Raw genomic sequence first — 230686 nt, 5'->3', positions numbered from 1 at the left:
GGGTCAGGTGGCCACCATGTGGAAGTGACATCGCAAGGACGGTATCTCCTGGCTTGGTAAATGCTTGATAGACAGCGATATTTGCACTCGCACCTGAATGGGGTTGCACATTTGCATGCTCTGCACCAAAGAGAGACTGTGCGCGCTCGATCGCAATATTCTCGGCCTTATCAACTTCTTCACACCCACCGTAGTAACGCTTGCCCGGATAACCTTCCGCATATTTATTCGATAGCGTTGAACCGAGAGCTGCAAGTACCGCCCGTGATGTGAAGTTCTCGGAAGCAATCAGTTGCAGATTGGTCTGTTGACGCTTGAGTTCCGAGAGCAACACCGCAGCAATATCAGGGTCTTGCTTGGAAAGAAGTGTGAAATCTGGGCCATAGAAGGTTTCGGACATGGGCGTCAGCCTAATAGTTCTTGGTAGGTAGTGACTATTCAGAAACGCTCGGGGCGATTTTTCTCACTTGGGCAGCCGAAATTGCGCCTTCGCGCAGGATGTGAAGTCCGCCATTTCTCTGTGCAATCACAGTTGTGGGCTGGCCTGATTTCAGCACCCCGTTATCAAATACGGTTGCAACATCCCAGCTCTTGATTGCACTGCGATCAATTGCGAGCATCGGCGCATCTCCTGCCGGTGAAGCACTGGCTGCGGCAAGTGGACCCGACTCTTTAAGCAGAGCGCGCAGGAAGCGTGATTTTGGAACTCTGATGCTAATTAAATCAAGTGAGTTGTCATCACCAAGATCCCAGTTAAGTCCTCGGTTAGGTGCCAGATTAAGTGAGAGTAAGCCCGGCCAGAATTCATCCATTAATTTCTGTGCATCGCCCCGCACATCCCGCGTAATTCCTTGCACGGTCTGGGCTGAATGACAGAGAACTTGGGCAGATATTCCTAGCTCATCACCACGCAAGACATGCATCGCACGCACAGCAAAATGCGAGAACGCATCAGCTAGATAAATGTAGCCATGCTCTGCTGGTACAACAATGACGTAACCATCGCGAATAGATTTAAGAGCTTTGGCAATATGGTTCTTTGAGTCACCTTTTTTTAGGTCAATACGAGGAGCCATCGTTATCTCCTCACCGCGGTGGTAAAGCGCGGACGTCCAGTCAAATCCTGATGCAGAAGAATATCTTGGAAATCTATATTAAGTACGGCAGCAATTTCATCACCCTGTGATTCATGATGTTCAATTGCAAGGAATCCTCCAGGCTTAAGCAGCCGCGCACTGGCTGCAATAAAAAGCCTTGGAGCTTTCATTCCATCTGCCCCACCAAAGAGGGCGATTGCAGGTTCGTGCTCGCGCACATCAGCTGGCAACTCTTGTCCATCAGCAATATATGGCGGATTTGCAATGACCACATCGCATTTCACGCCATCGAGTGCAGTCGATACATCTGATTCAACTATGCGCACTTTTTCATCAATAAAAGAGATGTTCTCTTTCAGCCAGTAAATTGCTTCAGCGCTCTTTTCTACTGCAATCACATGAGTGTTGGGCGCTTCAGTGGCAATTGCTAGCGCAAGGGCGCCAGAACCCGCACCGAGATCAACAACACTGATGGCGCCACTTAACTTTTCAATATGAGTAAGAACTGACTCGACAAGCAATTCACTCTCGGGCCGTGGCACTAGAACGCCAGGGCCGACTTTGATCTCTAGATGTCTGAAATAGGCAACACCAGTGAGATATTGCAGCGGCTCGTTGGCACATCTGCGATCAAGTAGCTTCCAGAAAGTCTCTTCCACAATTGAAATATCTCCAATTGCAGTCAGTGCATTTTCAACTGTGAGCGGGTTATGTAGATCCATGCGAGTTAAGCCAAGTGTGTGTGCAAGTAGATGTTCGGCTTCGACCTCAGCAAAGCCTGCAGCTGATAACTGCTCCTTACCGCCTCGTAAGAATTCTTTGAAGGTAAGTTCCATTGTTTTCGCCAGGCTTTGTCTTTAGTTAGTAGCGGAGAGCTTTGCTGCTCTGTCGGCATCGAGGAGTGCTTGCACAACCTCATCTAGCTCACCGTTAAGGACCGCATCTAAGTTATTGGCTTTGTAATTCACGCGGTGATCACTGAGGCGATTCTCTGGGTAGTTATATGTGCGAATTCGCTCAGAACGATCAACTGTGCGCACCTGGCTTTTGCGCTCGGCCATTGCAGCAGCTTCAGCTTTCTCCTGCGCATCGGCTAGTAAGCGAGCACGCAGAATACGAAGGGCAGATTCTTTATTCTGTAGTTGAGATTTCTCGTTCTGACAGGAAACCACAATGCCAGTTGGAACGTGAGTAAGTCGCACCGCAGAGTCAGTGGTGTTTACCGACTGTCCTCCGGGACCAGATGAGCGATAGACATCTACGCGCACATCATTCATATTGAGCTCAACATCAACTTCTTCTGCTTCCGGCAAGACAAGTACACCGGCAGCCGAAGTGTGGATACGTCCTTGGCTCTCAGTCTCTGGCACGCGTTGCACGCGATGTACTCCGCCCTCAAATTTAAGTCGTGCATACGGTGTTGTTCCAGGCTCTGGCGTTCCTTTTGATTTCACCGCCATCGAAATATCTTTATAACCACCGAGTTCTGATTCGTTCATATCAAGAATTTCAATTTTCCAACCACGCTTTTCGGCATAGCGCTGATACATACGTACTAAATCGCCAGCAAAGAGCGCCGATTCATCTCCGCCTGCACCAGCTTTGACTTCAATGATGACATCTCGGTCATCGTTGGGATCACGCGGCAATAACAACTCTTCTAACTTCTGCGCCGCTGCCTCAACAACTGCCTGCATTGCCGGAATTTCAGCGGCGAAAGATGCATCATCTTCTGCCATCTCTTTAGCTGCCTCTAAATCATCTGCGGCAGATTTCCATGCATTAAATCCGGCAACGACTGGGCCAAGCTGGGCATAGCGACGACCCAATTTACGGGCGTTGCCTTGATCTTCATGGATGGATGGGTCAGCCATCTTTGTTTCAAGTTCTTGATATTCACGCACCATCTCATGTGCTGATGCAAAACGATCGTTAGCCATATGACCTCATCCTTTCTCGCTCGTAATTTTGAATAACTCTTTTTGTTTCTTTGGAGAAATAAAAAGACCGCGCCGCAACCTTTCGGCTGCGATGCGGTCTCTTTAGAAAGCTAGTTAGCTGCTTTTTTACCGAAACGCTCTTCGAACTTAGCGACGCGTCCACCGGTGTCAAGGATGCGCTGCTTACCTGTGTAGAACGGGTGGCAGACTGAGCAAACTTCAACGTAGATAGATCCACTTGCAACTGTTGAGCGGGTGACAAACTTTTCACCGCAACCACAGGTTACTTGGGTCTCTTTATATTCTGGGTGAATATCTTTCTTCATCTTCTTTTCCTTTTCTATGGCTGGGTCCGTGATTAACGGTGAACCAGTTCATCGCCATGGGGTGGCAATAGGGGTCAATCTTCTCTTAAAAGCAGTAATCCACAAAATCCACGCGGGAAAGTGAGCTTACTTACTGTCGTCCGGTCCTGATGTTGTCTTCTGAATCTGCATCAAGAATTCAACGTTGGACTTTGTGCCCTTCATCTTCTCGAGCAAGAGTTCAAGTGCTGCCTGTGGTTCAAGTGCGTGCAGAACACGACGTAGTTTCCAGACAATGTTGAGCTCTTCCGTTCCCATAAGGATTTCTTCCTTACGTGTACCTGATGCAACAACGTTAACTGCCGGGAAGATGCGCTTATCGGCCATTCTGCGATCAAGGATGAGTTCCATGTTTCCGGTTCCCTTGAACTCTTCGAAGATCACTTCATCCATACGAGATCCGGTATCAACCAGAGCTGTTGCAAGAATGGTAAGCGAACCGCCATCTTCAATATTACGAGCTGCACCGAAGAACTTCTTTGGTGGATAGAGAGCTGCTGAATCAACGCCACCGGAGAGAATTCGGCCAGATGCTGGAGCTGCGATGTTATAGGCGCGACCAAGACGTGTGATTGAGTCAAGAAGTACTACGACATCGTGACCCATTTCAACCAGACGCTTCGCGCGCTCGATTGCAAGCTCGGCAATTGTTGTGTGGTCATCAGCAGGACGGTCGAAAGTTGAAGCAATTACTTCACCCTTCACGCTGCGCTGCATATCGGTAACTTCTTCTGGACGTTCATCAACGAGCACAACCATGAGGTGACACTCAGGGTTGTTTGTTGTAATTGCGTTGGCAATTGCCTGCAAGACCATGGTCTTACCCGCCTTAGGAGGCGAAACAATAAGTCCGCGCTGACCTTTTCCAATCGGAGCGATCAAGTCAATCACGCGAGTGGTAAGAATATTTGGCTCTGTCTCAAGGCGAAGACGCTCTTGTGGGTAGAGCGGAACAAGCTTGCCGAATTCAACTCGGTTGCGAGCTTCTTCATATGGTGCGCCATTGATTGTTTCAAGAGTGATCAGTGGGTTGTACTTCTGACGAGTTTCACCTTCACGTGCTTGGCGAACCTGTCCGGTGACAACATCACCTTTACGAAGACCGTACTTACGTACTTGTCCCTGTGAAACATAAACATCATTTGGCCCTGGCAGGTATCCACCGGTACGAATAAATGAGTAGTTATCCATAATGTCGACGAGTCCGCCTACTGGAACCAAAACATCATCTTCACCAACTACCGGTTCGCGCTCTTCTCGGTTTCCACGGTCGCGATTGCGGTCGCGTCCACGGTTACGGTCGCGTCCACGGTTACGGCCACCACGGTCTTCGCGCTCACCTGAATTACGGTCCTGAGGTGCGCTGTTATCTGATGAATCTTCATCGTCATCATCATCTGAGTTATTTGAATTATCGGAATTCTTATTCTCGCGGTTGCCCTTCTTTGCATTGCGAGCTTCCCGGCGTGCTTCGCGCTCAGCCTTAGCTGCCTCGCGGTTTGACGCCTGGAGATCTGCGATTGCTGTTACGAGTGCATCCTTTTTTAGCTTGGCAGCGTTATCAATACCGAGTTGAGACGCAACTTCCTTTAATTTAGGAAGGGTCATCGCTGAGAGCTCTGGGCTGCTGGAACGAATTGGTTCTGTTGTTGTCATGTATTTCTTTTCAGTTTGGGGCTTACCTACATAAGTGAAACCCAGGGTTAATTTCTTTAGCTTCTTGGATTTATCAATTCTTACTCTGCCCTTACTTACCGGGTCGAACTGATGGTAAAACTATAGCAGGCTGGCTCCACGAGGAGCAATTTCCAGAGATTTACCTTCAAATGTAGCGCCTCCAGCACGGGCGAGCTGTTCACTCTCTTCCTGGTCGCCTGTGTGTAAAGCCATCACTGTCGGACCCGCGCCAGAGATAAAGGCTGCAACTCCGGCAGCACGTAACTTTGTCATCAGTGCAAATGAGGCTGGCATGGCATCACTTCGATATGACTGATGCAAGAAATCCGCTGTAGCTGAAAACAATAGATCTGGACGAATGGTCAGGGCGTGCATGAGTAGCGCTGTATTGGTGCTGTTGCGTTGAGCATCAGCAAATGGAATTGATGCAGGCAAGAGTGTGCGGGCTTTCTTAGTTGCAAGAGTTGTACTCGGGATGAATGCCATGGCACGAATACGAAGATCTACCGGGATCTGAATTGCGTGCGCTACTTCTTTTCCATTCACAATGTCTTTCCAGGCAACAGTTGCGCCACCATAGAGAGCAGCTGCCACATTATCCGGATGGCCTTCCATCTCGCTTGCAAGGTTAAGAAGTGCCTCATCGCTCATTTTATCTGTGCCAGTGAGCACGAGCGCTCTTGCTAAAACAAGCCCGCCGATAATTGCAGATGCCGAGGAACCAAGTCCGCGACCATGAGGAATGACATTGAGTGCACGAACTGCAACGCCTTTTGGTCTTCCACCTAAGAAATCAAAACCTTTATAGATTGCTTTCACAAGTAAGTTCTTATCTGTGCGCGGAACGTCGTCAGCGCCTTCGCCAGTGACATCAATATCAAGGCCTGGTTCATCAAGAACCTGCGCGACATAACGATCGTGCATAGCAAAGGCTAAGGCGATGGAATCAAATCCCGGACCCACGTTGGCAGAAGTTGCCGGAACCTGTACCTGAATCGGATTCGCTTTAAAAGTTGGTTTAGCCATGAGTTACTTCTTTACCAAGCCGAGCGCTTTTGCGGCAGCATCAGCGTTTACCGGAACTACTACAGGATCTGATGCGCCCTCAAGGGCCCACGGAATATCTTTAAGACCGTTACCTGTGCAGGTAATAACAATTGTTTTATCTTTCGGCAGCTTTCCTGCGTTCTTATACTTGATAAGTCCAGCAAGGCCAGCTGCCGAAGATGGCTCGCAGAAGATTCCTTCGCGCGCTGCTAGCAAGTGATAGGCAGCGAGAATTTCTTCATCTGTGACCGAATCAATAAGCCCACCTGATTCATCGCGGGCAGCGATTGCTTGATCCCATGACGCAGGGTTACCAATTCTGATTGCAGTGGCAATTGTCTCTGGCTTTGCTACCGGAGTTCCGGTCACAAGAGGCGCCGCCCCTGCTGCTTGAAATCCCCACATCTGTGGCAATCTCGATGAAATCTTGTCGTTGCGATATTCGTTATAGCCCTTCCAATATGCAGTGATATTTCCGGCATTACCGACTGGCATTGTGTGAATATCTGGCGCATCACCCAACATATCGACTACTTCAAAAGCGGCTGTCTTTTGTCCTTCGATGCGATAGGGATTAACGGAGTTCACTAGCGATACTGGATAGTGCTCGGAAAGATCGCGCGCTAAAACCAAGCAATCATCAAAGTTTCCATCGACTTGTAACAACTTTGCACCATGCACAACAGCTTGTGCCAGTTTTCCGAGTGCAATCTTGCCTTCGGGAATTAGAACTGCCGGAACCATGCCAGCTTTGACGGCGTAGGCAGCGGCTGCGGCAGATGTATTTCCAGTTGATGCACAAATAACAGCTTTAGCTCCCTCTTCGGCAGCCTTCGATATCGCCATTGTCATTCCGCGATCTTTAAATGAACCGGTTGGATTAATGCCTTCAAACTTTACCCAGACGTTATTGCCGAGCATTTCCGAGAGCACGCAGGCATAGATAAGTGGTGTTCCACCCTCGCGCAAAGTAAAAATTGGAGTCTTAGCAGTGACTGGCAGGCGATGGCGATATTCCTCAATCACTCCGCGCCACTGGTGGGCGCCAGATTTCTTAGCGAAGATTCCCATTAGGAGATCGCTCCCTCTACCCGAATCACACTTGAAATCTTTGTCACCATTGGCATCTTCTTTAAGGCTTCAACAGTTGCTTTGAGTTCACCTTCTGTTGCTCTATGAGTAACGACAATGAGTTCAGCATCATCGTTGCGGCCATTTTGATCGACAGTTTGAATCGATACCCCTTGGTCGGCAAAGACCTTTGCGATTGCAGCTAGAACACCTGGTTTATCGGCAACTTCTAGGCGAATGAGGAACTTTGTCTTAGTTGTTTCAATCGGAGCTATATTGCGATCTGCATAATCAGTTTCGCGTTGCCCAATTGAATTCAGGGCAATATGGCGCGACACAGCAACGATATCTCCCAAGATTGCTGATGCTGTTGGTTGTCCACCTGCACCGCGGCCATAGAACATGAGAGGTCCAGCAGATTCTGCCTCGATAAAGACTGCGTTAAAGGCATCGCGCACTGATGCAAGCGGGTGACTCTTATCAATCATGACAGGGTGAACACGCACGGAGATTTCATCTGCCGGTGTGAGCTCTGCAATGGCAAGTAACTTAATAACGTGATTCATTGATTTTGCAATCGAGACATCTTCCAGAGTGATATGTGAGATGCCCTCGCGATAAACATCATCGACAGTGACGCGAGTGTGGAAGGCAAGTCCAGATAAAATTGCCGCCTTTGCAGCCGCATCGAATCCCTCAATATCTGCTGTGGGATCTGCTTCGGCATAACCAAGTGCCTGTGCCTCTTTTAGGGCATCAGCAAATTCGCGATTATCTTCATGCATCTTTGTAAGAATGTAATTTGTTGTGCCGTTAACAATTCCCATCAGGCGGGTAACAAAGTCACCGGCTAAAGAATCGCGGAGTGGTCGAATAATTGGAATCGCACCAGCCACCGATGCCTCGTAGTAGATGTCTTCACCTTTCGCATAAGCGGCAGTAAAGAGGTCTGCGCCATGGCTGGCAAGAAGTGCTTTATTGGCTGTCACAATTGATTTGCGATTATTGATTGCCAACATGGCAAGTTCACGGGCAGGCTCAATGCCACCCATGACTTCAACTATGAGATCAATTTCAGGATCGTTAACAATAGAAAATGGATCGGTTGTAAAGAGCGCTGGATCTAAACCTGGATAAGGCTTAAGTGTGCGCACCGCGATACGAGTAAGTTCAATCTTTACCCCAGCACGAGTTGAGAGTTCGGCAGTATCTTCCAGGAGAAGACGCGCTACTTGGCTGCCCACAACACCGCAGCCGAGCATGCCGACGCGAACGGGTTTATCTGCTGGGCTCATCTGCCTATTCTTTCACATCGAGAGCAAGCAGATCTGCCTCATTTTCTCGACGAACAATTACGCGTGCTTTTCCATCTTTTACAGCAACAACTGGTGGTCTAGGCACATGATTGTAATTACTCGCCATGCTGCGCCCATATGCACCTGTTGCCGGGGTAGCAATGAGATCTCCTGGGGCAATATCTGAAGGAAGTTGGATATTGGCAATAATGATGTCGCCAGTTTCGCAATGCTTTCCAACAAGCCTTGATAAGACATGTGGCGCAGCTGATGCACGTTGGGCAATAACAGCGGTGTATTCGGCATCGTAAAGTGCGGTACGTGCATTTTCACTCATGCCACCATCGACTGAAACATATTTACGCACTGTGCCACCCTCTAGTTCAACATCTTTGACAGTGCCAACTTCATAGAGTGTAAACATTGTTGGGCCCACAATATTTCGACCCGGTTCCAGCGAGATCACGGGAATATCAAGTGAATACTTGGCACATGCCGCTCGCACCGCAGCACCAATCGCGGGCAATACATCTGATGGTTCAACCGTTACTTCACCATCTATATAAGCGATTCCGAATCCGCCGCCTAAATCAAGTTCGGGAAGTTGTGCGCCATATGAGTCGCGATACTTACCCATGAAGGCAAGAAGTCGGTCGGTTGCTATCTCGTGCGCCTCTACTCCAAATATCTGTGAACCGATATGGCAATGCACACCACGCAGCTCTAGCTCTGGATGTTCTGCGACAGCTTGCACTGCCTGCCATGCCGCCCCTGATGCAATCGAGAAACCAAACTTCACATCTTCATGAGCGGTAGAAATCTTTTCGTGAGTGTGGGCTTCGATGCCAGGTGTGAGCCGAAGCATGACCCCTTGGCGCACGCCGTGCTTGCGAGCAGCCGCTGCCACGCGCTCAATTTCAAAGAGTGAATCCATCACAATTGTCTTAACTCCAATAGAAACTGCGCGGTCGATTTCCGCAACAGATTTATTGTTGCCATGTACTTCAATCTTTGCTGGATTGATTCCGCCAGCGAGGGCAACTGCGAGTTCCCCGCCAGTGCAGACATCGATACCAATTCCGATTTCACTGATCCATTGCGCAACAGCAGTACAGATAAATGACTTTGCTGCGTAGTAGATAGTTCCGGCCTGTGGCCCAAATTCACTTTGCAGGCCGTTATGCCAGGCAAGTGCGCGGGCACGATACGCACCTTCATCGAGGAAGAATGTTGGTGTGCCGAATTCTTTTGCTAATTGCGCCGCTGAAATTCCAGCAAGAGACAGTGTTCCACCAGATAAGGATGCGTTCTGCGACCACATGTGTGTACTCATTACTTACATCCTTTCCGGTGCTGATACACCTAGGAGATCAAGACCATTTGCAAGTACCTGCATTGTCGCAGCACAGAGCGCTGCTCGCGCAGAATGAATAGGTGCGATTGCTTCATCGCCCAGCGGAAGCACGCGGCAATCGGCATAGAAGCCGTGATAAACGCCGGCTAACTCTTCGAGATAACGCGCAACCCGATGTGGCTCACGGAATTCTGCAGCGCTAGCAACGATGCGTGGGAAATCTGAGAGGGCGCCAAGAAGCTCATTTTCGCGATCGTGTGTGAGTTGCGATGGATCAAAGGAAGCAAGGTCAGATTTAATGCCAAGTTCGGCAGTATTACGCAATACCGCAGCAATTCTTGCATGTGCGTACTGCACGTAATAAACAGGATTCTCATTAGTGTTTCGGCGCAGCACATCGATATCCATCACCATCGGCGTATCTACCGGATAACGAATGAGTGTGTATCTCGCCGCATCAACGCCCACTTTCTCCACAAGTTCTTCGAGCGTGATGATGGTGCCGGCGCGCTTAGAAAGCTTTACCTCTTGCCCACCTTCCATAATTTTTACCAGCTGACCAATAAGAACATCAATGTTGTATTCGGGGTTATCCCCTGCGCATGCAGCGGTGGCTTTCAAGCGTTGGATATATCCGTGATGGTCTGCGCCCAGCATATAAATACAGATATCAAATCCGCGTTCTCGCTTGTTGATGTAATAAGCAGTATCAGATGCAAAGTATGTGAGCTCACCATCTGCCTTAATAATGACGCGGTCTTTATCATCGCCGAAATCTGTCGTGCGAAGCCACACTGCGCCATCTACTTCAAAGACATGTCCTTGCGAGCGCAATTTATCAACTCCATGTTCAACCGCGCCAGATTCGTGTAACGAACGCTCTGAGAACCACACATCAAAGGAAGTGTGAAAAGTTTCTAAGACTTGCTGTTGTTGGGCTAACTGCACCTGATAAGCAGCTTCCCGAAACTCTTCTGATGAAGTTATGCCAGGATTGGCAGCAACGACTTCCTTCGCCAGATCTCCAATGTATTGCCCCTGATATCCATCTTCTGGAATCGGATTTCCTTGGGCTGCGGCTTGCACAGATTGGCCAAATAAATCCATCTGGCGTCCGCGGTCATTGATATAAAACTCGCGCGTGACATCTGCCCCGGCCGCACTTAATACTCGACCTAGTGCATCACCGACTGCTGCCCATCTGGTGTGACCAAGGTGCAGTGGCCCGGTTGGGTTAGCGCTAATAAACTCAAGGTTAATTCTCACACCCTGCAGGACAGAGCCGCGGCCGTACTTGCTGCCAGCGCTAAGAATTGTGCGAACAAGTTCAGCCTGGCTTGCGCGGTCAAGAGTGATATTGATGAAGCCAGGTCCTGCGATATCAACTTTGACTACACCTGCAATCGATGTGATCGCTGCCTGCAAAATTGTGGCAATCTCACGCGGGTTCTTGCCGGCTGCCTTTGCTAACTGCAGCGCGATTGATGTGGCGTAATCGCCGTGATCACGATTCTTTGGGCGCTCCAGTGTGATGACAGCCGGAACCTGGCCGGAGATTTCTCCTCGGGCAAATGATGCGGCTATGACCGCCTGGATATCGAGGGCAAGTTGGTCGGCAAGTGAGGCTGCTGAAGAATTTTCATTGCGCGACATTGTGCAAGGTTACCGGTTGCACGCTTAGGCTCGTCGTTATTTGGTGACAAGGGCCAGTTGCCCGTAACCTTCTCCCATATCGCGATGAGAAATCTTTGCGATACGCGGGAGTGGTGAAATGGCAGACACGCAAGTCTTAGGAACTTGTGCTTCGGCGTGCGGGTTCAAGTCCCGCCTCCCGCACCAGATCTATCAGGAGTATCAGGATTAGCCATGGCTAAACAATCACCGGCAAAAATCAAAAAGTTACGCGGTGAAGCCATGCGCGCGGCCGCTGCAAGAAAAGCGGCTCGAGCTGCAAGCCAGAACGAGAATGTGCGCGGTGAAGCAGATCTCGATGCCTATGCCGAAGTCGATGGGCCATGGCGAGAAATCGGGTTAGCAGCTCCAGCACGACGAGCACTCATTGATGAAGGTCTCTATAAATTAAGTGACTTGCGAAAAGTCTCGCTCGATCTGGTCAAGGATTTAGATGGCCTGGGGCCCAATGCAATACGAATACTCATCGCAGAGATGAAGAAGAAAGACCTCTCCTTTAGAAAATAAGTCTCCTGCAAAGGAGTTGCGAGGGGTTTGCAAAGAGCAGATACTCGCAACTTTGCATTTGATTTCTTCCGAGATAATATTCTGCTAGTTCACGAGTTCTACGTATTAGCCCCGGCTTAGTAGACGGCAACCCTCCACCGCGGTGGGGTGCTCCGGGTGACGAACTGGTCAGAATAATCATCTGACATCTACTGCGATGGAGATAACTATGTCTAACAATTGGTCATTTGAAACTCTGCAGATTCATGCAGGGCAAACGGCAGATCCAGCAACAGGTGCACGTGCACTTCCGCTTTATCAAACTACGGCCTATCAGTTCCGCGATACAACACATGCGGCAAACCTCTTTGGACTCGCTGAACTAGGAAATATTTACACCCGCATCATGAATCCAACTCAAGATGCAGTGGAGCAAAGACTTGCCGCACTTGAAGGTGGTGTAGCAGCACTGCTACTCGCATCAGGTTCTGCTGCAACTACATTTGCAGTTCTTAACGTTGCCGAAGCCGGAGACCACATCGTCTCTAGCCCAAGCTTGTATGGCGGAACATATAACCTCTTCCACTACACACTTCCAAAGTTTGGTATCGAAGTAACTTTCGTTGATGATCCAAATAATCCAGAGTCATGGAAGAAGGCGGTAAAGCCAAATACCAAGGCGTTCTTCGGCGAGACAATTGCCAACCCTAAGAATGAAATTCTCGATATTAAGACGATTGCCGATATCGCTCACTCAGTTGGGGTTCCACTGATTGTTGATAATACGGTTGCAACTCCATACCTCATTAAGCCAATTGAATTTGGTGCAGATGTAGTGGTGCACTCAGCGACTAAGTTCCTATCTGGTCACGGAAATGCAGTTGTTGGCGCAATCATTGATGCTGGAAAGTTTGACTACGCGCAACATCAAGATCGCTTCCCTGGCTTTAATAAGCCAGATCCAAGTTATCACGGCTTGGTCTTCTCTCAAGCACTCGGTGTAGGTTCAGCATTTGGTGCAAACCTTTCATATATCTTCAAGATACGTCTTCAGTTGCTACGCGATGTAGGAGCTGCAGTATCACCATTTAATGCATGGTTGCTCGCGCAAGGACTTGAAACTCTTTCACTGCGCATGGAGCGCCATCTAGAAAATGCTCAGGCTGTTGCAACATGGCTTGAAGCACACCCAGATGTTGAGAAAGTTCACTATGCAAGCCTGGCATCCTCACCATGGCATGCACTTGCGAAGAAGTACACACCAAAAGGATCAGGTGCGGTGCTTTCATTCGAACTCAAAGCCGGAATTGAAGCTGGCAAGAAGTTCGTTGAGTCACTTGAACTCTTTAGCCATGTTGCCAATATTGGTGATGTGCGCTCACTTGTTATCCATCCTGCAACAACTACACACTCTCAGCTCTCACCGCAAGAGCAGTTGGAAGCAGGAGTAACTCCAGGACTTGTACGTCTAAGCCTTGGACTTGAAAACATTATTGATATCAAGGCTGACCTTGAAGCTGGATTTAAAGCGACAAAGGGTTAGGAACTAGATTAAAAAACTGTAAGCAAGAAGCAGGCCGCCGCATACGATTCCGATCGCTGCGGCGGTCTTGCTTTGTAGCCACATTTTGCCGGGCTGTGTAAATGAAATGAGAAGTAGTGCAAGTCCTGGTCCAAATAAAACGAAGCTCTTAAGAAGATTTCCATCAGCCCCAGTTTGATATCGCAGATTGATGAGGCCAATAGCGAGGGCGGCATAAGCGCCCATTCGGAAATTATTTACTCGTGCAATGTTCATGCCTTGATAGTAATGCAGGTTGTGCTGGGAAAGCAGAAGGGCGCCGGTTTCCCGACGCCCTTCCCTAATTAGTATGAGTAATTAGTGATCTGCTGGCATGCCTTCAGCATGTGACTTCATGCGAGCGATCTTCAAGATTGTTAGACCGAATACGCACTTCGCAAGAACGTCTGCGATTGTGTATCCAACCTGAACAGTTACGAATGATGATGCTGAAGCATCACCAACGATGTTGAAGATGTACGCGATTGGGTAAACACCCCATGTTGCGATGAGAAGCAGACGTAGACGTCCAACTGTCTCAGCAACGCCAGCTGGCTGGCGATCGAGTGACTTACCAAGCTCTACGAATAGTACGTAGAGGATGTAGATGAATGGGATTGTTGAAAGAACACCGTAAAGAACCTGTGTGTTCTGGTCTGATGAAATTTCACCTGGGTAACCAAGTGCGATCATCGCAGCTGAAGCTGGTACAAGGCGAGTGATAAGTGACTTTGAAAGTTCCTTAGCAAGTGCCAATACAGCAATAACTTCAACTAGAAGTAGTGGAACAGTTAGAAGCCAGTCAACGTAGCGGTATGCCTCGTTGAATGCGCCCTGCTCACCTGAAACGTTAACCATCATGCCTTCTGATGACTCACCAAATGAGTTGAAGATACGCCAGTAGTGGTAGCCAGCAATGAATGTAACCATTGATGACATTACAAGAGCGTTACGGTACTTAGGAAGTACGCGTGACTGTGATACGAGGGTATAGATTGTGCATGCGATCATTGAGATCAAACCGAATGAAAATACGTTATAAACGAGGTTCCATTGGTTGCTGTCGAGTGTTACTGACATGTATTAAGCCTCCGTGAGTGCTTATCTATGCAGACCGGGCGGTCCGCACGTTCGGGATATGGCAATTGGAATCCTCGAGGAACCCCAGCGACCACCGACAGACAATATTGTGCGCCAAACCGGGCGAATACGCACCCCTTACGTGCAAGTGTTTCGCATTTTTTTAAGGCTTCTGAGCGTGATTTAGTAAAATAAATCCATAATTTACCGCTCACCCTCCCAGCTAGCCCTGCATTACTGGTGGGTAAGTAGATTGCCGATAAAAGCCCTAGGCTTCCTACTATGAGTGCCGATCCCGAAGTCCGGCCTCCCAAACTGCGCGGTTGGTTTCACCTCGGTGCCACCCCGGTAGTCATCATCGCTTCACTCGTTCTCTTTATTCTCAGCCGTGAATCCTTGCGGTTTGCTGTCGCGCTCTACTCCATTACGGCAATTATGCTCTTTAGCGTTTCGGCTGTGTATCACCGCGTGCCCTGGGTGCCTAGGAAGAAGAAGATATGGCGCCGCTGGGATCATGCCAATATCAATTTACTGATTGCTGGTTCTTACACGCCCTTTGCCGTTGCTCTTCTTGGCGCCCGCGATAGAAATATTTTGCTGGCAGTGATTTGGATTGGCGCAATATTTGGCGTGGCCATCCGCGTTTTTTGGGTGGGCGCACCGCGTTGGCTCTATGTTGCCAACTACTTAGTACTCGGCTGGGTTGCCGTGATCTATACCCCCCAGCTTTATCGCGAGGGTGGTTTATGGGTGTTAATTCCTATTCTTATCGGGGGGCTGCTCTACTCCATCGGGGCGATTTTTTACGCCTTGAAATTGCCGGGCCGCAACGCCAAATACTTTGGTTTCCACGAGCTTTTTCACATCTTTGTGCTCGCCGCATGGATTTCGCAGTACCTAGCGGTCTCTTTCGCCATTTACCGAAAGTAGCGCAATGCCCTAATCTAGGTTTCTCACCGGGTGGGAAGCCTAGTGATAAATATCCGAGTCGATACCGCGAATGAGAGTTCTCACAATGGCAGAAAAGAATTTCCGCAACTGGGTGGGTTTCCGCGAAGAAACTGATCGTGAACCAATTGCTAACCCTGTTGATCGCATTCGTGATCTTGAGTCTCAATTAGCTGATCTACGCTCACGCCGCGACATCACTGGTCTTTCGCGCGAAGAGTTTGAAATCCTAGCCACCGAAACTGCAATGGCGATGATTCGCTCTGCCCAAGGTCGCGAAGCAAAGGCACATGCCACTGCCGACCGTGTCATTTCTGAATCATCACGTACCGCTAAAGATGTTCTTGAAGGTGCTGAAAATAAGGCTCGAAGCGTCCTAGCTGGAGCTGAAACCCGTGGGCGTAAATATATTTCTGCAGCTGAAGTTGAAGCTGCCGAACTGATTCGTGAGGCAAGTCGTGAGGCAGATCTAGTTATGGAGAGTAAACGCCGCGAAGCTGCTGCACTTGCCACAGCTGCGCGTCGTGAAGCCGAGAGAGTAATCGGTGAAGCATCTGAGAACGTCAATGAGTATCGAGCATGGCTTGCCGAGATCATCACAGATACTGAACGTCTCTATCGCTCGCAAACTCAAGCGTTATCTGCTGCCGAGAGTGCAATCGCACAATCTCGTGACCGATTAGATTCTGCCTTTGCTCGCTTAAGTAAGATGAGCGATGTAGTTGCTAGTGCAATAAATGAAGATGGAACTATTAAAAGATCTGCTCCTATTGCCGTGGAGAGTAAGCGCACACGCGCAGCTATTAGCGCACCTAAACGTACTAAAAAATCTGCTGCAAAGCGCCCTGTTAAGAAATCTGCTACTAAGCGCAAGTAATTGATATGGCTGCCAATCGCGGTATCCAATACATCCCTGCAATCGATGGGCTTCGTGCACTGGCAGTAATTGCGGTGATGCTTTATCACCTGGGCTTTACTTGGATTCCGGGTGGATTTCTCGGTGTTGATCTCTTCTTTGTCATCTCTGGATATGTAATAACGCGCTTGCTCCTTGATTCTATTGAGCAGAGCGGTGGTCTTGATCTACGCGGCTTTTACCTTGCGCGAGCTCGGCGATTGCTGCCAGCCCTTATCTTTACCGTCACCACGACAACGATTGCAATTGGTATTTGGGCGCCCGATACCATCAAGCGACTTCTCACAGATATGCCATTTTCACTCACAGGCACTATGAATTGGTGGCTGGTAGCGCGTCACCAAGATTATTTCGAAAGTATCGGCAGGCCGCCTCTTCTTCAGCACACATGGTCACTTGCAGTTGAGGCACAGTTTTATCTTCTTTGGCCGCTCATCCTCTACTTTATCCTTAAGCGATTAGGTAAAAGTCGGATACCAATTGCCGCACTTGTTATTGCCGCAGCCTCCGGTATCACGCTGCTTCTTGTTTCATTCTCACTCGATGCCTCAAATGCCTCGAAAGTCAGCCATGTGTACTTCGGAACGGACACGCACAGCATTGGATTGTTCTTAGGTGCAGCACTTGCCGTGAGTTGGATTCCACAGAATTTCACGATCAATGTCAGTAAGAAGGCTCAGGACTTCATCGACGGAATTGGTGTCTTTGGTTTCATTGGAATCATCGCAACTTTTTTACTCATTGATGAATCCAAACCGACCTTATATAAAATTGCCTTCCCGCTTGCTGGACTCTTCGGAGCCTCAATAATTATGTCTGTCGTTCATCCGGCATCTCGCTTCGCACCGATTCTGCAAAATCCTATTCTGGTGTGGATTGGTCAACGTTCATATGCGATGTATTTATGGCATTGGATAATTTTCCAAGTTACTCGCCCAAGCGTTGATCTAGCTGGTCAGATGTGGGCGCTTTATGCACTTCGTATTCTTATTGTTTTTGCTCTAGCTGATATTTCTTTGCGATATGTGGAACAGCCAATTCGTCGAGGAGCTCTCAAGCTTTGGATTAAAGGACTTAAGTACAGAACAAAGCGAGAGCGCACGCAACAAACACGGGCCTTTGCGGCGGTTTTCTTTGTCGTACTAGCACTTGCTGCAGTTGTGAGCGTTCGTGCAATCTCGATAGGAAATGAACAACGCACTGCGATTGAGAAAGCTCTCACCGCTCCAGAAATTTCAATCAGTGCACCGGAAGTAGATGGGCTCTGGGTGACAGGTGATTCGATCATCTTAGGAATTCGCGCCTCACTTGATGCGCAAAAGCCAATATCAGTGATGAATGCACGAATTGGACGACAGGCACCTGAACTGTTAGAAGTCATGCAAAGCGATAAGACTGAGGTCGGTAATTCACCCATTATCTTTAATCTAGGCAACAACGGAGTATTAACTCGTGATGATGTCCAGGCAATATTCGAACTTGTAAAAGATCAGCCGCAAGTGATTGTGGTCAACACTGCAGTATCAAGACCTTGGCGAGATGGAAATAATGCACTAGTCGCCGAAGTTGCCCAGCAATATTCCACAGTCACGCTAATTGATTGGAATGCAATTTCTATGGGCCATCCCGAATACTTTGCACCCGATGGAATTCATCTAGCGCCGACAGGGGTTGCCATCTATGTTGGTGAAATTCTCAAGAATCTGAAATGAAAAACCCCGACCAATTATGGTCGGGGTTTTTCCGATAACTTTTATTCGAACTGGCCGGCAAAACCGAATGGAACTGCAACTCCGAGTGAACCATCTGCATAAACAGCTGATACGCGGAATGAAGTTGAACCTTCAGTTGCAGTCTTAGCAAACTCTGCAGCATATGTTGTTGCAGAAACTTCTGATACGACTTTCCACTCACCGAGGTTTGCACGAGTCTCTATTGAGTAACCCTTTACTTCTCCAGCTGGTGCTTTCCAAGTAATAACCATGACAGACTTTGAACTGTCCTTCCAGTTTCCAATGAAACGTGATGGTGCCTCACCTGTTGTGTTAGCAGGATCTGTTACAACTGGAGTTTCCTCAGGTGCTGCAGATTCTGTTACAGCCGGAGTTTCCTCGGGTGCTGCAGATTCTGTTGCTGCAGGTGTTTCAGTTGCCATCTCATCGCTATCTTTACTTGAATTAGTAATAACGAATGCACCAACTAGGAGAATTCCAAGTAGAACTGCAAAGAGGGCCTTTGATGACGACTTGCTGTTCGGACTCGTCGCTGGCTTTGAAGCAGCCGCTGGTTTAGCACTTGCTGCTGAAGTACGCGGCGCAGCAGGTGATGGGGTTGTTGAAACATTTACACGAGATCCACCAACTGATGGAACTGGCGGGATGACAACCTGTGATGCAATCTTCTTACGCGCTGCAGACTTCTTTGCTGTCTTTTTAGCCGTTGACTTCTTTGCGGTTGACTTCTTGGCAACCTTCTTCGCAGTCTTCTTCTTTACAACGGCCTTCTTGACTGCTCTCTTAGGCGCACTCTTCTTCGCTGCGCTCTTTTTCGCAGGAGACTTTTTAGCTGTGCTCTTCTTAGCGGTTGACTTCTTTGGCGCAGCTTTCTTCGCTGCTGACTTCTTCTTTACTGCCACTGTAATCTCCTAGATAGTTGACGTTCAAAGATGATAGATACAGGCAAAGTTTAACCCAGGTTTTCAAGCAATGTAATCACATGCGGTGCAATGGCTCGAAGCGATTTTCCCCGATGACTGATTGCATCCTTGGTTTCTGCGCTCATTTGCGCACTCGACTGCGCGAAACCATGGGGTAGAAATATGGGGTCATACCCGAATCCAAATTCACCCACTGGTGCGCGCAATATTGAGCCGTGGAACTCTGCCTCTTCCCAGTGGCTCCTGCCATCAGGCAGATAGAGGGCCGCGACACAGGTGAAATGTGCTCCCCTTTTCTCATCTGGAATATTGCGCAACTGTTGTAGAACTTTTTCAGTATTTGCTGCATCATCACCATGGGAACCTGCCCATCGCGCAGAGAAAATTCCTGGGTCGCCATTTAAGTGATCAACACAGAGTCCACTGTCATCGGCAATTGCAGGTAGCCCCGTTGCCATCGACATTTCTCGCGCCTTCTTGAGCGCATTTTCTTCGAAAGTTGCGCCATCTTCTATGACATCAGCAAGATCTGGAAATTGATCAAGACCTACCAGGTTTATTGCCCCAGGTGCAATGGCTTCAAGAATTCGGCGGAACTCTTCAATCTTTCCTTTGTTGCGAGTGGCAAGTAATAACGTGTGTGACATTTAGCGAGCGAGTGCTTGTTTCTGCAAGTTGGTAAGTTCGGCGCATCCAGCGACAGCAAGATTGAGTAAAGAATCAAGCAGTGCGCGATCAAAAGGTGCCCCTTCTGCAGTGCCCTGGACTTCGATAAATCTTCCATCACCGGCGCACACAACATTCATATCTGTCTCTGCCCGCACATCTTCTTCATAACAGATATCAAGCATCGGAACGCCATCGACAATTCCGACGCTGACCGCAGCTACTGAGTCCGCAAGTGGTTTTGCACTTGCCTTTACATGACCTTCTTTTTGAGCCCAGGCAATTGCATCTGCCAGTGCAACATATGCACCAGTGATTGCAGCTGTGCGAGTTCCGCCATCGGCTTGCAGCACATCGCAATCGATAACGATTGTGTTTTCGCCAAGCTCTTTCATATCAACAATTCCACGCAATGAGCGGCCGACCAGGCGCGAAATCTCTTGCGTGCGACCCCCTAGCTTTCCTTTCACGCTCTCACGATCAGAGCGCGTATGGGTAGCTCTAGGCAGCATTGAATATTCAGAGGTGACCCATCCGTTACCTGAATCTTTTAGCCAGCGAGGAACACCTGGGGTGAAAGATGCAACGCAGAGCACGCGAGTCTTTCCGAATTCAACAAGTACTGAACCTTCGGCGTAATCCAACCAGCCACGAGTTATCTTGATATCGCGGAGTTGATCTACTGTGCGTCCATCGTTGCGTGCCATTACATTCCTCGTTCTCTATTAGTTCTGCGGATAAAGCTAGAATTAAAGTTTATTGCTCACAAATCTTGGTGCTGCACCGAACCAACTTCTGGCCCTAGGAAGCGTCGTGCAAGTAATTCAAATGCTTGAGCATCTCCTGTGGCTAGGAACTTATGAGTGGATGGGCTCTCAGAACCGCCCCGAAGCAAATTATTCTCAACCAATACTCGGTATAGATCCTTTGCAGTTTCTTCGGCACTTGAAACGAGGGAAACATCGTTACCCATAACATAGGAAATGACGCCGGTAAGAAGTGGGTAGTGGGTGCAACCTAAGACTAATGTGTCGATATCGGCATCAATCATTGGCTTGAGATATTCGCGAGCAATTTTTGTGATTGCTTCTCCAGAGGTTTCACCGCGCTCTACAAACTCCACAAAGAGCGGGCAAGCAATGGATTCAATTCTTAATTGCGTAGCAGCGGCAAAGGCATCGAGATATGCCTTTGATTCAATTGTTGCTCGAGTTCCAATAACTCCAACTCGACCTGATCGTGTTGCAGCAACGGCTCGACGAACAGCCGGTTGAATTACCTCAATAACTGGTATCGAATATCGCTCTCTTGCATCGCGCAACATGGCAGCACTTGCGGTATTGCATGCGATAACGAGGGCTTTGACTCCTTGCTCGACGAGGAAATCTAGAGTTTCTAGAGCGAAGTCGCGAACTTCTGCCAGAGGCCTAGGACCATATGGTCCGCGCGCTGTGTCACCTATATATAAAGTGGATTCATTGGGTAATTGATCAAGAATTGCTCTAGCAACCGTTAAACCGCCAACACCAGAATCGAAGATACCGATTGGCGCAGAACTCATGGGATGAGTCTAACGGCGAGAACGGATTAAGCCCAAAGAGTGCCGTCGAGTCCCTCGGTTGCGGCTTCGACCTGTGAGCCGTAAATGCCGGTCGATAAGTATTTCCAGCCAGCATCGCAGACGATAAATGCAATATCGGCATCACGCTTTGCAGCGATTGCTTCTTGGCCCATAGCAATAGCTGCATGCAATATCGCACCCGTTGAAATACCAGCAAAAATTCCTTCGACTTCCAAGAGTTCGCGAACGCGCCTCACGGAATCTTCGGCGCCTACTGAGAATCGTCGAGTGAGAATTGATGCATCATAAAGCTCAGGGACAAAGCCTTCATCAATATTGCGAAGCCCATAAACCAATTCACCATATCGAGGTTCGGCCGCAATAATTTGCACGTCAGGGTTCTTCTCGCGCAAGTAACGCCCTGCTCCCATAAGTGTTCCCGTTGTTCCAAGGCCGGCAACAAAGTGTGTAATAGTTGGTAAATCTCTAAACAGTTCAGGTCCGGTGCCGTTGTAGTGCGCCGCGGTATTTGCAGGGTTGCCATATTGATAGAGGAAAACGTAATCAGGATTCTTTGCCGCAATTTCTTTCGCAACGCGCACAGCTTCATTAGAACCACCAGCTGCTGGGGAAGAAATAATTTCAGAGCCCCACATCTCAAGTAACTGCCTGCGTTCTGGACTTGTGTTCTCTGGCATCACACAAATTAATTTATATCCGCGAACTTTGGCAGCCATGGCAAGTGAGATTCCCGTGTTACCACTTGTTGGTTCAAGAATTGTTGCGCCAGGTTTTAAGAGACCATCACGTTCTGCAGCTTCAATCATTGAAATAGCTGTGCGATCTTTAATTGAACCAGTCGGGTTTCGGTCTTCCATCTTTGCCCACAAACGAACATTTGGTGCTGGAGAAAGACGAGGTAAACCGATAAGAGGTGTGTTTCCTACCGATGATTCGAGTGAGTCATATCGTGCCAAATTTAGCCACCAGCGACAGCAGGCAAAATTGTGATGGAGTCTCCATCCTTAACCGGAGCCTCGAGTCCACCTAAGAAACGTACATCTTCATCATTGATATAAATATTGATGAAGCGACGTAGTGCGCCATCTTCTAGTAGTCGCTCACCCATTCCTGCAAAGTTTGCATCAAGGTCGCTAATAATGAGAGCAAGGGTTACGCCTTGAGCCTCTACTGTTTTCTGATCTTTTGTATAGGGGCGCAATATCGTTGGGATGCGAACTTCAATAGCCATGGCGTAATTATGTCGAAAAATCGGCGCTATCTCTAATCGAGAATTCCTACTCGAGAATGGTGACCGGCTCTTCGGTCACTACCCCATCAATGATGCGATATGAACGGAATTCTGGAGTTGTTGCAATCTCTTTGCGGGTAGAAACCAAGACGTAGTGTGCACCCGGTTCGCCGGCGTAGGCGATATCGGTTCGAGAGGGATAAGCCTCTGTCTCTGTATGGGAATGATAAATAACAATAATCTCTTCATCATTATCATCGACCTCGCGGTAAAGTGCTAAAAGATCTTTTGGATCAAACTCATAAAAAGTAGGCGAATGTGCTGCATTGATCATTGGCTTATGCCGAATAGCTTTATCTGAACCCACTGGCCCCAAGATCACACCACAGCATTCATCTGGATATTCAACGCGTGATTGTTCAAGAATCGCATCGACTAATGTGCGAGAGATTTCTAGAGTCATGTGTGTATCTTACAAGAAGTCATCTTAAGAATTCTCAGGTTGCGATTTCGAATCTGCATCATCAATCAGGGCTGAGAGAAGGCTTTCTTGTAACCAACCTAGCCAGGTGTAGACAGCATAGACACCTCGAAGCGGATCATCGGGTGCGAGAATTTCAAGATGTTCATTGGAATTACTCTCCACCTTAAGGCGCACACCCAGTGCCAATCGAATATCGTTTATCGCGCCAAGCCAGGCATTGGCATTGTCGTGATCTAAATCAATAGTGCCATCCTCTGATGATTTTAAATGTATGCGCATCACAACTGCATGTGCTTGCTTTTTTGCACGCAGAGTTGATTCGGTATATCTGCGAAATTCAGATGAATCGACAGAATCGGCATATGCATTAGGCAAGAGACGGTGCAGCACGTCATCTTCGGGTGGAGAATCATGGGATGTAATTCCAACCATTGCCGCCAGTGGATCATCATTTCCATGGTCTGTACGCTCTGCTAAAAGTTCAATTATTTGTTCACACAAATTCAGGAGCACTTCTTTCTCACTGTCAGCAAATTGTGCAACGTATGAATGATCCCCGTGGCGCTTAAAACCTTCCGTAGCGGTCACAGCTGATCACCGCGTTGCAATGTGGCCCACAATCCATATTCATGTAGGCGCGCGACATCATGTTCCATCTCTTCTCGACTTCCTGTGGAAACAATAGCTTTGCCCTCATTATGAACTTGCAGCATCAGCTCAGTGGCGCGAGCTTTGGAATAGTTGAAAAGTTCCATAAACACATAGGTGACATAGGTCTGCAAGTTAACTGGGTCATCCCAAACAATGGTGACCCATGGCGTATCACTAGAAAAGATTGCGCGAATCTCTTCCTCGACCTTATCTGCCGTTTTCACCATCACCGGATAATGATATTGAATGTTTGACTTGTTAAGGCAGCCCAATTTGCATCTTCGCTCACAGTGGTTCGCAAGGTATACACGCCACGATTTTGTGGTGCGACCGTGATGACAAAGTTACCTTGAGCATCAGTGAGTACACTTTCAGTAATAGATTGCCACTCTTTCCCGGTTAGTTTCTCGAGGGTCACCATGGCATCAGCGCTGCGAGGAAGCACATTGCCACTAATCTGGAATTCTGTTCCAGACTTAGCAGTCGTTGGGGCACTGAGATTTAACTGTCTACTGATGGTGATTGGGATCTCAACTGAAAGACCTTCACTCCTATCCCACGTTGCATCTGAATAAACACGGATCGACGTTGATTTGCCGAGAATCAATGACTTTTCAAAGTTGCCTTCCGCGTTTGTGATTGCATTTGCCAAGGTGCGCCAGGTGCTTTCACCCACAGACTTTCCTTCGACTCGGACAGCAAGATTGGCAATAGGTGACTTATCTTTAATGCTCAATTGTCCAGTAATTGTGAATGGCGTTCCATAGCTCATCTCACTCTTATCAACTGATGTCACAACGTTGACTTGATCTGGAGCGATTGATTTTGCAACTGTTCGAATAGCTTCCATTGCGAGTGGCTCTTCCATGCCAAATGTCCACGCTGTTATTCCACCTATGCGGTATTTGGTAACAAGTGCGGCTCGAAGCGCCCAACTGCGATTGTCTTGATACCACGCTGTGCGCGATGCCGTGCAAGTTGTCGCGAGCCCGCCGGCCGTGGTTCCGTTATAAACCTTTTGATAAGTAAAAGTGACCTCACCAAACTGCTCGTTATAGGTTGGTATTGCCCCATAAGTAGCTGCAAGTGATTGCGCATCACGCATCACGAATGTTGCAGCTTTGGCTCCCACCTTTACTGAATTAGCAACGTTTGCTGGGCATACTCCCGAAACAGCCGTTACCCAGTCTCGCCCATAGCCAGGGATACCCACAAACACCTTCGATGCAGGCATGATTGAGATGGCATATTGCAATGTCCGTTCAACCCACGTAATTGGTCCCTGTGGACCAACTCTTGCTGGCGAATAGTCGTACGTCATGATGCGCAATTTGTCGATTGAATCCGCGATTGCAGCCCAGGCGTATACGTAATAACCCTTCTGCTTATCTGCAGGATTTAACACATAAGGCGTAGTTACCGAGAGAAGCTTCTCTTCCGCATGCAGTGCAACGCTTAACTCTTTGACAAATGCGGTCCATAGCGGAGCAGTGGCCTTCCAGGTTGTGTTTTTATCAACAAATGCGAATCCTTCAAAATCAAGATCAATTCCATCGTAGTTATTGACACGCACTAGATTCATAATTGCATTGACTACTTGCGTGCGAGATGTCGGGCTCTTAAGTAATCCTGCGAGAACACCTTCACTGGTTCCATCGGTAATCGTAGGAATAATCTGGAGATTGGCATTGCGAAGTGCGGTCAGGGGCACCGAAATCGGCACGCTTGGATTTGCCGGTGCGTAAAGGTCGGTAATTTCGGGGGCCTTAGTCTTCCCGTTGTATTTAAGTGTGTACCAGAATGGCATTACCTCTTTTATGAGATCTACATTGTTGAGCACATCTGGAAGCGCTGTTTTCATTGAGTAATAAGGGATCCATCCGGTAAGAATCTTGCGTGGCACATTCTCTTCGGCGTGTGTAGAAGGCAGAAAAGGGGTGCTGGCAAGAAGTGAAAATAAAAGAGTAAATGTGAGACTAACGCGTGAAAACTTCTTCATGCCGATTTTCCAAATATAGATTTAAAGCGAGTCATCAATCGCCCACCGTATTCACGGTCGACCGACCAGATGTTCAAAAGCAGAGCTGCCAGTGAAATTATCTTCAGCAACATAGGAATTGGGCTGATGATAAAGAAGAAGGAAAAAACAGAACCCACAGCGCTGACAAAGGCCATCAAGGCTCGACGCAGAATCTTTGCCACCAGATTGCCAGTCAGCGATTGCGCTATTCGGCTTGAGAGGAGAATCGAAATAGGTGCACTGAATAGAACTACGGAAACTAAGACAGAGACAAGTAGGACAAGTGATTCCATATCTACCTCCCCCATGTTGAATCGGTTGCCGCAAAGAGTGCCATATCTATCTGCCCGCGATCCTCGCGGGTGACTTTCTTGCGCATGATTCCTTCTTTTTCATAGCCTGCGCTAATTAACAACTTCTGAGATGCGTGGTTATCAACATCAACCAGTGCTTCAATCCGCTTGAATCCAATTTCACGTAATCCAAGTTCGGTAATCATTTGTGTGGCGGTAGTGCCAATTCCCTTACTACGCTGAGTGGAATCAATCCAGTAACCAATCTCAGCTGTGTGGTTTCGAATATTGACCGAATGAAGTGAGATCTCTCCAGCAAATTTCTTATCAGCACCATTTCCGTAATCAATAATAAATAACATTTCGCGGCGCTCTGCAAAAGCGAATGGGACATTGCGCACAAATTCGATTGCGTGATCAATCGTGTAGTTCGAAGGCACTGTCGTAAATGCTGGAATGAGCGGGTCCTGGCAGGCCTTAAAAATCGCATCAACATCTTCCTCAGTGCTTGGACGAAGGGTAATCAGTCCATGCGAAAGAGTTGGTATCTGCGCCGGCCACCAAATCATTACTCAATCTTATGGCAGAGGTAAGTTAATCAGGGGACGAACGCTTGAAGTGTTAGCCAATCAATTCAGAATCGCGGTGACGACTCTGGTCGTGGGTGCAACTTAAATTAGATGGCAGTGCTGCACAGCTATCGCAGAGCAAAATCAACTGATGACAAGATGCTGTGTTGCAGTTTCGAAAATCCTTGGTTGGAGCTTTGCACTTATCGCATTCTCCGATGACTTTTGCCTTATCTGAAAAATCCATAGAGATGCGATCATCAAAAATATAGAGCGAACCTTCCCAAGAAGCCTCATCGCCGAAGCGATCGCCATACTTCACAATGCCACCATCTATTTGATAGACCTCGTTAAATCCTCGGTTTTTCATGACCACAGAGAGAATTTCACATCGAATCCCTCCTGTGCAATATGTAACAACCGGCTTATCCTTCAAGTGATCGTATTTTCCGCTTTCAATTTCCTTCACAAAGTCGCGGGAAGACTCAACATCTGGAACAACTGCATTTTTGAACTTGCCAATTTTTGCTTCATACGCATTTCTTCCATCAAAAAAGACAACTTCATCGCCGCGCTCTTTGACAAGTTCTTCTACCTGTTCTGGGCGAAGATGAACTCCGCCGCCAATGACACCATTTTCGTCAACTTTTATCTCATCAGGGTTTCCAAAGGCTACGAGTTCATCTTTGACGACCACCCGAAGCCGTGGAAACTCAGTTCCAGTTCCATCTGACCATTTAAAAGTGATGTTTTTGAAACCTTGATAGCGACGGGTTTCGCGCACATACTTCTTCACTTCGGCCATCTCACCGCCAACAGTTCCGTTAATTCCATGTGGAGAAATCAAGATGCGACCTTTGAGATTTAAGGATTCGCAGAGTTGTTTCTGCCATAGACGCATCGCCTCGGGATCTGCAACAGGGGTGAAGCCGTAATACAGAACCACTTTGTTGAGCTTCGGTGCGTGCTTATTCACGACCATATTCTAGACCGCTTGCGGGGCTCATCGATTTTCGCTCTGACTTAAGCATCCACGCCACAAAAAATGGCCAAGTTGCAGGTAGTTGAAAGTTCAACTACATTTGGCTCATCACAAAGGAGCACCAATGCCAGCAGTAACCGTTAGCGATATAACAATTCTTCCTCGCATCACCGATGCTTCACATCTGCGTGCGCGAGGCATCAAGAGCATTACAACTGCGCCGCAAGGATTTGAGGGCGAAGGTTTTCCTGTTCGACGTGCATTTGCCGGTGTTGATCTTGCGGAGTTAGATCCTTTTATTCACTTAGACCAAATGGGAGAAGTTGAATACGCGCCAGGTGAACCAAAAGGTACTCCGTGGCATCCACACCGTGGTTTTGAAACTGTCACATACATTATTGACGGCATCTTCGATCATAAAGATTCCAATGGTGGTGGTGGCTCGATTACAGATGGCGACACGCAATGGATGACAGCTGGTGGTGGAATTCTTCACATCGAAACTCCCCCAGAACATTTAGTGGTCTCTGGCGGTTTATTTCATGGCTTCCAACTCTGGGTAAATCTTCCTGCTGTGAAGAAGTGGTCGCCTCCTGCATATCAAGATGTGCGAGCAAAAGATGTCGCACTTCTAACATCAACTGATGGTGGATCACTTATTCGAATTATTGCTGGTGAACTCGATGGTCACGTTGGGCCAGGATCAACCCAGACTCCGATTACTCTCATTCACGCAACCGTTGCACCTGGTGCCGAACTTAGACTTCCTTGGCGCAAGGATTACAACGCACTTGTTTACTCAATGTCAGGTCAGGGTTTTGTCGGAGATGAACAGCGTCCGATTTCAATGGGTCAACTCACCGTCTTCGGTGAAGGTGATTGCATTGTTGTTCGCGCCGCAAATCAACAAGAGTCGCGTTCTCCAAACTTGGAGCTCTTCATTCTTGGCGGGCAACCGATTAAGGAACCTGTTGCCTGGATGGGTCCCTTTGTGATGAATACAAAGAGTGAAGTTCTGCAAGCGTTTGAAGATTTCCAGAAGGGCCTACTTGGCTCAATTCCAGCGATATACAAGGACGATGCCAAGCGTCCGGTGAACCGCACCAAGATTTTGGATGTGCACAACGCTCCAACTGACCTACAAGAAAGCTAGTTCTTATAGCGCTTTCAGTGCTGAGACAACTTTAGTCAGCGATGCTTTGGCATCACCGAAGAGAAGCATTGTCTTTGGGTCATAGAGAAGTTCATTTTCGATGCCAGCAAATCCTGGGCGCATAGAGCGCTTCAGGAAGATGATGTTGGCAGCGTGATTTACTTCCAAGATAGGCATTCCGTAGATTGGGCAACCTGGAGTTGTTTGTGCTGCAGGATTCACAACGTCATTTGCTCCAATAACAATGGCGACATCTGTCTGACCAAATGTTGGATTGACTTCATCCATTTCAGCTAATTGATCATAAGGAACATTTGCTTCAGCAAGAAGTACGTTCATATGTCCTGGCATACGACCAGCTACCGGGTGAATTCCATATGCAACATCAATACCTTTTGAAAGCATAAGGTCGGCAAGTTCGCGCACTGTGTGTTGCGCCTGCGCAACGGCAAGTCCGAAGCCAGGAACGATAACTACACGTCGGGCATAATTAAGAAGAATCGCAACGTCATCAGGAGATCCTGAGCGAACTGGACGTTCTTCTGCTGTGCCAGTTGCTGCCTGTGGTTTTGCAGTAAATGCACCGAAGAGAGTTCCAAAGAGTGAGCGTCCCATCGCCTCTGCCATCAAGCGAGTCAGAATTGTTCCTGAAGCACCGACAAGAGTTCCTGCAATAATCAAAAGTGTTGATGAGAGCACATAACCACTTGCTGCAACAGTCAGACCTGTGAATGCGTTGAGCAGTGAGATCACGATAGGTACATCTGCACCACCCACTGGGAGTACAAAGAGCACACCAAAGAGCAACGAGATCACTGCAAGAACTAGTAGTGGAGTTGTTCCAAGGGCAATTACAACCCAGACGCTGACCCCAAGTACTGCAGCGAGGGTGGCAGCGATAACAAATCTACCGCCAGGAAATACCACTGGGCGCGTAGTCATAAGTTCTTGTAGCTTCATAAATGTAATGATGGAACCGCTGAAAGATACGCAGCCCACAACAACGGTAAAGACAGTGAAGATTACTTCTGCTGTCGTTGCGCTATCGCCAAGATTTAAGTACTCCACGATTGCAACAAGTGCTGCAGCGCCACCGCCCACACCATTAAAGAGTGCGACAAGCTGTGGCATCTGAGTCATCTCAACTTTGCGAGCCGCAGGTACTCCAATAATCAGACCCACTGCGATTGCACCCAAGATCCAACCCAAGTTATGAATTGGCAGTGAATGTGTCTCTGCACCGTCTCCGCTCGGAGTGACATAGAGAAAGACTGAAAGAGTTGCGACTGTTGCACCAAAGGCACCAATTAAGTTACCGCGGCGTGCAGTCTTTGGATGCGAGAGTCCTTTAAGTGCCAAGATAAATGCCACACCGGCAGCGAGACCTACCAAGCTATAGAGAGTGCTACTCACTTCTGGTCTCCCTTCTTAGGCTTGAACATCTCAAGCATGCGATCGGTAACTACAAAGCCACCAACCATATTGATTGTTGCTAAAACAATTGCGGCCAGTGAGAGTCCAAGCTCTAGGTTACTCTCACTGTGATCTGCAACGATGATTGCACCAACAAGGATGACACCGTGAATTGCGTTAGCGCCAGACATCAGGGGCGTGTGTAGCGTTGATGAAACCTTTGATACAACTTCAAACCCCACGAATACTGCAAGGGTGAAGATTGAGATAACGGCAATTGCATCCATTAGTTGCTGCCTCCTTTTTCACTAGCTCCAGGTGTGTGCTTGGCACCTGCATGTGTAAGTGCGGCCTTATCAATAATTTCATCTGTGAAGTCAATATTTAGTGCTACTTTTTCGCCATCCTTTGCTGCAGTTGTCATCAAGGTAAGTAAGTTGACCACGTTACGTGAATACAGACTTGAAGCATGGAACGGCAACTGGCTCGGCACATCTTTACCGCCCCAAATCTGAACACCCTTGGCGGTAGTGACAATCTCTCCCGGCTTTGAACCTTCAGCATTTCCACCAGTTTCGGCAGCGAGATCAACGATGATTGTTCCTGCCTCCATCGCATCAATCATGGCTGCAGTCATCAAACGCGGTGCTGCTCGTCCTGGAACTGCAGCAGTTGTAATAACAAGATGCGATTTGGCAATATATGGAGTCAAGAGTTCGCGTTGCTTTGCTGCACGCTCTTCCGTCATTTCACGTGCATAACCACCAGCACCTTCAAGTGCCTCAAGTTCCAAATCAATAAATGTTGCGCCCATTGATTTCACTTCATCAGCAGAAGATGGGCGAACATCGTAGGCAGATACAACGGCGCCAAGTCGGCGAGCGGTTGCAATTGCCTGTAGTCCTGCCACACCAGCACCCAGAACAAGTACTTGCGCGGGAGTAACGGTTCCTGCGGCGGTCATGAGCATTGGGAAAAAGCGCGGAGAAAGTTCTGCGCCAACGAGTGCTGCTCGATAACCAGCACAGAGTGCTTGAGATGTCAGCGCATCCATTGACTGTGCACGTGAAATACGTGGGACTAGTTCAAGTGAGAAAGCTGTGACACCCGCTGTGACCGCTGCATCGATTGAATCTATGGCCGTTACTGGAGATAAGAAAGAGATTGTGACTGCGCCCTTTTTTAAGGACGATATCTGTGCTGGAGTAAGTGAAGTAACGCAGAGAACAACGTCGGCATCACCAATGACATTGCCGCTTTTGATTGTTGCCCCTGCTGCTATGAACAGCTCATCTGTAGCTTGAGCATGAACACCCGCTCCAGATTCAATGACAACTTCATAACCTAATTTGGTTAATTTGTTGATGATGTCTGGGACTAGCGCTACGCGCTTCTCGCCATCTCTAATTTCTCTCGGGACTGCAACTCTCATGGGGGAAAAGATACATGTATCTCAGAGCAACAGCCACTCAAAAGAATACAAAATCTTGGTTAATTGCCCTTAATTTCACCGCGAGTTAAGTGATAGAGCAATGCCTGAATGGTTGTACGACGGTGAAATGCTTCACGCCAGATTACCGACTTTGGCCCATCAATAACAAAGCCCGAAACTTCTTCTCCTCGATGAGCTGGAAGACAATGCATAAAAATTGAATCTTTTTCTGTTAGCGACATTAATTCTTTTGTAATTGCAAATGGTTCGAGAGCCTTTGTTTTTTTAGCGCGTTCAGCTTCGGGATCACCCATCGACATCCACACATCTGTATAGAGAACAGATGCACCTCTCGCTGCAGATTCAGGATCGTTTGTTACCTCAATCGTCGCTCCGCTAGTTCTAGCAATCGCTCTTGCTTTGCTAACCACCGCCGCATCAGGTGCCCATTCGCCATCTGGCGTCGCTGTCACAACGTGTGCGCCCATGATTGCGCCCATAATCAACCATGCGTGACTCATATTATTTCCATCACCGAGATAAACAAATTTGCGGCCTGTTATGTCAGCGCCAAAATTTTCACGAATTGTTAACCAATCAGCGAGCAACTGTGTTGGGTGGTCGTCATCGCTCAAGCCGTTAATCACGGGAATGCTGGCGTGTGCGCCGAGTTCATCGATATCTGATTGCGCAAAGGTTCGAACTATCAGTGCATCGCAATATCCACTAATAATCTTGGCGGTATCCGCAATTGTTTCCCCGCGGCCAAGTTGTAGTTCATCACCGCGAATAAAGATTGGTGTTCCGCCCAAATGTGCCACGGCCGTTTCAGATGCCAGGCGAGTACGGGTGGATGGCTTAGTCATATAGATGGCAACGCTCTTGTTGTGGAGCGCGGTGTGGGAGCGAAGTGGGCTCTGCGCGAAATCTGCAGCGGTGTCGAGGAGTAATTCGACATCAGCACGCGATAAATGCTCGGTGCGCAGTAAGTCTTTCATCGGCAAAATTCTACCGGAAGGCGAGATGGCTATGTGGCTAGTTTTTGTTAGATACTACGCGCATGCCACTTTTTGGTCGCGGTACTCCTTCCCTTGAGAGCGATACAGACACCCTCACGCGCCCAGTTGAACAAGAAGATGATGGCGGCCATGATCGATTTGCACATTACATAAAGAAAGAAAAAATTGTTGAATCAGCAATGACCGGCAAATCTGTGAGAGCGCTATGCGGGAAGAAATGGGTTCCTTCTCGCGATCCGCAGAAATATCCTGTCTGTCCAATCTGCAAAGAAATTTTTGAAGGTCTAAAACCTGGCTCCGAAGATGGAGACAAGTAACTTGGTCTTAATGTGAAGACTTGGGATACTAAGAACATGAGAAAAGTTCCAAAGGGGTATATATGCCTCCTAATTGGGATATCGATTGTGATTGTTTCAGTAAGCACTGCCCAAGCTCAAAATAAGTCAGATCTAAAAGTTATGAAGGATTGTGAAGCCATCAATGAAACTTACGATAGTGCTTCTTTTTTTCTCTATTTGAAGGCGCCATTAAGTAAAAACAGAGATTTAGCCAGGGTAGAGATTGACAAAGAACAGTTGACGCCAGGGCAAGTATTAATTGACTGCGACAAAATTGATATGAAAACTTGGAAAGCCATGAAAAAAGATTATATCTCTGCAATTAAAAGCGCTAATACTGAATTAAAAAGTATTGTAACTAAGTACAAATTTCTACCCACAGTAACTTTGACTTGTGAAATGAAAGGAAAAATCACAAAAGTAGAATCCACAAGTCCGAAATGCCCAAAGGGATACAAGGAACTTTACAAACAATAATCAATTACTAATTGAAGTATTCTTCCTGGATACATTCGTGCCAAACTTGCCGAGCTGGTGGAGGTGCCGGGAATCGAACCCGGGTCCTTCAGAATTAAAACAGGGCTTCTACGGGCGTAGTGCGTTTATCGTTTTCTCAGTTCTGAATCTCTTACACACAAGTATTCAACGAACTCATTTGCGAAACTGTTCTCTCGAGATATTCGCAACGCTATCTCGATGAAGAGCTCTCTAGCGACGCCAGATTCCGGGACGAGAGCGCGCCCGGGCTGACGGATTCGGAACTAGCTTATGCAGCTAGGGCGAAATCACTGCGACTGTTGTCTGCAGTTATTTTTGCACAGGTTTCATGGTTTACGAGATCATCCCGGCTTCCTCGGCCCGCTTCCCCTGCCTCAACAACTAAAGTCGAGACCGTTCACCCCCAAGTTGAAATGGGGAATTACGTGGAAAACGTAATTCACACTATGTAGTTGTATTTCCTATTTTTTCGACAATTCACCCGTTGATTTCCGTGAGGAAAGATTTTGTGTGAATTAGTTATTTGGCGAGGTATGGAGCGGCATTCTTGTCTGCCAAACTCGATCGAGCCAAACGGTATGAGATAAGTATAGAGAAGGTTACGACTTCCTCAAAATGCCCGCTTGGGGGCATTGATTAACTGTCTTTCCCAGATTGGCGGCGGGAAAGTTCGCGATTTACCTCGCGCTTAGCTTGCTGTTCCATCAGAGTTGATCGCTTGTCATGAGCCTTCTTGCCCTTTGCAATAGCAACTTCAACCTTGGCTTTTCCATCCTTAAAGTAGAGCTGCAATGGCACCAGTGTGATTCCTGAGTCTTTGGTGCGGGCGGCAATCTTGCGAATTTCAATCTTATTAACGAGCAGCTTTCGCTTGCGACGCGGGGTGTGATTAGTCCACGTACCTTCTGTGTATTCAGGAATGTGAACACCATGTAGCCAGAGTTCGCCATTTTCAATCATGGCAAAACCATCAATGAGTGAGGCACGCCCAGCACGAAGTGATTTCACTTCAGTACCTGTAAGCACAATCCCGCACTCATAGACATCTTCTATTGCAAAGTCGTGACGAGCCTTTTTGTTCTGTGCAATCAGCTTTCGTCCGAGCTCTTTGACCATAAAATTACACCTTGAGGTATCGGCGCAGTGTTACTACAGATGCAATAGTTGAGACCACGAGGCCTGTGAGAAGTAGCCAACCAGAAGCTAGCGCCACTTCTCCCCAGCCAAAGAACTTAGTAAAGGTAAGTAACGGGGCGACTTTAGTTTCGACGACATACTTAAGTGCGGCGAGCAATCCACTGGCAAGCATCCATCCAATAAATGCCGCGAAAACACCTTCCAGTAAGAATGGAAGTTGAATTGACCACGAGGAAGCACCTACAAGTCGCATCACACCAGTTTCACGACGACGATTAAATGCCGCAATTCGAAGAGTGTTGCTAATCAGCAACGCTGCAGTGAGCACTGAAAGAAGGCCGACAATCAATGCACCATTGCGCAGTACGGCAAGGAGCTGGAAGAACTTCTCGAGAATGCTGCGCTGATCTTGCACTACATCAACACCAGGTCGACCGCTAAATGCACTGACGACGACATCGAATTGCGTTGGGTCTTTTAACTTAACGCGGAAGGATTCTGGTAATTGATCGGCAGTAACGTTCTGTGCAATTGCCGAACTCTTAAAACGCTCTTTAAAGCGAGCAAAGGCTTCAGTTTGTGATTCATAGAAGACGCTCTGCACAACTGGCAGAGCCTCTAAATCTGATTTGATTGATGTGCGCTGTTCGGGAGTAACAACCCCACCGCTACATGACGGTGACTCGGAGAGTGATCCGCAGAGAAATACAGATACTTCAATCTTGTCATACCAATAATCTTTCATCGCATTTACTTGTGAATTTGAGAGTAAGCCAATGCCGAGAAGAGAAAGTGAAATTGCAACGGTGACGATGACGGCAAATGTCATTGTGAGGTTACGTCGAAGTCCTATTCGAACTTCACTGAAGAGAAATCCTGCGCGCATTGTTTTCCTCTTATCCTGTGTATCCGTAGACGCCGCGAATTTGATCGCGAATAACATGGCCACCATCAAGTTCAATGACTCGCTTGCGCATCTGATCAACAATTCCAGAATCGTGGGTAGCCATCAATACGGTCGTACCCTCACGGTTGATGCGGTCGAGTAACTTCATAATTCCCACAGAGAGTGCCGGGTCTAGGTTTCCAGTTGGCTCATCCGCGATGATGATTGCAGGGCGTGTGACATAAGCACGAGCAATCGCAACGCGCTGTTGCTCTCCACCTGAGATTTCAGAAGGTAAGCGATCACCCTTATCTTCCAGGCCAACAAGTTCAAGCATCTCCGGAACTTCGCGATTAATCTCCTTCTGCGAATAGCCGAGCACGTGTAATGAGAATGCAATGTTCTCTGAAATCGTTTTATTGGGAAGCAGTCTAAAATCCTGAAAAACAGTGCCTAGTTGGCGACGAAGCTCAGGCACTTTATGGTTTGCAAGAGTTCCTAAATCTTTGCCCGCAACGTGTATGACGCCAGATGTTGGGCGCTCTTCGCGCAGAATCAAACGCAAGAATGTTGATTTACCAGAACCTGACATACCTACCAAGAAAACAAATTCACCTTTGGTAATTTCGAGCGTGACATTCTCGAGGGCAGGACGATCCTGACCCGAGTAAACCTTGGTGACATTCTCAAACTTAATCACTATCTGCTCCTTATATAGGCGCATGGTGATGCGCTCGTGAGACCTAGGCCTAGTTTAGGTAGGCAAGCTGGGAATTTAGGGTTGATTCGGGGTTTTTATGGGAATTCACAGAGGAAATAAGAATCACATTACGCGTGAATCAGCTGGTTATTGCCGAGAATTATTGTGACGCGCTACGGCGCCAGCGAATTCCCGCTTCGATGAAATCATCAATTTCTCCATTTAACACCGCTGAAGTATTTCCCGTTTCATGGTTATTACGGAGATCTTTCACCATTTGATACGGCGCTAATACATAGGAACGCATCTGGTTTCCCCATGAGCCCGAATTATCGCCCTTGAGCGCATTTATCTTCGCCTGCTCTTCCTGGCGACGACGTTCCAATAACTTTGATTGTAAAACAGCCATCGCCGTTGCTTTATTTTGGATCTGTGAGCGTTCGTTCTGACATGACACAACAATCCCGGTCGGAACGTGGGTCAAGCGCACAGCAGAGTCTGTTGTATTGACTCCCTGTCCGCCCGGACCAGATGAGCGATAGACATCTACGCGCACTTCTTTCTCATCAATTTCAATGTGATCACTCTGTTCGACAACAGGAACAATTTCCACGCCAGCAAATGATGTATGTCTACGTGATTGAGAGTCGAACGGAGAAATTCTCACTAGGCGATGAGTTCCCTGCTCTACTGAAAGCGTGCCATATGCATACGGGGCGCTGACTCTAAATGTTGTCGATTTAATCCCCGCTTCTTCAGCAAAGGAAGTTTCTAACACGTCAACTTTAAATTCGTGACGTTCGCAATAACGTAAATACATACGCATCAACATCTCAGCCCAGTCGGCAGCTTCTACGCCACCTGCTTCAGAACGAATAGTTATCAGCGCATCACGTGCGTCGTACTCGCCGTTAAGTAACGTCGTTACTTCTAATTCACTAATTGCTTTCTTTGCTGAATCCAATTCACCTTCGGCATCCGTAAGGGCTGATCCATCCGGTTCACCCGCTGCTAATTCAAAGAGAAGCGGAAGCTCATCAACCCGACGGCGCAACCCAGTAAGTCTTGAAATTGTTGATTGCACGCGAGATAGCTTGCTCGTAACTGCTTGAGCTTTATCAGGGTCATCCCATAAATTCGGAACGCCTGCAGCTGCTTCAAGTTCGACCACTTCGGCTTCAAGCTTCGGCAGGTCCAAGACTTTTTCAATAGAAGTCAGGGTCGCACTCGTCTCATTTATTTCGAGGATATAGTCGCGAGCCATGGGTTAAGGATAGTTGAATGAATATATATGAACTAATCACTTGCTTAGACGGACAATGCGGGGAATTAAGCCTCAAACTCTTCAGTTAACCGCATTAGCTCTTTGATGGACTTAACCTCAAAAGTGGACTTGCTCCAAGCCTCTGAGTAACCGTCAAACTTTCCAGCAATTTTGGCGTTAGATAAATCAGCGCCTCTTGCTTTAAGCATTCGAAGTATTGCTGACTCCCATTGTTGCGTAAGATGTCCGTCCATTGGGCCTCGGAGTTCTAAAACGTTCCAGCCCAACCTTTTGTGCTTTTTGAATCGGCTTTCTGGGGTGTTTGTGATTCCAATTTGATACATCACCCAGTTAGGGTGTTCAAGAAAATATAAAAAGGCATCTTTATTTGGGTCAAAACCTGACTCAGCACAAGATGGGCAGCCTCTGCCCATTGTTCGACCATTTGGTGAGTTCTTGAATCGATGCCCTTCGGAGCAGAGCCACCATTTTTTGGTTTCATTTCCATAAGAAACAATAGAGGGGTCCCAACCATCAGCCTGTTTTGCAATTTCTGGATGGGTTGTTGCTAAGTCATTAATACCAGATACAACTATTCTGTTTGCGCACACAGGGCATCCATTCCCTGCATACGCTCGGCTAGAAAGCACAGAGGAGTAGGAGTGCCCTTTGCTGCACTTCCACTTAAACTTTTGTTCACTACTCGCAATAACGGTTGTGGGATCCCAACCATCTGCTTCTAGTGCCAACTTAGGGTGAGTGGTAGCTAAGTCATTAAAATTTTTAAGAGCTTTTCGATTTCCACAAAATGGGCATCCGATTTGGGCGCGATTCCTATTGAAGATAGACATTCTATATGAGTGCCCTTTTGAACACTTCCAATCTTTAACAACCTTACTTCCACCGATCAACTCAGTAGGATCCCAACCATCCGCCTCTTTTGCAGCTTCCGGATTAGTTGTTACAAAATCATTAAAGCCTGCAAAAACTTTTTGGTGCGCACAATAAGGGCAGTTGCTTCTATTTTCGCCTGTACGAGCCATCGGAGGCGATTCAAAAATATGCCCTTCTGAGCAAGTCCATTGCCTTTTTTTGCTACTACCCCGCGTGACAGTACGAGGGTCCCAATTAAATGCACTTACGGCGACCTCTGGATCTGTTGTCGCTAGATCATTAAAGCCTGGAAGAACATTTTTGTTTGCACAAACAGGACATTGGTAACCGCGCAAAGCTCGTAAACTGACCCCAGTTGAATATGTATGGTTTTGTGGGCAACGCCAATTTCTTTTTTGAGAGGTACCTGCAATTACTGTTGATGGATCCCAACCATCAGCCTCTTTCGCAATCTGTGGATGTGTTGTTTTCAGATCATTAAATCCAATTAATACCTTTTGATTTGCACAAAAGGGACAATCTGTTCCTTTATGTTGTTTTTTTTCATTACCCATTCGATCTGAAATGGTCGCACTATAGCGATGTCCTAGCTTGCATTTCCAAGTAAATTTCTTATTGCTACCTGTGATGACAGTTGCTGGGTCCCAACCGTCTGCTTCTATGGCCAAATCAGGACGCGTAGTTCCAATATCGTTGAATCCAACAAATAGTTTTTGATTTACACAAACTGGGCAGCCAGATTTGTGTTTACCAGACCGACTTCCGACAGTCGTTTCGAAAATGTGCAGGTATTTACATCTCCACTTCAGCTTCTTATGACTTCCTGCAATTACTGTTGATGGATCCCAGTCAACTGCTTCTTTCGCCAAGTCTGGATGGGTTGTGGCTAAGTCATTGAATCCTTTTAATACTTTTCTGTTTGCACATATTGGGCAGCCAGTTCCGCGATGTGTTCTGAGAGACATAGAGGTTGTGTATCTATGGGAAAGTGGACAAACCCAAGCAAACTTGCCTCGTGCGCCGTGACTGGTTTTTCTCGGATCCCAACCATCAGCTTCTTTGGCCAACTCAGGATGAGTTACAGATAGCGGAAGCTTTTCCTTTTTACCGGGCACGGCAATAAGGATATTGGGCACGACTGACGTCGTGAAGAAGCTCAATTGAAATGCTACAGTCGGCGATATGACTGGGAAATCAAGAAAAGATGAAAATCCCAACCTCTCCCCTAAGCGTTCAACAGTGGCAGCACTCCTCTATATCGAGGCAAGTCTCGTACTCGCCCTAGGTGTGTGGCTAGTTGTGCTTGGTTTTACTCACGAGAAGAAAGAGCTACCGCCACTGATTGGAGTGGTTGTCTTTGCAGTTCTTGGGGCTATTGGACTCTTCGCATCAGCTCGCGGATATGTAAACGGAAAGAGTTTCGGAAGATCTCCCACTATCTTGGCCAACTTAATTGCAGTGGGAGTGGCCTACTATCAAATACAAGGACAGTTCTATATCGGTGCGGTAGTTATTCTGGCACTTGCACTTCCAACGCTTTACTTCGCTTTTATGATTGCCAAAGAAGAAGGTTAAGAGCTAATTACCAAGGAACTATCTGGTTGTCTTCCCAAAGCACTCCGGTAATTTTTTGAGCATCTGTTGAACCGGCTGAATCAAATGCTCTTGTCGCTAACCAAACTGCAGTAGCAGCACCTTCTTCTGCAGAACGTGGCGCATCCGCACCACCCATATCCGTTCGTGAATGATTAGGACAGATTGCATCAACAAGAAATCCGCGAGCGCCAAGTCCGGTCTCATGTGCAAGGTTTCGCACCAATGCGTTCACACCAGCTTTACTGATTCGATACGGCGCAAGCCCTCCGGCATTTCCAGGACCAGACATGCGACCTAAACAAGCAGAGAAGATAATGACGCGGCCGTTTCGGGCATCTGCCATGGCCGGAGCTATTCCATTGACAAGTTGAAAGACAGAGTCAAGATTAATTGCCATCACTCTGCGCCACTCAGCATCATTTGTCTTAAGAGTCTTCGACATTTTCTCACTCATCACTCCGTGAGCAAGAATAAGAAGTTGCGGAGTAGGCAGAGATTGATTGATTGAATCAATGACTTTGCGTACAAGATGAGGTTGTTCGAGATCGCAGGTAAATGTGGAGATGTTGATCTGGCTGCCATCTGAAGCTGCGCGGATTGATTGCGCCGCCGATGTTAATCGCTCTGAATCTTTGGCAATTAGCGCCAGATCAAAACCTCGAAGCGCCAGAGCTTTGGCGCTCTCAAAACCCAAGCCACGGCTGCCACCAGTGATGATGGCTAGGGGGCGCGTATCTGCTGCGTGCATGGGGCAACTGTCTCAAAAAATGGATACTGCCGCCTCTCGGGAGCGTGAGGAAACTGTGCTCAATCTCGCGCTGGTTGTGTGGGAAATGCCATTTATTTGCGGTGCGTGGAGCCGATAGTCTTAGCCACGTTCAGTTACAGGATTTATATCTAGTTTGTAAGTAATAGATATGTACGCAAGGACGCAAGGGAGCGCTCAGTGTCGCAATCAGGACAAGACTTTGGAGCAAATGATTGGCTCGTTGAAGAAATGTTTGAGCGATACCAAGCCGATCCATCGTCTGTACCAAGTGAGTGGATTGCACACTTCCAAAATAATCCGCAGATAGCTGACAAACCAAAGGCCGGAACACCACCAACACCAAAGCCAGTTACTCCCCCAAATATTTCTGTTCAAGGTTCAGCACAACCAACTCCGGCTGCACCAGTAGCGCCGGTTGCAGCTCCAGTTGTCGCACAGCCAACTCCCGTGGCTTCGGCTCCTGCAACGCAACCAATCGTTCGCACTCTTTCGACGACTCCCGCAACACCAGCAGATCCGATTGCTAAACCAATTCCAACTTTAGTAACACCAAGTGCTTCGACGCTCGAACCAATTCGCGGAGTATCTGCTCGCGTTGTCCAGAGCATGGAAGCATCGCTAACCGTTCCAACAGCAACTTCTGTTCGTGCAATTCCGGCAAAGCTCATGATTGATAATCGAATTGTCATTAACAATCACTTAAAGCGTGGCCGTGGTGGAAAAGTTTCATTTACTCACATCATTGCCTACGCGATGATTAAAGCGCTGCGCGCGATGCCAGAGATGAATGCTTTCTACGGTGAACTCGAAGGAAAGCCAGCACTTGGTAAACCAGAACATATCAATTTGGGAATCGCGATTGATTTAGCAAAGCCCGATGGAACACGTCAATTGCTAGTTCCATCAATTAAAGGTTGCGAGGAACTTGAATTCGGGCAGTTCTGGTCGGCCTATGAAGCGATTGTGAAGAAGGCTCGCGCCGGAACTCTCACCGTTGAAGATTACGCCGGAACAACTGTTTCGCTGACTAACCCAGGAACCATTGGAACTGTTCACTCTGTTCCACGTTTAGTGCAGGGACAAGGACTGATTCTCGGTGTGGGAGCGATGGATTACCCAGCAGAGTTCCAAGGAGCAAGTGCGGAAACTCTTGCTCGTCTTGCAATAAGCAAGGTGATAACACTGACAAGTACTTACGATCACCGCGTTATTCAAGGTGCACAATCTGGTGATTTCTTGCGCCGTATCAACGAATATCTTCTTGGCGCAGATGATTTCTATGACGAAATCTTTACCGCACTTCGTATTCCCTATGAGCCAATTCGATGGGCATCAGATTTTGCCGTAACCAAAGATGAAGAGATTGATAAGACAGCGCGCGTTCAGCAGCTGATTCACGCTTATCGCACCTGGGGACATCTCATGGCCGATATTGATCCGCTTGTTTATATCCAGCGAAATCATCCGGACCTCGATGTGCGCACACATGGACTCACACTCTGGGATCTTGATCGTGAATTTGCAACAGGTGGATTTGGCGGAAAGAAGTTCCTGCCGCTACGTAAGATTCTTGGAATTCTCCGCGATGCATACTGTCGCTCAATCGGACTTGAGTACATGCACATTTCAAACCCGGCAGAGCGTCAGTGGTTCCAGCAACATGTCGAAGGTGTTTCTGAAGTTCCAGATCGCGTAGAGCAACTTCGAATATTACGTAAACTCAATAGCGCTGAAGCATTTGAATCTTTCTTACAGACAAAGTTCGTCGGGCAAAAGCGCTTCTCACTTGAAGGTGGAGAATCTGTAATTCCACTGACAGATGCGATTGTTTCTGCAGCGGCAGAACGCGGGCTAGATGAAGTATGTATCGGCATGCCACACCGTGGACGCCTGAATATGCTGGCAAATATTGCGGGTAAGTCTGTCGGTCAAATTTTCCAGGAATTCCAAGGGCACTATGCCGAGAACCAAGTACATGGTTCAGGAGATGTGAAGTACCACTTAGGTACGGAAGGAATCTTCACAACAGAATCTGGTGCAAAGACCAAGATTTATTTAGCTGCAAACCCATCACACCTGGAAGCGGTTAACCCAGTACTCGAGGGAATTGTTCGCGCTAAGCAAGATCGCTTAAATACAAAGGGTGCTTACACAGTCTTGCCAATACTGCTCCATGGTGATGCATCATTTGCTGGTCAAGGTATCAACGCTGAAACACTTCAGCTATCGCAACTTCCGGGCTATCGCACGGGTGGAACTATTCATATCGTTGTTAACAACCAAGTTGGATTTACTACCTCGCCTCATGCTTCACGTACATCTCGTTATTCAACAGATGTTGCTAAGTTAATCGAAGCACCGGTTCTTCACGTTAATGGTGATGATCCCGAGGCTTGTGTGCGTGTTGCACGTATGGCATTTGAATATCGCCAAGCATTTAATAAAGATATTGTCATTGACATGGTCTGTTACCGCAGACGTGGTCACAACGAAGGTGATGAGCCAAGCTTTACACAGCCGTTGATGTACAAGCTCATAGATGCCAAGCGCACCACACGTACTTTATATACCGAAGCTCTCGTTGGTCGTGGAGATATCACTCCAGAAGAGGCAGATGAAATTGCTCGCGATTACCAGGTCCAACTCGAAGAGGTCTTTGCATCCGTTGCTAACTATGAAGAACATAGCGATCCAAACTTCGTAGTCCCTATTGTTCCCAATGCAGAAGATGTACCAACCTTTATCTCTGAGCAGCTAGTTCGCGAAATTGCAGCAACCCAAACTGCGGTACCAGAAGGATTCCATATCCATCCAAAACTGCTGCCACAGCTTCAAAAGCGGGCAGAGTCCATCAACGATGGAACTATCGACTGGTCTACGGGTGAAATGCTCGCCTTCGGTTCACTTCTTAAAGAAGGTCACCCAGTTCGGTTAGCGGGACAAGATTCACGTCGCGGAACATTCTCAAATCGTCACGCTGTCATTATTGATAAAGAAAATGGCAGTGAGTGGACCCCACTACGTTCACTAATTTCAGATGCTAATCAGTTCTTTGTTGTTGATTCATTGCTCAGTGAATATGCAGCAATGGGATTTGAATACGGATACTCCGTTGTTCGCGAAGATGCTCTTGTCCTGTGGGAAGGCCAGTTCGGAGACTTCGCAAATGGTGCGCAGACAATCATCGATGAGTTCATCTCATCAGCACTTCAAAAGTGGGGTGAGCGTTCATCTGTAGTGCTCTTACTTCCACACGGATATGAAGGCCAAGGCCCGGATCACTCATCTGCTCGTATCGAGCGATTCCTGGCACTTTGTGCCGAGAAGAATATGACTGTGGCCCAACCATCAACTCCTGCCTCTTACTTCCACCTTCTGCGTTTTCACGCAGCGAATCCAAAGCGTCGGCCAATGGTTGTCTTCACACCAAAGTCGATGTTACGTCTGAAGGCAGCTGCCTCATCTATCAGTGACTTCACATCGGGAACTTTCTTGCCAGTCATCGGCGATCCAACCGTTAATAATGCTTCTCGTATAATTTTCTGTTCCGGAAAGATTTATCACGACCTCGTTGCAGAGCGCAATCGCTTAAATGACAGCAGCACTGCAATAGTTCGAGTTGAGCGTTTATATCCATTCCCCGTTGCCCAGATGGAAGTTGAAGCGAAGAAGCATCCAAATGCTAACTTGCTCTGGGTGCAAGATGAGCCTGCAAATCAAGGTGCCTGGCCACATGTTGCCTTAAGCACGACTGAATCAATTGGCGGAACTGGTGTTGATTCACGAGTATTGCGTCGCATCTCTCGTCGCGCAGCGGCATCTCCTGCAACCGGAAGTCATCACCTGCACGAAGATGAAGCAAAGGCTTTACTAGATGAGGCATTTACACGATGACTTACTCAGTTGATTTAACCGGTCAAGAGTTTGTGATGTTTAGTACTGATTGGTGTGGATATTGCAAGAGACTGAAGAGCCAACTTGGTGAAGTAGGAATTACTTTTCGAGAAATTAATGTCGAGCAAGAGCCAGACTCAGCCGATTTTGTGGAGCAAGTTAACAGTGGCAATCGAGTTGTTCCTACCTTGCTCTTCTCTGATGGAAGTTCGTTAACAAATCCATCAGTGATTGCGGTTAAGGAGAAGTTGGCTTCACTTTCTTAACCCTGAATTCAACTCGTGCCTTTACGTAATGTATTGGTAGCCAGCCCCACGTGCGTGAATCTGTTCCTTCTGGGTTATCACTAAGAACATAGATCATCGGAAGTTCGCACTCCGGCTCTCGCACATCTGCAATACGTTTCACATAATAAATTCCGGGTTGTTCTTCTCTTTCAATGACTACGACATCTGCCACAGCGATTGTGCTCAGCAGGCGAAGGCGATGCAGTAGCTTTCTAAGATGATTGTGGGCCAGTGAATAATCTGCCCATCGCGCCATCAGCCAGTCACCGTCGTTATAAGTCGGGACCATCGAGTTTCCCTCAACCCGAACGCTCGCATACTTAGCCATAGTGGTCATCTTAGGATGCACCGACTTAAGCAATGGAGTACCCTGCCGCTTATGAGAAACTTTCTTACACCTAAAGTCACTGTTCACGCACACTGCGATCTTCCATGTGGCGTTTACGATCCAGCACAAGCAAAGATTGAGGCTCTCTCAGTAAAAGCTTGCATGGAGAAGTACGCAGCAAATACAGATGCAGATTTCCGTTCACGTTCTGTTGCAATTAAAGAAGAGCGTTCACACCAAGTTAAAGAGCACCTCTGGGTTCTCTGGACTGATTACTTCAAGGCTCCACATTTCGAGGCCTACCCACAGTTGCACTCACTCTTTAATGATGCAACAAAGCTTGCAGGTGCTGCAGGAACTAAGGGAACTCAGGATGTAAAGGTTGCAGATCAACTCATTGCAAAAATTGATGAGATTGCTGAAATCTTCTGGGCAACTAAGAAGGCCTAAACGCTGACTTAAATTTCACTCATTAATGAGTGATTGAGCGGCAGTTCGAGCGAGGAAAGATAATCGCTCAACTGTCGCTCTTTTTATTTGCGCTTGCGCTAAATGTCGCTCGCCATCATAAACATCGCAGGTAAAGGTGAGTTGGCGGCCATCAATTTCAATGAGACGTGAATTAGCACGGATCTCAGCACCAGCAGTTGCAGAGCCAACAATTTCAAGAGCTGAATGTGTCAGAAATGTTGTTTCACCGGAGTCAAGATATTCCGAGAGTGATGCCACACACGCATTCTCCATCAGAGTTAAGTAATGAGATGGCGCAACAACTGGAAGATCAGAGACACCCATAGTTACGCAGGTATCTCCGGGGCGAACTGTCATCACAGAGAAGCCAACCGCTCCCAGGACTTCATCCGCCGATTTCATGCTTCGAAGGCTAGTCCTCGTCGTCGATGAAGTGTTGGATGTGCGTCTGTTCGATTTGAATCTCGCGGTGTTCGATATTTCCGAACTCATCGACCTCAATAGAAATTTCAGTCATGCTGAACTGGGTGACCACTTCGGTCGCACCTGCGTAGTTACCCATCTGCTCGCGAATTTGGCGATGAATATTCTGGCGAAGTTCCTCCGGGGCTTGCTCATTACACGAACGCTTTAAAACATCGGCAAGCATCTGGTGCATGAGACGCTCATGTTCAATTTCAGCCGTGCAGGGAGCGCAGTGAGTTAAGTGGGAGTTAATTTGCGCCGCTTGCGGCACGGTCTCTAATTCATCTTCGATGATGAAAATCACGGAAGAGAGAACTTCACTACATTGAATCTCGATGAAACTCATTTGCTGCCCCCCTTCTTACTAGAAGGCTTATCTGAAGACTCTGTTGAATAGCCAAGTTCCTTTGCATAGTCGGTGAGTTTCTCACGTAGCTGTTTGCGACCTCTGTGCAAACGTGACATGACTGTGCCTGCAGGTGCTCCCACAATCTCTGCTATCTCTTTATAGGAAAAACCTTCAACGTCGGCTAAATAGACAACCATGCGAAACTCTTCCGGAATCTCTTGTAGTGCACGTTTGATATCGCTATCAGGTAAGGATTCAAGAGCAACAGTTTCAGCAGATTTCCCTTGATCACTTGTATGACTTTGGGCTTTAGCCACTTGCCAGTCTTCAAGTTCATTATCAGCAATCAGTGGTTGGCGTTGTCCTTTGCGATAGGAGTTGATAAATGTAGTTGTCAGTACTCGGTAGAGCCAGGCACGTAGATTGGTACCTTCTTCAAATTGATGAAAAGAGGTGAAAGCCTTGAGGTATGTGTCTTGCACTAAATCGCGCGCATCTTCTGGATTTTTTGTATAACGAAGTGCTGCTGCATAGAGCTGATTTGTGAACACCAAAGCATCGCGCTCAAACCGAGTAGTGCGATCGGCGGCGCTTTCTAGAACTAAATCCTTCGATGTCATTGATGCAAGGTTATATTAGAAAAGGGTTTCGGGCTCGCCAAGCTCGATGGGAACAATCAATTCCGCTCCGTTGTTAGCAACCAGGTTTACGCGAGGCGAAATAGGTTGTGCAATCAGCCCCGCATCCGGCTCGTCTACCTCCATCAACTTAAGCAGCCGGTTGATATCTCGTGCCTCTGTATCAAGCCAACCTTGCCAGCGCTTACGCGGCATAAATACCGGCATCCGGCTATGAATCGTTGCCAACTCTCCCACTGCTTCCCGGGTAATAATCGCTGCGCTCTGAATCACCACACCTTTCTCGCTCTGCCAAGAACTCCAAATTCCTGCGATAGAAAGTTGTTCACCGCTTGTGTGTGAAATATAGAAAGGCTGTTTCGGCGAATATTTGCCAAGTGAAGTTGCCCATTCGTAGTAGCCACTTGCAGGAATAAGACACCGTGAAGTTCTAAATGCATGTCTAAATGTTGGCTTCTCGTGGATCGATTCACTCCGTGCATTAATTGCATGTGATTGAGAAGCACGTGCATCAGCTAAATTCTTCTGCCACGGGGCGATGATTCCCCAAGATGCAGAATCGAGGATTCGTGAATCGGATTCACTTCGCACAATATAAATCTCATTGGTCGGCGCAATATTCCAATTCAACGGCAATGATTGATCGAGTGTGGAGCCTGCTAAATCAAAGCTCTCGACTAACTCTTCTGCGCCCAGTGATTGCGCATATCTTCCACACATACTGATAATTCTAACTTTGTTACAGGTTTTCTCCGTCTCCTCGCGCCCTACGCACGCGTTAGACTCTGCATATGCACGAACTCTGGCCCGCACCTTTTCGCGGACGAAAGCCGATTTCATCTCAGGTAACCATCCCTGGATCAAAATCGGTGACTAATCGCGCGCTGATTCTTGCTGCCCAGGCAACCTCGCCCTCAATTATTCGCAAGCCACTGATCTCACGTGATTCAGAGTTAATGTCTGCCGGTCTTGTTTCACTCGGTGTCGGTATTCATGATCAAGGTGACAATCAGAGCTGGCGAATTACACCAGCACCTCTTAAGGGCCCGGCACTAATTGATGTGGGAAACGCCGGAACAGTGATGCGGTTCTTACCTCCGCTTGCCGCACTTGCACAAGGTGAAATCAGTTTTGATGGAGATTCACGTTCGTATGAAAGACCTATTGGACCAGTCATTAAGGCTTTAGAAGAACTTGGAATTGAGATAGACCATCAAGGTCGATACTCCCTACCGATGGTGATTAAGGGAACTGGTGTCATCCCTGGCGGAAAATTAACAATCGATGCAAGTAAGTCGAGCCAATTTTTGTCAGCGCTCTTACTTGTAGGACCAAGTATGAAAAAAGGAATTACTGTTACTCACAATGGAAGTTCACTTCCCTCAATGCCACATATTGATATGACGGTTCAGATGCTCCGCGATTTTGGTGCCGAAGTTGAAGTTGATAAAGCAAGCCAAAGCTGGAGTGTGAAGGCTGGATATCTCACAGGGCAAGATTTAGTCATTGAGCCAGATCTTTCTAACGCAGCACCATTCTTATCTATTGCGATGGTCTGCGGTGGCAGTATCACGATTGCAGATTGGCCAAAGGAAACTACACAACCTGGAGATCATTTGCGCGAGATATTTACAAAGATGGGTGCACGGGTTGAATTAGACGCTAGTGGGTTAACTCTGACTGGCGGTGATTCAATTCATGGAATCGATATAGATCTCCATGATGTTGGTGAACTCACTCCATCTATCGCAGCCCTGGCCGCCCTTGCAGATTCACCTTCTCATCTGCGCGGTATCGGTCACCTTCGTCTGCACGAAACTGATCGTTTGGCAGCACTGACGCGAGAAATCAACGCACTCGGTGGAAGCGTTGTAGAAGAAGAGACTGCACTACACATCACCCCAGCCCCACTTCATGGTGGAACATTTCACACATATGACGATCATCGATTAGCAACGGCTGGCGCTGTCATTGGCCTTGTTACACCCGATGTCATGATTGAAAATGTCGCCACAACACGTAAGACGCTGCCCGATTTCCCAGGGCTCTGGAAGAGTTTGGTTCTATGAGTCCTCGCGAATACGACGAATCCGACGCTCGCATTCGGCCATCTCGCACTACTCGCAGGCGTACAAAAGATCGACCTTCTCATTCAGATTCAATCACAGCATTTGTCACCACAGTTGATCGTGGTCGCACCACCTGCGTAACTGATGAAGGTGTAATCATCACAGCCATGAAAGCTCGCGAGCTTGGACCTAAATCAGTTGTAGTGGGCGATCTCGTTGAAATCGTTGGAGATGTCACTGGTAGTGAAGGCTCACTTGCACGAATAGTTGTTGTTAATGAACGTACAAATTCTCTTAGCAGAACGGTAGATGATGTCGCACGTGTTGAGCGCACGATTGTTGCAAATATCGATCAGCTACTGATTGTGGTTGCATCAGCAAATCCTGAACCACGTCGCGGGCTCATTGATAGATTCCTTGTCAGCGCTTTCCACGAATCTATTAAGCCCATTATTATTGTGACGAAAGTTGATGTCTCGCCAGTTCCTGAATTCATTCAAGAGTACAAGGCGCTGGGCGTTGACATTATTACAACATCTTCAAAGACCGAGTCTCGCACACAAGATATTGCAGCTATTTTGGATATTCTCGATGACAAGATTTCGGTTCTTGTTGGACATTCTGGCGTTGGAAAATCCACACTTATCAATGACTTGGTTCCCAATTCAGATCGAATGACTGGCGATGTTAATGATGTCACTGGGCGCGGCCGCCACACCTCATCAAGTGCGATTGCACTACCTCTTGAAAATGGTGGCTGGATTATTGATACTCCTGGTATTCGCGCCTTTGGACTATCTCATCTAAATAAAGATCGCATTATTGAATCCTTCCCAGATATTTATCAAGTGACGCAAACCTGCATGCCTAACTGCTCACACCATGAAATTTCCTGTTCGCTTAATCCTTGGATTGAATCCGACCCTTCGTTACAGGTCGAGCGTTTAAGGAGAGTCAGCAGTCTTCGCTCGTTGCTTGAAGTCAAGCTCGCCGAGGACGAGGGTTAGACTGGGCATATGAGCACTCATTACGGTGAAGATTTAGCACTTGCACACCGTTTAGCAGATGCTGCAGATGCCATCACACTGGCTCGATATCAAGCACTTGATTTAACAATTACAACTAAACCGGATAACACTCCGGTCACCGATGCCGATAAATCTGCAGAATCTGCAATTCGCGCGATGCTTGATAGAGATCGGCCGGATGATGGAATTGTCGGTGAAGAGTTTGGAACCCAAGGGTTAGAAAGAGATCGTTACTGGGTTATTGATCCCATCGATGGCACAAAGAATTTCATGCGTGGTGTGCCCACATGGGCAACACTCATCGCATTGATGGAAAAACAGGAAGATGGAAGTGAAGTCGTCGTAGCAGGAGTAGTCAGTGCACCTGCACTCTTTCGCCGTTGGTATGCAACTGTCGGCGGTGGAGCCTTCGTCATTGTTAATGGCCAAACGCCAAAAAAAATCTCGGTTTCAAAAGTTGCAAAGATTGAAGATGCCTCAATTTCCTACTCAGACTTAATCGGGTGGGGAAATCGGTTAGAGAATTTCCAACACTTACTACAAAGTGCTTGGCGCACCAGAGCCCATGGTGATTTCTGGTCGCATATGTTGGTGGCAGAAGGTGCAGTAGATATTGCTGCTGAGCCATCACTAGCGCTATGGGATATGGCAGCACTCGACATTATTGTTCGTGAAGCTGGTGGGCAATTTAGCAATCTCGATGGAAAAAATGGTTCTCACGGTGGTAATGGGCTTTCCACAAATTCAGCCCTACACGACTATGCAGTTCAATCTCTTCGCCTGAAGAACGCATAAGGTAGTAGCAAGATGAGCCAGAAAATGTCAGATTCAGATAGCTCGCTCCAGAAGAACGCTCTGGTAGCGCAAACTTTCGCTATCAGTGGGATGACGTGTTCTTCATGTGTCAACACCATTGAGAGCAAACTCAATGAGCTGCCTGGAGTATCTGCCTCCGTTAATTTCGCTTCAGAGACAGTGCACGTTCTTGGACCATCTGATTTATCACCGGATGAAATCATCAGACAAGTGAAATCTGCTGGTTATTCGGCAACTCTGCTCACAGATAACTCTGACCCTGCTCTACATCGCAAAGGCGCCGCCCGAGCTCTCTTCTTCGCAACACTATTGGCTATTCCTGCGGTAGCAATTTCGATGGTGATGAGCTGGCACCAACCGATCAATGATTGGCTTATTTCACTTTTTGAAGATTACGGGATTGCGCAACCTCCACACGCCGATCATCTCTTCGTATCTTGGCTAGTTCTTGCTATTACTACCCCGCTCATTGTCTTTGTTGCCTGGCCTATTCATAGAGCAGCTATTCGCAACATCATTCATCCCACGATGGATACTTTGATTTCACTTGGATCAATGAGTGCATATGCGTGGTCAATCTATGCAACGTATACGAATGAGGGCGATGTCTATACCGAAGTTGCTGCCGGCGTTCTCTTCTTTGTCATTCTCGGGCGTTATCTTGAATCACGCGCTAAGCGCAACGCCAGCAGCGCCCTCTCTTCCCTCTTGGCACTCAGTGCGAAAGAAGTTTCTGTTGTACGCGCTGGAGTTGAAGTTCTCATTCCGATATCTCATCTGGTCATAGGCGATGAATTTGTGGTCAAGCCAGGTGGGCGTATCGCAACAGATGGAATAATCATTTCAGGACAAAGTTCGGTTGATAATTCACTCATTACTGGCGAATCTGCCCCAGTTGAAGTTTCACCAGGATCTCGCGTCATTGGTTCTGCGATGAATAACAACGGACGAATTATCGTTCGCGCTACCCGCATTGGTAGCGATACCGAATTAGCACGCATCACTGCAATGGTTGTCACTGCGCAAGGAAGTAAAGCGCCAATTCAAAAACTCGCAGATAAGATTGCATCAATCTTCGTTCCGGTCGTTACCGCCCTTTCACTAGCAACATTTGGATATTGGTATTTCATCGCAGACAAATCCCTCTCGTTCTCAATATCCACGGCAATCACGGTCCTGGTGATTGCTTGCCCATGCGCACTCGGATTAGCCACTCCTGTTGCCCTCTTAGTGGCATCGGGCCGCGGAGCGCTGCGAGGCATCGTTATTCGCAACCCACAAGCACTTGAGATATCTCAAAGCATTGATGTGGCAGTGCTAGATAAGACTGGAACTCTCACCGATGGTTCCATGCATATTCGCGAGGTAGTTATTCCAGTATCAGCACAGAAAGTTCTGGGAAGTGAGTTTGCCGGCTTATTAACTGAAGGCAAAATTCTCTCAACTGCCTTAACCCTGGAAAGCCAGAGCGATCATCCCACTGCGCAAGCAATCACCGCTTACGCACTTGCACATCATGCAACACAGTTACCCGTTACCGAATTTACCCAAACACCTGGAGCCGGTGTTGCTGCTCGCGTTAATGTTGGTCCGAAGTCACCAGTTGTACTGATTGGTTCGCCAGCTTCAATTGCACATAGCTGTGTTGAATTTGATAGCCAGATTTCTGAGGCAATATCGCGTGCTGAGAGTAATTCGCAGGCAGTCTCAGTACTTGCATGGGATGGCGTTGCACTTGCTGTCTTTGCATCAGGAGATCAGATTAAGCGCGATTCGGCCACAACTATTGCAGCACTTGAATCGCGTGGAATTACAACGTGGTTACTCACAGGAGATAACGCTGAAAGTGCAGCATCGGTTGCCCAGCAAGTGGGAATTAGTACTGATCGAGTGCTCGCCCAGGTGCTGCCGGAAGATAAGTTGGCAAAGGTTTCATCACTACAAAGCGCTGGTCACCGAGTGTTGATGATTGGTGATGGCGTTAACGATGCCGCAGCTTTGGCTGCTGCTGATCTCAGTATTGCCATGGGTACCGGAACCGACGTTGCAATTTCCACCGCTGACATTACGGTGATGCGACCAGCACTGATGGGTGTCATTGATGCCCTTGATTTATCAAAGCGCACACTTTCAACCATCAAAGGAAACCTCACCTGGGCATTTGCCTATAACGTGATTGGGATTCCAATTGCCGCAGTTGGTTTTGCTTCACCTATGTATGCAGCAGCTGCCATGGCTATCAGCAGCCTATTTGTCGTTACGCACTCACTGAGAATTAGATAACAAGCACAAAACTCAGTCACTTCATTGGTAGCGGGGGCAGGATTTGAACCTACGACCTCTGGGTTATGAGCCCAGCGAGCTACCGAGCTGCTCCACCCCGCGTCGGAAGCGCAATCATAAGCGCAACTACAACACATCACCAAATCGGTGATGTGCGTAGGTGTAATTGACTACTTGCGCGATTGTGCAGCGAGAGCAGCAGCGATAGCTGACTTGAGTCGATCTTGTGCGCGACCATAAGCTGAGAAGTCGCCCTTAGCAAGTGCGGCTTGTCCATCTGCAATTGCTTGCTTAGCACTTTGTAGCGCACTTGCAAGATCAGCAGAACTATTGCTCGTTGTTGGATTTGCTGTTGATGAAGTCGTACCAGAGTTGCCACCGAATACTTGATCCAGTGCACCCTTGAGCGAACTATCAAAACCAATCACATCTCCAAATGAGACCAACACTTTCTGAAGTAGTGGGTAGGCAGCCGAGTTAGCAGTCGCTAACACATAGACCGGTTGCACGTAGAGCAGGCCATTTCCAACTGGAAGTGTGAGCAAATTACCAAGCACAACATCAGATCCACCTTGTCGCAGAAGCGAGAGTGCATTTGCAACTTCTGGCTTGGCTTCGAAGTTCGATGCAACTTGAGATGGTCCTGCGATCGCTGTACTGCGCGGTAATTGCAGGACAGTAATTTTTCCATAATCCGGACCCGCTGTTGAATTCACGGCAGCAAATGCAGAAAGGTTTTCACGTCCACCTCGTGGCACAAATGGAGTTGTTAGCGAGTACGCCGGTGTCTTTGAACCTGGCATCTGCACAGTCATGTAGTACGGCGGCTGCGCACCAGCATTTGCTCCAAAAGTAGAGGGATCGCGCGGCACACGCCAGAAATCTTGTCCACCGTAGAAGGCAGCTGCGTTATTCACATGATACGAACTTAGGATGTCGCGTTGAACACGGAACATATCTTCTGGGTAGCGAACATGCTCCAGTAGCCCCTTAGACATGGTGCTCTTTGCCTTTACTGTATTTGGAAATGCCTTCATCCAGGTCTTAAGGACAGGGTCTTTCTCATCCCACTCATAGAGCGTGACGCTTCCGTTGTAGGCATCGACAGTTGCTTTGACAGAGTTTCGAATGTAGTTCACCTTCGTATTTGTCTGAGCTGTAATTGAAGTTGAATTCGCTGTCAGCGCATCAGCAGTTGCTGTGGAAAGTGATGTGGTTTGAGCATATGGATAGCCAGCACTTGTTGTGTAACCATCGATAATCCACATAACTTTGCCATCGACAATGGATGGATATGGATCTCCATCGAGAGTAAGCCATGGAGCAACCTTCGCTACGCGCTCACGAGGTGAACGGTTGTAGAGAATCTTGGAATCAGCATTAATGAGGTTAGAAAGCAAGATGCGTTGCTCTTGATACTTAATTGCAAAGAGCAACTTATTAATGGTGCTACCAACGGCAACACCACCGGTTCCTGTGTATGTGTAATTCTTCTGACCATTTGCAGAACTATCATCTGGATAGTCGAATTCAACTGGAGATTCAGTCTTCTTTCCACCAATAATTGAGTAGTCAGGAACATTCTCACCAAAGTAGATACGGGGCTGGAACTCGCCTAAGCCTTTAGTTGGCGGAAGATCGCCGACTGCAAAACTTGGCTTTCCATCTGCATCTACAGTATTTGCATAGGCTGCGACATAACCGAAGCCGTGTGTATATACCAAGTGATCATTAATCCAATTTCGACTTGGGTTACCTTCGATATTAAGTTCGCGAACAGCTACAACAGCATCACGAGAAACTCCATCGATTGTGTAACGATCAATATCTAGTGACTGTGGGAATGTGTAATAAGGCTTAATCTGCTGAAGCTGGCGGAAGGTTGCAGAAATTACATTGGGATCCATCAATCGGATGTTGGCAATTGTCGCCGCATCCTTGGCAAGTTGCCCGGCGCTGGTAGATAGCGTTGCGTTGTAATCCTGAATCTCAACTCCGTCTAGATCATAAGCGGCGCGGGTAGCTTCAATATTGCGCTCAATATAGGGAGCTTCCTTAGATGATTCAGATGGCTTTACTTGGAATTGCTGAATCGCCGCTGGATACAGACCAGCGATGAGAACTGAAGAGATAACAAGTAAGGCTGTGCCTGCTGCTGGCAATAGCCATGAGCGACGAACGATATTTGCAAAGAAGAGGAGTGAGCAAACCACAGCGATAGCGGACAGGATTGCTTTCGCGGGTAGCAAAGCATTGACATCTGCGAACTTAAGTCCGGTGATGAGTGTGCTCTCTTTAAGTGCGAGGGCAAAGCGATCAAACCAGTAAGCAACAGCTTTGAGTAGAACAATGAGTCCGAGCAAGATCGAAATCTGAACTCTGGCTGCAACCGTTGTTCGATCAGTTTGCACAGCTGTACGAATTCCGCCATACATGTAATGAACGAATGCACTCGCAAGTGCTGCCAAGATAAGGGTTGAAATTCCCCAACCAATCAGGGCCTGGAAAATTGGGAGTTTAAAAGCAAAGAAGGAGATATCAAGATTGAACTGAGGATCCTTAACGCCAAATTCAGTTGAGTTTCTAAAGAGTAACCACTGGCGCCAGAACGCCATTCCGGAAGATCCAGCAAAATAAATAAGGACCAGACAGATTCCGGCAAAGACTAAGAGCCGAATCGGTTCAATCTGTGCGCGTAAACGCTCAAGGCCGTTGACTTCAATACTTGCTGGGACATAGAGCGGACGAGTTCTATATGCAATAAAGATATTGAGTGAGATTACGAAGGAGGTAATTAACCCGATCAGAAAAAAGAGCTGAATCTTTGTGACAAGAACTGTTGTCCAGACGGATGTGAAATCTACAGATTTAAACCAGAGCCAGTCGATATAGAAGCTGCTGAAGTAAAGAGTTGCAGCTGCTAGTGCAACCAATATTCCAGCAGTAATGACGAGCGGGCTACGATTTCTATTCATGCCGATAGATTAGTGCACCCCTGGACCCCTCGAAAATCGGAATTTCCCCCACCTTTAAGCGCCAGATAGGCCTCTTCTAGCGTTGAGACGGCAATCACTTTCAATCCATCTACCTCACCCGAGATCTCATCGCAGTTTTTCCGGGAGATGAAAAGTAGCTCTACGCCAGCTGCGCGCGCCGCCACAATCTTCTCTTGAACGCCACCAATTGCCCCCACCGCACCTGACTTTGAGATTGTTCCGGTGGCTGCAATCTTTCTTCCTTGCAAAAGATTCTCAGGTGCTAGTAGTTCTACTAGACCAAGTGAAAAAATCAGCCCTCCACTTGGACCACCAGTATTTTTCAAGGATACTTTCAGGGATGCATCGGTAAGCTCAGCAAGGTTGAGCTCTGGATACTTTTTTGCAAAGAGTTTCTTCGTTGCCACAATCGCTGAATTTTGCGATTGCTTCATCTCTTTCGCACCTTCGGCTAATTCAGCCTTGTCATCAGTTACTTTGGGGTAGATAACCGAACGTGGGGTGACTACACATGTCGGCTTAATCCAACAGTGAAGAACTTGAAATCCCAGCACCAGCGTTTGGGGGTTAGTGACCCAGATAGATAGGAGAAACATCTGACCATCGACGGGATAAGTTTTTACTGAATTAACTTTGAGCATCTTTGGAAAGAGTGGATTTCCTTCGCCAGGATTAATCAACACGAAATTAACAGGAAGAACGAGGGGCGCGATAAGAAAAAGAGAGATAAGAATTCTGGTGATCCTAGAAGTCCGTCTATAACCTGTTCTAGCAAGCGCGCGCGGCACTCGAAGAAGTGGAATTCGAGGAATGTGCATAAATTACGTGCTAGTTATCTCGATGTTCTGGGACTTGTTCCTCTGGCACCTGGACTTGAGGCACCTGGGTTACCGGTGCTTGAGTTTCGGTGCGAAAAGAGTCTTGAAAACGCTGAAAGTTTCCTACTGATCGCGTTGTTTCGGATTCGAATTTTCCTTTAAATTTTGAGATCCACAGGACGTAGCCAATTCCGCCGATGAGAGCGCTTATCGGTACTACCCACCAAATCAAGGCGGCAAAAGTGCTACTGCCCGCGACTATTGCAGAGCTATTGCCGAGGAGATCCATAGAAAAGAGCCTACCCTTTCTGGGAAGAAAGTGCTGACTCTCATGGTTGCAGTAAATCTAGATGTATTAGATATTCAGACTGCTCATTTCGATACATCTGAATAGACTCGAACCAGAAGACAGCGCGGCGCGGAAAGAGAAAAGAGGGTTACACATGTCACCTTTTGGATTTACTCCAGATGATGGAGATGAAGAAGGTAAGAAGCCGGAAGATTTTTCCGCGATGATGCGCCAAATGCAGGAACAAATTCAGAAACAATTTGAACAGATGGGAATAAACCCAGCAGGTTTTATCAATCCTTTTGCCGCCTTTGCTGGTGGTAGCACAGATGCACTTCCCAAGAACGTCGTGCGAGACACGGCAAAGAAATTTGTGCAAGTGCAAGGGTCAGAACCAATCGGCACTAAAGATGTCAGTGTGGTTGCTAGCGCTTTTGAAATTTCTGATCTCTGGCTCAATGAAGCAACACACTTTCCAGCAACGCAATCCTCTTCTTCCCCACGCGCCGTGAGCCGACTCGATTGGGTGGATCTCACACTCGATGGCTGGCACCAGACAATGGAGCCACTTGCTACTGGACTCTCCACTGCAATCTCAGGGCTACTAGATGAAGCATCAGGAAGCTCAGAAGAGATGGCCAACTCCATGGGCGCCATCACTGGTCTCTTGCGCACGTTTATCGGTTCCATGATTGCCACTCAGTTGGGCCAAGCCATTGGCTCTATTTCAGCCTCGGCCACAGGTGTGCACGATGTAGGGCTGCCATTGCTTACCCCAGCCCACCCAGTATTGATCCCAGAAAACATTGAAAAGTGGAGCACCGATCTTGAGATCCCAAAGAGTGAGGTCTATATCTTTCACGCACTTCGGGAAGCTTCGGTAGCAAGATTATTTGAACATAATCCTTGGATCGTTGCCTACATTCGCAGCGCCATTGTTGATTATGGTCGCGGAATTCATATCGATATGGATGCAATTCAACGTCAAGCCGAAGATGCAATGCAGAACTTTGATCCTTCCCAGATGAATCCGGAATCTGGCGAGAATTCATTCTCGATTGCGCTTAATAAAGGGATCTTTACACCGGAGGAAACACCAGCACAACGTGCCGCTCTTTCTAAACTAGAAACCGTACTTGCACTTGTCGATGGTTGGGCAGATGAAGTCACCACACAAGCAGCCGGGGATCGTTTGCCGGCACTTGCCCAACTTCGCGAGATCTACCGGCGCCAACGCGCAACGAGTGCACCATCACAACAACTCTTCTCGTCACTTCTTGGATTGCAGGTAACTCCTCGACTAGCGCGAGAAGCGAGCGCTTTCTGGCAGAAGATTCGTGAAGTAAAAGATATTGCAGCTCGCGATCAGATCTGGAGTGGCATTTTGCCAAGTGCCCAGGAGTTACTTGATCCTGAAAAATTCATGAAATCTGCCCAGATTCCAGATGACCTCAGCGGCCTGCTCTAAATAGCCCTAAAAGAAAAGCGAAGTCCCCGGGCGCACATTTTAATATCTGCCTTCCCCTTGCAGATATCAAACGGTTATCCGAGGACTTCGTATGCGCAAAGTACGAGACTTTTTTACCGGAATCAAATGTAAATCACTAAGACACAAGAAAATTTTCTTGTCAAGAAATCTAGATTCCTCTTCAATTGAAGACTTTTTCTATTACATTTCCTCAATGACAACTTCAGGGTTTCCGGGTGAATTTGAAGAAGAGACTCTGCCGGGGCTCGGCGAAGGCGAAATCATCGTCATTCGCTCTGCTCGGCGAAAGAAAAGTATCTCTGCCTATCGACAGGGTGGAAGAATTGTCATCTCTATTCCAGCGCGCTTAAGCAAAGCTGACGAACGAGTGATCGTGCCCGAGATGATTGCCAAGATTCGCAGCCAAGAACAGTCCCAAACCCCTGGTGAGGCAGATTTGGCGCGGCGCATCGATGAATTACTCACTGAGTTGGCTCCAGAAATTACTATCCGCCCCATTTCAGTTACATGGAGGCCGATGCGCGAGCGTTGGGGCTCATGCACAAGCGTTGATCGCACCATCAGAATCTCAGACCGTTTGAAGCTCGCTCCAGAATACGCCCGGGATTATGTGCTCTTCCATGAAGCCATCCACCTTCAATTCTTCGACCACGGCGAAGGATTCACCAAGGTTTTATCCCGTTTTGAGGACTCTGAGCTAGCAACTGCCTATCTGGATGGCTATGAGGCGGCCGAACGCGCCCTTCTTGCCCCTACAGAACTCTCGAAACTGCCCTAATTCCTTTGATAATCTTGGAAATAAAGATGTAAGGGAATCTACGCGTGATTTCCCCGATTTTGAGCGTGGCGCAGAGTACTATTTTGACCAGTACGCATGGCGCCTAGCTCATGGGTCGAACGGAGGCAAAAATGTCAGAGGTAGAGACATACAAGGGTGACGCTTACTGCGTTAAGTGCAAAGCAAAGCGTGATTTCGAAGGAACAGTAAAGATCTCCGAGTCTGGTCGTCGCATGGCACAGGGTATTTGCCCAGTGTGTGGCACCAAGGTAAATCGCATTCTCGGCAAGAAGCCAGAATAAGTCACCACATATACGTAGAAATAACCCTCGCTCACTGAGCGGGGGTTATTTTTTTACGCGCAGTACTCCCCTGCACTCATAGGGTGAGAAAACACTCGCCTTGCACACAGCGGCGCCGGCGCCGGCAAGTTCAGGCCGAGGTAAGTGCGCATCCTTTGCCACATGAGAGAACTCAAACGCGGAGTTGCACTAAGTCAGAGCACTACACCCGGCCAATACTTCCTCGGAACCCTGAAGCGAGTCATTCGGATCTCCACCCCGGAAGAGAAAGTGATTGCCCTCGCGCTGGCACTCGGAAAGTCTGAGAAAGAAATCCTACAAACACCTAACGTACTAGATGCAACGGTGAGCACGCTCTTAGCTCAACTCGAAGAAGAAGAATTAATCAACCACGAGCAAGGTGTGCTCAGAGTTTCCCAACGTTTTGTCTCCAAATTAGATAACCGAGTGAAGAAAAATAGTAGACCCACATTTGATGCTGGAGTCCAACAGTTACAACGCAGGTGCGCACCTGAGTTAAACCAAACAAATTGGATTACCGGTGTCATCGATGGTGGTGTTGAAATGTTAAGTTCCCGGCAAAATTATCTCTGCGAAATTTCGGGAAACAATCGAGTTGCCACACTTCTCTACTCGCTTCTACTTGCAAGTGGACTTTCGCAAGTGCGCTTCACACCAGCATCGCGTGGGGCATATCCACTCATCAGTGATATCGATATGGCACTTTCGACATTCCGGCAATCAGATACTGGAACCGCCTTTAAGAGCCATTGCGAGATGATGAGAAGAGAACTTGCGCTATTTCCCCTTGATCGCCATGAGAATTATCTTGATGAGGTATCAACTCCTGATTTACGTATTCATTGCGGTGATATTAATCCGGAAACTCTTTCACTCTGGATGAGCTCTGGCGAAAAATTTCTCATCATTCCTTCTCCACGCGCAGATAGTGCGCTGATTGGTCCCTTGGTAATTCCGGGTGTGAGTCCCTGCCTGCGTTGCTATGAGCTTTCATCCAGGGAACAACGTGGCGTAGTAGACCACCTTGATTTCACACCAGATGTTGCAAAGGAATATCCACAAATTGCCGCTCACTTTATTGCGGCGATGGCGGCTTCATTGATTGTGCAATTTTGTGATGCCACCACTGTCGCTAATCAGACAGATACGGCGGCCGACTTTTCAGCGCTGCTCGGAATAGCTATTTCAATTGACTATCAATTACTTGCCTACCCACAGGTGGTGGCGATCCCTCGCCACCCACTCTGTGGGTGTGCCTTTTAAGTTAAGCCAATTACCTGACTTAAGCTAGCGCTTGCTCGTTCTGAACAATGCGAGCAGCTGCAATCACCTGACGTGGCGGTCTCCCGGCACGACGCTTACGTTCAATGATCACGCCATCTTCGATGAGCTGTCCGCCCCACACACCACATGGTTCTTGGCGTGAGAGCGCACCATCGAGACACTTGTTGCGCACCGGACATGTGCCACAGAGCGCCTTCGCCTCTGCAATTCCCTGATCTGTCTCTGAGTAGAAGAGTTCAGGGTCAGCTTGATGGCATGGCAGGGTGAAAGCCTTGGCGTTGTCGTATGTGAATGTCACATCGTTTAGGCCAATCTTTTCGCCGGTCTCTGCCCAGCCTGGTACCTGTAGTTCGCTGAAGAGAACGCTCATCGTCCTCACCCCCTGTTATCTCTCTAGTTGGTCTTGCTCTTGTTATCTCTTTTTGATTTCTTCTTTGATTTGGGTAATAAAAAAGGACCTCCAAATCCATCGAGTGGATTTGAGGCCCTTGTGGGACTGTTCGGTTTTATCCGATTAGTACTCCAGTAGCCTCATCCACTGCATAAAAGTTGGCGTAAAACGCTGACTTTGTAGCTGTGGGCCAAACTGTTCGCTTATGTGAACGCTTGGTTGCAGAAGCTGTTGAATGTGTGAAGGCAGCAGAAGGTGCAGCAGCGCATGCGCCTGCTGTGATGATTGAAGTCATGACATTTGCCATTTTCAATCCCCTTCCGTGTTTTCGAACTCTAAGGGTACAAGATGGTCATTGCTTCGTGCAAGGCAATTAAATAAGGCCAGATTCACGCAGGAATTGGCTTGGATTGCCCCGATAAGAGATATGCAGATCAGCCTTGGCGCGGGTGATTCCCACATAAAAGAGCCTTCGCTCCTCTTCGATAACGGCCTCACCTGAACTATTAGTCAGCGGCAATTGGCCATCTGATGCACCGATCAGAAATACCCGCTCCCATTCCAGACCTTTAGCTGCATGCAGCGTTGCCAGTGTGACAACCGGCATGGTCGGTGGATTGTTCTGTTGCACCCGGTCTTCTACTTCACGCAGATATGTGCGCAGAGTTTTTGGAGTGAAATTATCATCGTCATCTAGTTCACGCGCTAAATGCAGTAGCGCTGCAATTCCATCGATTGCTTCACCTGTTAAATAAGGCTGGGCGAGGGAGCGTAGTTCATCGATCCATCCTTGGCCTTCAGCCGGAATAACCGATGCTTGCCGCACTTGCTTGAGGAAATCACGCACTTCGCGGCGTTCAAAGAATCTTTCTGTATTTCGCACTTGATATGGAATCTTCTGCGCCAGCATTGCTTTCTCTGCACCTTTAAGTTGTGCATTAGTTCTAGCCAAGATCGCAACCTCTTGTGGCTGGGTGCCGTTTACTAAGAGAGCATTGATTTGCGCCATGACTCCGCGAATCTCTGCCGGTTCATCGCCATAGCCGGTGACAATTGGTTTCGAGCCATGGCTATTAAAGGCAACAAGTTCCTGACCCATAGTTCCGTGACGCAAGAGCGCATTGGCGGCAAAAGTGATTTCAGGAGTGGAGCGGTATCCAGTTGTTAAACGGATAACTTCGGCCTCCGGAAAACGTTGCGTAAATGAATTAAGGAATACCGGGGTAGCGCCAGCAAATGAATAAATAGTTTGGGCGGGATCACCAACGACACAGATATCGGTGCGCGTTCCAAGCCAAGCATTAATCAGTCGCTGTTGAATGGGAGAAATATCCTGGTACTCATCGATAGTGAAATACCGATATTGGTCTTGCACTCGCTCGCGCACATCGCGCTCTTCTTCTAACATCGCAGAACATAAGAGAAGTACATCTTCGAAATCAATGGCAAGCTCTTGCTTCTTAATTGATTCATAGGCGGTATAGACCTGAACCATCTGCTCTGGCGTAACGCGCGGCTTCTGCATTCGCTTACTTACTTCATCGATGTAATCAGTGGGTCCGACTTGAGAAACCTTCGCCCATTCAATCTCAGCGGCAATATCTCGCATCAATTCGCGGTTGGTAGCACGCAGCGAGCCACTTAGCCCCGCGCGATTAATTGCTTCGGTAAGAAAGCCAGTCTTGGTTGTCATCAGATCTGGTGTGCGACCACCGAATACTGAGGGCCAAAAGTAGAGCAGCTGCTTAAGGGCAGCAGAGTGAATCGTGCGAGCGGCAACGGTCGGCACGCCAAGTGTGCGAAGTCGGGCTCGCATTTCACCAGCAGCTTTTGCAGTAAAGGTCAGCGCCAATACTTTCTGCGGATCCATCGTGCCAATCGCTGCTGCATAGGCAATGCGATGTGTGATTGCGCGAGTTTTTCCGGTGCCAGCACCTGCAATGACACAGACCGGACCACGTGTAGCAAGTGCTACCGCCCTTTGATCAGGATCAAGGGCTGCAAGTATTGAGTCTTCTATCGCCATGTCTGGCCGCCGGGTGCGCTCTCACCCAACCAGCGTTCAATCATCTTGCGGGCAACTGAAATTGATGGTGGGAGCAAGAGCGAACCATCTTTAGCCGCAGCCAATAATTGCGCGCGGGTAAACCATTTCACTTCTGTGATTTCTTGCCCATCACCTTGTGCGCGCTCTGGATTATCTGTCACTGCTTCAAATGCAATCATGATGCTGGCCGGAAATGGCCACGGTTGTGATCCCAAGTAGTTCAACTCTGTTACAACAACTGCTGATTCTTCTAAAACTTCGCGCGCAACGCATTGTTCAAATGTTTCACCCGGTTCAAGAAAACCAGCAAAGGTGGAGAAACGACCTTCTGGCCAGATTGGTTGATGTCCAAGCAAAATGCGATCACTGCGATCTTTGACAAGCACAATCACCGCAGAATCGGTGCGCGGGTGGTGTTGGCTGCCATCTGCATCGCACGTGCGCGCTGCTCCACCAAGATCCACTCGAGTTGCGCCACCACATCTTGGGCAACGTGGATGTGCACGATGCCAATTACTTAACCCCATGGCATGTAATGAAATTTCTAACTCTTGCTCACTCAGTAGTGAGCCAATCTCACGAACAGTGGAGAATCCGACTTCTTTGACTTCATCTGCGATCGTGCCAACCCACTCGGTATCCCATGCAAAGAAAGGCGCCTTGGTGTGCAGATCTAAACCTAAGAAGTAGCGACTTCCTTCAGTAAAAGTGTGTGCGGCAATATTCGCCGCCACTTGTTCGGCGTTGATGAGGCTCAATTTTGAATCAACTGCTGCAATGCGGCCTTCTGCAATCTGCAAGATTTGTGCGCGTTGCCACAATTGATCAAGTGTTTCTTGGTTCACCCGAAGTTCACCTGCACGATCAATGCGGGAGGTGTGTTGGTTTATCGCGCTCACTGGTGCAGGTTACTAGTGTGTGGGGGTGCGCATCACCTCATGGAATCTCCTGCATGGAATCTCAATCCCACCTAGGAATTCACCCGATTCGGCCGCCGAACTTGCCGCTGCCGTGCGGTCATTGAACTCGGATGTGATGGGCTTTCAGGAAGTCGATCACTTCTTGCCACGGTCGCAGTCTCGTCCGCAGATTCGCGAAATCGCAGAGAGCGTTGGTGCGCGCGATTGGGCGATGGGTCCCAGTGTGATTGGAACACCCGGTGAGTCATGGCGAAAATTACACGAGCACGAACCTGCGTTGATTACAGATAAGAGTTCGCATTCAGAACTCATGCATGGGTGTTATGGAATTGGAATTGTTTCAAAGATACCGGTGAAGTCATGGCATAGATTAGATCTAGGTCGTTCCTTACTTGGGTTACCTCTCATTGTTCCTGGTGATGAAACCGGAAAAGGAAGACCACGTTTTATCTACGTCAAAGATGAACCACGTCTTGCAATTGCTGCGGTGCTGGAAAATGGTTGGACAGTTGTGAATACCCATCTCTCTTTTGTGCCAGGATTGAATTTGCGACAACTGCGTAGAGTCAAAATGTGGGCGCTACGGCTTGCAGAAGAAAGTGGCACCCGCGCGATAGTTATGGGTGATCTGAACTTGCCTATGAATCTGCCTACCGTCTTCTCCCCCTGGAATTCATTGGCCCCAGGCAACACCTACCCCAGCTGGGGAGCCTCGATTAAGTTCGACTATCTGCTCGCCAAAGATTTACATCCGGGTGAATTCTCCGTGATGGACATCTCACACACCGGGTTAAGTGACCATCTGCCTATCGGTATCCAGCTTTCGAATTAACAATTTTTCTCACTTCGGCTAGCCTGTGCTCGTATCTAGTCAGTCTATTTGTAGCTTTTCTTAACTGGAGGAACAACCATGACCACAACTGCATCTCCTACCTCAACTGTTACCGCGCAGTGCCCATACTCCGGTAGCCAACTCAATACCGCTGGCACATATAACACTGACTGGTGGCCAAATAGATTAGATCTCTCGGTCTTGCGCGCAAACTCTCCGGTCTCTGATCCTATGGGTGAAGATTTTGATTACGCCAAAGAATTCTCAAAGCTCAATATCAAAGCGGTAAAGAAAGATATTGAAGCGCTGATGACAACATCACAAGAGTGGTGGCCAGCAGATTATGGACATTACGGTCCATTCTTTATTCGTTTAGCTTGGCATAGCGCAGGCACATATCGCACACACGATGGTCGCGGTGGCGCTGGTGCTGGCATGCAACGCTTTGCTCCTATTAATAGCTGGCCCGATAACGGAAATCTTGATAAAGCTCGTCGTTTGCTCTGGCCAATTAAGCAAAAGTACGGCAAGAAGTTGTCCTGGGCAGATCTCATGATTCTTGTTGGTAACTGCGCAATTGAATCAATGGGACTCAAGACTTTTGGTTTTGGTGGCGGACGCGAAGATGTCTGGGAGCCAGATGAGACTTACTGGGGTAAAGAAAAAGTCTGGCTAACCAACGAGCGTTACTCAGGTAATCGTGTTCTAGAGAAGCCACTTGCTGCAGTGCAGATGGGCCTTATCTATGTAAACCCACAAGGTCCAGATGGAAATCCAGATCCACTTTTATCAGCTATCGATATTCGTGAAACATTTGCGCGCATGGCGATGAATGATGAAGAAACAGTTGCCCTCATTGCTGGCGGTCACACATTTGGTAAGGCACACGGTGCTGCTGATCCCGATAAGTATGTTGGGGCAGAGCCAGAAGGTGCGCCTATCGATGAGATGGGCCTCGGCTGGAAGAACTCATTTGGAACTGGAAAAGGTTCAGACACAATCACTAGCGGCCTAGAAGGTGCTTGGACATCAACTCCAACTAAGTGGGATAACAACTACTTTAAAACTCTCTTTAAGTATGAGTGGAAGCAGACCAAGTCACCTGGTGGCGCAGTTCAATGGATTCCAACCGATGAATCTGCAGCAAAGGCTGTGCCTGATGCACATATTTCTGGCAAGACACATGCACCTGTCATGCAAACGACAGATCTAGCACTTCGCATGGATCCTGCCTATGAAAAGATTTCACGTCGCTTTGCCGAAGATCTCGATGCGCTGGCAGATGCATTTACTCGCGCCTGGTACAAACTCACACACCGCGATATGGGACCTGCAGTTCGCTACCTCGGTTCCCTTGTTCCATCCGAAGAACTCATCTGGCAAGATCCACTTCCAGCTCGCCCAAAGCGAGTAATTGGTAAGACTGAGATTGAAATCCTTAAGAAGAGAATTCTTAGCAGTGGTCTCACATCTGCGCAGTTGGTAACAACAGCGTGGGCATCAGCATCATCTTTCCGTGGAACAGATAAGCGTGGCGGTGCCAATGGTGCTCGTATTCGCTTAGAGCCACAGATCAGCTGGGAAGCCAATAACCCGAAGGAACTCAAGAAAGTTCTTGCTGTTCTGGAGAAGATTCAAACTAACTTCAATAAGAAATCAGCGAAGAAGGTTTCGCTTGCAGATCTGATTGTCTTAGGTGGCACCGTTGCCGTGGAAATCGCGGCAAAGAAGGCTGGCGTGAAGACCAAGGTGCGTTTCACACCAGGTCGCACAGATGCCACTCAGGCGCAGACAGATGTCTTCTCATTCGGATACCTTGAGCCAACAGCTGATGGTTTCCGTAACTACAAGAGTGCATCTGATTCACACCCTACTGAAATCGCACTCGTTGATAAGGCTGCATTCCTTGAATTAACCCCACCAGAAATGACTGTGCTTGTTGGTGGTCTTCGCGCACTCGGTGCTAATTACGACGGCTCAAAGACTGGTGTACTCACATCAAAGAAGGAGACGCTCACAAACGACTTCTTCGTCAACATCCTTGATACCAAGTATGAGTGGGCGCCAACTTCAGTTAAGAACGAGCTTTTTGAAGCAAAAGATCGCAAGACCGGAAAAGTTAAGTGGACCGCTTCTCGCGCAGACTTAGTCTTCGGTTCTCACTCAGAACTTCGCGCACTTTCAGAGGTCTACGCGAGTGCTGATTCAGCAACGAAGTTTGTCGAAGACTTCGTAGCTGCCTGGAGCAAGGTTATGGAGCTTGACCGCTTCGATATCTAAATTACTTAAGTAATAACAGGTCGGTGAGCTCATCTTCACTCAGAAGATTTGCTCGCCGATCTGTTTTATTTATCGGCACATAATAAAAAGCGGCCGAGACCTGCTCAACTGCAATTGACTGCAACTTAGCCCAGGCAAGTCGATAGACAGCTAGCTGCACCGCAGATGATTCACCTAAAGTCTTCGAGCCAGTCTTCCAGTCGACTACTTCAAAACCGTTACTGGTCTGATAAACAGCGTCGATGCGACCGCGCACAAGCACGCCAGCAATAACGGTTTCAAAAGGAACTTCTACCGCATACGGTTGCAACTTCGCCCACTCAGATGCCAGCCACTTCGTTTTCAGGTCTTCCAGTTTCTGGTCTTGCTCAAAAGGTGTGATCAAATCAAAGTCTTCATCATCAAAGAGCGTTTTGGCATTGAAATGGTTCTCAATCCATAAGTGAAATGCCGTTCCGCGATGTGAGTATTCATCCATAGCTCGCGGCATTGGGCGGCGAATGTTGCGAGCAAGTTCTACTGGATCTTCATGCAGTGCAATGAGTGTGGAGGTAGAAAGACGCGGTGGCAATGCAACATCGCGCGCACCTAACTTAAACTCTTCAAATTCAGCAATTATTGCCCGGGCATCCTCAACTAGCTCTGCCAGTTCTGCCGGTGCAGGTGCGTCTAGGTTTAACGGCGCAGCTGATTCAACAAGTGCCACGGTGCGATCAAAAGCTGCCCGCTTGTCTCCGAGTGGATCTTGTGGCCACTGCGCTGTGATCTCAATATCTTTGGCTGGGTTTCGATCCGTGCTCTCTGGTGCAGTGGGGGCGCTGAGCACTGTGCCGCACTGACTTGCGATCTGTTGCACCTTCTCATAAAGCACAGATGGTTGAACAGGTTTTGCGCCATCGCGCCAGAACGAAGTCGAACAGAATAAGTGTGTGCGAGCACGTGTAATGGCAACATAGCCAAGGCGAATCTCTTCCCGCATCTTAAAGTCAACGCACTCTTGCGCAAATGCATCGATTGCTTTTTTAGCTTGCGCATTAGTTGTTGATGCATTCCAAGAAAACGTTGGCAAGATGTCAGCATCTCCGCGCAGTGAAAATGGAATATGGCGTTCATTGGTAATCCAGTTATCAGGATCACTTGCATTGGCTCCAGGAAATGTCCCCTGCGCTAACCCTGGAACTGCAACAACATCCCATTCGGCGCCTTTTGCCATATGCACGGTGAGAATCTGAACCACACTGGCATCGGCCTCTGGCGCCCCAGCTTTGAGTCCACCTTCTTCTTCACTTGCAACATCGAGCCATTGCAAGAAGGCAGAAAGTGAGCCACCGCTTCGCGCAAACTTAGCTGCTTCATCCATAAAGCGATCAAGGTGGCGCCGGCCATGTGTGCCACCATCTCGTAACATCACTTCACTTTCTAAGTTCAGATAGCGCTCGATTTCAACGATGAGATCAGTAATGGGTGCAGATGCACGAGAACGCAGGCGACGTAGGTCGGATGCAAAAGATGCAAGTCGTTGGTAGCCAGCGCTGCTGAACTTAGATTTGTCGCACCTCTCGATTTCATCCAGGGCGTCAATCACACTTCCAATAAATTGATCATCGGCTTCAGCCGATGCTGGGTTTCCGGCAACAATGTTCTTCACAATGCTGCGACTATCAGATGAGAGCGCCTCTGATCGCGAGCGTGCAAAGCGACCAAGGGCGGCAATATCGCGCGGACCTAAGTTTATGCGCGCTCCGGTTAAGTGACGCATCAGTGATGCACCAGCGCTGGGGTTGTTAATAATTTTCAGCATTGCCACTAAATCTGCAATTTCCGGAACATGCACAAGTCCGCCTAAACCAAGGACTTCCGAAGGAATTCCCGCCTTTGCTAGCGCCTCTTGAATGAGAGCTATCTGCGCCCGCTTTCGCACCAGTACGGCGAAGGTGCGGGGAACTTTTAGGTGCGGTTGTAAGCGACTTGGGTTATTCCAAAGCGGTGTGAAGTATTCAGCAATTGCAGCTGCCTCTGCATCAACGTTTTCAAAGATCCCGCAGGTGAGATCACCAGCACCTGCATGTTCGTGTGGCTTTAGCGCAGCAACGTTAATGCCTTCAAGTTCGCGCACACCTGCTGAAATTTCATTTGCAAGTGCGAGAATTGATTTATCGTTTCGGTAGGTGGTCAGTAATTCATATACCTTCTTACCGGTAGCACCCTCGGCCTTTGGAAAGTTTGCATTAAATGCGCTAATCGTTCCAGAGGATGCACCGCGCCAGGTATAGATAGATTGGCAAGGGTCACCGACGGCGGTAACCGGATGGCCGCCACCGAAGAGGGCCGAAAGCAAACGCACCTGAGATTGGGAAGTATCTTGATATTCATCAAGAAGTACGACGGGATACTTAGCGCGCTCCAATACCCCGACATCTGCAAAGTTAACTGCAATATCTGCAGCCAGTGCTATCTGATCATCAAATGAGAGTTCACCTGACTTTCTGCGTTCCTCCAAAAATGCTTGCATCATTGGCAGCATTGCAATGCGTTGGTTGAGTACTTTTGCCACCTTACGTGTCTCTTCGTTAGTTGCACCCGTCATCTGTGCGAGTTCCTCAAGGACTTTTTCATCCGCACTTCTTATCTGATCAACGCTCACGCGATGTTCTAAGACCATTGAGGTGAGGCCCAGTAAATCTTTCACAACGGTACTTGCTGCATCATTTGTGTTAAAAATGCCGTCATCCCACTCGCGGACCAACTTGTTGGCAGACATCCAGAGCGCTGCTTCACCCAGTGGCTGCACATCGGCATCGATGCCATAACGAATTGCATGTTCACTGAGCAACCGCCCGGCATAGGAGTGATAAGTAGTAACTGCAGTCTCAAGGCTGCTAAAAGTGCGCTCTATTCCTTGCTTATCTGCCGCCTGCTGAAACTGGCGTAGGCGCTTTCGAATTCGGGTATTGAGTTCGCCAGCGGCCTTGCGGGTGAAGGTAAGTCCAAGAATTTGATCAGGGCGAGCGAAACCATTGGCCACTAAATACACAACGCGCGCAGCCATGGTCTCAGTCTTGCCAGAGCCGGCGCCAGCGATAACAACAGCTGGCTCAAGTGGATTATCAAAGATAGAGATGATGGGACGTTGCTCATCAGATGGAAGATGAAATGTGGGATCAATCGAGATAATCATCTTCGCTACTTCATCAGGTGTGTATTTTTCAATCATTGATGCACCGCCTTGCCTTCAAGATAGAGCGGACATGAAGGTTTGACCTTGCAACCCTTACACATATCGTTCTTGCGTGCAGTAAATGTGGCACCGCCCATACCAACGGCAATCTCTTCCAGAATAGTTTGGGTGGCCTCAACATCCACGAGCGCATCTTGTTCGCGGGTGCTGTAGCTCTTATTCTTACTTGCCAGATAGACAAGCTGGGCGCCAGAGACAGCAGTTGATGTTAACTTCTCAGCAAAGCCATCTAGAACAACACCGAGCTGGTAACAAGCAAGTTGCAAGTTTGTTTTGGCATCATCGCCAGAAATCTCTTTCTTACCAGTCTTAAAATCAATAATGTAATGCTTGCCATCGCTATCGACTTCAATCCGATCCACATTTCCTCGAATCACCGCTCGACCTACCGTGATTTCAAAACTCCGCTCAACTCCAGCAACGCTTCGGTTGTTATCAGCCAATGACTTACTGTGAAACACCGAGAATCGCTCCAACATCTTTTGTGCGCGCGCAAGGGCGGCATGGCTTATCCAGCCCTGACTATCATCAATCAGCGGCCATGACTCAAGGAGTTTGTGCTGCAATTGCTCATCAGTAATTGCCGGTTCATCGACTTTAAGGCGAGCAAATTCGTGAATGACAGAACCTAATAGCTGCGCTGTGGAATCGCCATCGGTGCCACCGCTCTTTTCCAGAAACCATTTCAGTCCGCACTCAGTGAAGTTCTCTGCCCCCGATGGTGAAACTGGCACAGGTGCACCAGCATCGATGACTGGCGCATCGGTAGTGATGGGCACTGCTCCCAGCCATTGCGAAGGCGCAGCTAGATGTATTCCATTAGCGCTCAAAGTCTTAAGTAGCGCAGCTGCATCGGTGTTCCCGGAAAGAGTTACCTCCCGGCGCAAGGTGGCAACAAGTGCCGGCGCCGTCAGTGGTCTTGGAATTTCAATTGTTGCATCAGATGCCCCACATGAGTGCGCAAAATCTTCAAAGAAGATAGATGGCGTGAGATCTTCGCGCGCAACTGCTGTAACAAGCAGTGACTCTGAGGCACGTGTTGTTGCGACATGAAATAAACGTGCTTCATCTTGGGCTAGTGAATCTGCAGCAATCATATCCAGCGTAGTTTGAGCAAGTTCATCACCATGTCGCACCCGCTCGACCAATCGTTCGGCGCCTAATAAAGAACTTCGTTGCTTTAGATTCGGCCAGGTGCCTTCTTGCACACCTGCAACTGCAACATGGCTCCACTGTCGTCCCTTTGCCGAATGCACAGTAAGTATTTCAACAACATCAGGGCGCACTCCACGCGAAGTAATGAGGTCTGAAACAATGGTTTCATTCTCAATCTCTTGTAAAAAGAGCTCTGGTTTAGCACCTGGAAAACGTTCAATATGGCGGGCTGCAGAATCAAAGAGTTGAATCATGGCATCGAGATCTCGATCAGCTGCAGCTCCTCGGGAGCCACCTTTAAGTGCTGCTGTGCGCCATGATTCGGAAATCTTCACATTCTCGCTGGTAACAGCGTTATTCCAGATTGCCCACAATAGGTCGTGAATCGTGGCGCTCTTCTTGGCAATTGATTTCTTTGCTGCCGCTAAGAGTTCGTGAATACGTAATAGTTCGGCTGAGTCTTCAATGGCAACATCACCAGTAGTGATGGCATCGAGAATAAGTTGTGTGCCAGAACGCTTATCTAGCACTTCATCGCGCGCAGCGAGTAGCGCCGCACGTGTGCGCCGCAGTGAAACCGAAGTTGCTCCGCCAAATTCGCTGGTGAGTAACTTCTCTGCCGTATCAAGGTTTAGTGGTTGCGTTCCAGTTGCCACTCGTGCCGCCAGTAGAAATGGCGCAATGGCAGCGTTATTCGCGATCGCTTCCACATCACCGGCGGTGGGAATACCAACTTGGGCAAAGGCTCTGCGAATAGCTGCGGCGCTCTGTCCATGTGAGCGCACAATCACTGCCATCTGCGAATAGGCGACCCCGCCCATGAGATGAGCCCGCTTAAATTGATAAGCAATGTATTGCCCTTCCTCAGATTCAGAAAAGAGTCGGACAGCTTGTGTGCCAGGTGTGCCACGAAAATTTGTGGTGAGTTCAATCTTCTTCGCACCCTTTGCCACATAAGAATCAATTACAGCGCCAACACCTTCCGGGTCTGCGCCTCGAAATCTTCCCACCGCACTAGCTGCATTAGCGATGATCACGAGGTCTTGTCCGGCAAGTAGGTGCAATAAGTTTCGCTGGGCGGGATCACTTTCTTGGAATTCATCAACAATGATGGTGCTAAATCGTGCGCGCAGCTCAGTCAAAAGTTCTGAGTTACTGCGGAGATAATTAATTGCAGTGTTAATGATTTCAGATGGATCAATGCGCACCTTGGCATCACCGGCCAGCACTTCTTGCAGCGTCATGGCACCTAAATAGCGCTTCCAGAATTGGGCCGCCCCCGGCCAATACTTCTCACCAAGTTGTTTGCCGCGAGTCTCTAACTCATCTGGAGTAACTCCACGTTCATTGGCGCGCATAATGAGATCGCGTAGCTCGCGCACAAATCCTTGCGTCTGCAGTGGCTCACCGAGTGATTGCTCGGTGCGCTGTAAGTCGGCATGCCATTGTTGATAGCCATCTTCGATATCACCTGCTAGTAACTGTGCGATAAAAGTTTCTTGTTCGGAGCCCGATAACAGAATAATCTCGCGCACATTCTCTGCCGTGCGCATCTTAAGAATCGAATAAGCAAGTGAGTGAAATGTTCGTGCTAGTGGTTCATGTGCAGTCTTTGCTGATCGAGTAACAATGGCATCGCGAATTTCAGAGGCACGTTCGCGCCCGTAGGCAATAATCAAAATTGAGTCGGGGCTTTGTCCTGCGGCAATTCGGGAAAGCGCTGCTTCAATAACAACTGTGGTCTTACCGGTGCCAGTTGCGCCAGTGATTATCAGCGGGCTGCCGCGGTGAGCAACTGCAGCTTGCTGTTCTGCGCTGAGTTGATGAGCCTGTGCGAAAGGCAAAAACCCCTCATCGTGACTTCGCACTAGGCGAAGCGGTGATGAAGGGTTCTGCTTACTCATAGTTGCTATTTAACCCTACGGCGGTGACAAGTCACGTGAGCCAAAGGTGAATTAACGCTGATGAATTAGTTCTGGTTATTCTTCTTTGCTCGAGATGTGGCTCGAGCGCGCTCTGCCCCGTCGAGCACCACTTTACGAATACGAACAACTGCTGGAGTTACCTCCACGCATTCATCTTCGCGGCAGTACTCAAGGGCGCCTTCCATATTGAGCTTCTTCGGTGGAATCAACTTCTCTGAATCATCAGTACCGGAAGCACGCATATTGGTAAGTTTCTTTTCACGCACACAGTTGACATCCATATCATCAGAACGTGAGTTCTCACCGATAACCATGCCTTCATAGACTTCATCACCGGGTTCAACGAAGATTGATCCGCGTTCCTGAATTCCAGCTAGTGCATATGAAGTCACAGCGCCGATGCGATCTGAGACAAGCGAACCTGTGCCACGGGTACGAAGTTCACCAAACCATGGCTCGTATGAATCAAATACATGGTGCAGCAGTCCTGTTCCGCGAGTTTCAGTAAGGAACTCAGTACGGAAACCAATCAGACCACGTGATGGAACTTTGTAATCAAGTCGAATCCAACCGGTTCCGTGATTGACCATCTGTTCCATGCGACCCTTACGAAGTGCCATCAACTGGGTGAGCACACCCAAGTAATCTTCTGGGGCATCGATAGATAAGCGCTCCATTGGTTCGTGAAGTTTTCCATCAATCATCTTGGTAACTACCTGTGGCTTACCCACGGTGAGTTCAAAACTTTCGCGCTTCATGATTTCAACTAGCACAGCCAGCTGTAGTTCACCGCGGCCTTGAACTTCCCACGTATCAGGACGTTCGGTATTAAGAACACGCAGTGAAACGTTACCGACCAGCTCTTTATCAAGACGATCTTTCACTTGGCGCGCAGTAAGCATCTTGCCGCTCTTGCCCGCTAGTGGTGATGTGTTGATACCGATAGTCATAGAAATTGATGGCTCATCGACGGTAATAAGAGGTAATTGATGTGGGTTTTCTAGATCTGCCAGTGTTTCACCCAAGGTAATTGTCTCAATACCAGCAACGGCAATGATGTCTCCGGGGTGGGCTTCCAGTGCTGGAACGCGCTCGAGTGCTTCAGTCATCAGCAACTCAGAAATCTTTACCCGTTCAATGCTGCCATCGGTTTTAATCCAAGAAACAGTTTGACCTTTCTTAATCACACCTTCGTGCACGCGGCATAGCGCCAAACGTCCAAGGAACGGTGATGAGTCAAGGTTTGTCACGTGTGCCTGAAGGGGTGCGCCTTCGTGATAAACAGGTGCTGGAATTGTGGCGAAGATGGTGTCAAATAGAACATCAAGGTTTTCTTCTACCGGCATTCCACCATCTGCGGGACGTGTCAGGGAAGCACGTCCTGCCTTAGCTGATGCATAGACAACGGGGAACTCAATTTGTTCTTCATTAGCATCAAGATCTAGAAAGAGCGCGTATGCCTCATCGACAACTTCAGCAATTCGTGAATCCGGGCGGTCCACCTTATTAATAAGGAGAATGACTGGAAGATTCTTTTGTAGTGCTTTGCGCAATACAAAACGTGTTTGTGGCAGTGGGCCTTCAGAGGCATCGACGAGCAAGATAACGCCATCGACCATCTCTAGACCACGTTCAACTTCGCCACCGAAATCTGCGTGGCCTGGTGTGTCAATGATGTTGATGATGGTGTCACCACGTCTTACCGAAGTGTTCTTGGCAAGAATCGTGATGCCCTTTTCGCGTTCTAGATCCATTGAATCCATCATGCGGTCTTGGCCTTCTTCTTGCTTCTTATAAGCAGCGAAAGCTCCGGATTGCCACAACATCGCATCAACGAGTGTGGTCTTTCCATGGTCAACGTGAGCAATGATCGCAACGTTGCGAAGGTTGTCACGGGTCTTCTTTGGAAGATCCTTGAGGTGAGCCTGATTAAGGCGTGCTCTGGCGGTATTAAGTGCTGGGCTATTAGACATTGAATCTGAACTCCACTACGTCTCCGTCTTGCATGATGTATTCCTTACCTTCCATCCGCACTTTGCCTTTAGCTTTCGCTTCCGTCATTGTGCCCGCTTCTACCAAGTCGGTAAAAGAGACGATTTCAGCTTTAATGAAACCTTTTTGGAAATCTGTGTGAATGACACCGGCCGCCATCGGTGCGGTGTCACCTTTATGAATGGTCCAAGCGCGCGTCTCTTTTGGACCGGCAGTTAAATAAGTTTGTAGTCCTAAGGTAGCAAAACCAACTCGGGCAAGAGTAGCTAGCCCTGGTTCAGAAAGTCCGATTGCTTGCAAGAGTTCGAGTGCGTCCTCATCAGAGAGTTCAGCAAGTTCGGCCTCAGTCTTAGCATCGAGAAAGATTGCTTCAGCTGGTGCAACTAGGGCTGATAACTTCGTGCGCAGTTCAAGGTCAGCAAGTTCGGCGGCATCAACGTTAAAGACATAAAGAAATGGTTTTGCAGTGAGCAGGTGAAGTTCATGCAAAAGTTCGCGATCAATCTTTGACTGGGAAAGTGGCTTTCCTGATTGCAACCACTCATTGGCTTCCTTGACCGCCGCTAAAACGGGGGCCTTCTCTTTCGCAACGCGCGCTTCCTTCTCAAGTCGCGGAATTGCCTTTTCAATTGTCTGTAGATCTGCGAGCGCAAGTTCCATGTTGATTGTTTCCATGTCACTAGCAGGATCGATGCGACCATCGACGTGAACCACATCGCCATCGGTAAAGACGCGGATAACTTGGCAGATGGCATCGGTCTCGCGAATATTGGCAAGAAACTTATTTCCGAGGCCAGCACCTTCGGAGGCGCCCTTCACAATGCCGGCGATATCAACGAAGGACAAGGCAGCTGGAAGTAGCTTTTCAGAACCAAAGATTGTGGCCAGCTTTGCTAAACGCTCATCCGGAACGCCCACAACACCGACATTGGGCTCGATCGTGGCAAAGGGATAGTTGGCGGCTAAGACATTGTTCTTGGTCAGAGCATTAAAGAGGGTCGACTTTCCGACATTCGGCAGGCCGACGATTCCAATTGAGAGGCTCATAAGTAGGACAGCCTACGGGGGATTGTCAGTCCCTCCTGCCACGATTGCCCCATGTCCAGCACAGTGGTGACCTTAATAACTCTCATTCTCGGCCTCTTTCTTGGTCTCGCACTTGGTCTGTGGATTTCTAGAATTAAATCTGGCGCAAACGGTGGCAATACATCAACGATGAGCCAAGAACTCAACGATGTGAAGGTGCTGCTTAAGGCATCTGATGATCGCCTGAAGGCAGCAGAAGCCAAAAGTGAGAACGAAACAAAGATTGCAACGCAGATGGAAGAGATGAAAGCAACTGTCGAACGGATGCGTTTGCAAGCACAAGAAGCATCGGAGAAGAGAATTGCATCTGAAGTGCAATTGGTCGGAACTATCGATGAGATGCGCAAAGCATCGACTACCTTCTTTGATGAGACAAAGAAAATTGCCGGCGCACTTGCTAGTTCGCAGACTCGTGGAAAATTTGGGGAAGCACAATTAGAACTTCTCCTAGAACAAGCAGGGCTTCGTGAAGGCCATGAGTATGTGGCACAGCGTTCCACCACCGATTCAGATTCATCTGGTATTCCTGATATCACCGTGGCAATGCCTGGGGGTTCCAAGCTCTTTATCGACTCCAAGTTTCCCTTTGATCGCTTCCTAGAAGCCTTTGGCACAGAAGACCAAGCGCAGCGCGATGAACTGCTCTTGCTACATACCAAGGATTTACTCAAGCATGTCGATGCGCTCGCTAAGCGTGGCTATCACAAATCGCAGAACTCCCCTGACTTTGTTGTGCTCTTTCTTCCCTTTGAGACGCTGCTGGCAGAATCACTTCGCCTTGATCCGCTCTTGCTTGAGAAAGCATTTAAAGTCGGGGTCACACTGGCAACTCCCACATCAATGATGGCGCTGCTGCGCACCGTGGGCCATATCTTCACCCGCAACAAGTTGGCTGAAAACGCTGATGACATCACAAAGGTGGCAGCAACTTTTCTAAAAAATGTCACACTCTTACATACCAAGATTGTTGCGGTGGGTAAGGCAATTAATCAGACATCTAAAGCATATGAAGATCTCATTCCCACAGCGGAAAAGACGGTCCTTGCACCCGCTCGTCGAATCAATAAACTAGGTGTAGCTGGCGATAAAGATAAGCTGGCAATTGAATATCCGGAATCTCCGGCAGATGTAAGGGCGCTAAATAACCCAGACTTAGATAGCCTAGATTTAGATGCACCCGATGATTTCATCGATGTTGAAGTAGTAGAGGAGTAAGTGATGAAAGGCCCCGGACTAAAAAAACAAGGTGTGGTATTTCTGCAAGCACTGTTTATCTTTATCTTCACATCACTTGAAATCTGGATTCGCTCTGGTCCTGGAATCATCTCTGGTCTGATCATCGCCCTAGTTACCTATGGCGGTGTTGCTTATGGTCGCACCGGAACTCGTTATGTTGCAGCTGTCACGCCACCACTTGCCTATGGGGCAACAGTTCTTATTCTGACTATTCTCAGTGACGGCCTTTCGATATCCAGAGTCGGCATCGATTTCATCGGTTCCCTCGCCAGCGTTGCACCGTATCTACTTCTCAGCGCGCTCTATGCCTGGTTTATGTTCTTAAATGAGAAGGCAAAGAACCGCCCTTCTAAGCGCGCAGCTGCTGCCTAGGGTTAATTACTGAACAAATAAAGGTCAAATACGGGCAAATGCCCTCTTGTAATAACTTAATTCCCGCATAGGCTTTTCATATGGCTAAGAAGCTCATTGCATTCTTATCAATACTTTCTCTCTTCCTATCAATTCCCCTTCTGCCAGCAAACGCTGCTGCCAAAGCAGGCGCTAAGTGCACTCAAGCAGGTAACACAGAAGTGGTTCTCGGCAAGAAATATACCTGCATCAAAACTGGAAAGAAGCTGGTTTGGAATAAGGGAGCTTCGCAATCTCCTGGGAAAAACATGGATGCAAGAGAACAGGCATATAACAGTGTACGGCTTATCTATAATGCAAATAAGGATTATTCACCTAAAAATGATATTCAAATAATCTCACATTCTTCAGTTAAGCAGTCAGAAGTTAGTGAAATAGGAAATCGTACAACTAATGTTCTCAAATTTTTTGGAGACGAAGCAGCAAGCATTAATTTCCATATCGTAATTGGAGATAATGAGAATACTGCATGGATGGTACAAGAATTTACTAAAGCAGATCCAGCAAATGCAGGAGGCCATGCTGAATGGGGAGCTTGGTTCAAAGGTAATCTAAATAGCGGTAATCGTTGCAAGTTGTCGAACGCCGGTAGTATGGGTACGTCAGATGGTTCTGCATTACTTCAATTCACTCTTTATCCAAATGATTGCACCAATCCACGAGATATTGTTTGGAAAACTATTGTTGAGCATGAGGTAGTTGGCCACATGCAACGAGTTTGGTCAGAAAAGCGGGACGAGCTACTGCCTTGTTGGCTGAACGAGGGTCAACAGGTTTATTACGGCAGTGTGCTTGGAACAGCCAAAAATTTCTCGGAGTTCAAAGAAGTTTTTTCTTGGCACAAAAGGTTTAAAAAAGAGGATCTCATGACTGCCGCCAAGCGACTTGGAACTGGATTTAGCGGTGTTGCCTGCGGCTCCCAAGAGGGTGGATATGAGGCAGGTCGGCTACTTGTAGAACAACTTATTTATCAATTCGGCCATGAAGCACTTTTATCTTTTACGAAAGCTATTGTTAATACACCTGGTCAAGACAGTGAGAAGTGGAAAGTTGCCTTTGAAAAGCAATTTAAAATCAGTTACGACGAGTGGCTTGAGAAAGTCGTACCTGAGATCGAAAAACGAGAATTATAGATAATCCTTGTGGGCGGTGAAATTTTCTACTTAGCAGCCTTTAAATCAGCGCGTAGCTCTTTCGGTAGTGCAAAGAGCAGCGTCTCCTCCGATGATCGAACTTCTTCCACATCGCTATAGCCATGCTCATCTAAATGCTTAAGTAAGTCATTGACAAGGATTTCCGGAACAGATGCACCACTTGTCACACCAATGACCTCAACGCCTTCAAACCACTCATCTTTTACCTCAGTTGCATAATCAACAAGATAGGCAGCCTTTGCGCCATATTCCAAAGCCACCTCAACTAGGCGCACGGAGTTCGATGAGTTTGTCGAACCCACAACGATAACCAGATCTGCCTGTGGGGCAATTGCCTTAATTGCTTCTTGACGATTTTGGGTGGCATAACAAATGTCATCTGATGGTGGGTTAGCAATTTCTGGGAAACGTTCTTTAAGAATTGCAACAGATTGCATAGTTTCATCAACTGAGAGCGTGGTCTGGGTGAGCCAGACTAGTTTTTTACCTGGTGTGGGAATGATGGTGCGAGCTTCATCCAGACCGTCGACAACGCGCACCTTGCCTGGTGCTTCACCAGCAGTTCCTTCAACTTCTTCGTGTCCAATATGACCAATCAGAAGAATTTCAGTTTCATCATCGGCGAAACGCTTTACTTCATTATGCACCTTAGTTACCAAGGGGCAGGTGGCATCGATAGTTTTAAGGTTTCGGGCAGCAGCCTGTTCGTGCACGGCAGGTGATACGCCATGGGCGGAAAATACAACTGTGGCACCCTCTGGCACTTCATCGGTTTCATTAACAAAGATGACGCCGCGCTTTTCCAGAGTTGAGACCACATGCTTGTTGTGGACAATTTCTTTACGGACATAGACCGGAGCGCCATAGAGTTCCAGTGATTTTTCAACGGCAATCACTGCGCGATCAACGCCGGCGCAATAACCACGAGGCGCGGCTAAGAGAACTCTTCTACTCATAAGGTCCAGTCTAATAGGCTCACCCCATGTTCGAAACTTCACGTGAAGCCCCGGCGCCAGTGCGCGTGGTCTCAGAAGCGATAAAAGAGTATGTGGATCGACTTGGCCCAATCTGGATTGAGGGCGAGATTTCAGAACTTAATGAACGCAGCGGTGGCATGGCATTTATGCGACTGCGCGATACCAGTGCAGATATGAGCCTTTCTGTGATGTGTCACAAATCAGTATTAGCCAGCGTGCAACCACTGCCGGCAAATGCGCGCGTTGTGATCCATGCCAAACCTTCGTGGTTTACTAAAAACGGCTCACTGACAATGTCTGCCAAAGAGATTAGCCAAGTGGGTGTGGGCGAACTTCTTGCACGTCTGGAAGCACTGAAAGAGAAGTTAGCTGCCGAAGGATTGTTTAGCGCTGATAGAAAGATTGCACTACCAAGACTTCCGCGAAAAGTTGGCTTGATCTGTGGTCGCAATACCGATGCTGAAAAAGATGTGGTGGAAAATGCCCGCCGGCGCTGGCCAGCAGTTGAATTTGAAATTCGAGAAGTTGCAGTGCAAGGCGCCGCCGCTGTTGTGGAAGTGTCAGCAGCGCTAAAGGAGCTTGAGGATGACCCGGATGTAGATGTCATCATCATTACTCGTGGTGGTGGCTCCTTTGAAGATCTCCTGCCCTTCAGTGATGAGTCACTGGTTCGCCTTGCTTCAGAATGCACGACACCGATTGTCAGCGCCATCGGCCACGAGAAAGATGCACCCCTTCTTGACTATGTCGCCGACTATCGCGCATCTACTCCCACAGATGCGGCCAAGCGCGTGGTGCCAGATATTGCGCAAGAAATTAGTGATATCGAAAAGATTCGAGATCGCATGTATCGAACGCTGGTCTCCACTATTGGCTATGAGATCAATTTGATTGCTCAACTACGAAATCGCCCGGTGATGAAAGACCCGCAGCTGATGGTTACCTCCCGCCGCGATGAGATAAAGGCGCTGCGAGATAGATCTATTCGCAGCTTTGCATCGATTATTGAAATTGAGAAGAAGGAGTTAGCGGGTGTTAAAGCCCACCTGCGTTCGCTCTCACCACAATCAACGATGGACCGCGGGTATTCGGTGGTGCAGTTAGCAGATGGCGCAATCCTGCGCGATGCCACAAAGGTGAAGGTGGGCACTCGTTTGCGCATTCGCGTGGCAAAAGGTGAGACCGCAGCCACCGTTAGTTCTCCCGAATAACTACAAGAGAGTAGATTGTGCTCATGGCCGCTAAAGATGCACAGCCCTCCTATGAAGCCGCTCGTGATGAGCTCGCCGAGATAGTTGAATCACTAGAAGACGGCAGCGCAACCCTAGAAGAGTCACTGAAGTTATGGGAGCGCGGAGAAGAGCTAGCCAAGATCTGTCAGCAATGGCTCGATGGCGCCAAGAAGAAGCTTGATGCGGCAAAGAGTTCTACCAAGTCTGAGGAGAAGTAAGTGGCTCCAACTTTTTCATACACCGACATGCTTCCCATTGGACCGGACACAACCAAGTATCGACTTCTGACCAAAGAAGGTGTGAGCGTTGAGAAAATAGGCGATAAGCAATTTCTTCACGTGACAGCCGAAGCAATCACCCTGCTCACCGAGACAGCAATACATGATATTTCGCACTACCTGCGCAGTGAGCATCTACAACAACTCTCCAAGATACTTTCTGATCCAGAAGCCTCGGCTAATGATCGCTTCGTCGCACTGGACTTACTTAAAAATGCCAATATTGCAGCCGGTGGAATCTTGCCGATGTGCCAAGACACCGGAACGGCTCTGATCATGGGCAAGAAGGGGCAATACGTATTAACTAGTTCAAAAGATGAAGTCGCACTTGCCCAAGGTGTGTATGACGCATTTACCAAGTTAAATCTGCGATATTCACAGATGGCTCCCACCACAACCTGGGAAGAGAAGAACACCGGCAATAACCTGCCGGCCCAAATTGAGATATTTGCCGATAGTGAGCACCCTGATGAGTACAACTTCTTATTTATCGCCAAAGGCGGCGGCAGTGCCAACAAATCTTTCCTCTATCAAGAGACCAAGGCAGTTTTAAACCCAACCTCATTTTTAAATTGGTTAGATGAAAAGCTCCGCTCGATTGGCACCGCAGCTTGTCCCCCGTATCACTTAGCTATAGCTATTGGTGGCACCAGTGCCGAATACACAGTTAAGACCTCAAAGCTCGCCAGCACCCATTACCTCGATAACTTACCTACTTCCGGAGATGGCGTGTCAGGCCATGGCTTTCGCGATCTAGCCCTGGAAGAAGAAGTCTTTAAACTCACGCAGAAGTTAGGTATTGGCGCCCAGTTTGGCGGCAAGTACTTCTGTCACGATGTGCGAGTTGTGCGCCTGCCTCGCCACGGAGCATCACTGCCGATTGCTATTGCAGTCTCCTGTTCGGCAGATCGCCAAGCAAAGGCGAAGATCACCAAAGATGGAATTTTCATTGAGCAGTTAGAGACTGAGCCAGCACATTTCTTGCCAGAAACTACCGATGAACATTTAGCTGACAACGTAGTAAAAGTTGATCTCAATCAATCGATGGATGCTATTCGGGCCGAGCTTTCTAAGTACCCGGTAAAGACTCGTCTGTCATTAAGTGGCACCATTGTGGTGGCGCGCGATTTGGCACACTCTCGAATCAAAGAGATGCTGGATGCCGGTAAAGAGATGCCGGAATACTTAAAGAAGCACGCCGTTTATTACGCAGGTCCGGCAAAGACACCAACTGGGATGGCCTCTGGTTCATTTGGCCCCACCACTGCTGGCCGAATGGATTCTTATGTGGATCAATTTCAAGCAGCAGGTGGATCACTTGTCATGTTGGCAAAGGGAAATCGATCTAAGGCTGTCACCGATGCCTGTAATACACATAAGGGTTTCTATCTCGGTTCCATCGGCGGACCGGCAGCACGCCTGGCCCAAGATTGCATCAAGAAGGTGGAAGTTCTAGATTTTGCAGATCTTGGCATGGAAGCGGTCTGGAAGATTGATGTCGTTGATTTCCCAGCATTTATTGTCGTTGACGACAAGGGAAATGATTTCTTTGCCGAGACGATGCGCCCGTTAACTATCGGGGTTAAGCCTTAACTTCTAGTAGTAACGACTGCGCTTGAATTTAGACCAAGCGCCACATGGTGTGTCATAACGTCCTTCGATGTAGCGAAGTCCCCAACGAATCTGGGTCACCGGATTGGTGCGCCAATCATCGGCGATCAGATCCATCTTGGAGGCAGGTAGGGCTTGTGGAATTCCATGGGCGCCAGAGCGGTAGTTATGTGCTTTGTAATTCCAATGGCTTTCTTTGGTCCATAAGTTATTCAGGCAGCGATACTGCTCGCCCTCCCAACCATATTCATCGGCCATGATCGCCTTAGTTACATTTTTGGCGCCAACGATGGTGCGGGCCATTTCAACCTGACGACTTAAGTTGGCAACGATCGCCATCTCAGAGATCTGGCCAGAAAGAGATGCCATCGGTAGTCCGCTGGTGACCCTAAGATTTTTTGCCATCGGATTCTGACTGGTCAGATTTACTGAATCAGGTAGAGCCAGCCGGCTAGTCATTGGAAAATCCAGACCGTAGGCACTTGGCTGGGCCACGGCGAGCAGGAGCATCGAAGCAACGGTCGCCCAGAGCGCAGGCTTGGTGACTCGCCCGCCGGTAAAGGAGGCAAGGGCGGCGAAGAATGCACGCAGCTCTGATCTCATCTTCGGTACTCCTTTCATCCTCTGGTCATCTCTGACCTTCTTTGCCCATGGCGCCATGACCTCAAAATGAGGTTATGACTTAAGGGAAGGGCTTAATCGTGTCTAGTCAGGGGGTGGGTCGCAAATTTAATCCTGCGTGGGTCGCAAATTCACAGAGAAAGGGGTAGTTGTGGATAGGTAAAAGCCCAGGTCAGCTAGGGCAAAGTCCTATATGTCCGATTTGTTACTGTGAGATTTAAATAGAGGTAAAAACACCCGGCTTAGCTTTGCGGACCTTCCAGCAGTTCAGTGACCAGCGCAGCTATCGGTGAGCGCTCTGATCGAGTCAGGGTCACATGGGCAAAGAGCGGGTGGCCTTTGAGCGTTTCCACCACCGCGACCACGCCATCGTGGCGGCCCACGCGCAAGTTATCGCGTTGGGCAACGTCATGGGTGAGAACTACCCGTGATGCCTGGCCAATTCTGGACAGGACGGTGAGCAGAACTCCCCGTTCTAGTGATTGGGCTTCATCGACAATGACAAAGGAGTCATGCAGCGAGCGCCCGCGGATGTGGGTCAGCGGCAGAACTTCAATCAGACCTCGAGCAATAATTTCATCAATGACTGCTTGGCTCACAAGGGCGCCTAAGGTGTCGAAGACTGCTTGCGCCCAGGGCGACATCTTTTCGCCTTCACTGCCCGGCAAGTAGCCAAGCTCTTGTCCGCCGACCGGATAGAGCGGGCGGAAGATGACAACTTTCTTATGAAGGCGTTTTTCCATCACCGCTTCAAGTCCGGCGCAGAGAGCCAGCGCTGACTTACCAGTTCCGGCTCGTCCCCCTAATGAGACGATGCCAATTGATTCATCAAGGAGCAGATCTAGTGCAATGCGTTGTTCGGCGCTACGACCATGAAGACCAAAAGCTTGGCGGTCACCGCGCACTAATTGCAGTTGCTTGCTCTCAGTCACCCGGGCAAGTGCGCTTCCTTTTTCCGAGTGCAGCACGATTCCGGTGTGAACCGGAAACTTATGAGCACATTCGTGGTCTGCTCGATCAGATGAGTAGAGCTCATCGATGGTGCTGTGGCCAACAGATACTTCTTCAATGCCAGTCCAGCCGCTATTAGAGACAAGTTCTGCTAAATACTCTTGGGCTTCGACTCCCACCGATGATGCCTTCACTCGCAATGGAAGATCTTTGGTCACAAGAACCACGTTCTTTCCATCAGACATCAGGTTCTTGGCAATAGCCAGGATGCGCGAATCATTGGTGCCATCGCGCAAGAAGCCGTGGGGCAAGGTGCTTAAATCTGTGTGGTTAAGTTCGACCGAGAGCGTTCCACCTTCAGGTGTAATTGTCAGAGCTGAATCAAGGCGACCATGTTCAATGCGAAGATCATCAAGTGCGCGAAGTGCGGCGCGGGCAAAGTAGCCGAGTTCCGGATGGTCGCGCTTGGTCTCTAATTCGCCAATCACAGCGATTGGAATAATGACTTCATGTTCTTCAAATCGGGACATTGCCCCGGGGTCTGCCAGGAGTACTGAGGTATCTAAAACATAGGTTTTACGGGCGGAAGTGCTCTTCTTTGAAGTAGCCAAGGCCTAACCATTCTCTGTAGTTGTAGTCATGGGGAAGAGACTGGGTGGTGCTTCTGACTTGCAAAAGATAGAACGAAAGAAATGGACTATTGGTGCGACACGCCATTAATGGTTGAGATGTAATGCAACGTTTACCTAGCTGGGCCGTACTTCTTCGTGATTCTGCGCTCTGCAATAAATGATGCAACTGGCAGTGTTCCAGCGGCAATCAGGGCAATAATGGTCAGGAATTTCATCCGCTTCTGAACGCCAATTTGAAGGACGGTCAGGATGTAAACGATGTAGAGGTAGCCGTGGGCGATCGGAATGAAGATGATCCAGCCATTGTTTTCCAGGGCATCGAAGATGTATTTAGCTGGCATGTAGCCAAAGACGAGCAAGAGCAGATTTACGCCGCAGAGCACAGCGAGCAGGCGAAAGCGGGTCAGCGCCCCGGTCGATGTCGTCTCTGTCATAGGTAGAACTCTATAACTTTTCTTCGCGGCGCTGATAGAAGGGGGCATATAACACCAGCCCAGCCATGAACCACCACACCACCACATAAGAAATGTGTTGCCAGTAGTAGCCGGGCACACCCGACGTCAGTTTGGGTTCCAGAATTCTGGTCCGTGAAATCTCACCGGCTCGAGTCTGCTCACTTTTTTCTAAAATGAAACCGTCATAGAGCTGGTAGTCGGTTGCGGAAACCAGAATGCTGCTATCTAGTCGCGCGAGTTGCGACGGTGTGTTTGCCGCGCGATCATCGAATTGGCGCGGCATCAAGGTGCCAGTGATTTCAACTCTGGTCGACATCGCGATTTCTGGTGATTGCAACCGCTCTTTCCATAGTCCGCGCACCACAAGAATTGCGGTATCAGTCTCGTTTTGCAGCAGCGCCACTTCCCAGTCGCTCACTTTGCCATTGCCATCAATTTGGTTGGGAGCTTTGTAGTTGGCGATGTAGTTGCCGGCGGTGCGCACTTGTTTGCCAACACTTGTGGGTGGGATTGTGCCCGTGGGAGTTGCTAGTTCTGTGAGTGGATAAATTGTGCGATCAATGGGCACAACAGCCGGATTGCGCATCTCATTGGCCCGGTCAAGCTGCCAGAGCCCAAGTCCAATCAAGATAGTCACCAGAAAAAGAACGAGAAGGCCTGCGCCTAATCGCTGGATGGGTGACTTCTTAATTCTCGCCCTCATTCTCCTGGCGTAATTGCTCACGTTCTTGCATCCGGTTATAGCGCTTATAGAAATTACGAAGCAAAAACGCAATGGTCGAGAAAAGGGCAATCATTGTCAGCGAGCCAGCGACACCTACTTCAACGTCTTTTGCCATGAGAAGATTCTCCCATGCCGGTAGAAAACGACCAATTCGATTTTAGCGATCGATATGGAATCACTCCTGCGCGCGGGTGGGTGAAGTACGCAGCTGGCTTCGCAATTGTTGGCGGAGCGTGGTTACTCTGGGCCGGCCTACATCAAGCCAACCCGGCGCTTCGTTATGAACTTATCTCTTTTTCAAATGAAGATCCGCGCAACCCAGAGATTCGATTCTTGGTGCAAAGAGCCGATGGCACACAAGAAGTTCAATGCACACTCGTCGCGCGCGATTATGAGAAGAATGTGGTGGGACAAATCGACATCACCATCGCAGCCGGTAAGACCTATCTCGAGCCAAGATATATCGTTCCTACCCGCGCAGATGCGGTCAATGTGGGCATTTCACGTTGTCGCACTCTGCCCTAAGATTGCCCTCTATGACTTCCCAACAGACCTGGCTTACCCAAGAAGCAGCTGATCGTTTAGCTGGCGAACTGGCGAGCCTAGAAGGTCCGGGACGGAAAGAAATTACGGCAAAGATTGAGGCAGCGCGCGCTGAAGGAGATCTGAAAGAGAACGGCGGCTATCACGCAGCGCGCGATGAACAAGGCAAGATGGAAGCGCGTATTCGCCAGATAAAGCAGATGTTAGAAAATGCTCATATCGGAACGCCGCCAGCTAGCGCTGATGGAAAAGTGGGAGCAGGCATGGTTGTCACCGCATCTATCGCAGGCGATGAGATGAAGTTCTTACTTGGTTCGCGCGAAATCGCATCCGGTGATCTCGATGTGTATTCCGAGAAATCACCACTGGGCGCTGCCGTATTAGGTGCAGAAATTGGAGCGACCGTTTCATACACCGCACCCAATGGGCGCGATATCAAGGTAGAGATTAAGAGCGCCGAGTTCTACAGTTAATCTGCGTAGTTGCGGTATTTGCGAACGCTTAACGGAATAAATATCGCCATAATGATGAGCATATAAATCAGCGACGTTATCAGCGGGTTCTCACTCGGAAAAGAGCCAGCGGTTGCGCCAAATTGATTTTCTAGGCCAAAGAGTTGGCGGCAGGCAGCCACCATGGTCGAGACTGGATTCCACTCTGCGAAGTACTGCAAGATGCGTGGCATTCCGGTTGTGGGCGCAAAGGCGTTAGATAAGAAAGTCAGTGGGAATGTGACGATGAAGCTGACGTTTTGCACCACGCGCGCATCGGATGCCGAAAGTCCCACCAGGACTCCTACCCACGAGAGTGCGTAACCAAAGCAGAGTAAGAAGATAAATCCGAGGGCAACGCTGCCAATGCCACTAGAAGGACGCCATCCGACCACATAACCGGCAATGCCCATCACGGCGAGCACCACGATATTAAGAAGTGAATCTCCCAATGTGCGACCAATGACGAGGGCAGATTGTGAGATGGGTAGTGATCTAAATCTATCAATTAGCCCCTTCTTCATATCTTCGGCTAAGCCAGAGGCAGTGCCAGCTAAGGTAAAAGCGACTGTTTGCACAAAGATTCCAGGCATTAGAAGCTGCACATATCCGCCAGGTTGGCCGGTATCAATCGAGCCACCAAATACATAGCGGAAGAGAAGTACGAACATCACTGGTTGAATTGTTGAGAAGATGAGAACTTCAGGTACACGGCTAAGAAGCAGTAACTGTCTGCGGGTAATAATTGCTACATCGTTAATCGCACTCATTTTCTGCCCCTCTTCTTTTCTGCCACTTCTTCCTTCTTCTCCTCTGCCACATGGCCAGTCAAAGAAAGAAATACATCGTCAAGTGATGGGCGCTTCAGACCAACGTCGAGTGCATGGATCCCGGCGGCGTCGAGTGATTTCAAAACTTCAAAGAGGGCAGCTGAACCAGTAGAAACTGGGGCCGAGATTAAGCGCAGACCTTCATCGAGGCTCGCCTTATGATCACTTACCGCATCAACTATTTCCAGAGTCTTGGCAACGTGGGCTTGTTCCACAACTACTTCCAGCCGTTCTCCGCCCACCTGTTTTTTCAAGGCATCTGATGTTCCACGAGCAATTACTTTTCCAGTATCAATTACCACGATGTCATCTGCTAATTGATCTGCTTCTTCCAGATATTGCGTGGTCAGCAGCAGCGTTACCCCGCCTTTAACTAACTCTTGGATAACTCCCCACATCTCCTGGCGACCGCGTGGATCAAGGCCAGTAGTGGGTTCATCGAGGAAGAGAACTTTTGGCTTAACAATCAGAGATGCTGCTAAATCTAAACGGCGGCGCATTCCACCTGAATAAGTCTTAATTGGGCGCCTGGCTGCCTCTGTGAGTGAAAATCTTTCAAGGAGTTCATTTGCTCGAAGAACTGCGTTCTTCTTGCCTAGGTGATAGAGCTCACCGAACATCACTAAGTTGTCATATCCGGTAAGAATTTCATCAACTGCGGCATATTGTCCCGATAAACCAATGACTTCGCGTACCTTCTCGGGATTTTTCATTACATCAATGCCAGCAACTGATGCATTTCCAGAATCAGCGCGCAATAATGTTGTCAGAATTCTTACAACGGTAGTTTTGCCTGCGCCATTGGGCCCAAGCACGCTGAGAACTGTTCCTTCTTCAACATCCAGGCTCAAGCCATCGAGTGCTCGAACTTTTCCTTTGTCATAGGTTTTAACGAGGTCTTGCGCAATTACTGATTTCACCAGGCCAACCTACCAAATTTTTGAATGGGCAATCTCCCTCAGTAACATCTTGCCAAATGCAGCCCATTAGACTGCGCAGGTGCGATTTAAATTTACCAATCCCTTTGCGGAGTTTCCGCGTGAGGTTGGCGTCATTGTCTTTGCCTCATTCTTTGTGGCAGTGGGCTTCGGAATCATTGCTCCCACGATTCCACTCTTTGCTAGATCATTCGGAGTCAATCACGCCCAAGTGGGTGCAATCGTCTCGACATTTGCTTTTGCACGTTTTGCATCGGGGCTTATCTCCGGAAAATTAGTTGATAAATTCGGTGAAAGATGGGTTTATTCAGTTGGTATCGGTTTCGTAGCGCTGACTTCTTTTGCTGCAGGCCTTGCTCGGAATTACGAGCAATTACTGATTTTTCGCGCAGTGGGCGGAATCGGTTCTTCTATGTTCTCGGTTGCAGCTGGTTCAATTCTTGTTCGAGCAGTCGGTGACGACCACCGCGCACGCGTGCAGTCACTCTATAACGGGACCTTTCTGCTGGGAATGATTGCTGGACCTGCAGTAGGTGGAGCACTCTCCGCATTTTCACTACGTGCTCCCCTGCTGATCTATGGAGTATTCCTTCTCGGTGCCAGCTCATCCGGTGCAATTTTATTGCGTCACTCATCACTTGCAGCCAAGCCGAGCGGTGACCAACAAAATGATGTGGTCACTCTCAAATCTGCCTTAGCGCTGAAGCCATATCGAATCGCACTCTTTGTTTCGTTTTGTGCAGCTTGGACATTCTTCGGAATGAGTCGCTCAATCTTGCCGCTATTTATTGTCGAAGATCTTAAAATATCTCCCGCAGTGATGGGCTTCGGTTTCACGCTGACCACATTGATTCAAGGCGCCTTCCTTCTTAAAGCTGGAAGAATGTCAGATATCAATGGGCGCCGATTTTCTCTCATTGTGGGCACTTCCCTCACTGCGCTCTTTGCACTCACCCTTGTCTTCACCATGAACTCCTGGATGTTCTTTCTTGCTAGCGCCATCGTCGGTATAGGTGGAGCTTTCCTTTCCACTACTCCCGCGGCCGTCGTGGGCGATGTGATTGAGGGTAAGGGCGGTCAGGTTATTGGCTTATTTCAAATGTCTGCTGATGCCGGAGCGATGGTTGCACCTGTGCTCCTTGGTGCAATCGCAGATTCTTATGGGTATCAACCAGCTTTCGCGCTTACCGCCGTGATGATGGCAGCAGCGGTTCTTGCATCAATAAAATTGCCCGAGACGCGGTCTTCGCATCTCGGGCAATCTCAGTAATTTTTGATTACTGACTACTGATTAATCATTACTGCGAAGAATTGAAATCAGTCGCAGTACTTCAAGATAGAGCCAGACCAAGGTAACCATGAGGCCAAATGCACAGCGCCATGATTCCTCTTGTGGAACGCCAGCTGCAACTGCCTTTTCAATCTGATCTAGATCCATCACGATAAACATTGATGCGAGCGCTACTCCACCTACTGAAATAAGTAGACCGAGGGCTCCACCTGGGAAGCCGATAAAGATTGTTGCTACGCCAAAGATGACATACCCAATGAGTGAGCCCATCATGATGCGACTGAACTTTGGTGTTACTCGAATCTTGCCACTGCGATAGGCAAGGAGAACTCCACCGAAGGCACACGCTGTTGCAATAACAGCTTGGCCAACGATTCCATTATAGGAATCGTTATAGATGCGGCTAATTGTTCCGAGTGCCAGACCTTGGGCTGCGGCATAAGCGATAACTAGTGGTGGACGAACTTTCTTTGAAAATGAATTGACCATCGCGAGAATAAAACCGCCGATGAATCCGATGAGCGCAAGTGCTGGACTATTTGCACGCCAAGCAAAGGCTCCGACTACAACGAGTACAGCAAAGAGTCCGGCGGTCTTGATGACGACATCGTCAATAGACATTGGTGCAGATGATGGGCGAGCCTCAATTGTGTTGAGGTCGCGAGTGCCGACTGCATCACCCTTGATACGAGCGAAACCGCGGCCGCTAAGGACTGGGTTAGAACTGCGCATTAATTTCTCCTTATATATGTGCGAGAACGAGCTCCCGTACGACGTATAACGTACGGCAAACCAGGAAAATTTCCAGTTTTAGGGGCTAAATACGCTCAGCGAACCGGAAGATAGGGGGCGAGCACGCCACCTTTACGGAACACGTATTGGTTCAGATGCAGATGTCGAGCTTTAAAACCTGCCGCTGAAGCTAGCAGGTAGTAGTTCCACATTCGTCTAAAGCGCAGATCGTATTGAGGAATCTCATCCCACTTGGAATTAATATTTTTGTGCCAATGCAGCAGCGTTGTCTCGTAATCGAGTCCAAAATTGTGAGTGTCCTCCAGGACAAAGAGCCCTTCGGCCGCGTTACTAATCTGCCCAGGAGATGGAATTACTCCCCCAGGGAAGATATATCGATTAAAGAATGGGTCTGTGTTGCTCTGGGGAACTGTGCTTGATATGAGATGGTGCAACATAATTCCGTCATCGACCAGCAGTTCATCGCACTTGGTAAAGAACTCTTTAAAGTTTTTGGGCCCTACATGCTCCATCATTCCTACCGAAACAATACGGTCAAATCGGCCGGTTAGATCTCGATAATCCATCTGCACAAAATTTATATCTAGTCCGGCTGACTTCTCTCGTGCCAAGATGATCTGTTGATCTGCCGGAGAAATTCCGGTTGCAATAACGCCATAGTTTCTTACCGCATGGCGCAGGAGCCCTCCCCAACCGCTTCCAATATCAAGCAGGGTCATACCTTTTTCAAGTTTTAGTTTGCGACAGATTAAATCAAACTTAGCTATCTGCGCCTCATCTAACGTTTTTGCATTTTGCCAATATCCGCAGCTATAGGCCATTTCACTATCTAGCATTCGCGTATATAGGTCATTACCGATGTTGTAATGATGTTTAGCATTCTTTGCAGCTTTTGATTTAGTCTGCATATTCAAAATCTTAGATTTCAACGCACTTGCAACTAAAGGAATTGAAGGCTTGAGAAAGGATGTTGCATCAACAGTTAACAACCTGGTGAGCATCTCATCAATATCTTGGCACTCCCACCAGCCATCCATGTAAGCCTCACCCAGGCCAAGCTGATGCTGGGATGCAACGCGATCCCATAGTTTTTCATTCTTTACCTGCAAGCTCCATGGCTCACTGGAGTTAATTGGCACATTACTTTTTTCCAGAATGGAAAGACAGAGATCTTTGCTACTCATTTAATCACCCACAGAATATTTCTTAAGTTAGATTGAGCAGCTCATATCAGAACCGCAGCACATTGGAGATTTAATCTTTCCTTCGCACTGTGGGCAACGAGAAATTTGAACATTGCTGCCATCAGGGAGGGCAAGAGAGTCATTGACCAAAGGCAGGTTGCAGTTTGCACAGCTTGCATTAACAGACATTTCACACTTGGCACATGAATAAGTAGCGAGCATTTTTTGATCTCCTGGTCTCGGTTGAATTGGGAAATATTACTTTCCCGCTAGCGATTATTCAAGAGAATTCGTGCGCGAAGATAACCAAACAACCTGCACAACGTGCCCCCAATCGGACTCGAACCGATACTGGAAGGATTTTAAGTCCTCTTAAAGGACTTCCAGGTTTCCAGAATTACCAGATTTCGAGCGTGAATCGAATCTGGATTCTGTGAAACTTGTAGGAGTGTATGCATTTATGTATGCATTCTGAAATGGCACCGGTTCCACACTTGCATACGGCAAGTGGTGGTTCTAAGGAATGTGTAATGTCTCGCAAAGCAAATGGTCAAGGTTATACGTACAAGGTTGGTAGGTCATATAGAACTGTTATTCGCAGAGGTGATCAATCTGTTACCGCGATGGCGCCGACGTCGCAGCTCTCTCGCCAACGCGCCAAGGAGAAGATTGAAAAACTCCCTAAGCTACTGGGGAATAAGAACGCTCTCCCACAATCAAAGATTGCCCTCGGTACTTATCTCTTTACGTGGTTAGAGGAAGAGCATAAGCATCAGATTGCTCACTCAACGTGGAAGAGATACCGAGCACTAGCTACCCATCACATCGTTCCGGTAATCGGCCAGATACCATTACGCAAGATAGTTCCTAGCAATATTCAATTTGTACTTACAACGATGCGTGAGGCTGGACAGAGCCCTCGATCTCAACAACAAGCTCGAGCACTCTTATCAGTGGCACTTGGTGAAGCTGAGAACAATGAGTACATACCAAGTAATCCAGTAAAGAAAGTGCGGATTCCGGTAAATAAGACTCGAGAGATCGAGCCTCTGACTATTGAGGAGGTGAAACGACTTCTAGAGACATACAAGGAGACTTATATGTCTGCTCGGCTTCACATTGCACTTCTCTGTGGTTTAAGGCAGGGCGAAGCTTTGGGGCTTCGCTGGCAGGATGTTGATTTAGTAAATGGAGTACTTGAAGTTCGCAATCAGATTCAGATGATCGATGGGAAGCGACAGCTAACAGGTTTGAAGACTGAGCGCTCTAGGCGCTTGCTGGTGCTGACTTCAGGATCCGTTGAGTCCCTGAAATTTCACAAGAAGCTAGTAGATGAGATGCGCTCTGGATGCAGTAGCCAATGGCAGGAAAATGACTTGGTGTTTCCTGCGACTGATGGAACTCCCAAGCAATCCACTATTGATTTCAATGATTGGAAGCGGACACTCAGGCTCTGTGGAATCAAGCCAAGAAGGCTGCACGATGCACGCCATACTGCGGCAACCCTTATGTATGGCCAGGGAGTGGGCATAGAAGTCATTAGCAGGGCTTTAGGGCACTCTTCGAGCGCCATCACATCAAAGTTATACGTCCATAGTGCTCTCAAACCGCAAGTTGAAGCAGCAAATTTGATGAATAGGGCCCTATTTTCAATCTGAGTATTTCAAGGCGGGAAGTGGTAATAATTTCCCATTTTTTTAGTAACTTTTTTTGTTCTTTTTATCTCATTTTGGGAATGCGTGGCTATCCGAGTCGTTTCCGAAATCAGACATATATTTTCTTCTGCGAGGCTGGGGTTCTTGTGATTAATGTGGAAACACAGAAACGAGTAACCGATGCATAATGAAAATGGAAACTTCCATCTACCAAAAGGAAGTCTCTACACACCGTTCCCAGTACCTGCTTATCAGGTATTAGGAAGGGCCAAACAATACAACGCACAAAAGGTGCTGTTGGCACTTGTCTCATATATGGGCAAGAACAACAACGCCGTATTCCCAAGCTATACAACTATCGCGAAAGCGGCTGGGTTGGGGAGAAGTTCGGTGAGTGAAGGATTGAAAGTTCTTCACGAATATGGATTCATCAAGTCCGTGAAGTACCCCAATGGAGTACAAGCAAGGATCAAGTACTTTATTCAGTTTGCTTGCTGGGACTCGGGCCGAATGAATGAAGTTGCACAACCTTACAAAAAAATCGTGGCAAGGTGCTTTGCCTGCGCGAAGAAACTGAGTCGTGGCGAATACGCCTCTAGTCCACTTGGCAAGGTGCACTGGGGCTGCGGCGGTTTTGTTTACTCATTAAGGGGTGAACAAAAGGGCCGGAATCAGTGACCCTTCGGGTTAATTACCAAGGAGGAAGTGTCTCTATTGGAACTTAGTTCCAGTACCTGTAGGAGACCGACGATTTAAGATTCGGTCTACAAAGGGCTGCATCGGAGTGCGACCGAGAGGTCGCCTGACTGACAGTTGATATGAGGGGGCTCTGAAAGGAGCACCCGAACAGTTGGCTCACTAGCGTTCGCACTCGATGCAGTCCCACTCCTTCACGACGTCAGTCGTGCCTAATATCCTTATGCGGTGCCTAGTAAAAAGGAAAAGCTTCCACTTTCTGTAACGCATCCTGAGTTGGCTAAGGAAGCTGATGGATGGGATCCCTCATTAATTACTTTTGGGGTAAACAAGAATCTTCCTTGGATATGTTCAGCTGACGAAACACACTCCTGGGAAGCCTCACCGAATAAGAGAACTAGTGGTCGTGGTTGCCCCTACTGTTCAGGAAACAGAGTCATATCAGGTAAAACGGATTTGCTGACTGTTTACCCTGAGTTGGCTTTGGAGGCCAATGGATGGGATCCGTCGCGATTTTCAACAAAGAGTGACAAAAGAGTCTCTTGGATTTGCTCCAAAAACTCGTTGCACATCTGGGAAGCGAGCATTAAGCACCGAACGAGTGGAACCGGTTGTCCATACTGTGCAAACAGAAAAATAGTTCCAGGAATGAACGACCTTGCAACAGAGTTTCCTGAACTGGCGCTCCAGGCATCCGGATTTGACCCTACACGGTACTCACGGGGTAGCTCGAAAAGAGTTCAGTGGATTTGCCCAAAAGACAATTCCCACATTTGGTTTGCGACTATTGCGGCAAGAACAGCTGGGGGTGGCTGCCCTTACTGTTCTCATCGCAAAGTTTTCTCCGGTCAAAACGATTTAGCTACCAAGCATCCTGAGATTGCTGCGGAGGCATATAATTGGGATCCAACACAATTTCGAAGTTTTAGTGGTGTTTTACAAACTTGGAAGTGCAAGGTTTCTGCGGATCATATCTGGAAAGACACTCCCGGTAATAGAGTTAATGGGCGAGGATGTCCGTACTGCTCGGGGCATCAGGTACTTGTCGGCTTTAATGATTTAGAAACAACTCATCCAGAAATTGCGGAACTAGCTAACGGCTGGGACCCATCTCTTTATTCGCGAGGTAGCAACAAGCGACTTAATTGGAAATGCAAGAAGAATCCAAAGCACCTCTGGCGAGCCCAGCTCAATTCGCTTGCAGGCTGTCCTTTCTGTTCGAATAGAAAAATCTTAGTAGGTGAAAACGATCTCAAGACAACTCACCCCCAGATTGCAAGTGAAGCTTTCGAATGGGATCCCACTACGGTCACAGCAGGTTCAATGGCAAAGAAAAAATGGAAATGCTCGAACAATCCTGAACATATTTGGTCTGCATCAACAAACAACCGTGCGAGAATCAGTGGCTGTCCAAATTGTGCCAATTCAGGCTATGACCAAACCACTCCTGGCTATTTGTATTTTTTAAGTCATCCAGAATGGTTGATGTACCAAATTGGCATCTCTAATTCTCCCGAACAGCGCATATTTAAGCACCAAAAAAAGGGATGGGAACTGATTGAGGTGCGAGGTCCTATTGACGGAAATCTCGCTGTCGAGTGGGAAACTGCAATTCTTCGAATGCTCAAAGCAAAAGGTGCCGACTTATCCAATGAGAAGATTGCTGGAAAGTTTGATGGCTATTCAGAGGCTTGGAGTAAGAGTACATTTGAGAGTAAATCAATCAAGGAATTGATGAGACTAACTGAGGAATTTGAATCTGATGGCAAAACTAGATAGCGAAGATTTACTTGCGGCTTGGCAAGTTTTATGGGGCCGACTTGAACCCGAGTGGCATTCAGTATTCACAAGTGATCCACTTGTAGCGAGGATTATTTGGTATGACTCTGAGTTTATATATCCATCATTGAAAAAGTTCAGAAAATTGTCAGAGGTTCTTCACGACATCAAAGCAAATACCGTGATTCAGGATTTATCCGTTGACGAGGAAGTTCGGAAAGAATTTCTGAAACACGTTGCTGAAAGAGATGCTTTACTTGAAAGTCGTAAGATGAGAGAAAAGCCGAAACAGGTTAAGGCCGATCCGGCTGAAATGTCACCATTAGAGCCGATTGAAATAACAATGGAAGATTTACGCAATCAACCTGGTGACAGACATTGGTGGTGACAGCAATTAACCAATTAATGCGGTTGACGGAAGAGTTTGAGGCATCAAAACTTGGAGATTGATACATCGTTTGACTTTAGAAGTGACTCAAATGGCAAAGATCCCGATGCTTACAGCCCTACCTTGAGAAGCTATCACCGCTTTCTGTGGTCAAAACAATTGCCTATTGGCGAGAGGTTTGAGATTGAAGAGATTAATTCAACGCTCATATATAGATTCAATATGCAAACTCTCAAATTTGGTAGCGACTCCATCTCCAACTCATATATAGGAACAAAGAAGATCGCACATTTAAATAGTCAGATAAATCAAGCTGAATTTGAAGAATTTAGAGATAAGGGTTCAACAATAGGTGGTTATTTGATTTTTCCCTCGGAAAGAGAGGGTGGAGGAATGACAATAAATGGTGCGAGAGGTTTCAATAGGAAGATTGCAGATAGATTTGACTTAACTTTGGAATGTATTCGATTGCATTACCAGAGACTGGAACACCCACTTGAGAATACTTTTGGTTCTCCCATTAACAACTTTTTCTTTTCCCTTTTCAAAGACTTTCAAGGCTATGTTGACTTCTTCTTGTTACAGGACCTCGTTGACAACAGCTACGAGAGAGTCAATTTCTTCACTGCGGCAAAAAACGCTTTTGCGGGATCTCCAATTCCTGATACTGCCGCCGAATACCGCGAATACAAAATGGGCACTCTGGAGTTCGTCAGGCGACGGAACCAACGCATAAGAGAATGGTCAGTGAATGAGACTAGTTAATGGGCGATCCAGAGGGTTGGAGTAAGAGTACATTCAATTTAGGTTCAATCCGATCTCTTGGCAACGACAATTACCAACGAGAAATTGCATCCTTCTTGATTAGGACAAAGTAGTAAAGAATAGTGACTGGGATCATAAAGACTATTCCGAACCAAGCGCCATTTATCAATGCATTCAAGACTGCGCCAACCCAAGCGATACCAAAAAGAAGACCCCAAAACGCTTTGATGACGCCCTCAAATACTGATTTCACTTCGTGGTCATAGTCATCCGGTTTCTGACTAGTCATTTCTCGAACTTTCGAGATGTGTGCAAATAGATAAAGCCAGTAATTAGTGTCGCGAAAAGAAGACTTCCTAAACTGCTGATCAATGAACCTACGAAAAATGAACCTATTGCGCCAATCCAGACTGGAATCAGAAAAATGCGCCAAAGCCATATTGCGAGCAAATCTCGCACCGATGAATAAACTTGATGGGACTCATCTAGATTCTCTGATTTCATATGACTTTACGTTTCATTGCTAACCTTTTTCCACCCTCGTCTGGCCCATATTCGTTAACCAACGTTAAAACCTAAAGCGAGTAAAATCAACGGCCCGATTATCCAAAAAGCAAGCCAAAATCCATCTTGGTTATAGAATTTCGAGGCTTCCTTTTGTTGTCTAAGTCTTTCCTCGTAATAGTTTTTTTGATTTTGGAGTTCCTCGTTAAGAAACTCGGCCTCTCGCCTTGCCCGATTTTCAGCTTCACCCATAATTGACAACCTTTTCTAAATTAGAATTTGGAAGTTATAGATTCAAGAAGATTCCGTAAAGAACTGCACCTATCGCAAAGCCAATAACCCATCGAAAGAGCGTCTTTTTTGATTCCATTATCAAAGAATAACCCTTCCTGGTTTAGTTATCGTCCTCGCCAGAGCAACTCTTACAGATGTTTTCTAAGTCTACTTCTGATTTTCGAAGCAGGGATAGCTTCAGATTACACACCTGGCACTTAAAGAGTAAATCTTCTCGCTTGGGATCAAAAGGGTCAGTTGTTCTATTCCCGTGATGAGCGTTGACAATACCAATCGCGTGATCAGGATGACGTTCATCTAGTAGCTTCTCTACAGCTCGAATATTTCTATCTTGCGTGGCATAAATGTACGCGAGTGCTCTCTCAACTTTTCTTCGTTTTTCAATAGCCTCGCGAATGAGTTCAGGATGTTGATTGCACATCTCTAACACAAAGATATCCCTCAAGAATTTTCTCCGCCAAGAATCAGATAAAGGTCCGTGCTCACCTTCCCAAAAATCTAGAACCTGCTGAGGGGTCCAAGCTGGTTCGTTAAATTCGAAGCCCATCAAACAAATCTAGTTTTTTTTGGGCTTAGCGTCTACCCCTCCTGCCGTTTGAGTACGTCTCTCCCCAAAAATACCCGATTCATCAATTAATGGGTATTGCCTTTGAATGGAAATGAACTACTCTCAGATTATGACCGACTTCAAATCAATTTGCGAAATACTTGGAGAAATCCATAACGCAAACACAGATCAGGGCTTATGGGAAGAATTCTGTCAGTTTAATGACATCGGAGTTCCACTTGCATATTTGGTCGCGGAGGGTCTAGCAACCCCAACAGATGCTGGATTAGAGATGATAATGGGGACTTGGGATCTGTTAATGAAAGGATTGGAGACCGAGGATGAAGGTTTTAAGAATCTGAGCGAACTACTTTCCTGGATTGAATAATCTCTGAAAATTCTTCATCATAGGCGATAGTCTTTTTCAAATTTCCAACCAAAGTTTTCACATCTAATCGCGAATTGATCCATTTCTGACTCTAGGACTACGGTTGCATTTGTAATCGCCGCACTATTATTCTGCGCGTGTGCAAAATCAACAGATGACCCCCAAGAAATCATCGCTTCAAAAAAATCGCCAAAAAGCACTTTGGAATCTAGGTCAGCATCAAACTCCTTCAATAGCGGGCTGAGAAAATAGTCAACACTTTCTTTAGCACTCCCACCTTCAGCAAGGTCTTTCAGAGCAAATGCTTTGTTGTCTAGATATCCCTCGACAAACGCACAAGCCATATTCTTAGATCCAATATTGCTTGAAGAATTGCTACATCCAGCGAGAAACAGAATTGACGTGAAAAAAACACTAAACAAGGTTGAAATCTCTTTTGTCATTGATGCCACTGTGATTAACCCGTTGGTCGAGCGTGATCCTCGATGCAATCTACATAATCGGTGCGAAGAGTGAATTCATCACACGGATTCGCATATTTGGTTGTCGTCGCCTTACAACCGTACCCCCAAAGCGCGCAAAGATTCTTGACAGGTCCTCCATATTTCGTGCCAGCAAATTCAGTGCTCCAGGCATAGGTGGACCGAGAGTATTCAGCGTCCAAGAAGCACCGATAATTCTTATCACTTCCCATTAGGTCGTCAAGTTGATTATTGAGTCTATTAAGAATTTTGTAAGTTGTGTATGCATTCTGAATTTTGCCTTGATTTTTTTGAATCATCATCAGCTTGTAATTGCGCTCAATTTTATTCTTCAAGTCGATTCCTTGCGGATGGACTTTTTTGCAATTAGGACCAAAAATTCCAGCACTCGCAGAATGAAGGTGAGTTGTCGTCGAGATCACAATCAAGATAGAAATTAAAGTTGCTGATCTCTTCATCTTATTAGACTATCCGATTTAGGAGATATTTCTAGAGAGGTAGTACAGATACCTGCACGCTCAAAGTTAACAACCCCGGGTCCCCCATAGTCCAATGGCAGAGACAGATGGAGGTCGAGCCCTGCTCTAGCGCAGATGATCAGGCGCGGAAGGCACTGAGCACCTGATTATCGCCTTCAAATCCTTCAGGCAATGTGTATGCATTGTGTATGCATACATAATTCAGGTGATTGATAAATAACTTCATTCGTGCAACGCTTTACGCACGAATCTGTGCCCCCAATCGGACTCGAACCGATACTGGAAGGATTTTAAGTCCTCTGTCTCTGCCATTGGACTATGGGGGCCAATAGAGATGCGAAGTCTACTATGCGAAAAGTTACTTAATACCCGCGAACTTAGCTGCTTTCTTCAACACTGAATCGAGCATTGGCTTGGTGAGTTTGCCTGTGAAAGTGTTCTGTTGGCTTGGGTGATAACTACCAATGATTAAGTAGTCAATCTTGTTGTGTGAATATTTAATCGTAGATCCATGTCCAAACTTTGTTGCTGGGATTTTATGTCCTTGCGCCTTTAGCGACTTGATTAATACCTGCCAGCCAAAGTTGCCGAGTGCGACAAAAGATCTCACTGTGGGAGCAATCAGTTGAAGTTCGTTTTCAAAATAGGGTGCACATGTGTCGCGCTCTTCAGTGGTGGGTTTATTACCTGGCGGAGCGCAACGCACAGCCATCGAGATTCGAGTTTCTGTGAGTACCTGTCCATCATCGCGCGAAGTAGATGTTGCAATCTTTGCAATACCGATTCGGTGTAATGACCCGTAGAGCCAATCACCAGAAGAGTCACCGGTGAAGATTCGCCCCGTGCGGTTGGCACCGTGGGCACCGGGTGCTAACCCAACGATGAGCATCTTGGGCTTTGTTGAACCAAATCCAGTTACTGGCTTTCCCCAGTATGTCTCGTTTTCATATGACTTACGCTTTACCACTGCAACTTCTTCGCGCCACTCAACTAACCGAGGGCATTGATGGCATTTAACAATTGCCTTATCAAGTAATTCAATCGACTTATACAAGTGACCAAGCCATTCCATCGAGAATATCTGATTCAGATGCAACAAATTCGGTAGCGCCGGTTGCGAGCATGATGCGTGAGAGAACAAGTGAACCAGCACCGATTACATCAACGCGACCCGGGTGCATATATCCAAGTGCCTCGCGATCTTCTCGCTTGCTCGAAAGAAACATCTTTGAAGTTGCATGGACCTTCTCGGCAGAGATTCGGGAGAGGTGGATTGCATATCTGTCATAGGTGCGCAGTTCTAGAGCAGCAGCTGCAACAGTAGTTGCCGTGCCAGCTACTGCGATCAAAGTCTTTGATTGAGTTATAGGAACAATTTTGGCAGCTTGGGCAATTGCCTCATCGATATCTTCGATTGCTGCAGCAATTTGGCCCGGGTTGGCATCTCCACCAGTGAAGTGGCGCTCTGTCATTCGGACGCAACCAATATTCATACTCTTTGCAAATTCCACATCTGTGGTGCCAAAGACAAACTCAGTTGATCCCCCACCAATATCAATGACAAGAAAGGGTCCGTCTGTGGCTGGGAAATCTCGCGTGGCTCCCTGGAAGGAAAGCGCTGCTTCAACTTCTCCTGGAATTACTTCAGGTCCGATACCAAGTCGTTCTTTAACGCCATAGATAAACAAGTCTCTATTGGTTGCATCGCGCGTTGCACTTGTGGCACAGAAGCGAATCTTTTCAACGCCACGCTTCGCTATTTCAATTGCGAATTTATCTACGGCAGCTAGTGTGCGAATGATTGCATCGGGATGAAATTGACCGGTCTTATCAACGCCTTGGCCTAGGCGAACAATCTCCATCTCGCGATGTATTTCGCGAAAGTTGGCACCATCAATATCGGCAATCAGTAAGCGAATTGAATTGGTACCGCAATCAATAGCGGCTACTCGCATGACAAGTGCTTCCACCACTCGGGCAGCGCTGCAAGTGCTTCATCGCCCAATGGGTTTACACCCGGTCCTGCAGAAAGTGAATGAGCAATAAGTGAGTGCAGGCATTTGACGCGATTGGGCATACCACCTGCCGATACGTTTTCTACCTCTGGAACATCTATCTGTAGCGCAGAACGAGCTGCAATGTAATCATCGTGCGCCGCTGCGTATTCACCGGCTAATACCGCATCGGTTTCAAGTCGTGCTTGCATTGCACCCATCATGCCGGTTGTTTCAAGAGTTGAAATCGCTGCGGTAAGACGCGGGCAGGTTGCGTAGTAGAAAGTAGGAAACGGTTCACCGTTACTCAGACGTGGAGGTGTTTCAACCACAGCGGGTTTTCCACAGGGGCAGCGATAAGCAATAGCGTGTACATCACGGGGAGTGCGCCCCAATTGATTTTCAATAACAGCCAGATCTGCATCCGTTGGTTTGCGATTGTCAGCGCTCACCCTTTACCTGCTTCGGTAATTGAGGCAATCATCCGGGTATACCAAGGTTGTCCTTCGGGAAGATTGCTCACAACATCGGTCTGGGCAGGCTGGTCAGAGTTCTCGCCATCTGTTCCGGTAACAATGTATTGCCGCTCACCTGGCAGCACGAAGTGCAGCCGTTCACGCGCTTGAGACTTGATATATTCAGGATCTTGCCAGAGCAGTAATTCTTTGCGTGCTGCATCAAGTGCTGAGTTATCACTCTTCAGCTGTGATTCAAGAGCGTTAATTTGTGCGCGCTGAACGAAGTAATTCTTTATTGGAGGTGCAAGGAAAAGGGCTAACATAAAAAAGATTGCCGTGACAGCAAGCAAGCGTCCAGATCCCTGGCGGCGATTGAAATTAAGATTCCGCGAACGGTAACTTTTCTTTCGCTTTCCAGAACTAGATTTGAGCGCCATCTTTTGCTATTAGCCTTTAAAGCGTGGGAATGCTTGGCGTCCTGCATAGACCGCGCCATCAGATAGTTCCTCTTCGATGCGAAGAAGTTGGTTGTATTTAGCAACGCGCTCTGTGCGAGAAGGTGCGCCAGTCTTGATTTGTCCGCAGTTTGTGGCAACAGCCAAATCAGCAATTGTTGTGTCTTCAGTTTCACCTGAGCGGTGAGACATCATGCTGCGGTAGTTAGCGCGATGTGCCAGATCTACCGCATCCAAAGTTTCAGTAAGAGTTCCAATCTGATTTACCTTAACTAGCAGGGCGTTAGCGGTATCGGTATCAATTCCCTTGGCCAGACGCACAGGGTTGGTAACAAATAGGTCATCTCCCACAATCTGAATCTTTGCGCCAAGGGAAGAGGTCATTGACTTCCAACCTGCCCAATCTTCTTCATCCAGTGGATCTTCAATAGAAACGATTGGGTAGGCGCTCACAAGCTCTGCGTAGTAAGCAATCATTTCATCAGAGGTGCGAAGTGAGCCTTCGAACTTGTACTTACCGTTCTCGTGGAACTCAGTTGCAGCCACATCCATAGCGAGAGCTATCTCTTTGCCTGGCTTAAAGCCTGCTGCGGTAATTGCTTCAAGGATGAGATCAAGTGCGGCGCGATTGCTATCAAGGTTAGGCGCAAATCCACCTTCATCGCCAACAGATGTGGCAAGTCCACGCTTTTTAAGTACTGCTTTTAGTGCGTGATAAATCTCAGCACCCCAGCGAAGTGATTCGCGGAATGTCTCGGCGCCAATGGGAGCAATCATAAATTCTTGAATATCAACGTTGGTATCTGCGTGTGCTCCGCCATTGAGGATATTCATCATTGGTACTGGCAGCACATGGGCATTTGGTCCGCCCACGTAGCGAAAGAGTGAGAGGTGTGAAGATTCAGCTGAAGCCTTTGCAACAGCAAGTGAAACTCCAAGAATTGCATTCGCACCCAAGCGTGACTTATTGGGAGTGCCATCGAGTGCGATCATCTCTGAATCAATCAGGCGCTGATCTTGTGAGTCATAGCCTTCGATTTCTGGTGCGATTTCATTGTTAACAAAGTCAATCGCCTTCAGAACACCTTTACCCAGATAGCGCTTCTTATCGCCATCTCGTAGCTCTGCTGCTTCAAATGCTCCGGTAGATGCACCACTTGGTACTGCAGCTCGTGCTTGAGTTCCATCTTCGAGTTGAATCTCAACCTCAACTGTTGGATTTCCGCGAGAATCTAGAATTTCGCGAGCGCCGATTGCTTCGATAATTGCCATGTGGTCTCTCCTGTTATAGAAAATCTGTCGATTGAGCGCTCGACGTTGAGGGCAGGAGGTAATCCTATCGCGAGCCTGATTGCTCCTTCGCAAGAATTTCGGCAATCATCTTTCGAGCCTGCGCACGTAAGGCATTCTCAGGATCGATGCCATTGGCATGTGCCCAGCCAATGACTGAAGCAAGTGCCGCGCCAACGGCGCTTTCATTGGCCTCTTCTTCAGTGGTGTAGCCGGCAAGCTCTAATTCAACTCCATATTTTTCGGCACGATAGAAAATCTTAGAAACTAGTGGCAGTGCGGGCTGAGACATCGCAATGCCATCAATGGCAGAGGTGCGCCCCTTCTCTCTGGCTTTAATTGCTTCCCAGTTTTCAATAATCTCTTGCGTGCCGCTAACTTTAAGGTTTTCAAAGACATGCGGGTGGCGACTGATTAATTTATCTGCAATAGCTCTTGCTACATCCTCGATGGAGAAGGGATCTGTTGGATGATCTTGGGCGATGCGAGAATGGAAGTAAACCTGAAGCAATATATCGCCAAGTTCTTCCCGCATCCCGGCACGATCATCGGTCTCAATGGCGTCGATGAACTCATAAGACTCTTCCAGCAGATACTTGATGAGCGATTCATGAGTTTGTTCCGCATCCCAAGAGCAGCCTCCTGGTGAACGAAGGCGGTCCATCACCTCAACTAGGCGTTGAAGTTCTGACTGTGACATGAGCGTTACTTATTTGATGGAACTACTGCTGATCCAGCAGAATCTCCAGGAATCAAATCACCTGAGGCGTCATCCCATACGCCATAACGAGGATTGACTGTGACGTTAAGTTGCTCAGCCTTTTTCTGAAGTAGCTCACTGATCCTTGCCTGAACCTCTGCTTCGGCAACTCCACCCATTGCAAGAGCACCAGATAATTTATTTGAGATGATGGTGGCGCGTAGATAGCGGTCGAAATTCGATGGCGCAATCTGCGCGGCAACTAAACTCTTGGAAAGTTCTGCCTCTCCACCAATTTGGCTATAAATGCCTTGGCGGGAGTTCTCAAGTTCTGTCGCCGAAACGGAGAGTTTTAACTCTTTCGCAATTTCATCAAACACTGTTGTAATAATTGTAAAGCGAAGTTGGCTTCGGTTAAGCGCGTTCCCGGTTTCAAATTGGGTACCTGCTGTATCAATCTTTGCTCGCTCTGCTAAGAGTTCATCAATCTTTGATTGCGCCTGTGCCTGCGTGATGGTGATATCGCCAATTGATGCAGCGGTATCTGCCTTTGCGCATCCGGTCAGAGCAAGTGCTGACAGAACAGCAATCACAGTAAGGAACTTCTTCACGAGGTGCTCTCTTTCGTTACATCATCGAGGGATTTTGCAGCCCACTCCAGGAGAGAAGTATCCCCTATGACTGCCGAGCCTTGCGCCGTCGGTGTCCATGCGGCAGCGCGCGGAATGGCAATCATCACGGTATTGGATGCCGATTTATAGAGCGAGCCCGGAAAAAGTCGGTTCAGTCTGAGTTGTTTTGATTCCGGCAGATTCAGTGGCGAAATGCGCAAGTACTTGCCGGCTGCCACAACCTCTCGCACGCCAAGAGATTTTGCAAATGCTCGTAGTTGCGCAACTCGAAGTAAGGAGAGCGCCTCGTGAGGTGGCTCCCCGAATCGATCAACTAGTTCCTCCTGAATCGATTTAACTTCGGCATCGTTTCGCACATCAGCTAATCGCCGGTAGAGATCAAGTCTTAGCCTTTCACCTGGAACATAGCTTTCAGATAGGTGGGCATTGACTGGCAGTTCAACTTTGCATTCGTGGTTCTTCTCTTCGGTTTCAATAAAACCAGTCTTATATTCGTTGACCGCTTCACCCACCATGCGCATGTATAAATCAAAACCGACATCTGCAATATGTCCTGACTGCTCTCCGCCGAGCAGATTGCCAGCACCACGTATCTCTAGGTCTTTCAGTGCCACTCGCATTCCAGAACCTAAATCCGTGTTCGTTGCAATTGTTTTCAATCGGTCTAGTGCAATTTCTGAAAGTGGCTGATCTGGTGGATAGAGGAAGTAGGCATATGCGCGCTCTCGCCCGCGACCCACTCGACCACGTAGTTGGTGCAACTGGGAGAGTCCGAAGTTTTCAGAGCGTTCCACAATCAAAGTATTTGCATTGGCTATATCGAGTCCGCTCTCAACAATGGTGGTGCAGACCAAGATATCGAAATCACGATTCCAGAAGGCGAGAATGACATCTTCGAGTTGGCCTTCACTCATCTGGCCATGGGCAATTCTTATACGGGCCTCTGGTACTAACTCTTGTAACTTTGATGCCGCTCGGTCTATAGATTCAACTCTGTTATGGATGAAAAAGATTTGTCCATCGCGCAAGAGCTCGCGGTGAATCGCAGCCTTTATCTGCGCATCTTCAGCTGGTCCCACATAAGTAAGGATGGGATGGCGCTCTTCTGGTGGAGTAGTGATGGTGGACATCTCACGGATTCCGGTAACAGCCATCTCTAGCGTGCGCGGTATAGGGGTGGCAGACATGGAAAGCACATCAACAGTGGTGCGCATCTTCTTCAAGGACTCTTTCTGCTCAACTCCAAAACGTTGTTCTTCATCGACAATCACAAGGCCAAGATCTTTAAATTGCACATCGTTTGAAAGGATGCGGTGTGTGCCCACTACAACATCTACCGACCCTTGCGCTAAGTCAGCCAAAATCTCTTTGCTCTCTTTTGCTGTGTTAAAGCGCGAGAGCCCAGCGACTTTTATCGGAAAACCGGCATAACGTTCGGCAAAAGTTTTTGTATGTTGTTGCACAAGGAGCGTTGTGGGAACCAACACCGCAACTTGCTTGCCATCTTGAACAGCCTTGAAGGCTGCTCGGATTGCAATCTCAGTCTTTCCATAGCCCACATCACCACAAATAATTCGATCCATCGGATATGGGCGTTCCATATCTCGTTTAACATCTTCTATCGTGGAAAGTTGATCCGGTGTTTCAATATAAGAAAAAGCATCTTCTAACTCTCGCTGCCATGGAGTGTCAGGTGAGAAGGCATATCCTGGTGCGCTGGTGCGCGCGGCATATAAGCGAATTAACTCCCCTGCAATCTGGCGTACCGCCTTGCGGGCACGGCCCTTAGCCTTAAGCCATTCACCACTTCCAATGCGATGCACTGTGGGAGTTTCCCCACCCACATACTTACTGATCTGCTCCAAAGTATCTGTGGGAACAAATATTCGATCACCTGGTTGACCACGCTTTGCTGAGGCATACTCAATAACCAAATATTCGCGCGTCACATCTGCCACGGTGCGTTGCACTAGCTCGATATATCTACCAATTCCGTGTTGTTCGTGCACAACAAAATCACCGGTTCGTAGTTCAAGCGGATCAATTGCCTGCTTGCGTTTAGAAGGCATACGCGCGCTATCTTTAGTATTTGTCTTACTTCCCGATAAGTCACGTTCTGTCACGAATAAAACTCCGGTATGGCTACTTGCGAATCCATAACCCATGACAGATTGAGTTATATGAATTGCGCCTTTCGTTGGCTGCGCTGAAAGCTCGGCAGTCATCTGCACCGGTAGGTCAGCATCGCGAAAGATTCCGGCATACCGCTCTGCCATACCGTGGCCGGGAGTTGAGAAAATCACGCTCTCGTGAGCTTCTAGAGCAGTGCGCAGTAATTCACAGAGAGATTCCACATTTCCGCGCATCGGATCAATCGAAGAAAAATCTAAGAACTCTGCACTGGAATCAAGATCGCTACCAAAAGAATTTAGTGAGCGGACCGGGATCGATAGTCGGCTCATTTCTTGCTCAAGTCCCGACCAATCTAAGAAAGTTACTTTCTCCACAGGTAATGGCGCGTTGCCACCTATGGCAGCACTTGACCACGAGGCAGCTAAGAATTCAGCATTTGTTTCAATCAGATCAGCTGTTCGAGACTTTATTCGTTCTTGATCTAAGAAAAAGACTTCCGTGCTTTCAGGTAATCGATCCAAAATTGTTTCAAAGTCATCAGTCAGTAGTGGAATCAGAGATTCCATTCCATCAACAATTATGCCCTCAGTAATTTTATCGAGAATTTCAATCGCCGATGGGTATTGCTGCTTTAAAGATTCGGCACGTTCTCGAATCGCATCAGTGAGTAAGAGTTCACGACACGGCAAGATTGAAAGTTTGCCCACTACTGGCGATGTGGTTCTCTGATCTGAAACATCGAAATATGACAACTCTTCAATTTCATCTCCGAAGAAATCGATTCGCACCGGATGTGCGGCAAGCGGCAAAAAGATATCGACGATCCCGCCTCGCACCGCAAACTCGCCTCGTTTTTCCACAAGATCGGTACGAGTAAATGACAGTGCAGTCAGGTGCGTTGCTAACTCAGTCAGTGCTATCTCTTGCCCGATTTCAAGAGTCCACATTGGATTGTGTGCAAGGTCTGCAATAAATCTGTGAATCACTGCTCGAATAGGTGCGACCACAATGGGATTGCCTGTCGGAGTCTTTAGCGCATAGAGCGTTGCTAGTCGTTTGGCGACAGTGTCACTACGAGGGCTCAGTCTTTCGTGCGGCAAGGTCTCCCAAGCTGGAAACTCAAATACTTCTGGGTGTAATGATTTCAATTCATCGGCAAGATCTTCGGCGGCCTTACTAGAACTGGTGATGACCAGGAGCGGCTTGCTGGCTGCTCTGATCGCCAAGAGAAATGGGTAGGTTGGAGTAGGAGCAATAATTTTTTCGCTATCTGCAAGAGCCGAGGTCACTTCATCATCGCGCTGCAGAAGTTGAGTTAACCCGCGCATCAAAGCCTCCTCGGTAGATATTGACTTGCCGGCAAAACGCCGCAAGGCCCCTCTTCAAAAAGAAGGGGGGCTAGTAATTACAGTCTAGCGATGACTAGATGTATGTGAGAATTCTCCAATGACCACCAAATCAACGGACACAGCCAAGAGCTTGGTTGCATCAGATGATGCCACTCTTCGCGCAGATGTCCGTCATTTGGGAGATCTCTTAGGTCAGTCCTTAGTTCGCCAAGAAGGCCCAGAGCTTCTTGAACTAGTCGAGAGTGTGCGAAAGAGTGTTCGCGAAGGTGGCGGCGTTGAAATTCTGGAAAAACTCTCCGTCGAAGATTCGGTGCAGTTAGTACGTGCATTTAGCACTTACTTCAACTTGGCAAATGTGGCAGAGCAAGTTCACCGCTCGCGAGTTCTAGCCGAAGTTCGCGCCGAAGGCGGTTCTTGGATTACACGCGCAATCGACAAGATTGAAGATGCAATTGCAAATCCTGTTGCAGGTCACGAAATTTCTCACGAAGATCTCGTTAAGTGGATTAGTGAATTAGATGTGCGACCAGTTTTTACCGCGCACCCCACTGAAGCTGCTCGTCGTTCTGTCTTAAGTAAATTGGGTGAAATCGCTTCACTTCTTGATACCCCCGCAAGTGTTACGCAAGATGAGCGTTTAGCTGAAACTGTTGATCTACTTTGGCAGACAGATGAGTTGCGACTAGATCGCCCAGAGCCACTCGATGAAGCGATGAACGCCTTGTATTACCTCGATGACCTTGCCACCTCCACAGTTCCTGAAGTTCTCAACGACTTCGCCCGCGAATTAAAGCGAATTGGAATTGAATTACCTGTGACATCCAGACCTTTAACATTTGGAACCTGGATTGGCGGTGACCGTGATGGAAACCCAAATATCACACCTGCAATTACCGAAGACGCTGTGGTGCTTCAGGTCGGCCATGCAATTAGAACCACGATTGCGGCAATGAACAAGCTGCGCCAGATGCTCTCAGTTTCTACCCGCATTGCAGGTGCTACACCTGAACTAAGCGCATCTGTTGAAAAAGATTTAAAGAATATTCCAGAATTTGAAGAGCGATTTTTGCGCCTGAACGTGCAAGAGCCATACCGACTAAAGGCAACTGCAATCGTGCATCGCCTGGCATTTACTCGCCAGCGTCATGCCGTGCGAGGTCCACATGTACCAGGTCGCGATTACAAGAACACTGCGGAACTTCTGGCAGATCTCACACTCATGCGCGATTCACTCTTTGCCCATCGCGGTGAACTTCTTGCAACTGGCCTACTTGAACGCACCATTCGCACAGTTGCTGCCTTTGGTCTGACCCATGCAACCCTTGATATTCGCGAGCACTCTGATGCTCACCACAAGGTGCTGCAGCAAATGCTTGGCCCTGACTATGCCGGACTTTCACATGAAGAAAAGTTCCCAATTCTCATTGCTCAGCTTGCATCATCTGCGCGACTTGATGCCTCAAAGCTAGATGCAGCTGGAGCTAAAACACTGAATACCTTTGTGGCAATCGAAGATTTAATTGAACGCTTCGGTCCAGAAGTCATTGAAACCTACATCGTCTCGATGACAAAGGGTGCTGATGATCTCATCGCAGCAACTGTTCTCGGTAAGCAAGCTGGGCTTGTTGATATTGATAAGAAGATTGCCAAGATTGGATTCGCACCACTTCTTGAAACAGTGGCAGAGCTGCGCGCAGCAGGTGAAATTCTCGAGAAGTTATTAGCTAACCCTACCTATCGCACCCTGGTCGCACTTCGCGGTGATGTGCAGGAAGTAATGCTCGGATACTCAGATTCAAATAAAGATGCCGGAATCGCAACATCGCAGTGGGAGATTCACCGCGCACAGCGCATGCTGCGCGACGTTGCAGTCAAGCACGGCGTGAAGCTTCGTCTATTCCATGGTCGTGGTGGTTCGGTCGGTCGCGGTGGAGGGCCGACATATGACGCACTAATTGCCCTTCCTTGGGGTTCAGTTGATGGCCAAATCAAGATGACCGAACAAGGTGAAGTTATTTCAGATAAGTACTCACTGCCAGCTCTCGCGCGCGAGAATGTCGAACTCACTTTGGCCGCATCACTTGAGGCAACAATTCTTAATCGCGGGCCGCGACAGAGCGCTGAAGATTTGCAAAAATGGAATGACTGCATGAACTTAGTAAGTGACAACTCCTTCACTCGCTACCGTGCACTCGTTGATCACCCAGATCTTCCCGCCTACTTCTATGCCTCAACTCCGGTTGAACAACTTGGAAATCTCTTCCTTGGATCTCGTCCGTCGCGTCGACCTGATGCAGCCGGTGGTCTTGATTCACTGCGTGCTATTCCATGGGTATTTGGTTGGACCCAATCTCGTCAGATTGTTCCTGGCTGGTTTGGTGTGGGCTCGGGGTTAAAGGCTGCTCGTGAAGCCGGAAAGTCAGATGTGCTGGCGCAGATGCTTTCAGAATGGCACTTCTTCTCAACATTTATCAGCAACGTGGAGATGACTCTGGCAAAGACTGATCTTGTTACTGCAAAACATTATGTTCAGACCCTTGTTCCATCTGAGCTACATCACTTCCTAGATGTAATCACTGCAGAGTTTGAACTCACCGTTGCCGAGATTCTCACTCTGACCGGCAAGACATCATTGCTGGGAGACCAACCGGTCTTGGCTCGCACATTGCAGGTACGCGATACCTATCTTGCTCCACTTCAACTTCTGCAGGTCACACTTCTTAACCGTGTGCGCGAACAAGGCGAGAAGGCCGACCCAGCTTTGATCCGTGCCCTGCTACTCACAATCAACGGTGTTGCAGCGGGACTTCGCAATACCGGCTGATTAGCTGTTGAATTTACTTTGAGTTAAATCAAGTCCTTTTTCAATCAAGAACTCAACACAGTCCGCGCCTCGATCAATAAATTCCTCGAGTGATTTCTTCTCTTCTTTACTAAATTGCTTGAGCACAAAATCTGCTGGATCTTGTTCACCCATGGGGCGACCAATTCCAAGTCGAATACGGAAATACTCTGCCGTGCCGAATGAAGATGTGAGAGATTTCAAACCGTTGTGGCCGTTATCACCGCCCGCAAGCTTTGCGCGAATTGCTGCGTATCCAATATCTAACTCATCGTGGAGAACAATGATTTTCTCTGGTTCAACTGAATAGAAGGCTGCGAGCGCTTTAACCGGGCCGCCAGTTTCATTCATATAACTTTTGGACTTAGCCAAAATGATTGAGTGGGAATCAATACCAACGCCTAACTTAAAGGCAGCTATATCGCAACGAGATTTATGGGATGAGAGTTTTAGATTGTGACGTTTAAGAAGATGGTCAATAACCATCTGACCCACATTGTGACGGGTGGCAGCGTATTCATCGCCCGGGTTACCGAGCCCCACTACCAACCACGTCATAACATGAAATCGTAGAGGTTATTAGTCCTTCTTCTCTGCATCTGCAGCAGGTGCCGCAGCAGCAGCATCATCGGCGGCAGGTGCCACAACTGCAACTTCTTCAACGATTGTTGAACGCTCTGACAAGTGAACAATAATTGTGTTCGCTGGGCTCACTAACGTGGTTCCCGCAGGCAGTACTACATCGGATGCGTACTTTGAAGTTCCGGCTGTCATTCCTTCAATATCTAGAACAAGGAACTTAGGAATCGATGTTGCTTCCGCTTCAATTTCAATTGAGTTGTGCTGTGTCTCAAGGATGCCGTCTGGATCGTGCTTACCTTCAGTGTGAACAGGAACGGCAACAGTAACTTTCTCACCGCGGCGCACCAATACGAGATCGATGTGCTCAAGGATCTGCTTGAGTGGATGGCGAACAATCGACTTTGGCAGGGTGAGCTCTGTCTTTCCATCAATATCAATATTAAGAAGTACGTTTGACTCTTTGAGTGCAACACCGAGTTCGCGTGCTGGAAGAGTGATGTGAACTGGCTTCTCACCATGGCCGTAGATAACAGCTGGGACTAGACCTGAAACGCGTGCGCGACGTGATGCGCCCTTGCCGAATTCAGTACGTGTAGTTCCCTTGATTGATACTTCTGCCATGTTAAAGCTCCTCTAATAGATACTTCTTTATGTTGCGAAGTTCCAGCAGGAGTTGATGCCTACGCCGTCGATCACGGATAAATTTCACCCTCGCCGGAACAAGGTGAAGGCTAGCGTGAGTTAGCTATGTCCGTCAAAAAGGCTGGTTACTGAGCCATCTTCGAAGACTTCGCGGATTGCGCGAGCCAAGAGGGGGGCGATGGAGAGAATTGTGAGCTTGTCGAATTTCTGGTCCTCAGAGAGCGGAAGTGAGTCTGTCACGACTATCTCGACTGCTCGTGATTCCTTAAGCCGATCAACTGCTGGGCCGGAAAAGACTGCATGTGTTGCTGCCACGATGACATCTTTTGCGCCACCTTCAAAGAGCGCGTCAACTGCCTTAGTAATTGTTCCGGCGGTATCAATCATGTCATCGATAACGACACAAGTGCGCCCCGTAACATCTCCAACAACTTTTCCAACAACTGCCTCATTAGGAACAAGTGGGTCGCGTGTCTTATGAATAAACGCGATGGGGCAGCCACCGAGAAGTTCTGACCAACGTTCTGCAACGCGAACACGACCTGAGTCTGGTGAAACGATGGTGAGCATGGAGCGGTCAACTTTGCTACCGACATAATTTGCCAGCATTGGTAGTGCAAAGAGGTGATCTACTGGACCGTCGAAGAATCCTTGAATTTGTGAAGTATGAAGATCGACAACCATAAGGCGGTCGGCGCCAGCAGTCTTAAATAGATCAGCCATGAGGCGCGCGGTTATCGGTTCGCGACCTCTGCTCTTCTTATCCTGACGAGCATATGCATAAAAAGGTGCGACTACGGTGATGCGCTTTGCTGAGGCGCGCTTGAGAGCATCAATCATGATGAGTTGTTCCATGATTTGTTTATTGATTGGGGTCGAGTGTGACTGAATCACAAATGCATCGCAGCCGCGAACTGATTCTTCAAAGCGAACAAAAATTTCACCATTGGCAAAGTCATAAGCAGAAGTCGGTGTGAGTGGAATGCCTAACTCTTGCGCAACTTGCTCTGATAATTCTGGGAATCCGCGGCCTGAAAAGAGACGAAGTTTTTTCTCTGAGGACAATCGGATTTCGCTCAAGGAAGTTAGCCTTTCTGCTCGTCGCTACTGTGGCGCGATGCCGCCTCAGCAGATTTTGTACCGGGGCGCTTACGCAGTACCCAACCTATTACATTTCTCTGCTTTGCTCTGCCAACGCCAATCGCGCCGGGAGGGACATCTTCAGTAATGACAGAGCCGGCGGCGGTATATGCGCCATCTCCGATTGTCACGGGCGCAACTAACATCGAATCACTCCCGATCCGAACGTGGTCGCCCACCACGGTGTAATGCTTTTCCACGCCGTCATAGTTCACAAAAATCGTGGCCGCACCGATATTGCTGCCCTCGCCAATAACAGCATCTCCGACATAAGAAAGGTGAGGGACTTTAGAGCCCTCACCCAGAGTTGCATTCTTCATCTCAACAAATGCGCCAGCTTTAGAACCGGTAAGTAATTTGGTTCCAGCGCGCAAGAATGTAAATGGCCCGACATTTACTGATGCACCGATAATCGCTTCCGTGCAATGAGATTCAAGTACGCGGGCGCTTTCACCCACTGTGCAATTGTGAAGAGTGGAACGTGGGCCAACCACGGCCCCGCTTGCCACCGTTGTTGTGCCAGTAATTGCAGTGCCAGGCATGAGGATGACATCTCTTTCAATCTTGGCTGTGGAATCCACCCACGTGCTTAATGGATCAACGATAGTGACGCCTTCACGCATGAGATCTTCGTTGATGCGATCGCGCAAGAGCGCAGCAGATTCAGCTAGCTGCACTCGGTCGTTAACACCGAGAATCTCAAAAAAGTCATCAATCAGAACTGGTGCAATCGTGCCGCCTTCATTGCGCAGAATTTCAATGACGTCGGTCAGATAGAGCTCGCCCTGAGAATTCTCTGTTTTAAGTTTTCCGATTGCGCCCGCTAGCTTTGCGGCATCGAAGGCATAGACACCAGAATTAACTTCAATGATTTCTTTTTCGCTCTCATCGGCATCGCGTTCTTCCACGATGCGAGCCAAGGAGTCATCATCGGCCCGAATGATTCGGCCATAACCTGTTGGATCTGGGTGTAGCGCAGTCATAACAGAGGCGGTAAATCCACCTGCATGATGATGCTCAAGTAAGTGCGTAAGAGAAGTGCTTGTCAGCAACGGCGTATCCCCAGCGAGAATCAAAATCGTGCCAGTTGGCTTTAAGCCAACGAGTGCTAATTGTGTTGCATGGCCGGTGCCGCCACGTTTTTCTTGAAAGACAGTTACTGCATGTGGAGCAATCTCTGCGATGTGTGCTTCTACTTTTTCCCGGCCCGCACCAACAACGACACGAACTTGCTTAGCCGACAGGCCACTAACTGCGTGCAATACGTGACCAACGAGTGTGCGACCAGAAATAGAATGAAGAACTTTAGGCGTAGCGGACTTCATACGCGTTCCTTCTCCCGCAGCGAGAATCACTACGGTTTCTAGGTTCATGCGGTAAGTCTACTTGCTCCGCCACCAGGTATCGATCCTGGACCCTGGGCTTCAAAGGCCCATGTGCTAGCCACTACACAATGGCGGAACCTATATTCTCCCTTATATTCGGTAGTGCTCGCGACCACTAAACTCACTTCTTATGGAGCAACGCGATGAAGTCGACCGCCTCATTGCGGCGTGGAAGCACGAACGCCCCGACTTGGACCTCACTCCCCTTTCGGTATTAAGCCGCATCACCCGAATTTCGCGACACCTGGATATCGCCCGCAGAGATGCATTTGGCGAACTTGAGAATTGGGGCTTCGATGTATTGGCCGCACTTCGTCGCGCTGGAGCTCCTTACCAACTTTCACCAGGCCAACTCATGCAAGAAACGATGGTTACTAGTGGCACCATGACAAATCGTTTAGATCACTTAGAAGATTTACAACTCATTACCCGCCAACCAGATCCCAGCGATGGTCGAGGCTCGCTTGTGACTCTGACAAAATCTGGAATCCGCGCAGTAGATGCGGCGATGGAAGAGCTACTCAGTAACGAACGTAAATTACTCAAGGAACTCACCGGGAAAGATCGTGAGCAGCTCGCTGATTTGCTTAGTTCATTGGTCTCTAAATTAGATAGAGATGTTGAATAAAAACTTACTAAATTATTTTGGCACCGTGTACCGGACCATGTGCTCGAGTCACACTTCCAACAACACCACTTGCCGTCAGCGCCACAGCTAAATCTAACCCAGCATCTTCATCTGCAACCAAGAATGCAACGGTGGGACCTGATCCAGAAACTATTGCTCCCAGTGCGCCGTAATCGCGACCTACTTCAAGCACCAGACTGAGCGCTGGGCGCAATGAGCAAGCCGCATTCTGTAAATCATTTGTGAGCGCTTTGCCCACACCTTCGGCATCTGCTGCCAATAAGGATTGCATCAATACATCTGATACTTGTGGCGCTGCAATATCCAACTCCGAACGCATGCGATCGCATTCGGTATAGACAGCTGGCGTAGATAAACCAACGCTAGAAAGTGCTAATACCCAGTGATAGGTACCGCGAGAAAGTGCGGCGGTAAGTTGATCTCCGCGACCTTGCCCAATTGCAGTTCCACCAGAGATCATAAATGGCACATCACTTCCAAGTTCAGAACCCAGTGCGTGTAGCTCTTCCCGCGACATCTCTAACTGAAAGAGTGAATCCATCGCAATCAGAGTTGCTGCCGCATCAGCGCTGCCTCCTGCCATTCCCCCGGCAACAGGAATGGATTTCTTAACTTCTATGTGCACATCAACGGCGAAATCAAACTTACTTCCCACCAACAACGCCGCTTTCACAGCCAAATTTGAATGGTCCTCTGGAACCCCATGGGTGTGCTCGCCTGTGACAGAGATTGTGACGCCACTTCCAGCATGACTTTTTGAGACAGTGACATCATCAAAGATTGAAATCGCTTGAAAGACAGAGACAAGATTGTGGAAACCATCAGATTCGCGCGGTCCAACAGATAACTGCAGATTCACTTTGGCCGGAACCCGAACGGTTACAGAATTATTTCCCACGTTAAAACTCTACCCTTGTTTCGCAATTGCGCAGAAGGCACTGATATCAAGTGCTTCACCGCGCAGTGTTGGATCTATTCCGGCAGCGGTGAGGTGAGATTCGGCAGCTGCAGAGCCGCCATAGAGTGAGGAAAGAGCTGAGCGCAACATTTTGCGTCGTTGCGCAAATGCTAAATCGATGATGGTAAATACCTTCTTGCGAAGTTCTTCATCTCCTGGTGTTGGGCGGCGAACAAAGGCAACTAACTTTGAATCAACATTAGGTTGTGGCCAAAAGATGGAACGCGATACCGAACCAGCGCCAGTGACATCAGCCCACCATGCCGCCTTCACGCTAGGAATTCCATACTCCTTTGAATTTGGTTTTGCGGCAAGTCGATCTGCAACCTCTGCCTGCACCATCACCACACCGCTTCGCAGTGAAGGAAATATCTCAAGTAAGTGCAAGAAAACTGGCACTGAAACGTTATATGGCAAGTTCGCAATCAAAACTGTGGGTGCAACTGGCAGGCTCTTTAGCGTAAGCGCATCTTGATTAATAACAGTCAGCAGTTCTGCACGCTCAGAATGTTTGGCAGCCGTTGCCGGAAGTTGACCTGCTAGCCGAGCATCAATTTCCACCGCAATTACTGATTGCGCTTCTTCCAACATCGCCAGCGTGAGTGAACCAAGACCTGGTCCGATTTCAAGTGCGATATCACTTGATGTAAGCCCAGCAGTTCGCACAATCTTTCGACACACATTGCCATCATGAACAAAGTTCTGCCCCAGCGACTTTGAAGGTTTGATATTTAAGGCAGCTGCTAACTCACGAATCTCAGAAGCACCAAGCAGGCTCATACAAAGCTTCCAAATATGCGCTCTGCATTAACCGAGAGCGCGGTGGCAAGCTCAGCTACATCATCATTACGTTCTGCCGCCATCGCCCGGACAATATTTGCAATTTGTGCCGGGGTATTAAGTGCTCCTCGGTGTGGAGTTGGCGCCAAGAAAGGAGAATCTGTTTCCACAAGGAGTTGATCATGTGGAACTAACTTCACCGCTTCTCGTAGCTCCGGTGCGTTCTTAAATGTCATCGTGCCGGCAAAGGAGAGGATATAGCCGCGCTCAATACAGATCTTCGCCATTGCCACATCGCCTGAGAAACAATGAAAGACAGTCTTTTCAGGTGCGCCCACTTCTAGTAACACCGATAAAACATCCTCGTGAGAGTCGCGGTCGTGGATTACTAGCGCCTTCTTAGTCTTCTTTGCTAATTCGATATGCCATTTAAAAGATTCTTGTTGCCGCTTTTGCAGCTCTGGTGGAGTACGGAAATAATCTAATCCAGTCTCACCGATAGCGCGCACGCGTGGTTCTTGGGCAAGTTTTTCAATGATGGCCCAATCGCGTTCTAAATCTTTAACTACAGGAGCTTCATTCGGATGTAGCGCAACAGCTGCTAAAACTCTTCCCGGATAGAGATTGGCCAGATCAACACACCACTGAGATTGTTCTGCTGAATATCCCACCTGAACAACGCGATCAACATTTACTGATTTAGCCTCATCTAAAATCGTGCGCACGGCAGCAGAGTCAGCTGCATCATTAGTAACTATTTCAAGGTGTGCATGTGCATCGACGGTGGGAACTGGGAGTGGCTCTGGAAGTGGAGCTTGCTGGCGCTCAATATCTCGGTTGTGGCGATCTGCCATAAAAAATTACTCTTTAACTTCTAACCGTGGAAAGAGAACCGGGGTCTTAGTCACTATTGCACCTTGTGGAAGTTGTCCCCATGTTGCAACCTGTGAAATCTCTTGCTTACCAATTTCACCTAGGGCTGCTTGAGCACCGAGTGATTCCCACAAAATTTGCGTGGTTGCCGGCATTACTGGGTGTAACAAGATGGCAAGTGCGCGTAAAGATTCAGCGGTGTTATAAAGAATTGCCTCGAGTTCGCCCTGATTAGCAGGATCTTTCGCAAGAATCCACGGCTCTTTCTCGGTAACAAAACCATTGACTCGCTTGCAGTAATCCATGATGGCGTTAATTCCACCCTGGAAATCAAGTGCCACCATCGCTGCATCAGCCTTCTCCACCGTTTCTTTCAGAGCTTGCTCAAGCCCGGCATCGTGGGCAACTGCTGGCACGGTGCCACCACAATACTTTTCAATCATGGCAGCAAGTCTTGATGCTAGGTTTCCAAAGTCATTTGCAAGTTCAGATGTGTAACGGGCGCTCATATCTTCCCAAGAGAATGACCCATCGCTGCCAAATGGAATAGCGCGTAGGAAGTAATAGCGAAATGCATCGACCCCAAAATGGTCAGTAATATCTGAAGGAGCAATACCGGTGAGCTTTGACTTACTCATCTTCTCGCCGCCAACAAGTAACCAACCGTGCGCAAAGACCTTCTTAGGTATATCAATTCCAGCAGCCATCAGCATTGCCGGCCAAATCACAGCATGGAAGCGCAAAATATCTTTCCCAACTAAGTGCACATCTGCGGGCCAGGTAGCGGCAAATTTCTTTCCACCTTCTGAATCAGGTGCGTCGGTAAGCCCTACCGCCGTTGCGTAGTTAAGGAGTGCATCAAACCAAACATAAACAACTTGATCTGTATCCCACGGAACTGGAATTCCCCAGTCGAATGTGGAGCGAGAGATTGAAAGATCAGAGACGCCACCTTCAAGAAATGAAACTACTTCATTGCGGGCACTTTCTGGCTGGCAAGCTTCTGGGTTTTTCTTGTAGTGATCCAGAAGTGGCTGGGTAAAATCAGAGAGTTTGAAGAACCAGTTATTTTCATTGACTAGCTCAATTGGCTTGCTATGAATCGGGCAGAGTTTTTCACCGTCGGCATCGATGAGATCACCTGGTAATTTAAATTCTTCACAGCCGACGCAGTATGGGCCTTCATATTTTCCAGCATAGATATGTCCGGAATCTTTTAAGGATTGCAGGAACTTCTGCACGCGTTCTGTATGTCGTGGCTCAGTTGTGCGAATAAAGTCATCGTTTGCGATATCAAGCGCTTGCCAATTGGGCTTCCACGCATCGGCCACCAACTTATCGACCCAGGCTTGCGGGGCAACGTTATTTTGTTCGGCAGTGCGCATGACTTTCTGGCCGTGCTCATCTGTTCCGGTTAAGAACCAGACTGACTCACCACGTTGACGATGCCAACGAGTAAGGACATCGCCGGCAACTGTTGTATATGCATGGCCAATATGTGGCGCATCATTTACGTAGTAAATAGGCGTTGTCAGGTAGAAAGACTTCATCTGCTCATCTTATTCGCATCGACTACCGCTGCATAAACGATCTTCTTCGGAATCGAGAATTCTTCGGCAACGGTGGCAATTGCTCCCTTGCGGTCCATTCCGGCCACTTCATATTCACGAACTCGGGCAACGGCGTCATCTGCTGTGCGCACTTCTGAACCCGCGGCAACTCCAGCAATCACAAGTGTAATTTCGCCCAGAACTTCGCGGCCTGCGGCCCACGCAATAAGTTCTGAAAGCGGTCCTCTAATTGTTTCTTCGTATGTCTTTGTCATTTCCCGACATATTGCGGCAGCTCTATCAGCACCCAATATCGAGGCAGCATCTACTAGTGATTCATGTAAGCGATGTGGGGCTTCAAAGATGACCATTGTCCGTTCTTCAAAACGAAGTGATTCATAAAATGAAGTACGTGCACCGTGTGCGCGAGGTGCGAAGCCCTCAAAGGTGAAGCGATCTGTTGGTAGCCCAGAGAGTGCAATAGCCATGGTGGGAGCACTTGGTCCCGGAATAACAATGGTCGGTAGCTTTTCCGCAATCGCATCTCGCATAAGACGAAATCCTGGGTCGCTAATTGTTGGCATTCCAGCATCGGTAACTACCAATACTTCTTTACCTTCACGTAATAGCGTGAGAATTTCTTGGGTGCGATCACTTTCATTTCCTTCAAAGAAGGAGATGATCCGCGCCGTAAAGGTGACTCCGAGATCTGATGCCAATCGATGAAAACGGCGTGAGTCTTCGGCGGCGATAATCTCGGCTGATTCAATTGCCATTTTCAGGCGTGCGCTTGCATCGAGGGGGTTTCCCAGTGGAGTTGCAGCAAGAACTAGTGCCATATGCGAATACTCCCATATTCTCTGCTTATGATTGCAGCGATTGCTCCCATAGTAATTGCGCTTATCTCACTAGTACTTCGAGTGATGAACCTTGGTTCGATAAAGAGCTTCATCTTCGATGAGGTCTACTACGTTGATGGTGCTCGTGATCTACTGAAATACGGGGTAGAAGTTTCTGGCTCTAAGCCAGAATTTATCGTGCATCCCCCACTAGGCAAATGGATGATTGCCAGCGGAATTAAAGTCTTTGGTGACAATCCTTTTGGTTGGAGAATTGCCACCGCGGTAGTTGGCTCGCTACTTATTCTCGTTATTGCACTCGTTGCACATAAGTTATTTAGAGATCCGCTCCTTACTGGCCTTGCTAGTGCGTTGATGGCACTTGATGGATTGGCTTTAGTTCATTCCCGCACATCACTGCTCGATAATTTCCTCACCTTTTTTATTCTCCTTGCCACATATTTTTTTATTACAAAACAATATTGGTGGACGGGTCTGATACTTGGTTTAGCCCTGGCTACAAAATGGAGTGCGCTCTATTTCATTATCGCCTTTGGGCTTATCGCTTTCTATCGAGCCTTCTCGCATCACACAGGAAAAAGTTTGGTCAAGCCAACTGTGCAACGCATTGTCCAATTCGGGGTAATACCTATTGGTGTTTATGTCATTTCGTGGTCAGGTTGGTTTGCCAGCAACCGTGGCTGGGCTAGAGATCACTCAACAAATATTCTTAATTCATTTATTTACTACCACCAACAGATGTTGGGCTTTCATACCGGGCTTACAGAAAAACATGTCTACGAAGCTAATCCATGGAGTTGGTTATTCATGGGCAGACCCACTTCGTTTTTTTATGAGTCACCCAAAGGATGTGGTGCGAAATCATGTTCGCAAGAAATAATCGCACTCGGCACACCACTCTTATGGTGGCTAGGTATTGCTGCCATCTCATTCATCATCGGTCTCTGGGTGCGATCTATTTTCACGCGCCACTTTGACCCAGCAATAACAGTAATTATCACCGGATTAGTAGCTGGTTACTTGCCTTGGTTCTTCTTTCAAGAGCGAACAGTCTTTACCTTTTATGCAATTATCTTCGAACCATTTGTAATTTTGGCACTGGTATTCGCCGTTCGCTCAATCCTTGCCACCTTTAAGGTAAGAGGTGAAGTGATGGTGGCAGCGTTATTTATTCTGATTTTCCTTAACTTCGTCTACTTTTTGCCGATATATCTAGGTGAGGTAATTTCCTACGATGCTTGGCAGGCCAGGATGTGGTTTCCTAGCTGGATTTAAATCAGTTATTCGTTGGCAGCGCGGATATCGCGAAGTCGCTGCACCGCTTCATCGGCCAATTGCTGATCAAATATCTCATCTCGTGAAGGAGCAGCTGCTGCTAAAGCTTCGCGTTCTAGACGTTCTTGCTCATCTGTCCACTTGCCGGGTTCTGTGAGATCAATAATGCGCTTGGGTGTGATGGCCTTTGGCGCGTTCACATATGTTGGAACAGGAACCTCATTTGGTTGCCACTCAGAACGTGATTGCGCCGTTCCTTTAGGTAGCACGGTAACGCCCGTTAACTCACGTTCAGCAAATGGAATCCAGTGTTCTTTTGATACATGAACTTCTGTTGTCCTATTAGTTAGTACTTCAGCAAGATTTGTGTGTGAGACACCTTCGGTTCGCTTATGTAGTTGATCAACGCGGCGTCGTTGAATCTGTTCTCTACCTGTTTGACGTCGCACATGTGCGATGTATAGAACTAAGGCTGTTGCTGGAACAGCGATTGCTACATATGTGAATGTTTGCATGATTGCACCTACCGTCGTGAGTATGAGTGTTGTCGAAATAATGAGGAAAACAATTCTGCGACGCATGAGTTGCTGGGCAACTCGTCCTGCACGATCAACATCTGTGTAAATGGCCCCGGTTCCAATTTGGGCACCCGGTGTAGTGCTAGCTACGACTCGTAGCGCGCTCTTATAACGTTCGACGCTTTTTCCAGAAAATTCATTTTTATTGTGGACCCAACGGGGCAGAAAATAGGCAACCCACATCCCGATGATTGCCAAATAGATGATTCCTGAAGCCATGGTGGATAAAGGTTAGAGGTGCACCCCCTTAACTCTGTGGATTTCGAGGGGGGTTTAACGGATTAATTCGTTAGTTTTAACAAAGCATTTATGATCGCGCCAAGCTCCATCGATGTGCAGAAAAGCCTTCTTAAATCCTTCGAATTCAAAGCCTGCTTTCTCTGCAACTCTGCATGAGGCATCATTTTCAGGTCGCACATTGATTTCGATGCGATGTAAACCAAGTTGGGTGAAACCAAATTCAGAGATGAGTTCTACCGCTTGGGTGGTAAATCCTCGGTTGGCAAAGTTCTTATCAATCCAATAACCGATATGAGCCCCACGCATGGCGCCGTAGGTGACGCCCCCCATTGTTATCTGACCCACCAGATTCTCGTTATGCCAGATAAGAAATGAGTACGAACGACCAGCGCGTGCTTCGCGTCTAAACAGACTCACCATTTGAAAAAAGGTAGGGCGCACGCTGGAATCTTCATAAGCCGGGCTGCCAGCAGGAATATTTGGCAAGGTTGCTTCCCAAGGATCTAGCCACTCACGATTTTCTGCTCGGACTTGGGTCCACTGCGATTTATCCCGATATCGCATGGGGCGCAACGTCACTTCGCTTCCGGAGAGCTTAGTTGGATGCATTATCTGCTCTTAAATATATCGGCGTTCAAGCACAACTACGGTGACAGAATCTCCGGCAGAAAGTTTGGTATCGCTCTCACTAATTGCAATGAGTGAGTTGGCATCTGACAAGGTTGCTTGTTCATCTTGCGAACTCAGTGGTGTGACAGATTTTCCGTCTTCACTGAGTACGGCTCGAACGTAGGAGCGAACTCCACTTTTGGAAGTAATTGCCTTATCAAGTTTTGCCTTCAGCGATGGCCGGTGAATTGTTGCTGTTCCAAGCATGGTGCGAATCATTGGGCGCACCAAAAGTTCAAATGAGATGTAGGCAGCGATGGGATCTCCTGGCAGTGTCACTACCGGAGTCTTATCTGGACCAATGGTGCCAAAGTTGTGTCGGCCACTTGATTCGATGGAGAGCTCCACAGTCTTGATCTCACCAATTTTTTCGAGTGTTCTTGTAATGAGATCAAAGGAATCATCGTGGCGTTCACCGCTGATAATAATGAGGTCAGCGCGAACTAGTTGGTCTTCAATCACATCTTGTAGTTGGGATTCATCATCTGGGATTGAATGAACGCGGTAGGCAACTGCGCCAACCTCGCGCACTGCAGTAGTGAGCAACCAAGAATTTGTTTCATACTCTTCATCTGCCTTAAGTGGAACTCCCGGTTCAACCAGATCGGGGCCGGCTGAGATAACAACAACTCGTGGGTGTGGTCGTGTGGGCAGGTGATCAAGGCCGATTGATGCGGCTAATCCGATTTGGGTAGAACGGATACGACTACCGGCTTTCATCACTAAGCGCTCACCGGCAAAGATATCTTCAGCAAGCGTGGCATCGTGGGCATCAAGTAAAGGCATATCAAATGGCTCGAGGGGGCGACAAAGTTCTAAGAGTGAAGCGAGAACTTCATCTACGCGCGCAGCTTCTGACATAATCACTAACCTTACTTGCACTGCACTAATTTCTAGGGGATTTCCATGGGTATCAGCGAAGAAAAAGCCAGCCTTCGTACTCGTTACCGTCGTGAGCGAAGTGAACGTTATCTAGAACACTCTTTTGAACATCTTGCGGATTCACAGGAGTTTCACAAAGCAAAAGTTGTTGCAAGCTACATCTCTTATGCAGATGAACCTGACACAACAGCCTTGAATCTGGCACTGATTAAAAGTGGAAAGATTCTGCTTCTGCCTCGAATAGCAGGTAAGGATCTTGAGTGGGTGCGCTGGGATGGCGAGCAAAGTCAGATTTCAAAGGCGAAGAAAATTGCAGAACCGAAAGGTCCGGTCGTTACCGATCTTGGCGATGTTGAAGTAATTGTTGTGCCCGCTCTCAGAATTGATCGCAGTGGATATCGCCTGGGACAAGGTGGTGGGTATTACGACAGAGCACTTCCACAATTTTCTGCATTTTCAATTGGCCTTATTCATCCTGATGAAATCTCTAGTGAAGATCTACCGCGCGAGCAATGGGATATCCCACTTCATGCAGCAGCAACTCCAGATTTAGTTATCCGCTTTCAGCGATAGTTAAGGAAGATTTCGAGCAATTACTATTCTTTGAATCTGGTTGGTGCCTTCATAAATCTGAGTGAGTTTGGCATCACGCATCATGCGCTCAACTGGGTAATCAGAGACATAGCCGTAACCGCCAAGAACTTGCACTGCATCTGTCGTTACCTTCATTGCAACATCGGTTGCATAGGTCTTACTTGAGGCAGAGAAGAAACGTAAATCTTTATCACCACGTTCACTTTTAGCAGCGGCGGCGTAGGTGAGTGCCCGCGCAGATTCAATGCCGATAGCCATATCTGCCAACATGAATTGCACGCCTTGGAAGTCAAAAATCTCTTTTCCAAATTGTTTTCTTTCATGGGAATACTTCTTTGCCACATCAAAAGCGCCCTGAGCTAAACCGAGAGCTTGGGCGGCGATGGTAATTCGAGTGTGATCTAAAGTGTCCATGGCCAGTGCAAAACCTTTGCCCACCTCACCAATGCGACGATCATCGCCAATTTCTACATTATCGAAATACACCTCGCGCGTTGGTGAACCACGAAAGCCCATCTTCTTCTCAGGTGCGCCAAATGAGACTCCGGGATCAGATTTCTCAATGACAAATGCGGTGATTCCTTTTGAGCCAAGTGAAGAATCACTTTGTGCGATGACTGTGTAGAACTCAGATTCACCTGCGTTAGAAATCCACTTCTTGCTTCCGTTAATGACCCAGCCATCACCTTTGCGAACTGCCGTTGTTTTCAGCGCTGATGCATCAGAGCCTGCTTCAGATTCGGAAAGACAGTAGGAGAAACCTTTTCCTTGAGTCAGCGGGCGAAGCCAACGCTCTTTCTGTTCTTTATTTCCACCAAGAATAAGAGGAAGTGATCCCAATTTGTTTACTGCCGGAATAAGAGATGCCGAACCACATGCTCGCGCTACCTCTTCAATGATGATGCAGGTGGCAAGAGCGTCTGCGCCATCGCCACCATTCTCAGTTGGAACATGGGCTGCAAAGAGGGAAGATTTCACAAGAGCGTTATGCGCCTCTTGCGGATATCGATGCTCTTCATCAACAGCGCGCGCAAAAGGTGCAATCTCTTTTTCAGCCAGCGCTCTCACGCTATCGCGAAGGTCGTTGTATTCAGCAGGAAGTGTGAAGACGTTTTCTAGACTCATTGCTGACCTTCTCTCTCGCTGCGGCGCTGTAATTTACTCAGATAATTATTGTATTGCGCCAAGTCATCTGGTTCACCCATGGCCGCCATGCGGGCTTCATTGCGATCTATTCGCTTAGTCTCGCGCGTATCATCGCGCATCCACTGAATAAAGGTTGCGGTAATTGCAAGCAGTACTGGGATCTCCCCCATCGCCCATGCCACTGAGCCAGCTGCATGTTGGTCAGCTAATAAGTCTGTTACCCATGGGGTTGCAATTGATTTGTAGTAACCACCATCAATCAAGGTAGAAGTTGCTAGTAATGAGATGGCAAAGAATGCGTGAATGCTCATTGCGGCAAACAAAATAACGATGCGAACCACATGTGGAACCTTGCGCGGATTTGGGTCAATTCCAATAATCACATGGAAGAAGAGATAGCCAGCGAGCAAGAAGTGCACATTCATAAAGAAGTGACCGGCGTGGTTCTGCATGAGATCACCAAAGAGATTGGTGAAGTAGAGAACGAAAAGAGATCCGTCAAACAAGGCAAGTGCGACGACTGGATTAGTGATGATGACCGAATACCTTGAATGCAGCGCTGCCAGCAGTGATCCGCGCACACCGCGTTCCTCGGGCGTGCGACCCTGTGGAAGTGTGCGCAGTGCAAGCGTAAGTGGTGCGCCAAGTACCAAACCGATGGGGGCGAGCATTCCTAGAATCATGTGCGCAATCATGTGATACTGAAAAGAGAAGAGTGCATAAACGCCCAAGCCGCCACTTGTTGCAAAATCAATTGCCGCAATACCGAGGGCGAAAGAAATTGTTCTACCAACTGGCCAAGCATCTCCACGTTTTTTCAAGATAACTACACCATTTATATAAAGTGCAACCAAAGCAATAAGAATGGCAATCATCAGCGCATCTGGATCATAAACGGTGAGTATGCGCATGAAGTTTGGTTCAGCCGGTGCCGGGAAACCTACGATTGCAATTGCCGGGCTATATGCAGCTTGCGCACCCACTGGCGGCTCTGTCTTAGAGAGCCAACTGCCGAGAATGACTATCGCGCCCATAAGTAGAACTTCATAGACAATCACTCGAGTCAGTAGCGACCAACCAGTATGAACTCCTTGTGTGAGCTTGCGCCGATTGCGATAACCAATGAAGACTAAAACTAAGGTGAGCACTGCTTTTGCAATCACAATGCGGGCATAAGAAGTTGACCATGCTTGTGCAAAATCTAAACGCGACCATGCATTTGTCACTCCGCTGATAACGACTGCAATTGCTGCCCATAGCGCGAGCTGGCTAAATCGAGGCAGCGCGATTCTTCGATCGGCATCTGCAATCAGTGCAATTGCACAGAGGCCACCCACCCAGAGTGAAAGTGCAACCACATGCACCACAAGGGAACCAATTGCCAGGGCGTGAGAACCAGCCGCTGCTGAATGACTTTGGAATACAGGTGCAACTAGGCCCACCAGAGTGATGGCTAAAAAGACAATTGATTGCAGTGCGGTGGTGATAAAACGAAGCCCAACAAGAACTACTGCAGCGGCAATAGTTTGGGCAAAGAGGAATCTTCCCAGATCTACCTGGGTGATAAATGAGCGAAAGGTTGTGGGTTCAAGTGCTGCGCCGAGGGAAGAGTCGAGAATGTTTGCCAGGGTGATTGTTATTTCTAGAAAACTTGTCACAAGCCAGATACCGGCAGCGATTTCACCGAACTTTCGTAATTTGCTTGCTGAGCTCTGTAACTTACCGCCGTGTTCAATCAGCAAAAAACCAAAGGAGAGCAGCACGCCGACCAAAACACAAGCCGAAAGTATGAGTAAAGACTTATTGACTGTCCCAACAGCGCTAATGAAAGAACTTGCCTGAGTCAGATCTCCTGACAGTAAATTCATCGCTCCCTATAAATCTTTCGAGCATATCGTGCAAGAGCCAAGGTTACGACGAGTGCTGCAAGTAAGAGGCCGAGGACAAATGTCGTTGTACCCACATTATTTCCCGACGGCGTTGTTGCCTGAGTTGGTGTTGGTTGTGGTGCAACTGGTTCAATCACAGTTGGTTCTGCAAAATTAAAGGTGAATTTTCCAACTAGTGGAACATCATTTTCTGCCAACAGCGAATAGTTGACTGTGTAGATTCCAGTCTTAACGAGTTGCTTGAGGCCAACAACTGCGTTGACTCCATCAATTGTGAGTGCGCCATCATCAACTCGAGCACCTGATGGATCAGTGACTGTCACCTCATTGCCAGCATCCATGAGAGCGATTTCGGTTGTGACTGTTACGGCGCTCGGCGCGCTATCCAGTGAGGCACCTGCAACCGGAGTTGTTGCAACCAGCGTATTAGCGAATACCGTTTGCGGGTTCAGTAAAAGTACCCCTGCAATAAGTGCAATTGCTGTCATTCGCTTCACTGCTTGAATCTCCTTCGCGCTCGTGAATCCCGTGGATTCGCGCCTATCGTCTCACTTCTTTAGACTTAGGCATAGATATCCCTCTTGAGAAAGGTCTCACATTGCCTACCTATCAATACCTGTGCAACGCCTGCGACCATGCCTTCGAGGCGTTTCAGAGTTTTTCGGAAGAGCCCCTGACCGAGTGCCCTGAATGCAAGGGTGAAGTTCGCAAGGTGTATTCCTCTGTTGGTGTAGTTTTTAAAGGATCTGGTTTCTATAAGACAGACTCTGTTGCAAAACCTGCAGCGGCGGCAGAACCAAAACCTGCAGCGGCGGCAGAATAACTACTCGTCGTGATGTGGGGGTTTATCCCCTCTAATTTCTTCCTCACGCTTGCTATCTTCTTTCTGGTCTTCACGTGGGTCGCGTTCGTCCTCAGTTGTTACGGGAAACACATCGCTCATGAGCGAGAACACCTGTGACCAAATTCGAATTTCATAATCGAATCCTACATACTTATGTCTATGTTTGAGAGGCTCGGGCACCTGCTTGTACGCAGGAAAAAAGAGGGATTAGCACTCTTTCTCATCGGAATAATTCTTTCTGGTGTCTTTGGCTCACTCATCTTTAGCCGCCTTGATGCTGGTGGATATTCAGATCCAAAGAGTGATTCTTACAAAGTCTATGAGTATCTCCGAGATGACTTAAAAATTAACGATCCCTCTGTAGTCGTTGTAGTGGATGCCGGCACCAGAGATGTAACCAGTCCAGATGTTGTGCAAGAAGCAAAATCGCTAGAGGCCAAGATAGCTAGCGAAGTAGGTGTTACTAAGACTCTCTCCTACTGGAGCTCAGGCGGGGAAGCAACGCTGATATCTAAAGACGGCCGTGCTGCCTACATTTTAATTTATGGTGAAGCAGATGCATTTTCACCCGAAAGCCAGGAACTCGGCGCAGTTTTTCAGGATAAGTACGAAGGCAAATTTGGAAGCTTCACTTTATATCCAGGTGGAGTATCTGTTGTAGGAAATGCCATCTCTGAAAAAATTGCTTCAGATTTGAAGATTGCCGAGATCGTATCTATCCCGCTGACATTTATTCTCCTCGCCTTTGTCTTTGGCGCACTAGCCGCATCTGCCATGCCACTTATTGTTGGTGTAGCTGCAATTATTGGGGCCTTTTTTATTCTTTACCTGATCTCACTCTTCACAAATGTCAGCGTCTACGCGCTTAATCTCACCACCGGTATGGGCCTTGGCCTTGGTATTGATTACGCGCTCTTGATGGTCAACCGCTTCCGCGAAGAAATTCACCATGGTAAGAACGTGCAAGATTCGATTGTTACCACCATGGCAACCGCTGGTAAAACTGTTTTTTACTCAGGACTCACCGTTCTGGTCACTATGGTTTCACTTACCTTCTTCCCGCTTCCTTTCTTGAAATCTTTTGGTTACGCCGGAGTTTCAGTAGTTGCACTTGCTGTCGTTGGTGCACTCTTTGGACTTCCACCAATCTTGGCTCTCTTAGGTACAAGAATTGATAAAGGAGTAATCCGTAAGTCTTCAATTACTCCCAAGGAAGACGGTCGTTGGGCTCAGACCGCCAGACTTGTGATGAAACGCCCTACGGCGGTAGTCATTCTTTCGCTGGTGATTCTAGGAATTCTCACCGCACCTGTTCAAAACATTAAATTTGCACAAGGTGATTCAAGAATGTTGCCGGCATCAAATCCGGCAGCGATTGCAACTGCGCTACAAGCTGATCGTTTTGCGGGGCAGACAAATAATCCAGTAGAAATTATTGTCTTTGATGGCGCGGATAAAACTCTGGAAGTTGACCAATACGTGAAAGAAATTGCCACCGTCTCTGGAATTGTGGCAGTACAACCTCCGCAAGTAATTGGCCAAGATGTTCGCCTGGTGGCATTTCACTCAATGTTGCCACGCACCCCTGATGCGCAGAAGTTAATTCACGATATTCGTGATCTCGATTCACCAGCAGGAACGCTCGTTGGTGGAGTTGCCGCTGACTACACAGATTCACAGGATGGTATTTCCAAAACATTGCCATGGGCACTGGGTTGGATTGCACTCAGTGTTTTCGTATTAATCTTTGTTTTTACCGGCTCCATCATTCTTCCCATTAAGGCGGTGCTACTTAATGTGCTTTCACTAGCCGCAACCATGGGCGTTCTCACCTGGGTCTTCATCGATGGTCATCTGCAATGGTTAGTCGGCTCCTTTACTCTGACCGGAACACTTGATACTTCTATTGTCATTTTAATTGCCGTCGTGGTCTTTGGTCTTTCGATGGACTATGAGCTCTTTTTGCTCTCTCGCATCCGAGAAGAACATCTGGCTGGTAAATCAAATATTGAAGCTGTTGCGACTGGACTTCAAAGATCTGCTCGCATTATTACCGCCGCCGCAGTACTCCTTGCCGTGGTCTTCGCCGCCTTCATCACAAGTGGCGTCACATCGATTAAATCAATGGGATTTGGTGTGGCACTGGCAGTAATTCTTGATGCCACCATCGTTCGCGCCCTTTTGGTACCTGCTCTCATGCGCCTATTTGGCGAACGCAACTGGTGGGCGCCAAAGTGGATGCAGCGATTTACGATTACGCACTAGTTACCTTTACCCTTGAGCTATGGATCTCATAGCTTCCCTGCAATGTGCAGACCAGCCAGGAATCGTGCATGCGATGACTTCCGCTGTGCTTAGCTGCGGTGGAAATATCATCGAGAACCAACAGTTCACAGATACCACCACAAATACTTTTGTTATGCGCACTCGCTTTGAAACCTCACAAGACCTAAATGCCGCAAAGAAGAGCTTGAGCGACGGACTAGGAAAGTTCTCTCCTTCACTTCATATCCGGCCTACCGATGAGAAGCCTCGCGCTCTTATTCTTGTTACTAAAGAGAGCCACTGCCTTAGAGATTTGATGTATCTACTTGAGTTGGGTGAACTTCCCATTGAAATCCCACTTGTAATCTCTAACCGGGAAGATTTGAAGTCCCTGGTTGAATCACACCGAATTCCATTCTTATACCTGCCGGTCACAGCAGCAACAAAGGCAGAGCAAGAAAAGGTAATGCTGGCAAAGATTGCCGAACTCAAAATCGATTTTGTGGTCCTAGCTAGATATATGCAGATACTCTCCAAGGAATTCTGTGCAGCTATGCCAGGAAAGATTATTAATATCCACCACTCGTTCTTACCTGGCTTTAAAGGTGCCAAGCCTTATCACCAGGCACACGAGCGTGGTGTGAAAATCATTGGCGCCACCGCGCACTTTGTTACCTCTGATTTAGATGAAGGTCCAATCATTGAACAAGATGTGGCACACGTAAACCATGCGGCAACTCCGGAAGAGATGATTGCTCGTGGCCGCGATATTGAACGTCGCGTTCTTGCACGGGCAGTGAAGTTATTTGCCGAAGATCGAATCTTTATCGTCGGTCAGCGCACAGTCATATTTTCCTAATATCTAATTGTGTCCCCGGCGGGAGTTGAACCTGCGACCTACCGCTTAGGAGGCGGTTGCTCTATCCACTGAGCTACGGGGACGTGGGCACCATCACGTATGGAAGATGCTTGGCAAAGGTTATCGGTAGAGATAACCTTCCCTGAACACGCTTATAGGAAGTGTGTTCTAAGAAATATGAGAGGCCACCCATGAAAGCGCTCCTTATCGGCGCAGGCGGAGTTGGCAGTGCAATTGCAAATATCGCAGCACGTAGACCTTTTATTACATCAATGGTTATTGCAGATTACGCACTCGCGCGAGCCGAGGCAGCTGTATCAAAAGCGAATGATTCCAGGTTTTCGGCGCAAGAAGTCGATGCCTCTGATGTGAATAACATCCGTGCCCTCATTCGCAAGGTGTCTCCCGATATTGTGATTAACGCGGTAGACCCACGATTTGTTATGCCAATCTTTCTTGCATGTGAAGAAGAAGGTGTGCACTACATGGATATGGCGATGTCACTATCAATTGCTCATCCCACTGACCCAACTAATAAACCTGGAATCAAATTAGGTGATGAACAATTTGCCCGTCAAAAGGTGTGGAAAGAAAAAGGAATCTATGCCGTTGTTGGTATGGGGATCGAACCAGGTATGAGCGATGTCTTTGCCCGCTATGCCCAAGATGAACTCTTCTCCCGTATTGATTACCTAGCGGTGATGGATGGTTCGAACCTGACAGTCGATGGATATGACTTCGCGCCATCCTTTTCTATCTGGACCACAATTGAGGAGTGCCTTAATCCACCACTGATTTATGAAGAAGGTCGTGGTTGGTATACAACTGAGCCATTTAGTGAAATCGAAACATTTGATTTTCCAGATGGCATTGGACCGGTTGAATGTGTAAACGTGGAGCATGAGGAAGTTGTACTCATCCCCCAGAAAGTAAAAGCCAAGCAAGTGCGCTTTAAGTACGGCCTCGGAGCACAATTCATCGAGACTCTCAAAACCATTCATACCCTTGGCCTTGATAGGAAAGAGAAGGTGAAGGTGGGAAGCGTAGAAGTCTCACCACGCGACCTACTGGCTGCACTCTTGCCTGATCCAGCAACTATCGGTGATCTCATGCATGGCAAAACATGTGCTGGAACGCTAGTAAAAGGTTTGGGTAAGGATGGATTACCGAAGGCTGTCTATATTTATAACGTGGTAGACAACAAGTGGTCCATGAAAAACTATGGCAACCAAGCAGTTGTCTGGCAGACTGCGATTAATCCCATGATCGCACTTGAACTCATTTCAACCGGGCAGTGGAAGCCGGAAGGAATTTCTGGCCCAGAATGGTTTGTCGCACAACCCTTCCTTGATTTGATTAAGGAGTACGGATCTTCCTGGCATATTCGCGATGAAGATGCGCAAGGAATAGTTATTTAAATGGCGCAATGGGCTTTAGTAACTGGTGCAACTGCCGGAATAGGTGAAAGTTTCACTCGCTTACTGGCATCCAAGGGTTACAACATCGCACTTGTTGCTCGCGATGAAGCCCGACTACACGAACGTGCTGCTGGGCTGCGTGAAAAATATGGAATCCAAACATTTGTACTGCCGGCAGATTTAGCTACCAAAAGTGGCGTGAAATCTGTTGAGAAATACATTCAGAGCTATGAAATAGAAGTGCTAATTAACAATGCAGGCTTTGGTATCAATAAGGCTTTTACGGTAAGTAGTTTGGGCGATGAACAAGATTTACTCAATGTGTTGGTGCGCGCTCCCATGCGTTTGATGCATGTGATCTTGCCCGGGATGAAAGAACGTAAATCTGGCACGATTATCAATGTTTCATCCGTTGCCGGCTTTATTGCGGGTGGAACATATAGCGCTGCTAAGTCATATCTAACGGTGCTCTCTGAATCATTGAATACAGAGCTAAAAGGCACTGGCGTTATTGTCTCTGCCCTCTGCCCAGGCTTTACTCGCACCGAATTTCATCAGCGTGGACGAATGAAGATGAAAGGGTTGCCAAGCTTTATGTGGCTTAACGCCGATAAATTAGTGGCGCAATCTTGGAAAGATGCGCAAGCACATCAGCCTGTCAGTGTTCCTGGATGGCAATACAAGTTACTTGTGGCAATAGTTTCTATTGCGCCAAGAAGTTTTGTACGCCAAATCGGGATGAATGTACGGAAGAAACAGCGCTAGTTAGCGACTGCGACGGCTATTGCCACCGCGATATCCACCACTGCTACCACCACGACGATTGCCGCCACCAGAACGTGATCCACTTTGTGGGCTCTTACGCTCCATTACTGGTGGAATATAAGGAACACCTGTTGGCTCTTGTGCTCCTGTAAGGACCATGAGCTTTTCATCAAGTGGGCGAACATCGTGGAACTTCGGTGTCACACCTGCGCGTGTCAGAAGTCCTGATACTGCTCGTGAATTCTTTGATGATGAAAGGGTTACGACAGTTCCTGATTCACCAGCGCGAGCTGTGCGACCAGAACGGTGCAAGTAATCCTTGTGATCTTGTGGAAGATCAACGTGAACTACCAGTGAAATTCCATCAACGTGAATACCGCGTGCTGCAACATCTGTTGCAACGAGAGCTGAATTCTCTTGCTCCTTAAAGAGGGCAAGGGTGCGAGTACGCACTGCCTGTGACTTTCCACCGTGCAATGCGCCAACTGGAACACCTGCGTTAGCAAGCTTGTCCGCTAAACGATCTGCGCCGCGTTGTGTCTTTACGAAGAGAATTGTCTTTCCGTTACGCGCCGCAATCTGGGATGTGATGTCATCTTTATCGCCAGGGTGCATCTGTAGAACATGGTGTTCCATAGTTGATACTGAAGCACGATCATTTTGCAATGAGTGTGTCTTTGGATTCTTTAAGTACTGCTTCACAAGTGAATCCACGCCGCGATCTAGTGTTGCTGAGAAGAGCAGACGCTGTCCACCAAGATGTGCTTGATCAAGAATTTCCTTCACAACTGGGAGGAATCCCATATCTGCCATTTGATCTGCTTCATCAAGAACTGTGATCTGAAGTTGATCGAGCTGAACTTCATTCTTATTGAGCAAGTCAATCAGGCGACCTGGTGTTGCCACCAAGATTGCGGTTGCTTTACGCATGGCAGTGATCTGCTTTGCATATGGCATTCCGCCAGCGATAACAACTGATTCGTGGCCAACTGCGCGTGCAAGCGGACGAAGTACTTCATCAATTTGCTGCGCGAGCTCGCGAGTAGGGGTCAAGATCAATGCCAGTGGCTTATGTGGACGAGCAACCTTGTCGCTGATATTTGTCAGCAGTGCAAGGCTAAAAGCTAGAGTTTTTCCAGAACCAGTTTGTCCGCGACCCAAGATGTCATGGCCAGCGAGCGCATCTGGAAGTGTTGCAATCTGGATAGGGAAAGGATGCATGATTCCTTGGGCGCTAAGGGCGTTTGAGAGCGCTGGTGCGATTCCTAGGTCACGGAAAGTAGTTGTTACTTCAGAAAGTGGCGTTGCCTCAACTAAGTTGGCATCAGCTAAATTTACTGAAATGTAATTATCATCTGCGCCGAAATCGGTTGCCACATTTGAATGAGTCTTTGACGCACGACGATCATCGCGGGCATAGGCTGGTGAATCATTGCGACGATCACGAGCTGGACGCTGTGAAGTTTCGGTATCGCGAGCTGGTGCTGCACTTCGTGCTGAAGCACTGCGGGTTGCTGCACCACGTGGCGCACTTGGATTAAATTTTTCGCGCTTTTGCGGGATAAAGTTTGGACGACCATCATCTGAACGTGCAATCTTTGCCTTCACTGCCTCGCGACGATTTGTTGGACGGGTATCTGATTGCGCTGGACGCTCTGGGCGATCTGGGCGAAATGGTCGTGATGCGCGCTCTGCACGATCTTCCACAAACTTTGCCGCACGTGAGACTGGCTTTGCTGGACGCGATGTAGATTCGGTGCGCTTTGGAGCAGATCCCTTAAATGCTTTTGCTGGCTTTGAGAATGTGCGCTCTTCGCGACTCTGTTTTGGATTACCTTTTGGTGCACCTTCAATATTTTTTGACTTAGATGCTGTGCGCTCCTGAAAACGTTGTGCGCGGAGCTTTGAACGATCAGCTAAACGAACGTCCTTCTTAGTGACAACTTCGCGATCTGAATAACGTTCAGTAGTTGCCTTCTTGGCAATAGTTGACTTGGCAACTATTGGCTTTGATTCCGCGCTGCGCTTGGCAGTTCCGCGAGCAGCAGGCTTAGCAGCTACGGTCTTACGCGCAGCCTTCTGAGCAGTTGTGTGGCGGGGTTTGCCTTTTGCGGCGCGACGAGCTTTGCCGGGGGCAGGGGTACGTGTTTGTAGAGACATGAAAATAGATACCAATCGAGACGACAAGCGCGTCTCGGTTAGATCGGCCAGCTAGCTGAACTAGGGCCATCAGGGTCTTGATAAGACTCGCAAGTAAGTGGCCATCTGGCGCACTTTGGGGGAAGTACATCGATGCAGGGTGCGTCGATGGGTTAATCATACACGCAATTTGAGATTCAAAATTCACACGATTTTCTATGCTTGAAAGAGCGCCTTTACACGGGAATTTAACTCAGTCTCGCTACCATTGCCGCATACCCGACGGAGGAACACGATGTCCCGCAAATTAGCAGCCACATTACTTTCAACTGTAGTTATCGCTGGTGGACTTTTCGCAGCGCCCGCATCTGCTGCCAAGATCAGCAACGGCACTGCTTGCTCAAAGCTCAATGCGACAACTTCTGTCTCAGGTTATAAGTACAAGTGTGCCAAGAATTCGATGGTCAAGAATTCAAAGCTCACCTGGTTATCCGTTGAGTGCGTAACCGCAATTACTCAATTCCAGGCCGCTGTGAAGGCTCAAAAGGGCGTAGGTGATATTTCTGCACAGACTGCTGAACTTGATGCTGAACTTGAGAAAGCGGTCGCAGCTCTTGCAAATGTGACTACAGCATATGAAAGTGCACGTGCCCAGGTGACAAAGTCACAGGCATCTATGAACGCCTCCACTAATGCATCTGAAAAACTGGCACTTTCTGGCGCGCTATCAAAACTTGCAAATGCTGTGCTTATTCTCAGCAGCTCCAAGTCAAAGCTTTCGGCACAGGTGAAAGATCTCGAGTCAAAGAAAGCTCTCTTACTCAGCGCTCCAGCTGCATTTAAAGATAGCGTCTCTGATGCACAATCATCAGCCGGCTTGCTCTGCAAAAAGGGTTACTAAGCCAATAGCTCACCTGCTGTAACGATTCCCCTATTCATAAGGGGGTAGCACCCCTGTTTAATTCTTAGGTGTATCGCGCCATCAGGTTTCTTCCGGTGGCACTCCTACTGCTTCATCTCTTTCTTAAACTCTTTATTCACAGCAACTCACTAGCCCTCGATCTCATTGCTTATAACGCAATCTGGATCTTTGCGATTGCGGCAATTACCCAAGCACCCTTAAGCAATGACCCGGTCGCAGTTGCCACGACATCACTTGCCATTGGTTTCTGGGGTGTTGGCTCACTCCTTAATAGCTACGCCGATTTCTACCCGCTTTCCAACACCTCACAATTTCTAGCTCAGCTCAGTTACCTCTTTTTTTATCCACTCTTACTCGTTGCAATTCCTCGCACTCTCTCGCGCGGGCGCCGTTTAAATCCCATTGAAGTGCTCGATTCAGTGATCTTTGGGCTCGGTATTTCCGCAATAGCCACAGCGCTCTTTCTCTCGAAAGTGTTTCCAGAATCTATCTCTGACGTGCAAGATCAATTCTTCTCACTGTTATTTCCGGTATCGGATTTATTACTCCTTACACTGGCCGCAATAGCGGTAATCACTCATCGACTACAGAAGCGTGCGCTCTTGCTCTTTCTTGGAATTCTTATCTTTAGCGCATCAGATCTGTTCTACCTGTGGCTCTCCGTCAATAACAATTACACCTTCGGTCAGATTTCCGATGATGGCTGGCTGATAGGAATTGTCATCATTGCTAGCTCCTTTTGGTATGCACAGAGCGCAACTACATCTGAGGTGACAATCCACCCGGTCTTTATTGCACTCTCAATCTTCATTAGCCCCACCCTGCTCGCGTTGATGGCGCTACGTCCCGGAATCTTCTCTATCTATATTCTCATTCCAACTATCGCCACCCTCTTTCTAGCCTTTATCCGAATGACAATAGTGATTAGACAAGCACGAAATCTTGGCGAAGAGAAGGTGTTAGCGCGCACCGATGAGCTAACGGGACTTCCTAATCGTCGTCGCTTAGTGGCAGAACTTGCCACATATTCAGAGACCGAAGGTGCGCTCTTACTCCTTGACCTCAATGCATTTAAACCAGTCAATGATCAATACGGCCACGAGGTGGGTGATCTGATTTTGCAACAAGTGGCGCAACGCTTTAGTCGATCGCTGCCAACGGGGGCGGTCCTTGCCAGACTCGGTGGTGATGAGTTTGGTGTCTTGATTAATGGCAGCTACGAAAGAACTTTAGAGGCCGCATTTGCCCTGCAAGCTACTTTAAGTTATCCATTTATTATTCGTGGCCACAGCATCACTATTGGCGTCAGTATTGGCCACGCTCACAATGATGGCGAAAACAGCCTTCTTGAACGCGCTGATGCTGCAATGTATGAAGCTAAGCGAACCGGTGCCGGAGTTATCCAGGCTCGGTAATTAGAGCGTGTGAAGTTTGCACTTAATTCCGACCCAACTGCCAAGAAATACAAAGGCGAAGAAGACCCAACCAGAAAGGGCAAATGCTTGTGTGCCAGAAAGGAGAACACCAATGGTGCACCCGAGTGAAATCATTGAGCCCCAACCTAAGAGAACTCCACCGAGTAATGCTGTTGCGCCATTTCGCACGGTAGGAAGTGCTGGCTTAAAGCGATTGCCAGCAAAAGCCGCTGCAAAAGATGAAGCCACGATGCCGAGGATGAGCCAACCATTATTTGTGATGGTTTCAGAAACGACAGCAATACATCCAGCCATCCGATCAAGGCCAACCAGAGTCTCATCACCAATTTTATTTTCAGTCATAAATGTTCTTGCCTGCGTGCTTATTTGACGTGTAACACCTAGCGGTTCAACACGTAAGTAGGCGATAGTTCCAACAACTCCCACAAGCAGCCCAGTTGTGATTGGGCTCCAGCGATCAGTAATGGCACGCTTTAGTGATGCCGCAATAGAAATCTGTCCGGCATAGACCACGCGCAGTGGATCTGAATTCTTGCCTTTTCTGATGACAAAGTGAGCGAGTGCAATCAGAGCTATGAAGGTAATGATGAGCGAACCTGAATATCCAAAGTAATGCGGCAGCCAAATAGTGGGCGCATCTGCGATTGCATTTAGATAAAGCCAATTCCAAGAAAGAAATGCAAGCACAAAACCGATGAGTGTTCCGATTAGCGCCGGAATGGCGCGAATATAACCCTGCCCTAAACGATAAAGATGGCCACTAATGCAGGCACCAGAAAGTGCCATACCAATGCCGAATGCAAAGGCAGAAAGCACGAGCACCCAACTCACTGGCCCAATATGGGCAACCGGTGGCAGGCGCTCAGTAGTTGTATCTGGCAGAAATTGTCCGAAAATTATTGCGTAACCGATAGATCCGGTAGCAATTGCAATAAGAATTGATAGAAATGGCGTGGTGTTCTTATCTTCAATTCCATCACGGAAAATGCAGAAGAAGCAGAATCGACCACGTTCAAGCAATAGTCCAAGGCTGGCGCCAATCAGAAGTGAGATTGGCGCAGTGGATGAGTTCTCCGATGAAGAGAGAGTGAAGGCAGTTCCCAATAGCGCAGCGATTACTCCAAGTGAGATTGCTGTTCGAATCTTTTCAGTGCGAGTCCACACAGGAAGAAGAGCCCCGAGGCTATCGGGGCTCTTCTCTGACTGCTGTGAGGTGCTAATTACGCAGCTCCCCAAATTGTTCCGGAAGGATTATTAATTGGAACACCTACTGAGTTTCCGTACTCAGTCCATGATCCGTCGTAATTCTTGACCTTTTGGAATCCAAGAATTTCGCTGAGTACGAACCAGGTCAGTGATGAGCGCTCACCGATACGGCAATATGTGATGATCTGATCTGTGCCAGTTACACCTTTATCAGCATAGAGCTTCTTAAGTTCTGCAACTGTCTTAAAAGTTCCATCAGCATTTACATTTGAACCCCATGGGACGTTGATTGCACCTGGGATATGGCCCGCGCGTACTGCGAGTTCCTGGAAGCCAGGAGCAGCAAAGAGCTTGCCGCTGAACTCATCTGCGCCGCGGATATCAATCAGCGCTGCAATTTTTGTCTTCTTCGCTACCGGAAGAACATCTTTGGCTAAGCTTGCACGCAAGTTCTTATCAGCGTTATTTGCTACAAAGTTACCTGCCTTAAATGTTGGAACAGCGGTTGTGAGAGCACGACCATCTTTTTCCCACTTAACGCGTCCACCATCTAGCACGCGAACATCTTTTTGACCGTAGATATTGAAAATCCAGGCTCCCCATGCCGCAAACCAGTTGTTTTTATCACCGTATAGGACAACGGTTGTGTCATCGCTGATGCCAGCTTTTTGTGCAAGTGCGGTGAAGTTAGCTTGGCTAATGATGTCGCGATTTACTGTGTCAACGAGATCGGTGTGCCAGACAAACTTAATCGAGTTCTTGATGTGACCACGCTCGTAAATACCAGGCTCAGTGCTTACCTCGATGATACGAACATTTGGGTTATCAATGTTCTGTTCTAGCCAATCTGGTTGCGCTACTGCGCGAGCTTGATTCTTCGGACGTGCATCAGCTGGAATAACACCAGTTGATGTAAAGAGCGCTGCAACTGCTGCGGCAGCCAATACTTTTCTTGAAATTGACATTTTTTTCCTCTGTTTGTTGTTGGGTATGAAAATAGATTTGATAAAACTAGATAATGCAAAAGGAAGCTAAATCAGCAACTTGTTGTTGAAATGCGGCAGTAGTCAATAATGCGACGTTTAGTAAATAACATCGTGACTCCTTTGCCGAGTTGTGAATACTGGGAAAAGATAGTGAAAGAGGCTTGTGAAGTAAAATTGCGAATCATTTGCAAGTGCAATCAAACTACAACGGTTTTTCGGGCTTATCTGCCTTAATCTCTTTCAATCGCTCGAGTGACTCAATGCGTTCTACTGCATGATCGACAATGCGCTCTGGATAGTTATGTGAATATCCATCAAGGAATAGCCAAGGTTCATGAATTTCAGCCGCACTTAAATGCGCAAGTTCTGGCACATATTTGCGAATGTAATCACCGTTTTCATCAAAGCGCCGGCCTTGTTCTATTGGATTAAAGACGCGGTAATAAGGAGAGGCATCGGTGCCAGTACCAGCCGTCCATTGCCAACCATGTGCATTTGATGCAACATCGTAATCAACTAGGTGCTCGGCAAAGAAGCGCTCACCTAACTGCCACTCTAAATGCAGATCTTTAACAAGAAATGATGCCACCACCATGCGGGTGCGATTATGCATCCAACCTTCTTGCACTAATTGGCGCATGGCAGCATCGACAAATGGATAGCCAGTCTTTCCTTCACACCATGCTTTAAATTGCTTTCCTGGCTTGTCATAACGCATCTCTTTAAATTTCGGTGCGTAGTACTCGGTATCAGTATCTGGGTTATTACAGAGCACATCGGCATAGAACTCGCGCCAGGCAATCTCTTTGCGGAATGTGTCATGTGCTTTGCTCTCACCTAAATCTGCCAGCAAGGTGCGTGGGTGGATCTCACCAAATTTCAAATAGGTGCTCATCTTTGAGGTGCCATCAATGCCGGCAAAGTTGCGGTTCTCATCGTAGGAATCAAGACCTTTTTTAGAAAACTCTTTAAACCGCTTAAGCGCTGCTGCCTCCCCTGCTTCAATCACATGTACATCAGCTGGCATAACAAAATCTGGAAATGCTCGGTACTCAGCTGGTGGAGTGGGAGCCTTAATGTTTTTTGGTGTTGCAGCAGGTGAGCGATAGCCATGTGTGCACCATGCGCGATAGAAAGGTGTGTAGACCTTGTACGGTGTGTCATCACTTGGTTTACGAACCCGACCTGGCGCAACTGCATATGGGGAGCCGGTACGAACTAGTGGAATTCCCGCAGCTTCAACACGTGCATCACGCGCTGCACCGTAGCGTTCATACTCAGCCGAAATATGAACTTCTTTGACGTCATAACGTGCAATCAACTCCTTCAAGACTTCAACTTGATCGCCTTCAATGATGTGCAAGGTATTGCCCAGTGATTGATCAAGTGCGCGCAGAGATTGCCCCATATAGGCAAGTAGTTTTTCCCCGGCTTCAGCAATCTGTGCCTTATCTAAAATAAAGAGCGGCACAATTTCATCACTGTTTTCCATCGCCGCTAGCAGCGCCGGATGATCACCAATGCGAAGGTCGCGGCGAAACCAGATGATGTTTCGCATAGTGCCTGAAATTACTTGTGAAGCTGCTCGACAGTTGCATCCCAGCCCTTAACATCTTCCGGCTTACGAGGAGCCTTACCGACGTAACGAGCTGATGGACGAATCAAACGACCAGTGCGCTTTTGCTCAAGAATGTGGGCAGACCAACCTGCAGTGCGGGCTGCGGTAAACATTGAGGTAAAGAGCGGTGAAGGAATTTCTGCGAAATCAAGAATGATTGCCGCCCAGAACTCAACGTTTGTTTCAAGTACGCGATCTGGTTGACGCTCATGGAGTTCTTTTAGCGCAGCCTTTTCAAGTGCTTCGGCAACGGCATAGCGTGGTGCGTTGAGTTCTTTTGCAGTGCGGCGAAGTGTGCGAGCGCGTGGATCTTCGGCGCGATACACACGGTGACCAAATCCCATCAGGCGCTCTTTGCGATCAAGTAATCCCTTTACATATGCTTCGGCGTTTCCAGTCTTCTCAACTTCTTCAATCATGTGCAGCACACGAGATGGCGCGCCACCATGAAGTGGACCTGACATCGCACCAATTGCACCCGATAGTGCCGCGCACACATCGGCGCCAGTTGATGCAATAACACGACCAGTAAATGTGGAAGCGTTCATACCGTGCTCGGCAGCTGATACAAAGTAAGCATCGATGGCACGCACGTGTGCTGGATCGGGCTCTCCGCGCCAGCGAATCATCATGCGCTCTACGACGGTATGTGCCTTATCAATTTCTGCTTCAGGTACTGGCTTGGCAATTACTCCGCGGGCAGCTTGGGCCAGGTATGAAAGAACCATGACTGATGTGCGAGCAAGGTTGCTACGTGCTTCTTCATCTGAAATATCAAGTAGTGGCTTAAAGCCCCAAGCTGGTGCCAGCATTGCAATCGCAGATTGAATATCTACCCGCACATCACCAGAGTGAACTGGAAGTGGGAATGGTTCGGCATTTGGTAGTCCTGGATTAAATTCATCATCAACGAGTAGTCCCCAGACATTTCCAAAGGAAACGCGTCCTACGAGGTCTTCGATATCAACGCCGCGGTAGCGAAGGGCGCTACCTTCTTTATCTGGCTCTGCAATTTCAGATTCGAATGCAATTACGCCTTCCAGGCCTGGCTTGAAATCATCTGACACTTTGAGCTCCTTCAAAATCGGCTTTTTACTCTTTGATTCGGAGCCAATTCTGCACCTAACGCGGGGGTGCTGACCACCACACCGGGCGGGGGTGCACACATGCCAAAAGTGAGGTTCGATACATCCATGAGCCAGATGGAACGCGATGCAATCCGAGCCATGCGCCGCTCTTATGGCGAGGTCGGACTCGAGTCCTTGCCGGCTGATCCCTTTGCCGCATTTGGTAGCTGGCTCACTGAAGCTGCAGCAAATGACTTTATCGTCGAAGCCAATGCAATGGTCTTATCTACTTTAGGTAGTGATGCGCAAGGCCACGACGCCATCACCACGCGCACAGTGTTACTTAAAGATGTATCAGATGGTGGCTTTACCTTCTTTACCAACTACTCATCTCGCAAAGCACAAGCGATTGAATTACACGAACAAGTCACTCTGCTTTTCCCTTGGTATGCCATGGAGCGGCAGGTTTCAATCAGCGGATTTGCCGCAAAGATTTCGCGCGAAGAATCTGAAGATTACTTTGCAACTCGTCCGTGGGGTTCTCAGATTGGCGCCTGGGCATCGGCACAATCTGCACCCTTAGCTTCCCGCGAAGAGTTAGAGCAACGCTATGCCGGTGCTGCGCAGAAATGGCCGGAAGGGATATCCGTTCCATGTCCGCCGCAATGGGGTGGCTATCGCGTTACGCCAATCAGCATCGAATTCTGGCAAGGACGCTACTCCCGCTTACATGATCGCCTGCGCTATGAGCGGGCTAACACCAGTTCAGATTGGGAAGTAGGTCGTTACTACCCTTAGTCTTTGCCCATGAGCGCAGAGATAGTTATTCCGGAAAACCTCAAACCACGTGATGGACGTTTTGGTTGTGGTCCATCAAAGATTCGACCAGAAGCACTCGCAGCACTTACCGCACCCGGTGCGAATTACATTCTTGGAACATCTCACCGCCAAAAGCCAGTAAAGAACGTTGTCAAAAGTGTGCGCGAAGGTCTCTCATCTCTCTTCTCACTACCTGAGGGCTATGAAGTCATTCTTGGTAACGGTGGATCCACTGCATTTTGGGATATCGCAACCCTTGGACTTATCGAAAATCGTTCCCAGCACTTAGTTTTCGGTGAATTCTCATCAAAGTTTGCCAGCGCTGCAAAAGAAGCACCATTTCTGGGTGAGCCAACTGTTATTAAATCTGAGCCCGGCTCACATCCAGAAGCTGTTGCCGAAGCCGGTATCGATGTCTATGCCTTGACACATAATGAAACTTCAACTGGTGTTTCGATGCCAATCAAGCGCCCAGCTGGAACAGATGGCGCATTGGTTCTAGTCGATGCAACTTCTGCCGCCGGCGGCCTTGATGTGAACGCTAAGGAATTTGATACCTACTACTTTGCACCACAAAAATCTTTCGCATCAGATGGTGGTCTCTGGCTGGCACTCATGAGCCCGGCTGCAATCGCGCGTGCAGAAAAGATTAAGGCCGGCGGTCGTTGGATTCCAGCATTCTTTGATCTCACCATTGCTATTGAAAACTCACGACTTGATCAGACATATAACACGCCAGCACTTGTCACTTTGATGCTCCTTGATGAGCAATTGAAGTGGATGAATGCCAATGGTGGCCTGAAGTTTGCAGCAGGTCGCAGCGCTGATTCCGCATCACGTCTCTATGGCTGGGCGGAAAAGACCAGCTACACAACTCCTTTTGTTACTAACCCAGCCCAGCGTTCTAACGTTGTTGGCACCATTAACTTCGATGATGCCATTGATGCCACAGCCGTGGCTGCTGCCCTGCGCGCTAATGGAATTGTGGATACCGAGCCTTATCGCAAGCTTGGTAAGAATCAACTTCGCATAGGTATGTTCCCCGCTGTCGACCCAGCCGATATTGATGCACTCACAGCATCAATCGACTTTGTCGTCTCCAAGCTTTAGTTCATGGCCCATAAGGTAAAGCGCGACTCCTTTTTCTGGACGATCGCGCTACAAGGTGCGGCTGTCAATATCTTCCTAGGAGCATTCGGTCCATCACAACCGTTGCTCCGCGCAGACCAGGGAACATCGCTCACTATCGCTGGTCTTCATGGAACTGCAATGGGTGTTGCCTCAATCATGGCCGGTCTTTCTAATTCACACCTTGTGCATAGATTTGGTCGCTCTAGTACTGGGTGGATTGGTCTCATCATTTTCTCCATCGGCCTGATCGGATTTGTTGCAGCTCCCCCAGTTGAACTGACAATTCTGGCGGCACTTGTTGCCGGTTTTGGAGTCTCAGTTGTCATTAATAACTTTGTCACTTCACTGACGGGGCACTATGGCAAGCAATCAGCGGTGGCGCTCACGCAAGCAAATGCGATTGGTTCTATCGGTTATGTCATCGGCACGCTGACTGTGGGACTGGTCGCAGATAGTTTCCGAGATCAATGGCGCATCGGAATCCTGGCTGTCTTGCCATTTGTGCTCTATCTATTTTTCTTTCGCAGAATTAGAGATGAGCAGGCGCATGTGCCGCACGAAGATGGACCACAAGGCGGCAAACTTTCCGGCCACTTCTGGATCTCTTGGTTTGGTTTCTTTGCTTGCATTGCCAGCGAGTTCGCAATCTCTTTCTGGGCGGCAGCACTTATCCGTGACCGCACTGATGCCACACCTGCCATCGCAACTCTTGCTGTCGTGGCATTTGGTTCTGGAATGGCAATTGGGCGTTGGTATGGACCGATTCTGCTTAAACAATGGGAAATTGATGCACAACTGAAAATATTTATTGCCACACAGTTCTTTGGCTTTGCCGGCTTATGGTTTTCGCACAACCTAACAATCAGCTTCTTCTCGCTACTAGTTACTGGTCTTGGGGTATCAAGTCAGTTCACACTCTCATCCTTGCGACTGATTGGCCTCAGTGACGGTCGTCCAGATTTAGCAATGGGAAAGAACTCCCTGGCGGCCGGAAGTGCAATTGGTTTATCCCCATTCGTACTTGGAATTCTGGGTGATCACCTTGGTATCTCTCGTGCATATTTGATGGTGCCAGTGCTGATGATCATCGCCTATGCTGTTATTCAATTCATACCATCGCATGCGGAGCCAGCACATGAACTATAGAAGTCGCAGACTTATTACAGTCCTCACACTTATTGCACTAGTCGCTCTTATTTTTCTTGGTAACTAAGGTTAGGCTTTAACTATGGCAAGTAATATCAAGAATGTGGTCACTCTTATTGCAGTGGGAACCATTGCCTGGATTGGCGCCGGCGCTGTCGCAGTAGTTATTGATGCAGAATCCAAAATCATTTGGACATGTGTGGTGGGCGCCGGCTTAGGCGTTATGGGTATTCGTTACACAATACGTCGTAGTAGACGTAGCGGTATCTAAGCTTCTAGTTGGGAAGCGATACCGCGAAGAACACGACCAAGACGCTCTGCTTCAGCACCTGATGGATGGCGTCCTTGACGAAGACCATTTCCAACACGATCAAGAATCTTGATGGTGTCTTCAATCATTGCGGCAAGATCATCGCTATTAACGCGTGAATTTTCAGCCAAAGAAACTGGTGCATCAATGATGTGCACAGACATTGCTTGTGGCCCCTTGCGAGAATCAATCACGCTGAACTCAAGCTTTGTTCCAGGCTTAACAGTTGCAACGCCTTCTGGGAGTGCTGATCCAGCTAGATAGACATCTTCGCCTTCATCGGATGCAATAAATCCAAAGCCTTTTTCAAGGGAAAACCATTTAACTTTTCCGGTAGGCATTGCACTTACTCCTTAAATTCTTACGGTACTCGTTTAGTAGCCGGGGGATTCGGACAGGGGGCTAATTTATCGTATTTGCGATGGGGCGTGCTACCGGGTTTTAGGCGTAAAAGTTTTACAGAGTTGCCTCTGAATGAGCCCCACACCCATGATCAACTGAGACCACGCGGGCATCATCAGGTGCGATTGCATTGGCACAGACGCCAAATGCTGAACGAAGTGATCCAGCGATAGGTAAGAAAAATCCGCAGGAGGCGCATGGCTTAGGAGCACCTTGTGCAAGTGGCGTATTAGGTCCGCGATCACCTGAATACCAACGCTTGCTTGCTTGATCGCGACCTTCGATGGAAAGAACACGAGGACGCGCTAAGCCTAAATCAAATACTTGTGTTGCATCAAGGTCTTCATCTTGCACAAGTGCGTTCACACCAGGAACAAGTCGAGTATCTTCCAAAACACTTGGAACAATAACGCCCGGTTCAATATCTTCGGGCAAAATGCGATCCATATAAGGAATGTGATCAGGTGCAATCAGTGAATCTGGGCCAGGCAAAATAACGACATCACAAATAGTTGGTTCAGCATCTTTATCTACTTTGGCAAGTGTGATGCACCAACGCCATCCGACATAGCCGGCAATGACGGCGTCAAAAAGATATGTCGCTACGCGATTATCGTCATCGTATTCAACAGAGACGAAGTCGCCAACCTGAGTCGCAAATTCGGCATCTGCCAAAGCGGCATCGCGTGCTACGGATTCTGCGTTAAATGACTTCATCTGCTAATCGTAAAGCAGAAGGCCCCCGAGAGGTTAATCTCGAGGGCCGCCCTTAAATCTTTGCCTGATTTAGCTAAGGATTTAGAAGTCCATATCCCCGCCGCCTTGTGGCGCAGGGTTTGCTCCCTTTGGCTCAGGCTTATCGGTGATTACTGCCTCTGTTGTAATAAAGAGTGCGGCAATGGATGCAGCATTTTGAAGAGCAGAACGTGTGACCTTAGCTGGATCGATGATGCCAGCCTTAATCATGTCTACGTACTCTCCAGTTGCAGCGTTAAGTCCGAAGCCAGCGTCTAAGTTGCGAACCTTCTCAACTACAACTCCGCCTTCAAGACCAGCATTGATTGCGATTTGCTTCAGTGGAGCTTCGATTGAAACTTCAACAATCTTGGCACCTGTTGCTTCATCGCCTTCTAGCTTGAGCTTCTTAAATGCTGCTGTTGCTGCCTGAAGGAGTGCAACGCCACCACCGGCGACGATTCCTTCTTCAACTGCAGCCTTTGCGTTGCGCACAGCATCTTCAATGCGGTGCTTACGCTCTTTAAGTTCAACTTCAGTTGCAGCTCCAGCTTTGATGACAGCAACGCCGCCCGCAAGCTTGGCAAGACGCTCTTGCAGCTTCTCTTTGTCATAATCTGAATCTGACTTTTCGATCTCGGTGCGAATCTGGGCAACGCGTCCCTTGATCTGTGCGTCATCTCCGCCGCCTTCAACGATTGTGGTCTCTTCCTTTGAGATAACAACCTTGCGCGCGCGACCAAGAAGTTCTAGACCTGCAGTTTCTAACTTCAGGCCAACTTCCTCTGAAATAACGGTAGCTCCGGTGAGGATGGCAATGTCTTGCAGCATCGCCTTGCGACGATCTCCAAAGCCTGGCGCCTTAACCGCAGCTGAACGAAATGTTCCCTTAATCTTGTTCACAACGAGGGTCGCAAGTGCTTCACCTTCAATATCTTCAGCGATGATCGCAAGTGGCTTACCTGATTGCATTACCTTTTCAAGTACAGGAACGAGATCTTTAATATTTGAAATCTTTGAGTTCACGATGAGCACATAGGCATCTTCTAGAACTGCTTCCATGCGGTCTGTGTCGGTGACGAAGTATGGTGAAACATAACCCTTGTCAAAGCGCATACCTTCAGTAAGTTCTAGTTCAAGACCAAATGTGTTTGATTCTTCAACCGTGATGACGCCTTCTTTGCCGACCTTATCCATCGCCTCTGCGATCATTTCACCGATAGTGGCATCCGCGGCCGAAATAGATGCAGTTGCTGCAATCTGTTCCTTGGAATCAACGCTCTTTGCCATGGAACCAAGTTCGCTCACGATGGCATCTACTGCCTTTTCGATTCCACGCTTAAGTGCCATTGGGTTTGATCCAGCGGCAACGTTGCGAAGTCCTTCGCGCACAAGTGCTTGAGCTAGAACTGTTGCAGTAGTTGTTCCATCGCCTGCGACATCATCTGTCTTCTTAGCAACTTCCTTAACTAGCTCTGCGCCAATTTTCTCCCATGGATCATCGAGATCGATCTCTTTTGCAATCGAGACACCATCGTTGGTAATTGTTGGTGCGCCCCACTTCTTTTCAAGTACGACGTTGCGACCGCGGGGTCCAAGGGTTACCTTGACTGCGTCAGCAAGTACATTCATTCCGCGCTCTAATCCGCGGCGGGCTTCTTCATTAAAGGCAATCTGCTTTGCCATAGTTTTTAGCTCCTAATAGATCGGGTGAATCCGGCCGAATTATCACTCTCGGCCTATGAGTGCTAACGCCAAATCTAGAGGTTCTTATTCCAGGCTGCAAAACGAGAGAGGGTTAGCGGGCGGTGCGAGCGCTCATGCGGGCTTCACGCAGGCGGCGAAGGCGCTTGACCAGCATGGGAGCCGCCTCAAGGGCATCGGCTCGATCAATGAGGTCATTGAGCAGTTGGTAGTAACGAGGGGCAGATAGGTCAAAGAGCTCTTTAATCGCGCTCTCTTTCGCCCCCGCAAAGCGCCACCAATCACGTTCGAATTCAAGAATGCGTCGTTCGAGGTCGGTCAATGTGGAACCGGCAGTCTCGGAGTTTTCTAACGCAGACATGTACCTAATCTTACGACGGAGTTAGCGTGAAGTGTGGGATTTACGAGCAGCTTTAACAATATTGCGACACATCGTTGGAAAGATAAAGAAATGAAAGGGTGAAACGAGATACCAATAAATCTGGCCACCTAATCCACGTGGTGCAAAGAGGGCATCTTGGGTAAGGACAGTCTTGCCATCAATTTCTTCTAAATGAAATTCCAGCCATGCTTTTCCAGGCAGAATCATCTCGGCATAGAGTCGCAAGTGTTTTTCTGGCGTAAGTCCTTCTACTCGCCAAAAATCTAAACTATCGCCAACACGGAGATGGTTCGGATCACGCCGTCCACGACGTAGTCCAACACCTCCCACCATGCGATCGACTAATCCGCGCAAATACCAGAGCCAACCGGAACCAAACCAACCGTGTTCCCCGCCGATTCCTTCGATCTGCTCCCAAATATATTTAGCGGGAACATCGGTAGTAATTTCGCGATGATCTTTCAGTGTGAGTTCCCCTGCCCAATCGGGATCACTCTGTGCTTTCTGCCAGGGCGCTGTGGGAAAAGCGGCATCTGACCAGCGAGTGGAGACTGAGTTCTCTTCCGTGCGAGTAAGAGCTAACTGAATTGCTTGCGAAACAGTGAGCAGACCTTCTGCAGGGGATGGAATCAAATCGTTGATGCTCTTGCGCGGATCTGCCACAACTTCACTAATCAGTGATTCCACTAGTGGACGCGCAAGTGATGTTGGCACAGGTGTCACAAAACCGATCCACAAACTGGAAAGCTTGGGAGTAAGCACCGGCACTTGAATAATGATGCGCTTTCGTAGTCCAGATAACTTGGAAAATTCCTGCATCATCGCCGCATATGACATTACTTCTGGGCCACCAATATCGCAGATGCGATTAACTGGTTGCTTTAAATTTGCCACGCTACGTAAGTAGTAAAGAACATCGCGGATAGCAATCGGTTGGGTGCGATTAGAAACCCACTTGGGGGTGGTCATAATCGGCAAGCGGTGTGTGAGATGGCGCAGCATCTCAAAAGAGGCCGAACCGGAACCGATAATAATTCCAGCGCGAAGTTCGAGCACTGGTACCGATGTGGATGCCAACTCAATGCCGGTATTCATACGTGATAGCAAGTGGCGGCTGCGGTTTTCATCGTTGGCAATTCCACCCAAGTAGACAATTTGCTTTACACCGGCAGCTTCTGCCCGATCGGCAAAGGTGCGTGCCATCTGCGCTTCCACTGATTCAAAATCTGTCGCCACGTTAATGGAATGCAAGAGGTAGTAGGCGGTGTGCACACCTTCCAAAGCGCGCGCTAGATCTTCACCATTTGTTGCAGTGCCTTCGCAAATTTCAACACCATCAGCCCAGGCATGTCCTTTAATCTTTTGGGCATCGCGAACAAAGACCCGCACTCGCTTCTTATCTTCCAGAAGTACTCGCACCAAACGACCACCTACATATCCAGATGCACCAGTAACGAGGTAGAGCCGGTCTTGATTCTGCGATTCCATAGGACGGAGCGTAGACTGCGCACATGAAGACTTCTACCCGACCGCGCGTAGTCATACTTGGCGCTGGTTTCGGCGGCCTTGGAGCAGCTCGCGCCTTGGCCGAAAAGGCAGATGTCACACTCGTTGATCGCCATAACTTTCAAACTTTTCTACCACTTCTCTATCAGGTATCAACTGCTGGCTTGGCCGCAGATCACGTAGTCCATCCAATTCGTGGCGCCCTTCGCGATACTGGGGTGAAGTTTCGAATGGGTTCACCTATCTCAGTTGATCATAAGAACAAGTCAGTAAAACTTGATTCCTCTGAGTCTCTTGATTTCGATCACCTGATCGTGGCCCTCGGTTCAGTCACTGCCGACTTCGGAGTTGCTGGGGTAACAGATCACGCACTTGGAATGAAGAGTGTGCATGAAGCGCTCACAATTCGCGCAGAAGTACTTCGCCGCTTTGAAGATCTTGCTCGTTTTGAAGATAACACCCGACTATCGATTGCAGTAGTTGGCGGCGGACCTACGGGTGTTGAAATGGCTGGCGCACTTGCCGAACTTAAGCGTGGGCCACTGAAAAATGACTTAGCCGCCGCAGCTGAACATATCGATGTTTATCTGATTGAAGCTGGCCCGCGCATCTTGCCGATGTTTAGCGAGAAGCTTTCGGCGCGCGCTGAATCTGATCTGCGCAAACTCGGCGTCATCGTGCGAACCAATACCGCTGTGCGGGAAGTGAAATCACGACAGATTATTCTTACTGAGGGTGCTCCGATTCCAGCAGAAGTAACTATCTGGGCCGCCGGTGTTAAGGGTGAACCCACCGCCAGCATTCTCAATCTTCCACTTGCCGGCACCCGTATTGATACCGATGAAAATCTAGAAGTGAAGAACTATCCAAATATTTGGGCAATCGGAGATATCAACGGCACACCCGGCGCCGATGGTCGTTTCTTGCCGATGGTCGCACCCGTTGCCTTGCAACAAGCAAAGTGGGTGGCAAAACAAATCTTGCGCAAAGAGTCAGGCAAAGCACTCTCACCATTTAAATACTTTGATAAAGGTGCCATGGCAACTATTGGCCGCCACAAGGCTGTTGTTGAATTCCGCGGGCTTAAATTAACAGGACCACTTGCCTGGTTTGCTTGGTTATTCCTCCACCTTTTCTATCTTGTTGGTGGGCGCAACAAAGTGGGCACTATCGTCGACTGGAGCTGGAACTACCTCACATTTGATCGCGGCAATCGCCACATCATGGATACGCTCTAACGCTCTTTGTTATGTTAGAAAAATATCTCGAGGTAGCAGGACATCAGCTCTACTGCTATGAATGGGATAACAATGGCGAAGCTGTTGTGTTACTACATGGGGGCTTAAGCCAGACTTCCCATTGGGATGCCCAAGTGCTTCCTGCTATTGAAGAACAATTTCATCCCTTTGCCTATGATCGCACCGCACATGGCTTCACCGGAGATCGCACTGGAAGTTTGCACTTTGATTATCAAGTAACAGAGCTGATTGCATACCTAGAAAGTGTTGTGAAAGAGCCAGCGCACCTCATTGGTTATAGCGATGGTGGAAATATTGCCCTGCTTGCAGCAATGAAGCGCCCGGAACTCGTGCGATCAGTGGTGACACTGGGAGCAAATTTCCATCACAGCGGAACGCTGCCGCTACCTGAATTCGATGGCGTTATCTCGCCAGAAGATCAAGAGGAGTACAACCGCACCTCACCCGATGCACCCGATACCTTGGCTGAAAAAATCGTGCGAATGATAAAAATCTGGAAATCAGAGCCAACACTGACCACCAAAGATTTGGCCACAATCCAATGCCCAGTACTTGTTATGGCCGGTGATGATGATGTCATCGCACATAGCCACACCATCGAACTCTTTGAAAGTATTCCACTAGGCCAACTTGCAGTAGTGCCGGGAACTTCCCATGGATTTGTAAAAGAAAAGCCCGCCATCACGCAGGTATTAATTCAGGATTTCCTAGAAGATTTGAGCTATCCAGTTACCAAGATGCCGATCCGCCGTGCTAACCCTCGTATGGAGTAATTTTTCCAGTCTTGACATCATAAATTGCGCCCGCAACAACAACGCCATCACGCAGCAGTGGGTAGGAACGCACCCGATTGATATCTGATGCCAGTGCACCTAATTGATCTGAAGTAGTTTTAAATTCCAGGCTCGATGTATTCACACCATACTTATCATCAATGAGTTTGTGAATTGCCGCTTCATCACCACGCGCCATGGCGCAGTCAGTATGTGGCATCACCAAAATGCGATTGACGTTAAGTAGGTAGGTAGCAAGAACCAAAGTACGTAGAACGTCTTCGGTCACGCGAGCTCCTGCATTACGAAGAATCTTGGCGTCCCCTGAATTCATTCCCACTACTGAAAGTGGATTAATGCGTGAATCCATACAGGTCACAATCGCAAGGCCCTTAGCGGCAGAGCCGGAGAGCCCGGAATACTTAAAGGTTTTCTGATATTCGGTATTTGCAGCGATGAGATCATCAAATGATTCATGGGAAAATGAGTTATCTGACATGTGGACTCCTTCCATGATGCGTTGGAGTAATTGATTTGGAGCCCCCCATCCGGATTGAACGGATGACCTGCTCATTACAAGTGAGCTGCTCTACCACTGAGCTAGGGAGGCGAAGTGCGAGCGTAATTATGGCACCCAGCGCCCAATTCTAAAAATCGTGGCCTTTACCTCGGCCAGGAGAGCGGTAATGGGTATTTGGCACTTCTTCCATCACCTGATGACTTACCCCGTAAACGACGATAAATCCAGGGCAGCGCAAAAACAATAAACCAGGCAACAGTGATGCCCCTTTGCACAATCCACGGAACTTTCTTCGCTGGTGGCAACGGTGTTCTCCATCCAGGATTAAATGGCAAGCCAATTTTTTCTAATACCGCTTGCGCACATCGATAGTGACCTTCCGAATTTAAGTGAAGGCGATCAAATGCTAAAAATCTTCGATCACTTAAGAAATTCTCTTCATTGGCATCAACCACAATCGCGCCAACTTCTAGCCCCACCGCTCGCACACCTTTATTAAATGCCGAAAAGCGGCGCTCCCAAATCTCGGCGCCTCGCCCCTGGTTGCCAGTTTTTTCAAGGACGGTAAAGAGCATTACTTGCGCGCCACTTCGCGCAAGTGATCGGACCGCATCTTGATAGAGCGCGATGGCAACATCTGCCTGATATCCCGGGCGCAGCGCATCATTAGCACCGGCGTGAAATGAGATAAGAGTGTCACGACCTGTGACAAATGAGAGTGCGACCGGAACTTGGTCTTGCACAACTTGTCCCAGCAATTTTCCACGCACAGCTAAATTCACATAGGTGAAATCAGGGCGGGCTTTGGCCATCTCATCTGCAGCACGATCTGCCCATCCGCGATACTGACCATCGATGATTTCATCGCTCATGCCTTCAGAGTAAGAATCTCCACAGACGATGAAACGTTGATATATCACTGCGAATTAACCTAAGTAATTAACCTTTACGCCGTGCTTCATCGACGGCATAGAGCGCGATAGATGTTGCAACGGAAGCGTTTAAGGATTCAGTACTTGCACTGATGGGAATAGAGACAACTAGGTCACACTTCTCGCGAGTTAAACGTGCCAGCCCCTTACCTTCAGAGCCCACAATCACCATCAAATTCTCAGTTGCCACCTTCATCTCAGCGATAGATACATCGGATTCGCCATCAAGGCCGACCACAAAACAGCCTAGTTTCTTTGCTTCATCGATGGTGCGAGCAAGGTTTGTTACTTGTGCAATGGGTAAGCGTGCAGCTGCTCCAGCTGATGATTTCCACGCAGATGCGGTCATGCCGGCAGCGCGTCGTTCAGTCATCAAAACACCAGATGCGCCAAAGGCTGCGGCGCTTCTCACAATTGCGCCCAAGTTACGTGGATCTGTCACACCATCTAGGGCAACAAGTAACATCGGGTTCTTTGCTCGCTGTGTGATTTCTTCAAAAGATGAATATTGAAAAGGCTTAATCGAAAGAATAATTCCTTGGCTATTTGGAGAAATTCCTTCCACCTCGGCGCGATGTGCCTCGCGAATAGATAGTCCATGGTTAAGTGCAATCTGCAGTGATTCCGCAACACGATCATCGACATCGATACTGCGTGCCACAAGTAACTCAGTTGCTGGCACAGATTCGCGCAGCGCTTCTAATACCGCGTTGCGTCCGGCCACAATCTCACCACGAGGTGCATCACCTTTTGAAAACTTGCGCCCAGCTGCTGCTGGCTTCTTTGCCGCAGTTTTTTCAGCCGCCTTCTTTCGCTTCGCTGCTGCGTGATAGGGACGATCTTCCGCCTTCGGTGTTGGCCCCTTACCTTCAAGACGTCGCTTGTTATTTCCACCAGTTCCAGCCGATGGTCCTTTTTTACTCTTTCGCACTGCTCCACGTGGTTTTGCATTACCGGCCATTGCTAGTTACTTCCATTTCCAGTAATCGACCAACGTGGTCCTTGAGCTGTATCTTCAATAGTAATTCCCAGCACTGCTAAGCCATCACGAATCTGATCGGATGCTGCAAAATCTTTTCGCTCACGCGCAGCTGTGCGCTGGGCCAGTGCTAATTGAATAACACCATCGAGTGCTGCGCCAATATCTTCAACGGCGGTGCTAGATGCGAAGGCGGGATCAAAGGGATCACAGCCAAGTATTTCTAACGCTCCGCGAATCTCATTGGCGCTATTTTCAATGGTGGCGGTATCGCCTGCAGTAATTGCGCTATTTCCTGCGCGCAGCGCCTCTGAAATTGAGGCAAGAGCTGTTGGCACAGCTAAATCATCATTCATGGCATCGGTAAAGACCTGGCTGATAGTAGGTACCGGCTCTGAGCCTAAAATCTCAACAGAGCGATTAAGGAAGCCTTCAATACGACGGAAAGCGGTGGCAGATTCAGCCAAAGCTTCATGTGAAAACTCAAGCATGGAGCGGTAATGAGCAGAACCTAAATACCAACGCAGTTCAATTCCGCGCACGCTCTTTAACAATTCATGCACCTGCAATGAATTACCCAGTGATTTCGACATCTTCTCACCGGAGGCAGTGACCCAGGCGTTATGTAACCAGCGCTTAGCAAAGCCGTATCCCGCAGCTTCAGATTGTGCGATTTCATTTTCATGGTGAGGAAAAATCAGATCTAGTCCGCCGCCGTGAATATCAAATGCTTCACCTAGATAAGCATGCGCCATCGCCGAACATTCCAAGTGCCAACCTGGGCGACCAGCACCCCATGGTGTTGGCCATGATGGATCTCCTGGCTTGGCCGCTTTCCATAGTGCAAAATCTCGTGGATCTTTTTTATATGTTTCATCAGCATCGGCTGCCGGCAATAGATCATCAAGCTTCTGACGTGAAAGGGTGAGATAGGAAGAGAGTTTGCGAACCTCTAAATACACATCGCCATTACCTGGGGCATATGCAGCGCCTTTTTCAATCAGTAGCTGCATCAATTCAATCATTTGTGTGACATGTCCGGTAGCACGCGGCTCATATGTGGGTGGCAAGACATTCAGTGCTGCGTAAGCATCAGTAAATGCGCGTTCATATTTCATCGCAACTGCCCACCATGGCGCTTGCTCGTGCACTGCCTTATGCAAAATCTTGTCATCAATATCTGTGACATTACGAATAAATGTGACGTTGTATCCACTTCGCGTTAGCCAGCGGCGCAAGATGTCAAAGTTCACACCAGAGCGCACATGGCCAATATGTGGCGGTGCCTGCACCGTGGCACCACATAAATAGATGCCTACTTCGCCAGCTTTGAGCGGAATGAATTCAGAGGTGGTTCGCGTTAAGGTGTCATATAAAGATAGCGAACTCATTAGGCAATTCTACTTTAACTATGCGCACTTAATAACAAGGGCCGATGCAATTGCAGCAATACCTTTGCCTTCACCGGTAAGGCCCATGCCATCGGTGGTTGTTGCAAGGATTGCTACCTCGGCGCCCCCAAGGGCGGTCGATATCGTTGCAATCGCTTCTGCGCGACGAGCACCGATTCTTGGACGATTTCCAATAATCTGAACCGAAACATGTGAGATTGAAAATCCCGCATTACTAATCAAAAGGTAGGTCTCTTTCAATAACTTGATTCCAGATGCTCCCGCATATTCAGGCCGCGATGTTCCAAAATTACTTCCTAGATCACCGAGACCAGTTGCGGCAAAGAGTGCGTCGCAAATGGCATGTGCTGCAACATCGCCATCAGAGTGCCCCTCAACTCCAACTTCATCAGGCCAATGCAAACCGGCCAGCCAGAGTTCGCGCCCTTGGCCAAATGCATGGGCATCAACTCCCACACCTGAAGAAAATGATTGCGCGCTACCCATAAATTGCAGCGCGGTTGCAAGATCATGTGGTGTTGTGATTTTCAAGGCTCGTTCTTGCCCGTCAATGACGCGCACTTTGTGGCCAGCAGCTGCAACAAGTGCTGCATCGTCTGTGGCATCACTGGCTGTTGCATGGGCGCTCTTAAGAACTGAAAATGTAAAACCTTGTGGGGTCTGCACGCGGCGCAGTGTTGTGCGATCTGGAGTTGATGTTACATAACCGTTGGCATCAATGACTTTGACCGTATCAACTTCTGGTAGTGCTGGAATCACTGCAACATCACCAGCTTTTAGCGCAGCAACAACGCGTGCTGCCAGTTCGCGGCTAGCAAGTGCTCGCGCAGCATCGTGGACTAAGACAAAATCTGCATTTTCAATTGTTGCTAGCGCTAGGCGAACACTTTCTGAACGTGTGGCGCCACCTGTGACAACAGTGATGTCATTACCGACCAGTGCTCGGATTTGATCTTCATATCCAGCTGGAGCGCTGACAACAATCTGATCTGCAACCGATGACAACGCTGAGATGGAATGTTCCAGAAGTGTGCGATCACCGAGTTGAATGAGCGCTTTGGGAATAGATGCACCGAAACGTTCACCGCTACCGGCAGCTGCGATAATTGCGGCGATCATAGCGATGAGTTATTAAAAAATTAAGAAGCGAGAACCTCGTCAAGGAGAGTTGCAGCCTTCTCTTCATCTGTGCGCTCGGCAAGTGCGAGCTCAGAGACGAGAATCTGCTTCGCCTTGGCGAGCATGCGCTTTTCACCAGCAGAGAGACCACGATCGAGATCGCGGCGGTAGAGATCACGCACAACTTCTGCGACCTTAATGACATCTCCTGATGCAAGCTTTTCTAGGTTTGCCTTATAGCGACGTGACCAGTTTGTTGGCTCTTCGGTATATGGCTGACGAAGGACGTTAAATACCCGATCAAGGCCTGCAGAATCGACTACATCGCGCACGCCGACCAGGTCTACATTCTCTGCTGGAACGCGAACGGTGAGGTCACCCTGAGCAACTTTCAAAACTAGGTAGGTCTTCTCTTCGCCCTTGATTACTCGAGTTTCAATCGCCTCGATAAGAGCTGCTCCGTGATGTGGATAAACAACGGTTTCGCCGACCTTGAATGTCATGTATTGCCCTTCGGTAGAGGGTCAATTCTACCAGCCATCACCGACATAGAAAACCCCGGGTTATCGGCGTAAAGCGGCGTGAAATAAGGCTTATTTCACATGAGATAATTTCGCCATGAGCCGAACACATTTCAAGAATATTTCTCTTGCATTCACAGCTGTTGCATTGGCTCTCTCACTCACCGCATGTTCAGGTTCCGGGCCCAACGCTGCAACGCGCCTGGTTAAGAAAGTGACAGACGGTGCTGAGATTATGATCAAAAACGAAGGAAATAACATCTCTGTTACCAACTTACTTCTTGTGGCAACTGAAGATGGCTCAGCCGTTGTTGTCGGAACGATTATTAACTACTCAGAAGAGCGCGATGCACTGCTGGGAATCTCAGTTAATAACGTGGCGGCTGCAATTACAGGTGAACAAAACCTTGATCAGAATAAGCCAGTACGCTTTGAAGGAGACGTTGCAACAACAAAGGCAGTCTTTATCGGCGTTGGAGCAAAAGCTGGCAATAATGTGAAGCTTTCACTGGCATTTGCGCGCGCCGGTGTTGTCACTACCAACGTCATCATTCGCGATAAGCGTGATGATTACGCAAGCGTTACGCCCTAACCTACTTCTTACCCTGATTCGCAACAGCTGTAATAGCAGCTGCGGCTGCCGCTGGATCTAAGTACTCTCCGCCTTTTTTCACTGGGCGCATCTGCTCATCTAGTTCATAGAGCAGTGGGATTCCAGTGGGGATATTAAGTCCGGCAATATCTTCATCGCTAATACCTTCAAGGTGCTTAACCAGCGCACGCAGTGAATTACCGTGGGCGGTAACTAGAACTACTTTGCCCTCCTTTAGATCAGGCACAATTTCTTGTTCCCAATAAGGAACCATCCGCACCACGACATCTTTCAGGCATTCAGTCATGGGCAAATCAGAGCCAAGGCCGGCATAGCGGGCATCTGAATCTTGGGAATACTTCGAGCCTTTTTCAATCAGCGGTGGTGGTGTGTCAAAGGAGCGGCGCCAAAGCGTGAATTGTGCTTCCCCATATTCAGCCAAAGTTTGCGCTTTATCTTTGCCTTGTAGTGCGCCGTAGTGGCGTTCATTGAGGCGCCAGGAACGTTTAACTGGAATCCAGTGGCGATCACAAGCATCGAGTGCCAACTGTGAAGTGTGAATAGCTCTGCGCAAGAGTGAAGTGTGGACAACATCAGGTAAAAGTCCGCGCTCTGCCAATAACTTTCCACCACGCGCAGCTTCTGCTTCACCCTTGGTTGAAAGTCTGACATCGACCCAACCGGTGAAGAGATTCAAGGCATTCCATTCGGATTCGCCATGGCGCAAGAGGATGAGTGTGGAGTGTGACATGTGGCTATCTTCTCATGATGAGAAGAAATAATTAAATGAGATGGGTAAATGCCTCAAGATTTGCCAGTGATTCTCCGCGACTGACTCGCCAAGCCCACTCGCGCCGGATCGCATCTGCAAAGCCAAGTTCGAGCAGTGGGTTAAATGATGAATCTGAATACTGCAGCACTGAACCAATAATGCGATCTATCTCTAACGCGCTCACAGCCGCTAGCGGCAAACGCCCCACCAGGTAGATGTCTCCCAATTCATTAATGGCAAATGCAATGCCATACATCTGGGCATTTTTTGCCATGCACCACTTATGCACCGCATCTTCGTGGGTATCAGGTTTGCGAATCACAAAAGCGTTAATGCTTAAAGAGTGATCACCAATGATCAGCGCGCAATGAGTCTGCAGCTTCTTCTCTCCAGGCAAAGTGACCATGAAGGTCTTTTCATTGCTGCGCTCAAAATCAAGATCATGTGATTCCAGGAAATCTTCAATGACAACAGCTGGGTTCAGGGACATTTAGCCAATGTGCTTCTGTGCATCACGACGAGCAGATAAGACTCGGTCGTAGATATCAAGTGTTCCACGAGATGTGGCATCCCAGCCGAAGTGAGAAGCATGTTCGATCGCCCCCATCGATAAGAGCACGCGACGTTGTGGTTCTTGCAATAGTCGAGCAAAGACAGATGACCAGGCACGTGGATTATGACCATCAACTAATACGCCAGAGATGCCGTCGGCAACTGCTGTGCGAAGGCCGCCAACAGCTGTTGCCACCACAGGTGTGCCACATGCTTGTGCTTCCAGTGCAACTAGACCAAAACTTTCTGAGTAGCTTGGCACGCAGACTAAATCTGCGGCGCGATACCACTGTGGTAAATCTGTGCGTGGAACAGGTGGTGCAAAGCGCACCACATCAGATATTCCAAGCCAGGAAACAAGTTCAGTAAGGCGCTCAACTTCAGATTGGTTAGCACCAGAGGCGCCGCCAATAATGTTGGTAATTAACTTAGGACGCAGGTGCTTAGAGTGTGAAACCATCTCTGCAATTGCGCGAATTAATACTTCAGGTCCCTTATGTGGCTGAATGCGACCCACAAAGGTAATGATGTGAGCATCAGGATCAAGGCCTAGCTCTTTGCGTGCACTGGCGCGACCAGCACCTGGTGTAAAGACTTTCAGGTTCACTCCTGGGCTTACCACCGAGACATTGTCAGGACATGCTTCATAGAGTGAAACAAGGGATGCTGCTTCGGCATCGGTATTTGCAACCAGGGCATCGGCTGCTGCCACCACTTGGGTCTCACCCTGCACGCGAATCATTGGCTCTGGGCTTTCTCCTTCAGCCAAATTCAAATTCTTCACTCGCGCCATGGTGTGCATGGTGTGAATCAAGGGAATATCAAGTTCTTTCGCAACCGGCATCGCAACCTTGCCGCTGATCCAATAGTGGGAATGAATCACATCATAAGTCTCTGCTTGCAAGGCCTGCTTAAAGGCAACCGAGAGTTCAGGAATGTAACTAGGTAACTGCTCTTTAGTAACACCAGAGACTGGGGCCACATTAAGTTGGATAACTCTCACACCCGGTGCAACATCAACAATATCTGCAACCTGGTTATTTGTTCTGCGAGTAAAAATATCTACTGCAACTCCCATAGCAGCCATATTCTGCGCTGCTTCAACCACATAGATATTCATTCCGCCGGCATCGCCCGTACCCGCTTGATCAAGCGGGGATGTGTGCACCATCAAGGTGGCAACACGGCGATTGGTTCGGTTCACCCCTTAAGGGTACGCGCCATTAAAAGGTTGCGCGAATGGTGCCGATAACAGTGTTTCCACCCAGCACGTTTTCGACTTCATAGGGGCTATCAATACCTAACTTCGCAAGGCCCGCATGAACTAAGACTCTAAAGGGGCGCAGTGAACCATCTGAGACTTTAAATACAAGTGTGCGGCCATCAGTCATCGTTGCAACTTCAACAGCCTCTGCCCCATCTTTCATGTAAAGACCCGGAACAGCGCTAATCATCTGTGTTGTCAGCCGCCCCACACCTGCCACCATCTCAGGAAAAGCACGTGATGCTTCCATCACAGATTGATGAGCACTAACTGTTGAGATAGTAATTGCTCTCATCGCTCGTGCTAAACCAGCAACGGAGAGTAAGAACAATGGCGCCCCGCAACCATCTGTTGATGTCAGTGTGATCTTCTCACCAGCCAGCGTTGCTAGCTCACTCTTAATGGCAACCTGCAACGGGTGGGCGGCATCCAAGTAACTATCAGTTGGCCAATTATTGGTAACACAGGTTAATAACATGGCGGCATGCTTGCCACTGCAGTTCATGGCAATACGTGTGGCAGGTGCGTCTCCCCATGCCCGGCGCTCTGCTTCACCCAATGGTTTATCAAGTGCGCATTGCAACGCACTCTCATCAAGCTTTGCTAGCGCCAATATCTCTCTCACAGCTGCAATATGTGCACCCGAACCAGAGTGACTTGATGCACCCAGTGCTAACAACCGTGGTTCAAGCTTCAGACCTGCACGCACCATCGCTGCACCTTGAATACATTTAACGGTTGAGCGTGGAAAAATCAGATGGCTGGGATCGCCTAAAGAGAAATTAACGGAACCATCGGCGTTCAGTGCGAGTAAATGCCCACGGTGTTCTGATTCAACAACACCGTCTCGCACATACTGCGCCAGTACTGCATCAGACATTAATCGACCTGGCGCTCAAGGGTGGACCAGATATGTGCCTGCAACTCTTGACCTTCTGCTGCCATGTCATAGGCATAGAAAAGTTCGCCAGCAACAAGGCCGTAAAGGCGCACACCCGCTGTCACAATCTTTGCCGAAGGCGCTGAATACCCTTGATCCATCACTAACTGAATCTTGGGACCATCAAACTGTCCGACCCAGCCTTCAGAGATTCCAGTGTTATGTGAAATAACAACTTCTAAAACGTTTTTTTCTTTCACGCGCCAGAAACCAACTTCAGATGCACCAGGGCGAATGATTTCTCCTTCAGCATCGATGATCCAGGAACGTGAGAAGTAATTCAGAAATGGACGCCCATCGTGGTTAAAGGTGACTTCTTGAGCAAATTCAAAGGTGGGAATAGTTGGGTATTCACCGCGACCTTTACCGCGCCAAGTGCCGACCATCCAAGCAAGTGGATTGAGATCAGGATGTAAACCTTCTGGGATCGTGAAGGCCATTAGAGCCTGCCTCTCTTATATGTGCGTCCATCGCGAGCTTGAGATTGTCTGCGCCCTTTGACGCCATAAACAACGAGTCCTACGCCAACTACAAGTGCGACCAGTGCCAGCACCACAGTTGTGAAGGACTCCATGGGCTAAGAGTAACTCTTAAAGCTTGCGCACCGCCCACATGATTGCAAGGCAAGCCAGGGCAACAATAAAAAGCTGACCAAGAAATTTCACTTATGCCTCAACGATGATCTGCTGTGAAGCGGCCACGCCTTCTACCGTTAATTCTGCATCAACCGGGGTATTTCGCTTCACGATGGCAAGTGCAATGGGCCCGAGTTCAAAGTGTCGAGCAACGGTGCCCAAAAAGCCCACCTGTACTTCTCCGTTCATGACCGGTGTTCCAGTTGGCGGCATGACAACTGCGTGACCATCAAGATGCAACATCACTAAACGACGTGGTGGTTTTCCTAAGTTATATACCTTGGCAACTGTCTCTTGTCCGCGATAGCAACCCTTATTCATATGCACGGCACCATGGATGAAGCCAAGTTCATTAGGTATTGCCTTTGCATCAGTATCAATTCCGTGACGAGGACGCCCGGCTGCAACGCGCTCAGCATCAAGTGCCCACGTACCCACCTGTGTTGCATGTGCGCCAAATGCTTTTTTCATATCTTCAAGTTCTGCGCGTGGCACAAGTGCAAAAGGTCCACCCACTTCATTTGCGGCGCCCGGTGCTCGTAATACTGCAAACTCACCTGATGCATCGCGAACTTCGACTTTGAGCATAAAGCGCATCTTGTTCAGGTATGCAATCAAACCTTGGGCAAAGTGTGGATCAAGGACGATAAATGTTGTCGTTGCATCATCGACTAGTGCGAATTGATATTCCACATGTCCTTGCGGATCTAAAATCAGCGCTGATGTCCAGATTCCAACACCAAACTCAAGTAAATGCTGTGTTGTTAAATCATGGAGCCATTTCAGGCGGTCTTCACCTGTCACTGCAACCACAGCTAAATGCGAGAGGTCTGCCCATGCGGCGCCCGCTAGAAGTGCGCGTTGTTCTTTATTAGGTTCACCGAAATGCCAAATCGCACCCTTATCGGGGCCATCTTCGACAAATACGGCAGTCATTGCTCTTACTTAACACAGGTGGCACATGTGCCATAGATGGCAAAGTGTGTGACATCAGTTTTAAAACCAAAGTCATCAGAAAGATTCTGCACAAAGTTAGCTGCCACATCGATTGGTGCATCGCCCACAGATCCGCAGGTGCCACAGACAAGGTGTAAATGGGTGAGCTCTGCTGCCGCGTGATAGGTAGCACCACCGTGGCCAAGGTGGGTGTGCTGCACAAGTCCTACATTTTCTAGTGTTTCTAGGTTGCGATAAACAGTAGATAAATTAATTCCAGGATGTGTCTGGCGTACTTTTTCCGCTACCTCTTCCGGGGTTGCATGGCCAAGTGCGCGCACAGCAGCGAGAACAAGTTCACGCTGTGGTGTCAGACGTAAACCTTTTTCATGGAGCTCATGCTTATCAGCCATGACTGAAGTCTACTTTCTTTTTCCTATTACTTGGAAGTGAAGCGGACTATCAGCAGGTACATCTCGCAGCCAAGGCAGTAATTAAAGGCGGCATTAAGAATGGCAGCAGCAAGGGCTGCGCCCACTGCGATAGTAAAGACCAGATCGGCACCGGCAAATGCTGCGATGCCGGCAATAAGTGCGAATACAAAACCAACGGCTTGGGCAAACTTGGGTGGGCGTACATCTTCAGTTGGTGCCACACCATTCAGACGTGGCTTGATCACGTTCTTAAAGATCAGACCATAAGGGGTGAACTGTGGGCCTTTGACTGCGCCAATCAGAAAGACAAGACCTTGCGCAACTATGACCCACTTGTTCTGGGTAACCAGTGCGATGGCAAGAACAATTGTTGTAATCGTTGCACCAAAACGGGGACCACGTGCATCGATATAGATCTTTGCAACTTCTTTGTTATCTAATACTTCAGACATGAGTGAAGATTAGGCAATCACCTAACAAAAGACCACTTGCGAATAATTCGCGGTTAGGCGATGTTGGCAAGGGCGGCCAAGACTTGATCGCGCTTGGGTGTGCCAGCTGCCCGACCCACTTCAATGCCTTGGCTATTGATGAACAGTGTTGTGGGAGTTGAACGAATATCTAATTCCCGCACTAGTTCTAGGTGGGATTCGGCATCGACTTGAATGTGTTTCACATCGCTCATGCTCTCCACCATTTGTGCGAGAAGTGAGTGTGTGGCCCGGCACGGTGTGCAGAAAGCTGATGAGAACTGCACCATGGTGGCGCGAGCGCCCAGTGCCTCACCCAAGATCTGCGCATTCAAGCGATGGCCAGGAACCGCCTTCTTGGTACGGATTGCTCCCTGGTTGGCCTTCCACCAGAAGCCATAGGCCGTTGAGAGGGCTATGACAATCGCGAGTGGAAGATAGGTTTTCACAAGAGTATTCTCACACAATGGCCAAGGTGTTGCTACTGACAAATTCGCATGCAGCAAGTGCTGACGTGCTGCCAGCACTTGCCCTCTTGCAACACACTTGCAAGGTGGCACCCCTTGAAGCATCAGTTCTGATTGATACACCGGTAATGGATATCGTCTTTATTGATGCCCGTCGTGATTTTCCAGCAGCTAAATCACTCACACGTTTACTTGCCACAACAGGTGTAGGCGCTCCGATCATTGCAATTACTACTGAAGGTGGACTATCTGCATTTGCTGCAGATTGGGGTTTTACCGATGTCATTCTCGACACTGCCGGCCCAGCTGAAGTAGATGCACGTATTCGTATCGCAGTCGGTGCCCACGCTGCCCACACCCAGGCAAGTGATCCCACCTCATCTGAAATTCGCCAAGGCGACGTTGTCATTGACGAACATTCTTACACTGCAAAAATTAAGGGAACCGCGCTCGATCTGACCTTTAAAGAGTTTGAACTCCTTAAATACCTTGCTCAACATCCTGGTCGGGTATTTTCACGCGCCCAACTTCTGCAAGAGATCTGGGGCTATGACTACTTCGGCGGCACGCGCACGGTAGATGTTCACATCCGTCGCCTTCGCTCAAAGCTTGGTCCAGAGTTTGAATCTGTCATTGGCACCGTGCGCAACGTTGGATACCGCTTCACTGTTCAAAGTGGTGGCAAGGAATCAGCTATCTCTGAGCTTGTGTAGCAATGCGCCGTATTCTTAAACTCCATCGCTCACTAGCAGAACCAGTTACCCCGGTTACACATAACTTTCACATCATCACCTTTGATACCCAACTACACCCCAAGCTCTGGCTAGAGCTAAACAATGAAATCTTTAGCACCCACCCAGACCAAGGTAATTGGGCGATGGCAGATTTAGAGAACCGTATGCATGAGCCTTGGTTTGATCCACATGGTTTCCTCTTATGTGTAAGTGAGGAGAGAATTGTTGGCTTCTGCTGGACAAAGATCCATCAAGATCTCGTCAATAAAGAGCCTATTGGTGAACTTTACGTAATCGGTGTTGACCCTGCACATTCAGGAAAAGGAATTGGCAAAGCCCTGTGCACACAAGGCCTGATCTACTTAAAGAATAAGGGCATCACACAAGGAATGCTCTATGTTGATGAAGATAATGAAGCAGGTAAGGGTCTTTATAAGACCTTAGGGTTTAACTAAGCCTTGACCAGCTCCGCACACATCGCCCTAAAAGCCTCCGTATGACCATCAACATCAGACTCGCTGGTATCAGGACACATCAGCGCCATATTGTGAAAAGGCGTAATCAAATAGCCATCGTTAAGTAAGCGCAGGTGGATGTACTGCTCAAGTTCAAAGTCACCCGATTCAGCTGCCTGCTTACCTGTTATTGGGGCTTTGCCTTTAAAGATGTATTCCCCGCGCGCACCGAGTCGATTGCAATGCCAATCAAGGTCAAACTCTTTAATAGCAGCATCTACTCCATCACACCAACGATTTCCCAGAGCAATCATCTTTTCAAAGTTTGCCGGCGTTAGTACGTCGGTAAGCGTTGCTTTCATCGCAGCCAAAGAAAGTGCGTTACCAGCCAGCGTTCCACCAATTCCACCTAAATCAATAATCTCTAACTCCACCATCTTGGTAATGGCATCTGCAATCTCTTGCGTCATGCCAAATGTTCCAGTGGGGATACCGGCGGCAAGTGCCTTACCGATGGTGAGGAAATCTGGTTTTAAGCCCAAATCTTTTGTCATTCCACCAGGGCCGACTGAGATGGTGTGAGTCTCATCAATAATTAAGTAGGTGCCGTATTTCTTAGCCAAAGTCTGCACGCCCTGCAGATAACCAGCTACTGGCAAAACAATTCCAATATTTGTCATCGCCGGTTCCATCAAGATAGCAGCAACATCACCATGGGCAAGGGCTGCCTCCATGGCAGCTAAATCATTGAATTCAACGACTCGAGTTGTCACATCAAGATCAACCGGTGCACCAATATTTCCTTCGCGCTTTACCGTTAAGCCGGCGCCATCGAGGGTGGCAAATGTTTCATCAACTGAGCCGTGATAACAACGATCAATCACAACTATCTTGCTACGCCCAGTAATCATGCGTGAATAGCGAATCACATGGCGGTTGGCATCGGTGGCAGAGACGGTGAATTGCCAGAGCGGCAGACCAAAGCGATCTTTGAGTAGCTGTGAGACAAGAGCGGCATCTTGCGTTGGCAACATCGCAGTAATGCCTCTTGCCACCTGCTCGCGAATTGCAGCAACTGTGGCATCAGGAGAGTGTCCGGTCATCGAGCCGGTATCACCTAAACAAAAATCAACGTAAGTGTGACCATCAAGGTCGGTAAAGCGCGCACCTTTTGCCTCTTTCACAAAAAGAGGATGCGCACCCGGCCACTTAGCCATCCACGACATGGGAACACCCTCATGCATCACCTTCTTTGAATCTGCAAAGGCAGCCGCTGATTTCTTATGGAGGTCAAGAAAGCGCTGTTCTTCTACTGCGCGCAGCTTCTTTAAGTGTGCTCTATCTATCTGAGTACTCATAGTGATGGAAGTCTATTTAGCCTTCCGAGAAAACAAAGAGCGCTTCAATGTAGTTCTCACCACTTATTCCAAGATTGGCAGCATCAGGGGGCGCCGTCTGTGGCTCAATACAAACTCCATCAGGATCTTCGGTATAAACAACCCACCACGGCGCATCAGATTCAATATCAATACGTGCAAGACCTTCCCACACAACTGCTGGAGTTCCACGAATTTCAGTAAAGGCATCATCCCAAGGCTCAGGTGCCATCGCCACCATCTCATTCATGGGCAGACCATCAGAGCCACGCTTAAGCATCTTCTCTGCATTGAATTCAACTTCTGCTTGCCCACCGCGGTCTAGATCGCGCGCAAACCATGGATGCATACCCAACCAGAACGGAAGATCGCAGCCATTGTCATCGTATTCAAGTGACCAACGAATTGCATCATCGAGAACTTCTATTGTCTGCTCCACCGTTGCACCTTGATATGGCTTTGGTAGATGTAACAAAGAACGACCAGGGCCAATTTCTTGCCAGGAAGAAGTAATTCCAAAACCATGAATCGCATGTGGGGGATCGATATTTGTTGGCAGTTGATGTTCCACACCAGATGCCGAAGTAATCAATCCATCTCGAACTCGCCCCGCCCACGGCGCCATCGGATACCAACCAGAGGTAAGTACGTTCCCGCGAAAAGGAATAGTAAATTCCAGCTCGCGCCATTTGATGGAAGTGATTTTTCCGCCACCATCGAGGTCGATCGCAACTTGAAACTCGGCATCATCAATAAATTGCATTACACACCCTTTAACTCATGCTTATACGGTGGCTGCGCACCTTTACGAGAACAGGTGATGCCAGCGGCAACTGCTGCTCGGTGCAGTGTTGCACGAAGCACGTCACCTGTCAGTGCCAGAATTCCTTTTTCAATCATCGCTTCCACAATGATGGCACCCACGGTATCCCCTGCTCCCACAGTATCTGCCACGGTGATCTTCGCACCTTCCACCTGAACAAAGCCTTCTGATGTGAAACCAACAATTCCTTGTGAGCCACGAGTAACTACAACGAGTGCTGCGCCATCGTTGATCCAGCACGCAGCCACATCGGCGTAGTTCTGCCCCGGATAAAGCCAAGCCAGATCGTCATCGCTTACTTTAATGACAGATGAAATTGCGGCCCACTTTTCAACAGCTGCTTCATAGAGATCGCGATCAGCTAAGACTGCTGGGCGAATATTGGGATCAAAGACAATCGGTGCAAATTCTGCAACGCGTAGCGCCCAGTCGTAGAGCACATCAGCACCTGGCGCAATAACTGTGGCCAGCGTGCCGATATGCAACACATTGGGCTTATAGCGCGAAGCATCAGGTAACCAATCGAGTGAGAAATCAAAGGTGGCTGTTCCAGCAATCTTAAATTCATAAGAAGCACTGCCATTTCTATCAAGTGAAACGATTGCTAAACATGTTGGTTTATCACTCGTGAGTGCTAAATCTAACTTCACTTCATCTTCAAGTAACTCTTTGCGCGCAGCTACTCCATCAACATCAGTTGAAATACCAGCAATGAACTGCACATCCTGGCCAAGTCGCGCCAAAGTTTTGGCGGTATTTGCCGGCCCACCACCTACATGTCCAACTCTCACGCCATCGGCGCCCGGAATGAGATCAATAAGTACTTCGCCACAGACCCAAATGGTCATCGCTGCCCACCCGTTCGCTTGGCCACGGGGCTATCTTGCCGTAAAGCTGAGCTAGCCCTTAACAATAAAGAATAAGAATGAAAGATAGACTCACACCTATGCGTGCATTCATTACCGGTGGTGCCGGTTTCATCGGCTCTCACCTAGCCGATGCCCTCATCGCCCGTGGGGATGAAGTGACAATCCTGGACAATATGAGTACCGGCTCACAAGCCAATATTGCTCACCTGAAAGAGAAAATCACGGTTCACACCGGAGACATCCGAGATGTAGCCCTAGTCAATGAACTCGTTGAGCAATCAGACATAGTCTTTCACTTAGCTGCTGCCCTTGGTGTTAAGAACATCATGGATCACACCATCGAATCTATTGACCGTAACTTTGCCGGCTCTGAGGTAGTTCTGAATGCCGCCACCACACACAAAAAACGCATCATCATCGCCTCCACCTCTGAAATCTATGGCAAGAACCCCAACCAACCACTGCATGAAGAATCAGATCGCGTTGTTGGCCCCCCACAAAAGATTCGCTGGACCTATTCAGATGCCAAAGCGCTTGAGGAGGCTGTTGCGCACACACTGCATAAGACCCATGGACTTAAAGTCACCACCATACGTTTCTTTAACACCGTAGGCCCGCGCCAAACTGGCCAATACGGAATGGTTGTTCCACGCTTTATTCAAGCAGCCCTTAAGAACGAAGAGATAGTCATCTATGACGATGGCAGCCAATCACGAGTTTTCTGCCATATCGAAGATGCCATAAGGGCTGTATTGACTCTGGCAGATACTGATTCCACCATTGGTGACTACTTCAATGTGGGTGGCATGGGAGAGACCACCATTAAAGAACTTGCCACAAAGATTATCGCGCGCACGAACTCACAGTCACCAATAAAACACATCCCCTATACCGAGGCATATCCAGCCGGCTTTGAAGATATGCAACGTAGAGTCCCTGATATCAGCAAGATCAAAAAGAGTATCGGCTGGGCACCCACTCACACCCTTGATTCAATTATTGAAGATATAGTTGCTCACTACTCATTAGGAAACCTTAAGTGAATGGAAATCAGATGAATATTCTTGTCGCCGGCGCAGGTGGGTTTATAGGTGGACACCTAGTATCTCGTTTGATTTCAGAAGGTCATCAGGTGCGAGCCGTCGACAAAAAAGCATTGGGAGATTGGTACCAAATTCATCCTAAAGCTGAAAATTTAGTTTTGGATCTGTCACTTAAGGCTGAGGCGTATAAAAGTACTGAAAATGTTGAGTGGGTATTCAATTTAGCTGCAGATATGGGCGGTATGGGATTTATCGAAGCGAATAAGGCACTATGTATGCTCTCTTCACTCATTAACACACATCTACTCATGGGAAGTGTCGAAAATAAAGTCAAAAGGTACTTCTTTTCCTCATCGGCCTGCGTTTACGCCAGTTGGCACCAACAAACTTCGGTAGACATCGCACTCAAGGAAGATGATGCTTATCCAGCAGAACCAGAAGATGGCTATGGTTGGGAAAAATTATTTGGAGAAAGAATGTGCCGACATTTTTCTGAAGACTTTGGACTTGAAGTCAGGATTGCGAGATATCACAATGTGTATGGACCGCACGGGACTTATGACGGGGGGCGAGAAAAAGCGCCTGCTGCTGCTTGTCGGAAAGTTCACGAACTAGCTACTGGAGCAGCAAGTAAAATTCAAATCTGGGGTGACGGTAACCAGGTTCGTTCTTTTACTTACATCACAGACTGTATTGATGGCACTCTTAAGCTTATGAATTCAGAATATTCTATGCCATTAAATATTGGTAGCGCTGAGTCAATAACGATTCAGCAACTTTACGATATCGCGCTAAAAGCAGCAGATGTATCACAAGCTGAATTCGAATACGATTTTACCGCTCCTCAAGGAGTTCGAGGTCGATCTTCTGAAAATACTTTATGTAGGGAAACTTTAGGATGGGCCCCCTCTGTAGCTATAGATGAGGGGATTCGACTAACTTACGCTTGGATTTCTCAAGAGTTGAATTCTCGAAACAATCTCAAAATATAACGTGATATAAAATTTAATTCGCGCTTAAAAAAGTAAAAATTTGAAACCAGCCTAGTGACGACTCCTCCAATGGAGTTAATCAGGCGAAGAACTTCAATTCTACTTTCTCGATTATTTGAGGTTACATTGAAACCCTGTTCAACTTTAATTGCTATTCCTTCAAGAATTTGAGGGGAGCATAGAGCGCTTAGCTGAAAAATCTGTTTGGTATCTGCAGCTATTGGGAATTTGACATCAAGTCCGTTCAGTTTCTTGAATATATCTAGCCTGACAAAAACACTTTGGTGAGAGACGTACCCATTGCTCTTCTGCTTCCTGAAGTCCTTATCCATAGATTGGTAAGCATAATAATTTGCATTCCAAGGCAGAGAAACACCAGTCACGCCCCAAATAGGGTTGAGAACCTTAAGAGTCTCAACATTTTTTCTTACCGTTGGCCCGGAGAACACCTCATCGCCAGCGTTTAGAAAAAGACAATAAATTCCTTGTGCCGATAATGCTCCTAAGTTCATGGCTGCATAAATTCCTTCTTTGTTATCATGCACTACCCGAACATCAAAATTTGCCGTCTTGGAATACAAATCAATCGCTTCTAAAGATTCCAAATCATTAGAAGGAATTACAAATAGATGTTCTAAGTCAGCAACCATGCCTTTACAGCTTTCAATCGTTCTAGACAAACGCGATAGATCAAAAGCTGAAACAGTAACAAGTGTGAGCGTAGGGCTTGCACTCACAACCTATTCGCTCCTGCAATCTTTCCTGTTGTATCAAATACATAAGGCGCACTAGCCATAATCGCTCTCGCATCCACCACATCATGCTTAGTAATCACCACCGTGATATCTGCCCCCGATAGCGGGGCGGAGCTTTCGCCCTGCCAACTGCCCACAACATCATCGTGCCAGGCCACCACAGCCCCACGGCCACGCAAGTGCTCTATGACTAACTCGGCGGCGGTCTCTCGCACATCTGCCACATTGGGCTTATAGGCAACTCCCACAACCAAAACACTCTTACCTTGCAGCGATTCACCGTTATCTGCCTGCACCCGATCCACAATGTATTTCGACATCTCTAGATTTACTTCATTTGCCCGGCGAATAAATGTTGCTGGCACGCCACGTTCTTCAGCTACCGCCGCCAAATACGTGGGATCCACCGGGATACAGTGCCCGCCCACACCCGCACTCGGTGTGAACTTCATAAACCCATAAGGCTTGGTATTAGCCGCATCTAACGTCTCATAGACGCTAATGCCTAAAGCGTTTGTAATCTGGGCAAACTCATTTACCAAAGCAATGTTGACTTGCCTGAAAGTATTTTCAAATAACTTTGCTGCCTCTGCTACTTCAGGAGATGAGACTTCAACTAATTGATCACAGAACTTTGCATAGAACGCACGGGTTGCACTTGATGCTTCTGGCGTTAATCCCGCATACAGCCTCGGAGTGTTCTTCTGGTTGAAATCATTGCGCCCTGGATCTACTCGCTCAGGTGAGATCGCGTACAAATGGTCGAACTTCCCAGCTGAATACTTATCTATGGCTGGCTTGATGTAATCACGCAGCGTGCCAGGAAAAGATGTTGATTCATTGATAATTAGCGCTGTGCGATTGAGGTTTTCACCCACCGTCTTACATGCCGCATCAATGAATGTTAAATCTGGCTTACGATCTTTTGTCAGCGGCGTTGGTACTGCAATTACCACAATGTCAGAGTCGGCAATGTCGGCACCCTTAGTAGTGGCGCGATAGCGCCCCTGCTTAATCCATTGTTTTATGACTGAACTTTCAACGCCTTCAATATGTGAAAGACCTTGATTTAATTGATCCACAATCTTTTGATTGTTATCAAAGCCCACCACCTCATAGAACTCGCCAGCAAAAGCTGAGATGGTCAGGCCTACATAGCCTTGCCCAATAATTGCAACTTTCATCTATGGCGCTAGAACATCTGGATTGCGTGGATCAAGGCGCTTCATATTCTCAAGTGCTTGCGCCTTTTCAGCATCCGTTGAGTTAGATAAAAAGTAGAGAACTCTCCAGGCGTCAAAATAATCAGGGTTATATTCAACTCCTTTAAGCGCAGTATCGCGTGCTTGCTCCATCAAGTTACTAGATGCAAAAAGCTGGACAGCTTGAGCAAGTCTCTGGCTATCACTCGGGCTCAAATAACCAGGTTCCAGGGCTGCAATGACTTTATTTGCATCTTTTGAATCCAGCGCTGATCTCCACTTCATATCAGCACTAAGTGGTGGCACGGCCACCAATAGCCCGACAACTACACCAACGCCTGCCACTAACTGCGGTGAAATAACATTGGCCTTCGCGCTCTTTCGTGCGCCTTTAGTGGCGACCAGCTGTGCAATTGGACTCTCTGGCCTGGTGGCATATTCATATGCAACAAGTGCGCCGGTAAGTAGCCAGCCCCAAATTGCAAGGCCAATCTGGTTAATGCTGATGATTGCCTGGGTGATGTAACACGCCCAGGCCGCAAAGATGGCGACAAAGATTGCATCGTATGTTCGAGTGCGTGCAATGACTCGAAAGGCAGCAACAGCAGCAAGAACTAAGAGCCCGACATAGGTAAGCAGGAGTGGCCATCCACCGTAAGCAAAGAAATCAATGACAACGTTGTGTGAAGCATTTGTAAATGTCTTCGGCCCAGGCAACACGGTAGCCGCATATTCTGAACGAGCTCGGCGATACCAATCACCGTATGTATCCATACCAACGCCCGTTAGTGGGTGATCAAGACCCATTGTGGTCCCAGCGTTCCAATAAGCGCCGCGTAAGGAGACAGAGGTCTTATAGATGAAGGTGAACGGCCCTTTTTGAAGAGCACCGAGAATTGCTAGGGCCCCCACGCCACTTACTGCCAAGACATATAGATATGTAAATACGTTCTGCTTGATATATGAACGAACAACAAAGAAGCCAACGATTGCGATACCGCCGGCAGTTACAACAATTCCTTGAATTGCGCTTGAATCAACAATCTCATAGAAGGCAACCAAAGCGATAAGCGCAGCAATTGCCCTATAACGCCACGAAGATTTCTTATCTGCAATAAACGCAAGAAGTGAAGCGATAAAGATGCCAAGAAATGAGGATATGAAGTTTGGATTACCAAAGAATCCAAGAATGTTGCCGTATGGATTGTTCCATGACAAGAAGTCGCCAAAAGCGATTACCCAAGCGCAGTAAAGAACGTTTATGACCCCGGCAAATTGCAGACCAATGATGAGCTTTCTAAAACTAGATTGCTCACGTAACCCCAACATGCCCACACTAACAAAGACAAGAATCACATATGCGACAAGGCCGGTGTTTCTGCCGTATGAGCCATAAAGATTCTGTGTTAGCGGGGCCGCGCTTGAAATGACCGCATTGAGCGCCGCCAATAGGAACAAGATTGAAATAAGAAGATATACCTTGAAGTTGGCGTAGGTAGCTCGGGCATTAAAGCCAAGGAGAACAAAGATAAATGCAAAACCGAAACCACCCGCGATAAAGAGCTTGGTGGCATTGACTGGATCGGTTACAGCCTGGGTAGTCAAAAACAAAGTGGTAAATGGAGCGCCGATGAGCAATACCAGCGCCGATATCTTCTCTGCGGCCTTATTAAACATGGGCTAATCCTAACGATAGAAAGGCCGAAACCCGGCTCTCCCGAAGGAGAACCGGGTTTCGGTTCTAGAGCTTTTCTAGAAGTTTTCGGGTTTTAGCCGATTACTTCTTGAGGAGCTTGTTAACAAGGGCAGTCAACGCTGTGATCTGCTTCTTGAGGCTTGCAAGTGCTGTGTTAACAGACTTAGCAAGTGTTGCAACTGCAGCTGATGCATCTTCTGCTGCTGCTGTTGCTGCATCTGCTGCATCTGCGGCAGCAAGTGCTGCATCAGTTGCTGCGTTTGCTGCATCAGTTGCTTCGTTAGCTGCATCTGTAGCTGCATCGACGCCTGCTGAGTTACCAACAGTGATCTTTGCAGTAAGACCTAGTGCGTTAGTAGCTTGGTATGCAGCTGGGAATGATGCTCCCGGAATAGCTGTCATTGTGACCTCTGCAGCCTGAAGTGGAGCAAAGAGCGTCCATGTCTTAAGGCTTGTTTTTGGTGAGAGCTGTGCGAATACTGCAGTCAGTGTGTCACTGCCTGTGTAGAACGCATAGTCAGAAGTGATTCCACCTGTAGCAAATACGTTTGCATATGTGGTGTTATCAGCTGAACCAGCAACTGCATTTCCTGCTGAGTCAAGGATTGCCAGGGTCAAAGTAATCTTTTCACCCGGTAGGTAGCTTGCCTTATCAGTTGTGAGCTTCATTGTTGCTGCAGTTGTTGAACCAACACGGATTGCAACAGCGTTTGAAGTAACTGCTGTTGTAGGTGTTGTTGCTGTAGCTGAAGCACGGTTTGTGAATGTGATGTTAGCTGAACCTGCGGCAACCGGAGTCACATCGCAGTAAGTAACAAGATCAGTTCCATCCCAATTACAACCTGTTGTCGAATATGAATTCGAGATTACAGATGTTGCAGATGAGAGTGTGTAGACAGTTGGGTTATAGATCTGGTTGCCATCGGCATCCTTAGCAATAACTGAAACTGCATCAGTCTTAGCTGTTCCTGATGCAGCAACAACTGGATTGACAGCAGCTGCTGTCAATGTAGCAATTGTTGTGCTTGAGAAGAGAACAGTCTTTGATCCAAATGAGTATCCTGATGTTACGCCGGTAAGGGTAATTGTTGCCTTACCTGATGTTCCATCTCCGAATACGTTGATGAATGCAACGCCTGAACCATTAGTTCCAACTGTAATTGAACGACCCATTGAAGCAGCAGCAGCTTGAGTTCCAGCACCACCAATTGTTCCTGGGCCAGTGATTACCGCTGTGATTGATTCATTTGCAGCAGCACCAGATGACTTAACTTGTGTCACCTTGATATTTGCAGCAGCATCAGTTGCAGCTGTCTTTGCTGTGTTAGCAGCAACGACTGCAACGATATCCGTTGCAGCATCTGGGGCAGCAGTACCAGTTGAGATGTGTGCAGTTGAGCTTGATGAGGACTGGGTCGCAGCTGTAACTACGATTGTGATGTCCTTAGCAGCAGCTGTTCCAGCAGTTGGTGCAGCAGCAGGTGTAATACGAACTACGTATGTACCAGCTGTTACAACACCTGTATTAGATGAGGTGCCGATAAATACAGCAAACTTAGCAGTTGTTACTGCAGCTGCGCGGCCCTTGACGTATACCTTATTGTAAGCATCAAAATCTCCGCCAATGGCAGTTGCTGTCTCAGGAGTTAGGTTTGCAACAGTGCCACTCACGATTGCACTTGTTGTTTCAGTAAGTTTCAATACCGGGAACAGTGTGTTTGCAGCTGGACCTGATACGAGTGACGCAGTTACTGAGTGTGAGTCAGTGGTGTACGCACTTGGTAGGAATGAAATTGTTGCTGTAGCTGATGTTGCTGTGACGGTGTCACCAACAGAAGCTGTTCCATCTGTCACAGTTAGAGTGTCAGCTGCAACTGCTGCGTTTGAAGGCGCAACTGAAAGCAGACCAAGACCCAAAGCTGCAACAGTTACAAACGCAATGCGCTTGAAAGTTGTCGTTGTAGACATTTGTTTCCTTTCGATAGTCGAGTTACGGAATTTCCGTACCTCGGCTTGGAATCAGTTTCCTGATTCCGCTCGATTCATCGCACGTGCTGATGAATCAAATTCTCCACCGTGTATCCGGACGCGGTGAAGAAACTTATTTGTTAGCTGATGTAACACGTGATCAGCCCTTTGCCTTTTGTGCAGGCTCAGGAATTAAAATTGCCTGAGCCAAAATTTGGGTCTTGCTCGCGTTGAGCAAGAGACGAGTTGTAATCGTCTTAGGTGCGCCAACCACGTCATAGCCGCGGTTGCCCACGGGTATAGACAACTCTGAAGTTGGGGTTGAGAGTAGGGAAATTGTAACGGTCGTAAGGTACTGGCCATTGGACATACGCTCAAAATCGACGCTCGTGGCGCGGGCTTCCGCTACCGCCCAGACCCCGTTGATTCCGAATGAGACGTATTGAACCTCATACTTCGTGCCGTTGCCATCGACTGTGATGCTCTGATCGATGGAGACGTTTGGTCCACCCTGGTAGGTAATTGCTTGGGTAGCCAAAATTGTGCCTTGCTCAGTTGCCTCGGGGATATTGCGGTTAATGCGGATCTTGCCGAGGGTTCCGTTCTCACCCGTGACAGTGAAAGCTGTTGGGAGGCCTTCTGAATCAAGGCCAGGCCAGGTGGCCTTAGCGCCCTTGATAAAGACACCAGAGACCATAGTTGAAGACTTCTTAGCTGGCATTGAGATAGATGGTGCAGGTGAGGCTGCCTCTGTTGCTTCAGCAGGCGCAGCAACCTTGGCAGTTGGCTCCTGGGTTGTGGCTGTTGGCAGAACGCCTTCACGGCCCGTAAGTGAGTTAAAACCAAGGAATGCGGTGACTACTAAGAGTAGAGAAAGTGCGACCTTAGAAGACTTCGCTGCAAGATCGGCTGCCTTCTTATAGGTGGTTGAAAGCATATCGAGGGCTGTGAGGCCACGCTCGTGATCGATAACAAGTTCAGAAAGAATACGACGAAGTGATGTTCGGGCGCGAGAAACAGTGTGGCGCACGGCAGATTCCTTGATACCAAGTTCTGCTGCGATCTCTGAAGTTGAGCGACCTTCCATCTCCCACATAACCAGCGCTGCGCGCTCGGCTGGGGAGAGTAGGGCTAGAGCTTGGCGAATAATTGCTGCATCTTCTGCCTGGGAAAGAACTGCTGAGTGATCACCGGAAACCTGCCATGCAGCTTCTACCTCAGCTTGGGCATCATCTAAAACCACAAGGTTCGGACGGCGCCCTTCCATGCGGAAGTAGTCGATACAGAGGTTTTCGATGGTGCGATGTAGATATGAGAGAGCGTGTTCTGAAGATTCAAGCTCAGGGGCAGCCAACATGAACTTGATTAGTGAGTCTTGAGTGATTTCTTCAGCTTTAGCTGAGTCTTTCAATACTCGATTGGCATGCGAGAGAAGCTCTGAACGGTGCTCAGTGTAAAAAGCCCCCAGTTCAGCAACTGTCCATACGCTAAGTGCCACTTGAGTGATCCTTCTTTAACCGGTTTTGTCTTGAAGAGCTCAGCCGTCGCCGCCTCTATTCGCTACTACGAATCCCATCCTAGTTTGTCGTGGGAAGGGGACAAAACGGACATATTGCCCAAGTTGCTCAGTATCATTTATGAGTGCAAAATATAAAATCTTCCGTGGTTCAGCTATCTACCGGGCACACTGGAGGAGCAGGACTCGCGGCAAGAAGACTCCATGCTGAACTCCTTCAGGAGGGTTATGACTCAGAGTTTTACTGCATCGGCCGGAACGATTTAACTCTGGAGCTAAAAGAGTATCCGATCAATCGAAACATTGTGTCAAAAGTTGGTTCAAGGATAGCGATTGCGTTAAATGAGCGATTTACGAGAGATATTCATTTTTCTGTTTTCTCAACAAATGCAGTTCCACTTGAATTTTTCAAAAAATTGTCGAAAGGCAAGACCCGCGTATTACATTTTCACAATTGGCAAAACCTGATAAGCACCAAGAATTTTGTTCAGCTGATTCAAGAAGGATTTCCAATTGTTTTAACGATGCACGACGAGCGACTTATCACGGGTGGTTGCCATTACAGGTTGAATTGCATCGAAAATGAAGGCGGTTGTAGAGCCTGCCCAAGAGCCAGCAAGTTAATCACTCGCCAAATTCAAAGAGGTAGAGACTTGTTAGGGAATCTGGATCTAACAAAGTTTCCCAATCTTCACCTAGTCTCACCCTCGCTTTGGCTACAAGGTGCTGCATTAATGAATTTGAGTATTTCCGAAAGGCAGGTCTCAAGAATTCCCAATCCATTAGGGCCAGATTGGAATACAGAAAGATATTTACTAGAGAGAACTGGGGAAATTGCGAAGAATCCGAGAATTGGCATAGCAACTATGAGCGATAGTTACACGAAGTATGGTGATTTGGTCACGAAATTGTTAAGCGATGAACGATTTAAGCGAAACTATAAGGTATTGTTTTTGAGAGATTTTAAACCAGTTGGAAAATCTCTTCCAAACTTTTGGAAGGAGATAGATTTACTCTTAGCTCTCTCGCGCGCCGACAACAGTCCAAATAGCATCGTCGAAGCTCAAAGTTTGGGCATCCCAGTACTCACTTCAAATGTTGGCGGTATTTTGGAAATTCTAGATAGCAACGGGATTGCACTTGAACCTCATGAGCACAATATAGAAAATATCTTGGGGGGAATCCGGCAAATTTTCAATTCGCAGCGAGCAAATTTATTTGACACAGGGACAGCTGCAACTTTTTCAACTCATTCGATTACTAATGTCTACTCATCTGTGCTTGATAATTTGCAATAAACTCTTAATTGGTGAGAAAAAATGCCTTGGGCGAATTTTATAGACTGAGTCTCGGATCTCAGCGTTATAGACTTTACTGACTGACCGAGACTTGGAAAATATTAGGCTAGGTGGCAACTTACTCGCTGGCCAAAATACATCACTGAAATGACTGCTCGCTGGTAACGTATTACTTGCAACCGAGTCAACTCCTCGAATTTCTACGCAAGATCGATTTGGTGTGAGAGTCTGGATATTGTTAAGTAATGTGAAAAAAATAAACTGTGTGTCCCACGCTCGAATTAATTCCTTTCTGCTTAGCGCGGATGCAGATAAGAAGAAAAAATGTTCAATTCTTAAGGACGTTGGCCGGCGAATAACGAAGGTAACTAACTCTGAAAACAGGGATTTGGTTCGATGGTGTTGAAATTGCCTCCAGGCTTCACGGTTTAGAATCCAACCATTCGTTAAACAGAATTTTGAGTAACCCGACGGGATATCGCCCACGTAATCCTGATCTTGGAATGGGGAACGAAGTGTGATTAGTGTCGTCGAATCTTTGATGGCGAGGGATGATTGGTATACAAAATCAATGGCATATTCATTGAGAAATACATCATCTTCTAGAATTAACACTCTTTCTTCGAAGTCAAAAACCCAGTCAATAGCCTCAATCATTGCCTTTCCAGGCCCTAGGGGCGCATCTGAAATCTTGTAACTACGCTGAGGATTTGTGAATGTTGACTTTACAAAATCAACCACATCGCGGCTCAGATTGGAGCCTTCCCCAGCAAAATCTACAAAACAATAAGCTCGCGAAGATGCAGGAATTAACTCCTCAATTTGTCTAGTATTGTGAGGCCGTTTATGAGCAAGCAGAAGGATTGGTATGTCCACAAATTTCACCAGCCTTTTCTCAGAGATATCTATCGTAGTTGTTTCCGCATATGAGAATACTCGGTTGTACAAGACCCTTTCTTCCATCCCTTCAGGTTTATCGGAAATTGAGATTATTCTGGTAGTGCCAGTAGATGATGATATTGAGCTAGGCCTAATGGATGAGCTTAAGGTTCGAGTAGTGCGTGATTCCGGCCATTGGGTCTACCAAGCCATGAATGTGGGAGTTCAATGTGCTAGTAAAACCCATGTATTGTTCTCAAATACCGGAGACGAATTAATCAATCATCAAAGTCTTCAAATCTGCCTAAGAGATACCTACGAAAAAGATGAAACTTCTTATCTTTTCCCAGTAAGCGTAGGATGGGATGAAGATCTCAATTCAAGACAGATTAGTTTACCGGGGTTTCTCTCAGCAAAGAGGAATTCATATGTCAGCCACCAGTGAGTAATTTTCTCCACCACTTTCCTCAGGGGACCCCGAAAATTGGATTTAAACTATCGAGTTGCTGCCGATTTCAGACAGTTGTGTTCTCTTTATGAATCAAAAAAGTTTGATTATCTCTCTTATCTGTTAGTGTCTAGTGAATTTCCAAATTTTTCGGCTCACCATAACAGGTGCGGAAGGATTGAAACTCTTTTGATTTCATTTCTACATTTAAGGAGTTTGATGCGGTATCAAGCCATCACTTATCGATTAGCGAATGAATTCTTGAGTTTTCTTAAAGTTCGCAGAAATTTGAAGTGAGCAACTGACAAAAAATAGTATTGGGTGTAAAGCAACTCGAAGGATTTACCCACCAGTTTTGCAAGCATAGAAATTCTTGTTACTTCCGTATTGACGTAAAATGCATCACCCCATCCCTTATAGGGAACCCATCTTGTTGTCACTCTCTCGAAACCAAATCCAGATAAGAGTTCGTCTATTTCATCTACCAAAGGGCAATCCAGGTATACTTCCTTTTTGTTGACTTCACAATAAACGTACTTCACTTTCGATAATAGTTTCCCACAACTCTTTAGGGCTCTTATCTCAGCTCCTTGAATGTCTAAATTAATAAAGTCTGGAATGGTGCCTTCGTCGAATATCGAATCTATCCGTTTGGTTGAAACCTTTTCCTTATGTGACACGTGAACGTCTGGGTAATCATTCTTATGAGTACCAAATTCCAGCAAACTCGTAGATTGGGAATTATTGGTTACGTTCAAATCCAATATGATTCCATCGATGTCCCAAATTGCCGCGTGAATCACTCTTTGTTTTTTTAGAATCATTCTTTCAGTGAGTGAAATTGCCAGAGCCTCCTGAGCTTCTATCCAAACCACATCGTTCCATCCACGGGATGTATATCTACCCGATTCTTCGCCCAAGTGAGCACCTATGTGCAAAATGGATTTAGGTTTTATACGCCAGAGATATTCCAACTCAAGAGGTGAGATTAACATTGCTCTAGATTATCAGCGGTCTGTCAGGCCCATTTGGTGGGCGATCGAATTAAAGTTTGGAATTTCTCGAGCAATGTCCTCAAATGATCCCCGCGCCCTAATCCCACCATCATCAATATAGAAAACCGTGTCTGCGTCTCGAACTGTAGATAGTCTATGTGCGACAATCACTTGAGTTACGCGCCCTTTCATGATCTGGATAGTTTCCTTAATTCGATTTTCCGTTTCTGCATCTAGCGAACTCGTGGCTTCATCAAAAACTATCAAACGTGGATTGGTAATCAACGCTCTCGCGATTCCAATTCTTTGCCTTTGGCCACCACTTAATGGGATGCCTCGCTCACCTATTCTTGTCTGATATCCAAGCGGGAGTTCACTGATGAGATTATCAAGTTCGGAATCCGTGAGCGCCATTTTCATTTTCTCTATATTCTGTAAACTTTTTGAGTATCCCATCAATACATTCTCTTCCACAGAAGCTGACATTAAGGAGACCTCCTGCGGGACGTATGCGAGGGCTCCCGGAAAATCTCTCGCTGCCTGAATCGGGCGTCTGGAAGATATGGTCACTGATCCACTTGTTGGCTCAATTACTCCTAGAAGCAAATCAACAAAAGTTGACTTGCCTGCACCTGACGGCCCAATGACAGCGACAAGCTCCCCAGGATTAATTGTGCAATTTAGTGAGCTCAAAACTGGTCTTGGGGCGTTAGGGTAAGTGAAATCAACGTTCTTAAACACAACCTCGGGAATGAATTGATTCAGGGTTGGCTTTGACGACATTTCAGTACTTTGAGAAGCTGTTACGTCTTTCAAAGATTTGATCAGGTCCAAAGTCGGATAAGTGCTACCGATACTAGATCTCAAAAGGATCATTGATTGCTGTATGCGGATAATCCCGGGCGTGATTCTCGCGGCGGCGGCTGAAAAAATTGCTAACCCCGACACGGCTCGGGAGACATCTTGAAAAGCAAAACTTGCGGCAGCGACAAGGAAGGTAGCAACAACGACTGTAATTTCAATGACATACTTGTTTACTAACGGGAGAAAGCTAACTTCCGCACTTAGACGAGATAGCGCCGTCGTTTTCTGATTGATTTGTTCGGCAAAGGTATGCCTCTGATTTCGAACAAGTAATTCGCGATACAAGTTTAGGCCTGTAAATAAATCTGAATCACGTTCAATAGTTGACTCTGTAAACTTAGTGCCCATAACTTCAGCACGATGATGTTGATATAAGTACAACAAAAATCCAATCATGGAAAAGACAGCTAGGGTTGAAATTGCTACCGTTGGGTTTACCGCAAGCAATCCGCCGACAAGGACAATCATTAAGGAGATATCCGAAAGTAAAGATACGATTACTCCAATGACTCCGATCATTATGGAATTCACGCCAGCCGTCAATGCGTAGACATTCTGATAATTAGAGCGAGTTTTGACCTCTAGTAATGAGTGAGAGAACAGCTTAGACACCAAATCATTAGAAATCTCAGCTGAAATTTTACTAAGAAGTCTCAGTGTTTTCCTGGAAAGTATAATTGAAAGGCAAGTTCTTAAAATCATTGCAAATAATGCAACACTGGCCAAAAAAATGATTTGGGTTCGGAAAGTAGAATCCGACAAGCCCAAGATTTCAAGTATTTTTCCCACTCGGTTCCCGGGCGGTCTGGACTGTACGCCATTCACCGCAATTGCGGAGAGAATTCCGATGGCGGCAACACCAATAAGATCAAGGATGCTTGCGATACATTGAGAAACTGAAACGATGTATATTTTTCTTTTGTCTCTCTGGCTAACTAACCCGAGAGCCTGCTTTGCAATTTGTAGATTTGAGCTAGACATTTCTATTTCCTTTGTCTACGAGAAAATTGCGGCTTCTTCCCAGGAATTCAATTATAAGGATTCTCATCAGAAAAAGAGTGGTTCTCGTGAATCTAATCGAGTTTCTAACCCTCAGCAGATTCGCAGCAAGTAAGAATGGACCCTTAAACGGTTTACGACGAAAGACACTAATTAATTGAGAACTCAGCATGATCGATACAATCTTCCGATCATCCCTTTCTTGGCTTACGTTAAATAGATAGTCAAAGAAAATTCCGATTGATAATTTAATGTCATCGAATGCATCCAATGTTTGGGTCAGTTGTGTCTCAACTCCAGTTCGGTAGGAGTAGATTGGCAACCTCGAAAAAAGGGCTTTATGTTTCCAAAATTCTAAATTTAATAGAAAGACTTGGTCTTCGGCCATTCTCATCGGAGTGAATCGGTTAGCGCTGATTAAATCCCTTCGGAAGCACATACGCCAGATTCCCGGATCGCGAGCAAGTTGCTCAATGCTGTCTTGATTTGAAGGAACGAAAGTCTTGGTGAGTCCTGAATCCGCAAGTAACATTCTTACATACTGTCCAACCGCAAAATCAGCTCCCGCTAACTGAGCCTTCTCGACCAAGTCTACATAGCCGGAGAATTCCACGAAATCATCCGAATCAATGAACGAAATCCAATCCCCAGAGGCAATCTCAATTCCTGCGTTTCTTGTTTCGCCCGGGTTCCCCTTGGAAACTTCAACACAATGTATGTTGTGAGACTCATACTTCTTCTTTAGTCTAGAAAGCGAACTGGGCTTGCGGAAGGAATCATTTATTAGAATGAATTCACAATTCTTGATACGATTAAATTTTTCGATATTCACGTCTAAAGTGGGTTCGTCTCGAACGAAGTTCCCAATTGGAGTTATAAACGTGATTCGAGGTTTAATACGAAACCCTCCAAAAACTTAGTGCCGGTGTGAGATCATTAGCTAGTATACGGCTCTATGAGCCCAGACATGAGAATTGGTGTTGTTGCCTTCGGTACGACTCTTGATGACAGAGGTTTTAGAGATTTTTCCTCCCAGCTAAGGACTCTCCGCGCATCCGCTGAAGCTCATGGTGTGGATTTTCTGAACTATACATTTTCAGATTTAAGAAAAGAAATCTCGGGAACTCCTTTTCAGGATTTCCCAAAATTTAAAAAAGGTGTCGGGGCTTGGTTTTGGAAGCCAATTGCAGTTGATCATTTCCTAAAATTGAATTCTTATGATTATTTGATTTATTTGGACGCAGATTGCCAGTTGCATTCAAATCCTGAACAAGTAATCAAGTCTCTGCCTAAAGATTTTGAGATAGCTGGATTCAAGATTAACTCAACTATTGGGGAGTGGACGTTACCTCGCGTGCTAAAAAGATTGTCAGCAGGGGAATTCGGTAACTACCCTATGTTTACGGCAGGCATTCTGATTGTGAAGAATTCTGAATTAGCTAGAGAATATCTGGGTGTCTGGAGAGACGCCATGAATGACCCTAGAGTTCTTATGGAACTCCCATTTGAGAGAAATTCAAGAATTCATCGGCATGATCAGTCTGTCTTAAGTATTTTAGTAGCGAAGAAAAGAATCATTATTGAGCCTATGGGTTCGGGTTTTTTCAGTAGTGGAATTGAGAGTACGCAGAGTGATTTGAAGGGTGCGTGGGTCAGTACCGGTTCAATTACGAATGATCAGAGTGTTAAGAATAAGAGACTAACAATTACTAGGATTTGGAAGGCCGGAACAGTCAGACTGGCGCCGGGTAGAGACCTTATTTTTTGGGCATCTTTCTACTCGGCTTTGCTAAAAAAATTCCTCTGTAAATGAGCCTGAGGTAATTCGAAAGGTGCCCTCGCGCGCTTTGAGAAAGATTTGAAAAATTGAGGCGATCGTAAATCGACAATTTTGCATCCAAATAAACTAGATCGAGCCCGGAATTAACAATTTTCTGCAGTAGCTCTCCATCTTCTCCAAATCTTCTGTCAGAAAACCGCAGCAAAATTTTTGTTTTAACTGTCGCATGCCCATGATGTATGCGACTGCGCTTCGAAACGTTTGAGGGTAACCTCAAGTTAGTTTCACCTCTATAAAGATTGTCAGCTGGGTCATGATCACTTTTAATTCCAGAATTAGCTTTTCTCATTTCATCTGAAGTTGATACTCTGCTGAACTTATTTACGGATAACTTGAACCTAAATCGAGGGGTAAGCCGGTAATAATCATGTACGACGCAATCTGCCCCCGTTGCTTCCAAAACTTCATTTAAGATTTTAAGTCTTTTTGGGTGATAGGTGTCATCAGCGTCAATGAATGAGACTACCGGGAAGAGGGCCGATTCCCAGCCTCGGTTTCGATTGAGTCCTGCAGTCTGATACAGGTCAGTGGAAAGAATTCGAATGAGTTTGGATAAGTTGGATTCTGACTTGATGAGTTGAAGGCGGCTTAGATCAGTGTCAATAGTCGAACTGGCACAAATAATAATTTCTCCTACAGATTCCTCCTCCGACTCAAACTCCTTGAGTAGCTTGGGGAGATACACAAAATGCTTTGGAATGATTGGGACAACTACAGAAAATAGCTGGTTACCCACAGGCTCGATGTTATCATTTCGGAGTGCCTAAGGTTTCGGTCGGTAGATTCGAAGTGGCGCTAACAGGCGGCCTTGGAAATCAATTGTTCGGGTATGCCGCGGGCAAGAGCATCGAGAAATTCACGGGGCTCGAATGTCAATTTATTCAACCCAGCATCAAAGACAGGCCTTATGAACTCCATAATTTCAATATTCACGCGGCCTCTCGACAACCAGGTAGCCGCCATCCCTACAGATCTACATTGATTTCTAGGTTGAACAGGATAGTCAATAGAGAACGTTTCTTCTTTGCTGAGCAAAGTTTCAGATTTGACTCTCGATTTTATGAAAATCCCAGAGGGAAAACGCTTTATGGCTACTTCCAATCATTTCTATATCTAGAGAATGTCCAGGATGATTTACGTTCGCTACCCAATCAACACGTTCAATTCAGCAATGAATTCCATTTACTGAGCGCAAAAATCACTCAGCACAGTCATTATGCGATCCACATCCGACGTGGAGATTATATTGGGAAAGAAAATTTCCACGGAATTGTAAGTCCTGAGTATTACAAAGAGGCATCTGACAGAATCATGCAAATCAATTCAGCCGCGAAATTTGTTGTTTTCTCTGATTCTATTGAAATTGCAAGGAAGGTTTTCCCGAATGCTGAAAGCTACATATCGCATAACGATTTACCTAAACCCTCTGAGAATTTATTGCTAATGTCCCGCATGTCTGGATTGATTGGATCTAACAGTTCTTTGAGTTGGTGGGCTGCATTCCTTAATTCCAAACAAGACCAGATCTATCTACCTAAGCCTTGGTTCGCGAAGAGCTCAATAGATACACAAGACCTGCTTTACTCTCATTGGCAACAACTAGATTCTGGGATTCGAAGCCTGCAATAGTTGCTGAATTTTTAATCGTGATTTTTCCTCTGAGTAGTTAGCCACCACAAATTCTCTGGGCATGAGGTGTTTCGATTCATCTATAAAAAGCTTGAGTTGACTCATTGAAAAACTCTCCATTGAAAATTCAATGCCACACTTTGCCGAAAGGAGTGGTGCACTTGAAGAGTTGAACCATTGTTTTGTAACATCGTCAAAGTATTTGGGTGCAGATCGAACTAAAGTAGGAACGCCCATCGCCCAAGCTTCCAGCAAAGACAAGCCTTGGCTTTCCGTACCGCCCAACCAAACAGCTGCGAATGAATTATCGAGTTTCTTTCTGAATTCCTTTTTCGAATATTGACCGTAGCGGACTGTAGATATTTCGACTTGTAATTCTTTGCAATAACCCACAAGCGTCAGGTAGTCAGCTTCGTTTTCATTCGATTTCAAGTAAACGAGTAGGTGAGTACGTTTGCTATCGCTTGGGCGCCAATAATTCAAATCGATATCGCTGTCGAGAACTCGAATTTCCCCTTTGAACCATGGAATTCTTGAGCGAATTATTGGCTCCACCCAAATGCTTGGAATAAGAATTGTCGCATCTGAGACATCTTCAATTTTTTGGCGAACCCATGGGGCATGGAATTCAACATTTGGTCCTATCAATAACCTAGAACCGTTCAATTTCATTGTTCTCCAAAGCTGCTCACCATTAACATTCAAGATCCAGTCTGTCTGGTTCTGCGCTTTTATCTTCATAAGATTCAAGTTGTGTCTCAACCTGGATTTGACTACGGAAGTACCATTTTGTTGAAATGCAAATGGGTTTTTATCAATGAAAAGTCTTACAGCAGCAAGTTTTACTCTGTAGTGGAGAGAATCGCGTTCGGTATGAAGATTTAAGCTCAAATCTTGATAAGTGTGTCTCTCATATTTTGGTTTCATGAATACACATACTCCAAGAGTTGGAAAATCAATTGATCCGCCGGAATCAAAAAATTAAGAATCTGGTGTGAATTGCCAAGATGATTTGACGCTAATTGTCGGAGATTTCAAAATTTCTCACGTTTATGAGATTCTTTAAAATATTGGTTAACCCAATAAATCACATATGAAATATCTTCTTCAGTCATTCCTGGGTGGCATGGTAAAGAAATAAGCCTGCGCCATTCTTGATCCGCGACTGGGTATTCTCTATTTTGCTTGACAATCTGATACAGGTGAAGCGGCTTAAAATGCACGCTTGTATGTATTTTTTTGTCAGCGAGATAGTTGATTAGATCGTTTCTAATTTCAGCATCAACGCGTGCACAATAATACTGAACAGTTTCAGACCATGCGGGTCGGCCAATTTTCATATCAAGCTCATTGTTATATCGCGATTGAATATGACGACGGTATTCAAGATTTTTTGGCAATTTCTTCATTTGTTCTAGTCCTATTGCCGCGGTCAAATCAATCATGTAACACTTGTAGCCTAGAACATCAACCTCATAGTCCCAATTATAGCCACCTGGCTTATTCCCAGGAATAAGAGAGCTCGTAGCCAAAGTTCTTGAATAGGTACTTGAGATTCCGAGCCAAGTCATTGGAACTAGTTTTTCATAGAGTTCTTTACTGTTTGTTGTGATCATCCCTCCATCACCGGTCGGCATTGTTTTAACTGCTTGAAACGACCAAACTGCAGCGTCTCCTTGCAGTCCAGCTCCGGGCACATAACAACTATGGGCACAGTCTTCAAGAATAAATCCATCGAAGAACTCGCGAATCTCAGCAATAGGTGCAGGTACTCCGGCATGGTTAACCGCAATAATTGCTTCGGTATTAATCCTAAGCGATTTTTTCACATCATTCGGGTCGAGATTTAAAGTATGTGGATCCACGTCAACAATATTGCTCGTGCAATCATTCCAAAGTGGGACTGCGGCCGTTGTCATAAAGGAAATAGTGGGATTGATAACGTCTACGTGTCGGATGCCAAGTGCCTTGAAAACTAAATCTTGCCCATGTGTCGCACTCGTAACTGCAACCGCATATTTTGCACCAACCATCTTCGCGAATTCTTCCTCAAACTTGGCAACTTTAGGACCTTTGCCCCACCAACCTGATTCGAGTGTTTCTGCCAAAGATGCGATCTCTTCAACTCCGGAAACAGGGCGAAGAACCGGCAAAATGTCTTTTCTGATTTCCATTACTACTGCCTTTCGATTTAACAGATATGGATGCGATCTTTTTGAAACCATCTAAAAAATGTTTGCTTCTCCCTGCGCAGAAGACCTAATTCATTTAACCACTCAAAACCGATGCCGTTCTTCTTCATGAAGTCAAATAGATTCTGCTCAGATCCTACCCCTAACTCTATCATTTTCTCCCGATTGGACTTAAAAAATTCCACATAATCAAGAAAAGTTCTGGATTTCATTGAAAAGAACATATCGTTGTACATGTATTGTTTTTCTGTCTCGACAATAGTTCCATCAAGATAGAAAAAGTCCGGGTTTGATATCAGTGCTTCTGAAGTCAAATTCTCTGTTCTTTCGAAAATATATCTGTTCGTGACAATTCTTCTGCCGGTAAAATAGCTTACTGTTCTTGAATTCCTCAATAACTCAGGAAAATCAGTGGCAGCATTGACCATCATGTCCAACTCTCCAATTCCCTTATTGATTTCCCCTGAGTTAGCACTTAGAGAAGAAATAGGAAAAGGTCCCCTCTGGAAATCAAGTATCGAGGTCAAACTGGATTCGTTTGCCCCGAGTGTGTTTTCGCAAATGATCACTTGCCAGGACTGTGGGAGTACTCGCTGAAGTTGCTTGAATGCGATTTTGTAATCCAGAACTCTCTTTTGTACCTCGCGAGAAGATAATTCTCTTGGTGCAACAGACATGAAGTAAAGGATTACATGCTTCGAAATTTCGCTCTGGTGAAATTTATCGTGACTTTGCATGTCCGGATATTAACAATAAAGCTGGTTAAATAGTAGCCTTGCGCTATGAAGATTCTGGTATCGGGGGCAGCTGGTTTCATTGGAGCTCATCTAGGAAGTAGATTAGAATCCGAAGGACATGAGTGTGTTTATTTAGATCGAATTTCTCCATACTATTCACCTGAGTATAAAAAATTACGAGCGCAGACTCTACTCGGTGACAAGCTTTATGAATTTGAAATTTCTGATGATCGAACCGAGAAATTATTTGCTGACGAAGATTTTGAGTGTGTTGTCCATTTAGCGGCACAACCTGGAGTTCGGGTTTCTTATCCTCATAATCTTTCTTACTTTAGGGACAATATTGAAGCTTTCTCAAGGATAGCCAGCTTGGCGGTGAAGCACAATGTTCCTAAATTCATTTACGCCTCTTCTTCTAGTGTTTATGAGAAGTCTGAAAGTTTTCCATTTGTTGAATCAGAGATGTTGGGCCAACCCACTGGCCTTTACCCATATACAAAGTGGTTAAATGAAGGGTTAGCAAAAAAACTACATCAGTTATCCAATACAAAGTTCGTGGGCCTGAGATTCTTTTCTGTTTATGGGCCTTGGGGGCGCCCAGACATGGCATACCTACGCCTCATTGCCGCCGCGCGCGGTCAATTCGAGTTCAATTTAAACGGGGATGGCTTAATCAAGAGAGATTTCACTTTTGTGGACGATGTAATCCGTCGATTAATCCTATTGATTGAGTCGGAAGAGAACTTACCGGAAGTTTTGAATATCGGGGGCAGTAATGAAGTATCCCTTTTAGATTTAGTGAACTCTATCCAAAGGGCAACAGGAGTCTCTATTCCCCTTCATTACGTTGATCCAGATGGACAAGATATTCCTGTGACAAAATCGAATGGGCTGCTGCTGGATAAGACTGTTGGCGTATTTCCCTATACATCTCTAGACGAGGGGATCATGACCACAGTGAAATGGTTCGATGAAATCCGGCAGAAGTTTGATTCAAAAAACTGGTTCTGATAAATCCTTAATTTAGAAATTTTACTTTTGATTTTTCAAGTTGTAGCAAGTCTAATTTAGAATAATCGAATCCAGATCTGAGTTGGTGATTCGTCCAATCTCCAAAGTAGGGTCTTTTTTCATCAATGATTCCTGCAATTGCGTCAATCCCCGAACCTATATCCAGATAAATTGCAGGCCAGAAAGAGTTTAGCTTCCAGGCTATACCCGATTTAACATGGCCAATGCCAAAAAGAAACAGTTTTGATTTCGCTTCTTTAAATTGCTCTTTCATGCTTATTTCAAGAGATTCAAGATCGTCACAAGCGAATTTTTGGGGCACCTTGATGTAATCACTAAACTCGCGTAGACCCAAATACTCTTGATACTCGGGATATTGCATCAACTGTCTAATTAAGTCAACTTTTTCGGAGGCTCCAATAATCCCTATTGAGCTTCCAAATTCTTTAAATAGCCATTTGTTGGATACGAGCCCATAATTGAATTCTGCAGGAATCGTATTTCTATCAGAGCCAATTACCTCTTGAAACATCTTTCTATTCTCTGGGTATATCTCACAAAAATATTTGTTACATTTCTTAGAGCCGGTTATGAAGGGTGACATCTCTGATTTACTGAGATTTCTACTCACCGCACGTTTTCCTGGTTGCGCACTTCCGCTTGGAATCCTTTTTAAGAAATTGTAGTCGCCATCGCCGAATTTGAATGAAGTATAGCTCCTTCCAGATTCGAAATCTCTTTCCAGGTTTTCCATATAATTTTGAAGTTCGACTTGAAACATTGGGTATGTGGATTCGTCGAGTAAACATGGGTTTGGGTCATGGTTTTTTGTGCCAGGAATCTGAAACTCCGAATGGATTGTTGGGTTTTGGTGCTCAACAAGTTCCGTTAAACTCTGAAATCTGCGAACTCCAAATTTGTGTGCCACTTTCATGACATTCACTACTTTTTTTTTCAACTTACTAGATTCCGTATGTAATCGCCATAGGGAGATTTGAATGAAAATGATGGTAAGTTTTTTAACTTAGATTCCGTAATCCATCCATTCAATAGCGCAATCTCTTCAAGACATGCAATTTGAGTGCCTTGTCGCTCTTGAATCACTCTGACATACTCTGATGCTGTATATAAATTGCGCGCACTCCCTGTATCAAGCCAAACAGTTCCTCGAGTCAGAATTGTTGAAGTGAGCAGGTTCTCTTCTAAGTAGGTTTTCAATAAATCAGTGATTTCAAGCTCGCCCCGGGCTGATGGCTTTAAATTCTTCACTCGCTCCCGTGCTGTAGCGTCGCATATGTAGAGACCTGGAACCACATATTTAGATTTAGGGGTAAGAGGCTTTTCATAGATTCCAATTATTTGTCCTTGATTATTCATCTCAACGTTTCCGTAATCGGAGGGGTTATCAACCTCGTACAGGAAAATATGAGATCCATACTTGAATTCAACTTGAGAGAGATTTCTTCCTAGACCCGAACCAATAAAGAGATTATCACCTAAAATTAAAAAGCTTGCATCATTTTTCAAGAAATCTTCAGCGATCACGAACGCCTCTGCAATGCCCTTTGGCTCTAACTGAATTTTGTAAGTGATTTGAATTCCGAAATTTGAACCATCTCCCAGTAACTCCTGAAAAGAATTGTGATCTTCAGGATTGACAATTATTAACACTTCACGAATTCCCGCAAGCATTAAGACGGAAAGTGGGTAATAAATCATAGGTTTATCAAATATTGGTAATAGTTGTTTTGAAACAACAGTCGTGATCGGATACATTCTCGTCGCGCGACCTCCTGCGAGAATTATTCCTTTGCGTTCAGCCATAATTCTTCTCTACCTCTTGAACTTGAGTGCGAAAGCCAGAATTTCTTAGCCTTTCTGCGTAATGTTCCACAAGCTTGGGTATTTGTTCGATAACTGATGAGGTGGGCAACCAGTTAAACTCGGAATGCAACAAAGAGGAATTCAGCGCATACCGATAATCATGACCCTTTCTATCTTCGATATGAACTATTTCCGAACCAGATTTTGTGACTTTAATTATTTCAGTTGCTAGTTGCAAGTTACTCAACCTATCTGCCGTCCCTATATTATAAATCCTTTCAGTAGGGTTTGAATTCATTAGTTTGATGAGTGCATCGGAGTGATCTTCGGCTGATATCCATTCCCTTATTTGGTCACCTCGTCCGTAGATAGGTAAGGGTTTCCCGTCTAGGGCTCGAATAATCATCCTGGGAATGAATTTTTCAGGGGACTGGCGTATTCCAAAATTATTCACGCATCTCGTCACGATTACATCTAGATTATGGGTTTTTTGCGCCGCACTCGCTAAAAGATCACTTCCTGCCTTGCTAGCTGAGTAGGCAGATGATGGGTTGAGCGGATGATTTTCCGACGCGGTCCCATCTAAAAGTGAACCATAAACCTCATCGGTGCTAACGTGCAAGACCCGAACGACACCATACTGCATAGCACAATCCAAAATTACTTGCGTGCCAAGTACGTTCGATAGAACAAAAGGTATACCTGATTTTATTGAGCGATCGACATGGCTCTCCGCCGCGAGGTGATAAATCTCAATCGGTTCAAATGGGAATTTCTCAAAGATTCTTTGCATCGCATTTAGGTCAGAGATGTCTGCTTGTTCAAAAATTAGTTTAGGATTTTCGATTTCTAAATTGGAAATTGATCCACCTATAGATAACCTATCGATTACAACAACTTTCAAGTATTTTTCACTTTCAAGCAGTTTTGAGACTAGGTGAGAACCGATAAATCCGGCGCCGCCACTAACGACCGCAAACATTAAGAGGTCTCATTTCTAGGCTTTAGGTTGACTTCGGAATCTTGGCGCAAGCTACTCAGAGATATTCCTTCCAGATCTTTTGCACTCAAGATAAAATCGTCTAACTTCCAGGAAATCCCAATTGTTTTATCTAGTGGGTAGATAGTTTCCTCGAAACCAGGCATATATCGGCTGTCTGTCATGTACAAAACTATTGTGTCTTCGGATAAAGCTTGAAAACCGTGAGCTAACCCTTTGGGGACCCAGAGCATTTTTTCGGTATTTCCAAGGAGGACATTTGAGGTGTATTTCCCAAAACTTGATGACTTTGGGTCTATATCTACAACTACGTCTTGAATTGCGCCCGATAAGCAAACCACCAATTTGCCTTGTGAGTATGGTGGCTTCTGACGGTGCAAACCTCGGATTACACCTTTCCTAGAATGAGAGAGGTTGACCTGAGATAGAGTTGGAACCACTAGGGTTTCAGATAGGGATTGACTCCAAGTCTCCAAGAAGTGACCTCTCTGATCCTGATAGAGAGTTGACTCAATATGAGTTACCGATTCAAGAACATCATCTTGACGCTTACTTATTTTGGCCACCGTAAATTGTAGCAACTCTTACCCATTATCCGATATAGCGATTAGACTTTATTTCTTGATTTCAAGTTAAAGTAACCCAAAGGCAGGGGTGTTATCAACATACGAATCTTGAAATAATCTTAAATTCCTCTCGAGGAACGCAAACTTCCAACTATTGTTAAGTTATTAGTTCAGGGCAATAATTAAGCAGAAAGCTAGGATATTCTTGCATTTACATCACCATCACTCCTAGTTAACCATTTAAGGGAGAATATGACAAGTTTTTTTTCTAATTACTCCAATCTGAGAATCAATCCTAAGAATCGTCAAATTGAATCGATTGCCCCCCCCGGAGATTTAGTGGATCAATCATTTCTAGCAGTTCAAGCAGCTGCAATTCGTTTACGGGATGAAGTAATTTCATTGAATTTGAAGGCTATGGGCGTCTCTACGCTCCTAGATGTTGGGTGCGATTTCGGTTCTTTACTGGAACTTGCAAATCAGAAGGGGATTAAGGCTCGAGGCATTGATGTAAATCTAGACTCAATAAGAAAGGCGAGAGAGGCTGGGCTTAACACTACAAACTTGTCAATGGAAGATCTCTTTCCAACAAAAATTTCAGATTTCGTGACTTTAACTCAGTCTGGGCATACCGCACTGAGCTGCTTGAACATCCTGCATGGTGAATGGAAGGATAAAACAATTAGAGATAAATTCATAAGCAATTCGCTAAACTACTTTGATTATGTCGTTATCACTTCCACGCGAAAACAGTTAAAGAAAATTCAACGTGAGCACGATATAACTTTTTTCAAATTTATAGGCCCAAGAAATGGGCCTATAACAAAATTTCAATACACCCTTAGTCAATATGGGACTACATTTTTCTTCACTGGCCGACTTCACAAAATTGAAAAGAGTTTTTGGCAGATTTTTACTGGTGGTTATAGTTACGCTAACCCGGTCAACACCTATTTAGATTTAGTCATAATTATGTCTTCAAAACGAGCCACATAAACCTTAGACTTGTCTTGAACTTGGCTCGGTCTAATCAAGAATCACAACACCACTCGGCGTTGAAAGATGGACTGCAACAATCCCAGACTGATCATCATTAGTTGATGGGTCTACCCACTCAATCGTGACATCACCGAGGGATGCCAGGATGTCTTCTTTAAACCAAGAGTCAGCTAGTTGATCAGTATCTGCAATAACAATTTTTTCAATCTCAGCAAGAGGTGTGCCATCCTGTGACGGGTGATCTGCAGAGAGCCACTGAATGAAGAATGGGAATTCTCTTGTGTCAGTAATCTCTTTCACTCCAATTTGCACCCACTTGAGATCTGTTCCGTTTGGTCGTGTGCGGTGACCTTCTGTTGCCTCACGGCCGAACTTTGTAGCTATTGGCGTGATGTCTTTTGTACTAAATACCCAGGTAAACCAACCGCCACCTTCATTTGCCTTCTTTGATACTGCCTTACCCCATGGTGTTTGTTCTGTTGCCGGGTGATCAAGTGGACATACAACTTCTATGTATTGACCGTTCTTAAGTGAGGCGGTGAAGTTACGTGTACCAAAGCGTGGGTGGATACCACCATCTACAAATGTGCTACCTAGGCGTGAACCTAGTCTTTGCACAGTGTCAGCTAGTTGGTCGTGGGAAGTCACATAAGAAACATGATCTAAGCGCATGGGGGAATTCTGCACCATGGCAGGGGGTGGTAATTACCAAACGGGCTGGAACCTTAAAGTATTGCCTTACCGCCCGAGATGGGCTTTATTCGAACTAAGCCCAACATGGCCCAGACATAAAGCGCTAATGAAACCATCGAGGTTGCTGTATAGAGTTCCCCACTAATTTGAGTGATAGGCGATATCGCCGCAACTGACCGCCCAAGCCCGCAGGTCGCTAGCAGGTTCAAGGCCAGCCCTCCACTGGCAAGAAGATAAATTCTCCTGGTCTGCTGGGTTACGGCCAGTGCAAACAAGACTGGAATGGCCATGAAGAAATGGTTTTCGTGCACTCCAAAACTTAACAAATTGTAAGCAGTGATGGCGACCGCGCCGATGTAAATAGGTGAAATATTTCGCGCTCCAACACGCTTTGTCCAGAAGAGAAGCCAAGCTAGGATTGCTGCGACTGTGATGGCTCCGAAGGACAAATACAACACTTGTCTTAAATTGTCATCCGCAATCCTTAATGGAAGAGCGGAATAGCTTCGTGAGTCATTGAATCCATACTCGCCAATCCGTGAAAATAGACCAACGACCCAGGGGATGTTTGGATTCTGAGCAGACATCATCGTGTGGACTGATGCAAGCCCCTGAGCGCGAAAATAGGCAGTGAGGGTGCCCGTAAAAATAAAAGGTGAAAGAATCACTAAGAAGCCCAGTGCGAAACCAGAGACCGCGCGATAGATGGCCTTCCAGTTTAATGAAAACAGTACAAGCAAACCGAGGCCGAACATTGGCATTACTGCAAGTTGCTTTGAGAAGACTGCAGAGGAGGCAAGGAGGCCGGTTGCAAAATATCTTTGATTCTCCGCAGCGATTAGCGCTGCAACTATAAAGAAAGACATGATCGAATCTTGATATCCTAGAATTGGTGATATTAGGAAAACTGCAGGAGTAATTAGATAAAAAAATGGTTGTAGTCCACCTCTTGTCCTACCCCAATACCAAAGTAATCCCGCTGTGAGGAATGTAAATACTACTGAGGTCAAATTTGAGGCTACAAGGAAGACTGACGAGAACTCTCCCCCAAAGAAGATCAAGATCTTTGCAACGGCGCCTAGCATATAGAGTGAGAAAGGAGGGTAGGGAACAGTTAGATTGTCTGTTTCTAGGATCCCCTGGTTGGGGACAACGTGGTAAAGAGTAAAGAAATCTCCTCGGATAAAACCTGCAACCCACTCTTCGAAATAATTCATGTTGTGCGTGCCTTTTGAGATGGTTAGCAGCAGATAGAAAATTCCTACAAAAAAAACATACCCCCATTGGTATTTTTGTACGTGTTTGGCAATCTTGGACAAAAGGCCTTCTCTTTGAGAATTCACTAGGTAATCATATTTCTAACAAATTAATCTGGTGGGTTCGGCGCGATTTATATAAAACTTATCCACCTGCCCATCAACACACTTATTACCCTGCCCTTGCCCCGTATGCCCATCTCCTGTCAGTGAGATAAGAACCGAATTAGTCAGGATCTTGTGCAGTCCCTGCGCCCATTCATAAGGCGTGGCCGGGTCACCTGTTGTGCCAATGATGACAATTGGGTTGGCAGTCTTTGTGGGCAGAACTTCTGTGGCTTTTGGTGTGTCAAAGTACTGACAGACCAGCCCACCATAGGCAAGGTAGGGACCAAAGAGCGGTGCTTGCTCTGCAAATACCTTTGCATCTTCTTTCATATGTTTAACACTTCGTGCATCTGTGAAATCTAAACAATCAATGATTGCACCCGAATCAAACTCATTAGCGGTGTAGCCCTCTTTTGTGCGCCCTGTGTATTCATCAGCTAACGCCAAGAACTTGTCGCCTTTGCCGTTCTTTACATCTGTAATCGCTATGCGCAGTTTTGGCCACCCAGTTGCACTGTCATAGAGCGCTGCTGCTACGCCAAGCAGAACTAGCGACTCAGAGAGTCTCTTATTTGGCTTGTCACTCAGTTGACTCAAAATCTTCTTCATCGCATCTATCGCGGCGCTTTTTTCTTTCGGTAGCGGACAGTTACTTCTCGTATTGCAATCTGCAGCGAAAACTGCAAATGCTTTATCGAAAGCAACTGCTTGTGTGAGCCCCTGTTGGAAGTTAGAGATAGAGTGATCAACTGCGCCATCTAGCACCATATGACCCACTTTGCCTGGAAAGAATTGGGCATAGAGAGTGCCAAGGAAGGTGCCATAGGACTTACCCATGTAGTTCAGTTGCTTATCACCAACTGCTTCTCGCAAGATATCCATATCGCGGGCGGCATTTGCTGTGCTAAATGAAGTCAGATGCTTGTTTTTCTCTTCGCACTGCTGAATAAACTTCTTTGATTCAATCAAGATTTGTGCAAACTCTTGCTCGTTATCCGGCTTTGAATCAGAGGCGTAGTTAGCATCTAACTCTTTATCGCTCAAACAAACGATGGGCTCGCTGCGCGAGACCCCACGGGGGTCAAAGCCCACAATGTCATAGGCGTCAAGGATTGCGGGGCTAAAGATGTATTCGGCGGCGTAGGCGTAATCAACCCCCGAGCCTCCCGGGCCACCGGGATTAACAATCAGGCTGCCCAGCTTCTTCTCACCTGTTGTTGGGTATTTCAGGATTGAGATGTCAAATGTTCCGGTCTTTAACTCTGTGTAATCGATGGGCACTAACAGATCTGCGCATTGGTAGTTTTCATAACAACTTTGCCATTGCAGCTGCTGGGCATAGTAGGCAGCAAGATTCGTAGGTATCTCTGGTCTTGATTGAATATAGGAAACTGTTGAAAAAAGTGCGAGTGCGAATACTGTGATAGTTGCTGTGATTTTTCCTGTGCGAGTTGATAGGGCCTTACCTGGATTTGTGGAGAAAGTCTGCATCTACGCTCTTGCCAGTCGGCACATCAGAGCTTCACAGGTAACTAGCGGTGCTGCGTTATAGGCAAGGTTGGTGCGTGCTTCCATGATGGCGGTAATCTTGTTAACAGTTGAGTGTGCTGGTGATTTAGCGGCGTAGCTCTCTATCGCCTCTCGCATATCGGTATTAATCATTGTCTCTGTATTACCTGATTGCACCATCATGACATCGCGATAGAAGGTGGCGATATCAAGAAGTGCGCCATCAATGGAGTCGCGCACCATTCTTGTTGATCTCGACTTCTGTTCCTTCTCCAACTCTTTTACCGCCTTCGCACCACCGGTTGCCATGCCACGACCAGTTGCACCTTTTCCATAAGCCTCTTGCAGCTTTTCAATCTCTTTCTCATCTCGTTCATCACTAGAAGTGTTTGCCTCTGCTGTTGCTAGGTCGACCAGTGTTTGCGCCGCAGCAAATGCTGCAGCCAATGAACCAAGTTGAAGTGGTAAGGCCATAATGCGAGCGCGGTTACCGCGCACGCTTTCATTCGTTGCTAAATACCGGGCGCGGCCAATGTGCCCCTGTGAAACGCGGGCTGCAAAATCTGCCATCGCTGGGGCAATCTTGTCTCTTGCAACCAACACGTTGGTAACTGCTTGTAGTGAGGGCGTGCGCAGCTGCAAGTGGCGACAACGTGAGCGGATGGTGGGCAAGAGATCATGCAAAGTGGGGGCACAGAGCAACCAGACCGTTCTCGTGCCAGGCTCTTCAATCGCCTTAAGCAGCGCGTTAGCAGCTGATTCAGTGAGTCTGTCAGCATCTTCCATCACAACTACCCGCCAGCCGCCCATGGAGGGCGCCCAGGCAACGCGGGTTAAAAGCTCACGCACTTCTTCTACCTTGATCGACAAACCTTCAGTACGAATGATTTCAACATCGGGGTGGCCGTGAGTCTTTGCCGCATTGCAATCACTACAAGTGCCGCAACCGTTGTTAGAGCAGATCAGTGCTTGCGCGAAAGCAACCGCAGCACTGGAGCGACCTGATCCTGGGGGACCTGTAAAGAGCCAAGCGTGTGTCATCTCTTGGCTTTCCTCGCCAGTGCGCGATGCTGCAACAGCTGCTTGCAAAATTGTTGTGATGTGTTCTTGACCTACCAGGTCATCAAAGACAGAGCTCACTTACTTCTTTATCCGATGCGTGACTGCATTCGTTGCAAAACGAATAGGGCGTAGTAAACGATTCTGGTGTGGGCCAGCTGCGTTGCGCTTGAGCGCTGGTAGCTCGGCAACGCGTTCAATGATTTGTTTGTGGATCTCTTCCACTGACTGGGTGCCATCAACTACAAAGTAGCGCTCTGGGTCCATCATGGCGATTTGTAAGAACTCTTGGCGCACGCGTTCGTGAAATTCTTTCGGTTCTGCCTCTAAGCGATCTAGTGAATGCAGGCGAGCAAGACCAACTTCTGCTGGCAGGTCGATCAGGATAGTCAGTGTGGGATAAAGGCTCTCGGTGGCCCATCGAGAGATGCGCGCAACCTCACCTGGAATAAGAACTCTTCCGGCGCCTTGGTAGGCAGCCGATGAATCAAAGTAGCGATCTGAGATAACTACTTCACCGCGTTCTAACGCTGGGCGAATAACAGAGTAAACATGGTGGGCGCGATCTGCGGCATAGAGCAGAGCTTCTGCTCGTGGGCTAATTGCGCCAGTTTCGTGGCCGAGCAAGATGGTGCGTAGATCTTTTCCGAGTGTGGTGCCCCCGGGTTCACGGGTCAGAAGCACGGTCTCAGCTTCTTGTTCTAACCACTTAGCAAGTAACTTAGATTGGGTTGATTTGCCGGTGCCTTCGCCACCTTCAAAGGCGATGAAGATGCTCTGGGTTTGGGCGCCAGTGATGGCGCCAAGTTCTCCTTGCAGCGCTGCGACGATATCGGACCAGAGCGAGACTTGTGGGCGGTCTTTCATCTGGCGGTAGGAGATGTAACCAATCAGCGCTGCGATTAAACCGGCAAGCAACATAGTTATCTGGGCGCCGTTGTAGTCAAGGGTGGTGTTCTGGAATTCATATCTATGCTCACCAATGGTGGCAGCGATAATGGGCGCGGTGGCCAGGACTGCTACCAAGGTAATGCGAATCAGTGATTGCACAAAGGCAAAGGTGCGGCCACGAACGTCATCATGTACTTCCATGCCGAGCATGGTGAAGCCAGTGACCCAAGTGATGCCGCTAAAGGCGCCAAGGAAGATCACGATGATGACTGACAGTGTGAGATTTGAAATCAGTGCCAGCAACACAAGGAAGAAGCCGGCAGTGGAAAGAGATGCGCCAAATAAACGACGGCGAGAGAACTGGGCGAATATCTTTGGGCCAAATGCAATGCCGATGGCAAGACCGGTAAAGACTGCGCCAAAGAGAACACCATATGCGGCATCTCCTCCGCCAAGGTCTCCTACAAATGTGCGAGCTAGGCCAATCACAGCACCTGCTGCGGAGAAGGCGCCAATCATGCCAATGATCAGCCCACGAATAATCTTTGATTGCGAGACAGCCTTCCAACCTTGAAGCAGTGATTGGCCGATGTTCTGCTCGGCATCTTTTTTAGAGGCGGCGCCTTTTGGAATCTCTTTGAGACCACGGATTGTGTAGGCGGCAAAGAGGAAGGAGAGAGCGTTGAAGTAGAGGGCGATATCTACTGAGTTAGTTGGTAGCAGTGGGCTAATCGTTGCCAGGGCACCTGAGAGCAAGGTAAGAAGTGTGAAGAGAATTGCGGCAATGGGTGCGGTGCCATAGGCAGCTAGTAGTGAGACCTGATTAGCATTTTCTAACTTATCGCGTGGGACAAGATTAGGTACTGATGCTTCCTTCGCTGGTGACCAGAAGAGCGTGAGGCATTCAACCAAGATCATCGCGGCATAGAGCCAGAAGTAGGTGTGCACGATTGGGATGGAGATATAGAGGGCGGCGCGAAGAATGTCGATGACAACCATCAAGCGGCGGCGATCAAAGCGATCTGCAAATACTCCAGCAATGGGACCAAGAAATACTGCAGGTAACAAACGCGCAATAAAGACACCAGCGATAGCAAAGTTTGCGGTGGCATAAGAACCGCCAGAAAGTTGTGCGGCCAGGGCAGTTGTTGCAAGTAGGCCGAGCCAATCACCTAAAGATGAGAAGACCATCGCCTTCCAGAGTTTGCGAAATGCCGGGATAGCAAGGACGCTGCGAGTGGCATCCTGCTTAGGAGCAGCAGGTGTGGGCAGGCTAGCTGGCATGAGGGAAGTCTATCGGGCGCATCAGATAATGACTTTAGAGCCTAGAACAGACTGCGAATGCTCTCTTCAAGTGAGTATTTGGATGTAAAGCCCATCGCACTCTTTGCAAGTGCCACATCAGCACATAAGAACGCTGGATCTCCTGCCCGGCGTGGGCTCTTAATTACTTCGGTCTGAGTCTTATTCGTTGCTTGCAGAACTAAATCAATAATCTCGCGCACAGATGCCCCGCGCCCGGTGCCGATGTTCATCGCTGGTGGCAGTGGGGTTGTGGCATCGGCTGCCGCTAAATGTGCGCGGGCAATATCTCTGACATCGACATAGTCGCGCACACAGGTGCCATCGGCGGTGGGGTAGTCGGTGCCGAAGATCTCAGGTGCTTGGCCTTTATTTAATTTGCCTAGAACAATGGGAACTAAGTTCTCGACCGAGTTATCCAGGAGTTCTGGTGCTGCGGTGCCCACCACATTAAAGAAACGCAGTGATGTTCCATGGTTACCGGGTGTATTAATAAAAGCGGTCACCTTTGATTCTGCTTGATACTTTGAATCTCCATAAGGAGAGATGGGTGCCTTCGGGCCATCTTCTTTGCATGGATCCATAGTGTCTGGACTGCCATAGACAGCTGCGGTGGATGAGAAGATAAATTTCTTCACTCCATTGCGCTTTGCTATTTCGATTAATTCATTAGTTGCTTCTAAATTCACTTGGAAATACTCATCTGGTTTTTCCATTGATTCACCGACAGCTTTTAGGGCTGCGGTGTGAATGATGCCATCGATCTTGTATTCGCGGATTAAGCTTTCAATCTCGTTGTAATCACGGATATCGCACTTGATAAAGGGAATCTCCAGGCCATGTTTTGCCCGCAGGAAGGTGATGCGGGATTCCAGGCCTTGATAGAGCGAATCAATGATGACTACAGATTTATCATTACAGATGAACTCATCTGCGATATGGGCGCCAATATAGCCAGCGCCACCTGTGAGCAGCCATCTCTCGGGGGTCATTACGGAAGTGTATCGGCGCAGCTAAAAACTCCTATTAATGAGGGTGAATAGCTGGGGCTGTGGATAATGTAGCACTTTTACTTTTTGTGCTACATTTAGCCATGGCCACATCAGCGAAAAAAAGTGCAACCCGTGCAGTGAAGAAGGCACCTTCAAAAGCTAAAAAACCTTCTCTCCTTGAAGATATGATCACAAAGAAATTGTCTGTCGGTGTCCGAGAACTCCGTCAAGAAGCCTCAAAAGTACTTGGTCTTGTAAAGAGCGGTGAAATTGTCATCGTTACCGAATGGGGAAAACCAGTTGCAGAGATTCGCGCTATTAAACCGACATCACTTCAAGATCTCATTGATGCCGGGCTCATAACTCCAGCAAAGGCTAAATTTGATCCAAAGGTTTTCGAGCCACTACCAAACCCCGATGGAAGAAGTCTCTTAGCAGAGTTTCTCAAAGAGCGTGAAGAAGCACGCTATTGAGTTGGTATGTTGATAGCTCGGTAATTCTCGCCTCGGTTTTCGAAGAACCAAACAGTATTGAGTTATCTAGTGTGTTAAAGGACCATCCTGTTACCTCTCGACTTTCCAGTGTTGAGGTGCTTCGGGCTGTTACTAAGTTCAACGATTTGCTATTACCTCGTGCTCAGCATTTATTAACTCAATTCTCCTTTGTTGATATCAGCAATACAATTCTTAACCGTGCTGAAAGTTATTCCAGTGAGATTACCGTGAAAGCCGCAGATGCAATTCATCTGGCAACAGCTGAAACTATTTCACTTTTAATTGACGGAGTGATCACTCTGGATAAGCAAATGGCGACAAATGCGCAGAAATTAAAGCTGACTCTCTATTAATCCACTTTGGATTAGTTAACTTTTAGCCTTACCGCTCGCCTTCTTAGCCGCCTTCTTCTTTGTTGCAGCTTTCTTCACCGTGTTCTTGGTTAGCGTTGGCGCAGTTGCGCTTGGCTTTGCTTTAGCTGCTTTCTTCCGTGACTTCTTAGGAGATGGGCCATTTTCTGCCTCCCACGCACGGCGTCCGGCCAGTAGCTCTAGGCCACGCTCAAGTGTCATTGCTTCCAGGGTGTCACCACGACGTAGCGTTGCATTGGTCTCGCCATCGGTGACATACATACCAAAGCGCCCATCTTTAATGATGACTTGTTTTTCACTACCCGGATCAACACCGAGTTCTTTTAGTGGCGGCTTTGCCACACCGCGCCGTCGCTCTTTTGGCTTTGAATAAATCTCAAGTGCTTCATCTAGGTTGATTGAAAAGAGTTGATCTTCTGAGGTTAAGGTCCGTGAGTCAGCACCAGCTTTGAGATATGGACCATAGCGACCGTTCTGCACCGTGATTTCATCGCCCGCACTATTTGTTCCCAGCACGCGTGGAAGAGAGAGCAGCTGCAGCGCATCATCGAGTGTGATGGTGTCTAGATTCATTGTGGAAAGAAGCGATGCGGTCTTTGGCTTCGGTGCATCTTTCTTCTTCCGCTTCTTCTTCGGTTCACCTTTATCGTTAAGTTCTACCGGCTCTGCCGGAAAGATTTCAGTGATGTATGGACCAAAGCGACCTGACTTTGCAACCACTTCAAAGTTTGTCTTGGGGTCAACACCTAATTCACGCTCACCTGATGGAGCGGCAAGTAACTCAATTGCTTTCGCAAGTGTGAGCTCATCCGGTGCTAAACCTTCTGGGATATTGGCAAGCTTGCGATCTTGATCAGGTAGGTTCTCTTGCAAGTAAGGACCAAAGCGGCCCACCCGAATTTCAATAGTGTCAGATAAGTTCATCGTGTTTGTCGCTCGGGCGTCAATCACACCGAGATCAAGTGCTAACTCATTAAGGCCTGGCTCACCGTTAACGCCGTAATAGAAATCGCGCAACCAATCAACCCGGCCTGCCTCCCCGGCTGCAATCTTGTCGAGATCTTCTTCCATTGATGCGGTGAAGTCATAATCCACTAGCTTCGTAAAGTGAGTCTCTAATAGGCCTGTTACTGAAAATGCTAAGAAGGTTGGCACAAGTGCGCGCCCGCGCTTTGAGACATAGCCACGATCTTGAATCGTTTGAATAATGGAGGCAAATGTTGATGGCCGTCCTATACCGAGCTCTTCCAACTTCTTCACAAGAGTTGGCTCGGTATAGCGCGCAGGTGGCTTTGTCTCGTGGCCTTCACAGGAATATTCCTCAACTTTAACTGATTGCCCCACTGTCATTGCAGGTAGGCGGCGATCTTCTGACTCTTCATCTTTGTTTTCATCACTGGCAATATCGTCATAGGCAGCTAAGAAGCCAGCAAAGGTAATCACAGAGCCATTGGCGCGGAAGATGGTTGCCTTCTTATCGGCTGTCGTTGCATCAAAATCAACCCGCATCTGCATCTTCTTAGCATCAGCCATTTGCGATGCCACAGTGCGCTTCCAAATCAAGTCATAGAGTGCGAACTCATCGCGTGATAGCTCTGGTGCTAACTCACCTGGTGTCTTAAAGACATCACCTGCCGGTCTAATTGCTTCGTGGGCTTCCTGGGCATTCTTTGTCTTTCCTTGATACACACGGGCACTTTCATAAACATGGTCTTTGCCATAAAGCGAAGCAGCTGAAGCGCGGGCTGCTTTGACTGCCTGCTCAGATAAATTGATGGAATCGGTTCGCATATAGGTGATGTAGCCGTTTTCATAGAGGCGCTGTGCAATACGCATCGTAATTTGTGCGCCCCACCCAAGTCGGCTGCCAGCATCTTGTTGCATCGTTGAAGTTGTAAAAGGTGGCTTAGGTCGTTCGGTACGCGGACTCTCTTCCATCGACTTCACAGTCAGTGGTGTGCCTTTAAGACTTTCGGTCAGCGCAGTTGCTTGTTTTTCATCCAATAACAAAATGTCTTTTAGGGACTTTTCTTTTACCGCACCATCTGCGCCAAAGTCACTGGTGGCAGCTACTTTTTTGCCATCAACTGAAAGTAGCCGCGCGGTAAAGCCAAGATCTGTCTTGGCATTGAGATCCCACCAAGAGGATGAAATAAAGGCCATCCGCTCGCGTTCTTTCTCCACAATCAACTTGGTGGCAACTGATTGCACGCGACCTGCTGAAATTCGTGGCATCACTTTCTTCCACAAGACTGGCGAAAGTCGATACCCAAAAAGCCTATCTAGCACACGCCTTGTTTCCTGGGCGTCAATCAGGTTGTAATCAAGATCGCGGGTATTTTCTACGGCAGCCTTTATCGCCTCTTCGGTAATTTCATTAAAGACCATCCGCTTAATAGGAATCTTTGGTTGCAGAACTTCTACTAAGTGCCAAGCAATCGCTTCACCTTCGCGGTCTTCATCCGTTGCCAGCAGGATCTCATCTGCCTCTTTCATCAACTCTTTAAGTTCGGCAACCTTCGCCTTCTTATCGGGGTTGATGACATATAAAGGGGCGAAATCATTTTCGATATCCACGCCCTCTTTAGACCAGGCTAACTTCTTTACTTCTTTAGGAATATCAGCAGCGCGCTGCGGAAGGTCGCGGATATGACCGACGCTAGCCTCGACGATGTAACCATCGCCGAGGTAGCCGCCAATCTTGCGCGCTTTTGCCGGTGATTCAACGATCACCAGCTTCTTAAAGACTTTAGCCATGCGTGTAGGGGAAGTTACTCGCTCTTAGTATTCGATAGTTGTCGATTGACGACGATTACGAATCAGCGCTCCAATAATGATCGCTGTTGCAACAAGTGCAATCACTAGTGACATCGATGATCGCGCAGGTAGTGCGAAGCTGACAATTGCTGGAGTAATCAACAAACCAACCAGGTTCATCACCTTAATTAGTGGGTTAATTGCAGGCCCCGCGGTGTCCTTAAATGGATCTCCCACAGTGTCTCCGACAACAGTTGCAGCGTGTGCCTCTGTGCCCTTGCCACCGTAGTGACCATCTTCAACCATCTTCTTTGCGTTATCCCACGCACCACCTGAGTTAGATAGGAAGACTGCCATTAGTGTTCCGGTGCCAATTGCACCAGCTAGGTAGGCACCGAGTGCGCCAACGCCCAGGCCGAATCCCACTGCGATTGGCGCCATGACTGCTAGCAGACCTGGTGTTACCAATTCACGTAGTGAGTCGCGAGTACAGATATCAACCACCCGACCATATTCCGGCTTTTCAGTGCCGTTCATGATTCCTGGGTGCATCTTGAATTGATTACGAACTTCAACAACTACGGCACTTGCCGCGCGTGAGACAGCGTTGACTGCTAGACCTGAGAAGAGGAACACAACTGCGGCTCCAATAATCAAACCAACTAAGTTACGAGGCGATGCAATATCAAGGATGCCTTGGTACTCAAGTGCAACATCTGCGCCCTCGCCCACTGCCTTAATGACAGCTTCCTTGATGGCATCAGTAAATGCACCAAAGAGCGCCGTTGCAGCTAATACTGCGGTGGCAATTGCGATTCCTTTAGTAATTGCCTTTGTTGTATTACCAACGGCATCGAGAGAAGTAAGGATCTGTGCACCCTCACCTTTAACATCACCCGACATCTCGGCAATGCCTTGTGCGTTATCTGAGATAGGCCCGAAGGTGTCCATTGCAACGATGACACCCACTGTTGTGAGTAGTCCGGTTCCTGCAAGTGCGATAGCAAAGAGTGAGAGAACAACAGATCCGCCGCCGAGTAAGAAGGCGCCAAAGACTGCGGATGCAATCAAGATTGCAGAATAGACAGCTGATTCAAAACCAACTGAAATACCAGCCAGAATTACTGTTGCCGCACCTGTCTGAGAGGAGGCTGCCACATCATTAACTGGGCGCTTGCCGGTTTCAGTAAAGAAGCCGGTAAGTACTTGAATAGCAGCAGCTAAAACGATTCCGATAATGACTGCGCCAAAAGCCAGCACGCGTGGATTGATATTGCCCGCTTCTTCTAGCACTGTAGGTGAGAAGTTAGTAAGCAAGTTGAACTTACCTGGCAAGTACGTAAATGTTGCAAGGCCGGTAAGACCAGCAGAGATAATCGCTGACATGAAAAATGAGCGGTTAATAGCTGTCATTGCTGACTTATCGGTTGAACGCAAGCGAGTTGCAAAGATTCCGATTACGGCTGTGACGATACCGATTGCTGGCACGATGAGCGGATAGATCAGACCTTCGTTACCGAAAGCTGCCTTACCTAAGATCAACGCTGCAACAAGTGTTACCGCATATGACTCGAACAAGTCTGCTGCCATACCAGCGCAGTCACCTACGTTATCGCCCACGTTATCTGCAATTGTTGCCGCATTTCGTGGGTCATCTTCTGGAATACCTTTTTCAACTTTACCGACGAGGTCTGCTCCCACATCAGCTGCCTTAGTAAAGATTCCGCCACCCACGCGCATAAACATCGCGAGCATCGCAGCGCCAAAACCAAATCCTTCAAGAACAACAGGTGCGTTCTCGCGGAATAAAATAACTACGAGTGCGGCTCCTACTAGGCCCAGACCTACCGTTGTCATGCCAACAACGCCACCTGTGCGGAAAGCAATCTGCACAGCCTTGGTGCCATCTTTCTGACGAGCAGCTTCAGCAACGCGCACATTTGCGCGAACTGCCAACCACATACCGTTATAACCAACCAGGGCTGAGAACCCAGCGCCTACAAGGAAGAAGATAGAGCGACCAACGCGGATAGCAGTTGTGTCGGCGGGCAATGCAAAGAGCAGGAAGAAAACAATTCCTACAAAATAAGAAAGGGTGCGGAACTGGCGGGCAAGATATGCCGCCGCTCCTTCTTGAACAGCTTCGGCAATCTCGCGCATCTTCTCAGTGCCATCGTTGGCAGCAAGTACTTGCTGGCGCAACGCATAGGCGATACCAAGGGCAGCAAGTGCCACCGCCAAAACGATGTAGGTGATATTTAGGTTAGTCCCTGTTACTTGGACATTACTTAGAGCAGCAGAAGCTCTCATGGGTTCTCCTCCGTTGGAGAGTCAGGGCGCCCCATTCGAGGGCAAGGCGCGCAGATTGCCCGAGTGTACATATACATATCTATTACGGGGAAAACTCCCGCCTGGATCGAGGTATTGATTTTTGCAGTTTTTTGCATAGCCTTTAACTCTTATGTCGGGCATCGTCGAAATCGCGAAGAAGGCTGGGGTCTCACCGGCCACTGTCTCGCGCGCTCTGCGGGGAATCCATCATGTCAACGAGAAGACCCGTAAGAAGATTGTTGATGCAGCTCGCGATTTAGATTATCCGGTCCGCCCAGATTTATTGCCGCGTGGGCAAAACGAGAAGACAAATACGATCGGTGTGATCGCGCCCTTTATCTCGCGTTGGTATTTCTCACAATCAATTTCTGGAGTTGAACAGGCGCTACGTGAAGCAGGTCTTGATCTGCTGCTCTATAACTTTGCCCAGGTTGATGCGCGTGAACGTGTGATGATGCAGAAGAAGTTGGTCGATAAGGTCGATGGGTTGATTGTGATTTCTCTTCCGCCTAGCGAGAAAGAATTCGAGCGTTTATTGAATCTCGGTATTCCAGTTTCGTTACTGGGAGTAGCCAGCGAGCTCTGCTCATCGGTTTCGATTGATGACGTGCTGGGCGGCAGAATTGCAACGCAGCACCTGGTTGATATGGGCCATCGCGATATTGCGATTATGACTGGGCAGAAAGAACCAGCCTTCGACTTTAGAGTGGCTAACCAACGCTTGCAGGGATTTATGGAGGTCTTGCAGGCGAACGACCTTGAATTCAACCCAAGAAATGAACTGTATTCAGATTTCACTAGTACAACCTCTGAGATTGCGATGGAGGAATTCTTAACCCGTAAGAAGTTACCCACAGCGATCTTCTGTGAATCAGATGAAATGGCCTTTGGTGTGTATCAGGCGCTACGCAAGAAAGGTATGCGCGTACCTGAAGATATTTCAATTGTGGGTTATGACGGACATGATTTCGGTGTCACGCTCGGGCTGACAACAGTTGCGCAGCCCGTGCGCTTCTTAGGCCAGCTTGCAGCATCGCAAGTGATGGCGTTGATTGAAAAACCAGAGTCTGTCGTAAGGCAGATGGTTGTGCCGATTGAACTAGTGCAGCGCCAATCGGTATTGAAGATTAACTAATTACTTGACCGTGCGCTTTACTTGATGGCACCCTGCGAAATACCTGAAATGAACTGCCTTTGCAGGATCAAATAGAAGATCACGATTGGGATTACAGCGAGTGCAAGTCCGGCCATCGCTTGTCCGTATTCAATTGAATACTGCCCAAAGAAGAGATAGGTAGATAACGGCAGCGTCTGTGTCTCTCTTGTGAGCACAAGACGCGGCAATAAGAAGTCATTCCAGATCCAAAGAGCGTTAATAATGGCGACCGTTGCGGTGATAGGTCGCATCATTGGGAAGATGATTTTCCAGAATGCCTCCATATCTGAAGCGCCATCAATAGATGCTGCCTCATCAATCTCGGTAGGGATTGTGGAGATAAAACCGTGATATAAAAATGTAGACAGTGCGACGCCGAAACCAATATAGAAAAAGACAAGGGAGGCGCGATTATTCCAAGAAACAAATGGAGCAAAGAGCGCCATGAATGGAATCATTAAAGCTTGGAAGGGAACAATCATTGAAGCAACAAGCCCCAAGAAGATGTACTTTGATGACTTTGTCTTGGTGCGCGCTAAGTAGTAGGCAAGCATAGAAGAGAAGACAATCAGTAATGAGACGCTAAAGACTGTGATGATGAGTGAGTTGGTAAGTGAGCGGAAAAATTCCATCTTGGTGAGGGCTTGCTGAAAGTTATCCCAAGTAATAGGCGCTGGGAAAGACAATGGGTTTTCTAAAATGTCATACTTCAACTTTACTGAGTTAACAAAGACCAAGAAAAATGGGAAGAAATAGGCGAAGGCGAGAGTAATGCCGACTGCGAATGTGGCTCGCTTACCCCAACGTGTGCGAGTCTTCATCGTTGGACCTCGTATCTCTTTGAGATCGTTACTTGGACAAGAGCTGCCAGGGCAACTACTAAGAACATAATGACCGCTTTAGCTTGGCCAGTACCGAAATCACCTTCAGCGAAAGCGTCTTCAAAGATGTGTAGTGAGATCAGCTCAGTTGTGCGAAATGGTCCACCGCCGGTAAGTGCCACGTTGACGTCGTAGGCCATAAAGCCACTTCGCAGCGTTAAGAAGAGCGCGATGGTAAAGGCTTGTGCCATCAGTGGAATCTTGATGGAAAAGAGCGCGCGCAGTGGAGATGCGCCATCGATTTCAGAGGCTTCAATGAGATCTTTTTCGATTGAGATGAGCCCTGTAATGTAAACAATCATCATGTAACCAGATGATTGCCAGATGGTCACGATGATTAGCGCCCAGAATGCCTTGTTTGTATCTTGTAGCCAGGATTCTTTAAAGGGCTCCCAATCATATTTCTCAGCAATTGCAACGAGCGCACTATTGAAGATAAATTGCCAAATAACACCGAGGATAACGCCACCGATGAGGTTTGGTACAAAGAAGAAGGTGCGGAGGAAGTTTTTACTTCGGAGCTTTGAGGTAACAATGAGTGCCAGCCCAAACGCAACCACATTGACCAAAACAAGTGATACCACAACGAATAGCGCGGTGAATTTTAGGGTTGACCAGAATCTTGGATCTGCAAATGATTCTGTGTAATTAGTAAATCCAACTAATTTGGTGGTTTTGAAACCATCCCAATCTGTAAAGGAGTAATAGAAACCATTTACAAAGGGCACTACGAGAACGATGATGAAGATTGCAAGTGGAAGGCCAGCAAATTTCAAAAATTTCTTTATTGATCTTGCTCGAGTCACTCGAATCCCCCTTCCTAAGTGAAATCATCCCGGGGCAAGTTTCCTCGCCCCGGGATGATTCTATTTACTTCTTTTTAGACGTTAAAGTGGTTGAAGTGCTATTAAGCAGCTTCTCCACGCCAAGTCTTTGGCTTGCCCTTCCATGCAGCTTCAATCGCCTTAGCAAGGTCAGCTGCGCTGATCTTGTCGGTGAAGTACTGCTGCATAGATACCTTTCCAACTTCCTCTTGGAGGCCAGCTGGGTAGTAAGAGTTCATCCAGTCAAGAGTCTTACCTGCCGAAGCAAATTTTGAAATTTCCTTCGCCATGTAAGTCTTTGGCTCGATCTTGAAGCCCTTGTAAACAGGGATGAAGCTCATGCCGCCTTCTTCAACTGGACCAGCTACACGCTTCTGTCCTTCTGGAGATGTGTAGAGCCAGGTTAGGAAGCTGAGTGCACCCTTTTGCTCCCACTTTGTTGACTGCTGTGCATCGATCATGAAGTAGCCAGGAACACCGACAGGAATTGAATCGTTACCGTAATCCTTGGCGTTGTTGCTGATTGGAAGAGGCATGAGACCGAAATCATCGCCCTTTGAGGCTGTGATCAAGTTTGGCTCTGTCCAGTTACCTTGGAACATGAATCCGAAGTCGCCGCCTGCAAGGTTGGCGATTGAAGCGTCATATTCGGTATCTGTGAGATTTACCTTGCCTGCGTTGTACTTCTTAAGAAGATCCATGGTCGCTACCCAGTTCTTGAAGGTAGCGTTATTTGCAAGGTCTGCTTTTCCAGCTACAAGAGCATCCAAGCCTGCAAGACGAGCTTCTTTTGTCTTTCCTACATTGGTGTGGAAGATATTTGTGAAGTGTGCACCAAGTGACCACCAGATAGCTGAGAAGTGAAGTGGCTTCTTACCAGAAGCTTCGATCTTCTTGAATGCAGCTTCGAGGTCTGCGCGCGTTGCAATCTTTGATGGGTCTACGCCAGCCTTATCGAGAACCTTCTTGTTGTAAAGAAGTCCGAATGCTTCAGCTGTTGATGGAACACCAACTTGACGTCCGTTGACGTTACCTGATGCAAGCAGGCTCTTAGAGACAAGACGTGCAAGCGGTGTTAACTTGAGATCCAAAACCTTGTCGGCCATATCTGGAATCTCTTGAAGTGTGTACATGATTGTTGGTGCGTTCTTAGCTGCGTACATTGGTGTCACGTTCTGAAGGAATGTGAGCTTGCGATCGCCAGGAACTGACTTAACTGTGTAGCAATTTTGTGACTTATTGTAATCAGCAACTGCTGCAAGGAACTGATCCTGAATTTCAGGCTTGATTGTTCCGAGCATTGTTACTGTCGCTTTTCTTGGGCATGTGTTTGCAGATGCTGATGGTGTAGCAACCGCAATCAATGACAAAGAAAGCGTTGAAGCTAGAGCGAGTGCTCCGAGTTTCATTGACTTCTTCATATGAAGTGTTTCCTTTCGACGGTTAGCCGGCGTCCTAGGTTGGCCGACTGTGGGAAAACGATAAAGCCAGATGCGAAGGGTTTGAGAGGTTGGGCAATAACGCTCCTACAACGCTTTTTTGCGGATTTTTGCAGTTTACGCGTGGGTGGTTTGCAGTCCTGCGACCTTGAGGTTATTTGCGCCAGCCAGGGGCTGGACTGAGGTTAGGGCGGTCTCAACGAAGACCAAGTTCGTCAGGACGATTGCCCCACCAACTGCAAAGACTTCAACTGAACCGCGATCGACAATTACGCGAATATCAATCTCGCCTTTTTCGATTGCAATCTCTTGCAGTGTCGGTGCATCTAGATCGCACCATGCACGCGATGTATCTATATATAACTTTTGGTTGCGCACTCCGATTTCAACATATCGTTCATTGTTTTCACAGATGCGAATTGCGCCATCTGATGTTGTAAATGAAACTTCAGGAAAACCGTTGGGGTGGTTAATTGGAGTTTGAATAATGCGATCGCCGTGTAGTGAAAGTTCTCGCGGTAGCGTCATGGCCCCTCGCCAAGGTTGGGTAGGAAAGGTGTGGGCATATTCCCAATTGCTCATCCAACCAAGAAATATTCTGCGATCTTGCGGTGTGTTGTTAAATGTAATGCCAGCATAATTATCGCGGCCATAATCAAGCCATCTTGTTTTCACATCATCTGCGATAAATTTTTTTCCATTCCACTGTCCAAGAAAGTATTGCGTTCCAGATCCAACCTGATAACCACCTGGGTTGAGTGAAACGATAAGAACCCATTTATCCCCTAGTTGAAATAGGTCTGGGCACTCCCAACATCCACCGACTTCTGCAGTTGGGCCGAAATCGCTGAGGTGTTTCCACTCTTTGAGGTTATGTGAAGTGAAGAAAGAAATCTGGTGCAGATCTGGTCGTGCAATTGTCATCAGCCATTGGTTTTCTACCCACTGCACTTTAGGGTCGCGAAAATCTGGGGAGTTAATATCAAGAACTGGATTTCCTTCATATTTAGTAAATGTTCTACCGTTATCAAGGCTGAAGGCTAAGCATTGAGATTGCTTGCTTTTGTCATTTTTGTGCTCGGTGTAAATCGCAACCATTGCCGGGTTTTCTACGCTTCCAAAGCCTGTTGAATTCGTGTAATCAATAACTGTACTTCCGGAAAATATCCCGGTCTCTTCTGTGCAGGTAATAGCCACAGGTAGCTCTTGCCATGAAAATAAATCAGGGCTTACTGCATGGCCCCACGACATATTTCCCCATACATTCTCTTTTGGGTTGTGTTGGAAGAAGAGGTGATATTCGCCTTTGTAGTAAATAAGTCCGTTGGGGTCATTCATCCAATTTTTTTCAGGGGCGAAGTGAAATTGCGGACGATATTTTTCATCACCGAGCGCGCCAGAAGGATGCGTAATCACGGCGGTTACCTTACCCTCGGACTCATGGAATTCTTGACAAACCTTTTGGACGCCAATTCTGTGGTTTCCACTTTGGGGTTGATTGGGGTCCTTGGCATTATTTTTATGGAGACCGGGCTTTTAATTGGTTTAGTCTTTCCCGGCGGTGAGGTTGTCTTTCTAGCCGGTATTGCTGCTTCTGGCGCAGGTGCCGATATTTTGGGAGACGCTAAATTATCCACACCGTTGTTGTTTATCCTCGCACCGATAGCTGCAATAACTGGTGGTGAGGTTGGTTATTGGTTTGGCTGGACCTACGGCAGAAAATTCTTCGATCGTCCAGATAGTCGCTTCTTTAACCAAAAGATGGTGCAAACTGTTGAAAAGTGGTTAAGAAAGTATGGCCCTCGGAAAGCTTTGGTTTTCGGACGTTTTATTCCTTTTGGAAGAACTCTTATCAACCCGGTCTGCGGTGTTGTGCAATTAGAGCGAAAAACATTCTCAACCTGGAACGCTATCGGTGGAATTATTTGGACAGAGGTTGCAATTGGGGTTGGTTATCTCTTGGGTGATGTTTTAGGTAACTCGGCAAATTATTATCTTTATGGTGTCGTTGGCCTAATCGTGTTGATTTCGCTAGTGCCGCTGGCTATTGAAATCTTTAGAGAGTGGCAATCTAAGCGGTATATGAAGTAACTACAGGCCTAAATCTTGTAGTGAATAGGCTGCGTAGTACTTGTACCCTGCATCCAAAATCTTCTGCTTGGCTCCACGTTCCACAATGACCGCAACACCCACAACGATTGCGCCCGCTTCAACGAGTGCTTCAACGGCGGTGAGAACTGAGCCGCCTGTTGTTGAAGTATCTTCCACAGCCAATACTTTCTTTCCTTTCACATCTGGTCCTTCAATGCGTCGTTGTAGGCCATGTGCTTTCTCGGCCTTGCGAACTACAAAAGAATCAATGTTTTTACCGTTACGCGCTGCCACATGCATCATCGCTGTTGCAACCGGGTCGGCGCCCAATGTGAGCCCACCTACTGCTTCATAATCTAAATCTTTCGTTAGCTCTAACATCACTTCACCCACAAGTGGGGCTGCCACATGATCGAGTGTGACGCGGCGAAGGTCTACGTAGTAATCAGCTTCGATACCGGAAGACAAGATCACTTTGCCGTGGACAACAGCTTTGTTGAGGATTTGTTCCCGGAGAATACCCTTAGAATTCATGTTTGAACCTTACCGCTTCAGTACTTCATTGTTAACGTGGTCTCGTGAACTTAGACCGATTAGAGACTTCTCGGTTAGTGCACCGGTTTGGTTTTGGGCCACGTGTTGGTGAATTCACTACTTACTTGAAGCAGGGTGTCCCGGCGACACGTGACTCGCTCTTAACAGTTCCCAGTGCGGATTTTGGATTAGCGTCAATCACGCTTCCAACTTTTACGGATCTGGGTAAACGGCCTGAGCCAAATAATACAGAAATAATCCCCTTTATTGTTGGGATGAAAACCCAGACAGAAAACCTTATTTCTTGGTGGATGGATCGGATGGCCCTTGGTGATAACGGGCTCACGGAGCGAATGACTTGGTTTTGGCACGGCCATTGGGCCACTTCGATTTCGAAGATAAACCATCCGCTGCCTATGTATAAGCAGAATGAAACTTTTCGAAAATACGCGCTAGGTAACTTTGCTGAGATGTCGCGGGCAATGCTCACTGACGGTGCCTTGCAATATTGGTTAGATGGTCAAGAGAGCACCTTCAAGTCGCCTAACGAAAACCTTGGCCGTGAATTCATGGAGCTATTTACTCTTGGCGTAAACCGATATTCCGAAGATGATGTTAAAGCTATAGCGCGCTCATTGACTGGATATCAAGTCGCAAACAGTTCCGGCACCGTTACCTTCAACCTTAAGCGGCATGATACAAAGGCAGTAACTTTGTTGGGGACGACAAAGCATTTTACTGGTGAGGAAGTCTCAGATTTTCTAGTAGCAAGAGATGACTGTGCTCGTTTCATTTCGGAAAGGCTTTGGTATCGCTTCATATCAAGCACAGAAGCGATGCCAAATAATTTTGCCGGGATCCAATCATTTGCTAATCGTGAAATTTCCAGCGTGGTAGCAGCCATAGCAAAAGATTCTGCGATGCGAGATCCTAAAAATGCAATGGTTAAATCCCCGGTGGATTGGTTTATCTCCGCCGCGCGAGCTCTGGAACTGACTCCATCTAAGTTAAAAACGCCTGCCCAGTTGAAGAATTATTTGAATAAATTAGGGCAGATTCCGTTTTACCCACCAAGTGTTGGCGGGTGGCCTTCTGGGGAGGCTTGGTTATCTTCAGCATCTGCCCAATATCGGATTGCTTTTGCTACCTGGTTGGTAAAACAGAGCCAATTACGAGGATTGCTGGAGATTCCAGTTGAACGTCGAGTTCTATCCAGTGCCGATTGGTTAGGTGTTGCGCAATGGAGTCCGAGAACTCAAGCAGCTTTACGTAATTCGCTAAGTGACCCGATGGAATTTGCCGTCTTGGCGTTGTGTAGCCCCGAGTATGTAGTGAATGCCTAGGAGGATGACATGGACACAATAACCCGTAGAAAATTCCTGAGGTTAACCGCCGGCACTGTGGCTGTTGGTGCTAGCGCTTCGCTACTGAGTGTTGATGAAATTGCCCAAGCAGCAATAAGTCGACCGCTCGCCGCAGGCACCCCAATTCTTGTAATGGTCACGCTCTACGGTGGAAATGATGGGTTAAACACAGTAATTCCTTATACAGACCCAATCTATTTTTCGTCTCGTCCTGAAATTTCATATAGCCCAGAAACGATGTTGCCATTGGATGCAGAGTTGGCCCTGAATCCTGCAATGAAAAATCTTAAAATTTTGTGGGACCAGAAAAAAGTCGCAATCATTCGTGGAGTTGGTTACCCAAATCCTGATCGCTCTCACTTTTCATCCATGGCAAAGTGGCAGAGCGCCTCACCTACTAATCAGATCAGCACTGGGTGGCTTGGGCGCTGGATTGATGGTCAGGCAGAAGATTCAATGCTTGCAATCTCGCTAGGTTCTGTGTTGCCCCCGTTATTTGCTGGGGCTAAAAGATCTGGTTCGGTATTGCCTCTCGGCGGACTCCTCATTCCTAAGGGTTCAATTGGTCAAAATTGTTTGAAACTAGCTAGTAAGTCAAGGACTGATTCTCCACTCATGGCTGCGGCTGCTACCTCTATGCGCAATCTTTTCTCAGTCTCGTCAACTGTTCAACCTATTTTGAAAGCACCTGCTCCTTCGATTCCTGATTTGCCTACAGTTAATGGCGGGAATGCCGGGGGTGATAGCGATCTCGCACAACAGTTAGATGTGGTCTCTAAATTGATTTCGGCCGGAGCTCCAACAAGAGTGTGGTCAGTTTCGTTAGGCGGGTTCGACACACACGCTAATGAGGCGAACGCACAAGCAGAACTCTTGGGGGTTGTTTCTGATTCAATTTCGCGCTTCTTTACCCAGCTGAAGTCCACCACTCGAGCTAGTGATGTAACAGTGGTGGTTTACAGTGAATTTGGGCGTCGCGTGGTTGGAAACGGATCCCAAGGAACAGACCATGGAACTTCAGGGCCGATGTTTGTCATTGGCGACCGAGTCGCAGGTGGATTTTATGGAGACCAACCTTCCTTAAAAAATCTCATCAAAGGTGATTTGGCGGTGACGACCGACTTCCGAGATGTTTATGCGGCACTACTTGAAGGCGTATTGAAATCACCGGTAGAACCGGTTTTAGGAAAGTGGGCTGGACGAACTAAATTCTTGAACGCTTAATTCTCTTCTTTGTAAATGATGACATCGCTCTTCTTGCGTGTTGCTAGCCCTTTTGGCGGATTCTCCACCAGCAGTGCATCTACTTCAATGCGCAGCTTTGCAACCTCCATCGCCATACTTGCAACAGCAGTCTCTAACTCAATAATTCGCTTAATACCCGCGTGATTAATTCCTTCACCGACAAGACGACCCACCATGCGAAGGGATGCAATATCGCGAAGTGAGTAACGGCGATTGCGACCTACTGTGCGATCTGGTGAGACCAAACCTAAGCGATCGTATTGGCGCAGAGTTTGTGGGTGTAGCCCGGAAAGTTCTGCTGCAACTGAAATTACATAAAGTCCAGCATCATCATCTGGATGATCTTCTTGTGGCAAATCTTTTGTCATAGCTTTGCCTTAGATATAAATTCGGCGCGCACATCTTCGTGTGCAGTTGCTGCGGCAAATGCTTTGATTGCCTCTTGCGCCTTACCTTCTGCCTTTCGAGGCACTTGCACCTCGATAGTGACAAGTAGATCGCCAGTAATTGCGCCCTTCTTAATTCCGCGCCCTTTTACCCGCAAGACCCGACCTGTGGGAGTACCGGCTGCTAATCGCACAGTGACATCATCTCCGGCAAGTGTGGGAACTTTAATATCGGCACCCAGTGCTGCTTCGGCAAAAGTAACAGGGAGTGTGAGAACTAAGTTTTCACCTTTGCGAGAAAAGATTGGGTGAGGCTTAACTTGTAGTTGAATAAAGAGATCTCCAGGGCCTGCTTCTCCTGGTGCGCCTTTTCCTTTAACCCGAATTTTGGCGCCATCATTTACTCCAGCAGGTACGCGGGCCGAAATGTTCTGTGGCCCGTTGCCATCGGTGTTGAGTTTGAGATCAAGAGTTGTGCCAAATACTGACTCTTTAAATGTAATAGCTGACTCTGTTTGTAGGTCAGAGCCTTTGCGTGGGCCGCGCCTGCCGCCACCGCCAAAGAGATTGGCAAAAATATCTTGTGGGTTGCCACCACCAAAGATGTCGTTGAAATCTCCACCTTGGAAGTTTTGTCCACCGGTGGGTGCTCTAAATCCACCGCGTTCAAACATGGAACGCGCTTCGTCATACTCTGCGCGCTTTTTTGAATCAGAGAGAATGTCATAGGCCTCAGAGACAGCCTTGAACTTCTCTTCAAGTGCGGCATCTCCTTGATTTTTATCAGGGTGTAGGTCGCGTGCTAAGGAGCGGTATTTCTTCTTGATTTCATCGGCGCTAGCTTTTTTATCGACGCCAAGGACCTGGTAGAAATCCTTCTCATAGAGATCCTTGGCAGCCATAACTAATTAGTTTTCTGGGTCAGTCACTGCAACGCGTGCCGGGCGCAAGATGCGTTCTTTGAACTTATAACCTGGTTGCAAAATCTTTGATGCAGTAGGAACGCTGACTTCAGGTGATGTGTCGTGTAACAAAGCTTCGTGAATTTGTGGATCGAAAACTTCACCTTCAGTACCGTATTTTTCCAACCCAATGCGGTTGGTAATTGCAGTTAACTGATCTGCCACAGCCTTAAAGCCCCCAGTGAGTTCGTTGTGCTCACTTGCGCGGTCAACGTCATCTAAAATTGCAAGAAGTTCGGTAAGAACAGAACCAATCGCTAGTTCATGGGCCAGGGTGCGATCGCGCTCTACCCGCTTTCGGTAGTTGGCATACTCTGCTTGAAGTCGTTGTAAATCAACTGTGAGGGCTGCAACCGGGTCTGTTTCGAGAACCGGCGCAGCCTCCTCTACAACTTCTGCTACAACAGCAGTTGTTTCTTCAACAACTTCCTCTGTCGTTTCTGACATTAGTTAGCTTCTTCGGCATCAATAACTTCAGCGTCTTCAACATGATCTTCCGACCCTGCTGCTGCTCCATCAGTTTGAGCTCCGGCATTTGCATACATGAGCGCACCGAGTGCTTGTGAGATTGTCGAAACTTTCTCAGTATTTGACTTAATTGATTCGAAGTTGGCACCGCCAAGAGAAGTCTTAAGTTCAGCAAGTGCCTCATCTAGTTCAGTCTTCTTTGTTGCAGCTTCACCTTCGGTGAACTTATCTGCGTTCTCTGTTAAGAACTTCTCAGTCTGATAGACAAGTGAGTCTCCGGTGTTGCGGATCTCTGCCTCTTCACGACGCTGCTTATCTTCATTAGCGTGTGCTTCAGCATCTGCCATCATCTGCGCGATCTCGTCCTTAGAAAGAGCAGAGCCACCTGTGATGGTCATACCTTGCTCTTTGCCGGTTGCAAGATCTTTTGCAGATACATGAACGATTCCGTTGGCATCGATATCAAATGTCACTTCAACTTGCGGAACTCCGCGAGGTGCTGGTGCGATTCCGGTGAGTTCGAACATGCCTAGCTTCTTGTTATAAGCAGCCATTTCACGCTCGCCTTGGTAGGCCTGAATCTGAACAGCAGGCTGATTGTCATCAGCTGTGGTGAAGATTTCACTGCGCTTGGTAGGAATAGTTGTGTTGCGTTCGATGAGTTTTGTCATCACACCACCCTTGGTTTCAATGCCAAGTGAAAGTGGTGTCACATCAAGGAGAAGCACATCTTTTACTTCACCCTTAAGTACTCCAGCTTGAAGGGATGCGCCCACTGCAACTACTTCATCGGGGTTTACGCCTTTATTTGGCTCTTTTCCACCGGTAAGTTCGCGTACCAAGTCAACCACTGCTGGCATACGAGTTGATCCACCAACAAGTACCACTGATTGAATATTTGCAATAGGAATTCCAGCATCCTTAAGGACAGCTTGGAATGGCTTTTTGCAGCGCTCAAGTAGGTCTGCAGTAAGTGTTTGGAACTGTGCGCGGGTAATTGTTTCATCAAGGAAAAGTGGATTCTTCTCAGAATCAACGGTGATGTATGGCAAGTTGATAGTTGCTGATTGGGAAGATGAAAGTTCAATCTTCGCCTTTTCAGCAGCTTCACGAATACGTTGCATCGCCATCTTATCTTTTGTGAGATCGATGCCATTTGCAGAACCGAATGTCTTCACAAGGTGATCAACAAGTGCTTGATCCCAGTCGTCGCCACCAAGGTTGTTATCGCCATTCGTTGCCTTTACTTCAACAACGCCATCTCCGATTTCAAGGAGTGAAACGTCGAAGGTTCCGCCACCAAGGTCGAATACAAGAATGGTTTGTTCTTGATCTGCCTTATCTAAACCATAGGCAAGAGCGGCAGCTGTTGGCTCGTTGATAATGCGAAGCACATTAAGACCAGCAATTTCGCCAGCTTCTTTTGTTGCTTGGCGTTGCGCGTCGTTGAAGTAGGCGGGCACGGTAATAACAGCATCTGTGACAGTTTCACCGAGGTAGGCCTCTGCATCACGCTTTAACTTTTGTAGAACGCGTGCTGAAATTTCTTGTGAGGTGTACTTCTTGCCATCGATATCGATTGACCAGTTAGTACCCATGTGACGCTTAACGGAACGAATTGTGCGTTCAACGTTTGTCACTGATTGACGCTTAGCTACTTCACCAACAAGAACTTCGCCATTTTTTGCAAAGGCAACGATCGATGGTGTTGTGCGAGCGCCTTCTGCGTTGGCAATAACTGTGGGCTCTCCGCCTTCAAGTACTGATACGCAGCTATTTGTAGTTCCGAGGTCGATTCCGACTGCTCTAGCCATGGTCTTGCTCCTTCTTTAATTTCGTTATTTCCACTCGAGCCAGGGTGGGTCGAGGTTTGTAACCTGAGTCGATTCTACGCAAAGAGTTGAGTCGAGTCGACTCAGGTTTCAAGGGATATAACTGGAAGGAGCGGGGGTTTATTCCCTGGGGTTAGCCATAGGTGTCGCGGGGACCGCGGCCATTGGAGATCGTGCGTAGGCCACGCTTCCAACTGGGGGCGGCAGGCCCAATGAAATCTAGGGACTCCACAAGGGCACCTGGCGCACTAGACCTGATGGTCTCAAGTAGAGAGGGCCCGACAAGATTGAGTTGGGTCGCCCAGGCAGTTGACGAGCACTGCACGAGCAGGCGGCCATCTAGAAGTGAAAGTGGTGTTGTGTGCTGGGCAATATCGGCACCTACTACCTGGGCCCAGGTGGCAAAGAGGGTTCCTTCAGCTAACCCAGAATTCCAATCACGTTCTTCGATGAGTTCACTCAACACATTAGAGATCAGTGTGGGATCTCCGGGGGTGTTTGAGCGCTGTTCAACAATTTTCTTCTTTTTAATAAATCCAGTTTTATAACTTCGAAAGAGATCTACTGCAAAATCTCGTTTGCTCTGGGGGTTTTCACTCACTTGGTAACAACCCCCGGCTTCACATAGAACTTCTCCGATAGTAGTTCGACTGGTAGGTCTGATTCAACAGCTGCTGTGATAAATGTTTGCTCGGCCATCTGTGTCACCGATGTGAGTTGTTGACGGCGGGCGGTGTCTAGTTCAGCGAAGATGTCATCAAGGATGAGTACGGGCTCTGCGCCTTCTGATTTAAGTAGGTTGTAGGCACCGATACGAAGTGAGATTGCCATCGACCACGATTCGCCATGGCTGGCATAACCTTTTGCTGGGAAATCACCGAGTTGTAGATGTAGGTCATCACGGTGTGGACCAATGAGTGAAACACCACGATCTTGTTCTTGTCGTGCTACTTCTATCTGTCGTTGCGTCAACATTTCTATGTTGTGGGCAATATCTGCAGACAAGTTATCTGTTGATGATTTATAAGAAATTGAGGCAGGTTTAACTTCATTGAGGTTTTCATAATTTGCCGCCACATATGGGTTCAGGTCATCCACTAGCTTGATGCGTTCTGCCGATAACTGTGCGCCATAGGAAATGAGTTGTTCTGTCCAAGGGATAAGCGAGCTCTCTGGCGCCCTGGTTTTTAGCAGTGTGTTTCGTTGTTTTACCACGCGTTCATAATCAGAGATCACACCAGCCAAACGTGGGGATTGTGTAATGAGTAATTTATCCAGGAAATCACGGCGGTGGGTGGGATCTCCTCGAACTAAATCTAAATCTTCTGGGGAGAAGTAAATAATTTGTAGTGCGCCTAATATCTCGCGTTGTGATTTAACAGGATTGCCGTTAATTCTTGCGCGGTTTGTTTTTGTTGCGTTGATCTCAAGGTCGACTTGCAGTGTGCGATTCTGGCTCTCGATTTCGGCACGGATGATTGCTTGATCTGCACCGAGTGAAATCAGTGGTTGATTGTTAGCAACGCGGTGGGATGAAAGGTAGGCGAGATAGATCAAACTCTCGGCAATATTCGTTTTACCGCTGCCATTATTGCCAATAAAAGTAATAGGACCTGCCGGAAATTCAAGTTCAAGGTGTGGGTATGAACGAAAATTTGTCAGCGCTAGCTTGGTGACGCGCATTGTTGTTTTTACTCTATGAGGCGTAGCGCATTGGCATTAAGAGATAGCGGTAATTATCAATAGATGCACCATTTGGTTCGGTGCGCCCGGTGAGAATCGCTGGTTTATTTGAACCAGTAAATGAGATCTGAACAAAAGGTGTGCCAACTGCTTGTAGGCCATCAGCTAGAAAGACCGGGTTAAAAGCAATAGAAATAGGTTCACCGTTTAACAACACATTAATTGTCTCTGTTGCTTGCGCTTCTTCACCCGCGCCAGCCTCAAGTGATACTCCGCCATCTTTAAACTCAAGGCGTAGTGGAACTGTTTTATCGGTTACTAGCGCAACGCGGCGCACAGAATCAAGGAAAGGGGCTACTTCCACAACAGCCGTGGTTGTCATCTCGGTCGGTAGTAAGTGGCGGTATGGGGGAAATGTTCCATCTAACATTCTTGATGTCATTGTTTTACCATCGCCGGAAAATCCAGCAAGGCGATCATTCGATGTTGCTGGCGCAAAAGAGAGTGAGACGTTTTTTGTTCCAACAAGTGATTTAGCGGCATCAGCTAAAGTGCGAGCACGCATTAGCGCTGTCGTTGAAACACCAGGTGTGGCCGGGCTCCAATTGAATTCGCGCACCGCTAGGCGGTAGCGATCTGTTGCAGCGAGTGTGATGGTGTCTTCATTTATTTCAACATGGACGCCGGTTAACGTTGGTAGTGAATCATCGCGCCCCGCAGCTATTGCTACTTGTGCTACCGCTGTTGCGAAAGTGTCACTTGCCACACTGCCGGTTGTTTCAGGAAGTTCTGGCAGGTTTGGATATTCAGAGAGTGAAAGTGTGGGGAGGGTGAATTTAGCCGCGCCTGATGTAACAAGCACTCGGGTACCATCTAATGAAATAGTGATTGGTTTATTAGGAAGTGATCTACAAATTTCTGCTAGTAGTTTTCCGGGAACAAGTACTGCGCCTTTATTGGCGATGTCGGCTGCGAAGTGTGCTTTGCTTGATGTTTCTAAATCAGAGCCAGAGAGAAAGACTTCATCGCCGGTTGCATCGATTTTAATTCCGAGGAGTTCAGTTTTAATCGGGCGGGTGGAGAGTGAACGAGAAACCCAGTTCACCCCATCAGTTAAAGAATTTTGATCCACTGTAAGTTTCACGCCGTAGCCCTCGCACTCATCAGATTGGTTGTATGTAGTGAACTAACTCTAATTTAGGGATGGTCCGCTTGGAAACGGGATTTATATATATAAAGGTAGTAGTAATAACCGCAGAGTAAAACTGTGGGTAAGAGGTAAAACCCCAGGTCAGAGCCTAGATTTAACCCCGCCGCGGTGTGGAAAACCCCAGTAAAGCTGTGGGTGAATAGGTGAATAAACACTAGATCCATATCAACACCTCCACACCTTCTCTAGTAGTCCCTGCTTTACACACATATTTACCCAACATATCCACAGTTATCCACACTTTATCCACACCTTGGGGGTAAAGAGGGTGAAAACGGACAATTAGCGCCTAACCCCTACCTATTTCGTCTGCTGCTTAATTCTTGTCGTTAACTCATTTACCTGGTTATAGATCGAGCGGCGCTCAGCCATCAACTCCCGGATCTTTCGGTCGGCATGCATCACTGTTGTGTGATCGCGCCCGCCAAAAGTCTGCCCGATTTTAGGCAGTGATAACTCGGTGAGCTCACGGCATAGATACATCGCAATCTGGCGAGCATTAACTAATGCGCGAGAACGAGAAGTGCCACAGAGATCATCGAGGGTAAGGCTGAAGTAGGCCGCGGTCTGAGCCATGATCGTTGGGGCTGTTATCTCAGTTGCAACATTGGTGGGGATTAAATCCTTTAACACAATTTCAGCAAGGCCCATATCAACTGGCTGGCGGTTTAGCGATGCGAAAGCGGTAACACGGATTAAAGCACCTTCAAGTTCGCGGATATTGGTAGAGATTTTACTTGCGATAAATTCAAGAACATCATCAGGCGCATTTAACTTATCTTGGGCTGCCTTTTTGCGCAGAATCGCAATACGGGTTTCAAGTTCAGGCGGTTGAATATCTGTAATCAAACCCCACTCAAATCGTGAACGCAGGCGATCTTCCAAAGTTGTTAACTGCTTAGGTGGGCGATCTGATGAAATGACAATCTGCTTATTAGCGTTATATAAAGTGTTAAAGGTATGGAAGAACTCTTCCTGAGTACGCTCTTTATTTTCTAAGAACTGAATATCATCAACCAGCAGAATATCTAAATCGCGGTAGCGGCGCTGGAAAGCAGTAGCTTTATCATCACGGATAGAGTTGATAAAGTCGTTGGTGAACTCTTCAGAAGATACGTATCGAACACGCACATTGCCATAGAGCTCCTTGGCATAGGCACCAATAGCGTGTAGCAAGTGAGTCTTTCCAAGGCCAGATTCCCCATAGATAAAGAGCGGGTTATAAGCCTTTGCTGGTGCCTCAGCCACGGCCACCGCTGCGGCATGGGCAAAGCGGTTGGAAGAGCCGATAACAAATGTTTCAAAGATATAGCGCGCATTTAATTGGGATAGCTCATCTGATTTAGGAGCATCAGAGATATCGCGGCCCATACCCGAACGAGAGGGGACCACCTCAACAGCAACAGCAGGAGCAGGCAGATCGGCCAACTCGATCGTTTCATCGACCATCACCGCAATATTTGCTTTTTCGCCAAGTTCGGCGGTGAGCACTTCATTGATCACACTGCGAAGACGGGATTCAAGTACATCTTTTGCAAAGGCGTTCGGGGCGGCAACCAGCAGACTGGTCGCCCCACCCTCTTTCTGTAGAAGGCCTAAAGGTTTGGTCATCGCCAAGAATGCTCGGTGTTGAGGTTCACCCACCGAAACATGCTCGACCACGCGGGCCCATAATTGGGAGAGTTCGAGATCTACAACTGCCATCTACCCACCCCCAGGCTTATCCACAATGTTATCCACAGGCTGTGGTCTAAAGGTGAGGTTTAGCCTCAAATTAGACCGATTTCGACGGAAACCTGTGGAGAACCCGCAAAGTAGACCTCATTGGCGGAAA

226 protein-coding genes, 6 tRNA genes, 1 other RNA gene, 1 pseudogene and 1 riboswitch (1 of these 235 cut by a window edge) are annotated in these 230686 nt (G+C 47.6%); of the genes and pseudogenes, 72 read left to right on the top strand and 162 right to left on the bottom strand.

Annotation, left to right across the window (positions count from 1 at the left end):
- From A1sIA79_RS01175 to argS, 11 genes are all read right to left on the bottom strand, one after another.
- Positions 1 to 400 carry the 5' end (the start) of a serine hydroxymethyltransferase gene (locus A1sIA79_RS01175; RefSeq protein ID WP_095674427.1) on the bottom strand. It extends 863 nt beyond the left edge of the window, so only the first 400 of its 1263 coding nucleotides appear in the window; the start codon lies at positions 398 to 400; its stop codon lies off the left edge, out of view.
- Between the two features lie 34 nt (positions 401 to 434).
- On the bottom strand, positions 435 to 1076 hold the full coding sequence (locus A1sIA79_RS01170; protein WP_095674426.1) for an L-threonylcarbamoyladenylate synthase: 642 nt from the start codon (positions 1074 to 1076) through the stop codon (positions 435 to 437).
- Positions 1077 to 1078: 2 nt separating this feature from the next.
- Positions 1079 to 1933, bottom strand: a complete 855-nt coding sequence (gene prmC, locus A1sIA79_RS01165) for a peptide chain release factor N(5)-glutamine methyltransferase (RefSeq protein WP_095674425.1) — start codon at positions 1931 to 1933, stop codon at positions 1079 to 1081.
- A 21-nt stretch (positions 1934 to 1954) separates the two neighbouring features.
- On the bottom strand, positions 1955 to 3037 hold the full coding sequence (prfA, locus tag A1sIA79_RS01160; RefSeq protein ID WP_095674424.1) for a peptide chain release factor 1: 1083 nt from the start codon (positions 3035 to 3037) through the stop codon (positions 1955 to 1957).
- A gap of 110 nt (positions 3038 to 3147) precedes the next feature.
- Positions 3148 to 3363, bottom strand: a complete 216-nt coding sequence (gene rpmE, locus A1sIA79_RS01155; RefSeq protein ID WP_095674423.1) for a 50S ribosomal protein L31 — start codon at positions 3361 to 3363, stop codon at positions 3148 to 3150.
- Between the two features lie 126 nt (positions 3364 to 3489).
- On the bottom strand, positions 3490 to 5058 hold the full coding sequence (gene rho, locus A1sIA79_RS01150) for a transcription termination factor Rho (protein WP_095674422.1): 1569 nt from the start codon (positions 5056 to 5058) through the stop codon (positions 3490 to 3492).
- Between the two features lie 120 nt (positions 5059 to 5178).
- A complete protein-coding gene (gene thrB, locus A1sIA79_RS01145) occupies positions 5179 to 6105 on the bottom strand; it encodes a homoserine kinase (RefSeq protein WP_095674421.1) in 927 nt (308 codons plus the stop codon).
- A 3-nt stretch (positions 6106 to 6108) separates the two neighbouring features.
- Positions 6109 to 7197 carry a threonine synthase gene (gene thrC / locus A1sIA79_RS01140; RefSeq protein WP_095674420.1) on the bottom strand — a complete coding sequence of 363 codons (1089 nt, stop codon included), beginning with the start codon at positions 7195 to 7197 and terminating at the stop codon, positions 6109 to 6111.
- On the bottom strand, positions 7197 to 8492 hold the full coding sequence (locus tag A1sIA79_RS01135) for a homoserine dehydrogenase (RefSeq protein WP_095674419.1): 1296 nt from the start codon (positions 8490 to 8492) through the stop codon (positions 7197 to 7199). Before A1sIA79_RS01135 ends, thrC begins: the two co-directional genes overlap by 1 nt.
- Positions 8493 to 8496: 4 nt before the next feature.
- Complete coding sequence (gene lysA / locus A1sIA79_RS01130; RefSeq protein ID WP_223298358.1) at positions 8497 to 9825, bottom strand: diaminopimelate decarboxylase; 1329 nt, start codon at positions 9823 to 9825, stop codon at positions 8497 to 8499.
- A 3-nt stretch (positions 9826 to 9828) separates the two neighbouring features.
- Positions 9829 to 11499, bottom strand: coding sequence for an arginine--tRNA ligase (gene argS, locus A1sIA79_RS01125; RefSeq protein ID WP_095674418.1), 1671 nt, complete (start codon positions 11497 to 11499; stop codon positions 9829 to 9831).
- 104 nt (positions 11500 to 11603) lie between these two features.
- Between argS and A1sIA79_RS01120 the strand changes: the two genes are divergently transcribed.
- The 3 genes and pseudogenes from A1sIA79_RS01120 to A1sIA79_RS01110 form a co-directional block, all read left to right on the top strand.
- A tRNA-Leu gene (locus A1sIA79_RS01120) sits at positions 11604 to 11685 on the top strand.
- A 27-nt stretch (positions 11686 to 11712) separates the two neighbouring features.
- On the top strand, positions 11713 to 12045 hold the full coding sequence (locus tag A1sIA79_RS01115; protein ID WP_095674417.1) for a helix-hairpin-helix domain-containing protein: 333 nt from the start codon (positions 11713 to 11715) through the stop codon (positions 12043 to 12045).
- Positions 12046 to 12132: 87 nt separating this feature from the next.
- A riboswitch (SAM riboswitch) is annotated at positions 12133 to 12242 on the top strand.
- Positions 12206 to 13567, top strand: a pseudogene (locus A1sIA79_RS01110) (bifunctional o-acetylhomoserine/o-acetylserine sulfhydrylase); the annotation flags it as partial. (Overlaps the previous riboswitch by 37 nt.)
- 3 nt (positions 13568 to 13570) lie before the next feature.
- On the opposite strand, the gene A1sIA79_RS01105 reads toward A1sIA79_RS01110, so the two are convergent.
- On the bottom strand, positions 13571 to 13822 hold the full coding sequence (locus A1sIA79_RS01105; protein WP_223298168.1) for a hypothetical protein: 252 nt from the start codon (positions 13820 to 13822) through the stop codon (positions 13571 to 13573).
- Positions 13823 to 13903: 81 nt separating this feature from the next.
- Positions 13904 to 14665, bottom strand: coding sequence for a bacteriorhodopsin-like (locus A1sIA79_RS01100; protein WP_095674415.1), 762 nt, complete (start codon positions 14663 to 14665; stop codon positions 13904 to 13906).
- A 282-nt stretch (positions 14666 to 14947) separates the two neighbouring features.
- On the opposite strand from A1sIA79_RS01100, the gene trhA reads away from it, so the two are divergent.
- The 3 genes from trhA (at position 14948) to A1sIA79_RS01085 (ending at position 18241) form a co-directional block, all read left to right on the top strand.
- The gene (gene trhA / locus A1sIA79_RS01095) at positions 14948 to 15595 is read left to right on the top strand and encodes a PAQR family membrane homeostasis protein TrhA (protein WP_095674414.1); all 648 of its coding nucleotides are present in this window, start codon (positions 14948 to 14950) and stop codon (positions 15593 to 15595) included.
- Positions 15596 to 15680: 85 nt separating this feature from the next.
- On the top strand, positions 15681 to 16490 hold the full coding sequence (locus A1sIA79_RS01090) for a hypothetical protein (RefSeq protein WP_095674413.1): 810 nt from the start codon (positions 15681 to 15683) through the stop codon (positions 16488 to 16490).
- Between the two features lie 5 nt (positions 16491 to 16495).
- Entirely contained in the window at positions 16496 to 18241 is a 1746-nt protein-coding gene (locus tag A1sIA79_RS01085) for an acyltransferase family protein (protein WP_095674412.1), read from the top strand.
- A gap of 41 nt (positions 18242 to 18282) precedes the next feature.
- Here the strand turns inward: A1sIA79_RS01085 and A1sIA79_RS01080 are convergent, their stop codons facing one another.
- The 13 genes from A1sIA79_RS01080 to trhO are packed head-to-tail and all read right to left on the bottom strand — an operon-like array spanning position 18283 to position 27663.
- Positions 18283 to 19164: a superantigen-like protein SSL4 gene (locus A1sIA79_RS01080; protein ID WP_095674411.1), complete on the bottom strand. Its 882-nt coding sequence runs from the start codon at positions 19162 to 19164 to the stop codon at positions 18283 to 18285.
- Between the two features lie 50 nt (positions 19165 to 19214).
- Positions 19215 to 19832: an RdgB/HAM1 family non-canonical purine NTP pyrophosphatase gene (rdgB, locus tag A1sIA79_RS01075; RefSeq protein ID WP_095674410.1), complete on the bottom strand. Its 618-nt coding sequence runs from the start codon at positions 19830 to 19832 to the stop codon at positions 19215 to 19217.
- Entirely contained in the window at positions 19833 to 20558 is a 726-nt protein-coding gene (gene rph / locus A1sIA79_RS01070) for a ribonuclease PH (RefSeq protein WP_095674409.1), read from the bottom strand.
- 56 nt (positions 20559 to 20614) lie between these two features.
- Positions 20615 to 21412 (bottom strand): glutamate racemase, encoded by a 798-nt coding sequence (gene murI / locus A1sIA79_RS01065; RefSeq protein WP_095674408.1) that lies wholly within the window; start codon positions 21410 to 21412, stop codon positions 20615 to 20617.
- A 26-nt stretch (positions 21413 to 21438) separates the two neighbouring features.
- On the bottom strand, positions 21439 to 22389 hold the full coding sequence (locus A1sIA79_RS01060; RefSeq protein ID WP_095674407.1) for a PLP-dependent cysteine synthase family protein: 951 nt from the start codon (positions 22387 to 22389) through the stop codon (positions 21439 to 21441).
- 2 nt (positions 22390 to 22391) lie between these two features.
- Positions 22392 to 22664, bottom strand: a complete 273-nt coding sequence (locus A1sIA79_RS01055; RefSeq protein WP_095674406.1) for a MoaD/ThiS family protein — start codon at positions 22662 to 22664, stop codon at positions 22392 to 22394.
- A 46-nt stretch (positions 22665 to 22710) separates the two neighbouring features.
- A complete protein-coding gene (locus A1sIA79_RS01050; RefSeq protein ID WP_095674405.1) occupies positions 22711 to 23127 on the bottom strand; it encodes a M67 family metallopeptidase in 417 nt (138 codons plus the stop codon).
- A gap of 24 nt (positions 23128 to 23151) precedes the next feature.
- Positions 23152 to 23736 (bottom strand): DUF2017 domain-containing protein, encoded by a 585-nt coding sequence (locus A1sIA79_RS01045; protein WP_095674404.1) that lies wholly within the window; start codon positions 23734 to 23736, stop codon positions 23152 to 23154.
- A complete protein-coding gene (gene clpS, locus A1sIA79_RS01040) occupies positions 23733 to 24026 on the bottom strand; it encodes an ATP-dependent Clp protease adapter ClpS (RefSeq protein ID WP_095674403.1) in 294 nt (97 codons plus the stop codon). The genes A1sIA79_RS01045 and clpS overlap by 4 nt, the downstream gene beginning before the upstream one ends.
- A complete protein-coding gene (locus A1sIA79_RS01035) occupies positions 24026 to 25798 on the bottom strand; it encodes a glycosyl hydrolase family 18 protein (RefSeq protein ID WP_223298167.1) in 1773 nt (590 codons plus the stop codon). Before A1sIA79_RS01035 ends, clpS begins: the two co-directional genes overlap by 1 nt.
- Complete coding sequence (locus A1sIA79_RS01030; protein ID WP_095674401.1) at positions 25795 to 26112, bottom strand: hypothetical protein; 318 nt, start codon at positions 26110 to 26112, stop codon at positions 25795 to 25797. The genes A1sIA79_RS01035 and A1sIA79_RS01030 overlap by 4 nt, the downstream gene beginning before the upstream one ends.
- A gap of 2 nt (positions 26113 to 26114) precedes the next feature.
- Positions 26115 to 26681, bottom strand: a complete 567-nt coding sequence (locus A1sIA79_RS01025; protein WP_095674400.1) for a GNAT family N-acetyltransferase — start codon at positions 26679 to 26681, stop codon at positions 26115 to 26117.
- A gap of 52 nt (positions 26682 to 26733) precedes the next feature.
- Positions 26734 to 27663: an oxygen-dependent tRNA uridine(34) hydroxylase TrhO gene (gene trhO, locus A1sIA79_RS01020; RefSeq protein WP_095674399.1), complete on the bottom strand. Its 930-nt coding sequence runs from the start codon at positions 27661 to 27663 to the stop codon at positions 26734 to 26736.
- A gap of 124 nt (positions 27664 to 27787) precedes the next feature.
- On the opposite strand from trhO, the gene A1sIA79_RS01015 reads away from it, so the two are divergent.
- Positions 27788 to 28816 (top strand): pirin family protein, encoded by a 1029-nt coding sequence (locus A1sIA79_RS01015; protein ID WP_095674398.1) that lies wholly within the window; start codon positions 27788 to 27790, stop codon positions 28814 to 28816.
- A 3-nt stretch (positions 28817 to 28819) separates the two neighbouring features.
- Here A1sIA79_RS01015 and A1sIA79_RS01010 read toward each other — a convergent pair whose 3' ends face one another.
- Genes A1sIA79_RS01010 through argF form a run of 4 tightly spaced genes read right to left on the bottom strand, consistent with a single transcriptional unit; the run spans position 28820 to position 32659 of the window.
- Positions 28820 to 30229, bottom strand: coding sequence for an NAD(P)(+) transhydrogenase (Re/Si-specific) subunit beta (locus A1sIA79_RS01010; protein WP_095674397.1), 1410 nt, complete (start codon positions 30227 to 30229; stop codon positions 28820 to 28822).
- Positions 30226 to 30516 (bottom strand): NAD(P) transhydrogenase subunit alpha part 2, encoded by a 291-nt coding sequence (locus A1sIA79_RS01005; RefSeq protein WP_095674396.1) that lies wholly within the window; start codon positions 30514 to 30516, stop codon positions 30226 to 30228. The genes A1sIA79_RS01010 and A1sIA79_RS01005 overlap by 4 nt, the downstream gene beginning before the upstream one ends.
- Positions 30516 to 31661, bottom strand: a complete 1146-nt coding sequence (locus tag A1sIA79_RS01000; RefSeq protein ID WP_095674395.1) for a Re/Si-specific NAD(P)(+) transhydrogenase subunit alpha — start codon at positions 31659 to 31661, stop codon at positions 30516 to 30518. Before A1sIA79_RS01000 ends, A1sIA79_RS01005 begins: the two co-directional genes overlap by 1 nt.
- A gap of 59 nt (positions 31662 to 31720) precedes the next feature.
- Positions 31721 to 32659: an ornithine carbamoyltransferase gene (gene argF / locus A1sIA79_RS00995; protein WP_095674394.1), complete on the bottom strand. Its 939-nt coding sequence runs from the start codon at positions 32657 to 32659 to the stop codon at positions 31721 to 31723.
- Between the two features lie 62 nt (positions 32660 to 32721).
- Here argF and A1sIA79_RS00990 point away from each other — a divergent pair, with 62 nt between their 5' ends.
- Positions 32722 to 32997 (top strand): DUF3039 domain-containing protein, encoded by a 276-nt coding sequence (locus tag A1sIA79_RS00990; protein WP_095674393.1) that lies wholly within the window; start codon positions 32722 to 32724, stop codon positions 32995 to 32997.
- Between the two features lie 87 nt (positions 32998 to 33084).
- Entirely contained in the window at positions 33085 to 33495 is a 411-nt protein-coding gene (locus tag A1sIA79_RS00985; RefSeq protein WP_150122970.1) for a hypothetical protein, read from the top strand.
- Positions 33496 to 33550: 55 nt separating this feature from the next.
- Here A1sIA79_RS00985 and ssrA read toward each other — a convergent pair.
- From ssrA to A1sIA79_RS00955, 6 genes are all read right to left on the bottom strand, one after another.
- Positions 33551 to 33921, bottom strand: a transfer-messenger RNA (tmRNA) gene (ssrA, locus tag A1sIA79_RS00980).
- A 231-nt stretch (positions 33922 to 34152) separates the two neighbouring features.
- Entirely contained in the window at positions 34153 to 34632 is a 480-nt protein-coding gene (gene smpB, locus A1sIA79_RS00975) for an SsrA-binding protein SmpB (RefSeq protein ID WP_095674391.1), read from the bottom strand.
- A 4-nt stretch (positions 34633 to 34636) separates the two neighbouring features.
- Positions 34637 to 35539 (bottom strand): permease-like cell division protein FtsX, encoded by a 903-nt coding sequence (gene ftsX, locus A1sIA79_RS00970; RefSeq protein WP_095674390.1) that lies wholly within the window; start codon positions 35537 to 35539, stop codon positions 34637 to 34639.
- A gap of 10 nt (positions 35540 to 35549) precedes the next feature.
- Positions 35550 to 36239: a cell division ATP-binding protein FtsE gene (gene ftsE / locus A1sIA79_RS00965; RefSeq protein WP_095674389.1), complete on the bottom strand. Its 690-nt coding sequence runs from the start codon at positions 36237 to 36239 to the stop codon at positions 35550 to 35552.
- Positions 36240 to 36399: 160 nt separating this feature from the next.
- On the bottom strand, positions 36400 to 37503 hold the full coding sequence (gene prfB, locus A1sIA79_RS00960) for a peptide chain release factor 2 (RefSeq protein ID WP_095674388.1): 1104 nt from the start codon (positions 37501 to 37503) through the stop codon (positions 36400 to 36402).
- Positions 37504 to 37568: 65 nt separating this feature from the next.
- Positions 37569 to 39512, bottom strand: a complete 1944-nt coding sequence (locus tag A1sIA79_RS00955; RefSeq protein ID WP_150122969.1) for a zinc-ribbon domain-containing protein — start codon at positions 39510 to 39512, stop codon at positions 37569 to 37571.
- A 67-nt stretch (positions 39513 to 39579) separates the two neighbouring features.
- On the opposite strand from A1sIA79_RS00955, the gene A1sIA79_RS00950 reads away from it, so the two are divergent.
- Entirely contained in the window at positions 39580 to 39972 is a 393-nt protein-coding gene (locus A1sIA79_RS00950; RefSeq protein ID WP_095674386.1) for a hypothetical protein, read from the top strand.
- A gap of 7 nt (positions 39973 to 39979) precedes the next feature.
- Here the strand turns inward: A1sIA79_RS00950 and A1sIA79_RS00945 are convergent, their stop codons facing one another.
- Positions 39980 to 40741 (bottom strand): SDR family NAD(P)-dependent oxidoreductase, encoded by a 762-nt coding sequence (locus A1sIA79_RS00945; protein ID WP_095674385.1) that lies wholly within the window; start codon positions 40739 to 40741, stop codon positions 39980 to 39982.
- A gap of 198 nt (positions 40742 to 40939) precedes the next feature.
- Here A1sIA79_RS00945 and A1sIA79_RS00940 point away from each other — a divergent pair, with 198 nt between their 5' ends.
- Positions 40940 to 44656 (top strand): multifunctional oxoglutarate decarboxylase/oxoglutarate dehydrogenase thiamine pyrophosphate-binding subunit/dihydrolipoyllysine-residue succinyltransferase subunit, encoded by a 3717-nt coding sequence (locus tag A1sIA79_RS00940; RefSeq protein ID WP_095674384.1) that lies wholly within the window; start codon positions 40940 to 40942, stop codon positions 44654 to 44656.
- A complete protein-coding gene (locus tag A1sIA79_RS00935; protein WP_095674383.1) occupies positions 44653 to 44922 on the top strand; it encodes a mycoredoxin in 270 nt (89 codons plus the stop codon). The genes A1sIA79_RS00940 and A1sIA79_RS00935 overlap by 4 nt, the downstream gene beginning before the upstream one ends.
- Here A1sIA79_RS00935 and A1sIA79_RS00930 read toward each other — a convergent pair.
- Positions 44894 to 45271: a S26 family signal peptidase gene (locus A1sIA79_RS00930; RefSeq protein ID WP_190277068.1), complete on the bottom strand. Its 378-nt coding sequence runs from the start codon at positions 45269 to 45271 to the stop codon at positions 44894 to 44896. The two genes, A1sIA79_RS00935 and A1sIA79_RS00930, sit on opposite strands and share 29 nt — an antisense overlap.
- Before the next feature lie 51 nt (positions 45272 to 45322).
- Between A1sIA79_RS00930 and sodN the strand changes: the two genes are divergently transcribed.
- Positions 45323 to 45721, top strand: coding sequence for a superoxide dismutase, Ni (gene sodN, locus A1sIA79_RS00925; RefSeq protein ID WP_095674381.1), 399 nt, complete (start codon positions 45323 to 45325; stop codon positions 45719 to 45721).
- A gap of 15 nt (positions 45722 to 45736) precedes the next feature.
- On the opposite strand, the gene A1sIA79_RS00920 is transcribed toward sodN, so the two are convergent.
- From A1sIA79_RS00920 to A1sIA79_RS00905, 4 genes are read right to left on the bottom strand one after another with little or no spacing between them, the layout of a single operon-like run.
- Positions 45737 to 46144: a thioesterase family protein gene (locus tag A1sIA79_RS00920; RefSeq protein ID WP_095674380.1), complete on the bottom strand. Its 408-nt coding sequence runs from the start codon at positions 46142 to 46144 to the stop codon at positions 45737 to 45739.
- Positions 46145 to 46154: 10 nt separating this feature from the next.
- Positions 46155 to 46553, bottom strand: a complete 399-nt coding sequence (locus A1sIA79_RS00915; RefSeq protein ID WP_095674379.1) for a hypothetical protein — start codon at positions 46551 to 46553, stop codon at positions 46155 to 46157.
- Positions 46550 to 47176, bottom strand: coding sequence for a sigma-70 family RNA polymerase sigma factor (locus tag A1sIA79_RS00910; RefSeq protein WP_095674378.1), 627 nt, complete (start codon positions 47174 to 47176; stop codon positions 46550 to 46552). The genes A1sIA79_RS00915 and A1sIA79_RS00910 overlap by 4 nt, the downstream gene beginning before the upstream one ends.
- Positions 47177 to 47191: 15 nt before the next feature.
- A complete protein-coding gene (locus A1sIA79_RS00905; protein WP_095674377.1) occupies positions 47192 to 47914 on the bottom strand; it encodes an SOS response-associated peptidase in 723 nt (240 codons plus the stop codon).
- A 71-nt stretch (positions 47915 to 47985) separates the two neighbouring features.
- On the opposite strand from A1sIA79_RS00905, the gene aroA reads away from it, so the two are divergent.
- From aroA to A1sIA79_RS00885, 4 genes are read left to right on the top strand one after another with little or no spacing between them, the layout of a single operon-like run.
- Positions 47986 to 49263, top strand: coding sequence for a 3-phosphoshikimate 1-carboxyvinyltransferase (gene aroA / locus A1sIA79_RS00900; protein ID WP_095674376.1), 1278 nt, complete (start codon positions 47986 to 47988; stop codon positions 49261 to 49263).
- Positions 49260 to 50270 (top strand): ribosome small subunit-dependent GTPase A, encoded by a 1011-nt coding sequence (rsgA, locus tag A1sIA79_RS00895; protein WP_095674375.1) that lies wholly within the window; start codon positions 49260 to 49262, stop codon positions 50268 to 50270. The genes aroA and rsgA overlap by 4 nt, the downstream gene beginning before the upstream one ends.
- Positions 50271 to 50279: 9 nt before the next feature.
- Positions 50280 to 51086 carry an inositol monophosphatase family protein gene (locus A1sIA79_RS00890; RefSeq protein ID WP_095674374.1) on the top strand — a complete coding sequence of 269 codons (807 nt, stop codon included), beginning with the start codon at positions 50280 to 50282 and terminating at the stop codon, positions 51084 to 51086.
- A gap of 12 nt (positions 51087 to 51098) precedes the next feature.
- The gene (locus A1sIA79_RS00885) at positions 51099 to 53390 is read left to right on the top strand and encodes a heavy metal translocating P-type ATPase (RefSeq protein ID WP_095674373.1); all 2292 of its coding nucleotides are present in this window, start codon (positions 51099 to 51101) and stop codon (positions 53388 to 53390) included.
- A 25-nt stretch (positions 53391 to 53415) separates the two neighbouring features.
- Here A1sIA79_RS00885 and A1sIA79_RS00880 read toward each other — a convergent pair.
- From A1sIA79_RS00880 to A1sIA79_RS00870, 3 genes are all read right to left on the bottom strand, one after another.
- Positions 53416 to 53492 (bottom strand) — tRNA-Met (locus A1sIA79_RS00880).
- A 68-nt stretch (positions 53493 to 53560) separates the two neighbouring features.
- A complete protein-coding gene (locus A1sIA79_RS00875; RefSeq protein WP_095674372.1) occupies positions 53561 to 56365 on the bottom strand; it encodes a UPF0182 family membrane protein in 2805 nt (934 codons plus the stop codon).
- The gene (locus tag A1sIA79_RS00870; RefSeq protein ID WP_190277067.1) at positions 56362 to 57069 is read right to left on the bottom strand and encodes a S16 family serine protease; all 708 of its coding nucleotides are present in this window, start codon (positions 57067 to 57069) and stop codon (positions 56362 to 56364) included. The genes A1sIA79_RS00875 and A1sIA79_RS00870 overlap by 4 nt, the downstream gene beginning before the upstream one ends.
- A gap of 578 nt (positions 57070 to 57647) precedes the next feature.
- On the opposite strand from A1sIA79_RS00870, the gene A1sIA79_RS00860 reads away from it, so the two are divergent.
- From A1sIA79_RS00860 to A1sIA79_RS00845, 4 genes are all read left to right on the top strand, one after another.
- Complete coding sequence (locus A1sIA79_RS00860) at positions 57648 to 58961, top strand: zinc-dependent metalloprotease (RefSeq protein WP_095674370.1); 1314 nt, start codon at positions 57648 to 57650, stop codon at positions 58959 to 58961.
- 214 nt (positions 58962 to 59175) lie between these two features.
- Complete coding sequence (locus A1sIA79_RS00855; RefSeq protein ID WP_095675451.1) at positions 59176 to 59760, top strand: M48 metallopeptidase family protein; 585 nt, start codon at positions 59176 to 59178, stop codon at positions 59758 to 59760.
- Positions 59761 to 59870: 110 nt separating this feature from the next.
- A complete protein-coding gene (locus A1sIA79_RS06925) occupies positions 59871 to 60062 on the top strand; it encodes a DUF5679 domain-containing protein (RefSeq protein WP_190277095.1) in 192 nt (63 codons plus the stop codon).
- Between the two features lie 162 nt (positions 60063 to 60224).
- On the top strand, positions 60225 to 61346 hold the full coding sequence (locus A1sIA79_RS00845; protein WP_095674368.1) for a hypothetical protein: 1122 nt from the start codon (positions 60225 to 60227) through the stop codon (positions 61344 to 61346).
- 19 nt (positions 61347 to 61365) lie between these two features.
- On the opposite strand, the gene A1sIA79_RS00840 is transcribed toward A1sIA79_RS00845, so the two are convergent.
- From A1sIA79_RS00840 to nudC, 4 genes are all read right to left on the bottom strand, one after another.
- Complete coding sequence (locus tag A1sIA79_RS00840; protein ID WP_095674367.1) at positions 61366 to 61737, bottom strand: WhiB family transcriptional regulator; 372 nt, start codon at positions 61735 to 61737, stop codon at positions 61366 to 61368.
- Positions 61738 to 61873: 136 nt separating this feature from the next.
- Positions 61874 to 62065 (bottom strand): hypothetical protein, encoded by a 192-nt coding sequence (locus A1sIA79_RS00835; RefSeq protein WP_095674366.1) that lies wholly within the window; start codon positions 62063 to 62065, stop codon positions 61874 to 61876.
- A 66-nt stretch (positions 62066 to 62131) separates the two neighbouring features.
- The gene (locus A1sIA79_RS00830) at positions 62132 to 63784 is read right to left on the bottom strand and encodes an ATP-dependent helicase (protein WP_095674365.1); all 1653 of its coding nucleotides are present in this window, start codon (positions 63782 to 63784) and stop codon (positions 62132 to 62134) included.
- Entirely contained in the window at positions 63775 to 64704 is a 930-nt protein-coding gene (nudC, locus tag A1sIA79_RS00825) for an NAD(+) diphosphatase (RefSeq protein WP_095674364.1), read from the bottom strand. Before nudC ends, A1sIA79_RS00830 begins: the two co-directional genes overlap by 10 nt.
- Before the next feature lie 25 nt (positions 64705 to 64729).
- On the opposite strand from nudC, the gene A1sIA79_RS00820 reads away from it, so the two are divergent.
- Together A1sIA79_RS00820 and katG are read left to right on the top strand one after the other, a co-directional pair.
- The gene (locus A1sIA79_RS00820) at positions 64730 to 65557 is read left to right on the top strand and encodes an endonuclease/exonuclease/phosphatase family protein (RefSeq protein WP_190277066.1); all 828 of its coding nucleotides are present in this window, start codon (positions 64730 to 64732) and stop codon (positions 65555 to 65557) included.
- A gap of 78 nt (positions 65558 to 65635) precedes the next feature.
- Positions 65636 to 67837 (top strand): catalase/peroxidase HPI, encoded by a 2202-nt coding sequence (gene katG / locus A1sIA79_RS00815; RefSeq protein ID WP_095674362.1) that lies wholly within the window; start codon positions 65636 to 65638, stop codon positions 67835 to 67837.
- Position 67838: 1 nt separating this feature from the next.
- Here katG and A1sIA79_RS00810 read toward each other — a convergent pair whose 3' ends face one another.
- The 4 genes from A1sIA79_RS00810 to ychF all read right to left on the bottom strand — a co-directional run bounded on the left by A1sIA79_RS00810 (position 67839) and on the right by ychF (position 77194).
- Positions 67839 to 71051, bottom strand: coding sequence for an ATP-dependent DNA helicase (locus A1sIA79_RS00810; protein WP_095674361.1), 3213 nt, complete (start codon positions 71049 to 71051; stop codon positions 67839 to 67841).
- Positions 71048 to 74134, bottom strand: a complete 3087-nt coding sequence (locus A1sIA79_RS00805) for an ATP-dependent helicase (RefSeq protein WP_095674360.1) — start codon at positions 74132 to 74134, stop codon at positions 71048 to 71050. Before A1sIA79_RS00805 ends, A1sIA79_RS00810 begins: the two co-directional genes overlap by 4 nt.
- A gap of 65 nt (positions 74135 to 74199) precedes the next feature.
- Positions 74200 to 76128 carry a translational GTPase TypA gene (typA, locus tag A1sIA79_RS00800; RefSeq protein WP_095674359.1) on the bottom strand — a complete coding sequence of 643 codons (1929 nt, stop codon included), beginning with the start codon at positions 76126 to 76128 and terminating at the stop codon, positions 74200 to 74202.
- Complete coding sequence (gene ychF, locus A1sIA79_RS00795; protein WP_095674358.1) at positions 76121 to 77194, bottom strand: redox-regulated ATPase YchF; 1074 nt, start codon at positions 77192 to 77194, stop codon at positions 76121 to 76123. The genes typA and ychF overlap by 8 nt, the downstream gene beginning before the upstream one ends.
- Positions 77195 to 77245: 51 nt before the next feature.
- Here ychF and A1sIA79_RS00790 point away from each other — a divergent pair, with 51 nt between their 5' ends.
- The 3 genes from A1sIA79_RS00790 to A1sIA79_RS00780 all read left to right on the top strand — a co-directional run bounded on the left by A1sIA79_RS00790 (position 77246) and on the right by A1sIA79_RS00780 (position 80013).
- Positions 77246 to 78448, top strand: coding sequence for a DNA recombination protein RmuC (locus A1sIA79_RS00790; RefSeq protein ID WP_095674357.1), 1203 nt, complete (start codon positions 77246 to 77248; stop codon positions 78446 to 78448).
- A 3-nt stretch (positions 78449 to 78451) separates the two neighbouring features.
- The gene (locus tag A1sIA79_RS00785) at positions 78452 to 78841 is read left to right on the top strand and encodes a hypothetical protein (RefSeq protein WP_095674356.1); all 390 of its coding nucleotides are present in this window, start codon (positions 78452 to 78454) and stop codon (positions 78839 to 78841) included.
- An 80-nt stretch (positions 78842 to 78921) separates the two neighbouring features.
- On the top strand, positions 78922 to 80013 hold the full coding sequence (locus tag A1sIA79_RS00780) for a hypothetical protein (RefSeq protein ID WP_095674355.1): 1092 nt from the start codon (positions 78922 to 78924) through the stop codon (positions 80011 to 80013).
- 26 nt (positions 80014 to 80039) lie between these two features.
- On the opposite strand, the gene A1sIA79_RS00775 is transcribed toward A1sIA79_RS00780, so the two are convergent.
- On the bottom strand, positions 80040 to 80990 hold the full coding sequence (locus A1sIA79_RS00775; RefSeq protein WP_095674354.1) for a 4-hydroxy-3-methylbut-2-enyl diphosphate reductase: 951 nt from the start codon (positions 80988 to 80990) through the stop codon (positions 80040 to 80042).
- Positions 80991 to 81016: 26 nt separating this feature from the next.
- Here A1sIA79_RS00775 and xseA point away from each other — a divergent pair, with 26 nt between their 5' ends.
- Genes xseA through A1sIA79_RS00760 form a run of 3 tightly spaced genes read left to right on the top strand, consistent with a single transcriptional unit; the run spans position 81017 to position 84114 of the window.
- Positions 81017 to 82222 (top strand): exodeoxyribonuclease VII large subunit, encoded by a 1206-nt coding sequence (gene xseA / locus A1sIA79_RS00770; protein WP_095674353.1) that lies wholly within the window; start codon positions 81017 to 81019, stop codon positions 82220 to 82222.
- A 23-nt stretch (positions 82223 to 82245) separates the two neighbouring features.
- A complete protein-coding gene (locus A1sIA79_RS00765) occupies positions 82246 to 82461 on the top strand; it encodes an exodeoxyribonuclease VII small subunit (protein ID WP_095674352.1) in 216 nt (71 codons plus the stop codon).
- A complete protein-coding gene (locus A1sIA79_RS00760) occupies positions 82462 to 84114 on the top strand; it encodes a fumarate hydratase (protein WP_095674351.1) in 1653 nt (550 codons plus the stop codon).
- Positions 84115 to 84117: 3 nt separating this feature from the next.
- Here the strand turns inward: A1sIA79_RS00760 and A1sIA79_RS00755 are convergent, their stop codons facing one another.
- The 5 genes from A1sIA79_RS00755 to A1sIA79_RS06920 form a co-directional block, all read right to left on the bottom strand.
- Positions 84118 to 84735, bottom strand: coding sequence for an aggregation-promoting factor C-terminal-like domain-containing protein (locus A1sIA79_RS00755; protein ID WP_223298357.1), 618 nt, complete (start codon positions 84733 to 84735; stop codon positions 84118 to 84120).
- A 260-nt stretch (positions 84736 to 84995) separates the two neighbouring features.
- On the bottom strand, positions 84996 to 86234 hold the full coding sequence (locus A1sIA79_RS00750) for a PhoH family protein (protein ID WP_236857924.1): 1239 nt from the start codon (positions 86232 to 86234) through the stop codon (positions 84996 to 84998).
- Positions 86235 to 86446: 212 nt separating this feature from the next.
- Positions 86447 to 86770, bottom strand: coding sequence for a DUF3817 domain-containing protein (locus A1sIA79_RS00745; RefSeq protein ID WP_095674349.1), 324 nt, complete (start codon positions 86768 to 86770; stop codon positions 86447 to 86449).
- Between the two features lie 10 nt (positions 86771 to 86780).
- Positions 86781 to 87494 (bottom strand): SURF1 family cytochrome oxidase biogenesis protein, encoded by a 714-nt coding sequence (locus tag A1sIA79_RS00740; protein ID WP_095674348.1) that lies wholly within the window; start codon positions 87492 to 87494, stop codon positions 86781 to 86783.
- The gene (locus tag A1sIA79_RS06920) at positions 87478 to 87630 is read right to left on the bottom strand and encodes a hypothetical protein (protein ID WP_190277065.1); all 153 of its coding nucleotides are present in this window, start codon (positions 87628 to 87630) and stop codon (positions 87478 to 87480) included. Before A1sIA79_RS06920 ends, A1sIA79_RS00740 begins: the two co-directional genes overlap by 17 nt.
- Before the next feature lie 14 nt (positions 87631 to 87644).
- On the opposite strand from A1sIA79_RS06920, the gene A1sIA79_RS00735 reads away from it, so the two are divergent.
- Together A1sIA79_RS00735 and greA are read left to right on the top strand one after the other, a co-directional pair.
- Positions 87645 to 88040, top strand: coding sequence for a DUF4307 domain-containing protein (locus A1sIA79_RS00735; RefSeq protein WP_095674347.1), 396 nt, complete (start codon positions 87645 to 87647; stop codon positions 88038 to 88040).
- 11 nt (positions 88041 to 88051) lie between these two features.
- On the top strand, positions 88052 to 88531 hold the full coding sequence (gene greA / locus A1sIA79_RS00730) for a transcription elongation factor GreA (RefSeq protein ID WP_095674346.1): 480 nt from the start codon (positions 88052 to 88054) through the stop codon (positions 88529 to 88531).
- On the opposite strand, the gene A1sIA79_RS00725 is transcribed toward greA, so the two are convergent.
- Positions 88528 to 89319 (bottom strand): ABC transporter permease, encoded by a 792-nt coding sequence (locus A1sIA79_RS00725; protein WP_095674345.1) that lies wholly within the window; start codon positions 89317 to 89319, stop codon positions 88528 to 88530. The two genes, greA and A1sIA79_RS00725, sit on opposite strands and share 4 nt — an antisense overlap.
- Complete coding sequence (locus A1sIA79_RS00720) at positions 89316 to 90299, bottom strand: ATP-binding cassette domain-containing protein (RefSeq protein WP_095674344.1); 984 nt, start codon at positions 90297 to 90299, stop codon at positions 89316 to 89318. The genes A1sIA79_RS00725 and A1sIA79_RS00720 overlap by 4 nt, the downstream gene beginning before the upstream one ends.
- A gap of 79 nt (positions 90300 to 90378) precedes the next feature.
- Here A1sIA79_RS00720 and A1sIA79_RS00715 point away from each other — a divergent pair, with 79 nt between their 5' ends.
- Complete coding sequence (locus A1sIA79_RS00715; protein ID WP_095674343.1) at positions 90379 to 91587, top strand: MFS transporter; 1209 nt, start codon at positions 90379 to 90381, stop codon at positions 91585 to 91587.
- Between the two features lie 21 nt (positions 91588 to 91608).
- On the opposite strand, the gene A1sIA79_RS00710 is transcribed toward A1sIA79_RS00715, so the two are convergent.
- From A1sIA79_RS00710 to A1sIA79_RS07020, 3 genes are all read right to left on the bottom strand, one after another.
- Positions 91609 to 92340: a Bax inhibitor-1/YccA family protein gene (locus tag A1sIA79_RS00710; protein ID WP_095674342.1), complete on the bottom strand. Its 732-nt coding sequence runs from the start codon at positions 92338 to 92340 to the stop codon at positions 91609 to 91611.
- Positions 92341 to 92435: 95 nt separating this feature from the next.
- Complete coding sequence (gene cfa, locus A1sIA79_RS00705) at positions 92436 to 93545, bottom strand: cyclopropane fatty acyl phospholipid synthase (protein ID WP_095674341.1); 1110 nt, start codon at positions 93543 to 93545, stop codon at positions 92436 to 92438.
- 27 nt (positions 93546 to 93572) lie between these two features.
- The gene (locus A1sIA79_RS07020) at positions 93573 to 93767 is read right to left on the bottom strand and encodes a hypothetical protein (protein ID WP_095674340.1); all 195 of its coding nucleotides are present in this window, start codon (positions 93765 to 93767) and stop codon (positions 93573 to 93575) included.
- A 308-nt stretch (positions 93768 to 94075) separates the two neighbouring features.
- Between A1sIA79_RS07020 and A1sIA79_RS00695 the strand changes: the two genes are divergently transcribed.
- The 5 genes from A1sIA79_RS00695 to A1sIA79_RS00675 all read left to right on the top strand — a co-directional run bounded on the left by A1sIA79_RS00695 (position 94076) and on the right by A1sIA79_RS00675 (position 98828).
- Positions 94076 to 95203, top strand: a complete 1128-nt coding sequence (locus A1sIA79_RS00695) for a tyrosine-type recombinase/integrase (protein WP_190277064.1) — start codon at positions 94076 to 94078, stop codon at positions 95201 to 95203.
- A gap of 177 nt (positions 95204 to 95380) precedes the next feature.
- Positions 95381 to 95878 (top strand): helix-turn-helix domain-containing protein, encoded by a 498-nt coding sequence (locus tag A1sIA79_RS00690; protein ID WP_095674338.1) that lies wholly within the window; start codon positions 95381 to 95383, stop codon positions 95876 to 95878.
- 246 nt (positions 95879 to 96124) lie between these two features.
- Positions 96125 to 97675, top strand: a complete 1551-nt coding sequence (locus A1sIA79_RS00685) for a zinc-ribbon domain-containing protein (RefSeq protein WP_095674337.1) — start codon at positions 96125 to 96127, stop codon at positions 97673 to 97675.
- Complete coding sequence (locus A1sIA79_RS00680) at positions 97659 to 98063, top strand: hypothetical protein (protein ID WP_095674336.1); 405 nt, start codon at positions 97659 to 97661, stop codon at positions 98061 to 98063. Before A1sIA79_RS00685 ends, A1sIA79_RS00680 begins: the two co-directional genes overlap by 17 nt.
- A gap of 51 nt (positions 98064 to 98114) precedes the next feature.
- On the top strand, positions 98115 to 98828 hold the full coding sequence (locus A1sIA79_RS00675; protein WP_095674335.1) for a DUF6994 family protein: 714 nt from the start codon (positions 98115 to 98117) through the stop codon (positions 98826 to 98828).
- 70 nt (positions 98829 to 98898) lie between these two features.
- Here A1sIA79_RS00675 and A1sIA79_RS00670 read toward each other — a convergent pair whose 3' ends face one another.
- From A1sIA79_RS00670 to A1sIA79_RS00655, 3 genes are all read right to left on the bottom strand, one after another.
- Positions 98899 to 99117 carry a hypothetical protein gene (locus tag A1sIA79_RS00670; RefSeq protein WP_095674334.1) on the bottom strand — a complete coding sequence of 73 codons (219 nt, stop codon included), beginning with the start codon at positions 99115 to 99117 and terminating at the stop codon, positions 98899 to 98901.
- Between the two features lie 269 nt (positions 99118 to 99386).
- On the bottom strand, positions 99387 to 99584 hold the full coding sequence (locus A1sIA79_RS00660) for a hypothetical protein (RefSeq protein WP_095674332.1): 198 nt from the start codon (positions 99582 to 99584) through the stop codon (positions 99387 to 99389).
- A 142-nt stretch (positions 99585 to 99726) separates the two neighbouring features.
- Positions 99727 to 100173 (bottom strand): hypothetical protein, encoded by a 447-nt coding sequence (locus A1sIA79_RS00655; RefSeq protein ID WP_095674331.1) that lies wholly within the window; start codon positions 100171 to 100173, stop codon positions 99727 to 99729.
- A 130-nt stretch (positions 100174 to 100303) separates the two neighbouring features.
- Between A1sIA79_RS00655 and A1sIA79_RS00650 the strand changes: the two genes are divergently transcribed.
- Positions 100304 to 100561, top strand: a complete 258-nt coding sequence (locus A1sIA79_RS00650) for a hypothetical protein (RefSeq protein ID WP_150122968.1) — start codon at positions 100304 to 100306, stop codon at positions 100559 to 100561.
- A gap of 17 nt (positions 100562 to 100578) precedes the next feature.
- Here A1sIA79_RS00650 and A1sIA79_RS00645 read toward each other — a convergent pair whose 3' ends face one another.
- From A1sIA79_RS00645 to mfd, 11 genes are all read right to left on the bottom strand, one after another.
- Entirely contained in the window at positions 100579 to 101004 is a 426-nt protein-coding gene (locus A1sIA79_RS00645; RefSeq protein WP_150122967.1) for a hypothetical protein, read from the bottom strand.
- Positions 101005 to 101018: 14 nt separating this feature from the next.
- Positions 101019 to 101501 carry a hypothetical protein gene (locus A1sIA79_RS00640; protein ID WP_095674328.1) on the bottom strand — a complete coding sequence of 161 codons (483 nt, stop codon included), beginning with the start codon at positions 101499 to 101501 and terminating at the stop codon, positions 101019 to 101021.
- A 274-nt stretch (positions 101502 to 101775) separates the two neighbouring features.
- Positions 101776 to 101848 (bottom strand) — tRNA-Leu (locus A1sIA79_RS00635).
- A 32-nt stretch (positions 101849 to 101880) separates the two neighbouring features.
- On the bottom strand, positions 101881 to 102594 hold the full coding sequence (locus A1sIA79_RS00630) for a uracil-DNA glycosylase (RefSeq protein WP_095674327.1): 714 nt from the start codon (positions 102592 to 102594) through the stop codon (positions 101881 to 101883).
- On the bottom strand, positions 102569 to 103477 hold the full coding sequence (locus A1sIA79_RS00625) for a Ppx/GppA phosphatase family protein (protein WP_095674326.1): 909 nt from the start codon (positions 103475 to 103477) through the stop codon (positions 102569 to 102571). Before A1sIA79_RS00625 ends, A1sIA79_RS00630 begins: the two co-directional genes overlap by 26 nt.
- The gene (locus tag A1sIA79_RS00620) at positions 103468 to 103968 is read right to left on the bottom strand and encodes a DUF501 domain-containing protein (protein WP_095674325.1); all 501 of its coding nucleotides are present in this window, start codon (positions 103966 to 103968) and stop codon (positions 103468 to 103470) included. The genes A1sIA79_RS00625 and A1sIA79_RS00620 overlap by 10 nt, the downstream gene beginning before the upstream one ends.
- Positions 103965 to 104411, bottom strand: coding sequence for an FtsB family cell division protein (locus A1sIA79_RS00615; RefSeq protein WP_095674324.1), 447 nt, complete (start codon positions 104409 to 104411; stop codon positions 103965 to 103967). The genes A1sIA79_RS00620 and A1sIA79_RS00615 overlap by 4 nt, the downstream gene beginning before the upstream one ends.
- Before the next feature lie 9 nt (positions 104412 to 104420).
- The gene (eno, locus tag A1sIA79_RS00610) at positions 104421 to 105701 is read right to left on the bottom strand and encodes a phosphopyruvate hydratase (protein WP_095674323.1); all 1281 of its coding nucleotides are present in this window, start codon (positions 105699 to 105701) and stop codon (positions 104421 to 104423) included.
- A 64-nt stretch (positions 105702 to 105765) separates the two neighbouring features.
- The gene (locus tag A1sIA79_RS00605) at positions 105766 to 106419 is read right to left on the bottom strand and encodes a nucleoside triphosphate pyrophosphohydrolase (RefSeq protein ID WP_095674322.1); all 654 of its coding nucleotides are present in this window, start codon (positions 106417 to 106419) and stop codon (positions 105766 to 105768) included.
- Positions 106420 to 106424: 5 nt separating this feature from the next.
- Positions 106425 to 107030, bottom strand: a complete 606-nt coding sequence (locus tag A1sIA79_RS00600) for a SurA N-terminal domain-containing protein (protein WP_095674321.1) — start codon at positions 107028 to 107030, stop codon at positions 106425 to 106427.
- Positions 107027 to 110512, bottom strand: a complete 3486-nt coding sequence (mfd, locus tag A1sIA79_RS00595; RefSeq protein WP_095674320.1) for a transcription-repair coupling factor — start codon at positions 110510 to 110512, stop codon at positions 107027 to 107029. Before mfd ends, A1sIA79_RS00600 begins: the two co-directional genes overlap by 4 nt.
- Positions 110513 to 110630: 118 nt before the next feature.
- Here mfd and ppc point away from each other — a divergent pair, with 118 nt between their 5' ends.
- Entirely contained in the window at positions 110631 to 113357 is a 2727-nt protein-coding gene (gene ppc, locus A1sIA79_RS00590; protein WP_095674319.1) for a phosphoenolpyruvate carboxylase, read from the top strand.
- On the opposite strand, the gene pth is transcribed toward ppc, so the two are convergent.
- The 5 genes from pth to A1sIA79_RS00565 form a co-directional block, all read right to left on the bottom strand.
- Positions 113358 to 113933 (bottom strand): aminoacyl-tRNA hydrolase, encoded by a 576-nt coding sequence (gene pth, locus A1sIA79_RS00585; RefSeq protein WP_095674318.1) that lies wholly within the window; start codon positions 113931 to 113933, stop codon positions 113358 to 113360.
- A gap of 21 nt (positions 113934 to 113954) precedes the next feature.
- Positions 113955 to 114578: a 50S ribosomal protein L25/general stress protein Ctc gene (locus A1sIA79_RS00580; RefSeq protein ID WP_095674317.1), complete on the bottom strand. Its 624-nt coding sequence runs from the start codon at positions 114576 to 114578 to the stop codon at positions 113955 to 113957.
- A 120-nt stretch (positions 114579 to 114698) separates the two neighbouring features.
- Positions 114699 to 115679, bottom strand: a complete 981-nt coding sequence (locus A1sIA79_RS00575) for a ribose-phosphate diphosphokinase (protein WP_095674316.1) — start codon at positions 115677 to 115679, stop codon at positions 114699 to 114701.
- Positions 115680 to 115684: 5 nt separating this feature from the next.
- Positions 115685 to 117112, bottom strand: a complete 1428-nt coding sequence (glmU, locus tag A1sIA79_RS00570) for a bifunctional UDP-N-acetylglucosamine diphosphorylase/glucosamine-1-phosphate N-acetyltransferase GlmU (protein ID WP_095674315.1) — start codon at positions 117110 to 117112, stop codon at positions 115685 to 115687.
- 16 nt (positions 117113 to 117128) lie between these two features.
- Positions 117129 to 117200: transfer RNA gene (locus tag A1sIA79_RS00565), tRNA-Gln, on the bottom strand.
- A 54-nt stretch (positions 117201 to 117254) separates the two neighbouring features.
- Here A1sIA79_RS00565 and A1sIA79_RS00560 point away from each other — a divergent pair.
- Positions 117255 to 117752 carry a MarR family winged helix-turn-helix transcriptional regulator gene (locus tag A1sIA79_RS00560; RefSeq protein WP_095674314.1) on the top strand — a complete coding sequence of 166 codons (498 nt, stop codon included), beginning with the start codon at positions 117255 to 117257 and terminating at the stop codon, positions 117750 to 117752.
- A 7-nt stretch (positions 117753 to 117759) separates the two neighbouring features.
- Here A1sIA79_RS00560 and A1sIA79_RS00555 read toward each other — a convergent pair whose 3' ends face one another.
- The 5 genes from A1sIA79_RS00555 to rsmI are packed head-to-tail and all read right to left on the bottom strand — an operon-like array spanning position 117760 to position 122773.
- Positions 117760 to 118671: a 4-(cytidine 5'-diphospho)-2-C-methyl-D-erythritol kinase gene (locus tag A1sIA79_RS00555; RefSeq protein WP_095674313.1), complete on the bottom strand. Its 912-nt coding sequence runs from the start codon at positions 118669 to 118671 to the stop codon at positions 117760 to 117762.
- A 9-nt stretch (positions 118672 to 118680) separates the two neighbouring features.
- Entirely contained in the window at positions 118681 to 119511 is an 831-nt protein-coding gene (rsmA, locus tag A1sIA79_RS00550; RefSeq protein WP_095674312.1) for a 16S rRNA (adenine(1518)-N(6)/adenine(1519)-N(6))-dimethyltransferase RsmA, read from the bottom strand.
- Positions 119508 to 120365 (bottom strand): TatD family hydrolase, encoded by an 858-nt coding sequence (locus A1sIA79_RS00545; protein WP_095674311.1) that lies wholly within the window; start codon positions 120363 to 120365, stop codon positions 119508 to 119510. Before A1sIA79_RS00545 ends, rsmA begins: the two co-directional genes overlap by 4 nt.
- A gap of 6 nt (positions 120366 to 120371) precedes the next feature.
- Positions 120372 to 121934, bottom strand: a complete 1563-nt coding sequence (metG, locus tag A1sIA79_RS00540) for a methionine--tRNA ligase (RefSeq protein WP_095674310.1) — start codon at positions 121932 to 121934, stop codon at positions 120372 to 120374.
- Positions 121931 to 122773: a 16S rRNA (cytidine(1402)-2'-O)-methyltransferase gene (gene rsmI, locus A1sIA79_RS00535; RefSeq protein WP_095674309.1), complete on the bottom strand. Its 843-nt coding sequence runs from the start codon at positions 122771 to 122773 to the stop codon at positions 121931 to 121933. The genes metG and rsmI overlap by 4 nt, the downstream gene beginning before the upstream one ends.
- 27 nt (positions 122774 to 122800) lie before the next feature.
- Between rsmI and A1sIA79_RS00530 the strand changes: the two genes are divergently transcribed.
- On the top strand, positions 122801 to 124069 hold the full coding sequence (locus A1sIA79_RS00530) for a dolichyl-phosphate-mannose--protein mannosyltransferase (RefSeq protein WP_095675449.1): 1269 nt from the start codon (positions 122801 to 122803) through the stop codon (positions 124067 to 124069).
- A 5-nt stretch (positions 124070 to 124074) separates the two neighbouring features.
- Here A1sIA79_RS00530 and A1sIA79_RS00525 read toward each other — a convergent pair whose 3' ends face one another.
- From A1sIA79_RS00525 to A1sIA79_RS00515, 3 genes are read right to left on the bottom strand one after another with little or no spacing between them, the layout of a single operon-like run.
- Positions 124075 to 124866 (bottom strand): 6TM ABC transporter family protein, encoded by a 792-nt coding sequence (locus tag A1sIA79_RS00525; protein ID WP_095674308.1) that lies wholly within the window; start codon positions 124864 to 124866, stop codon positions 124075 to 124077.
- Between the two features lie 54 nt (positions 124867 to 124920).
- On the bottom strand, positions 124921 to 125496 hold the full coding sequence (locus A1sIA79_RS00520) for a GNAT family N-acetyltransferase (RefSeq protein WP_095674307.1): 576 nt from the start codon (positions 125494 to 125496) through the stop codon (positions 124921 to 124923).
- Between the two features lie 9 nt (positions 125497 to 125505).
- Positions 125506 to 126417: a molybdopterin-binding protein gene (locus tag A1sIA79_RS00515; protein WP_095674306.1), complete on the bottom strand. Its 912-nt coding sequence runs from the start codon at positions 126415 to 126417 to the stop codon at positions 125506 to 125508.
- A 45-nt stretch (positions 126418 to 126462) separates the two neighbouring features.
- On the opposite strand from A1sIA79_RS00515, the gene A1sIA79_RS00510 reads away from it, so the two are divergent.
- A complete protein-coding gene (locus A1sIA79_RS00510) occupies positions 126463 to 127011 on the top strand; it encodes a 5-formyltetrahydrofolate cyclo-ligase (RefSeq protein WP_095674305.1) in 549 nt (182 codons plus the stop codon).
- On the opposite strand, the gene A1sIA79_RS00505 is transcribed toward A1sIA79_RS00510, so the two are convergent.
- Genes A1sIA79_RS00505 through A1sIA79_RS00495 form a run of 3 tightly spaced genes read right to left on the bottom strand, consistent with a single transcriptional unit; the run spans position 127012 to position 130555 of the window.
- Positions 127012 to 128157: an acyl-CoA dehydrogenase family protein gene (locus A1sIA79_RS00505; RefSeq protein WP_095674304.1), complete on the bottom strand. Its 1146-nt coding sequence runs from the start codon at positions 128155 to 128157 to the stop codon at positions 127012 to 127014.
- The gene (locus tag A1sIA79_RS00500) at positions 128154 to 130046 is read right to left on the bottom strand and encodes a bifunctional copper resistance protein CopD/cytochrome c oxidase assembly protein (protein WP_095674303.1); all 1893 of its coding nucleotides are present in this window, start codon (positions 130044 to 130046) and stop codon (positions 128154 to 128156) included. Before A1sIA79_RS00500 ends, A1sIA79_RS00505 begins: the two co-directional genes overlap by 4 nt.
- The gene (locus A1sIA79_RS00495; protein ID WP_223298218.1) at positions 130043 to 130555 is read right to left on the bottom strand and encodes a copper resistance CopC family protein; all 513 of its coding nucleotides are present in this window, start codon (positions 130553 to 130555) and stop codon (positions 130043 to 130045) included. The genes A1sIA79_RS00500 and A1sIA79_RS00495 overlap by 4 nt, the downstream gene beginning before the upstream one ends.
- 110 nt (positions 130556 to 130665) lie before the next feature.
- On the opposite strand from A1sIA79_RS00495, the gene A1sIA79_RS07015 reads away from it, so the two are divergent.
- The 3 genes from A1sIA79_RS07015 to purU all read left to right on the top strand — a co-directional run bounded on the left by A1sIA79_RS07015 (position 130666) and on the right by purU (position 134035).
- Positions 130666 to 130890 carry an FmdB family zinc ribbon protein gene (locus A1sIA79_RS07015; protein ID WP_095674301.1) on the top strand — a complete coding sequence of 75 codons (225 nt, stop codon included), beginning with the start codon at positions 130666 to 130668 and terminating at the stop codon, positions 130888 to 130890.
- A gap of 180 nt (positions 130891 to 131070) precedes the next feature.
- Positions 131071 to 133176: an MMPL family transporter gene (locus tag A1sIA79_RS00485; RefSeq protein WP_095674300.1), complete on the top strand. Its 2106-nt coding sequence runs from the start codon at positions 131071 to 131073 to the stop codon at positions 133174 to 133176.
- A gap of 19 nt (positions 133177 to 133195) precedes the next feature.
- On the top strand, positions 133196 to 134035 hold the full coding sequence (gene purU, locus A1sIA79_RS00480; RefSeq protein WP_095674299.1) for a formyltetrahydrofolate deformylase: 840 nt from the start codon (positions 133196 to 133198) through the stop codon (positions 134033 to 134035).
- 10 nt (positions 134036 to 134045) lie between these two features.
- On the opposite strand, the gene A1sIA79_RS00475 is transcribed toward purU, so the two are convergent.
- Positions 134046 to 134118 (bottom strand) — tRNA-Arg (locus A1sIA79_RS00475).
- 108 nt (positions 134119 to 134226) lie between these two features.
- On the opposite strand from A1sIA79_RS00475, the gene A1sIA79_RS00470 reads away from it, so the two are divergent.
- Together A1sIA79_RS00470 and A1sIA79_RS00465 are read left to right on the top strand one after the other, a co-directional pair.
- On the top strand, positions 134227 to 135453 hold the full coding sequence (locus tag A1sIA79_RS00470) for a saccharopine dehydrogenase family protein (RefSeq protein ID WP_095674298.1): 1227 nt from the start codon (positions 134227 to 134229) through the stop codon (positions 135451 to 135453).
- Positions 135454 to 136218 (top strand): SDR family NAD(P)-dependent oxidoreductase, encoded by a 765-nt coding sequence (locus A1sIA79_RS00465; protein ID WP_095674297.1) that lies wholly within the window; start codon positions 135454 to 135456, stop codon positions 136216 to 136218.
- Here the strand turns inward: A1sIA79_RS00465 and A1sIA79_RS06915 are convergent, their stop codons facing one another.
- On the bottom strand, positions 136219 to 138378 hold the full coding sequence (locus A1sIA79_RS06915; protein ID WP_190277063.1) for a DEAD/DEAH box helicase: 2160 nt from the start codon (positions 138376 to 138378) through the stop codon (positions 136219 to 136221).
- 274 nt (positions 138379 to 138652) lie between these two features.
- On the opposite strand from A1sIA79_RS06915, the gene A1sIA79_RS00455 reads away from it, so the two are divergent.
- Together A1sIA79_RS00455 and A1sIA79_RS00450 are read left to right on the top strand one after the other, a co-directional pair.
- Positions 138653 to 139258 carry a hypothetical protein gene (locus tag A1sIA79_RS00455; protein WP_095674296.1) on the top strand — a complete coding sequence of 202 codons (606 nt, stop codon included), beginning with the start codon at positions 138653 to 138655 and terminating at the stop codon, positions 139256 to 139258.
- Between the two features lie 95 nt (positions 139259 to 139353).
- A complete protein-coding gene (locus A1sIA79_RS00450; protein WP_150122966.1) occupies positions 139354 to 140694 on the top strand; it encodes a GGDEF domain-containing protein in 1341 nt (446 codons plus the stop codon).
- On the opposite strand, the gene A1sIA79_RS00445 is transcribed toward A1sIA79_RS00450, so the two are convergent.
- From A1sIA79_RS00445 to A1sIA79_RS00430, 4 genes are all read right to left on the bottom strand, one after another.
- The gene (locus tag A1sIA79_RS00445) at positions 140695 to 141879 is read right to left on the bottom strand and encodes a YeeE/YedE family protein (RefSeq protein WP_223298356.1); all 1185 of its coding nucleotides are present in this window, start codon (positions 141877 to 141879) and stop codon (positions 140695 to 140697) included.
- A gap of 56 nt (positions 141880 to 141935) precedes the next feature.
- Positions 141936 to 142886 (bottom strand): sulfurtransferase, encoded by a 951-nt coding sequence (locus tag A1sIA79_RS00440; protein ID WP_095674293.1) that lies wholly within the window; start codon positions 142884 to 142886, stop codon positions 141936 to 141938.
- Positions 142887 to 143109: 223 nt separating this feature from the next.
- Entirely contained in the window at positions 143110 to 144465 is a 1356-nt protein-coding gene (locus A1sIA79_RS00435; RefSeq protein ID WP_095674292.1) for a cryptochrome/photolyase family protein, read from the bottom strand.
- Between the two features lie 11 nt (positions 144466 to 144476).
- A complete protein-coding gene (locus A1sIA79_RS00430) occupies positions 144477 to 145592 on the bottom strand; it encodes a citrate synthase 2 (RefSeq protein WP_095674291.1) in 1116 nt (371 codons plus the stop codon).
- Between the two features lie 126 nt (positions 145593 to 145718).
- Here A1sIA79_RS00430 and pdxH point away from each other — a divergent pair, with 126 nt between their 5' ends.
- The 4 genes from pdxH to A1sIA79_RS00410 all read left to right on the top strand — a co-directional run bounded on the left by pdxH (position 145719) and on the right by A1sIA79_RS00410 (position 148959).
- Complete coding sequence (gene pdxH, locus A1sIA79_RS00425; RefSeq protein ID WP_223298355.1) at positions 145719 to 146390, top strand: pyridoxamine 5'-phosphate oxidase; 672 nt, start codon at positions 145719 to 145721, stop codon at positions 146388 to 146390.
- Between the two features lie 9 nt (positions 146391 to 146399).
- A complete protein-coding gene (serC, locus tag A1sIA79_RS00420; RefSeq protein WP_095674290.1) occupies positions 146400 to 147521 on the top strand; it encodes a phosphoserine transaminase in 1122 nt (373 codons plus the stop codon).
- 3 nt (positions 147522 to 147524) lie between these two features.
- Complete coding sequence (locus A1sIA79_RS00415; protein WP_095674289.1) at positions 147525 to 148688, top strand: MFS transporter; 1164 nt, start codon at positions 147525 to 147527, stop codon at positions 148686 to 148688.
- Between the two features lie 82 nt (positions 148689 to 148770).
- Complete coding sequence (locus A1sIA79_RS00410; protein WP_095674288.1) at positions 148771 to 148959, top strand: DUF2530 domain-containing protein; 189 nt, start codon at positions 148771 to 148773, stop codon at positions 148957 to 148959.
- Here A1sIA79_RS00410 and A1sIA79_RS00405 read toward each other — a convergent pair.
- The 5 genes from A1sIA79_RS00405 to A1sIA79_RS00385 form a co-directional block, all read right to left on the bottom strand.
- On the bottom strand, positions 148956 to 149339 hold the full coding sequence (locus tag A1sIA79_RS00405) for a cold-shock protein (RefSeq protein ID WP_095674287.1): 384 nt from the start codon (positions 149337 to 149339) through the stop codon (positions 148956 to 148958). The two genes, A1sIA79_RS00410 and A1sIA79_RS00405, sit on opposite strands and share 4 nt — an antisense overlap.
- A gap of 115 nt (positions 149340 to 149454) precedes the next feature.
- The gene (locus A1sIA79_RS00400; protein WP_150122965.1) at positions 149455 to 150117 is read right to left on the bottom strand and encodes a DUF3027 domain-containing protein; all 663 of its coding nucleotides are present in this window, start codon (positions 150115 to 150117) and stop codon (positions 149455 to 149457) included.
- 81 nt (positions 150118 to 150198) lie between these two features.
- Positions 150199 to 151821, bottom strand: coding sequence for a chaperonin GroEL (groL, locus tag A1sIA79_RS00395; RefSeq protein ID WP_095674286.1), 1623 nt, complete (start codon positions 151819 to 151821; stop codon positions 150199 to 150201).
- A 112-nt stretch (positions 151822 to 151933) separates the two neighbouring features.
- Complete coding sequence (locus A1sIA79_RS00390; protein WP_095674285.1) at positions 151934 to 152200, bottom strand: DUF3263 domain-containing protein; 267 nt, start codon at positions 152198 to 152200, stop codon at positions 151934 to 151936.
- Between the two features lie 21 nt (positions 152201 to 152221).
- Positions 152222 to 153709, bottom strand: coding sequence for an SDR family oxidoreductase (locus A1sIA79_RS00385; RefSeq protein WP_095674284.1), 1488 nt, complete (start codon positions 153707 to 153709; stop codon positions 152222 to 152224).
- Between the two features lie 23 nt (positions 153710 to 153732).
- Here A1sIA79_RS00385 and A1sIA79_RS00380 point away from each other — a divergent pair, with 23 nt between their 5' ends.
- Entirely contained in the window at positions 153733 to 154965 is a 1233-nt protein-coding gene (locus tag A1sIA79_RS00380; protein WP_095674283.1) for an NAD(P)/FAD-dependent oxidoreductase, read from the top strand.
- 11 nt (positions 154966 to 154976) lie between these two features.
- Positions 154977 to 155759: an alpha/beta fold hydrolase gene (locus tag A1sIA79_RS00375; protein ID WP_095674282.1), complete on the top strand. Its 783-nt coding sequence runs from the start codon at positions 154977 to 154979 to the stop codon at positions 155757 to 155759.
- On the opposite strand, the gene A1sIA79_RS00370 is transcribed toward A1sIA79_RS00375, so the two are convergent.
- The 7 genes from A1sIA79_RS00370 to A1sIA79_RS00340 form a co-directional block, all read right to left on the bottom strand.
- On the bottom strand, positions 155740 to 156258 hold the full coding sequence (locus tag A1sIA79_RS00370; RefSeq protein WP_095674281.1) for a beta-class carbonic anhydrase: 519 nt from the start codon (positions 156256 to 156258) through the stop codon (positions 155740 to 155742). The genes A1sIA79_RS00375 and A1sIA79_RS00370 overlap by 20 nt on opposite strands.
- A 36-nt stretch (positions 156259 to 156294) precedes the next feature.
- Positions 156295 to 156369: transfer RNA gene (locus A1sIA79_RS00365), tRNA-Thr, on the bottom strand.
- Positions 156370 to 156422: 53 nt separating this feature from the next.
- Entirely contained in the window at positions 156423 to 157199 is a 777-nt protein-coding gene (locus A1sIA79_RS00360; RefSeq protein ID WP_095674280.1) for an SGNH/GDSL hydrolase family protein, read from the bottom strand.
- Between the two features lie 19 nt (positions 157200 to 157218).
- Complete coding sequence (gene rlmB, locus A1sIA79_RS00355; RefSeq protein ID WP_095674279.1) at positions 157219 to 158172, bottom strand: 23S rRNA (guanosine(2251)-2'-O)-methyltransferase RlmB; 954 nt, start codon at positions 158170 to 158172, stop codon at positions 157219 to 157221.
- Between the two features lie 2 nt (positions 158173 to 158174).
- Positions 158175 to 159581: a cysteine--tRNA ligase gene (cysS, locus tag A1sIA79_RS00350; RefSeq protein WP_095674278.1), complete on the bottom strand. Its 1407-nt coding sequence runs from the start codon at positions 159579 to 159581 to the stop codon at positions 158175 to 158177.
- Between the two features lie 18 nt (positions 159582 to 159599).
- Entirely contained in the window at positions 159600 to 160721 is a 1122-nt protein-coding gene (gene ispD / locus A1sIA79_RS00345; RefSeq protein WP_095674277.1) for a 2-C-methyl-D-erythritol 4-phosphate cytidylyltransferase, read from the bottom strand.
- Positions 160722 to 160741: 20 nt separating this feature from the next.
- Positions 160742 to 161224, bottom strand: a complete 483-nt coding sequence (locus A1sIA79_RS00340) for a CarD family transcriptional regulator (RefSeq protein WP_020046318.1) — start codon at positions 161222 to 161224, stop codon at positions 160742 to 160744.
- A gap of 115 nt (positions 161225 to 161339) precedes the next feature.
- Here A1sIA79_RS00340 and A1sIA79_RS00335 point away from each other — a divergent pair, with 115 nt between their 5' ends.
- The gene (locus A1sIA79_RS00335; protein ID WP_095674276.1) at positions 161340 to 161834 is read left to right on the top strand and encodes a hypothetical protein; all 495 of its coding nucleotides are present in this window, start codon (positions 161340 to 161342) and stop codon (positions 161832 to 161834) included.
- A gap of 1 nt (position 161835) precedes the next feature.
- Here the strand turns inward: A1sIA79_RS00335 and A1sIA79_RS00330 are convergent, their stop codons facing one another.
- The 10 genes from A1sIA79_RS00330 to A1sIA79_RS00290 all read right to left on the bottom strand — a co-directional run bounded on the left by A1sIA79_RS00330 (position 161836) and on the right by A1sIA79_RS00290 (position 168286).
- The gene (locus A1sIA79_RS00330) at positions 161836 to 162585 is read right to left on the bottom strand and encodes a phosphoglyceromutase (RefSeq protein WP_095674275.1); all 750 of its coding nucleotides are present in this window, start codon (positions 162583 to 162585) and stop codon (positions 161836 to 161838) included.
- Between the two features lie 31 nt (positions 162586 to 162616).
- Positions 162617 to 163096: a type III secretion system chaperone family protein gene (locus A1sIA79_RS00325; RefSeq protein ID WP_095674274.1), complete on the bottom strand. Its 480-nt coding sequence runs from the start codon at positions 163094 to 163096 to the stop codon at positions 162617 to 162619.
- Positions 163097 to 164362, bottom strand: coding sequence for a D-inositol-3-phosphate glycosyltransferase (mshA, locus tag A1sIA79_RS00320; RefSeq protein WP_223298354.1), 1266 nt, complete (start codon positions 164360 to 164362; stop codon positions 163097 to 163099).
- A gap of 19 nt (positions 164363 to 164381) precedes the next feature.
- Positions 164382 to 165302: an asparaginase gene (locus A1sIA79_RS00315; RefSeq protein ID WP_095674272.1), complete on the bottom strand. Its 921-nt coding sequence runs from the start codon at positions 165300 to 165302 to the stop codon at positions 164382 to 164384.
- Positions 165302 to 165802, bottom strand: a complete 501-nt coding sequence (locus A1sIA79_RS00310) for a heme-binding beta-barrel domain-containing protein (protein ID WP_095674271.1) — start codon at positions 165800 to 165802, stop codon at positions 165302 to 165304. The genes A1sIA79_RS00315 and A1sIA79_RS00310 overlap by 1 nt, the downstream gene beginning before the upstream one ends.
- On the bottom strand, positions 165802 to 165936 hold the full coding sequence (locus A1sIA79_RS06985) for a hypothetical protein (protein WP_257789615.1): 135 nt from the start codon (positions 165934 to 165936) through the stop codon (positions 165802 to 165804). The genes A1sIA79_RS00310 and A1sIA79_RS06985 overlap by 1 nt, the downstream gene beginning before the upstream one ends.
- Positions 165937 to 166027: 91 nt before the next feature.
- Positions 166028 to 166933: a CAF17-like 4Fe-4S cluster assembly/insertion protein YgfZ gene (gene ygfZ, locus A1sIA79_RS00305; protein WP_095674270.1), complete on the bottom strand. Its 906-nt coding sequence runs from the start codon at positions 166931 to 166933 to the stop codon at positions 166028 to 166030.
- Positions 166934 to 166938: 5 nt separating this feature from the next.
- The gene (locus A1sIA79_RS00300; RefSeq protein ID WP_095674269.1) at positions 166939 to 167346 is read right to left on the bottom strand and encodes a Fur family transcriptional regulator; all 408 of its coding nucleotides are present in this window, start codon (positions 167344 to 167346) and stop codon (positions 166939 to 166941) included.
- 26 nt (positions 167347 to 167372) lie between these two features.
- Complete coding sequence (locus A1sIA79_RS00295) at positions 167373 to 167819, bottom strand: DUF4395 domain-containing protein (RefSeq protein WP_223298353.1); 447 nt, start codon at positions 167817 to 167819, stop codon at positions 167373 to 167375.
- Between the two features lie 53 nt (positions 167820 to 167872).
- A complete protein-coding gene (locus A1sIA79_RS00290) occupies positions 167873 to 168286 on the bottom strand; it encodes a TlpA family protein disulfide reductase (RefSeq protein ID WP_095674268.1) in 414 nt (137 codons plus the stop codon).
- Positions 168287 to 168303: 17 nt separating this feature from the next.
- Between A1sIA79_RS00290 and A1sIA79_RS00285 the strand changes: the two genes are divergently transcribed.
- Both A1sIA79_RS00285 and A1sIA79_RS00280 read left to right on the top strand, forming a co-directional pair.
- Positions 168304 to 169017 (top strand): winged helix-turn-helix transcriptional regulator, encoded by a 714-nt coding sequence (locus A1sIA79_RS00285; RefSeq protein ID WP_095674267.1) that lies wholly within the window; start codon positions 168304 to 168306, stop codon positions 169015 to 169017.
- 2 nt (positions 169018 to 169019) lie between these two features.
- Positions 169020 to 169493: a GNAT family N-acetyltransferase gene (locus tag A1sIA79_RS00280; RefSeq protein ID WP_095674266.1), complete on the top strand. Its 474-nt coding sequence runs from the start codon at positions 169020 to 169022 to the stop codon at positions 169491 to 169493.
- Here the strand turns inward: A1sIA79_RS00280 and A1sIA79_RS00275 are convergent.
- From A1sIA79_RS00275 to A1sIA79_RS00265, 3 genes are read right to left on the bottom strand one after another with little or no spacing between them, the layout of a single operon-like run.
- Positions 169490 to 170851: a transaminase gene (locus A1sIA79_RS00275; RefSeq protein WP_095674265.1), complete on the bottom strand. Its 1362-nt coding sequence runs from the start codon at positions 170849 to 170851 to the stop codon at positions 169490 to 169492. The two genes, A1sIA79_RS00280 and A1sIA79_RS00275, sit on opposite strands and share 4 nt — an antisense overlap.
- Before the next feature lie 16 nt (positions 170852 to 170867).
- On the bottom strand, positions 170868 to 171632 hold the full coding sequence (locus A1sIA79_RS00270; RefSeq protein WP_095674264.1) for an aldose epimerase family protein: 765 nt from the start codon (positions 171630 to 171632) through the stop codon (positions 170868 to 170870).
- Positions 171632 to 172540: a carbohydrate kinase family protein gene (locus A1sIA79_RS00265; protein ID WP_095674263.1), complete on the bottom strand. Its 909-nt coding sequence runs from the start codon at positions 172538 to 172540 to the stop codon at positions 171632 to 171634. The genes A1sIA79_RS00270 and A1sIA79_RS00265 overlap by 1 nt, the downstream gene beginning before the upstream one ends.
- A gap of 98 nt (positions 172541 to 172638) precedes the next feature.
- Between A1sIA79_RS00265 and A1sIA79_RS00260 the strand changes: the two genes are divergently transcribed.
- Complete coding sequence (locus tag A1sIA79_RS00260; RefSeq protein WP_095675445.1) at positions 172639 to 173604, top strand: NAD-dependent epimerase/dehydratase family protein; 966 nt, start codon at positions 172639 to 172641, stop codon at positions 173602 to 173604.
- On the top strand, positions 173601 to 174596 hold the full coding sequence (locus A1sIA79_RS00255; protein ID WP_223298352.1) for an NAD-dependent epimerase/dehydratase family protein: 996 nt from the start codon (positions 173601 to 173603) through the stop codon (positions 174594 to 174596). Before A1sIA79_RS00260 ends, A1sIA79_RS00255 begins: the two co-directional genes overlap by 4 nt.
- Here A1sIA79_RS00255 and A1sIA79_RS00250 read toward each other — a convergent pair.
- The 5 genes from A1sIA79_RS00250 to A1sIA79_RS00230 all read right to left on the bottom strand — a co-directional run bounded on the left by A1sIA79_RS00250 (position 174560) and on the right by A1sIA79_RS00230 (position 181715).
- Positions 174560 to 175333, bottom strand: coding sequence for a glycosyltransferase (locus A1sIA79_RS00250; protein ID WP_095674262.1), 774 nt, complete (start codon positions 175331 to 175333; stop codon positions 174560 to 174562). The two genes, A1sIA79_RS00255 and A1sIA79_RS00250, sit on opposite strands and share 37 nt — an antisense overlap.
- Positions 175330 to 176535 carry a nucleotide sugar dehydrogenase gene (locus tag A1sIA79_RS00245; protein ID WP_095674261.1) on the bottom strand — a complete coding sequence of 402 codons (1206 nt, stop codon included), beginning with the start codon at positions 176533 to 176535 and terminating at the stop codon, positions 175330 to 175332. Before A1sIA79_RS00245 ends, A1sIA79_RS00250 begins: the two co-directional genes overlap by 4 nt.
- Positions 176536 to 178230: an O-antigen ligase family protein gene (locus tag A1sIA79_RS00240; protein ID WP_095674260.1), complete on the bottom strand. Its 1695-nt coding sequence runs from the start codon at positions 178228 to 178230 to the stop codon at positions 176536 to 176538. It abuts the gene before it with no gap.
- A gap of 100 nt (positions 178231 to 178330) precedes the next feature.
- Positions 178331 to 180217 (bottom strand): hypothetical protein, encoded by a 1887-nt coding sequence (locus tag A1sIA79_RS00235; protein WP_095674259.1) that lies wholly within the window; start codon positions 180215 to 180217, stop codon positions 178331 to 178333.
- A gap of 160 nt (positions 180218 to 180377) precedes the next feature.
- Positions 180378 to 181715, bottom strand: coding sequence for an RNA polymerase sigma factor (locus tag A1sIA79_RS00230; protein ID WP_095674258.1), 1338 nt, complete (start codon positions 181713 to 181715; stop codon positions 180378 to 180380).
- Positions 181716 to 181858: 143 nt separating this feature from the next.
- Here A1sIA79_RS00230 and A1sIA79_RS00225 point away from each other — a divergent pair, with 143 nt between their 5' ends.
- Positions 181859 to 183031 (top strand): glycosyltransferase, encoded by a 1173-nt coding sequence (locus A1sIA79_RS00225; protein ID WP_150122964.1) that lies wholly within the window; start codon positions 181859 to 181861, stop codon positions 183029 to 183031.
- An 868-nt stretch (positions 183032 to 183899) separates the two neighbouring features.
- Entirely contained in the window at positions 183900 to 184355 is a 456-nt protein-coding gene (locus A1sIA79_RS00215; protein ID WP_095674255.1) for a hypothetical protein, read from the top strand.
- Between the two features lie 242 nt (positions 184356 to 184597).
- Here the strand turns inward: A1sIA79_RS00215 and A1sIA79_RS00210 are convergent, their stop codons facing one another.
- Genes A1sIA79_RS00210 through A1sIA79_RS00200 form a run of 3 tightly spaced genes read right to left on the bottom strand, consistent with a single transcriptional unit; the run spans position 184598 to position 188084 of the window.
- Complete coding sequence (locus A1sIA79_RS00210; protein WP_095674254.1) at positions 184598 to 185353, bottom strand: FkbM family methyltransferase; 756 nt, start codon at positions 185351 to 185353, stop codon at positions 184598 to 184600.
- A gap of 12 nt (positions 185354 to 185365) precedes the next feature.
- Complete coding sequence (locus A1sIA79_RS00205) at positions 185366 to 187198, bottom strand: ABC transporter ATP-binding protein (protein WP_095674253.1); 1833 nt, start codon at positions 187196 to 187198, stop codon at positions 185366 to 185368.
- Positions 187191 to 188084 carry a glycosyltransferase family 2 protein gene (locus A1sIA79_RS00200; RefSeq protein WP_257789627.1) on the bottom strand — a complete coding sequence of 298 codons (894 nt, stop codon included), beginning with the start codon at positions 188082 to 188084 and terminating at the stop codon, positions 187191 to 187193. Before A1sIA79_RS00200 ends, A1sIA79_RS00205 begins: the two co-directional genes overlap by 8 nt.
- 87 nt (positions 188085 to 188171) lie before the next feature.
- Here A1sIA79_RS00200 and A1sIA79_RS00195 point away from each other — a divergent pair, with 87 nt between their 5' ends.
- Complete coding sequence (locus A1sIA79_RS00195; protein WP_095674251.1) at positions 188172 to 189029, top strand: hypothetical protein; 858 nt, start codon at positions 188172 to 188174, stop codon at positions 189027 to 189029.
- On the opposite strand, the gene A1sIA79_RS00190 is transcribed toward A1sIA79_RS00195, so the two are convergent.
- Positions 188974 to 189792: a glycosyltransferase family 2 protein gene (locus tag A1sIA79_RS00190; RefSeq protein ID WP_190277061.1), complete on the bottom strand. Its 819-nt coding sequence runs from the start codon at positions 189790 to 189792 to the stop codon at positions 188974 to 188976. The two genes, A1sIA79_RS00195 and A1sIA79_RS00190, sit on opposite strands and share 56 nt — an antisense overlap.
- 23 nt (positions 189793 to 189815) lie before the next feature.
- Here A1sIA79_RS00190 and A1sIA79_RS00185 point away from each other — a divergent pair, with 23 nt between their 5' ends.
- Positions 189816 to 190685, top strand: coding sequence for an alpha-1,2-fucosyltransferase (locus A1sIA79_RS00185; RefSeq protein ID WP_190277060.1), 870 nt, complete (start codon positions 189816 to 189818; stop codon positions 190683 to 190685).
- Here the strand turns inward: A1sIA79_RS00185 and A1sIA79_RS00180 are convergent.
- From A1sIA79_RS00180 to A1sIA79_RS00170, 3 genes are all read right to left on the bottom strand, one after another.
- Entirely contained in the window at positions 190656 to 191612 is a 957-nt protein-coding gene (locus tag A1sIA79_RS00180; RefSeq protein ID WP_095674248.1) for a hypothetical protein, read from the bottom strand. The genes A1sIA79_RS00185 and A1sIA79_RS00180 overlap by 30 nt on opposite strands.
- 107 nt (positions 191613 to 191719) lie before the next feature.
- Complete coding sequence (locus A1sIA79_RS00175; protein WP_190277059.1) at positions 191720 to 192859, bottom strand: DegT/DnrJ/EryC1/StrS family aminotransferase; 1140 nt, start codon at positions 192857 to 192859, stop codon at positions 191720 to 191722.
- Positions 192860 to 192876: 17 nt separating this feature from the next.
- The gene (locus A1sIA79_RS00170; RefSeq protein WP_150122963.1) at positions 192877 to 193554 is read right to left on the bottom strand and encodes a hypothetical protein; all 678 of its coding nucleotides are present in this window, start codon (positions 193552 to 193554) and stop codon (positions 192877 to 192879) included.
- A gap of 105 nt (positions 193555 to 193659) precedes the next feature.
- Between A1sIA79_RS00170 and A1sIA79_RS00165 the strand changes: the two genes are divergently transcribed.
- Positions 193660 to 194625 carry an NAD-dependent epimerase/dehydratase family protein gene (locus A1sIA79_RS00165; protein ID WP_095674245.1) on the top strand — a complete coding sequence of 322 codons (966 nt, stop codon included), beginning with the start codon at positions 193660 to 193662 and terminating at the stop codon, positions 194623 to 194625.
- A gap of 7 nt (positions 194626 to 194632) precedes the next feature.
- Here the strand turns inward: A1sIA79_RS00165 and A1sIA79_RS00160 are convergent, their stop codons facing one another.
- The 4 genes from A1sIA79_RS00160 to A1sIA79_RS00145 are packed head-to-tail and all read right to left on the bottom strand — an operon-like array spanning position 194633 to position 198015.
- Positions 194633 to 195583, bottom strand: a complete 951-nt coding sequence (locus A1sIA79_RS00160) for a hypothetical protein (protein ID WP_150122962.1) — start codon at positions 195581 to 195583, stop codon at positions 194633 to 194635.
- A complete protein-coding gene (gene rfbA / locus A1sIA79_RS00155; RefSeq protein WP_095674243.1) occupies positions 195580 to 196449 on the bottom strand; it encodes a glucose-1-phosphate thymidylyltransferase RfbA in 870 nt (289 codons plus the stop codon). The genes A1sIA79_RS00160 and rfbA overlap by 4 nt, the downstream gene beginning before the upstream one ends.
- Positions 196442 to 197431 (bottom strand): dTDP-glucose 4,6-dehydratase, encoded by a 990-nt coding sequence (locus A1sIA79_RS00150; protein WP_095674242.1) that lies wholly within the window; start codon positions 197429 to 197431, stop codon positions 196442 to 196444. The genes rfbA and A1sIA79_RS00150 overlap by 8 nt, the downstream gene beginning before the upstream one ends.
- Positions 197431 to 198015, bottom strand: coding sequence for a dTDP-4-dehydrorhamnose 3,5-epimerase family protein (locus tag A1sIA79_RS00145; RefSeq protein WP_190277058.1), 585 nt, complete (start codon positions 198013 to 198015; stop codon positions 197431 to 197433). The genes A1sIA79_RS00150 and A1sIA79_RS00145 overlap by 1 nt, the downstream gene beginning before the upstream one ends.
- 252 nt (positions 198016 to 198267) lie before the next feature.
- On the opposite strand from A1sIA79_RS00145, the gene A1sIA79_RS00140 reads away from it, so the two are divergent.
- Positions 198268 to 199011 (top strand): methionine biosynthesis protein MetW, encoded by a 744-nt coding sequence (locus tag A1sIA79_RS00140; protein ID WP_095674240.1) that lies wholly within the window; start codon positions 198268 to 198270, stop codon positions 199009 to 199011.
- Between the two features lie 30 nt (positions 199012 to 199041).
- Here the strand turns inward: A1sIA79_RS00140 and A1sIA79_RS00135 are convergent, their stop codons facing one another.
- Genes A1sIA79_RS00135 through galE form a run of 6 tightly spaced genes read right to left on the bottom strand, consistent with a single transcriptional unit; the run spans position 199042 to position 206824 of the window.
- Complete coding sequence (locus tag A1sIA79_RS00135) at positions 199042 to 199686, bottom strand: VOC family protein (RefSeq protein WP_095674239.1); 645 nt, start codon at positions 199684 to 199686, stop codon at positions 199042 to 199044.
- 53 nt (positions 199687 to 199739) lie between these two features.
- Positions 199740 to 201050 carry a hypothetical protein gene (locus tag A1sIA79_RS00130; protein WP_095674238.1) on the bottom strand — a complete coding sequence of 437 codons (1311 nt, stop codon included), beginning with the start codon at positions 201048 to 201050 and terminating at the stop codon, positions 199740 to 199742.
- 15 nt (positions 201051 to 201065) lie between these two features.
- The gene (locus tag A1sIA79_RS00125) at positions 201066 to 202562 is read right to left on the bottom strand and encodes an alpha/beta hydrolase (protein WP_095674237.1); all 1497 of its coding nucleotides are present in this window, start codon (positions 202560 to 202562) and stop codon (positions 201066 to 201068) included.
- Complete coding sequence (locus A1sIA79_RS00120) at positions 202563 to 203720, bottom strand: DNA polymerase III subunit delta' (RefSeq protein WP_095674236.1); 1158 nt, start codon at positions 203718 to 203720, stop codon at positions 202563 to 202565.
- Positions 203721 to 205814, bottom strand: a complete 2094-nt coding sequence (gene tmk, locus A1sIA79_RS00115; protein ID WP_095674235.1) for a dTMP kinase — start codon at positions 205812 to 205814, stop codon at positions 203721 to 203723.
- Between the two features lie 41 nt (positions 205815 to 205855).
- On the bottom strand, positions 205856 to 206824 hold the full coding sequence (gene galE / locus A1sIA79_RS00110; protein WP_095674234.1) for a UDP-glucose 4-epimerase GalE: 969 nt from the start codon (positions 206822 to 206824) through the stop codon (positions 205856 to 205858).
- A gap of 101 nt (positions 206825 to 206925) precedes the next feature.
- On the opposite strand from galE, the gene A1sIA79_RS00105 reads away from it, so the two are divergent.
- Together A1sIA79_RS00105 and A1sIA79_RS00100 are read left to right on the top strand one after the other, a co-directional pair.
- Positions 206926 to 207297 (top strand): type II toxin-antitoxin system Phd/YefM family antitoxin, encoded by a 372-nt coding sequence (locus A1sIA79_RS00105; RefSeq protein WP_150122961.1) that lies wholly within the window; start codon positions 206926 to 206928, stop codon positions 207295 to 207297.
- Positions 207294 to 207671 (top strand): type II toxin-antitoxin system VapC family toxin, encoded by a 378-nt coding sequence (locus A1sIA79_RS00100; protein WP_095674232.1) that lies wholly within the window; start codon positions 207294 to 207296, stop codon positions 207669 to 207671. The genes A1sIA79_RS00105 and A1sIA79_RS00100 overlap by 4 nt, the downstream gene beginning before the upstream one ends.
- Positions 207672 to 207686: 15 nt before the next feature.
- Here the strand turns inward: A1sIA79_RS00100 and topA are convergent, their stop codons facing one another.
- Positions 207687 to 210446: a type I DNA topoisomerase gene (topA, locus tag A1sIA79_RS00095; RefSeq protein WP_095674231.1), complete on the bottom strand. Its 2760-nt coding sequence runs from the start codon at positions 210444 to 210446 to the stop codon at positions 207687 to 207689.
- 24 nt (positions 210447 to 210470) lie between these two features.
- Positions 210471 to 212756 carry a sodium-translocating pyrophosphatase gene (locus A1sIA79_RS00090; RefSeq protein ID WP_095674230.1) on the bottom strand — a complete coding sequence of 762 codons (2286 nt, stop codon included), beginning with the start codon at positions 212754 to 212756 and terminating at the stop codon, positions 210471 to 210473.
- A 151-nt stretch (positions 212757 to 212907) separates the two neighbouring features.
- On the opposite strand from A1sIA79_RS00090, the gene A1sIA79_RS00085 reads away from it, so the two are divergent.
- A complete protein-coding gene (locus A1sIA79_RS00085; RefSeq protein WP_095674229.1) occupies positions 212908 to 213912 on the top strand; it encodes a LacI family DNA-binding transcriptional regulator in 1005 nt (334 codons plus the stop codon).
- Between the two features lie 17 nt (positions 213913 to 213929).
- Here A1sIA79_RS00085 and A1sIA79_RS00080 read toward each other — a convergent pair whose 3' ends face one another.
- The 4 genes from A1sIA79_RS00080 to A1sIA79_RS00065 all read right to left on the bottom strand — a co-directional run bounded on the left by A1sIA79_RS00080 (position 213930) and on the right by A1sIA79_RS00065 (position 218493).
- Positions 213930 to 214754 carry a carbohydrate ABC transporter permease gene (locus A1sIA79_RS00080; RefSeq protein ID WP_095674228.1) on the bottom strand — a complete coding sequence of 275 codons (825 nt, stop codon included), beginning with the start codon at positions 214752 to 214754 and terminating at the stop codon, positions 213930 to 213932.
- Positions 214751 to 215620 carry a carbohydrate ABC transporter permease gene (locus A1sIA79_RS00075; RefSeq protein ID WP_223298351.1) on the bottom strand — a complete coding sequence of 290 codons (870 nt, stop codon included), beginning with the start codon at positions 215618 to 215620 and terminating at the stop codon, positions 214751 to 214753. Before A1sIA79_RS00075 ends, A1sIA79_RS00080 begins: the two co-directional genes overlap by 4 nt.
- A 101-nt stretch (positions 215621 to 215721) precedes the next feature.
- Entirely contained in the window at positions 215722 to 217059 is a 1338-nt protein-coding gene (locus A1sIA79_RS00070) for an ABC transporter substrate-binding protein (protein WP_095674226.1), read from the bottom strand.
- 135 nt (positions 217060 to 217194) lie between these two features.
- Complete coding sequence (locus A1sIA79_RS00065) at positions 217195 to 218493, bottom strand: glycoside hydrolase family 32 protein (RefSeq protein ID WP_095674225.1); 1299 nt, start codon at positions 218491 to 218493, stop codon at positions 217195 to 217197.
- 24 nt (positions 218494 to 218517) lie between these two features.
- Between A1sIA79_RS00065 and A1sIA79_RS00060 the strand changes: the two genes are divergently transcribed.
- Positions 218518 to 219168 carry a DedA family protein gene (locus tag A1sIA79_RS00060; RefSeq protein WP_223298350.1) on the top strand — a complete coding sequence of 217 codons (651 nt, stop codon included), beginning with the start codon at positions 218518 to 218520 and terminating at the stop codon, positions 219166 to 219168.
- Here A1sIA79_RS00060 and pyrE read toward each other — a convergent pair whose 3' ends face one another.
- Positions 219169 to 219702 (bottom strand): orotate phosphoribosyltransferase, encoded by a 534-nt coding sequence (gene pyrE / locus A1sIA79_RS00055; protein WP_095674223.1) that lies wholly within the window; start codon positions 219700 to 219702, stop codon positions 219169 to 219171.
- Between the two features lie 77 nt (positions 219703 to 219779).
- On the opposite strand from pyrE, the gene A1sIA79_RS00050 reads away from it, so the two are divergent.
- Positions 219780 to 221045 (top strand): DUF1800 domain-containing protein, encoded by a 1266-nt coding sequence (locus A1sIA79_RS00050; RefSeq protein WP_236857922.1) that lies wholly within the window; start codon positions 219780 to 219782, stop codon positions 221043 to 221045.
- Positions 221046 to 221054: 9 nt separating this feature from the next.
- Positions 221055 to 222290: a DUF1501 domain-containing protein gene (locus A1sIA79_RS00045; RefSeq protein WP_095674221.1), complete on the top strand. Its 1236-nt coding sequence runs from the start codon at positions 221055 to 221057 to the stop codon at positions 222288 to 222290.
- Here A1sIA79_RS00045 and A1sIA79_RS00040 read toward each other — a convergent pair.
- From A1sIA79_RS00040 to dnaA, 8 genes are all read right to left on the bottom strand, one after another.
- Positions 222287 to 222679 carry a heat shock protein transcriptional repressor HspR gene (locus A1sIA79_RS00040; protein WP_095674220.1) on the bottom strand — a complete coding sequence of 131 codons (393 nt, stop codon included), beginning with the start codon at positions 222677 to 222679 and terminating at the stop codon, positions 222287 to 222289. The two genes, A1sIA79_RS00045 and A1sIA79_RS00040, sit on opposite strands and share 4 nt — an antisense overlap.
- Positions 222676 to 223599 carry a DnaJ C-terminal domain-containing protein gene (locus tag A1sIA79_RS00035; RefSeq protein ID WP_095674219.1) on the bottom strand — a complete coding sequence of 308 codons (924 nt, stop codon included), beginning with the start codon at positions 223597 to 223599 and terminating at the stop codon, positions 222676 to 222678. The genes A1sIA79_RS00040 and A1sIA79_RS00035 overlap by 4 nt, the downstream gene beginning before the upstream one ends.
- A gap of 6 nt (positions 223600 to 223605) precedes the next feature.
- Positions 223606 to 224106: a nucleotide exchange factor GrpE gene (grpE, locus tag A1sIA79_RS00030; RefSeq protein WP_095674218.1), complete on the bottom strand. Its 501-nt coding sequence runs from the start codon at positions 224104 to 224106 to the stop codon at positions 223606 to 223608.
- The gene (dnaK, locus tag A1sIA79_RS00025) at positions 224106 to 225941 is read right to left on the bottom strand and encodes a molecular chaperone DnaK (protein WP_095674217.1); all 1836 of its coding nucleotides are present in this window, start codon (positions 225939 to 225941) and stop codon (positions 224106 to 224108) included. Before dnaK ends, grpE begins: the two co-directional genes overlap by 1 nt.
- 151 nt (positions 225942 to 226092) lie before the next feature.
- Positions 226093 to 226560 (bottom strand): DciA family protein, encoded by a 468-nt coding sequence (locus A1sIA79_RS00020; protein WP_095674216.1) that lies wholly within the window; start codon positions 226558 to 226560, stop codon positions 226093 to 226095.
- Entirely contained in the window at positions 226557 to 227642 is a 1086-nt protein-coding gene (gene recF, locus A1sIA79_RS00015) for a DNA replication/repair protein RecF (RefSeq protein WP_095674215.1), read from the bottom strand. Before recF ends, A1sIA79_RS00020 begins: the two co-directional genes overlap by 4 nt.
- Positions 227643 to 227655: 13 nt before the next feature.
- Positions 227656 to 228786 carry a DNA polymerase III subunit beta gene (gene dnaN / locus A1sIA79_RS00010; RefSeq protein WP_095674214.1) on the bottom strand — a complete coding sequence of 377 codons (1131 nt, stop codon included), beginning with the start codon at positions 228784 to 228786 and terminating at the stop codon, positions 227656 to 227658.
- 366 nt (positions 228787 to 229152) lie between these two features.
- A complete protein-coding gene (gene dnaA / locus A1sIA79_RS00005; protein ID WP_095674213.1) occupies positions 229153 to 230556 on the bottom strand; it encodes a chromosomal replication initiator protein DnaA in 1404 nt (467 codons plus the stop codon).
- Positions 230557 to 230686: the final 130 nt, after the last annotated feature.

The organism is Candidatus Planktophila versatilis, from assembly GCF_002288105.1.
Classification (GTDB): Bacteria; Actinomycetota; Actinomycetes; order Nanopelagicales; family Nanopelagicaceae; genus Planktophila; species Planktophila versatilis.
This window is presented reverse-complemented; position numbering and strand designations above follow the sequence as displayed.

Bases quoted from the DNA above. Each gene is read 5' to 3' on its own strand.
- pdxH (WP_223298355.1), top strand. From the start codon at position 145,719: ATGAGCCAGATGGAACGCGATGCAATCCGAGCCATGCGCCGCTCTTAT.
- A1sIA79_RS00805 (WP_095674360.1), bottom strand. From the start codon at position 74,134: ATGAGTAAGCAGAACCCTTCATCACCGCTTCGCCTAGTGCGAAGTCAC.
- A1sIA79_RS00410 (WP_095674288.1), top strand. From the start codon at position 148,771: ATGGCAAGTAATATCAAGAATGTGGTCACTCTTATTGCAGTGGGAACC.
- rfbA (WP_095674243.1), bottom strand. From the start codon at position 196,449: ATGGCTGAACGCAAAGGAATAATTCTCGCAGGAGGTCGCGCGACGAGA.
- A1sIA79_RS00580 (WP_095674317.1), bottom strand. From the start codon at position 114,578: ATGGCAGAAGTATCAATCAAGGGAACTACACGTACTGAATTCGGCAAG.
- murI (WP_095674408.1), bottom strand. From the start codon at position 21,412: ATGAGTTCTGCGCCAATCGGTATCTTCGATTCTGGTGTTGGCGGTTTA.
- A1sIA79_RS00035 (WP_095674219.1), bottom strand. From the start codon at position 223,599: ATGGCTGCCAAGGATCTCTATGAGAAGGATTTCTACCAGGTCCTTGGC.
- A1sIA79_RS00680 (WP_095674336.1), top strand. From the start codon at position 97,659: ATGGCAAAACTAGATAGCGAAGATTTACTTGCGGCTTGGCAAGTTTTA.
- A1sIA79_RS00755 (WP_223298357.1), bottom strand. From the start codon at position 84,735: ATGAGATCAGAGCTGCGTGCATTCTTCGCCGCCCTTGCCTCCTTTACC.
- A1sIA79_RS00885 (WP_095674373.1), top strand. From the start codon at position 51,099: ATGAGCCAGAAAATGTCAGATTCAGATAGCTCGCTCCAGAAGAACGCT.
- A1sIA79_RS00625 (WP_095674326.1), bottom strand. From the start codon at position 103,477: ATGCGAGTAGCCGCTATTGATTGCGGTACCAATTCAATTCGCTTACTG.
- pyrE (WP_095674223.1), bottom strand. From the start codon at position 219,702: ATGAATTCTAAGGGTATTCTCCGGGAACAAATCCTCAACAAAGCTGTT.
- A1sIA79_RS00860 (WP_095674370.1), top strand. From the start codon at position 57,648: ATGTCACCTTTTGGATTTACTCCAGATGATGGAGATGAAGAAGGTAAG.
- A1sIA79_RS00790 (WP_095674357.1), top strand. From the start codon at position 77,246: ATGTCCAGCACAGTGGTGACCTTAATAACTCTCATTCTCGGCCTCTTT.
- ygfZ (WP_095674270.1), bottom strand. From the start codon at position 166,933: ATGACTGCCGTATTTGTCGAAGATGGCCCCGATAAGGGTGCGATTTGG.
- A1sIA79_RS00655 (WP_095674331.1), bottom strand. From the start codon at position 100,173: ATGGGCTTCGAATTTAACGAACCAGCTTGGACCCCTCAGCAGGTTCTA.
- A1sIA79_RS01115 (WP_095674417.1), top strand. From the start codon at position 11,713: ATGGCTAAACAATCACCGGCAAAAATCAAAAAGTTACGCGGTGAAGCC.
- metG (WP_095674310.1), bottom strand. From the start codon at position 121,934: ATGAAGTCTTTCTACCTGACAACGCCTATTTACTACGTAAATGATGCG.
- A1sIA79_RS00375 (WP_095674282.1), top strand. From the start codon at position 154,977: ATGTTAGAAAAATATCTCGAGGTAGCAGGACATCAGCTCTACTGCTAT.
- dnaK (WP_095674217.1), bottom strand. From the start codon at position 225,941: ATGGCTAGAGCAGTCGGAATCGACCTCGGAACTACAAATAGCTGCGTA.
- A1sIA79_RS07020 (WP_095674340.1), bottom strand. From the start codon at position 93,767: ATGCTCGCTACTTATTCATGTGCCAAGTGTGAAATGTCTGTTAATGCA.
- A1sIA79_RS00085 (WP_095674229.1), top strand. From the start codon at position 212,908: ATGTCGGGCATCGTCGAAATCGCGAAGAAGGCTGGGGTCTCACCGGCC.
- A1sIA79_RS00875 (WP_095674372.1), bottom strand. From the start codon at position 56,365: ATGAATAGAAATCGTAGCCCGCTCGTCATTACTGCTGGAATATTGGTT.
- A1sIA79_RS00040 (WP_095674220.1), bottom strand. From the start codon at position 222,679: ATGACAAAAGATTTGCCACAAGAAGATCATCCAGATGATGATGCTGGA.
- A1sIA79_RS00180 (WP_095674248.1), bottom strand. From the start codon at position 191,612: ATGAAACCAAAATATGAGAGACACACTTATCAAGATTTGAGCTTAAAT.
- A1sIA79_RS01135 (WP_095674419.1), bottom strand. From the start codon at position 8,492: ATGAGCCCAGCAGATAAACCCGTTCGCGTCGGCATGCTCGGCTGCGGT.
- A1sIA79_RS06915 (WP_190277063.1), bottom strand. From the start codon at position 138,378: ATGTCTCTACAAACACGTACCCCTGCCCCCGGCAAAGCTCGTCGCGCC.
- argS (WP_095674418.1), bottom strand. From the start codon at position 11,499: ATGTCGCGCAATGAAAATTCTTCAGCAGCCTCACTTGCCGACCAACTT.
- A1sIA79_RS01050 (WP_095674405.1), bottom strand. From the start codon at position 23,127: ATGACTCTAGAAATCTCTCGCACATTAGTCGATGCGATTCTTGAACAA.
- A1sIA79_RS00510 (WP_095674305.1), top strand. From the start codon at position 126,463: ATGGGTATCAGCGAAGAAAAAGCCAGCCTTCGTACTCGTTACCGTCGT.
- dnaA (WP_095674213.1), bottom strand. From the start codon at position 230,556: ATGGCAGTTGTAGATCTCGAACTCTCCCAATTATGGGCCCGCGTGGTC.
- A1sIA79_RS01030 (WP_095674401.1), bottom strand. From the start codon at position 26,112: ATGGAATCACTTGTCCTACTTGTCTCTGTCTTAGTTTCCGTAGTTCTA.
- A1sIA79_RS00630 (WP_095674327.1), bottom strand. From the start codon at position 102,594: ATGGAATGGCTTGGTCACTTGTATAAGTCGATTGAATTACTTGATAAG.
- A1sIA79_RS00470 (WP_095674298.1), top strand. From the start codon at position 134,227: ATGAAAGCGCTCCTTATCGGCGCAGGCGGAGTTGGCAGTGCAATTGCA.
- A1sIA79_RS01015 (WP_095674398.1), top strand. From the start codon at position 27,788: ATGCCAGCAGTAACCGTTAGCGATATAACAATTCTTCCTCGCATCACC.
- A1sIA79_RS01170 (WP_095674426.1), bottom strand. From the start codon at position 1,076: ATGGCTCCTCGTATTGACCTAAAAAAAGGTGACTCAAAGAACCATATT.
- A1sIA79_RS00640 (WP_095674328.1), bottom strand. From the start codon at position 101,501: ATGAAGAGATCAGCAACTTTAATTTCTATCTTGATTGTGATCTCGACG.
- groL (WP_095674286.1), bottom strand. From the start codon at position 151,821: ATGGCAAAGCAGATTGCCTTTAATGAAGAAGCCCGCCGCGGATTAGAG.
- ychF (WP_095674358.1), bottom strand. From the start codon at position 77,194: ATGAGCCTCTCAATTGGAATCGTCGGCCTGCCGAATGTCGGAAAGTCG.
- A1sIA79_RS00125 (WP_095674237.1), bottom strand. From the start codon at position 202,562: ATGCAGACTTTCTCCACAAATCCAGGTAAGGCCCTATCAACTCGCACA.
- A1sIA79_RS01005 (WP_095674396.1), bottom strand. From the start codon at position 30,516: ATGGATGCAATTGCCGTTATCTCAATCTTCACCCTTGCAGTATTCGTG.
- A1sIA79_RS00435 (WP_095674292.1), bottom strand. From the start codon at position 144,465: ATGCGAAACATCATCTGGTTTCGCCGCGACCTTCGCATTGGTGATCAT.
- purU (WP_095674299.1), top strand. From the start codon at position 133,196: ATGGATCTCATAGCTTCCCTGCAATGTGCAGACCAGCCAGGAATCGTG.
- A1sIA79_RS00240 (WP_095674260.1), bottom strand. From the start codon at position 178,230: ATGTTTAATAAGGCCGCAGAGAAGATATCGGCGCTGGTATTGCTCATC.
- A1sIA79_RS00830 (WP_095674365.1), bottom strand. From the start codon at position 63,784: ATGGCGATAGAAGACTCAATACTTGCAGCCCTTGATCCTGATCAAAGG.
- galE (WP_095674234.1), bottom strand. From the start codon at position 206,824: ATGACCCCCGAGAGATGGCTGCTCACAGGTGGCGCTGGCTATATTGGC.
- rsgA (WP_095674375.1), top strand. From the start codon at position 49,260: ATGAGTCCTCGCGAATACGACGAATCCGACGCTCGCATTCGGCCATCT.
- A1sIA79_RS00780 (WP_095674355.1), top strand. From the start codon at position 78,922: ATGGCTAAGAAGCTCATTGCATTCTTATCAATACTTTCTCTCTTCCTA.
- katG (WP_095674362.1), top strand. From the start codon at position 65,636: ATGACCACAACTGCATCTCCTACCTCAACTGTTACCGCGCAGTGCCCA.
- A1sIA79_RS00520 (WP_095674307.1), bottom strand. From the start codon at position 125,496: ATGCATCCAACTAAGCTCTCCGGAAGCGAAGTGACGTTGCGCCCCATG.
- rph (WP_095674409.1), bottom strand. From the start codon at position 20,558: ATGGCACGCAACGATGGACGCACAGTAGATCAACTCCGCGATATCAAG.
- A1sIA79_RS01055 (WP_095674406.1), bottom strand. From the start codon at position 22,664: ATGGCTATTGAAGTTCGCATCCCAACGATATTGCGCCCCTATACAAAA.
- clpS (WP_095674403.1), bottom strand. From the start codon at position 24,026: ATGGTGAAAACGGCAGATAAGGTCGAGGAAGAGATTCGCGCAATCTTT.
- A1sIA79_RS00170 (WP_150122963.1), bottom strand. From the start codon at position 193,554: ATGTCTGTTGCACCAAGAGAATTATCTTCTCGCGAGGTACAAAAGAGA.
- A1sIA79_RS00210 (WP_095674254.1), bottom strand. From the start codon at position 185,353: ATGTTAATCTCACCTCTTGAGTTGGAATATCTCTGGCGTATAAAACCT.
- ispD (WP_095674277.1), bottom strand. From the start codon at position 160,721: ATGATCGCCGCAATTATCGCAGCTGCCGGTAGCGGTGAACGTTTCGGT.
- ppc (WP_095674319.1), top strand. From the start codon at position 110,631: ATGACCACCAAATCAACGGACACAGCCAAGAGCTTGGTTGCATCAGAT.
- A1sIA79_RS00300 (WP_095674269.1), bottom strand. From the start codon at position 167,346: ATGGCTGATAAGCATGAGCTCCATGAAAAAGGTTTACGTCTGACACCA.
- A1sIA79_RS00440 (WP_095674293.1), bottom strand. From the start codon at position 142,886: ATGTCAATTTCAAGAAAAGTATTGGCTGCCGCAGCAGTTGCAGCGCTC.
- eno (WP_095674323.1), bottom strand. From the start codon at position 105,701: ATGGCAATTATCGAAGCAATCGGCGCTCGCGAAATTCTAGATTCTCGC.
- A1sIA79_RS00560 (WP_095674314.1), top strand. From the start codon at position 117,255: ATGGAGCAACGCGATGAAGTCGACCGCCTCATTGCGGCGTGGAAGCAC.
- thrB (WP_095674421.1), bottom strand. From the start codon at position 6,105: ATGGCTAAACCAACTTTTAAAGCGAATCCGATTCAGGTACAGGTTCCG.
- A1sIA79_RS00645 (WP_150122967.1), bottom strand. From the start codon at position 101,004: ATGACAAAAGAGATTTCAACCTTGTTTAGTGTTTTTTTCACGTCAATT.
- A1sIA79_RS00930 (WP_190277068.1), bottom strand. From the start codon at position 45,271: ATGGCTAAGTATGCGAGCGTTCGGGTTGAGGGAAACTCGATGGTCCCG.
- A1sIA79_RS00500 (WP_095674303.1), bottom strand. From the start codon at position 130,046: ATGAATTTACTGTCAGGAGATCTGACTCAGGCAAGTTCTTTCATTAGC.
- rpmE (WP_095674423.1), bottom strand. From the start codon at position 3,363: ATGAAGAAAGATATTCACCCAGAATATAAAGAGACCCAAGTAACCTGT.
- serC (WP_095674290.1), top strand. From the start codon at position 146,400: ATGAGCGCAGAGATAGTTATTCCGGAAAACCTCAAACCACGTGATGGA.
- A1sIA79_RS00545 (WP_095674311.1), bottom strand. From the start codon at position 120,365: ATGGCAGATCGCCACAACCGAGATATTGAGCGCCAGCAAGCTCCACTT.
- mfd (WP_095674320.1), bottom strand. From the start codon at position 110,512: ATGCGCGGGTTAACTCAACTTCTGCAGCGCGATGATGAAGTGACCTCG.
- A1sIA79_RS06920 (WP_190277065.1), bottom strand. From the start codon at position 87,630: ATGGCAAAAGACGTTGAAGTAGGTGTCGCTGGCTCGCTGACAATGATT.
- A1sIA79_RS00070 (WP_095674226.1), bottom strand. From the start codon at position 217,059: ATGAAGAAGTCAATGAAACTCGGAGCACTCGCTCTAGCTTCAACGCTT.
- A1sIA79_RS00855 (WP_095675451.1), top strand. From the start codon at position 59,176: ATGACAACTTCAGGGTTTCCGGGTGAATTTGAAGAAGAGACTCTGCCG.
- A1sIA79_RS00045 (WP_095674221.1), top strand. From the start codon at position 221,055: ATGGACACAATAACCCGTAGAAAATTCCTGAGGTTAACCGCCGGCACT.
- A1sIA79_RS00905 (WP_095674377.1), bottom strand. From the start codon at position 47,914: ATGTGTGGAAGATATGCGCAATCACTGGGCGCAGAAGAGTTAGTCGAG.
- A1sIA79_RS00945 (WP_095674385.1), bottom strand. From the start codon at position 40,741: ATGCACGCAGCAGATACGCGCCCCCTAGCCATCATCACTGGTGGCAGC.
- glmU (WP_095674315.1), bottom strand. From the start codon at position 117,112: ATGAACCTAGAAACCGTAGTGATTCTCGCTGCGGGAGAAGGAACGCGT.
- A1sIA79_RS00140 (WP_095674240.1), top strand. From the start codon at position 198,268: ATGACAAGTTTTTTTTCTAATTACTCCAATCTGAGAATCAATCCTAAG.
- A1sIA79_RS00650 (WP_150122968.1), top strand. From the start codon at position 100,304: ATGACCGACTTCAAATCAATTTGCGAAATACTTGGAGAAATCCATAAC.
- A1sIA79_RS00750 (WP_236857924.1), bottom strand. From the start codon at position 86,234: ATGTCCCGATTTGAAGAACATGAAGTCATTATTCCAATCGCTGTGATT.
- A1sIA79_RS00890 (WP_095674374.1), top strand. From the start codon at position 50,280: ATGAGCACTCATTACGGTGAAGATTTAGCACTTGCACACCGTTTAGCA.
- A1sIA79_RS00615 (WP_095674324.1), bottom strand. From the start codon at position 104,411: ATGGCGCTCAAATCTAGTTCTGGAAAGCGAAAGAAAAGTTACCGTTCG.
- A1sIA79_RS00315 (WP_095674272.1), bottom strand. From the start codon at position 165,302: ATGTCTGATGCAGTACTGGCGCAGTATGTGCGAGACGGTGTTGTTGAA.
- rsmA (WP_095674312.1), bottom strand. From the start codon at position 119,511: ATGAGCCTGCTTGGTGCTTCTGAGATTCGTGAGTTAGCAGCTGCCTTA.
- A1sIA79_RS00270 (WP_095674264.1), bottom strand. From the start codon at position 171,632: ATGCAATTTATTGATGATGCCGAGTTTCAAGTTGCGATCGACCTCGAT.
- prfA (WP_095674424.1), bottom strand. From the start codon at position 3,037: ATGGCTAACGATCGTTTTGCATCAGCACATGAGATGGTGCGTGAATAT.
- prfB (WP_095674388.1), bottom strand. From the start codon at position 37,503: ATGGCTCGCGACTATATCCTCGAAATAAATGAGACGAGTGCGACCCTG.
- A1sIA79_RS00485 (WP_095674300.1), top strand. From the start codon at position 131,071: ATGTTTGAGAGGCTCGGGCACCTGCTTGTACGCAGGAAAAAAGAGGGA.
- A1sIA79_RS00295 (WP_223298353.1), bottom strand. From the start codon at position 167,819: ATGTCTGAAGTATTAGATAACAAAGAAGTTGCAAAGATCTATATCGAT.
- argF (WP_095674394.1), bottom strand. From the start codon at position 32,659: ATGAAAGACTTACTGCGCACCGAGCATTTATCGCGTGCTGATGTCGAA.
- A1sIA79_RS00280 (WP_095674266.1), top strand. From the start codon at position 169,020: ATGCGCCGTATTCTTAAACTCCATCGCTCACTAGCAGAACCAGTTACC.
- trhO (WP_095674399.1), bottom strand. From the start codon at position 27,663: ATGGTCGTGAATAAGCACGCACCGAAGCTCAACAAAGTGGTTCTGTAT.
- A1sIA79_RS00690 (WP_095674338.1), top strand. From the start codon at position 95,381: ATGCATAATGAAAATGGAAACTTCCATCTACCAAAAGGAAGTCTCTAC.
- rho (WP_095674422.1), bottom strand. From the start codon at position 5,058: ATGACAACAACAGAACCAATTCGTTCCAGCAGCCCAGAGCTCTCAGCG.
- A1sIA79_RS00285 (WP_095674267.1), top strand. From the start codon at position 168,304: ATGGCCAAGGTGTTGCTACTGACAAATTCGCATGCAGCAAGTGCTGAC.
- A1sIA79_RS00775 (WP_095674354.1), bottom strand. From the start codon at position 80,990: ATGAGTAGAAGAGTTCTCTTAGCCGCGCCTCGTGGTTATTGCGCCGGC.
- A1sIA79_RS00215 (WP_095674255.1), top strand. From the start codon at position 183,900: ATGTCCACAAATTTCACCAGCCTTTTCTCAGAGATATCTATCGTAGTT.
- A1sIA79_RS00455 (WP_095674296.1), top strand. From the start codon at position 138,653: ATGTCCCGCAAATTAGCAGCCACATTACTTTCAACTGTAGTTATCGCT.
- aroA (WP_095674376.1), top strand. From the start codon at position 47,986: ATGCACGAACTCTGGCCCGCACCTTTTCGCGGACGAAAGCCGATTTCA.
- topA (WP_095674231.1), bottom strand. From the start codon at position 210,446: ATGGCTAAAGTCTTTAAGAAGCTGGTGATCGTTGAATCACCGGCAAAA.
- A1sIA79_RS00340 (WP_020046318.1), bottom strand. From the start codon at position 161,224: ATGACATTCAAGGTCGGCGAAACCGTTGTTTATCCACATCACGGAGCA.
- A1sIA79_RS00135 (WP_095674239.1), bottom strand. From the start codon at position 199,686: ATGCGCTTAGATCATGTTTCTTATGTGACTTCCCACGACCAACTAGCT.
- A1sIA79_RS00920 (WP_095674380.1), bottom strand. From the start codon at position 46,144: ATGAAATCGGCGGATGAAGTCCTGGGAGCGGTTGGCTTCTCTGTGATG.
- A1sIA79_RS00740 (WP_095674348.1), bottom strand. From the start codon at position 87,494: ATGAGGGCGAGAATTAAGAAGTCACCCATCCAGCGATTAGGCGCAGGC.
- A1sIA79_RS00765 (WP_095674352.1), top strand. From the start codon at position 82,246: ATGGCCGCTAAAGATGCACAGCCCTCCTATGAAGCCGCTCGTGATGAG.
- greA (WP_095674346.1), top strand. From the start codon at position 88,052: ATGACTTCCCAACAGACCTGGCTTACCCAAGAAGCAGCTGATCGTTTA.
- A1sIA79_RS01105 (WP_223298168.1), bottom strand. From the start codon at position 13,822: ATGAACATTGCACGAGTAAATAATTTCCGAATGGGCGCTTATGCCGCC.
- sodN (WP_095674381.1), top strand. From the start codon at position 45,323: ATGAGAAACTTTCTTACACCTAAAGTCACTGTTCACGCACACTGCGAT.
- xseA (WP_095674353.1), top strand. From the start codon at position 81,017: ATGTTCGAAACTTCACGTGAAGCCCCGGCGCCAGTGCGCGTGGTCTCA.
- A1sIA79_RS00205 (WP_095674253.1), bottom strand. From the start codon at position 187,198: ATGTCTAGCTCAAATCTACAAATTGCAAAGCAGGCTCTCGGGTTAGTT.
- A1sIA79_RS00670 (WP_095674334.1), bottom strand. From the start codon at position 99,117: ATGACTAGTCAGAAACCGGATGACTATGACCACGAAGTGAAATCAGTA.
- A1sIA79_RS00260 (WP_095675445.1), top strand. From the start codon at position 172,639: ATGCGTGCATTCATTACCGGTGGTGCCGGTTTCATCGGCTCTCACCTA.
- A1sIA79_RS00845 (WP_095674368.1), top strand. From the start codon at position 60,225: ATGAGAGAACTCAAACGCGGAGTTGCACTAAGTCAGAGCACTACACCC.
- A1sIA79_RS00505 (WP_095674304.1), bottom strand. From the start codon at position 128,157: ATGAGTCTAGAAAACGTCTTCACACTTCCTGCTGAATACAACGACCTT.
- A1sIA79_RS00370 (WP_095674281.1), bottom strand. From the start codon at position 156,258: ATGTCAGATAACTCATTTTCCCATGAATCATTTGATGATCTCATCGCT.
- A1sIA79_RS00105 (WP_150122961.1), top strand. From the start codon at position 206,926: ATGGCCACATCAGCGAAAAAAAGTGCAACCCGTGCAGTGAAGAAGGCA.
- A1sIA79_RS00235 (WP_095674259.1), bottom strand. From the start codon at position 180,217: ATGTCTACAACGACAACTTTCAAGCGCATTGCGTTTGTAACTGTTGCA.
- A1sIA79_RS06925 (WP_190277095.1), top strand. From the start codon at position 59,871: ATGGGTCGAACGGAGGCAAAAATGTCAGAGGTAGAGACATACAAGGGT.
- A1sIA79_RS00415 (WP_095674289.1), top strand. From the start codon at position 147,525: ATGGCCCATAAGGTAAAGCGCGACTCCTTTTTCTGGACGATCGCGCTA.
- A1sIA79_RS00060 (WP_223298350.1), top strand. From the start codon at position 218,518: ATGGAATTCTTGACAAACCTTTTGGACGCCAATTCTGTGGTTTCCACT.
- A1sIA79_RS00910 (WP_095674378.1), bottom strand. From the start codon at position 47,176: ATGACATCGAAGGATTTAGTTCTAGAAAGCGCCGCCGATCGCACTACT.
- A1sIA79_RS00660 (WP_095674332.1), bottom strand. From the start codon at position 99,584: ATGGGTGAAGCTGAAAATCGGGCAAGGCGAGAGGCCGAGTTTCTTAAC.
- prmC (WP_095674425.1), bottom strand. From the start codon at position 1,933: ATGGAACTTACCTTCAAAGAATTCTTACGAGGCGGTAAGGAGCAGTTA.
- thrC (WP_095674420.1), bottom strand. From the start codon at position 7,197: ATGGGAATCTTCGCTAAGAAATCTGGCGCCCACCAGTGGCGCGGAGTG.
- A1sIA79_RS00175 (WP_190277059.1), bottom strand. From the start codon at position 192,859: ATGGAAATCAGAAAAGACATTTTGCCGGTTCTTCGCCCTGTTTCCGGA.
- A1sIA79_RS00330 (WP_095674275.1), bottom strand. From the start codon at position 162,585: ATGTCACACTCCACACTCATCCTCTTGCGCCATGGCGAATCCGAATGG.
- A1sIA79_RS00515 (WP_095674306.1), bottom strand. From the start codon at position 126,417: ATGTCAGAAGCTGCGCGCGTAGATGAAGTTCTCGCTTCACTCTTAGAA.
- typA (WP_095674359.1), bottom strand. From the start codon at position 76,128: ATGTCTAATAGCCCAGCACTTAATACCGCCAGAGCACGCCTTAATCAG.
- A1sIA79_RS00090 (WP_095674230.1), bottom strand. From the start codon at position 212,756: ATGAGAGCTTCTGCTGCTCTAAGTAATGTCCAAGTAACAGGGACTAAC.
- A1sIA79_RS00380 (WP_095674283.1), top strand. From the start codon at position 153,733: ATGAAGACTTCTACCCGACCGCGCGTAGTCATACTTGGCGCTGGTTTC.
- A1sIA79_RS00810 (WP_095674361.1), bottom strand. From the start codon at position 71,051: ATGATTGAAAAATACACACCTGATGAAGTAGCGAAGATGATTATCTCG.
- A1sIA79_RS00990 (WP_095674393.1), top strand. From the start codon at position 32,722: ATGCCACTTTTTGGTCGCGGTACTCCTTCCCTTGAGAGCGATACAGAC.
- A1sIA79_RS00195 (WP_095674251.1), top strand. From the start codon at position 188,172: ATGAGCCCAGACATGAGAATTGGTGTTGTTGCCTTCGGTACGACTCTT.
- recF (WP_095674215.1), bottom strand. From the start codon at position 227,642: ATGCGCGTCACCAAGCTAGCGCTGACAAATTTTCGTTCATACCCACAC.
- A1sIA79_RS00465 (WP_095674297.1), top strand. From the start codon at position 135,454: ATGGCGCAATGGGCTTTAGTAACTGGTGCAACTGCCGGAATAGGTGAA.
- A1sIA79_RS00915 (WP_095674379.1), bottom strand. From the start codon at position 46,553: ATGAGTTTCATCGAGATTCAATGTAGTGAAGTTCTCTCTTCCGTGATT.
- A1sIA79_RS00695 (WP_190277064.1), top strand. From the start codon at position 94,076: ATGTCTCGCAAAGCAAATGGTCAAGGTTATACGTACAAGGTTGGTAGG.
- tmk (WP_095674235.1), bottom strand. From the start codon at position 205,814: ATGCCAGCTAGCCTGCCCACACCTGCTGCTCCTAAGCAGGATGCCACT.
- rsmI (WP_095674309.1), bottom strand. From the start codon at position 122,773: ATGGCACTAGTTCTTGCTGCAACTCCACTGGGAAACCCCCTCGATGCA.
- A1sIA79_RS00835 (WP_095674366.1), bottom strand. From the start codon at position 62,065: ATGGCAAATGTCATGACTTCAATCATCACAGCAGGCGCATGCGCTGCT.
- A1sIA79_RS00525 (WP_095674308.1), bottom strand. From the start codon at position 124,866: ATGGCTTCAGGAATCATCTATTTGGCAATCATCGGGATGTGGGTTGCC.
- A1sIA79_RS00405 (WP_095674287.1), bottom strand. From the start codon at position 149,339: ATGCCTACCGGAAAAGTTAAATGGTTTTCCCTTGAAAAAGGCTTTGGA.
- lysA (WP_223298358.1), bottom strand. From the start codon at position 9,825: ATGAGTACACACATGTGGTCGCAGAACGCATCCTTATCTGGTGGAACA.
- A1sIA79_RS06985 (WP_257789615.1), bottom strand. From the start codon at position 165,936: ATGGAGTCCTTCACAACTGTGGTGCTGGCACTGGTCGCACTTGTAGTT.
- A1sIA79_RS00840 (WP_095674367.1), bottom strand. From the start codon at position 61,737: ATGAGCGTTCTCTTCAGCGAACTACAGGTACCAGGCTGGGCAGAGACC.
- A1sIA79_RS00530 (WP_095675449.1), top strand. From the start codon at position 122,801: ATGATTGCAGCGATTGCTCCCATAGTAATTGCGCTTATCTCACTAGTA.
- cfa (WP_095674341.1), bottom strand. From the start codon at position 93,545: ATGAGTAGCAAAGATCTCTGTCTTTCCATTCTGGAAAAAAGTAATGTG.
- A1sIA79_RS01000 (WP_095674395.1), bottom strand. From the start codon at position 31,661: ATGAGAGTTGCAGTCCCGAGAGAAATTAGAGATGGCGAGAAGCGCGTA.
- pth (WP_095674318.1), bottom strand. From the start codon at position 113,933: ATGACGTGGTTGGTAGTGGGGCTCGGTAACCCGGGCGATGAATACGCT.
- ftsX (WP_095674390.1), bottom strand. From the start codon at position 35,539: ATGCGCGCAGGATTTCTCTTCAGTGAAGTTCGAATAGGACTTCGACGT.
- A1sIA79_RS00150 (WP_095674242.1), bottom strand. From the start codon at position 197,431: ATGTTTGCGGTCGTTAGTGGCGGCGCCGGATTTATCGGTTCTCACCTA.
- rlmB (WP_095674279.1), bottom strand. From the start codon at position 158,172: ATGGCCGGTAATGCAAAACCACGTGGAGCAGTGCGAAAGAGTAAAAAA.
- A1sIA79_RS00950 (WP_095674386.1), top strand. From the start codon at position 39,580: ATGACTGGGAAATCAAGAAAAGATGAAAATCCCAACCTCTCCCCTAAG.
- A1sIA79_RS00605 (WP_095674322.1), bottom strand. From the start codon at position 106,419: ATGTCACAGTCAGAACTTCAACGCCTAGTTGAGGTGATGGACCGCCTT.
- A1sIA79_RS00710 (WP_095674342.1), bottom strand. From the start codon at position 92,340: ATGCGCAGTTCTAACCCAGTCCTTAGCGGCCGCGGTTTCGCTCGTATC.
- A1sIA79_RS01085 (WP_095674412.1), top strand. From the start codon at position 16,496: ATGGCTGCCAATCGCGGTATCCAATACATCCCTGCAATCGATGGGCTT.
- A1sIA79_RS00335 (WP_095674276.1), top strand. From the start codon at position 161,340: ATGAGCCGAACACATTTCAAGAATATTTCTCTTGCATTCACAGCTGTT.
- A1sIA79_RS01090 (WP_095674413.1), top strand. From the start codon at position 15,681: ATGGCAGAAAAGAATTTCCGCAACTGGGTGGGTTTCCGCGAAGAAACT.
- trhA (WP_095674414.1), top strand. From the start codon at position 14,948: ATGAGTGCCGATCCCGAAGTCCGGCCTCCCAAACTGCGCGGTTGGTTT.
- A1sIA79_RS00310 (WP_095674271.1), bottom strand. From the start codon at position 165,802: ATGGCCTTCACGATCCCAGAAGGTTTACATCCTGATCTCAATCCACTT.
- A1sIA79_RS00745 (WP_095674349.1), bottom strand. From the start codon at position 86,770: ATGACAGAGACGACATCGACCGGGGCGCTGACCCGCTTTCGCCTGCTC.
- A1sIA79_RS00390 (WP_095674285.1), bottom strand. From the start codon at position 152,200: ATGTCTGCGTTAGAAAACTCCGAGACTGCCGGTTCCACATTGACCGAC.
- A1sIA79_RS00385 (WP_095674284.1), bottom strand. From the start codon at position 153,709: ATGGAATCGCAGAATCAAGACCGGCTCTACCTCGTTACTGGTGCATCT.
- A1sIA79_RS01035 (WP_223298167.1), bottom strand. From the start codon at position 25,798: ATGAAGAAGTTTTCACGCGTTAGTCTCACATTTACTCTTTTATTTTCA.
- grpE (WP_095674218.1), bottom strand. From the start codon at position 224,106: ATGTCAGAAACGACAGAGGAAGTTGTTGAAGAAACAACTGCTGTTGTA.
- A1sIA79_RS00275 (WP_095674265.1), bottom strand. From the start codon at position 170,851: ATGAGTACTCAGATAGATAGAGCACACTTAAAGAAGCTGCGCGCAGTA.
- A1sIA79_RS00935 (WP_095674383.1), top strand. From the start codon at position 44,653: ATGACTTACTCAGTTGATTTAACCGGTCAAGAGTTTGTGATGTTTAGT.
- cysS (WP_095674278.1), bottom strand. From the start codon at position 159,581: ATGAGTTCGCTATCTTTATATGACACCTTAACGCGAACCACCTCTGAA.
- A1sIA79_RS01100 (WP_095674415.1), bottom strand. From the start codon at position 14,665: ATGTCAGTAACACTCGACAGCAACCAATGGAACCTCGTTTATAACGTA.
- A1sIA79_RS00735 (WP_095674347.1), top strand. From the start codon at position 87,645: ATGCCGGTAGAAAACGACCAATTCGATTTTAGCGATCGATATGGAATC.
- smpB (WP_095674391.1), bottom strand. From the start codon at position 34,632: ATGGTCAAAGAGCTCGGACGAAAGCTGATTGCACAGAACAAAAAGGCT.
- A1sIA79_RS00080 (WP_095674228.1), bottom strand. From the start codon at position 214,754: ATGAAGACTCGCACACGTTGGGGTAAGCGAGCCACATTCGCAGTCGGC.
- A1sIA79_RS00265 (WP_095674263.1), bottom strand. From the start codon at position 172,540: ATGACCATTTGGGTCTGTGGCGAAGTACTTATTGATCTCATTCCGGGC.
- A1sIA79_RS00325 (WP_095674274.1), bottom strand. From the start codon at position 163,096: ATGTCCCTGAACCCAGCTGTTGTCATTGAAGATTTCCTGGAATCACAT.
- A1sIA79_RS00245 (WP_095674261.1), bottom strand. From the start codon at position 176,535: ATGAAAGTTGCAATTATTGGGCAAGGCTATGTAGGCCTGACCATCTCA.
- A1sIA79_RS00495 (WP_223298218.1), bottom strand. From the start codon at position 130,555: ATGACAGCAATTGCACTTATTGCAGGGGTACTTTTACTGAACCCGCAA.
- A1sIA79_RS00165 (WP_095674245.1), top strand. From the start codon at position 193,660: ATGAAGATTCTGGTATCGGGGGCAGCTGGTTTCATTGGAGCTCATCTA.
- A1sIA79_RS01025 (WP_095674400.1), bottom strand. From the start codon at position 26,681: ATGATTTGGTGGCCGGCGCAGATACCAACTCTTTCGCATGGACTGATT.
- rdgB (WP_095674410.1), bottom strand. From the start codon at position 19,832: ATGTCACACACGTTATTACTTGCCACTCGCAACAAAGGAAAGATTGAA.
- A1sIA79_RS00400 (WP_150122965.1), bottom strand. From the start codon at position 150,117: ATGAAGTCATTTAACGCAGAATCCGTAGCACGCGATGCCGCTTTGGCA.
- A1sIA79_RS00785 (WP_095674356.1), top strand. From the start codon at position 78,452: ATGAAAGGCCCCGGACTAAAAAAACAAGGTGTGGTATTTCTGCAAGCA.
- A1sIA79_RS00725 (WP_095674345.1), bottom strand. From the start codon at position 89,319: ATGAGTGCGATTAACGATGTAGCAATTATTACCCGCAGACAGTTACTG.